General features: G+C 65.6%; 235 protein-coding genes, 4 tRNA genes and 6 pseudogenes (2 of these 245 only partly in view). 114 read left to right on the forward strand and 131 right to left on the reverse strand.

The genetic code is table 11. The annotated features are described in order from the left end of the window. On the reverse strand, nt 1-26 hold the beginning of the coding sequence (locus LT974_RS09000) for a pyridoxal-phosphate-dependent aminotransferase family protein (RefSeq protein WP_232587342.1). Its footprint begins 1,087 nt before the window's first position; only the first 26 of its 1,113 coding nucleotides appear in the window; the start codon lies at nt 24-26; the stop codon falls past the left edge of the window. A 211-nt stretch (nt 27-237) separates the two neighbouring features. Between LT974_RS09000 and LT974_RS09005 the strand changes: the two genes are divergently transcribed. Further along, complete coding sequence (locus tag LT974_RS09005) at nt 238-798, forward strand: GNAT family N-acetyltransferase (RefSeq protein WP_232587343.1); 561 nt, start codon at nt 238-240, stop codon at nt 796-798. Here the strand turns inward: LT974_RS09005 and LT974_RS09010 are convergent. The 3 genes from LT974_RS09010 to LT974_RS09020 all read right to left on the reverse strand — a co-directional run bounded on the left by LT974_RS09010 (nt 795) and on the right by LT974_RS09020 (nt 2,554). Continuing rightward, nucleotides 795-1,061 (reverse strand): hypothetical protein, encoded by a 267-nt coding sequence (locus LT974_RS09010; RefSeq protein ID WP_232587344.1) that lies wholly within the window; start codon nt 1,059-1,061, stop codon nt 795-797. The genes LT974_RS09005 and LT974_RS09010 overlap by 4 nt on opposite strands. After that, nucleotides 1,058-2,059, reverse strand: coding sequence for a DUF7490 domain-containing protein (locus tag LT974_RS09015; RefSeq protein ID WP_232587345.1), 1,002 nt, complete (start codon nt 2,057-2,059; stop codon nt 1,058-1,060). The genes LT974_RS09010 and LT974_RS09015 overlap by 4 nt, the downstream gene beginning before the upstream one ends. A gap of 117 nt (nt 2,060-2,176) precedes the next feature. After that, the gene (locus tag LT974_RS09020; RefSeq protein ID WP_232587346.1) at nt 2,177-2,554 is read right to left on the reverse strand and encodes a putative zinc-binding protein; all 378 of its coding nucleotides are present in this window, start codon (nt 2,552-2,554) and stop codon (nt 2,177-2,179) included. Nucleotides 2,555-2,728: 174 nt separating this feature from the next. On the opposite strand from LT974_RS09020, the gene LT974_RS17755 reads away from it, so the two are divergent. After that, on the forward strand, nt 2,729-2,851 hold the full coding sequence (locus LT974_RS17755; RefSeq protein ID WP_269785367.1) for a hypothetical protein: 123 nt from the start codon (nt 2,729-2,731) through the stop codon (nt 2,849-2,851). A gap of 157 nt (nt 2,852-3,008) precedes the next feature. Next, a complete protein-coding gene (locus tag LT974_RS09025; RefSeq protein WP_232587347.1) occupies nt 3,009-3,350 on the forward strand; it encodes a hypothetical protein in 342 nt (113 codons plus the stop codon). A gap of 7 nt (nt 3,351-3,357) precedes the next feature. Here the strand turns inward: LT974_RS09025 and LT974_RS09030 are convergent, their stop codons facing one another. Both LT974_RS09030 and LT974_RS09035 read right to left on the reverse strand, forming a co-directional pair. Beyond that, on the reverse strand, nt 3,358-5,073 hold the full coding sequence (locus tag LT974_RS09030; RefSeq protein ID WP_232587348.1) for a hypothetical protein: 1,716 nt from the start codon (nt 5,071-5,073) through the stop codon (nt 3,358-3,360). A gap of 66 nt (nt 5,074-5,139) precedes the next feature. Continuing rightward, nucleotides 5,140-5,967, reverse strand: a complete 828-nt coding sequence (locus LT974_RS09035; RefSeq protein ID WP_232587349.1) for a hypothetical protein — start codon at nt 5,965-5,967, stop codon at nt 5,140-5,142. A gap of 157 nt (nt 5,968-6,124) precedes the next feature. Here LT974_RS09035 and LT974_RS09040 point away from each other — a divergent pair, with 157 nt between their 5' ends. Next, complete coding sequence (locus LT974_RS09040; RefSeq protein ID WP_232587350.1) at nt 6,125-6,325, forward strand: DUF7835 family putative zinc beta-ribbon protein; 201 nt, start codon at nt 6,125-6,127, stop codon at nt 6,323-6,325. 77 nt (nt 6,326-6,402) lie between these two features. Here the strand turns inward: LT974_RS09040 and LT974_RS09045 are convergent, their stop codons facing one another. Further along, on the reverse strand, nt 6,403-7,029 hold the full coding sequence (locus LT974_RS09045) for a class II aldolase/adducin family protein (RefSeq protein ID WP_232587351.1): 627 nt from the start codon (nt 7,027-7,029) through the stop codon (nt 6,403-6,405). Then, nucleotides 7,029-7,727, reverse strand: a complete 699-nt coding sequence (locus LT974_RS09050) for an HAD family hydrolase (protein ID WP_232587352.1) — start codon at nt 7,725-7,727, stop codon at nt 7,029-7,031. Before LT974_RS09050 ends, LT974_RS09045 begins: the two co-directional genes overlap by 1 nt. Nucleotides 7,728-8,007: 280 nt before the next feature. On the opposite strand from LT974_RS09050, the gene LT974_RS09055 reads away from it, so the two are divergent. After that, a complete protein-coding gene (locus LT974_RS09055) occupies nt 8,008-8,553 on the forward strand; it encodes a DUF7342 family protein (protein ID WP_232587353.1) in 546 nt (181 codons plus the stop codon). Nucleotides 8,554-8,555: 2 nt separating this feature from the next. Further along, a complete protein-coding gene (locus LT974_RS09060; protein WP_232587354.1) occupies nt 8,556-9,095 on the forward strand; it encodes a hypothetical protein in 540 nt (179 codons plus the stop codon). A gap of 173 nt (nt 9,096-9,268) precedes the next feature. Here the strand turns inward: LT974_RS09060 and LT974_RS09065 are convergent, their stop codons facing one another. Beyond that, nucleotides 9,269-9,502: a hypothetical protein gene (locus LT974_RS09065; protein WP_232587355.1), complete on the reverse strand. Its 234-nt coding sequence runs from the start codon at nt 9,500-9,502 to the stop codon at nt 9,269-9,271. A gap of 129 nt (nt 9,503-9,631) precedes the next feature. On the opposite strand from LT974_RS09065, the gene LT974_RS09070 reads away from it, so the two are divergent. Then, nucleotides 9,632-10,279 carry a sensor domain-containing protein gene (locus tag LT974_RS09070; RefSeq protein WP_232587356.1) on the forward strand — a complete coding sequence of 216 codons (648 nt, stop codon included), beginning with the start codon at nt 9,632-9,634 and terminating at the stop codon, nt 10,277-10,279. A 413-nt stretch (nt 10,280-10,692) separates the two neighbouring features. Here the strand turns inward: LT974_RS09070 and LT974_RS09075 are convergent. The 4 genes from LT974_RS09075 to LT974_RS09090 all read right to left on the reverse strand — a co-directional run bounded on the left by LT974_RS09075 (nt 10,693) and on the right by LT974_RS09090 (nt 13,498). Further along, nucleotides 10,693-10,767 (reverse strand) — tRNA-Glu (locus LT974_RS09075). 25 nt (nt 10,768-10,792) lie between these two features. Further along, the gene (locus LT974_RS17945; RefSeq protein WP_408611677.1) at nt 10,793-11,056 is read right to left on the reverse strand and encodes an HNH endonuclease; all 264 of its coding nucleotides are present in this window, start codon (nt 11,054-11,056) and stop codon (nt 10,793-10,795) included. A 147-nt stretch (nt 11,057-11,203) separates the two neighbouring features. Continuing rightward, entirely contained in the window at nt 11,204-11,491 is a 288-nt protein-coding gene (locus tag LT974_RS09085) for an NUMOD3 domain-containing DNA-binding protein (protein ID WP_232587358.1), read from the reverse strand. Nucleotides 11,492-11,530: 39 nt separating this feature from the next. Next, nucleotides 11,531-13,498: a 3-hydroxyacyl-CoA dehydrogenase/enoyl-CoA hydratase family protein gene (locus LT974_RS09090; protein WP_232587359.1), complete on the reverse strand. Its 1,968-nt coding sequence runs from the start codon at nt 13,496-13,498 to the stop codon at nt 11,531-11,533. A 157-nt stretch (nt 13,499-13,655) separates the two neighbouring features. On the opposite strand from LT974_RS09090, the gene LT974_RS09095 reads away from it, so the two are divergent. Both LT974_RS09095 and LT974_RS09100 read left to right on the forward strand, forming a co-directional pair. Beyond that, nucleotides 13,656-14,081 (forward strand): hypothetical protein, encoded by a 426-nt coding sequence (locus tag LT974_RS09095; RefSeq protein WP_232587360.1) that lies wholly within the window; start codon nt 13,656-13,658, stop codon nt 14,079-14,081. 25 nt (nt 14,082-14,106) lie between these two features. Continuing rightward, nucleotides 14,107-14,682, forward strand: a complete 576-nt coding sequence (locus tag LT974_RS09100; RefSeq protein WP_232587361.1) for a DNA-3-methyladenine glycosylase family protein — start codon at nt 14,107-14,109, stop codon at nt 14,680-14,682. Here the strand turns inward: LT974_RS09100 and LT974_RS09105 are convergent, their stop codons facing one another. Beyond that, the gene (locus LT974_RS09105) at nt 14,683-15,771 is read right to left on the reverse strand and encodes a putative sulfate/molybdate transporter (protein ID WP_232587362.1); all 1,089 of its coding nucleotides are present in this window, start codon (nt 15,769-15,771) and stop codon (nt 14,683-14,685) included. Between the two features lie 375 nt (nt 15,772-16,146). Between LT974_RS09105 and LT974_RS09110 the strand changes: the two genes are divergently transcribed. The 5 genes from LT974_RS09110 (at nt 16,147) to LT974_RS09130 (ending at nt 20,701) form a co-directional block, all read left to right on the forward strand. After that, nucleotides 16,147-17,109: a WD40/YVTN/BNR-like repeat-containing protein gene (locus LT974_RS09110; protein WP_232587363.1), complete on the forward strand. Its 963-nt coding sequence runs from the start codon at nt 16,147-16,149 to the stop codon at nt 17,107-17,109. Nucleotides 17,110-17,239: 130 nt separating this feature from the next. Beyond that, complete coding sequence (sdhC, locus tag LT974_RS09115) at nt 17,240-17,632, forward strand: succinate dehydrogenase, cytochrome b556 subunit (RefSeq protein WP_058983187.1); 393 nt, start codon at nt 17,240-17,242, stop codon at nt 17,630-17,632. A 1-nt stretch (nt 17,633) separates the two neighbouring features. Beyond that, the gene (locus LT974_RS09120; protein WP_232587364.1) at nt 17,634-17,996 is read left to right on the forward strand and encodes a succinate dehydrogenase hydrophobic membrane anchor subunit; all 363 of its coding nucleotides are present in this window, start codon (nt 17,634-17,636) and stop codon (nt 17,994-17,996) included. Nucleotide 17,997: 1 nt separating this feature from the next. Beyond that, nucleotides 17,998-18,867: a succinate dehydrogenase/fumarate reductase iron-sulfur subunit gene (locus LT974_RS09125; protein WP_232587365.1), complete on the forward strand. Its 870-nt coding sequence runs from the start codon at nt 17,998-18,000 to the stop codon at nt 18,865-18,867. Between the two features lies 1 nt (nt 18,868). After that, nucleotides 18,869-20,701 (forward strand): FAD-binding protein, encoded by a 1,833-nt coding sequence (locus LT974_RS09130; RefSeq protein WP_232587366.1) that lies wholly within the window; start codon nt 18,869-18,871, stop codon nt 20,699-20,701. A gap of 61 nt (nt 20,702-20,762) precedes the next feature. Here LT974_RS09130 and LT974_RS09135 read toward each other — a convergent pair. The 3 genes and pseudogenes from LT974_RS09135 to purD form a co-directional block, all read right to left on the reverse strand. Then, a pseudogene (locus tag LT974_RS09135) lies at nt 20,763-20,897 on the reverse strand (XapX domain-containing protein); the annotation flags it as partial. A gap of 45 nt (nt 20,898-20,942) precedes the next feature. Further along, on the reverse strand, nt 20,943-21,398 hold the full coding sequence (locus LT974_RS09140; RefSeq protein ID WP_232587368.1) for a ferritin-like domain-containing protein: 456 nt from the start codon (nt 21,396-21,398) through the stop codon (nt 20,943-20,945). A gap of 65 nt (nt 21,399-21,463) precedes the next feature. Continuing rightward, nucleotides 21,464-22,750 carry a phosphoribosylamine--glycine ligase gene (purD, locus tag LT974_RS09145; protein WP_232587369.1) on the reverse strand — a complete coding sequence of 429 codons (1,287 nt, stop codon included), beginning with the start codon at nt 22,748-22,750 and terminating at the stop codon, nt 21,464-21,466. Nucleotides 22,751-22,880: 130 nt separating this feature from the next. On the opposite strand from purD, the gene LT974_RS09150 reads away from it, so the two are divergent. Continuing rightward, nucleotides 22,881-25,100: a thioredoxin domain-containing protein gene (locus LT974_RS09150; RefSeq protein ID WP_232587370.1), complete on the forward strand. Its 2,220-nt coding sequence runs from the start codon at nt 22,881-22,883 to the stop codon at nt 25,098-25,100. Here the strand turns inward: LT974_RS09150 and LT974_RS09155 are convergent. Beyond that, entirely contained in the window at nt 25,097-25,456 is a 360-nt protein-coding gene (locus LT974_RS09155) for a thioredoxin family protein (protein WP_232587371.1), read from the reverse strand. The two genes, LT974_RS09150 and LT974_RS09155, sit on opposite strands and share 4 nt — an antisense overlap. A gap of 160 nt (nt 25,457-25,616) precedes the next feature. Here LT974_RS09155 and LT974_RS09160 point away from each other — a divergent pair, with 160 nt between their 5' ends. Beyond that, the gene (locus LT974_RS09160) at nt 25,617-26,618 is read left to right on the forward strand and encodes a PLP-dependent cysteine synthase family protein (protein WP_232587372.1); all 1,002 of its coding nucleotides are present in this window, start codon (nt 25,617-25,619) and stop codon (nt 26,616-26,618) included. On the opposite strand, the gene LT974_RS09165 is transcribed toward LT974_RS09160, so the two are convergent. The 3 genes from LT974_RS09165 to surE (LT974_RS09175) form a co-directional block, all read right to left on the reverse strand. Then, on the reverse strand, nt 26,619-27,071 hold the full coding sequence (locus LT974_RS09165) for a DUF5804 family protein (RefSeq protein ID WP_232587373.1): 453 nt from the start codon (nt 27,069-27,071) through the stop codon (nt 26,619-26,621). Further along, nucleotides 27,068-28,246: a tRNA sulfurtransferase gene (locus tag LT974_RS09170; RefSeq protein WP_232587374.1), complete on the reverse strand. Its 1,179-nt coding sequence runs from the start codon at nt 28,244-28,246 to the stop codon at nt 27,068-27,070. The genes LT974_RS09165 and LT974_RS09170 overlap by 4 nt, the downstream gene beginning before the upstream one ends. Nucleotides 28,247-28,624: 378 nt before the next feature. Then, the gene (gene surE / locus LT974_RS09175; RefSeq protein WP_232587375.1) at nt 28,625-29,398 is read right to left on the reverse strand and encodes a 5'/3'-nucleotidase SurE; all 774 of its coding nucleotides are present in this window, start codon (nt 29,396-29,398) and stop codon (nt 28,625-28,627) included. 150 nt (nt 29,399-29,548) lie between these two features. Between surE (LT974_RS09175) and rqcH the strand changes: the two genes are divergently transcribed. After that, nucleotides 29,549-31,669: a ribosome rescue protein RqcH gene (gene rqcH, locus LT974_RS09180; RefSeq protein WP_232587376.1), complete on the forward strand. Its 2,121-nt coding sequence runs from the start codon at nt 29,549-29,551 to the stop codon at nt 31,667-31,669. 404 nt (nt 31,670-32,073) lie between these two features. Next, nucleotides 32,074-33,141 (forward strand): mRNA surveillance protein pelota, encoded by a 1,068-nt coding sequence (locus tag LT974_RS09185; RefSeq protein WP_232587377.1) that lies wholly within the window; start codon nt 32,074-32,076, stop codon nt 33,139-33,141. Here LT974_RS09185 and LT974_RS09190 read toward each other — a convergent pair whose 3' ends face one another. Further along, entirely contained in the window at nt 33,142-33,876 is a 735-nt protein-coding gene (locus LT974_RS09190; RefSeq protein WP_232587378.1) for an MBL fold metallo-hydrolase, read from the reverse strand. 212 nt (nt 33,877-34,088) lie between these two features. Between LT974_RS09190 and LT974_RS09195 the strand changes: the two genes are divergently transcribed. From LT974_RS09195 to LT974_RS09205, 3 genes are all read left to right on the forward strand, one after another. Further along, complete coding sequence (locus tag LT974_RS09195) at nt 34,089-36,866, forward strand: ATP-dependent helicase (protein ID WP_232587379.1); 2,778 nt, start codon at nt 34,089-34,091, stop codon at nt 36,864-36,866. 45 nt (nt 36,867-36,911) lie between these two features. Further along, nucleotides 36,912-38,018 carry a sensor histidine kinase gene (locus LT974_RS09200; RefSeq protein WP_232587380.1) on the forward strand — a complete coding sequence of 369 codons (1,107 nt, stop codon included), beginning with the start codon at nt 36,912-36,914 and terminating at the stop codon, nt 38,016-38,018. A gap of 232 nt (nt 38,019-38,250) precedes the next feature. Then, nucleotides 38,251-38,832, forward strand: coding sequence for a type IV pilin (locus tag LT974_RS09205; RefSeq protein ID WP_232587381.1), 582 nt, complete (start codon nt 38,251-38,253; stop codon nt 38,830-38,832). On the opposite strand, the gene LT974_RS09210 is transcribed toward LT974_RS09205, so the two are convergent. Next, nucleotides 38,833-41,547, reverse strand: a complete 2,715-nt coding sequence (locus LT974_RS09210; RefSeq protein ID WP_232587382.1) for a DEAD/DEAH box helicase — start codon at nt 41,545-41,547, stop codon at nt 38,833-38,835. Between the two features lie 89 nt (nt 41,548-41,636). On the opposite strand from LT974_RS09210, the gene LT974_RS09215 reads away from it, so the two are divergent. After that, complete coding sequence (locus LT974_RS09215; protein WP_232587383.1) at nt 41,637-41,924, forward strand: hypothetical protein; 288 nt, start codon at nt 41,637-41,639, stop codon at nt 41,922-41,924. Between the two features lie 36 nt (nt 41,925-41,960). On the opposite strand, the gene LT974_RS09220 is transcribed toward LT974_RS09215, so the two are convergent. Beyond that, entirely contained in the window at nt 41,961-43,259 is a 1,299-nt protein-coding gene (locus tag LT974_RS09220) for a dicarboxylate/amino acid:cation symporter (protein ID WP_232587384.1), read from the reverse strand. 302 nt (nt 43,260-43,561) lie between these two features. Here LT974_RS09220 and LT974_RS09225 point away from each other — a divergent pair, with 302 nt between their 5' ends. Together LT974_RS09225 and LT974_RS09230 are read left to right on the forward strand one after the other, a co-directional pair. Continuing rightward, complete coding sequence (locus tag LT974_RS09225) at nt 43,562-44,722, forward strand: cystathionine gamma-synthase (protein ID WP_232587385.1); 1,161 nt, start codon at nt 43,562-43,564, stop codon at nt 44,720-44,722. A gap of 62 nt (nt 44,723-44,784) precedes the next feature. Further along, nucleotides 44,785-45,369 (forward strand): hypothetical protein, encoded by a 585-nt coding sequence (locus LT974_RS09230; protein ID WP_232587386.1) that lies wholly within the window; start codon nt 44,785-44,787, stop codon nt 45,367-45,369. A gap of 209 nt (nt 45,370-45,578) precedes the next feature. Here the strand turns inward: LT974_RS09230 and LT974_RS09235 are convergent, their stop codons facing one another. The 3 genes from LT974_RS09235 to LT974_RS09245 all read right to left on the reverse strand — a co-directional run bounded on the left by LT974_RS09235 (nt 45,579) and on the right by LT974_RS09245 (nt 46,658). After that, the gene (locus LT974_RS09235; RefSeq protein ID WP_232587387.1) at nt 45,579-45,845 is read right to left on the reverse strand and encodes an elongation factor 1-beta; all 267 of its coding nucleotides are present in this window, start codon (nt 45,843-45,845) and stop codon (nt 45,579-45,581) included. 2 nt (nt 45,846-45,847) lie between these two features. After that, nucleotides 45,848-46,027, reverse strand: a complete 180-nt coding sequence (locus tag LT974_RS09240) for an HVO_2753 family zinc finger protein (protein ID WP_230888791.1) — start codon at nt 46,025-46,027, stop codon at nt 45,848-45,850. A gap of 61 nt (nt 46,028-46,088) precedes the next feature. Next, entirely contained in the window at nt 46,089-46,658 is a 570-nt protein-coding gene (locus LT974_RS09245) for a DUF2391 family protein (RefSeq protein ID WP_232587388.1), read from the reverse strand. A 72-nt stretch (nt 46,659-46,730) separates the two neighbouring features. On the opposite strand from LT974_RS09245, the gene LT974_RS09250 reads away from it, so the two are divergent. The 6 genes from LT974_RS09250 (at nt 46,731) to LT974_RS09275 (ending at nt 50,842) form a co-directional block, all read left to right on the forward strand. Continuing rightward, nucleotides 46,731-46,955 carry a hypothetical protein gene (locus tag LT974_RS09250; RefSeq protein ID WP_232587389.1) on the forward strand — a complete coding sequence of 75 codons (225 nt, stop codon included), beginning with the start codon at nt 46,731-46,733 and terminating at the stop codon, nt 46,953-46,955. A gap of 64 nt (nt 46,956-47,019) precedes the next feature. Next, nucleotides 47,020-47,853 carry an NOP5/NOP56 family protein gene (locus LT974_RS09255; protein WP_232587390.1) on the forward strand — a complete coding sequence of 278 codons (834 nt, stop codon included), beginning with the start codon at nt 47,020-47,022 and terminating at the stop codon, nt 47,851-47,853. Beyond that, the gene (locus LT974_RS09260; RefSeq protein ID WP_232587391.1) at nt 47,850-48,539 is read left to right on the forward strand and encodes a fibrillarin-like rRNA/tRNA 2'-O-methyltransferase; all 690 of its coding nucleotides are present in this window, start codon (nt 47,850-47,852) and stop codon (nt 48,537-48,539) included. The genes LT974_RS09255 and LT974_RS09260 overlap by 4 nt, the downstream gene beginning before the upstream one ends. Nucleotides 48,540-48,640: 101 nt before the next feature. After that, entirely contained in the window at nt 48,641-49,750 is a 1,110-nt protein-coding gene (locus LT974_RS09265) for a glutamate--cysteine ligase (protein WP_232587392.1), read from the forward strand. Between the two features lie 75 nt (nt 49,751-49,825). Next, the gene (locus LT974_RS09270; RefSeq protein WP_232587393.1) at nt 49,826-50,326 is read left to right on the forward strand and encodes a winged helix-turn-helix domain-containing protein; all 501 of its coding nucleotides are present in this window, start codon (nt 49,826-49,828) and stop codon (nt 50,324-50,326) included. 39 nt (nt 50,327-50,365) lie between these two features. Next, a complete protein-coding gene (locus LT974_RS09275; RefSeq protein WP_232587394.1) occupies nt 50,366-50,842 on the forward strand; it encodes a phosphopantetheine adenylyltransferase in 477 nt (158 codons plus the stop codon). Between the two features lie 4 nt (nt 50,843-50,846). Here the strand turns inward: LT974_RS09275 and LT974_RS09280 are convergent, their stop codons facing one another. Then, nucleotides 50,847-51,155: a transcription initiation factor IIB family protein gene (locus LT974_RS09280; protein ID WP_232587395.1), complete on the reverse strand. Its 309-nt coding sequence runs from the start codon at nt 51,153-51,155 to the stop codon at nt 50,847-50,849. A gap of 119 nt (nt 51,156-51,274) precedes the next feature. Here LT974_RS09280 and LT974_RS09285 point away from each other — a divergent pair, with 119 nt between their 5' ends. The 3 genes from LT974_RS09285 to LT974_RS09295 all read left to right on the forward strand — a co-directional run bounded on the left by LT974_RS09285 (nt 51,275) and on the right by LT974_RS09295 (nt 53,036). After that, nucleotides 51,275-51,697 (forward strand): hypothetical protein, encoded by a 423-nt coding sequence (locus LT974_RS09285; RefSeq protein ID WP_232587396.1) that lies wholly within the window; start codon nt 51,275-51,277, stop codon nt 51,695-51,697. 39 nt (nt 51,698-51,736) lie between these two features. Beyond that, nucleotides 51,737-51,820, forward strand: a tRNA-Leu gene (locus tag LT974_RS09290). A gap of 49 nt (nt 51,821-51,869) precedes the next feature. After that, the gene (locus LT974_RS09295) at nt 51,870-53,036 is read left to right on the forward strand and encodes a tyrosine-type recombinase/integrase (protein ID WP_408611679.1); all 1,167 of its coding nucleotides are present in this window, start codon (nt 51,870-51,872) and stop codon (nt 53,034-53,036) included. A 23-nt stretch (nt 53,037-53,059) separates the two neighbouring features. Here the strand turns inward: LT974_RS09295 and LT974_RS09300 are convergent, their stop codons facing one another. Both LT974_RS09300 and LT974_RS09305 read right to left on the reverse strand, forming a co-directional pair. Then, the gene (locus tag LT974_RS09300) at nt 53,060-53,344 is read right to left on the reverse strand and encodes a hypothetical protein (RefSeq protein ID WP_232587398.1); all 285 of its coding nucleotides are present in this window, start codon (nt 53,342-53,344) and stop codon (nt 53,060-53,062) included. Between the two features lie 575 nt (nt 53,345-53,919). Then, complete coding sequence (locus LT974_RS09305) at nt 53,920-55,053, reverse strand: PDDEXK family nuclease (RefSeq protein ID WP_232587399.1); 1,134 nt, start codon at nt 55,051-55,053, stop codon at nt 53,920-53,922. Between the two features lie 87 nt (nt 55,054-55,140). On the opposite strand from LT974_RS09305, the gene LT974_RS09310 reads away from it, so the two are divergent. Further along, nucleotides 55,141-55,383, forward strand: a complete 243-nt coding sequence (locus LT974_RS09310) for a PadR family transcriptional regulator (protein ID WP_232587400.1) — start codon at nt 55,141-55,143, stop codon at nt 55,381-55,383. A 64-nt stretch (nt 55,384-55,447) separates the two neighbouring features. Here LT974_RS09310 and LT974_RS09315 read toward each other — a convergent pair whose 3' ends face one another. Further along, entirely contained in the window at nt 55,448-56,701 is a 1,254-nt protein-coding gene (locus LT974_RS09315) for a PDDEXK family nuclease (RefSeq protein ID WP_232587401.1), read from the reverse strand. Nucleotides 56,702-56,836: 135 nt separating this feature from the next. Here LT974_RS09315 and LT974_RS09320 point away from each other — a divergent pair, with 135 nt between their 5' ends. From LT974_RS09320 to LT974_RS09350, 7 genes are all read left to right on the forward strand, one after another. Then, complete coding sequence (locus LT974_RS09320) at nt 56,837-58,111, forward strand: IS4 family transposase (RefSeq protein ID WP_232590237.1); 1,275 nt, start codon at nt 56,837-56,839, stop codon at nt 58,109-58,111. Nucleotides 58,112-58,337: 226 nt separating this feature from the next. Beyond that, nucleotides 58,338-58,907 carry a hypothetical protein gene (locus LT974_RS09325; protein ID WP_232587402.1) on the forward strand — a complete coding sequence of 190 codons (570 nt, stop codon included), beginning with the start codon at nt 58,338-58,340 and terminating at the stop codon, nt 58,905-58,907. Between the two features lie 1,100 nt (nt 58,908-60,007). Next, nucleotides 60,008-61,684 carry a hypothetical protein gene (locus LT974_RS09330; protein WP_232587403.1) on the forward strand — a complete coding sequence of 559 codons (1,677 nt, stop codon included), beginning with the start codon at nt 60,008-60,010 and terminating at the stop codon, nt 61,682-61,684. 532 nt (nt 61,685-62,216) lie between these two features. Then, on the forward strand, nt 62,217-62,711 hold the full coding sequence (locus LT974_RS09335; protein WP_232587404.1) for a hypothetical protein: 495 nt from the start codon (nt 62,217-62,219) through the stop codon (nt 62,709-62,711). A 62-nt stretch (nt 62,712-62,773) separates the two neighbouring features. Continuing rightward, the gene (locus LT974_RS09340) at nt 62,774-63,097 is read left to right on the forward strand and encodes an SWIM zinc finger family protein (protein ID WP_232587405.1); all 324 of its coding nucleotides are present in this window, start codon (nt 62,774-62,776) and stop codon (nt 63,095-63,097) included. Nucleotides 63,098-63,446: 349 nt separating this feature from the next. Next, nucleotides 63,447-63,851 (forward strand): DUF5362 family protein, encoded by a 405-nt coding sequence (locus LT974_RS09345; protein WP_232587406.1) that lies wholly within the window; start codon nt 63,447-63,449, stop codon nt 63,849-63,851. Between the two features lie 412 nt (nt 63,852-64,263). Continuing rightward, nucleotides 64,264-64,455 (forward strand): hypothetical protein, encoded by a 192-nt coding sequence (locus LT974_RS09350; protein WP_232587407.1) that lies wholly within the window; start codon nt 64,264-64,266, stop codon nt 64,453-64,455. Nucleotides 64,456-64,582: 127 nt separating this feature from the next. Here the strand turns inward: LT974_RS09350 and LT974_RS09355 are convergent, their stop codons facing one another. Then, entirely contained in the window at nt 64,583-65,539 is a 957-nt protein-coding gene (locus tag LT974_RS09355) for a hypothetical protein (protein ID WP_232587408.1), read from the reverse strand. Nucleotides 65,540-65,631: 92 nt separating this feature from the next. Next, nucleotides 65,632-66,420, reverse strand: a complete 789-nt coding sequence (locus LT974_RS09360) for a hypothetical protein (protein ID WP_232587409.1) — start codon at nt 66,418-66,420, stop codon at nt 65,632-65,634. A gap of 764 nt (nt 66,421-67,184) precedes the next feature. Here LT974_RS09360 and LT974_RS09365 point away from each other — a divergent pair. From LT974_RS09365 to LT974_RS09380, 4 genes are all read left to right on the forward strand, one after another. After that, nucleotides 67,185-67,691 (forward strand): hypothetical protein, encoded by a 507-nt coding sequence (locus LT974_RS09365; protein ID WP_232587410.1) that lies wholly within the window; start codon nt 67,185-67,187, stop codon nt 67,689-67,691. 334 nt (nt 67,692-68,025) lie between these two features. After that, nucleotides 68,026-68,175 (forward strand): DUF7837 family putative zinc-binding protein, encoded by a 150-nt coding sequence (locus LT974_RS09370; protein WP_232587411.1) that lies wholly within the window; start codon nt 68,026-68,028, stop codon nt 68,173-68,175. 86 nt (nt 68,176-68,261) lie between these two features. Further along, nucleotides 68,262-68,858, forward strand: a complete 597-nt coding sequence (locus LT974_RS09375) for a TetR/AcrR family transcriptional regulator (protein ID WP_232587412.1) — start codon at nt 68,262-68,264, stop codon at nt 68,856-68,858. Then, entirely contained in the window at nt 68,858-70,282 is a 1,425-nt protein-coding gene (locus tag LT974_RS09380; protein ID WP_232587413.1) for an MATE family efflux transporter, read from the forward strand. Before LT974_RS09375 ends, LT974_RS09380 begins: the two co-directional genes overlap by 1 nt. Nucleotides 70,283-70,288: 6 nt before the next feature. Here the strand turns inward: LT974_RS09380 and LT974_RS09385 are convergent, their stop codons facing one another. Further along, a complete protein-coding gene (locus LT974_RS09385; protein ID WP_232587414.1) occupies nt 70,289-70,654 on the reverse strand; it encodes a DUF2267 domain-containing protein in 366 nt (121 codons plus the stop codon). A 221-nt stretch (nt 70,655-70,875) separates the two neighbouring features. Here LT974_RS09385 and dacZ point away from each other — a divergent pair, with 221 nt between their 5' ends. Genes dacZ through LT974_RS09400 form a run of 3 tightly spaced genes read left to right on the forward strand, consistent with a single transcriptional unit; the run spans nt 70,876 to nt 73,023 of the window. Beyond that, entirely contained in the window at nt 70,876-71,688 is an 813-nt protein-coding gene (dacZ, locus tag LT974_RS09390; RefSeq protein ID WP_232587415.1) for a diadenylate cyclase DacZ, read from the forward strand. A 1-nt stretch (nt 71,689) separates the two neighbouring features. Then, the gene (locus LT974_RS09395) at nt 71,690-72,466 is read left to right on the forward strand and encodes a mechanosensitive ion channel domain-containing protein (RefSeq protein WP_232587416.1); all 777 of its coding nucleotides are present in this window, start codon (nt 71,690-71,692) and stop codon (nt 72,464-72,466) included. Beyond that, nucleotides 72,463-73,023 (forward strand): hypothetical protein, encoded by a 561-nt coding sequence (locus LT974_RS09400; RefSeq protein WP_232587417.1) that lies wholly within the window; start codon nt 72,463-72,465, stop codon nt 73,021-73,023. The genes LT974_RS09395 and LT974_RS09400 overlap by 4 nt, the downstream gene beginning before the upstream one ends. Here LT974_RS09400 and LT974_RS09405 read toward each other — a convergent pair. Further along, on the reverse strand, nt 73,020-73,544 hold the full coding sequence (locus LT974_RS09405) for an acyltransferase (protein ID WP_232587418.1): 525 nt from the start codon (nt 73,542-73,544) through the stop codon (nt 73,020-73,022). The two genes, LT974_RS09400 and LT974_RS09405, sit on opposite strands and share 4 nt — an antisense overlap. An 89-nt stretch (nt 73,545-73,633) precedes the next feature. On the opposite strand from LT974_RS09405, the gene LT974_RS09410 reads away from it, so the two are divergent. Further along, nucleotides 73,634-73,846, forward strand: a complete 213-nt coding sequence (locus LT974_RS09410; protein WP_232587419.1) for a helix-turn-helix domain-containing protein — start codon at nt 73,634-73,636, stop codon at nt 73,844-73,846. On the opposite strand, the gene LT974_RS09415 is transcribed toward LT974_RS09410, so the two are convergent. Beyond that, complete coding sequence (locus tag LT974_RS09415) at nt 73,843-74,010, reverse strand: HEWD family protein (protein ID WP_230888812.1); 168 nt, start codon at nt 74,008-74,010, stop codon at nt 73,843-73,845. The genes LT974_RS09410 and LT974_RS09415 overlap by 4 nt on opposite strands. A 107-nt stretch (nt 74,011-74,117) precedes the next feature. On the opposite strand from LT974_RS09415, the gene LT974_RS09420 reads away from it, so the two are divergent. Further along, nucleotides 74,118-75,083 (forward strand): Gfo/Idh/MocA family protein, encoded by a 966-nt coding sequence (locus LT974_RS09420; RefSeq protein ID WP_232587420.1) that lies wholly within the window; start codon nt 74,118-74,120, stop codon nt 75,081-75,083. Here the strand turns inward: LT974_RS09420 and LT974_RS09425 are convergent. After that, nucleotides 75,080-77,476, reverse strand: coding sequence for an ATP-dependent DNA helicase (locus LT974_RS09425; protein WP_232587421.1), 2,397 nt, complete (start codon nt 77,474-77,476; stop codon nt 75,080-75,082). The two genes, LT974_RS09420 and LT974_RS09425, sit on opposite strands and share 4 nt — an antisense overlap. Nucleotides 77,477-77,570: 94 nt before the next feature. On the opposite strand from LT974_RS09425, the pseudogene LT974_RS18025 reads away from it, so the two are divergent. The 4 genes and pseudogenes from LT974_RS18025 to LT974_RS09440 form a co-directional block, all read left to right on the forward strand. After that, nucleotides 77,571-79,544 (forward strand): annotated as a pseudogene (locus LT974_RS18025) (PAS domain-containing protein); the annotation flags it as partial. Nucleotides 79,545-79,592: 48 nt separating this feature from the next. Continuing rightward, entirely contained in the window at nt 79,593-81,572 is a 1,980-nt protein-coding gene (locus LT974_RS18030; protein WP_456298803.1) for a PAS domain-containing sensor histidine kinase, read from the forward strand. Continuing rightward, nucleotides 81,565-82,017, forward strand: a complete 453-nt coding sequence (locus LT974_RS09435) for a response regulator (protein ID WP_232587423.1) — start codon at nt 81,565-81,567, stop codon at nt 82,015-82,017. Before LT974_RS18030 ends, LT974_RS09435 begins: the two co-directional genes overlap by 8 nt. Nucleotides 82,018-82,022: 5 nt before the next feature. Further along, nucleotides 82,023-84,074, forward strand: coding sequence for a bacterio-opsin activator domain-containing protein (locus LT974_RS09440; protein WP_232587424.1), 2,052 nt, complete (start codon nt 82,023-82,025; stop codon nt 84,072-84,074). Here the strand turns inward: LT974_RS09440 and LT974_RS09445 are convergent. Then, nucleotides 84,071-85,066, reverse strand: a complete 996-nt coding sequence (locus LT974_RS09445; RefSeq protein ID WP_232587425.1) for a DUF5784 family protein — start codon at nt 85,064-85,066, stop codon at nt 84,071-84,073. The genes LT974_RS09440 and LT974_RS09445 overlap by 4 nt on opposite strands. A gap of 55 nt (nt 85,067-85,121) precedes the next feature. Next, complete coding sequence (locus LT974_RS09450) at nt 85,122-85,361, reverse strand: hypothetical protein (protein ID WP_232587426.1); 240 nt, start codon at nt 85,359-85,361, stop codon at nt 85,122-85,124. Between the two features lie 109 nt (nt 85,362-85,470). Here LT974_RS09450 and LT974_RS09455 point away from each other — a divergent pair, with 109 nt between their 5' ends. Then, complete coding sequence (locus LT974_RS09455) at nt 85,471-85,704, forward strand: DUF2249 domain-containing protein (protein ID WP_232587427.1); 234 nt, start codon at nt 85,471-85,473, stop codon at nt 85,702-85,704. A gap of 140 nt (nt 85,705-85,844) precedes the next feature. On the opposite strand, the gene LT974_RS09460 is transcribed toward LT974_RS09455, so the two are convergent. The 3 genes from LT974_RS09460 to LT974_RS09470 all read right to left on the reverse strand — a co-directional run bounded on the left by LT974_RS09460 (nt 85,845) and on the right by LT974_RS09470 (nt 88,294). Then, nucleotides 85,845-86,333, reverse strand: a complete 489-nt coding sequence (locus LT974_RS09460) for a GNAT family N-acetyltransferase (RefSeq protein WP_232587428.1) — start codon at nt 86,331-86,333, stop codon at nt 85,845-85,847. 67 nt (nt 86,334-86,400) lie between these two features. Further along, nucleotides 86,401-87,597, reverse strand: a complete 1,197-nt coding sequence (locus tag LT974_RS09465; protein WP_232587429.1) for a phosphoglycerate kinase — start codon at nt 87,595-87,597, stop codon at nt 86,401-86,403. 151 nt (nt 87,598-87,748) lie between these two features. Next, entirely contained in the window at nt 87,749-88,294 is a 546-nt protein-coding gene (locus LT974_RS09470; RefSeq protein ID WP_232587430.1) for a CBS domain-containing protein, read from the reverse strand. Between the two features lie 212 nt (nt 88,295-88,506). Between LT974_RS09470 and udk the strand changes: the two genes are divergently transcribed. Further along, complete coding sequence (gene udk / locus LT974_RS09475) at nt 88,507-89,241, forward strand: uridine kinase (protein WP_232587431.1); 735 nt, start codon at nt 88,507-88,509, stop codon at nt 89,239-89,241. 84 nt (nt 89,242-89,325) lie between these two features. Here udk and LT974_RS09480 read toward each other — a convergent pair whose 3' ends face one another. Both LT974_RS09480 and LT974_RS09485 read right to left on the reverse strand, forming a co-directional pair. Beyond that, on the reverse strand, nt 89,326-89,652 hold the full coding sequence (locus LT974_RS09480) for a DUF5785 family protein (protein WP_232587432.1): 327 nt from the start codon (nt 89,650-89,652) through the stop codon (nt 89,326-89,328). Nucleotides 89,653-89,745: 93 nt separating this feature from the next. Continuing rightward, nucleotides 89,746-89,827: transfer RNA gene (locus tag LT974_RS09485), tRNA-Ser, on the reverse strand. 408 nt (nt 89,828-90,235) lie between these two features. Between LT974_RS09485 and LT974_RS09490 the strand changes: the two genes are divergently transcribed. Next, nucleotides 90,236-91,420 (forward strand): orc1/cdc6 family replication initiation protein, encoded by a 1,185-nt coding sequence (locus LT974_RS09490; protein ID WP_232587433.1) that lies wholly within the window; start codon nt 90,236-90,238, stop codon nt 91,418-91,420. 354 nt (nt 91,421-91,774) lie between these two features. Here the strand turns inward: LT974_RS09490 and LT974_RS09495 are convergent, their stop codons facing one another. From LT974_RS09495 to aroA, 4 genes are all read right to left on the reverse strand, one after another. Further along, nucleotides 91,775-92,539, reverse strand: a complete 765-nt coding sequence (locus LT974_RS09495) for a DUF2064 domain-containing protein (RefSeq protein WP_232587434.1) — start codon at nt 92,537-92,539, stop codon at nt 91,775-91,777. A gap of 157 nt (nt 92,540-92,696) precedes the next feature. Next, nucleotides 92,697-93,329, reverse strand: coding sequence for a uracil-DNA glycosylase (locus LT974_RS09500; RefSeq protein WP_232587435.1), 633 nt, complete (start codon nt 93,327-93,329; stop codon nt 92,697-92,699). A 32-nt stretch (nt 93,330-93,361) separates the two neighbouring features. Beyond that, nucleotides 93,362-94,513, reverse strand: coding sequence for a chorismate synthase (gene aroC / locus LT974_RS09505; RefSeq protein WP_232587436.1), 1,152 nt, complete (start codon nt 94,511-94,513; stop codon nt 93,362-93,364). Nucleotides 94,514-94,579: 66 nt separating this feature from the next. Next, nucleotides 94,580-95,863, reverse strand: coding sequence for a 3-phosphoshikimate 1-carboxyvinyltransferase (aroA, locus tag LT974_RS09510; protein WP_232587437.1), 1,284 nt, complete (start codon nt 95,861-95,863; stop codon nt 94,580-94,582). Between the two features lie 548 nt (nt 95,864-96,411). On the opposite strand from aroA, the gene LT974_RS09515 reads away from it, so the two are divergent. Next, the gene (locus LT974_RS09515; RefSeq protein ID WP_232587438.1) at nt 96,412-97,587 is read left to right on the forward strand and encodes a M24 family metallopeptidase; all 1,176 of its coding nucleotides are present in this window, start codon (nt 96,412-96,414) and stop codon (nt 97,585-97,587) included. 25 nt (nt 97,588-97,612) lie between these two features. Here LT974_RS09515 and LT974_RS09520 read toward each other — a convergent pair whose 3' ends face one another. The 3 genes from LT974_RS09520 to LT974_RS09530 are packed head-to-tail and all read right to left on the reverse strand — an operon-like array spanning nt 97,613 to nt 100,623. Further along, nucleotides 97,613-98,575, reverse strand: a complete 963-nt coding sequence (locus tag LT974_RS09520; protein ID WP_232587439.1) for a PAS domain-containing protein — start codon at nt 98,573-98,575, stop codon at nt 97,613-97,615. A gap of 37 nt (nt 98,576-98,612) precedes the next feature. Continuing rightward, complete coding sequence (locus LT974_RS09525) at nt 98,613-99,197, reverse strand: HalX domain-containing protein (RefSeq protein WP_232587440.1); 585 nt, start codon at nt 99,195-99,197, stop codon at nt 98,613-98,615. A gap of 49 nt (nt 99,198-99,246) precedes the next feature. Then, the gene (locus LT974_RS09530) at nt 99,247-100,623 is read right to left on the reverse strand and encodes an ATP-binding protein (RefSeq protein WP_232587441.1); all 1,377 of its coding nucleotides are present in this window, start codon (nt 100,621-100,623) and stop codon (nt 99,247-99,249) included. A gap of 145 nt (nt 100,624-100,768) precedes the next feature. On the opposite strand from LT974_RS09530, the gene LT974_RS09535 reads away from it, so the two are divergent. The 9 genes from LT974_RS09535 to LT974_RS09575 all read left to right on the forward strand — a co-directional run bounded on the left by LT974_RS09535 (nt 100,769) and on the right by LT974_RS09575 (nt 108,155). Further along, on the forward strand, nt 100,769-101,500 hold the full coding sequence (locus tag LT974_RS09535; RefSeq protein ID WP_232587442.1) for a prephenate dehydrogenase/arogenate dehydrogenase family protein: 732 nt from the start codon (nt 100,769-100,771) through the stop codon (nt 101,498-101,500). Further along, nucleotides 101,487-102,878: a small ribosomal subunit Rsm22 family protein gene (locus LT974_RS09540; protein ID WP_232587443.1), complete on the forward strand. Its 1,392-nt coding sequence runs from the start codon at nt 101,487-101,489 to the stop codon at nt 102,876-102,878. The genes LT974_RS09535 and LT974_RS09540 overlap by 14 nt, the downstream gene beginning before the upstream one ends. 63 nt (nt 102,879-102,941) lie before the next feature. Beyond that, a complete protein-coding gene (locus LT974_RS09545; RefSeq protein WP_232587444.1) occupies nt 102,942-103,421 on the forward strand; it encodes an Lrp/AsnC family transcriptional regulator in 480 nt (159 codons plus the stop codon). A gap of 116 nt (nt 103,422-103,537) precedes the next feature. Next, on the forward strand, nt 103,538-103,963 hold the full coding sequence (locus tag LT974_RS09550) for an NAD-binding protein (protein WP_232587445.1): 426 nt from the start codon (nt 103,538-103,540) through the stop codon (nt 103,961-103,963). Between the two features lie 69 nt (nt 103,964-104,032). Further along, a complete protein-coding gene (locus LT974_RS09555) occupies nt 104,033-106,219 on the forward strand; it encodes an amino acid permease (RefSeq protein ID WP_232587446.1) in 2,187 nt (728 codons plus the stop codon). 74 nt (nt 106,220-106,293) lie between these two features. Then, a complete protein-coding gene (locus tag LT974_RS09560; RefSeq protein ID WP_232587447.1) occupies nt 106,294-106,437 on the forward strand; it encodes a hypothetical protein in 144 nt (47 codons plus the stop codon). Beyond that, on the forward strand, nt 106,434-107,210 hold the full coding sequence (gene surE, locus LT974_RS09565; RefSeq protein ID WP_232587448.1) for a 5'/3'-nucleotidase SurE: 777 nt from the start codon (nt 106,434-106,436) through the stop codon (nt 107,208-107,210). The genes LT974_RS09560 and surE (LT974_RS09565) overlap by 4 nt, the downstream gene beginning before the upstream one ends. A 72-nt stretch (nt 107,211-107,282) precedes the next feature. Continuing rightward, nucleotides 107,283-107,849 (forward strand): GNAT family N-acetyltransferase, encoded by a 567-nt coding sequence (locus LT974_RS09570; RefSeq protein WP_408611680.1) that lies wholly within the window; start codon nt 107,283-107,285, stop codon nt 107,847-107,849. A 72-nt stretch (nt 107,850-107,921) separates the two neighbouring features. Beyond that, nucleotides 107,922-108,155 (forward strand): DUF7385 family protein, encoded by a 234-nt coding sequence (locus tag LT974_RS09575; protein WP_230888847.1) that lies wholly within the window; start codon nt 107,922-107,924, stop codon nt 108,153-108,155. Between the two features lies 1 nt (nt 108,156). On the opposite strand, the gene LT974_RS09580 is transcribed toward LT974_RS09575, so the two are convergent. The 5 genes from LT974_RS09580 to LT974_RS09600 form a co-directional block, all read right to left on the reverse strand. Continuing rightward, nucleotides 108,157-110,544: a DUF2309 domain-containing protein gene (locus tag LT974_RS09580; RefSeq protein ID WP_232587449.1), complete on the reverse strand. Its 2,388-nt coding sequence runs from the start codon at nt 110,542-110,544 to the stop codon at nt 108,157-108,159. Then, nucleotides 110,534-112,021: a proton-conducting transporter transmembrane domain-containing protein gene (locus tag LT974_RS09585; RefSeq protein ID WP_232587450.1), complete on the reverse strand. Its 1,488-nt coding sequence runs from the start codon at nt 112,019-112,021 to the stop codon at nt 110,534-110,536. The genes LT974_RS09580 and LT974_RS09585 overlap by 11 nt, the downstream gene beginning before the upstream one ends. A 198-nt stretch (nt 112,022-112,219) precedes the next feature. Further along, nucleotides 112,220-112,684: an Lrp/AsnC family transcriptional regulator gene (locus tag LT974_RS09590; RefSeq protein ID WP_232587451.1), complete on the reverse strand. Its 465-nt coding sequence runs from the start codon at nt 112,682-112,684 to the stop codon at nt 112,220-112,222. Between the two features lie 172 nt (nt 112,685-112,856). Further along, nucleotides 112,857-113,336 carry a cupin domain-containing protein gene (locus tag LT974_RS09595; RefSeq protein WP_232587452.1) on the reverse strand — a complete coding sequence of 160 codons (480 nt, stop codon included), beginning with the start codon at nt 113,334-113,336 and terminating at the stop codon, nt 112,857-112,859. A gap of 62 nt (nt 113,337-113,398) precedes the next feature. Next, nucleotides 113,399-114,109: a DUF47 family protein gene (locus LT974_RS09600; RefSeq protein ID WP_232587453.1), complete on the reverse strand. Its 711-nt coding sequence runs from the start codon at nt 114,107-114,109 to the stop codon at nt 113,399-113,401. Nucleotides 114,110-114,372: 263 nt separating this feature from the next. On the opposite strand from LT974_RS09600, the gene LT974_RS09605 reads away from it, so the two are divergent. Both LT974_RS09605 and LT974_RS09610 read left to right on the forward strand, forming a co-directional pair. Further along, complete coding sequence (locus tag LT974_RS09605) at nt 114,373-114,612, forward strand: hypothetical protein (RefSeq protein WP_232587454.1); 240 nt, start codon at nt 114,373-114,375, stop codon at nt 114,610-114,612. Next, a complete protein-coding gene (locus LT974_RS09610; protein WP_232587455.1) occupies nt 114,609-114,962 on the forward strand; it encodes a type II toxin-antitoxin system PemK/MazF family toxin in 354 nt (117 codons plus the stop codon). The genes LT974_RS09605 and LT974_RS09610 overlap by 4 nt, the downstream gene beginning before the upstream one ends. A 130-nt stretch (nt 114,963-115,092) precedes the next feature. Here the strand turns inward: LT974_RS09610 and LT974_RS09615 are convergent. The 6 genes and pseudogenes from LT974_RS09615 to LT974_RS09640 all read right to left on the reverse strand — a co-directional run bounded on the left by LT974_RS09615 (nt 115,093) and on the right by LT974_RS09640 (nt 117,452). Continuing rightward, nucleotides 115,093-115,370, reverse strand: a pseudogene (locus tag LT974_RS09615) (type II toxin-antitoxin system RelE family toxin). Next, a complete protein-coding gene (locus LT974_RS09620; RefSeq protein ID WP_232590242.1) occupies nt 115,363-115,563 on the reverse strand; it encodes a CopG family transcriptional regulator in 201 nt (66 codons plus the stop codon). Before LT974_RS09620 ends, LT974_RS09615 begins: the two are co-directional and overlap by 8 nt. 48 nt (nt 115,564-115,611) lie before the next feature. Then, nucleotides 115,612-115,770: pseudogene (locus tag LT974_RS09625) on the reverse strand (PIN domain-containing protein); the annotation flags it as partial. 7 nt (nt 115,771-115,777) lie between these two features. Beyond that, a complete protein-coding gene (locus tag LT974_RS09630) occupies nt 115,778-116,008 on the reverse strand; it encodes a hypothetical protein (protein ID WP_232587458.1) in 231 nt (76 codons plus the stop codon). A gap of 122 nt (nt 116,009-116,130) precedes the next feature. Next, a complete protein-coding gene (locus LT974_RS09635; protein WP_232587459.1) occupies nt 116,131-116,589 on the reverse strand; it encodes a hypothetical protein in 459 nt (152 codons plus the stop codon). A gap of 104 nt (nt 116,590-116,693) precedes the next feature. Then, nucleotides 116,694-117,452, reverse strand: a complete 759-nt coding sequence (locus tag LT974_RS09640; protein WP_232587460.1) for an MBL fold metallo-hydrolase — start codon at nt 117,450-117,452, stop codon at nt 116,694-116,696. Between the two features lie 216 nt (nt 117,453-117,668). On the opposite strand from LT974_RS09640, the pseudogene LT974_RS09645 reads away from it, so the two are divergent. After that, a pseudogene (locus LT974_RS09645) lies at nt 117,669-118,981 on the forward strand (RNA-guided endonuclease InsQ/TnpB family protein). An 88-nt stretch (nt 118,982-119,069) separates the two neighbouring features. On the opposite strand, the gene LT974_RS09650 reads toward LT974_RS09645, so the two are convergent. The 3 genes from LT974_RS09650 to LT974_RS09660 all read right to left on the reverse strand — a co-directional run bounded on the left by LT974_RS09650 (nt 119,070) and on the right by LT974_RS09660 (nt 121,187). After that, nucleotides 119,070-119,837: a helix-turn-helix domain-containing protein gene (locus LT974_RS09650; RefSeq protein WP_232587461.1), complete on the reverse strand. Its 768-nt coding sequence runs from the start codon at nt 119,835-119,837 to the stop codon at nt 119,070-119,072. Between the two features lie 232 nt (nt 119,838-120,069). After that, nucleotides 120,070-120,399, reverse strand: coding sequence for a chorismate mutase (locus LT974_RS09655; protein WP_408611681.1), 330 nt, complete (start codon nt 120,397-120,399; stop codon nt 120,070-120,072). Continuing rightward, complete coding sequence (locus tag LT974_RS09660; protein WP_232587463.1) at nt 120,333-121,187, reverse strand: shikimate kinase; 855 nt, start codon at nt 121,185-121,187, stop codon at nt 120,333-120,335. The genes LT974_RS09655 and LT974_RS09660 overlap by 67 nt, the downstream gene beginning before the upstream one ends. 179 nt (nt 121,188-121,366) lie before the next feature. On the opposite strand from LT974_RS09660, the gene LT974_RS09665 reads away from it, so the two are divergent. Next, nucleotides 121,367-121,804: a DUF5796 family protein gene (locus LT974_RS09665; protein WP_230892295.1), complete on the forward strand. Its 438-nt coding sequence runs from the start codon at nt 121,367-121,369 to the stop codon at nt 121,802-121,804. A gap of 18 nt (nt 121,805-121,822) precedes the next feature. Here the strand turns inward: LT974_RS09665 and LT974_RS17760 are convergent, their stop codons facing one another. Further along, a complete protein-coding gene (locus tag LT974_RS17760) occupies nt 121,823-121,957 on the reverse strand; it encodes a DUF7128 family protein (protein WP_269785376.1) in 135 nt (44 codons plus the stop codon). A gap of 158 nt (nt 121,958-122,115) precedes the next feature. Beyond that, nucleotides 122,116-122,673, reverse strand: a complete 558-nt coding sequence (locus LT974_RS09670) for a GNAT family N-acetyltransferase (protein ID WP_232587464.1) — start codon at nt 122,671-122,673, stop codon at nt 122,116-122,118. 100 nt (nt 122,674-122,773) lie between these two features. Between LT974_RS09670 and LT974_RS09675 the strand changes: the two genes are divergently transcribed. Continuing rightward, a complete protein-coding gene (locus tag LT974_RS09675) occupies nt 122,774-123,835 on the forward strand; it encodes a two-component system sensor histidine kinase NtrB (protein WP_232587465.1) in 1,062 nt (353 codons plus the stop codon). Nucleotides 123,836-123,923: 88 nt separating this feature from the next. Further along, nucleotides 123,924-124,514, forward strand: coding sequence for a response regulator (locus tag LT974_RS09680; RefSeq protein WP_232587466.1), 591 nt, complete (start codon nt 123,924-123,926; stop codon nt 124,512-124,514). Here the strand turns inward: LT974_RS09680 and LT974_RS09685 are convergent, their stop codons facing one another. The 4 genes from LT974_RS09685 to LT974_RS09700 form a co-directional block, all read right to left on the reverse strand. Then, on the reverse strand, nt 124,515-127,343 hold the full coding sequence (locus LT974_RS09685) for a DEAD/DEAH box helicase (protein WP_232587467.1): 2,829 nt from the start codon (nt 127,341-127,343) through the stop codon (nt 124,515-124,517). Nucleotides 127,344-127,457: 114 nt separating this feature from the next. Then, entirely contained in the window at nt 127,458-128,309 is an 852-nt protein-coding gene (locus LT974_RS09690; RefSeq protein WP_232587468.1) for a metallophosphoesterase, read from the reverse strand. Further along, nucleotides 128,310-129,914, reverse strand: a complete 1,605-nt coding sequence (locus tag LT974_RS09695) for an RPA family protein (RefSeq protein WP_232587469.1) — start codon at nt 129,912-129,914, stop codon at nt 128,310-128,312. Then, nucleotides 129,911-131,179 carry a Single-stranded DNA binding protein gene (locus LT974_RS09700; RefSeq protein WP_232587470.1) on the reverse strand — a complete coding sequence of 423 codons (1,269 nt, stop codon included), beginning with the start codon at nt 131,177-131,179 and terminating at the stop codon, nt 129,911-129,913. Before LT974_RS09700 ends, LT974_RS09695 begins: the two co-directional genes overlap by 4 nt. A gap of 102 nt (nt 131,180-131,281) precedes the next feature. Here LT974_RS09700 and LT974_RS09705 point away from each other — a divergent pair, with 102 nt between their 5' ends. After that, nucleotides 131,282-131,941 carry a 2,5-diamino-6-(ribosylamino)-4(3H)-pyrimidinone 5'-phosphate reductase gene (locus LT974_RS09705; RefSeq protein ID WP_232587471.1) on the forward strand — a complete coding sequence of 220 codons (660 nt, stop codon included), beginning with the start codon at nt 131,282-131,284 and terminating at the stop codon, nt 131,939-131,941. A gap of 18 nt (nt 131,942-131,959) precedes the next feature. Here LT974_RS09705 and LT974_RS09710 read toward each other — a convergent pair whose 3' ends face one another. From LT974_RS09710 to LT974_RS09720, 3 genes are all read right to left on the reverse strand, one after another. Beyond that, nucleotides 131,960-132,394, reverse strand: a complete 435-nt coding sequence (locus LT974_RS09710; protein WP_232587472.1) for a universal stress protein — start codon at nt 132,392-132,394, stop codon at nt 131,960-131,962. 82 nt (nt 132,395-132,476) lie between these two features. Next, nucleotides 132,477-132,761, reverse strand: a complete 285-nt coding sequence (locus LT974_RS09715; RefSeq protein ID WP_232587473.1) for a DUF7545 family protein — start codon at nt 132,759-132,761, stop codon at nt 132,477-132,479. Nucleotides 132,762-132,820: 59 nt separating this feature from the next. Continuing rightward, on the reverse strand, nt 132,821-134,308 hold the full coding sequence (locus LT974_RS09720) for an FAD-dependent oxidoreductase (protein ID WP_232587474.1): 1,488 nt from the start codon (nt 134,306-134,308) through the stop codon (nt 132,821-132,823). 121 nt (nt 134,309-134,429) lie between these two features. On the opposite strand from LT974_RS09720, the gene LT974_RS09725 reads away from it, so the two are divergent. The 8 genes and pseudogenes from LT974_RS09725 to LT974_RS09760 all read left to right on the forward strand — a co-directional run bounded on the left by LT974_RS09725 (nt 134,430) and on the right by LT974_RS09760 (nt 139,468). Beyond that, nucleotides 134,430-134,705 (forward strand): ribbon-helix-helix domain-containing protein, encoded by a 276-nt coding sequence (locus tag LT974_RS09725; protein ID WP_232587475.1) that lies wholly within the window; start codon nt 134,430-134,432, stop codon nt 134,703-134,705. Continuing rightward, nucleotides 134,695-134,981 (forward strand): annotated as a pseudogene (locus tag LT974_RS17955) (type II toxin-antitoxin system RelE family toxin). Before LT974_RS09725 ends, LT974_RS17955 begins: the two are co-directional and overlap by 11 nt. A gap of 66 nt (nt 134,982-135,047) precedes the next feature. Next, nucleotides 135,048-135,332: a DUF357 domain-containing protein gene (locus LT974_RS09735; RefSeq protein ID WP_232587477.1), complete on the forward strand. Its 285-nt coding sequence runs from the start codon at nt 135,048-135,050 to the stop codon at nt 135,330-135,332. Between the two features lie 76 nt (nt 135,333-135,408). Next, on the forward strand, nt 135,409-135,684 hold the full coding sequence (locus LT974_RS09740) for an ArsR/SmtB family transcription factor (RefSeq protein ID WP_059057013.1): 276 nt from the start codon (nt 135,409-135,411) through the stop codon (nt 135,682-135,684). 73 nt (nt 135,685-135,757) lie between these two features. Beyond that, nucleotides 135,758-136,060, forward strand: a complete 303-nt coding sequence (locus LT974_RS09745; RefSeq protein WP_232587478.1) for a hypothetical protein — start codon at nt 135,758-135,760, stop codon at nt 136,058-136,060. Nucleotides 136,061-136,286: 226 nt separating this feature from the next. After that, complete coding sequence (locus LT974_RS09750; RefSeq protein WP_232587479.1) at nt 136,287-138,302, forward strand: DUF7282 domain-containing protein; 2,016 nt, start codon at nt 136,287-136,289, stop codon at nt 138,300-138,302. An 87-nt stretch (nt 138,303-138,389) separates the two neighbouring features. After that, on the forward strand, nt 138,390-138,782 hold the full coding sequence (locus LT974_RS09755) for a DUF2267 domain-containing protein (protein ID WP_232587480.1): 393 nt from the start codon (nt 138,390-138,392) through the stop codon (nt 138,780-138,782). Between the two features lie 482 nt (nt 138,783-139,264). Next, nucleotides 139,265-139,468: a hypothetical protein gene (locus tag LT974_RS09760; protein ID WP_232587481.1), complete on the forward strand. Its 204-nt coding sequence runs from the start codon at nt 139,265-139,267 to the stop codon at nt 139,466-139,468. A gap of 52 nt (nt 139,469-139,520) precedes the next feature. Here the strand turns inward: LT974_RS09760 and LT974_RS09765 are convergent, their stop codons facing one another. The 9 genes from LT974_RS09765 to LT974_RS09805 all read right to left on the reverse strand — a co-directional run bounded on the left by LT974_RS09765 (nt 139,521) and on the right by LT974_RS09805 (nt 147,945). Further along, a complete protein-coding gene (locus tag LT974_RS09765; RefSeq protein WP_232587482.1) occupies nt 139,521-139,970 on the reverse strand; it encodes a PTS fructose transporter subunit IIB in 450 nt (149 codons plus the stop codon). Next, nucleotides 139,967-141,661 carry a phosphoenolpyruvate--protein phosphotransferase gene (gene ptsP, locus LT974_RS09770; protein WP_232590245.1) on the reverse strand — a complete coding sequence of 565 codons (1,695 nt, stop codon included), beginning with the start codon at nt 141,659-141,661 and terminating at the stop codon, nt 139,967-139,969. Before ptsP ends, LT974_RS09765 begins: the two co-directional genes overlap by 4 nt. Continuing rightward, nucleotides 141,661-141,936 carry an HPr family phosphocarrier protein gene (locus LT974_RS09775; RefSeq protein WP_232587483.1) on the reverse strand — a complete coding sequence of 92 codons (276 nt, stop codon included), beginning with the start codon at nt 141,934-141,936 and terminating at the stop codon, nt 141,661-141,663. The genes ptsP and LT974_RS09775 overlap by 1 nt, the downstream gene beginning before the upstream one ends. Next, entirely contained in the window at nt 141,933-142,397 is a 465-nt protein-coding gene (locus LT974_RS09780) for a PTS sugar transporter subunit IIA (protein WP_232587484.1), read from the reverse strand. The genes LT974_RS09775 and LT974_RS09780 overlap by 4 nt, the downstream gene beginning before the upstream one ends. Nucleotides 142,398-142,422: 25 nt before the next feature. Continuing rightward, nucleotides 142,423-143,610 (reverse strand): PTS fructose transporter subunit IIC, encoded by a 1,188-nt coding sequence (locus LT974_RS09785; RefSeq protein ID WP_232587485.1) that lies wholly within the window; start codon nt 143,608-143,610, stop codon nt 142,423-142,425. 261 nt (nt 143,611-143,871) lie between these two features. Next, complete coding sequence (pfkB, locus tag LT974_RS09790; RefSeq protein ID WP_232587486.1) at nt 143,872-144,780, reverse strand: 1-phosphofructokinase; 909 nt, start codon at nt 144,778-144,780, stop codon at nt 143,872-143,874. Further along, nucleotides 144,777-145,544, reverse strand: coding sequence for an HTH-type transcriptional regulator GlpR (gene glpR, locus LT974_RS09795; protein WP_232587487.1), 768 nt, complete (start codon nt 145,542-145,544; stop codon nt 144,777-144,779). The genes pfkB and glpR overlap by 4 nt, the downstream gene beginning before the upstream one ends. A 176-nt stretch (nt 145,545-145,720) precedes the next feature. Then, nucleotides 145,721-147,151 carry an aldehyde dehydrogenase family protein gene (locus LT974_RS09800; protein ID WP_232587488.1) on the reverse strand — a complete coding sequence of 477 codons (1,431 nt, stop codon included), beginning with the start codon at nt 147,149-147,151 and terminating at the stop codon, nt 145,721-145,723. A 5-nt stretch (nt 147,152-147,156) separates the two neighbouring features. Beyond that, nucleotides 147,157-147,945, reverse strand: a complete 789-nt coding sequence (locus LT974_RS09805) for a class I fructose-bisphosphate aldolase (RefSeq protein ID WP_232587489.1) — start codon at nt 147,943-147,945, stop codon at nt 147,157-147,159. A 627-nt stretch (nt 147,946-148,572) separates the two neighbouring features. On the opposite strand from LT974_RS09805, the gene LT974_RS09810 reads away from it, so the two are divergent. Then, nucleotides 148,573-148,755: a DUF7836 family putative zinc-binding protein gene (locus tag LT974_RS09810; protein ID WP_232590247.1), complete on the forward strand. Its 183-nt coding sequence runs from the start codon at nt 148,573-148,575 to the stop codon at nt 148,753-148,755. Nucleotides 148,756-148,760: 5 nt separating this feature from the next. Here LT974_RS09810 and LT974_RS09815 read toward each other — a convergent pair whose 3' ends face one another. Further along, on the reverse strand, nt 148,761-149,159 hold the full coding sequence (locus LT974_RS09815; RefSeq protein ID WP_232587490.1) for a translation initiation factor IF-2 subunit beta: 399 nt from the start codon (nt 149,157-149,159) through the stop codon (nt 148,761-148,763). Nucleotides 149,160-149,295: 136 nt separating this feature from the next. On the opposite strand from LT974_RS09815, the gene LT974_RS09820 reads away from it, so the two are divergent. Continuing rightward, entirely contained in the window at nt 149,296-149,535 is a 240-nt protein-coding gene (locus LT974_RS09820) for a UPF0058 family protein (protein WP_232587491.1), read from the forward strand. Between the two features lie 51 nt (nt 149,536-149,586). Here LT974_RS09820 and LT974_RS09825 read toward each other — a convergent pair whose 3' ends face one another. Beyond that, on the reverse strand, nt 149,587-149,973 hold the full coding sequence (locus tag LT974_RS09825; RefSeq protein WP_232587492.1) for a DUF555 domain-containing protein: 387 nt from the start codon (nt 149,971-149,973) through the stop codon (nt 149,587-149,589). A gap of 88 nt (nt 149,974-150,061) precedes the next feature. Here LT974_RS09825 and LT974_RS09830 point away from each other — a divergent pair, with 88 nt between their 5' ends. The 4 genes from LT974_RS09830 to moaC are packed head-to-tail and all read left to right on the forward strand — an operon-like array spanning nt 150,062 to nt 153,430. Then, the gene (locus tag LT974_RS09830; RefSeq protein WP_232587493.1) at nt 150,062-150,952 is read left to right on the forward strand and encodes a DNA-3-methyladenine glycosylase family protein; all 891 of its coding nucleotides are present in this window, start codon (nt 150,062-150,064) and stop codon (nt 150,950-150,952) included. Nucleotides 150,953-150,993: 41 nt separating this feature from the next. Next, nucleotides 150,994-151,272 (forward strand): acylphosphatase, encoded by a 279-nt coding sequence (locus LT974_RS09835; RefSeq protein WP_232587494.1) that lies wholly within the window; start codon nt 150,994-150,996, stop codon nt 151,270-151,272. A gap of 51 nt (nt 151,273-151,323) precedes the next feature. Then, a complete protein-coding gene (locus tag LT974_RS09840; RefSeq protein ID WP_232587495.1) occupies nt 151,324-152,880 on the forward strand; it encodes an NAD(P)H-hydrate epimerase in 1,557 nt (518 codons plus the stop codon). Further along, on the forward strand, nt 152,873-153,430 hold the full coding sequence (moaC, locus tag LT974_RS09845) for a cyclic pyranopterin monophosphate synthase MoaC (protein ID WP_269785378.1): 558 nt from the start codon (nt 152,873-152,875) through the stop codon (nt 153,428-153,430). Before LT974_RS09840 ends, moaC begins: the two co-directional genes overlap by 8 nt. A 3-nt stretch (nt 153,431-153,433) precedes the next feature. Here the strand turns inward: moaC and LT974_RS17765 are convergent, their stop codons facing one another. The 3 genes from LT974_RS17765 to hflX are packed head-to-tail and all read right to left on the reverse strand — an operon-like array spanning nt 153,434 to nt 155,328. Then, nucleotides 153,434-153,565, reverse strand: coding sequence for a hypothetical protein (locus LT974_RS17765; protein WP_269785379.1), 132 nt, complete (start codon nt 153,563-153,565; stop codon nt 153,434-153,436). Next, nucleotides 153,562-153,981 carry a hypothetical protein gene (locus LT974_RS09850; RefSeq protein WP_232587496.1) on the reverse strand — a complete coding sequence of 140 codons (420 nt, stop codon included), beginning with the start codon at nt 153,979-153,981 and terminating at the stop codon, nt 153,562-153,564. Before LT974_RS09850 ends, LT974_RS17765 begins: the two co-directional genes overlap by 4 nt. 39 nt (nt 153,982-154,020) lie before the next feature. After that, nucleotides 154,021-155,328 carry a GTPase HflX gene (gene hflX, locus LT974_RS09855; RefSeq protein ID WP_232587497.1) on the reverse strand — a complete coding sequence of 436 codons (1,308 nt, stop codon included), beginning with the start codon at nt 155,326-155,328 and terminating at the stop codon, nt 154,021-154,023. Nucleotides 155,329-155,433: 105 nt separating this feature from the next. On the opposite strand from hflX, the gene LT974_RS09860 reads away from it, so the two are divergent. After that, on the forward strand, nt 155,434-155,751 hold the full coding sequence (locus tag LT974_RS09860) for an FUN14 domain-containing protein (RefSeq protein WP_232587498.1): 318 nt from the start codon (nt 155,434-155,436) through the stop codon (nt 155,749-155,751). 30 nt (nt 155,752-155,781) lie between these two features. Here LT974_RS09860 and LT974_RS09865 read toward each other — a convergent pair whose 3' ends face one another. The 9 genes from LT974_RS09865 to LT974_RS09905 all read right to left on the reverse strand — a co-directional run bounded on the left by LT974_RS09865 (nt 155,782) and on the right by LT974_RS09905 (nt 162,411). Then, a complete protein-coding gene (locus LT974_RS09865) occupies nt 155,782-156,507 on the reverse strand; it encodes a ribosome assembly factor SBDS (protein WP_232587499.1) in 726 nt (241 codons plus the stop codon). A 116-nt stretch (nt 156,508-156,623) separates the two neighbouring features. Further along, nucleotides 156,624-157,367, reverse strand: coding sequence for an archaeal proteasome endopeptidase complex subunit alpha (psmA, locus tag LT974_RS09870; RefSeq protein ID WP_232587500.1), 744 nt, complete (start codon nt 157,365-157,367; stop codon nt 156,624-156,626). Between the two features lie 2 nt (nt 157,368-157,369). After that, on the reverse strand, nt 157,370-157,846 hold the full coding sequence (locus LT974_RS09875; RefSeq protein WP_232587501.1) for an Rpp14/Pop5 family protein: 477 nt from the start codon (nt 157,844-157,846) through the stop codon (nt 157,370-157,372). Beyond that, nucleotides 157,843-158,490: a class I SAM-dependent methyltransferase gene (locus LT974_RS09880; RefSeq protein ID WP_232587502.1), complete on the reverse strand. Its 648-nt coding sequence runs from the start codon at nt 158,488-158,490 to the stop codon at nt 157,843-157,845. The genes LT974_RS09875 and LT974_RS09880 overlap by 4 nt, the downstream gene beginning before the upstream one ends. Beyond that, nucleotides 158,474-159,178 carry an RNase P subunit p30 family protein gene (locus tag LT974_RS09885; protein WP_232587503.1) on the reverse strand — a complete coding sequence of 235 codons (705 nt, stop codon included), beginning with the start codon at nt 159,176-159,178 and terminating at the stop codon, nt 158,474-158,476. Before LT974_RS09885 ends, LT974_RS09880 begins: the two co-directional genes overlap by 17 nt. A 70-nt stretch (nt 159,179-159,248) precedes the next feature. Beyond that, a complete protein-coding gene (locus tag LT974_RS09890) occupies nt 159,249-159,905 on the reverse strand; it encodes a trimeric intracellular cation channel family protein (protein WP_232587504.1) in 657 nt (218 codons plus the stop codon). Nucleotides 159,906-159,914: 9 nt separating this feature from the next. After that, nucleotides 159,915-160,334, reverse strand: a complete 420-nt coding sequence (locus tag LT974_RS09895; protein WP_232587505.1) for an RNA-binding protein — start codon at nt 160,332-160,334, stop codon at nt 159,915-159,917. Between the two features lie 36 nt (nt 160,335-160,370). Then, complete coding sequence (locus LT974_RS09900) at nt 160,371-161,333, reverse strand: hypothetical protein (protein WP_232587506.1); 963 nt, start codon at nt 161,331-161,333, stop codon at nt 160,371-160,373. Nucleotides 161,334-161,397: 64 nt separating this feature from the next. Further along, nucleotides 161,398-162,411, reverse strand: coding sequence for a lysylphosphatidylglycerol synthase transmembrane domain-containing protein (locus LT974_RS09905; RefSeq protein ID WP_232587507.1), 1,014 nt, complete (start codon nt 162,409-162,411; stop codon nt 161,398-161,400). A 160-nt stretch (nt 162,412-162,571) separates the two neighbouring features. Between LT974_RS09905 and LT974_RS09910 the strand changes: the two genes are divergently transcribed. Both LT974_RS09910 and LT974_RS09915 read left to right on the forward strand, forming a co-directional pair. Next, nucleotides 162,572-163,504: an alkaline phosphatase family protein gene (locus LT974_RS09910; protein WP_232587508.1), complete on the forward strand. Its 933-nt coding sequence runs from the start codon at nt 162,572-162,574 to the stop codon at nt 163,502-163,504. A 2-nt stretch (nt 163,505-163,506) separates the two neighbouring features. Then, the gene (locus tag LT974_RS09915; RefSeq protein WP_232587509.1) at nt 163,507-164,748 is read left to right on the forward strand and encodes a sulfatase-like hydrolase/transferase; all 1,242 of its coding nucleotides are present in this window, start codon (nt 163,507-163,509) and stop codon (nt 164,746-164,748) included. Nucleotides 164,749-164,799: 51 nt separating this feature from the next. Here LT974_RS09915 and LT974_RS09920 read toward each other — a convergent pair whose 3' ends face one another. Then, on the reverse strand, nt 164,800-165,036 hold the full coding sequence (locus tag LT974_RS09920; protein ID WP_232587510.1) for a DUF1918 domain-containing protein: 237 nt from the start codon (nt 165,034-165,036) through the stop codon (nt 164,800-164,802). Between the two features lie 147 nt (nt 165,037-165,183). On the opposite strand from LT974_RS09920, the gene LT974_RS09925 reads away from it, so the two are divergent. From LT974_RS09925 to LT974_RS09935, 3 genes are all read left to right on the forward strand, one after another. Then, nucleotides 165,184-165,741, forward strand: coding sequence for an NUDIX domain-containing protein (locus LT974_RS09925; RefSeq protein WP_232587511.1), 558 nt, complete (start codon nt 165,184-165,186; stop codon nt 165,739-165,741). Nucleotides 165,742-165,774: 33 nt separating this feature from the next. Next, nucleotides 165,775-166,236, forward strand: a complete 462-nt coding sequence (locus LT974_RS09930) for a GNAT family N-acetyltransferase (protein ID WP_232587512.1) — start codon at nt 165,775-165,777, stop codon at nt 166,234-166,236. Nucleotides 166,237-166,330: 94 nt separating this feature from the next. Next, nucleotides 166,331-167,155: a hypothetical protein gene (locus tag LT974_RS09935; RefSeq protein WP_232587513.1), complete on the forward strand. Its 825-nt coding sequence runs from the start codon at nt 166,331-166,333 to the stop codon at nt 167,153-167,155. On the opposite strand, the gene LT974_RS09940 is transcribed toward LT974_RS09935, so the two are convergent. From LT974_RS09940 to pyrB, 3 genes are all read right to left on the reverse strand, one after another. Further along, nucleotides 167,156-168,034, reverse strand: a complete 879-nt coding sequence (locus LT974_RS09940; protein ID WP_232587514.1) for a hypothetical protein — start codon at nt 168,032-168,034, stop codon at nt 167,156-167,158. 277 nt (nt 168,035-168,311) lie between these two features. Continuing rightward, nucleotides 168,312-168,770, reverse strand: a complete 459-nt coding sequence (gene pyrI, locus LT974_RS09945; RefSeq protein WP_232587515.1) for an aspartate carbamoyltransferase regulatory subunit — start codon at nt 168,768-168,770, stop codon at nt 168,312-168,314. Continuing rightward, entirely contained in the window at nt 168,763-169,674 is a 912-nt protein-coding gene (gene pyrB / locus LT974_RS09950) for an aspartate carbamoyltransferase (protein WP_232587516.1), read from the reverse strand. The genes pyrI and pyrB overlap by 8 nt, the downstream gene beginning before the upstream one ends. A 120-nt stretch (nt 169,675-169,794) precedes the next feature. On the opposite strand from pyrB, the gene LT974_RS09955 reads away from it, so the two are divergent. Both LT974_RS09955 and LT974_RS09960 read left to right on the forward strand, forming a co-directional pair. Continuing rightward, complete coding sequence (locus LT974_RS09955) at nt 169,795-170,403, forward strand: MinD/ParA family ATP-binding protein (protein WP_232587517.1); 609 nt, start codon at nt 169,795-169,797, stop codon at nt 170,401-170,403. 27 nt (nt 170,404-170,430) lie between these two features. Next, nucleotides 170,431-171,057: an RAD55 family ATPase gene (locus LT974_RS09960; protein ID WP_232587518.1), complete on the forward strand. Its 627-nt coding sequence runs from the start codon at nt 170,431-170,433 to the stop codon at nt 171,055-171,057. Nucleotides 171,058-171,130: 73 nt separating this feature from the next. Here the strand turns inward: LT974_RS09960 and LT974_RS09965 are convergent, their stop codons facing one another. Then, nucleotides 171,131-172,060: an FKBP-type peptidyl-prolyl cis-trans isomerase gene (locus LT974_RS09965; RefSeq protein ID WP_232587519.1), complete on the reverse strand. Its 930-nt coding sequence runs from the start codon at nt 172,058-172,060 to the stop codon at nt 171,131-171,133. 72 nt (nt 172,061-172,132) lie between these two features. Further along, nucleotides 172,133-172,333, reverse strand: a complete 201-nt coding sequence (locus LT974_RS09970) for a DUF7511 domain-containing protein (protein WP_232587520.1) — start codon at nt 172,331-172,333, stop codon at nt 172,133-172,135. A gap of 117 nt (nt 172,334-172,450) precedes the next feature. Here LT974_RS09970 and cyaB point away from each other — a divergent pair, with 117 nt between their 5' ends. Continuing rightward, nucleotides 172,451-173,071: a class IV adenylate cyclase gene (gene cyaB, locus LT974_RS09975; RefSeq protein WP_232587521.1), complete on the forward strand. Its 621-nt coding sequence runs from the start codon at nt 172,451-172,453 to the stop codon at nt 173,069-173,071. Nucleotides 173,072-173,152: 81 nt separating this feature from the next. Further along, the gene (locus LT974_RS09980) at nt 173,153-174,373 is read left to right on the forward strand and encodes a methionine adenosyltransferase (protein WP_232587522.1); all 1,221 of its coding nucleotides are present in this window, start codon (nt 173,153-173,155) and stop codon (nt 174,371-174,373) included. 381 nt (nt 174,374-174,754) lie between these two features. Here the strand turns inward: LT974_RS09980 and LT974_RS17770 are convergent, their stop codons facing one another. The 6 genes from LT974_RS17770 to LT974_RS10005 form a co-directional block, all read right to left on the reverse strand. After that, a complete protein-coding gene (locus LT974_RS17770; protein ID WP_269785380.1) occupies nt 174,755-174,880 on the reverse strand; it encodes a hypothetical protein in 126 nt (41 codons plus the stop codon). Between the two features lie 168 nt (nt 174,881-175,048). Then, the gene (locus tag LT974_RS09985) at nt 175,049-176,695 is read right to left on the reverse strand and encodes a tRNA uridine(34) 5-carboxymethylaminomethyl modification radical SAM/GNAT enzyme Elp3 (RefSeq protein WP_232587523.1); all 1,647 of its coding nucleotides are present in this window, start codon (nt 176,693-176,695) and stop codon (nt 175,049-175,051) included. A gap of 52 nt (nt 176,696-176,747) precedes the next feature. Continuing rightward, nucleotides 176,748-178,850: a DHH family phosphoesterase gene (locus LT974_RS09990; RefSeq protein ID WP_232587524.1), complete on the reverse strand. Its 2,103-nt coding sequence runs from the start codon at nt 178,848-178,850 to the stop codon at nt 176,748-176,750. An 80-nt stretch (nt 178,851-178,930) separates the two neighbouring features. Then, nucleotides 178,931-179,167: a hypothetical protein gene (locus LT974_RS09995; protein ID WP_269069861.1), complete on the reverse strand. Its 237-nt coding sequence runs from the start codon at nt 179,165-179,167 to the stop codon at nt 178,931-178,933. A 51-nt stretch (nt 179,168-179,218) separates the two neighbouring features. Then, entirely contained in the window at nt 179,219-179,866 is a 648-nt protein-coding gene (locus tag LT974_RS10000) for a YIP1 family protein (RefSeq protein WP_232587525.1), read from the reverse strand. Nucleotide 179,867: 1 nt separating this feature from the next. Continuing rightward, entirely contained in the window at nt 179,868-180,455 is a 588-nt protein-coding gene (locus tag LT974_RS10005) for a thymidine kinase (protein WP_232587526.1), read from the reverse strand. Between the two features lie 116 nt (nt 180,456-180,571). On the opposite strand from LT974_RS10005, the gene LT974_RS10010 reads away from it, so the two are divergent. After that, nucleotides 180,572-181,003, forward strand: coding sequence for a universal stress protein (locus LT974_RS10010; RefSeq protein ID WP_232587527.1), 432 nt, complete (start codon nt 180,572-180,574; stop codon nt 181,001-181,003). A gap of 287 nt (nt 181,004-181,290) precedes the next feature. Here LT974_RS10010 and LT974_RS10015 read toward each other — a convergent pair whose 3' ends face one another. The 3 genes from LT974_RS10015 to LT974_RS10025 all read right to left on the reverse strand — a co-directional run bounded on the left by LT974_RS10015 (nt 181,291) and on the right by LT974_RS10025 (nt 184,373). Beyond that, a complete protein-coding gene (locus tag LT974_RS10015; RefSeq protein WP_232587528.1) occupies nt 181,291-182,166 on the reverse strand; it encodes a hypothetical protein in 876 nt (291 codons plus the stop codon). After that, nucleotides 182,167-183,123, reverse strand: a complete 957-nt coding sequence (locus tag LT974_RS10020) for a MarR family transcriptional regulator (RefSeq protein WP_232587529.1) — start codon at nt 183,121-183,123, stop codon at nt 182,167-182,169. Nucleotides 183,124-183,443: 320 nt separating this feature from the next. Then, on the reverse strand, nt 183,444-184,373 hold the full coding sequence (locus LT974_RS10025; protein ID WP_232587530.1) for an HhH-GPD family protein: 930 nt from the start codon (nt 184,371-184,373) through the stop codon (nt 183,444-183,446). 109 nt (nt 184,374-184,482) lie between these two features. On the opposite strand from LT974_RS10025, the gene LT974_RS10030 reads away from it, so the two are divergent. Beyond that, on the forward strand, nt 184,483-184,797 hold the full coding sequence (locus LT974_RS10030; protein WP_232587531.1) for a hypothetical protein: 315 nt from the start codon (nt 184,483-184,485) through the stop codon (nt 184,795-184,797). 4 nt (nt 184,798-184,801) lie between these two features. On the opposite strand, the gene LT974_RS10035 is transcribed toward LT974_RS10030, so the two are convergent. After that, on the reverse strand, nt 184,802-186,730 hold the full coding sequence (locus LT974_RS10035; protein WP_232587532.1) for a PAS domain-containing protein: 1,929 nt from the start codon (nt 186,728-186,730) through the stop codon (nt 184,802-184,804). 121 nt (nt 186,731-186,851) lie between these two features. Here LT974_RS10035 and LT974_RS10040 point away from each other — a divergent pair, with 121 nt between their 5' ends. Continuing rightward, nucleotides 186,852-187,265, forward strand: a complete 414-nt coding sequence (locus tag LT974_RS10040) for a plastocyanin/azurin family copper-binding protein (protein WP_232587533.1) — start codon at nt 186,852-186,854, stop codon at nt 187,263-187,265. Here LT974_RS10040 and LT974_RS10045 read toward each other — a convergent pair whose 3' ends face one another. Both LT974_RS10045 and LT974_RS10050 read right to left on the reverse strand, forming a co-directional pair. Then, nucleotides 187,266-188,642: a class-III pyridoxal-phosphate-dependent aminotransferase gene (locus tag LT974_RS10045; RefSeq protein ID WP_232587534.1), complete on the reverse strand. Its 1,377-nt coding sequence runs from the start codon at nt 188,640-188,642 to the stop codon at nt 187,266-187,268. It abuts the gene before it with no gap. A 65-nt stretch (nt 188,643-188,707) separates the two neighbouring features. Then, complete coding sequence (locus tag LT974_RS10050; RefSeq protein WP_232587535.1) at nt 188,708-190,012, reverse strand: MgtC/SapB family protein; 1,305 nt, start codon at nt 190,010-190,012, stop codon at nt 188,708-188,710. Nucleotides 190,013-190,118: 106 nt separating this feature from the next. Here LT974_RS10050 and LT974_RS10055 point away from each other — a divergent pair, with 106 nt between their 5' ends. After that, complete coding sequence (locus tag LT974_RS10055) at nt 190,119-191,276, forward strand: AI-2E family transporter (protein WP_232587536.1); 1,158 nt, start codon at nt 190,119-190,121, stop codon at nt 191,274-191,276. On the opposite strand, the gene LT974_RS10060 is transcribed toward LT974_RS10055, so the two are convergent. Further along, on the reverse strand, nt 191,277-191,519 hold the full coding sequence (locus LT974_RS10060; protein ID WP_232587537.1) for a hypothetical protein: 243 nt from the start codon (nt 191,517-191,519) through the stop codon (nt 191,277-191,279). A gap of 2 nt (nt 191,520-191,521) precedes the next feature. Beyond that, nucleotides 191,522-191,800, reverse strand: coding sequence for a PadR family transcriptional regulator (locus tag LT974_RS10065; protein ID WP_232587538.1), 279 nt, complete (start codon nt 191,798-191,800; stop codon nt 191,522-191,524). 175 nt (nt 191,801-191,975) lie between these two features. Between LT974_RS10065 and LT974_RS10070 the strand changes: the two genes are divergently transcribed. The 3 genes from LT974_RS10070 to LT974_RS10080 all read left to right on the forward strand — a co-directional run bounded on the left by LT974_RS10070 (nt 191,976) and on the right by LT974_RS10080 (nt 194,215). Then, on the forward strand, nt 191,976-192,221 hold the full coding sequence (locus LT974_RS10070; RefSeq protein WP_232587539.1) for a hypothetical protein: 246 nt from the start codon (nt 191,976-191,978) through the stop codon (nt 192,219-192,221). A 64-nt stretch (nt 192,222-192,285) separates the two neighbouring features. Next, entirely contained in the window at nt 192,286-193,878 is a 1,593-nt protein-coding gene (locus LT974_RS10075) for an SLC13 family permease (protein WP_232587540.1), read from the forward strand. Nucleotides 193,879-194,008: 130 nt separating this feature from the next. Further along, a complete protein-coding gene (locus LT974_RS10080) occupies nt 194,009-194,215 on the forward strand; it encodes a cold-shock protein (protein ID WP_232587541.1) in 207 nt (68 codons plus the stop codon). Between the two features lie 318 nt (nt 194,216-194,533). Here the strand turns inward: LT974_RS10080 and LT974_RS10085 are convergent, their stop codons facing one another. The 3 genes from LT974_RS10085 to LT974_RS10095 are packed head-to-tail and all read right to left on the reverse strand — an operon-like array spanning nt 194,534 to nt 195,410. Further along, complete coding sequence (locus tag LT974_RS10085; protein ID WP_232587542.1) at nt 194,534-194,680, reverse strand: hypothetical protein; 147 nt, start codon at nt 194,678-194,680, stop codon at nt 194,534-194,536. Nucleotides 194,681-194,722: 42 nt separating this feature from the next. Next, a complete protein-coding gene (locus LT974_RS10090; protein WP_269785381.1) occupies nt 194,723-194,929 on the reverse strand; it encodes a DUF1028 domain-containing protein in 207 nt (68 codons plus the stop codon). A 31-nt stretch (nt 194,930-194,960) separates the two neighbouring features. Further along, the gene (locus LT974_RS10095; protein ID WP_408611718.1) at nt 194,961-195,410 is read right to left on the reverse strand and encodes a DUF7528 family protein; all 450 of its coding nucleotides are present in this window, start codon (nt 195,408-195,410) and stop codon (nt 194,961-194,963) included. A gap of 186 nt (nt 195,411-195,596) precedes the next feature. On the opposite strand from LT974_RS10095, the gene LT974_RS10100 reads away from it, so the two are divergent. Continuing rightward, entirely contained in the window at nt 195,597-196,520 is a 924-nt protein-coding gene (locus tag LT974_RS10100; RefSeq protein ID WP_232587544.1) for a glycosyltransferase, read from the forward strand. A 48-nt stretch (nt 196,521-196,568) separates the two neighbouring features. Next, the gene (locus LT974_RS10105; RefSeq protein WP_232587545.1) at nt 196,569-197,276 is read left to right on the forward strand and encodes a DUF7117 family protein; all 708 of its coding nucleotides are present in this window, start codon (nt 196,569-196,571) and stop codon (nt 197,274-197,276) included. 19 nt (nt 197,277-197,295) lie between these two features. Here LT974_RS10105 and LT974_RS10110 read toward each other — a convergent pair whose 3' ends face one another. Both LT974_RS10110 and glyA read right to left on the reverse strand, forming a co-directional pair. After that, the gene (locus LT974_RS10110) at nt 197,296-198,189 is read right to left on the reverse strand and encodes a bifunctional methylenetetrahydrofolate dehydrogenase/methenyltetrahydrofolate cyclohydrolase (protein ID WP_232587546.1); all 894 of its coding nucleotides are present in this window, start codon (nt 198,187-198,189) and stop codon (nt 197,296-197,298) included. 92 nt (nt 198,190-198,281) lie between these two features. Continuing rightward, the gene (glyA, locus tag LT974_RS10115; RefSeq protein WP_232587547.1) at nt 198,282-199,529 is read right to left on the reverse strand and encodes a serine hydroxymethyltransferase; all 1,248 of its coding nucleotides are present in this window, start codon (nt 199,527-199,529) and stop codon (nt 198,282-198,284) included. Between the two features lie 104 nt (nt 199,530-199,633). Between glyA and LT974_RS10120 the strand changes: the two genes are divergently transcribed. The 3 genes from LT974_RS10120 (at nt 199,634) to LT974_RS10130 (ending at nt 204,401) form a co-directional block, all read left to right on the forward strand. Then, the gene (locus LT974_RS10120; RefSeq protein ID WP_232587548.1) at nt 199,634-201,712 is read left to right on the forward strand and encodes a hypothetical protein; all 2,079 of its coding nucleotides are present in this window, start codon (nt 199,634-199,636) and stop codon (nt 201,710-201,712) included. A 97-nt stretch (nt 201,713-201,809) separates the two neighbouring features. Then, nucleotides 201,810-202,628 carry a transcriptional regulator TbsP gene (gene tbsP / locus LT974_RS10125; protein WP_232587549.1) on the forward strand — a complete coding sequence of 273 codons (819 nt, stop codon included), beginning with the start codon at nt 201,810-201,812 and terminating at the stop codon, nt 202,626-202,628. Between the two features lie 72 nt (nt 202,629-202,700). Continuing rightward, nucleotides 202,701-204,401 (forward strand): YcaO-like family protein, encoded by a 1,701-nt coding sequence (locus tag LT974_RS10130; protein ID WP_232587550.1) that lies wholly within the window; start codon nt 202,701-202,703, stop codon nt 204,399-204,401. Nucleotides 204,402-204,836: 435 nt separating this feature from the next. Here the strand turns inward: LT974_RS10130 and LT974_RS10135 are convergent, their stop codons facing one another. From LT974_RS10135 to LT974_RS10145, 3 genes are read right to left on the reverse strand one after another with little or no spacing between them, the layout of a single operon-like run. Then, nucleotides 204,837-205,973: a DUF63 family protein gene (locus tag LT974_RS10135; protein WP_232587551.1), complete on the reverse strand. Its 1,137-nt coding sequence runs from the start codon at nt 205,971-205,973 to the stop codon at nt 204,837-204,839. A 55-nt stretch (nt 205,974-206,028) separates the two neighbouring features. Beyond that, nucleotides 206,029-206,478, reverse strand: a complete 450-nt coding sequence (locus LT974_RS10140) for an Lrp/AsnC family transcriptional regulator (RefSeq protein WP_232587552.1) — start codon at nt 206,476-206,478, stop codon at nt 206,029-206,031. Between the two features lie 60 nt (nt 206,479-206,538). Beyond that, complete coding sequence (locus LT974_RS10145) at nt 206,539-207,327, reverse strand: inositol monophosphatase family protein (RefSeq protein ID WP_232587553.1); 789 nt, start codon at nt 207,325-207,327, stop codon at nt 206,539-206,541. Between the two features lie 267 nt (nt 207,328-207,594). Here LT974_RS10145 and LT974_RS10150 point away from each other — a divergent pair, with 267 nt between their 5' ends. Together LT974_RS10150 and LT974_RS10155 are read left to right on the forward strand one after the other, a co-directional pair. Next, on the forward strand, nt 207,595-208,209 hold the full coding sequence (locus tag LT974_RS10150; protein WP_232587554.1) for a hypothetical protein: 615 nt from the start codon (nt 207,595-207,597) through the stop codon (nt 208,207-208,209). Beyond that, nucleotides 208,209-209,171, forward strand: coding sequence for a hypothetical protein (locus LT974_RS10155; RefSeq protein ID WP_232587555.1), 963 nt, complete (start codon nt 208,209-208,211; stop codon nt 209,169-209,171). The genes LT974_RS10150 and LT974_RS10155 overlap by 1 nt, the downstream gene beginning before the upstream one ends. Here the strand turns inward: LT974_RS10155 and LT974_RS10160 are convergent. The 4 genes from LT974_RS10160 to LT974_RS10175 form a co-directional block, all read right to left on the reverse strand. Next, on the reverse strand, nt 209,168-210,742 hold the full coding sequence (locus tag LT974_RS10160) for a cation:proton antiporter family protein (RefSeq protein WP_232587556.1): 1,575 nt from the start codon (nt 210,740-210,742) through the stop codon (nt 209,168-209,170). The genes LT974_RS10155 and LT974_RS10160 overlap by 4 nt on opposite strands. Nucleotides 210,743-210,970: 228 nt before the next feature. After that, nucleotides 210,971-211,055: transfer RNA gene (locus LT974_RS10165), tRNA-Leu, on the reverse strand. Between the two features lie 59 nt (nt 211,056-211,114). Continuing rightward, nucleotides 211,115-213,403 carry a nitric-oxide reductase large subunit gene (locus LT974_RS10170; RefSeq protein WP_232587557.1) on the reverse strand — a complete coding sequence of 763 codons (2,289 nt, stop codon included), beginning with the start codon at nt 213,401-213,403 and terminating at the stop codon, nt 211,115-211,117. 107 nt (nt 213,404-213,510) lie between these two features. Continuing rightward, complete coding sequence (locus LT974_RS10175) at nt 213,511-214,707, reverse strand: acyl-CoA dehydrogenase family protein (RefSeq protein ID WP_232587558.1); 1,197 nt, start codon at nt 214,705-214,707, stop codon at nt 213,511-213,513. Between the two features lie 123 nt (nt 214,708-214,830). Here LT974_RS10175 and LT974_RS10180 point away from each other — a divergent pair, with 123 nt between their 5' ends. Together LT974_RS10180 and sod are read left to right on the forward strand one after the other, a co-directional pair. Beyond that, nucleotides 214,831-215,832: a PLP-dependent cysteine synthase family protein gene (locus LT974_RS10180; RefSeq protein WP_232587559.1), complete on the forward strand. Its 1,002-nt coding sequence runs from the start codon at nt 214,831-214,833 to the stop codon at nt 215,830-215,832. Nucleotides 215,833-215,900: 68 nt separating this feature from the next. Further along, a complete protein-coding gene (gene sod / locus LT974_RS10185) occupies nt 215,901-216,503 on the forward strand; it encodes a superoxide dismutase (RefSeq protein WP_232587560.1) in 603 nt (200 codons plus the stop codon). 140 nt (nt 216,504-216,643) lie between these two features. Here the strand turns inward: sod and LT974_RS10190 are convergent, their stop codons facing one another. Beyond that, on the reverse strand, nt 216,644-217,195 hold the full coding sequence (locus LT974_RS10190) for a phosphoribosyltransferase family protein (protein WP_232587561.1): 552 nt from the start codon (nt 217,193-217,195) through the stop codon (nt 216,644-216,646). A 66-nt stretch (nt 217,196-217,261) separates the two neighbouring features. After that, nucleotides 217,262-217,925, reverse strand: partial view of a halocyanin domain-containing protein gene (locus tag LT974_RS10195; protein ID WP_232587562.1) — the 3' portion only. It continues 347 nt past the right edge of the window; only the last 664 of its 1,011 coding nucleotides appear in the window; the start codon falls outside the window, past its right edge; the stop codon is at nt 217,262-217,264.

Here is a 217,925-nt window from a genome sequence, read left to right on the forward strand (position 1 = left end):
CCGGTGTACTCGCGTTTTTCGGTCATGGGAGCGGCTGAATAGCGACTCCTTCACAGCAACACGGGATGTGTGTTTTGATAGAGTCCACACTGGCCGGCTGTGTCGCCCCCGATGGCCCCGCAGTCTGGCGTTTCCCAGAAATTTGGAACCGTACCCCGCTTTTCCGAGGGTAGCCGGCGTACTCGAAGGTGACGGAGACGTACAGCGCCGCCCACGACCACCCGCGAACACTCCACCATGCCACCGAACACGACGCGGACGGCCGACGCCCCCGCCGGACGCATCGGCACCGAGCAACCCCCGCGGTCCGACGACCGATTCCCCGTCCCGCCCGTCGCGTTCCGCGACGACGAGGGCCGACGCATCTCCATTCGTACGGCCGACGCCGACGACTTCGACGCGCTGGCGGCGATGTACGACGACTTCCACGCCGAGAGCCGCGCCCAGCAGATTCCACCGGTCGACGAACGCCGCCGCCGCGACTGGCTCGAGACGCTGCTCGCGGACGGCTGGGACGTCGCCGCGTACCACGAGGACGCGCCGGTCGGCCACGCGTCGCTCGTCCCCATCGACGAGTCGACGGCGGAACTGGCTATCTTCGTCGCGCCCGGCTACCAGCTCGCCGGCATCGGCTCCCGGCTCCTCCGGACGCTGCTGGGCTACGGGAGCGCCCACGGCGTCGAGGGGGTCTGGCTGACCGTCGATCGGACGAACCGCGTCGCGCTGAACCTCTACCGGTCGATCGGGTTCACGGCGGTCGGTGGGGGTGCCGAACACGAGATGGAACTGGACCTCTAACCGGAGAGTTCGCGGACGACCAGCGATATGCCGAGCCCGGCCGCGAGCAGGACGACGAGGTTGAACGCGGCGCGGAACAGCGAGCGGAAGTCGGGGCCGATCCACTGGCCGATGGCGGCGTTCGCGCTCGTGTAGAACTGGAAGAGCGCGACGACCGCGAGTACGCCCAACACGAGCAGTGTCCCGCGGAGCAGGAGGTCGCGGACGTCGCGTCCATCGTCGGCCGGTTCGTCGGTCGGTGCGGAGTCAGGTTCGTCGGTCATGAGCGTGTCCTCCAAGTGATGGCTGCGCCGATTGCGAGCGCGACGACCGCAAGCACGGGCCCGAACCCGGGGACGCCACCACCGGTACTCCCCTCACTGTCAGGCGTCGGCTGTGGCTGGTCTTGGCCGTCCGTTTGCTCGAAGTCCTCGACTTGGAGGCCGACGTCGCGGACGGTCGTGTTGGCCTCGATGCGTTCCTGCGGGTCGAGGTTCGCCGCGCTACGCGCCGCGTCCACGATAACGCCGTTCTTGCGGAGGACCGCGTCGAGGTAGTAGTTGTAGCCGGCGGGCACGGTGACCGTCGTGCTCGGGGCGACGGTTTCACCGGGCGCGACCTCCGAGACGGGGATGGTCGTGCGCGCCGCGACGATGTTCGACTCGGCCTGCCGCACGATTAGCTCGACCGTGACGGGGCCGGACGAGGCCGCACCACTGTTCGTGAGGTACGTCGAGACGTCCAGTGCCGTCCGATTGGGGCCAGCGTCGGTGACGGAGTACTGAATCGACGGGAGCCCGGCGGCGAAGTCGTGGAACGCCGCGCGGCCGCCCGCTTGCACGGTGCTGACGCCGCGAACGGTCTTCGAAATCGTGCCGACTCGCTGGTCGTCGCTGTACAGCACGGTCTCGATGCGGTAGCCGCCCTCGCGGGCGACCGAGACGTTGACCTCGACGGGGACCTCCCTGTCGCCGGAGATCGTATCGACGTCGACCCTCCGAGTCGTCTCGACGAGACCGGAGTCGAGGTCGACGGCGCGCACGAGAACGCTGACGTTCTCGGACGTGCCGCCGTAGTGTTGGAGGTACGACGTCACTCCCAGCGTGACCGTTCCCCCGGAGACGCCGTTGGTGGCTAACGTCACTTCCTGAATGTTGGCGCGGCCGGGACGGACGTCCTCGGGTTCGCGGTCGGCGAACACGCCGGGGACGGCGACCATCGTCACTGCGGAGGCGACGAGCAGCACCGCGATTCCCGCGGCCAAGACACGTTCCCGGCGCATAGCTGACAGCTTCACGCAACACCGGCAAGGGTCTTGTGGTGAGCTCGACCACGGAACGACGGCGACAGCAGTCTACGTGAAGCGGCGCGCGCTCGACGACGAATGCGAAACGTTGGCCTAGGGCGTCGGGGTGAGCTGTTCGACTTCCCGCACGAGGTCGTCGTAGAGGTCCTCGGCTTGCTCGTCGTCGTAGTCCGTGTGGTACTCCTTGGGGACGCCGCGCTCGGCGAGGTTGACGTGGCGGTCCGGGGTGACGTCGTGCTGTTCGAGGCTCTTGCGCGCACACTCCAGCGGGCAGCCGTCGACGACGAGCATCGGCCGGCCGGACGTCGCGGTGGTCACGAGCGGCGGGACGTCGCTGCCGACGCCCGCGATACAGGACATCTCCGCGACGCGCTCGCGGTCGAGTCTCACCGCGAGGTCGTTGGCCATCTGGGCGGCGCTCGAACAGCCCGAACACGAGTACACCAGCGGCAGATCGTCGTAGTCGGTCATCACGACACCGTTCGCAGGTCTATGACGAAAGGTATCCCCCGAAATTGTTCGCCTGCGAGCCGGGCGACAGTTTGGTGCGAGGACACACACCTCGACAAAACTTATTGTACAGGGGCAAAATTGACGAATCGACAGCGGCTCGGAGCGACCGAGCCCACACCGGGTGACACACCGATGACCACCACACTCCACGCACCGGACGCCCGCTCGATTAGCGGGTCGTCTGGGTTCTCCGTGGGGTTCGTGGTCGCCGGCTATCGCCCGAACGCGCAGTCCGCGTCCACCCTCGCCGCGTGAAGCGGCACCGAACCCCCGGGGAGGACGCGGCTGCCGTCCGCAACTACGGCACGACTGTGTCTTCTCCGTGGGTCGAGTGGTGAGCGCGGGCTGTCGCTCCCGACAGCCCGTGGACGCCGGCCTCGCCGGCACCGAGTTCGACTCTCGGCGGGAGCCTATGGCAACTGCCAGTCAGCAGGTCCGCCTCGTCGCGGACCTCACCATGCACGTACCGCGCGACACCGCCGGCGACCTGGAGTGCGGCGCAGCGAGCGTCGTCGAGGGTGTCGACGTCGTCACCAGCGTCGAAGGAGTCGACGTCACCGACCTCCGGCCGCGACTGAACGACCTCCAAATCGACGCGACCGTCACCGTCGCCGTGGAGACGCCCGCGGACGAGGACAGCGAAGCCGCGGGCCGAGGCGCGTTAGCCGACGGCTTCGGCGTCGACGCGGTCGAACACGTCCGCGTCGACCACGCACAGGGTGGCGCGGAGACGCCCGTCTTGGAGCACGGCTAAGCCAGAATCAGCGGTAGTGGGGCTCGCTGTCCCGGCCCGGCACGCCGGGGTCGTCTGGAAGTGCATCGCCGCGTTCGTCCGGGAGGACGCCGGGGTCCGCGCTCCCGACGGCACCCGGATCCGTCTCTGTGAGCGAGTCGTGGAGGTTCGGGATGTCTTCGAGGCTAGGCCCGGCCTCGGGGTCCGGCCGGAGCACGGGCTGTGGGCGAACGCTCTCCTCGCGACTTTCGCCGCCAGTTTCGTCGTCGGCAGCCTCGGCGTCGTCGAGTTTGGCTTCGATGCGGGCGACTGAGCGCTCGAACTCGACTGAGTCGTAGTGGTCGAGTGCGGCTTCGAGGTGCGCGAGGCGGTCGCTGTCGTCGTCGGCGGCGATGGCGCGGCGCTCGTGGCGCTGGCCGGCGAGGTGGTCGTGCATCTCCGCAAACCGGTCGTCGGGTACGCCCTGCTCGCGGAGGTCCGCGAGCGCGTCGTCGAGAACGGCGACAGCGCGCTCGTGGTCGCCGGTCGTCGATAGCATGTTCGACCGCACGACTGCGTGGCTGTACGTCGGCTCCCACGGGTCCAGGAACGAGTGCGATTCGGCGACCTCGCGGGCGGTCTCGAAGTGCGCGAGCGCGAGCGCGTGGTTGCGCTTGCTGCGGTGGCGGTGGGCTGCCGCGCGGGCGCGCTCGTAATCCGCGTGACCCGCGACCCACTCCAAGTCGATAGTTCGGGCGGCCGCAGCAGCGCCCTCGTGGAGGAGTTCGTCCGCGCGCGAGTCCGAGCGACCGACCTCGCCCGTCCAGTAGAGCGCGTTCGCCAGCACGTACGCGAACGTCGGGAACGACTCGCTGGCTGCCGGGAGGACCGCGTCGCGCCACGCCGCGCCGCGGTCCCAGTAGTCAGCGCGCTCGGCAGCGGCCTTTGCGTCATCGAAGTCGGCGTGGTCGGTGTTGGCGGCACGGCGCGCGGCGGCCTGTTTCGCGTCCCGGACGCCGACGGTGCGCGCGACCTGCGCGAGGTAGTGCGCGAGAAATCTGCCGTCGTCGCGCTCGGCGAGCAGCGGTAACTCGTAGCCGAGGTCCGAGAGGAAGCGCCGCATCTCGCCGGCGGTGTCGTGGGCGACCGCGGTCGCGTCCGCGAGCGCGTCCAATACGGTCACGTCGCCGATGGCGTCGACTGCGTCCAGTCGTTCGACCAGCGCCTCGAACTCGTCGGCAGTAGCGACCGGCGGGCCCGCGGCGGTCGTCGCGGCAATTCTCACGAGGTCGTAACGGGTCGCGTGGAGGTCGTCGGACGCACCCTCGCTCGCGGTGGCGAGTGCGTCCACGAGCGCGGTGAACCCTTCGACGTCGAGGAACGGTCCAGAGGCGAGCACGAGCGCGACCGGGGAGTGCGCAGCCGCGAGCAGGTCGTGTGCGGACGCTTCGTCGCCGTCGATGGCGGCCGTGAGTCGGTCGTCGAACGTCGGGCCGGGAAGGCGGAAGGCGACCTGAGCCCCACTAGTTCGGAGTCGGGCGCGCGCGAGGCCGGCACCGTCGTGGACGGTTACCCACAGGGTTTCGTCTTCCCACGTGGTTTCGCAGCCCGTCGCCGTGGAGACAGTAGCATCGGCTGCTGCCGGGACGGAGAGCGTGTAGCGACGCTGGGGGTCGCCGTCGGCGAGCTCGTGGTCGCCGGCGACCCGCGTGACAGTGACGGAGCCGCCCGGAGTCGGGCGGGTCCAGCGGAAGCGCCGCGTCATTACACCGGCGTAGGGGCCGGCGTGGCTTCAGGGCACGGATTCCACACCACACGTCCGCAATCCGAGTTACGCGGCGTCCAGCAGCCGACGGGCGCGGTCCGCCGCGGCTGACTCGAACGCCTCGACGTCGATGGGCGCGTCGTCGCCGTAGAGGCGAGCGTGCTCCTCGCGTGCGAGCAGTTCCAGCACGCGGTCCACGACCTCGTCGATGCCAGCCGCGGGGTCGCCGGCAGCGGCCTCGCGGGCACGCTCGACGCGAGCGTCGGTGACGAACCGCTCGGCGAGGTCCGTGGGGTCGGCGTCGAACGCAACTGGCTCCGGCGGCTCCAGCGAGTCCGCGTGGCGGACGGCGCGGTCGCCGGTCTTGTTCCGGACGAGCACGCCCGCTGCGGAGCCATCGCGCCACGACGACTCGGGAAGGGGGTAGTCGGCCGGGTCGAAGTCCGTACCCCGAACCTCCTTCGCAACGGCCGGCAGTGGCGTCAGACCGAGGCGGTCGTAGAGTGTCTCTGTGGCGTCCGGGGGGAGGAATCGGTCGTCGCCGGCGTGGTAGGCGTCGAAGCCGAGGAACCCGGGGAGCGTCGCCCACTCGTAGTCGAGGGGCTGCTGGCGGGTGGCGGTGCCGTAGAAGACCGCCGATTCGACGTCGTCGAGCGCGGCGCGGAGCGCGTCCCGGTCGAAGCGCTCGCGGACGTGCCGGACGGCGTGGCGGTAGCCCGGCGGCACGTCGTCGGGGTCGAAGACGCGGTCGGCGTCGCCGAAGCGGAGGAGGCCGGATTTACGGAGTTGCACGCGGAGCGGGCCGCCACACACCCACTCCTGAATCCAGAGGTGGCCGTCGAACAGCGACGGCGGAGCGTCCGCGACGGTCGGGAGCGGCGGGAACGCGTGCATTCCCTGACGGTAGCGACTCCGCCGGGGTAAGCGTTCGGTCGAGGTTGACGCGGTTCGAATGTAGTACGTGTGCATGACACACGTCGGTAGCCGCCTAATCACTTAGGCATACATCCAAAGGGAGTACAGTAGTATTGTTTAGGTGAGGTCTGGTCCGATGGCGAGCAAGAACATCCAATCCGACGGCATCGTCGAACAGTGCTCGGAGTGCGGGCGAGAGCGACCCCACGAGGTGTCTATCGACATCCTCACGGAGAGCAACGACGAGCAGAACGCGGAGTTCTCGCGCGAGCCCTACCGGGTCTCGGAGTGTAAGGCCTGCGGCACCACCACCAAAACCCGGATGAACAACGCGTAGCGGTGGAGTACGAGCTGCGAACCGCGGGGTCGTCCACCCCGCCGCGACCGACCGCTTCTACCGGCCGGCTGTGACCACTACTGGCCGTAGGACTGGAACTTCTCCTCGACAGCCGCTAGCTGCTCGTCGCTGAGTTCCTCGGGCGTCCCGTGTTGGCGCGCCTGCAAGTACACCCGACAGAGGTTCTCCACGACGAACGTGTTCTCGACCGCCGACGCGAGGTCGTCGCCGGTAACGACGAGCCCGTGGTGGGCCAAGATGCAGGCCTGTGACTCGGCAGCCTCCATCTCCTCGACGACCAACTCCGCCAGGTCGTCGGTGCCGTACGGCGCGTAGTCCGCGACCGGCACTTTCCGCCCGACCGCCGTAATCATGTAGTGAATCGGCGGGAGTTCCTCGCCGAGCACCGCGAGCGTCGTCGCCCACGTCGAGTGCGTGTGGACGATTGCGCCCGCGTCAAGCCGCTGATAGATGCCGGTGTGCATCGGCACCTCGCTAGTCGGCTTCATCTCCCCGGCGACGACCTCGCCGTCCAGGGACACCACCGGGACGTCCGCAGGGTCGAACTCGTCGTAGGGGACGCCAGTCGGCGTCGCGGCGAACCGGTCGCCGCGGCGCACGCTCAGGTTCCCCGTGCGCCCGGGAGTCAGTTCCGCCAGCGTCGGTGCGTGGTCGACGACCGCGACGCGTTCACGAGCGAGCATTACAGTACCACAGCTAAGACCTCGCTGAACGCATCAATCTGGTGGTCGGGCTGGCGATAGCCGGTCTCGCCGTCTGCCTCGCCGTTGAACAACACCGTCGTCAGCCCCACCGCGTTCCCGCCCTCGATGTCCGATTCGACGTCGTTGCCGACCATCACGGCCTCGCTCGGTCGCCGGTCGAGCTGCGCGAGCGGCAGCGTGAACATGTCGCTGGCGGGCTTCTCGCGGCCGGTTTCCTCGGAGGTCAACACGAGGTCGACGTGCTCCTCGATGCCGAGCGCGTCGATTTTCTCCATCTGGATGCGCGTCGTGAGGTTGCTCACGATGGCGACGTCCACGCCACCCGTCTGCAGTTCCGCGAGCGTCTCCCGCACGCCGTCGAACAGCTCCATCTCCTCGACGTACGTCCCCCAGTACGCCTCCCCGAGCGCGAGCGCGTCCCGCGAGTGGTGGGTGCCCGTGTGGATTTCCAGCGCGCGCTTGAAGTAGAGGAACCGCTCGTGGGCCGAAGCCATCCCCGCGAGTTCGCGTTTCACCTCGCGACGGCTCTCCATGTAGAGGTTGTCGAACGCCTCCCGCGAGACGTCGTAGCCCAACTCGCGGGCCTTCCGAAACGCCGCCGCCTTCCCCGCCTCGTTGCACTCCGGATACGAGTAGAGGGTGTCGTCGAGGTCGAAGAACACCGCCTCGTAGCTCATACCACCGGGTTCGCCCGAGCGCGTGTTAGCAGTCACGGTCGTGCAGCCGTTCGTCTACTCGCGGAAACGGTACCGTTCGGTTGACGTCCTCCTCCGCGTAAAGGCGGAGGGAGATGTCAATTATGCAGGTGGATGCCTGAAACTGGAAGGGCTGAATCGGTAAGCAGGGGTGCAATTAGAATGGTCGGGGGCAATATTCACGATTCGTCGCAGCTAGTGTAGTGGAATTATATCCAACCCAGTCCAAAGGTATACGATACTGGGGACGTTACAGGAATCTATGACTGACGAACAGCGCGACGTCTGGAGTGATGACCTAGACAGTGAGGATCGTGTTCGAAGGGTTGCAGACACGCTGACGCAGCCGCGGAGCGCGTCCTGGGTTGCCGACCAAGCAGCGGTCAACTACAAGACCGCACGCAAATACCTCGAAAAACTCGCCGGCGATGCTCGCCTCCAAACGACCGAACGCGACCAGACGACACTGTACTACCCCAATCCTCGGACGGAGTTCTTCGACGAACTTGATGAGCTAGTCAGCCAGCATACCAAAGACGAACTCACTGCGGAACTAGCCGCGATGAGCGACCGGATCGAAGACTGGCAAACGACCTACGACGTTGCGGATCCCGACGAGCTCCGGACGACCATCGACGAGTCGCTGAGCGTCGCCGAGCGCCGCGAACGCGAGCACGTCGTCGATGACTGGGAGTACACCCAACAGATGCGGATGTTGGTGCGGCACGCCATCCGACTTTACGACGACCTCCAGCAGTTCACCGCGACGAACTCCCCGCAGCGAGCGGAAGCCGCTGGGGACGAGTAGCGATGCCTGGCGACGAGTGGCCGGTCTCCTTCGATGGCGGGAATCCACGAACCCGGAAAGGCATTCTCCGCCAGCTGAACGAACGCCTGAAACGTGAACCCGGCATCGAGTACACGCGCTTCGAACCCGGGACAATTGCCCCAACCGAACTCCGTGCCGCCGTGAAGCCGCCGCAACTCCTCGGGGTGGAATACCTCACACCAGTTGCCACACTTTCGATTCGGTGGTCGCCGCGACCATCCGGGAACGACCACTTTGCTATCCAGTGGTTTGAGCAGCCCGAGCAGGAGCGGACACCGTCTTCCGATGATGGCCGTAATTCGACGCTTCCGGAGGGGTATACGTTGAGTTGTGGCTGGCATCAAGACGATCACTGCAACGAACTTGACGAGGCACACTTCCAGGAAGAATATCCGAGCGGGCGAACCGAACGGTATGGGGTATCGTTTGGTGATCAACATCCAGTGTGGGTTCTCAGTACGTGCCTGGCTGCACTTCCGGACCGACTCACCAGCTTTCGAAACCGTCTCAACACCCAGTAGCGGCCGTCTGTCGATGCGACGAATCAGGCGTTCATCTGACCGGCAGTTCACGAATACGGTCTACGTTGGCCGTCTCACGCCCTAAAGGGCGATTCGTTCAGTAGTCGAGCGAACGCCCTTCGCGCCTGTGTTGATGGCGGTATTTTCGTGGGATTGCGTCGGGGTGATGCGGTTCAGTTATCGCGTCGTTCTTCCTCGATTTCTTCTGCTTGCTTGCTTATTTTGGTGAGTTCACGGACTCGCTGGCTGTCCGATCCACCGTGGCCGATTCGGACGGACAAGTCCAACGGGGACGGAACAAAGCGACCCTCGGCTTCCTCCTCGCCGGATTCTTCACCTGATTCCTCGTCGGATTCCTCACCTCCTCTGAATAAGGAGAGGAACACCTCCCAAACACTGAGGGCCATATACGACACCCATGAGTTGTTGGAGGATAAGTGTTCATGTGCTTTCATTAGTGGGGCCAATTAATCGGTGGCTCACCTGTATTGAGCCGCGGACGGCATTTTTGTGTCCACGGGCAGAATCGGTTCGTGATGAGTACGACTCGCGCGCCCGTCGACCGCCTCCGGTCGTTCGTCGGCGTGCTCGGCGACCGACGAACCTACCGCCGGATTCTCTACTTGCTCGCGGCGATTCCGCTCGGCTTCCTCTACTACGTCGTCCTCGCGTTCGGGTTCGTGTTCGGCGTCGCGCTCGCCGTGTTCGTCGTCGGCATCCCCATCCTACTGGCGACGCTGCTGGTCGCACGCCTGCTCACGGAGGGAGAACGCCGGCTCGCGAACGCGCTCCTCGATACCGATATCGCCCCCCGCGACGGCTTGCCGTCGCTCCCCGAGGACGGCGTGCTCGAGGTTGTCAGCGCGCTCGTCCGCTCGGACACGACGTGGCGCAGCGTCGCCTTCCTCGTCGTGAAGTCGCTGGTCGGCTTCCTCACGTGGCTGTTCGTCCTCCTCGCCGGCGTCGGCGCGCTCGTGCTCCTCCTCGCCCCGCTCGGCGGCACCGCCACCATCCTCGACGTCTGGACCATCGACACCCTCGCGGAGCGACTGCTCGCGTTCCCACTCGGCGTCCTGCTCGCGCTCACCGCCGTGCACGTGCTCGTCGCCGCAGCCGACCAGACCGGGGACATCGCGGTCGCGCTCCTCGGGAATGGCAGTGTTCAGATAAGCAGACGAAAGTAGCGGAGACGACGTTGCGTTTTGAAAGCCCTCGGTGGTCTCGACTCCCGCGGCTCGCTGCGCGCGTTCGCTCCCGTTGGTCGCTCACGTGCTTACGTCGCCGGGGTTCGTCGAGACCGCCTCGCCCTTTCAATCCACCAGGAAATCGGCTGGTTCGCCGGCTGAAGCTGTGTTCAGATGAATCCTTATCTGAACACCGCCTCGCGAGTGAAGAATAGGTTCGAAACCTGCCTTCGACGTACACGACAGAACCACACGAGCAGCGACACGCGCGTCGCTGCTCGGTGTGAGCAGTAGAGTAGTGCTCGGTCAGGGATTTGAACCGATACCAGACGTGCTCGCTCACTACGTTCGCTGCGCGCGACTGGTAGGCTTCGAACCCTTCGCTGCGCGCTTTCCTCACTTCGTTCGAAAAGTGCTCGGTCAGGGATTTGAACCCTGGTCGTGGGCTCGAAAGGCCCGCATGATTGGCCGGACTACACCAACCGAGCGTTCGCATTCGCATCGAACGCCCGCTTACTTATAAATCTCTCCAATTTCGTCGGGGATGGCGTCGTGTGGCACGGGGGACTCGACGGAGCCGTGTTCGGCTTTACCGTGACACGGCTTGCAAAGGACTACGAGATTTTCGAGGACGTGCGCGTCAGCGATCTCAACACTATCTATAGCACGAAAGATTCGAACTGGAACGATATGGTGCACTTCGAGACGGTGCTCGGACCCATCGTGACCACACTGCTGGCAGACTTCGTCGCGCTCCCGAGCAGCGTCCCGCGCCACTGCCCATCTTTACCATAGCGCCGACTGTAGCCACCCCGCCAGTTTGGATTCGCTTTGCCAGCCGTAGCTTCACTCATACGTCGTCGTGTCCGTTCACTTCGGCTCGTTCCACGAATCGCCGCTGCAATCTTCGCACGTGTTTCCTCGTCAACGCTGTTCCCTTCGTGAGCGACCGACATTCTTACGCGTTCTCGCATCGAACGTCCGGCCTCGGAGCGATGTTGCAATCTGTCGCTTGGTCTCTTCGTCGCGTTCTTGCCCGTAGAGGCCGTGGTTTTCTCCTTTCACGTCTCGCGTCTCGATATCGTATTCCTGCATCCACTTGCGGATGCAGCTCGGGGTAACATCGCATTCATCGGCGATTTCGGCTTGTGTGCAGCCGTCGTCGTGGTAGCGGCTGCGTAGCCAGGATTCGTCGCGATACTGGCGGGCCATACGCTGGATTTGGTTGTGCTTGTTGAACGCGCTCTTGGATTATTCGCCTTTGAAGTCGGGGTCGCGGTCGCTCGTGAACGCCGCGATGCCCTCCATGAGGTCCTGGGTGTTCATCAGTTGGCCGAACGCCTGCGCCTCGGATTCGAGGCCGGCGTCCGTGGAGTCGCGGCCCGCGAGCATCGCGCGCTTCGTGTACTTCTGGGCGATTGGCGGGCCGGCGGCGAGGTCGCGGGCGAGCTCCCACGCACGGTCGTCGAGTTCGTCGTTGACGACGACTTCGTTCACGAAGCCGTACGCCTCCAGTTCCGCGGCGTCGTAGCGCTCGGCGGTGAAGATGATTTCTTTCGCGCGGCCCTCGCCGACGATGTGCTTGAGGCGCTGGGTGCCGCCCCAGCCCGGCATCAGGCCGAAGTTGTGCTCGGGCTGGCCGAGTTCGCTGCGCTCGCTGGCGACGCGGAGGTCCGCACAGGTCGCCAGCTCCATCCCGCCGCCGAGACAGTAGCCGTCGATGCCGGCGACAACGGGCGTGTCCGCGGCTTCGAGCTTCCCGAACGTCTGCTGGCCCTTCCGAGAGAGTTCGACCACGTCGATTGGGTCGGCGCTGCCCGCCATCGACGTGACGTCCGCGCCCGCGGAGAACGCCTTCTTGCCGGCACCCGTGAGGAGGATAGCGCGCACCTCGTCGTCCGCGTCGAGTTTGTCGACGGCGTCCGCGAGTTCGCCGAGGAGGTCCTCGCTGATGGTGTTCATGCGGTGCGGGCGGTCGAGTTCGACGTGCCCGACGTTGTCCTCGACGGTCACAGCGAGGGTCTCGTAGGACGCGGCCTCCTCCTCGGCTTCCGCGCCGTAGAACCCCTCGCCGGATTCCGCGAGGCGTTCGAGTTCGTCGGCGGGCTCGTAGCGCGCCGCGCTGGTCTCCTCGTGGCGGTCGGCGAGCGTCTCGCAGAGGTGTTCGATGCCAGCTTCATCGGCCATCTTCGCGGGGCCCTCGGGGTAGCCCGCGCCGAGCTGGACGGCTTCGTCGATTTCTGCGGGGTCGGCGACGTCGTTGCCGACGAGCTTCGCGACCTCGTTGGCCATCACGGCGACGAGGCGGTCCGCGACGTCCTCGCGGATTTCGTCGGTCGGAACGTCCGCGCCGCCGTCCTCGTAGTCGTAGAACCCCTGCCCGGTCTTCTTTCCGAGGTCCTCGGCTTGGACCTTCTCGACGAGCAGCGGGCACGGTTCGTAGGCCTCGCCGAGCACGCCCTGCATGTAGTCGAGGACGTCGTAGGAGACGTCGATGCCGACCTGGTCGGCGAGCTCGAACGCGCCCATCGGCAGCCCGAGGTCGTACTTCGTCGTGGAGTCGACTTCCTCGATGGTGGCGACGTCGTCGTGGACGAGCCACGCGGCCTCGTTCAGCAGCGGGACGAGCACGCGGTTGACGATGAAGCCGGGCGAATCCTTGCGGACGCGCACCGGCGTCTTCCCCATCTCCTCGGCGAGGTTCTCGGTGAGGTCGAGCACGTTCTCGTCAGAGTGCTCGCCGGCGATGACCTCCACGAGCTGCATCCGCACGGGCGGGTTGAAGAAGTGCATCCCGCAGAACCGCTCGGGGCGTTCAGTGACTTCCGAGAGCTCCGTAATCGAGAGACTGGACGTGTTCGTCGCGAACACTGCATGGTCGGGCGCGTGCTGTTCGAGTTCCCGATAGACGTTCTGCTTGATGTCCATCTTCTCCGGGACGGCCTCGACGACGAAGTCCGCGTCCTCGACGGCCTTCTCCAGGTCCACGATAGGGGTGACGCGGTCGAGGGCGGCCTCGGCTTCGGCCTCCCCGATTTGGTCGTTCTCCGCGAGCTTCCCCAGCGACCACTCGATTTGCTCGTAGCCGTTCTGCACGAACTCCGCTTTGATGTCGCGGAGGTTCACGTCGAAGCCCGCCAGCGCCGCCACCTCGGCGATGCCGTGGCCCATGTTCCCAGCACCCAGCACCGCGATGGTCTCGATGTCATCAACGTCCATGGTAGTACACCCTCCGGGCGGCCCGTTGAAGCTTTCCCATTTGTCGGGTGTGAACGCCTCACGGGTTTACAGGCGTGGAAACTGGCACCTCGAGGAGGAGATACAGACCGGTGCGGAGGCACAACGCACTTGCCGGCAGTCCGAAAACCAACCAGTCGTGAACACGCAGCAACGCGCCGCCGCCCTCGGCCTCCTCGTCGGACTCGCCCACACCGCGATGCGGCTGTTCGTCCTCGAATCGGTCACGGTCGGCTTCACGACCGCGACCGTACAGTTGATCCTCCAGTCGCTCGTCTCCACGCTGCTGTCGCTGGCCGTAATTCCCGGCCTGGCGCTGTACGGCGCGTGGCAGATGGACAGTCACGAATCGCCAATCCGACTCGCGACGCTCGTCGGTGCCGGCGCGGGCGTCGCCGTGGTCGTCAGCTACCCGCTGCTCACTGCCGCGAGCGTCGGTGCGCCGTTCGCGGAGGCGCTCGGGATTCGCCTGTTCGGCCCCTACCTCGTGAACGCGGTCTCGCCCGCAGTGTACAGCGGCGTCGCGGCGCTCGCGGGGTTCCTGCTCGCGCAGCGAAACCTGTAGATTCCCGCAGCGACTTCCCCCCGATATGACCGACCCACACGACGCACTCCGCGACGACCCAGACCTGGGGCCGCTCGTCGACGAGCACGGGGAACTCGAACTCGACCCCGCCGACGACCCGTTCGAGCGCCTCGTCGTCTCTATCGTCCGCCAGCAGGTGTCGATGGACGCCGCGGCCGCCATCCGCGAACGGCTCTTCGAGGCCGTGGACATCACGCCCGAGAGTGTTGCCGGCGCAGACCCCGACGTGCTGCGGGATGCCGGGCTCTCCAGTCAGAAGACCGACTACGTGCGGAACGTCGCCGACGCGTTCATAGAGCGCGACTGGGGCCGCGCGTCCTTCGCGGACCACAGCGACGACGAGGTGCGTACCGAGCTCACGTCGATTACGGGCGTCGGCGACTGGACCGCGGGGATGTTCCTCATGTTCGGACTCGGCCGCGAGGACGTCTTCCCGGTCGGCGACCTCGGCATCCGGAAGGGGATGCAGTCGCTGTACGGCGGGGACACGACGCGCGCAGAGATGTGCGACATCGCGGCGCGCTGGCAGCCCTACCGGTCGTACGCGTCGCTGTACGTCTGGCGCGCCGACGAAGGATAGTCACGCGAACCGGCGATACGCGTGGTCGGCGACCAGCCCGGCGACAAACGCGACGCCGACGCCCGCAAGCAGGCCGACGACGCCGACGCCGAGCGTGAGCGCGTACTGGTCAGTATCGAGGCTGGTGTGCCCGAGTTGCGCGGCGACGGCAGCGAGGACGACGCCGAGCATGGCGACTGGGAACGCCGCGACGACGCCAACCGCGAGGACGGCCGCGAGCAGGTAGAGCACGCCGAGCACGACGTTCGCTGCGGCGGTGCGCGCGCCGAACGCGTACTTGCCGGCGACGCCGCCGCTCCCGTGGCACATCGGAATCGCGCCCAGCGGCACCGCGAGCAGGTTCATCGCGCCCATGCTCGTCGCGAGGTCGTCGGCCGTGGCGTCGGCGTCGAAGTACTCGTCGAGGAGGAGTGCGGTGGCGACGGCGGCGTTCCCGACGGACATCGCGAGTTGGCCGACCGCGGCCTGCGCGGTCCCGGCGTCGAAGAAGACGTCGGGTGACGGGAGCGCGAACGCGAATGCGGGTATCGCGGGGGAGATGCCACCGGTTTCGGCGAAAGCGAGTGCAGCGCCGATGACGACGACGGCGAGAGCGCTCGCGCGAACGGAGAGGACCGCGACGAGCGCGGCGACCGCAATCGCAGCGCCGGCGAGCGCGAGGTCCGTCGCAGCGAGGTCGAGGGCGGTCTCGAAGAGCACGAGCGCGACCGCGAGTTGGACACCGCGGACGACCGGTTGGCCGACGAAGCGACTGAGGCTGCCGAGCGCGCCGGTCGCGCCAGCAACGAGTAGTGTGCCGCCCGCGAGCAGGCCGGCAGCCGCGAGTCCGCTCGCCGTCAACGAGCCCGCGATTGCGAGCGCCGCCAGCGCCTTCATCGGCTCGACGGACACCGGCACGCCGTAGCGGGCACCCCACACGACCTGCGAGACGCCAAACCAGACGAGCACGGGAGCCAACGCCACCTCCGAGAGCGCCGCGAGCGCGACCACGACTGGGACGACCGTAACCGAATCTCCTACCGCCCCGGTAACGTCGCCGGGGAACTCGACGGTGGTCGTCCACGACGCGATACGCTCCGAGAATGCCATCGTGCACCGGGATGGTTGCCGCACGCAAGAAGCTGGTGCGTGTCCGAAATCGGTTTTCTGGGTTGGGTCAGGTAATTGTTTTCAGTCACTCTTTCCGAGGAGGTACCAGCTGTCCGGACCCTCCACGAGGTCCACCTCGCGGAACTCGACGCGGGGACACAGCGGGCGTACGAGCGTACGACGTCGTCACACGTCGCCGTCGTAGCGCCCCCGAGTCGTGTTGAAGGTGTTCGACCGACGAACGACGTGTGTAAAATGCCCTAACTCTTTACAGAAATAAACGCTATCAGTGAGCGATAAAATGTCTAAAGAGTACTAAACCCGAGTTAACTGTGTAGGGTTTTTAACTATCCACGAACTGATGTACCGAACGCGATGTCCGACTACTCGACTCACACCCGACGTAGAATCGTCAAGGCGGTCGGTGCGACCGCGGCCGCCGGCCTGTTCACGGGCGCGGCGAGCGCGACCAGCACCGACGAACCCGAAATCGGGGTCGTGGAATCCCCCACCGCGAGCACGCTCTACGACGTCGAAGCGACGGCCGCGGGCGCGTTCGCCGTCGGCACCGGCGGCGTGGTGCTCGAACGCAGCTCGACCGGCTGGGATAAACTACTCGACGGCGGTCCGACGGGCAACGGCAACGACATCTACGGCGCGGACGTCACCGACGACGGCAAGCGCCTGTGGTTCGTGGGTGCCTCGGGCGCCATCGGCGAGTACGACGTCGAAGCCGGCGTCCTGAACGACCACTCCGCGCCGATGGACGTCACGAACAACTTCAACGACGTCTCCGTCACCGGCAAGGCCGGCGAGGCGAACGTCTACGTCGCCGGCGACTCCGGGAAGATGTACTACTCCTACGAGAACGGCGAAACCGGGTCGTGGGACTACACGACGCCCGGTTCGGGTGCCGCAATCAACGCCGTGGACTTCTTCGACGACCGCAGCGGCCACATCGTCGACGGCAACACGAGCGTCTTCTACACACGTGACGGCGCCACGTGGGACACACTCGGCATCGCGGACGCCAACCACAACTTCTACGGCGTCGACTCGGACGGCTTCGACGACGTCTGGGTGTCCGGCGGCGGCGGCACCGTCTACCACTGGAACGGCAGCGAGTGGGTGCGCTCGGACACCGGCGACGCCACGCTCCGTGACGTCGAAGTCGCCAGCGGCAGCGGCGCGACGGTCGGCGGCGGCGGGAAGTTCTACGCCTACGACGGCAGCAAGTGGGCGGCCCGCACCACGCCGACCGGCGAGAACCTGAAGGCGGTCCTGCGCGGCGACACTACCATCGCGGTCGGCGCTAGCGGCACCATCATCGAAGCCTGACGCCCGCAGGCGTCCCCGTCGTCCCTTTTTCGCCGCGAGCGCGAGCGTCACGCGCCCGCCGCGTCGAAGCTCGCGCGACACGCCCGTGTAGTAACTTCTATGTGCGGAGGGACCACACGCTCCGAATGGTATGAGTCAGTCGTACGACCGAGGCCTCATCGAGGACTTCGGCCGGTGGCGGGAGTTCACGGCCGGGATGTGGGCCTGGGTATTTCACAAGTTTACGGGGTGGGTGCTCATCGGCTACCTGTTCACCCACATCGCCGTCCTGAGCACGTCGATGCAGGGCGCGGAGACGTTCAACAGCACGATTCAGGGGCTGGAGAGTCTCGCACTCGTCCGGTTGCTGGAGGTCGGCCTGCTGGCGGTCGCCGTCTTCCACATCCTGAACGGCATCCGCCTGCTGTTCGTCGACCTCGGCGTCGGCCTGGAATCGCAAGACAAGAGCTTCTACGCGTCGCTCGTGTTGACCGGCGTCATCGTCGTCGCGAGCGTGCCGACGTTCGTCTCGGGGGCATTCTAAGATGGCACAACGATACTCCTCGTTCAGTTCGGGTTCGACGGCGTGGCTGCTCCAGCGCATCACGGCAGCGTTCCTCGTGGTCGTGCTGGCGTTCCACTTCTTCCAGTTGCACTTCGTCACCCACGCCTACGAAATCGAGTTCGCGGGCAGCCAAGCGCGCATGCAGAACGTCGGCTACTTCGTCACGATGGTGTTGTTCCTCGTGACCGCGACGTTCCACGGCGTCAACGGCGTCTACAACGCGCTCGTCAACCAGGGCATCGACGGCATCCAGAAGCGCGTCGCCCAGGTCGTTCTGGGCGCTGCCGCGCTGTTGCTCGTCGTGCAAGGGATTCGCGTCGCAAACACGCTCGCGGGATTCTAACATGAGTACGCAGACACCCGACACCGACTCGGAGACCGAACAGCCCTCGTCCACGTCGCCACAGGAGCGGCGGATGGCCGAGAAACAGGCGCGCAAGGAGCAACGCGAGGCCGACGAAGCAGCCGCCGACAACGAGATTCAGGGGGAGACGGTGGAGCTGAAGGTGTTCCGCTACGACCCCGAAATCGAGGGCAAGGAGGAGCCACGCTTCGACTCCTTTACCGTGCCCTTCGAGAAGGGGATGACCGTCCTCGACGCGCTCATCTTCGCGCGCGACGAGTACGACTCCAGTCTCACCTTCCGGCACTCCTGCCGGCAGGCCGTCTGTGGCTCGGACGCGTTCTTCGTCAACGGCAGCCAGCGCCTCGGCTGCCAGACCCAGATTGCGGACCTCGACGGACCGGTGCGCGTCGAGCCGCTCCCGCATCAGGACGTCGTCAAGGACCTGGTCGTGGAGATGGACCACTTCTACGACCAGATGGAGTCCGTCGACCCGTTCTTCGACCCCGACGAGACGCCCGAGGACGAACTCGAAGAGCAGCGCCAGGACCGCGAGAACCGCGAGCAGGTCAAACTCTCCACGCGGTGTATCTGGTGTGGCGCGTGCATGTCCTCGTGTAACATCGCCGCGGGCGACAACAAGTATCTCGGCCCGGCGGCCATCAACAAGGCCTACCGCTTCTACATGGACGAGCGCGAGGGCGAGAACAAGCGCCAGGAGCGCCTCGAAATCATCGAGGCCGAGCACGGCGTCTGGCGGTGTCAGACCCAGTTCTCCTGTACGAACGTCTGTCCGAAGGACATCCCGCTCACCGAGCACATCCAAGAGCTGAAGCGCGAAGCCGTCAAGCAGAACCTCAAATTCTGGTAACATGTACGAGCACGACGTAATCGTAGTCGGCGGCGGTGGCGCGGGGCTCCGCGCCGCAATCGCCGCCCACGAGGAAGGCGCAGACGTAGCAATAGTCACGAAACTCCACCCGGTGCGCTCGCACACGGGCGCCGCCGAAGGTGGCATCAACGCCGCCCTGCAGGAGGGCGACTCGTGGGAGGACCACGCGTACGACACGATGAAGGGGTCGGACTACCTCGGCGACGCCCCCGCAGTCGACACGTTCGCGCAGGACGCACCCGAGGAAGTCATCCAGCTCGAACACTGGGGGATGCCGTTCTCCCGCGAGGAGGACGGCACGGTCAGTCAGCGACCGTTCGGCGGGCTCTCCTTCCCGCGGACGACGTACGCGGGTGCCGAGACCGGCCACCACATGCTCCACACGCTGTACGAGCAGGTGGTCAAACGAGGCATCGAAGTGTACGACGAGTGGTACGTCAGCCAGGTCGCAGTCACCGACGAGGACGACCCCAACGAGCGCGACTGTCACGGCGTCGTCGCCTGGGACGTCCAGTCCGGCGAAATCGCGGGCTTCCGCGCCCGCGACGGCGTGATTCTGGCGACCGGCGGCCTCGGTCAGGCGTACGACCACACGACCAACGCCGTCGCCAACACCGGTGACGGCGTCGCCATCGCGTACCGCGCCGGCGTCCCGATGGAGGACATGGAGATGATTCAGTTCCACCCGACGACGCTCCCCTCGACTGGTGTGCTCATCAGCGAGGGCGTCCGCGGGGAGGGCGGCATCCTCTACAACTCCGAGGGCGAGCGCTTCATGTTCGAGTACGGGTACGCGACCAACGACGGCGAACTCGCGTCCCGCGACGTCGTCGCGCGTGCTGAACTCACTGAAGTGCAGGAGGGGCGTGGCGTCGAGGACGAGTACGTCTACCTCGACATGCGCCACCTCGGCGAGGAGCGCATCACCGACCGCCTGGAGAACATCCTCCACCTCGCGCGCGACTTCGAGGGCGTCGACGGCCTCGAAGAACCGATGCCGGTCAAGCCCGGCCAGCACTACGCGATGGGCGGCATCGAGGTCGACGAGCACGGCGAGACGTGCATCGACGGCCTCTACGCGGCCGGCGAGTGTGCGTGTGTGAGCCTCCACGGCGGCAACCGCCTCGGCGGGAACGCGCTGCCGGAACTACTCGTCTTCGGGGCGCGCGCCGGCAGCCACGCCGCGGGCGCGGACATGCCCGAGCCGAAGATTCAGACCGGCCCCGACCCGGACGCCGAGCGCGAGGAACTCGGCGTGCCCGTCGGCGAGCCCGGCGCGACGGAAGCCGCCGCGGACGGCGGCGCGGTCGAGAACCCCGACAGCGACCCCGAAGCGGTCGTCGAAGCGACCGCCGAAGAGGAGCGCGAGCGCATCGAGACACTGCTCGAACGCGAGGACGGCGTCAACCACGCCGACGTGCGCGCGGACCTCCAGGAATCGATGACGGAGAACGTCAACGTGTTCCGGGAGGAAGGGAGCCTGAAGCAGGCGCTCCGGGACATTCAGGACGCCCGCGAGCGCTACCAGGACGTCTACGTCGCGGACAAGTCCCGGACGTTCAACACCGACCTCCAGCACACCATCGAGACCCGGAACCTGCTGGACGTCGCGGAAGCCATCACGATGGGCGCGCTCGCCCGCGACGAGTTCCGTGGCGCACACTGGCGGAAGGAGCACCAGGAGCGCAAGGACGACGAGTACCTCAAGCACACGCTCGTCTCGTGGAACGACGGCGAGCCCGAACTCTGGTACCGGCCGGTCATCCTCGAAGGCGACGAGCAGACCTACGAGCCGAAAATCCGGTCGTACTGACGGCGCTTCGCTTCCCAGAATCTTTCTCGGCGAGAACGCGTCCAGCCTGCCGGTTCTACACGCCCAGCCAGATGCCGACGATACCCATGACGCCCGTCAGCGACGGCGGCGCGGGAATCGGGATGCGGAGGGACGCGAACACCACGCCGACGGCGATACCGGTCAGCGTCGCGGCGACGACGAAAGCGACGTTCATGGCAGTGGCTACGCGTCGGCCGCGGCAAAAGGAGCGCGAAACCCGTTAGTCTGAGCGGTACTCCTTGCGGTAGCCGCGGAACTCCGTGCGGTGGGCTTCCTCGTCGGCGAGAATCGTCACCGCGAGGTCCTCCGTGACGGGGTCGTCGGCGTCCTCGGCGGCGTCGATGAGGTCGCGGTACGTGTCGATGGCGTCCTCCTCGGCGTCGAGCACGCCGTCGATGACCGACAGCACGTCGGTGGTGTCCTCGGGCGGCTGGAGGGAGTGCTGGTGGGCTTCGAACTCAGCGGACGCGGGCGGCTGTTCGTCGAGCTGTTTGAGGCGTTCGCCGAGCTGTTCGGCGTGCGAGAGCTCCTCCTGGATGTCCGTCTGGAGGGACTCTTTGATTTCCTCGGCGCGCACGCCGTCGAGGACGATGGAGTTCGTCATGTAGTTCATGACCGTCTCGATTTCGTCGCCGTACGCCTTCCGCAGCAGTCGCGTGACTTCCTCGCTCGACATACCGGCGACTACGCAGCGGGATGTTAAAGAACCAGGTGGCGGTTCGTGGCGCGGCGCGCCGAAGGCTACTCGTCGTGGACGGCGTTCATGTGGTCGATGCGCTCCTGGAGGAGCTCCTTCGTGCCGATGTCGCGGCGCACGCGCAGCCCCTCTGGGAGGTCGCCGAGCGCGGCGCTGGCCTCGGCTTCGGCGTCGGGAATCGAGGAGCCGAACCCGACGACGGCGTACGACCGTGAGGTCGTCGTGTAGATACCGTCGTCGCGGGCGTCGACGCTCGCGTAGAACAGTTTGGCGTCGTCGAGGTCGTCGGCGTCGATAGTGACGCGCGTGCCACCCCCGGGGTTCGCGGGGTAGCCCTCGGGGACGACGTACTTGCAGACGGTCGCGACGTCCGCGAACTCGGGGTCCGGGAGCGGGTCGTCGTCGCGAGCCGCGGTGAGCACGTCGACGAGCGGCGTCTCCATCGTCGGGAGCGTGTTGAGCGCCTCGGGGTCGCCGAAGCGCGCGTTGAACTCCACGACCTTCGGGCCGTCGTCAGTGAGCATGAACTGGCCGTAGAGGACGCCACGGTAGGAAGGGAGCGCGTCGACGATGGCTTCCAGGGTGTCCACGCAGGCCTCGTACTCGTCGTCAGTGACGAACGGGAGCGTCCAGTCCGGACCGGTGTAGCTACCCATGCCGCCCGTGTTCGCGCCCTCGTCGCCTTCGAGCGCGCGGCCGTGGTCGTGCGCGACCGGCGTGGGGCGGACGTCGCGGTTCGCGACGAACGCCTGCACGGTGACTTCCTCGCCGACGAGACGCTCCTCGACGACCCACTCGTCGTGCTCGGAGGACCGCACGTAGTCGGCGGCCTCCTGCTTCGAGACCTGGTCGCCCGTGACGCGGACGCCCTTGCCGCCCGTGAGGCCGGCGGGCTTGACCGCGACGTCACCGTCCACGCGCTCGACGTAGTCGGCGGCCGCGTCCGGGTCGTCGAACGTCTCGAACTCCGCTTGGCCGGGGACGTCGTGTTCGGCCATGAACTCCCGCTGGAACGTCTTGTCCGTCTCGATGCGGGCGTCGGCCTGCTTCGGGCCGAACGCGTAGACGTCCTCGTCGTCGAGCGCATCCACGACGCCAGCCGCCAGCGGGCCCTCCGGACCGACGACGGCGAGCGTCGCGTCCACGTCGAGCGCGTAGTCGACGACTGCGTCGGGGTCTTCGGTGTCGAGTTCGCGGAAGCCGTCAGCCAACTCGTCGATTCCCGGGTTGCGGTTGCCCGCAGCAGCGTACAGTTCGCAGTCGTCGGCGAGTTCGTCGGCGATAGCGTGCTCCCGGCCGCCGCCACCGACCAGCAGGACTCGTTCGGTCATGTGCGGGGAGAGTGAGCAAGCAAGTGTAAATCTTCCCCTACTCGACTGTCGTGTTGTACGCGTTCGTGTATTCCCGATGGGCGAGTGCCGCGAGAGTGGGTTTTACCCGCCAGCGACCTCTCCTTCTGGTATGTCCGACCCCACCGCGCGGAACCGGCTCGACGAGACGGCGAGCCCGTACCTCCGCCAGCACGCCGACAACCCCGTGAATTGGCAGCCGTGGGACGAAGCGGCGTTCGAGGCCGCCCGCGAGCGCGACGTCCCCATCTTCCTCTCTATCGGCTACTCGGCCTGTCACTGGTGTCACGTCATGGAGGAGGAGTCCTTTTCCGACCCGGAGGTCGCCGAAGTACTGAACGAGCACTTCGTCCCAATCAAGGTCGACCGCGAGGAGCGACCTGACGTCGACTCGCTGTACATGACCGTCTGTCAGGCCGTCCGCGGTGGCGGCGGCTGGCCGTTGTCGGCGTTCCTCACACCCGAGAAGGAGCCGTTCTACGTCGGGACGTACTTCCCGAAGGAGGCCAAGCGCAACCAGCCCGGCTTCCTCCCGCTGACGAAGCGCGTCGCGCGAGAGTGGGAACAGAACCGCGAAGAACTCGAAGAGCGCGCCGACCAGTGGATGAGCACCGCCCGGGGCGAACTGGAGTCGCTGCCCGACCCCGTCGACGTCAGCGACGAGAGCCCGCTGTTGGACGCCGCCGACGAACTCGCGCGCGCCGCCGACCGCGACCACGGCGGCTTCGGGCGCGCGCCGAAGTTCCCGCAGGCCGGTCGGGTGAGCGCGCTCTTACGCGCTCACCACTGGAAGCCAGCAGCCGACACTCGGTACGGCGACGCCGCCCAACACGCGCTCGACGCGATGGCCGACGGCGGCCTCTTCGACCACCTCGGCGGTGGCTTCCACCGCTACTGCACGGACGCCGATTGGACGGTGCCGCACTTCGAGAAGATGCTGTACGACCAGGCCGCGCTCGCCGAGTTGTACGTCGACGGCTACCGGCTGTTCGGTGACGAACGCTACGCGGAGGTCGTCGACGAAACCCTGGAATTCGTCGACCGCGAACTCGGCCACCCCGACGGCGGGTTCTACGCGACGCTCGACGCCCGTAGCGCGCCGCCGGAGAACCCCGAGGGCGTCCGCGGCGAAGCCGCGGGCTCGTCCGGTCGTGACGAACGTACTGAGGAACGACCGGACGGCGACCACGAGGAGGGCGCGTTCTACGTGTGGACGCCCGCGGAAGTCGAAGCAGCGGTCAGCGAATACGCCGACGTTGCACCCGTCGACGAATCCGACGACTTCCTCACTGACGTCTTCTGTGCGCGCTACGGTGTGGACGTCGCGGGGAACTTCGAGGACGGGCGGACGGTGCTCACGGTGTCTGCAACGCTGTCCGAGCTCGCGGAGGACTTCGAACGCTCCGCGGACGAGGTTGCAGGCGCGCTCGACGCTGCAGAAAAGCGTCTCCGGGTCGCACGCGAGAACCGCCCGCGACCCGCGCGCGACGAGAAGGTGCTGGCGGGCTGGAACGGCCTGATGGCGCGAGCGTACGCGGAAGCCGGCCTCACGCTCGACACCGAATACGCCGAGCGCGCCGCCGACGCAATCGAGTACGTTCGGGAGACGCTGTGGGATGGCGATAGGCTCTCGCGGCGCGTGATAGACGAGGACGTCGCAGGCGTGGGATACGCCGAGGACTACGCGTACCTCGCTGCAGGCGCGCTCGCGACCTACGAGGCGACCGGCGACCACGCCCACCTCCAGTTCGCACTCGACCTCGCGGACGCCCTCCTCGCGGAGTGCTACGACGAGGAGACCGGCGCACTCTACGAGACACCCGAATCCGTCGAGGACGTGGGTGTGCGCTCGCAGGACGTGGCTGACGGTCCGACGCCGTCGCCGGTCGGCGTGGCCGCGGAAACGCTGTTCGCGCTGGACGCGTTCGACCCCGAGTCGGGCTACGGCGACGCCGCGGGCGCGATGCTCGAACGGTACGGCGGCCGAGCCGAGACCACGCCAACGAGCCACGCGACGCTCGCGCTCGCCGCCGACACGCACGCACACGGCCTGCTGGAGGTCACGGTCGCTGCCGACGTGCTCCCCGACGAGTGGCGCGAGACAATCGGGGAGTCCTACCTTCCGCACCGCCTGCTGACCGTTCGGCCGCCTACCGAATCCGCGCTAGAAGCGCGGCTGGACGACCTCGAACTGGCGGCCGCGCCGCCAGTTTGGGCGCAGCGCGGCGCTGTCGACGGCAATCCCGCGGCGTACGTCTGCCGGCGCGCGTGCTCGCCGCCCGTGACGACGACCGAAGAAATCGCGGAGTGGCTCGCGGAGTTCCGCGCCTAAAGCTGGTCCGCGAGGTAGACCGCCGGCGAGACGCGCTCCTCCTCGACGAAGCGCGCGAGCTCCTCCCCGTCGCGCTCGATGATGATAGTCGGGATGAGTTCGATGCCGTACTCCTCGACTTTCGGCCCGTGCTTCTCACCATCGTCGCGTTCGACGGGGTACTGTTCGACGTTCTCGACGCCCGCGGCATCCAACGCGGCCGCGAAGTCCGGGAGCTGGCTGCGGCAGTCACCGCACCAGTCCGCGCCCCAGACGCGAACCGTCACGTCGTCGTCGAGGTTCTCGAACGCTGCCACGACCTCCGGGTAGGAGTCCGCGTCCCACGCCGGGTTCGGCTCCATCGTGCTCAATCTCATACCCAGTCGTTGGCGTGGCGCGGGCAAAAAGCTCGCGCTCGCGGCGACGGTGCCACCGGGAGACTGATTTGGATGACCGCCGAATAGCCGGGGCGTCGAAGGCGGCAGGGACTGTCACGGCCCGTCACACGTTTAGTGGGGGACTGCCTAGACACGGCTAATGAAGGACAGCATCCTCGAGGCCATCGGGTCGCCGCTCGTCCGCGTCCCCGCTCCCGAGGGCGCGACCATCGCGGCGAAGCTCGAGGCGTTCAACCCCGGTGGGTCGGCGAAGGACCGACCCGCGCGAGAGATGGTGCTGGCTGCCGAGCGCGAGGGACACGTCTCGCCCGGTGACCGCCTCGTGGAGGCCACCAGCGGGAACACGGGCATCGGACTCGCCGTCGTCGCCGCAGCGCGCGGCTACGACCTCACCATCGTGATGCCAGCGTCGATGTCCGAGGAGCGGCGGCGCCTCCTCCGCGCGTACGGCGCGGATCTCGAGCTCGTCGAAGGCGACATGGAGACCGCCAACGCGCACGCCGACCGCATCGCCGCCAAAGACGGTGGATTCCGCGTCTCCCAGTTCGAGAACCCCGCGAACCCGCGGGCGCACTACCGGACGACTGCCGAGGAAATCATCGAACAGGTAGAGGGCCGCGAAATCGACGCGTTCGTCGCCGGCGTCGGCACTGGCGGCACCATCACGGGCACCGCGACGCGCCTCAAAGAGGAGTACCCCGACATGGATGTCGTCGCGGTCGAACCCGAGGAGAACGCCGTGCTCGCGTCCGGGGAATCCGGCGACGACAACTTCCAGGGAATGGGCCCGGGGTTCGTCAGCGACCTCCTCGACGTCGACCTCGTCGACAGCGTCGAGCCCGTCGCCGTCGAAGACGCCGAAGCAACAGCGCGCGAACTCGCCCGAGAACAGGGCATCCTCGTCGGCCAGTCCAGCGGCGCCGCCTACGTCGCCGCCGAGCGCGTCGCCGAGCGCATCGCCGAACCCGGGCTGAACTGCCCTGAGACGGCGTTCGACGCCAGCGACCTCGCGGACGCCGGCCTCGACGAGGACGCGCTCGCCGACGGCGGGACGCCGGAGTACGACGACTGCCCGCTGGTCGTTACGGTGTTCCCGGACTCCGGCGAGCGCTACCTCTCGGCGGGCGTCTTCGACACCTAACTACGCCTCGAACTCGTTTTCCGTCACGCGCACGACGACGGTCTCCTCGACGTCACGGAGGTCGTACTCGGGACGCTCGCCCTGTACGCGCGTGACGTACATCGGCTCGACGAGCCGTCCGTCCTCGACGCCGTAGACCTTCAGCCGCGCGTCCGTCTCGGGCGCGCGCACGTCGCCGTCCCGAACTTCCGCGGCGAGGTCGCGGGAGAGCCACTCGTCGTCGGCGACCGACGGTTCGAGGACGAACGCCTCCTCGGCGAGGCGGACCAGATACCAGTTCAGGTCGTTCAACAGCGACACCGCAGCGCCGAGGCTCACGGTGTCGACGGCGACCGTGTTCTCGTACGGCGACCCGATGTCGTAGGTTGCCAACGCCCGCCGCGCAGTCTCGTACGCGAACAGGTCCGTGCGGAGGTCGGCGTCGTCGCTCCCGACGATGCAGACGCGCGTCACGCCGGCATCCCTCCGGAGACTTCGATGCGGTCGGCGGCTTCACGCGCCCACTCGAAGAGGTCGTCGGGTTCGTCTTTGCGAACGCTCTCCATCGACGCGGAGGTCAGCGGCTGGCTCGGCGCGAGCCGCTCGCAGCCGACATCGAGCGTGGAGTCTCGGTACGTACCGATGTCGCGGGCGCGAGCGATTATCTCCTGTTTATCGAGCGCGAACAGCGGCCGGTGGACCGGGAGGTCGGTAACGCGGTCGACGACTGCGAAGTTCGCGGCGGTCTGACTGGACTTCTGGCCCAGCGATTCGCCGGTGACGATGCCGACTGCGCCGACCTGCTCGGCGAGCTGTTCGGCAACCCGGTACATGAACCGGCGGTAGGAGAGCATGCGCGTGCGCCCGACCTCGTCACCGAGGCGTTCGACGGCGTCCCCTGCGGGCGCGACGCGCAACTGGAGGTCGAAGTTCGGCGCGTACGCCGACAGCCGTCTCGCGGTCTCCTCGGCGCGAGCACGGTGGTCGGGGCCGCCGTACGGCCCGAGGTCGAGGTACAGCGGCACGACCGGCGACCCGCGCTTCATCGCTTCCCACGCCGCGACCGGCGAGTCGATGCCGCCGGAGACGAGCGCGACCAGCGGCTTCTGGCTGCCAAGCGGCATCCCGCCGGGGCCGTCGCGTTTCTCCACGAAGACGAACGCTTCGTCCTGACGGACTTCCACGAAGAACGTGACGTCGGGGTCGTCGAGGTCGACTTCCGGGCGGACGTCCTGTTCGACGGCGTGCCAGACGGCGTCTCCGCCTTCGCGGTTGACGTCGTGGCTGCTGAACTCGTGGTCGCCGACGCGGCGGGCGTCGACGGCGTACGCGCCGCCGTCGTAGCACTCGCGGGCGGTCAGCGCGAGCGCGCCACGAATCGAGCGCATCTCGGGCGGCACCGAGAGCGCGGGGCTCGCCGAGACGACGCCGAACGTGTCCGCAGCGGCGTCCGCGGCGGCGTCGGGGTCGGGCGTCCGAACGAGCAGTCGTCCCCACTCGCGTTCGACTTCGCCCGGGATGTCGCGGTCGTCGAGGATGGCTTCGAGGTTCTCGCGGAGCCGGCGCTCCATGTCGGACTGCACCGAGCTCGACTTCACGCCGACGTCGCCGTGCCTGACGACGACGGCGTCCGCACCGGGCGGTAACATGGTAGGAAGAAGCCGACCCGACAGTAAACACCTATCGCCTGCTGGCGGACAGAACACTCGCAGACCGGGGTGGATTCGGACAGGTGGCGCCTCGTCGCGAGCCGGCTCGCCACGCTCCCGCCTCGGCCGGACCCGCGCCAGTCGTTACGTCACCCACGAGGTTGGGCCCGTTCCCGTACTTGAATCTACGCAGCCGGTAGCAGCCAGCATTCGCGCGGCTTCGCCGCGCGATTCACTCCACGAGTGAGCGAAGCGAACGAGTGGAGGCCGACGACCGAACGGAGCGCGTTAGCGCGGAGTGAGGGAGGAGTGCTTTTTCCGCAAGTTTTTGCCGAGTGAGGCGCGCTTTGCGCGCCTCACGCAGCGCAAAAAGTGCGTTTAGAGCAGCCCACCGGGCGTCGCGCCGTCGGCGACGGAGTGGGGGACGGTGAGCGGGGTGACACTAATCTCGTTGTCGACGCAGGCGTGGCGGTCGGTGCCGGCGGGGTCGGGGATGTCGCGGTCGAGGAACTGGTGCCAGAAGCGGTCTTCGACGTTGATTCCGGCTTCCGTGAATTCGGCCTGGAGTTCGTACTCTTCGGTGGGACGGGTGATGCGCTTGATAGGGTTGTCGGCGTACTCGGTGGCGGGGGCGTTCACGGAGAGGTAGTCGGCGGTGGGGAGGACGTCACCGACGACGAAGTCGGGGAGGATGTCGGCGATGGCGTCGGCGGCGGTGTGGAACTGGTCGTAGGTGGGTTCCCAGTCGCCAGTGGGGTCGAACTCCCAGTCGTACATGGAGACGGCGATAGCGGGGAGGCCGAGGAAAGAGGCTTCCATGGCGGCGCCGACGGTGCCCGAGCGTGCGAGGATGTGCGCACCGAGGTTCGGACCGTCGTTACAGCCGGAGACGACGACGTCGGGCGTGAAGTCGAGCGCGGCGACGGCGACAGCGACGCAGTCGGCGGGGGTGCCGTGGACGGCGTAGCCGTCCTCGCGGTCCTCGTAGTCGAGCGTCTCGAACGTCCGGGTCTGGCCCGTGCCGGACTGTTCGGCGGCGGGCGCGACGACGGTGACGTCGTGGTCGTCGGCGAGGCGGTCGCGGAGCGCGTGGATGCCGGGGGCGTCGATGCCGTCGTCGTTGGTGAGGAGCACGGACAGCGACTCGGTCATTACGCGTCGCTACTTGCTCGTCGGGTGTATCGGTTCCGGTCGCGGTGGCCCACCCGACGGGGCTCTTTCCAGTCGCCGTTCGCATCTGGTGGCGCTATCGCGCCACCCAGACCGTAAGGCAGAGGGATTCCCCCCGCCAACCAGTAGAGCATGGACCAGAAGCGGGAGCTGACGAGCGTCGACCTCGTCGCCCTCACTGCGGAGCTCAACGGCTACAAGGGGGCGAAAGTCGACAAGGCCTACCTCTACGGCGACGACCTCCTGCGGCTGAAGATGCGGGACTTCGACCGTGGCCGCGTGGAACTCCTCGTCGAAGTCGGGGACACGAAGCGCGCACACGTCGCGGCACCCGAGCACGTTCCGGCGGCTCCGGGTCGCCCGCCGAACTTCGCGAAGATGCTGCGGAACCGCCTCTCGGGCGCGGACTTCCACGAGGTGCGCCAGCACGGCTTCGACCGGATTCTGGAGTTCGAGTTCCGCCGCGAGGACCAGGATACGACCATCGTCGCGGAGCTGTTCGGCGACGGCAACATCGCGGTCGTCGACCAGAACGGCGAGGTCGTGGACTCCCTGGACACCGTCCGCTTGCAGTCGCGGACGGTCGCGCCAGGCTCCCAGTACGGATTCCCGAGTTCGCGCGTCAACCCGCTCGAACTCGACTACGAGGGGTTCGCGGCGAAGATGCGCGAGTCGAACACGGACCTCGTGCGAACGCTCGCCACTCAGTTGAACTTCGGTGGGCTGTACGGCGAGGAACTCTGCACACGGGCGGGCGTCGAGAAGACCAAGGACATCGACGACGCCACCGAGGAGGAGTTCCGCGCGCTCTACGAGGCCAGCGAGCGCCTGCTGGACGCGATTCAGGCCGGTGACCTCGACCCGCGCGTCTACTTCGAACCCGGCGAAGGCGAGGACGAGGACGGAAAGGCGGCGCGCGGACAGCGCGTGGACGTGACGCCGCTGGCGCTCGAAGAGCGCGCCGACCTCCCCTCGGACGCGTTCGACCGGTTCAACGACGCCCTCGACGACTACTTCACGAACCTCGACACCACCGAGGAGGAGGAGAGCGGGGAGGCGGTGTCGAAGCCGGACTTCGAGCAGGAGATTCAGAAGCAAAAACACATCATCAAACAGCAGGAGCAGGCCATCGAGGACTTCGAGCGGCAGGCCGAGACCGAGCGCGAGAAGGCCGAACTGCTGTACGCGAACTACGACCTCGTCGACGACATTCTCTCGACGGTGCAGGACGCTCGCGACGCGGGCCACGGCTGGCAGGAAATCGCGCAGACGTTCGAGGAGGCTGCGGGCGACGTGTCTGGCGCTGACGCGTTCGCGGGCATCAACGAGTCCGAGGGCACCGTCCGCGTCCAGTTGGACGACTACACCATCGAGGTGGACCCCGCGTGGGGCGTCGAGAAGAACGCCGACGAGCACTACAAGGAAGCCAAGCGCATCGAGGAGAAGCAGGAGGGCGCACGCGCGGCCATCGAGAACACGCGCGAGGACCTCGAAGCCGCCAAGCAGCGCCGAGAAGAGTGGGAGGCAGAACCCGAGGAGGCCGAGGAGGAAGAAGATCGAGAGATCGACTGGATCTCTCGCTCATCGATTCCGATTCGCAAGCAGGAGCAGTGGTACGAGCGGTTCCGCTGGTTCCGCACCTCCGACGGGTTTCTCGTCATCGGCGGCCGCGACGCCGACCAGAACGAGGAGCTCGTGAAGAAGTACATGGACCGCTACGACCGGTTCTTCCACGCACAGGCCCACGGCGGCCCGGTCACGGTGCTGAAGACGTCCGAACCGAGCGAGCCCTCGAAGGACATCGAGGTACCCGAGTCGAGCAAGCGCGAGGCCGCCCAGTTCGCGGTGTGTTGTTCCTCGGTCTGGAAGGACGGCCGCGGCTCCGGTGACGCCTACATGGTGTCGCCGGACCAGGTGTCGAAGACGCCCGAAAGCGGCGAGTACCTGGAGAAGGGCGGGTTCGCGATTCGGGGCGACCGCACGTACTTCCGGGACCTGCCCGCGGAGTGGGCAGTCGGCATCAGTTGCGAGCCGCACACGCGCGTGCTCGGCGGCCCCATCAACGCCATCGTCGACGACGTGGAGACGACGATTGAACTCGAACCGGGCCGGTACGCGCAGGGTGACGCCGCCAAGCGCATCTACCGGGAGTTCCGCGAGCGCTTCGCGGACGAGTCGTTCGTCCGGAAGGTCGCCAGCCCGGACGAGATTCAGAAGTACATGCCGCCCGGTGGGAGTCGGATTCGAGATTAGAATCCTCTTGCGATAGTTCTCATCCGCCTTCGACGTGAGTTATCGAGAACACCCAGAAATCCCCGAGGCTGTAGACTCGGTGCGCTCGCTGCGCTCCTCGGCCTCTGGCCTGCGGTGCTTGCGTCGCGCGCCTTCGTCTACAGCCTCGCCCCTTTCAGTCCGCCCAGTTACCGGCTGTCCAACCGGTCTGGGAGGGGCTGAAAGGGGCGGCGGGCTCGCGCTTGCTTGGTCGTCTCGCGACGCAAGCACCGCAGCGAAGCGAGGAGCGCAGCGAGCGAACGACCGCGAGCCCGCCGGGGCTTTCTGGCAGACGACGGCCGTACGGGTCGCGGACGCCACGGAGTGTCTCAATCCAGGGCGCGAGAGTAGCAGGACACTTGGGCGTCCCGTGCCTCGGTTCGGGTATGCAACTGAAGGAGCGCCGGCAGGTCGAAGGCGGCGGCGAGCGCATCACGCTCGTCCCCGAGTCCCTCGACGACCTCTGGCACCTCGCGTACATTCTGGAGCCCGGGGACCTCGTCGCGGGGGATACGCACCGCCGCATCCAGCGCAAGGACGAACAGATGCGGGATACGGGCGGCGAGCGCGAGCACATGCACGTCACCATCGACGTCGAGGACGTGGAGTTCCACAAGTTCTCGAACCGCCTCCGGGTCGCTGGCACCATCGCGGACTGCTCCCGGGAGGACCAACTCGGCCTCCACCACACGCTGAACGTCGAGGAGCGCGAGGAAATCGAGGTCGAGAAAATCTGGAAGCCCGACCAGCTCGAACGCCTCAACGAAGCCGTCGAAGCCACGGACCAGCCGGACGTCGCAATCGCGACCGTCGAGGAGGGCGAGGCCTACATCCACGTCGTCCAGCAGTACGGCGTCGACGAGTACGGCTCGTTCACGGGCACGACGGGGAAAGGCGAGTACTCACGCTCACGCGAGGAGTTGTTCGAGGACGTCGCGAGCGCGCTCTCGCACCTCGACGCCGATGCCATCATCCTCGCCGGCCCCGGGTTCACGAAGCAGGACGCCCTCGACTACATCCAGGAGGAGTACCGGAGTCTCACGGACAAGATTACGACGGTAGACACGAGCGCGGTGGGCGGCCGCGGCGTCCACGAAGTCCTCAAGCGCGGCGCTGTCGAGGACGTCCAGGAGGAGACCCGCATCGCCGAGGAGTCCGAACTCATCGACGAACTCACGGATCAGATAGCCACCGACGGGAAGGCTGCCTACGGCATCGAAGCGGTCGAGAAAGCCGTCGACTTCGGCGCGGTCGAGACGCTGCTGATCCTGGACGAACGCCTGCGCAAGGAGCGCGCGGGCGAGGGCGACTGGGACGTCGACGTCAACGACCTCGTCACGCAGGTCGAACAGCAGGGCGGCGACGTCACCGTGTTCAGCCACGAGTTCGCGCCCGGGGAACAGCTCCGGAACCTCGGCGGCGTCGCGGCCATTCTGCGCTACCGGCTCGACTGACTACTCGACGTCGACGACGAGCCCGTCCCGCGCGAACGCGACGTGCCCGTCGAAGTGCTCCTCGATTGCGGCCTGCATCTCGCGGTGTTTGCCCTCCGTGTGCGGGTAGAGGTGCGTGAGGTACAGTTCGTCGACGTTCACGCCCGCCAGGGACTCGCCGAGCTGCGTCGGCGTCGGGTGGTTGGAGACGTCGACCGCGTCGGGGAACGAGCAGTCGTGGACGAGTACGTCGCAGCCGTCCGCAAACTCGCCCATCCCCGCGAACGCCTCGGTGTCCGCGCTGAACGCGAGCTCGCCGTCGAACTTGTACGCCAGCCCCGGCATCGAGTGGCGCGTCTCGATGGCGTCCACGTCGAACCCCGCCACCTCGAAGCTCCCCACGCCGACCTCGCGTAACGTGAGGTCCACGCGGTCCTGCAAGTACTCGTGGACGTCCAGCAAGTCCGTTACGAGCCCTTTCGTCCCGGTCGGTCCGACGACGGTGAGGTGTTCTTCGCCGGCGAGCCAGCGCGCCTTTAACAACGGCAGCAGGTCGCTGACGTGGTCGAGGTGGTGGTGCGTGAGCAACACCGTGTCCACGCCCTCGTACCCCACGTCCGTCCGCGCGAGCGTGTGCAGCACGCCGCTCCCGCAGTCCACGAGCAGTCGACTATCGGGTTTTTCAAGCAGGAGTCCGGTCTGCATCCGGTCGCCCGTCGGCATCGCGCTCCCCGTCCCGAGGAACGTCAGTTGCATACCGGGAGCCGCGGACGGAAGGCGGTTAACCGTTCGGGGTGCGTGTTCGTGGCTTCGTTATTTCGCCGTACCTGCGAACGTTGGTAACCACCCTTTCGAGGTGTCGAAGACCACGGTCAGTCCAGAAACAGCGAGGCGGACCAGGCACGAACAGCGCGATTTGCCTAGCGGCGTCAGACACTTGCCGTACGGGAGCCAAGCACACGCGAACGATGGGTCCCGAGTCGGAGGCGACGACGCGGTCGGAAGACGAAGACCACCAATCCTCGGACCGCGAGATTCTGGACGCACTCGGCCCAGCGGTCAGCGAGTGGTGGGTCGACCGATTCGGGAGTCCCGAGCAGGACGGCGGCTGTTTGACGCCGCCCCAGCGCGAGGCGATTCCGCTGATTCACGCGGGCGAGAACGCGCTCGTCGCGGCCCCGACGGGCTCCGGAAAGACACTCGCGTCGTTTACGGCCATCCTGAACGAACTGTTCGAGCGCGAGCAAGCCGAGGGCCTGGATAACGCGGTCTACTGCCTGTACGTGTCGCCGCTGAAGTCGCTCGCGAACGACATCGAGCGCAACCTCGCGGAGCCGCTGGACGGCATCAGCGAGCGGCTCGCCGAGCGCGGCGTCGAAACGGACGTGCGGCAGGCGATTCGGCACGGCGACACGTCCGACTACGAGCGCCAGCAGATGCTCGAAGAGACGCCACACATCCTCAACACGACGCCGGAGACGCTCGCGATTCTGCTGAACTCGCCGAAGTTCCGGGAGAAGCTGCGGAGTGTCGAGTACGTCGTCGTCGACGAGATTCACAGCCTCGCGGACTCCAAGCGCGGCACGCACCTGTCGGTGAGCCTCGAACGGCTCCAGCGGCTCGCCGGGGAGTTCACGCGCATCGGCTGCTCGGCGACCGTCGAGCCGCTTCCGGACATCGCGCGCTACCTCGTCGGATTTGAACGCGAGGAGCCACGCCTCTCTGACGAGCCGAGCGGGCAGCGCCCGCGAGACAGCGACGGCGACGCCCGCGAGTGCGAAATCGTGGACGCGCGGTTCGCCCGCGACTACGACCTCCAGTTGTCGTGTCCGACGCCGGACCTCGTGAACGCCTCGAAGGGAGCCATCAACGACGCGTTCTACGCGGAACTCGGCGATCTCGTCGAAGCCAACGACAGCACGCTCGTGTTCACGAACACGCGGTCGGGCGCCGAGCGCGTCCTCGAAAACCTCCGGGAGCGAGGCGTCGTGAGCGAGGACGAGTCCGCGTGCCACCACGGCAGCCTCTCGAAGGACCGACGCACCGAAGTCGAGCGGCAGTTGAAGGAAGGGTCGCTGTCGGTGACGACGACGTCGACGAGCCTCGAACTCGGCATCGACATGCCACACATCGACCTCGTGGTGCAGGTCGGGTCGCCGAAGTCCGTCGCCAGCCTGCTCCAGCGCGTCGGGCGCGCCGGCCACCGCCCCGGTAGAACAGTCACGGGCCGCGTCATCGCGCTGGACCGGGACGAACTCGTGGAGTGTGCGGTGATGCTCCGGCAGGCCGAGCGCGGGTTCGTCGACCGCGTCCACATCCCCGAGCGCGCCCACGACGTCGCCGCCCAGCACGTCTACGGCATGGCCATCGAGGGCCCGCTCCCGGAGGCCGACGTGCGCGCGACGCTACGGTCGGCGTACCCCTACCGCGAGTACAGCGACGCCGACTTCGAGCGGCTGTTCCGCTACCTCACCGCGGACTACGACGGGCTCGAAGACCGGAACGTGTACGCGAAAATCTGGCGCGACGAGAACGACCCGCCGGGCGGCGACGACGGCGACCCCGACGACCCCACGTCGGGCACGCACCACTACCCCGACTTCGCGGTGGGCGAACGACTCATCGGGAAGCGCGGACGGCTGGCGCGCCCGATTCTCCTCCAGAACCTCGGGACGATTCCGGATTCGTTCACGGTGAACGTCTACGTGCGCGGCGACGACGAGTGGGTCGGCCAACTCGACGAGAGCTACCTCGACACGCTCGAAGCCGGCGACGTGTTCGTGCTCGGCGGCGACCGGTTCGCGTACCGCTACCGCCGCGGGTCGAAGGTGTACGTCGACCGAACGAGCGAGCGCGCGACCGTGCCGTCGTGGTTCTCCGAGCGCCTCCCGCTGTCGTACGACCTCGGCCGGGAAATCGCGCGCTTCCAGTCGGATTTGCTGGCGAAATACGACGAAGGGGGTGCGCCGGCCGTCCGGCGCTGGCTCCGGGAGTTCCCGGTGGACGCGAACGCCGTCAGGGCGCTCGCCCGGATGTACGACGACCAGATTCAGTACGCGGGCACGAGGAGCGTCAGCACGACCGTGCGCATCGCCGTCGAGGAGGTGAAAGACCGCGACGAGTACCGGCGACGCTACCACGTCCGGACGCCGTACGGCCGCCGGTTCAACGACGGGCTCTCGCGGCTGCTGGCGTACCGCTGTGCGAACGAGGCGAACGCGAACGTCGCCGTCTCCGTGGCGGACAACGGCTTCACGCTCGCGATGCCGCTGAACCGGAAGGTCGACGTCGCGGAACTGCTCCGCCAGACGGACCCCGACGACGCGCGTGAGACCCTCCGGAACGCGCTGGACGGCACTGACCTCTTACAGCGGTACTTCCGCATCGACGCGACGCGCGCGCTGCTCGTGTTGAAGCGCTACAAGGGCCGCGAGAAATCTGCGAGCAAACAACAGGTCGCCAGCGAGATGCTGCTCGGGTTTGCCGAAGACTTGGCCGACTTCGCGGTGCTGGACGAGACGTACCGCGAACTCGTCGAGGACAAACTCGACCTCGTGGGCGTCCGCGAAGTGCTGTCGGCGGTTCAGTCGGGTGACGTCGAAGTCACCGAGACGACCCTGAAGTCACCGTCGCCGCTGTCGTTCGGGCTGGCGACGCTCTCCGCGAGCGACGTCGTGCTCGCCGACGACGAGGACGCGGTGCTCCGGGCGTTCCACGAGCGCGTCCGCGAACAGGTCGACGACTGACGGGGCCGCCGACGCGTTAACGGTCCGTGCCCCGATAGGTGAGCTATGGTAGGACGGACTTGCGAGCGGCTGACAGACGCAGCTGCGCACTGGTGGTTCTACGTGTACGCTGTCGTCGGATTCGTCGCCGCCGTGGGCTACGGCTACTTCGTCGGGTGGAGCGTCGGCGTCGGGCTCGAAGTGTTCATTCTCCTCTCGCTCGCGGCCACGCTCGTGTACTCCGGCGTCGACGCGCGTGGCTCGGAGATTAGCCAGTCGGGGCTCCGGCACGTGGCCGACCTGACCGCGCTCACGGGCGTGAGCTTCGCGCTGCTGGCGGTCGCCATCTCGCTCATCTGGCAACTGGAGGGTCACCCGGTCGTCGACACCGAGTTCATGGTGGTGTTCGCGATGTGGCTGGGGCTCGCGGTCGGCGCGCAGGCGAGCCTCTACGCGGTCGCGTCCGAGGAGAAGCGCACGCGGCTGGCGGACCTCGTGAAGCTGCTCACGATGAACCAGCGCGTCCTCCGGCACAACCTCCGCAACGAACTGTCGGTCGTGGACGGTCACCTCCAGAACCTCGAAGGGAAGGTCGGCAGCGACGACGAGGACGTCACAGTCGCACGCCACCACGTCGACGAGCTGCTGGAGACCAGCGAGCGCACGCGCCGGATTCTGGACATCTGGGAGAGCGACAACTGCCGCGAGCAGGACGCCGGCGCCGTCCTCGTGGATGCCGTCGAACGGCTCCGGGAACGCTACCCGGACGTCGACGTCGAAATTGCGGCCAGCGAGGACGCGGTGGTGTCGGCTCACCCCGCGCTCGGGGACGCGGTCTACGAGGTGCTCGCGAACGCCGTCGAGCACAACGACGGCGGCGTGCGTATTTCGGCGTCCGTGACGAATCCGCCGGGCGACGACGTCGTCGTCGAGGTCGCGGACACGGGTGCCGGAATCCCGAAGCACGAGCGATACATCCTCGACCAGCCCGAGGAGACGACGCTCTCGCACGCCAGCGGGCTCGGCCTCTGGCTGGTCTACTGGACGGTCCGCGAGTCGGACGGCACCGTCGAATTTCCCGACGACGCGGACGGGACGACGGTCCGGCTCAGACTGCCCGACGCGACAGCACCGCCCGGGCTCTGGGGGCGGCTCGTGGGTCGTTCCGGGTGACCGCGTCAATCGACGTACGGCTGTAGCACGGCATCGAAACCCGTGACGTCGATGGCGACCGCGAGAATGCTGCCGACGCCGGTCGCTGCGATACAGAGCCGCGAAACCCGCATCAAACCACTCGTTCCGCGCCGAGAACAGCGAGCCGCGTCGTCGCGCCGAGCGCCAGCGGGCCGCAACGCGTGACGGAACGGCCGTCGTCGTTTTCTGTGTGCCGCGAATCCATCCGGTGATGCGTGCTCGCCGAGCAGTCAGTCCCGTCGTCGGGGTCGCGCTCATGGTAGCCATCACCGTCGTGCTGGCGGCAACGGTGCTAATCGCCGTGCCGACCGTCGGCGACGTAGAGATGCCGTCGTTCGCGGACGGCGACGACGAACCGAACACGGGCGTACAGACGCAGGTCATCCGCGCAGCCGACGGTGACGCCGGCGCGACGGACGACCATTACGTTCGCGTCCACATCGAGGCGGATTCGAACGCCGTCGGCAACTCCCTGAACTCCCTGACCGTGGCGTACCCGAGTTCTGCCGACGCCAGCAACGTCACCGGCTCGGACGTCGAGCGCGTCGGCATCGACAGCGACGGCGACGGCGTCCTCGACGCCGACGCGATGGTCGACATGGACGACATTTCGACGAGCGGCGGCGGCAGCACGCTGACAGTCGACTTCGGCGGGGACCACGACATCGAGGCCGGCGATTGGATAGTTTTCGACGTCGCGGATATTGAAAACCCCGACGCCGCGGGTGAGTACGACGTCTCGGTGGGTGTCAGCGGCGACATCACCGAGGACGGTGTGCTGGACGTCGAGTAGTCAGGAGAGCGACGCCCACTCGACCATCCGGTCGTACAGCGGCTCCGAACGGAGCGCCGTCTCGTCGCCGACGAGCACGAGGCTCTTCTTCGCGCGGGTGAGCGCGACGTTCACGCGCCGGTGGTCCTCGAAGATGGGACCGTCGAGGCTCCCAGTCGCGACGAACGACACGACGATGACCTCCTTCGAGGAGCCCTGAAAGCGGTCGACCGTGTCCACGGCGACGCCGTCGGGGACGCACCGCCCGATTGCCGCGACCTGCGCGCGGAACGGCGCGATGACGCCGACGTCCTCGGGGTCGACGCCAGCGTCGACGTACTCCCGGGTGATGTCGCCGACGCGCTCGGCCTCTCTGGCGTCGACGTGCGCGTCGCTCGTGCCGGGCACGTCGTGGAACGAGACTCCATCCCGGACCGCGCCGCCCGTCTCCACGCCGAGGTCCGACAGCGTCTGCGCGGCCACTTCGGCCGTCGCGGGCCGGAGTTGGCCGCCGTAGAACTCTTCCGAGGAGAACGCCTGGATGCGCTGGCTCATCCGGTACTGCTGGTCGAGCATCACCGACGCCTCCGGGTGGGTGTCGTGGAGGCGCTCGAACAGCGACGTCGACAGCCGGCCGCCCGAGCGCACGACGGGCGGGAGCTGTTCGTGGTCGCCGACGAGCACGAATCGATCACCGCGGTTGATTGCCGCGAGCGTGTCCGGCTCGGTGAGCTGGCTGGCCTCGTCGACGACCACCACGTCGAACTCCTGCTCGCGCATCACGCGAGAGCCACACGTCGCGGTCGTCGCGGCGACGACCTCGGCGGTCTGGAGCGCTCGCGCGCACTCCGCGGGGTCCCCGGACTGGTTCAGCCGGAGGTCCTGCATGTCCTCGCGGACGCCCGTAGAGGTCCCAACTCGGACAATATCTTCGTGGCCCTGTTCCCGCAAGGCCTCAAGAGCGTTGTCGACGGCGCGGTTCGTGAACGCCGACAGCAGCACGCGGTCGCCGCGGTCGACGAACTCCCGAATCAGGGTCGCGATGGTGTACGTCTTCCCGGTGCCGGGCGGGCCGTGGACGAGCGCGAAGTCCTCGGCGTTCAGCGCCGTGCTGACGGCGTCGTTCTGCGCGTCGTTGTTGTCGACGACGCTGTGCTCGTCGTCCGTGAATTCGGGGCTCGCACGGTCGAACAGCACGTCTTTGCGGCGCTGGTCGCCCTTCAAGAGCCCATCGTGGAGTGCGGTGAGCATCCGGTCGACGCTCAACTCGGAGGGGTAGACGTCGAGCCGTCGGAGGTCGACCGGCTCGTCGGCGGTGACGACGACACGGTCCGGTGCGAGCGTCTCCACGCGCGCCATCTCCGCGGTCCCCCGCACGGGGTCGCCGTCGGAGGCGAGCACGCGGTCGCCCTGTCGAATCTTGGACGCCGCGGCGGTCGGTCGCTTCGCGGTCAGCCGCCAGCGGCCGTCCGGCAGCTCCTCGTTGCCCGCGGATTCGAGGTCCACGACTGCGCGGTCGTCGGCCGCGCGCTCTTCGGCGGTCTGCTCCCAGAGCTTGCGGTACTCGTCGTGGACGGAGTCGCGCTCGCGCTCGATTGCGGCGTAGACGTCGTCGAAGTACGCGCGTTCGTCCTCGGGGAGCGGTTCGCCGAGTTGGCCGGCCTTCGACTCCTGGTCGAGGCGGCCCGACACCACCATGCAGGTGTCCTGCTCGAAGCAGTACTCGCACTTCGCGTCCGCCTCGAAGCCCGTCGGCGGACTCCCCTCGTACTCGATGGCCGCGAGGTGGTTGCGCTGGCGGACGACGAAGTCGAGGAAGCCCTTTCCGATGGAGAACTCCTTCGCGGGCGAGAGGTCGCCCGACTCCTCGCTGCGGTCGACGGCGGCGTTCTTCGTGTACAGCAGCGTGCCGGTGTCGGCGTTCACGCCGCGGTCGTCGAGCATCAGCGCGTAACACGCCGCCTGCACCTTGTCGTGGAAGCGGGGGTCGCGGTTCGTGTTCTTCCCCGTCTTCAGTTCGACGGGCATCCCGCGCCGGATGGCGTCACAGCGGCCCTTGATGCCGAACGTCTCCGAAATCAGGGTGTACTCCGAGCGCCAGTCGTCACCCGCGCGCCAGCCCTCTGCGGTCTCTTCGGTCGTGCCGCCGTCTCCGGAGAGGTGGCCCTGCTGGAGCCACCCCTCGATGGCGGCGGCGTTCGCGCGCACGTCGGCTTCGACTTCCTCGCGGTCGCGGCCAAGCAGGCCGAGTTCGAGGCCGGCGTCGGCCACGCGCTCCGCGACAGACTCGTCGAGGTCGCGCCCCCGGAGCAGGTCGCCGAACACCTCGTGGACGATGGTCCCCTTCGTCACCGGGTACTTCAGCGGGAGTCCGGAGAGCTTGTTCAGGTAGTAGAGGCGCGGACACTGCACGAACGACCGGATGTTCGTCACGTCCACGAGGAAGTCCGGCTCGACGACGACGTACGACTCCTTGCTCGTCGAGTACTGGACGTCGCCGTTCCACTCGTCTTCCTCGGCTTCGGTCACCAGCAGGTCCATCCCGGGTTCGAGGTACTGGACGGCCTCCGTCCACTTCCCCCACAGCGTCACGCGCACGGACGCTCCGGAGTCGTCGGCGGCCGCGTCGCTGTCCGCATCCGGCCGGACGTGGACGTCGAGCACGTCCCGGTCGCCGTACTGCGTGTTCACGGACCGCACCTCGTCGACATCAGTCACCTCGCCCCGTACGTTCACGGGAGAGGTGTGGGGAGCACCGCGAAAAACCCTGTCGCTGTCCGCCCTCCGCCAGTACGTACTTTCGTCGTGAGCGCCAAATTACGAGCATGAGCGACGATGAAAGCGACGAGACTGTGCAGGTGTGGCTGGTCGAGCGGACGTACTCCGACGACGAGCAGAACATCATCATCCTCACGTACGCGACGTCGGACGGCGAGCAGTACTTCCGCAAGGAGCGCGCGCTCACCAGTTTCTCGGACGTCCGGGACACTACTGCCGCCGTCGAAGCCGAACCCGGCAACCTCGGTGACGTCTCCGACCCGGATCTGAAAGCGCAGTACGCCGCCGAAGCCCAGCGGATGCAGGAGATCCACGACCCCGACGACGTCATCTGATTTCTGCGACGAACTCGTCGGCGGCGACGCGCCTACTTAGTCGTCGGCTGACGCGGGTTGCTCGTCGACCACGCTGGCCCAGACGCCGCCGTCGAGGTCGAGCGCGTCGTTCCACTTTCCGACGACGGTCGAAACCGCGAGGTCGCCGGTGACGTTGTTCATCGTGGCGATGCGCCCGAGAATCGGGTCGACGCCGGCGACGAACCCGACGACCTCCAGCGGGAGGCCGACCTGATTCAGGACGACGGTCAGCATCACGAGGCCGGCTCCCGGCACGCCCGCAGTACCGATGCTGATGAGGACCGCGACCAGGAGCACGAGCACCTGCTCGGTCGGCGCGAGTGGCTGTCCGACGACGTTCGCCGCGAAGACGACGGTGATGGCCTGCCGGATTGCCGCGCCGTCCATGTTCGCGGTGGCACCGACCGGGAGCGCGAACGAGTACACGCGCTCGGAGATGCGGAGGTCTTCCTCGGCGTTGCGAATCGTCACGGGGAGCGTGCCGCTGGACGACCGGGTGGCGAACGCGGTGACCATCGCGTCCTTCGCGCCCGAGAGGAACGAGAGCGGGGAGACGCCGACGACCAGCCGCATCAGCACGAACAGGTACGTGAACGCGATGTGGACGACCACGGCAATCGCCACCGCGAGCACGAGTTCGCCCAGCGAGGAGAACACGCCGACGCCCTCCGTCCCGATGCCCGCGGCCATCAACGCGAACACGCCGACGACGCCGAATTCGAGGACGCCGCGGACGACGACGAACATCGCCTCCGCCCCGACCTCGAACGCCTCGAAGACGGAGTCGACGCTGTCCGCGAGGTCGTCGTTCTGGGCGCGGACGTAGGTCAGCGCGATGCCGAAGACGATGACGAAGAAGACGGTCGCGAGGAGGTTGCCCTCGGCCATCGCCGCGACGGGATTGTTCGGGACGATGCCGAGAACCACTTCCGTCAGCGACGGCGGTGCCTGCGACTGGGCTTCCCCGCCCGTGAACTCGACGCCGCGGCCCGGCTGGAGGACGTTCGCAACGGCTAGTCCGATGAGCCCAGCGATGGTCGTGGTGACGGCGTACAGTCCGACGGTCACGCCGCCAATCTTCCCGAGACGTGCGGGCGAAAGCTGGCGAACCCCTGTCAGGAGTGTGAACACGATGATGGGGATGACGAGCATGTTGAGCAGCCGCAGGAAGAGGTCGCCGAGCGGCTGTACGACGGTCATCCGCTCGCCGAACGCGATGCCCGCGGCCGACCCGAGGACGAACGCGGCGAAGATGCGCGCGATGAGCGGCACCGAGCGGTACCGCCGCCACGCGGTGCTAACTGGTCCAGTCATGCCAACAGCCAGAGCCCAGACTGGCAAAAAAGCCGACTTCGCACTCATTTCTGCGGGAATCCGGGACTGCGCCCGCGACGACGGGTCTCGCGCTCGCACGTCGAAGTAGCGTTCGAGAGCGCCGGAACGGTCGGATTCCGCTGTACGGGGTGCTGTCAATCGGAATATCCGGCGTTGCTTCGCCGACTCACCGCTCACAGATAACGGCAATAAACGCTTGTTTCAGCGCTCCCGGACGCGCCGCAGAGCGCCCGGACCCCGCAACGAACAGACCTAACTCGGGGGCGGCCGACGCTCCGAGTATGAGCGACGACGACGAGCACTTCGAGACGCGAGCCATCCACGCCGGGCAGGAACCCGACGAGGAGACGGGCGCGCTGATGACGCCGATTTACGCGAACTCCACGTACAAACAGGACGCGCCCGGCGAGCACCGCGGCTACGAGTACTCCCGCACCGGGAACCCGACGCGAACCGACCTCGAAGCGAACCTCGCGAGCCTGGAGGGCGGCGACTACGGCCGGTGTTTCGCCTCGGGGATGGCCGCCATTAACACCGTGCTGAACCTCCTCGAAGCCGGCGACCACGTCGTCGCGGGCAACGACGTCTACGGCGGCACGCACCGCATCTTCACGCAGGTCTACGAGGAGTACGACCTCGAATTCGACTTCGTGGACACCACCGACCACGACGAGGTTCGGGACGCGATGCGCGAGTCGACGGAGCTCGTCTGGGTGGAGACGCCGACGAACCCGCTGATGAACGTCAACGACATCGGCGCACTCGCCGACGTGGCCCACGACTACGACGCGCTGTGCGCCGTCGACAACACGTTCGCGACGCCGTACCTCCAGCGGCCGCTCGATTTCGGCGCGGACGTCGTCTGCCACAGCCTCACGAAGTACCTCGGCGGGCACTCCGATTTGGTTGCGGGCGCACTGATTACGGACGACGAGGCCCTCGACGAGCGCCTCGCGTTCTACCAGAACTCCGTCGGCGCGACGCCGAGCGCGTTCGACTGCTTCCTCGTGCTGCGCGGGACGAAGAGCCTCGGCGTGCGCATGGACCGCCACTGCGAGAACGCGCAGGAACTCGCGGAGTGGCTGGACGCCCACGACCACGTCGAACACGTCTTCTACCCCGGACTCGAGAGCCACCCGGACCACGACCTCGCGGCCGAGCAGATGGACGGCTTCGGCGGAATGCTCTCGTTCGAACTGGACGCCAGCCTCGACGAGGCCAGCGACTTCGTCGGCGAGACCGAGGTGTTCACGCTCGCGGAGTCGCTGGGCGGCGTCGAGTCGCTCATCGAGCAGCCCGCCGCGATGACCCACGCCGCCATCCCGAAAGAAGAGCGAGAGGCCGCGGGGCTGACGGACCCGCTCATCCGCGCGAGCATCGGCATCGAGCACGTCGACGACCTGAAGTCGGACCTCCAGCAGGCGATGGACGCCGTCTTCTAAGCGCTCAAAGGGCTCTTTGACTCCGGAGAAAGCGTTTATCCGCGCCGCTCGTGGCTCCGGGTATGCACCGCCGCACCTATCTCGGGACGCTGGCGGCCGCGGCGCTCGCCGGCTGTGTCGGCTCGCCGACCAGTGACGACCCCGCTACTGGAACGACGAGCGGGTTCCCGTACACGCTCACGAACGTCCAGACGGACGACCCGCCAGTCGAGAACGTCACTATCGACGTGACCGTCACCACTGACTTCACGACCGACCACCCCGCGCGCCTCGAGGTCGCATTCACGAATGACGGCGACGAGACTCGAACGTTCGCGTTCGGGTCGCTCGTCCCGTGGGACGCGATTCGCGGCACGCACGAGGATAACAAGGCGTCGCTGCTGCTCTCGCCGAACGCCGGCGTCACACCGGACGAGCCCAGCGCCGACTGCTGGCAGGCGACCGACGGCGTCGCGCTCCCCGCCGTGATGTACGAGGAGATGCTCGACCCGGGCGAGACTGTCAGCCGCGAGTTCCGCGTGCTCGCCGCGCACGACAGTCAGAACTGCCATCCGACGGGAACGTACCGCTTCGAAGACAGCAACTACCTCGGGGAAGGCTGGGGATTCAGCGTGGACGTCGCGTCCGGGACAGAGAACGAGGGCTAAAACCGACTCGACAGCCGGTAGCCGCCAGAATTCGGACGCCGAGCGGCTCGAACGAGCCCGAGGCGTCCGATTCACTGCGCGAAGGAGCGTAGCGAGCGAGCGCAGGCCGACGACTGAGCGGAACGAAGTGAAGCGAAGGAGGAGTGCTTTTTCCGCAAGTTTTTGCCGAGTGGAGCGCGCGAAGCGCGCTCCACGCAGCGCAAAAAGTGCTATATCCGACCGACTTCTTCGACGGCGACGCTCTCGACGTCGTCGACGTTGGAGAAGGCTTCTTCGACGGCTTCCGTGCCGCCGGCGTCGTCGGGGACGATGACCGTCGTCAGGAGCGCGGTGAGGCCGAACGCGACTTCCTCGGTTTCGACGCCGTTGATTTTCGCGCCTTCGGGGAGGGATTCCGAGAGGCGGTCCTGCAGGTCGTCGAGGTCGATGTCGGGACTCTGCGGCATGACCTTGAGGACGGCGGCGACTTTCCCCATCGTTACGGCCCCCGGAACCCGCAGTCGGGGCACTCGTAGAGGTTGCTCTGCTTGCGGCACTTCGCGCAGCGGTAAATCTGCTGGCCGCAGTCCGGGCATTTGAACGCGGCGGCGGTGGTGCCGGAGATGTTGATGCCACAGGAGACGCATTTGCGCGCCCGTTTGGCTTCGGTTTCGCTCATAAGTTGTTTTGCGCCCGGACGCGTTTTAACCGTTGTCTTTCGGCATCGCCGGCCGGAACAGCTAGCTCCCGGGGAGGATGTCGCCGAGCGCAGCGCCGATAGCCATCGGGAGGAGCGCGACGACGACGGTGGACGCGGCGAGCGTCGGGTCCGTCCACGAGACGCGACCCCACGCGGTCAACAGCAGTATCGCGGTGACGGTGGACGCGCCGAGCACGCCGACGAGGCGGCGCGGAATCACGCCGAGAATCGGGTCCGCGACGCGGACGTCCTGGAACTGCGCGACGTACAGCAGGCCGTAGACGATGACGACGGTGGCGGCGGCGCTACCGACGAGCAGCGGGAGGTGGCCGGCGAGGAACTCGCCGGCTTCGTTGGTGCCGCCTTCGACGGCCATCGGGATGCCGAACAGGAGGCTTCCGAGGAAGGCCTCCGCGAGGTCGTTGGCGTCGAAGCCGTAGACGACGCGGCCGAACGAACCCTCGGGCTGCATGTCGGTCGCGAGCTCCTTCACCTCCCGGAGCTGTGCGCGGGCTTCGTCGTCCTCGACGTGGTCGTCGAGGTCTTCGAGTTCGTCGAAGAGGTCCGAGAAGTCCCGCTGGCTCTCGGGCGGTCGCGGTGGCGCGCTCATGGACGAGGTGAGAGCCGCCTACCACTTAAAATGGCCAGCAGTATCTTGGGGGGCGAGCGAGAGGTCTCGTGTATGTCCGAACGGGAACCACCCGAGTACCCGCACCCGAACGAACTCAAGAAGGGACTGTACGTCGTCATCGACCAGGGGCACGACAAGGAGCCAATCGAGGGCGAAATCGGCGTGGTGCTCGGCGAAGCCGACCCGGAGGGTGCCCGCGTGAAACTGAAATCCGGTGCCGAGGGCGTGGTCCGCCGCATCAAGCCCAGCGAGGGCGGCGGTCCGCAACCGACGTGAGTAGGCGGCCGCGATTCCGAGCCACACGAGTGGGTTTAACCCCGCGCGGCCGGTACGCCTGCACATGACTGAACAGGGGTGGTTCGTCGGCGTGGAGTCCCGCGACGCCGCCGCGATGGGCGAGGCCGTCCGCGAGGGCGAAGCCGACGCGCCCGCGGACTGGCCCGAGCAGGCCGTCGACGCGGGGTTTGCCGACGACACCGACGAGTACTACGAGCTGCTGCACGGCGCGACGCTCGCGGGGACGCGAGCTGCCGTCCGCGAGCGCGAGCGCGCCGACGACCAACAACTGATTCACGCGGTGCGCGCGGCCGCGGACCTCGCGGACGCCGCGAACGAACTCGCCGAACGCGGCACCGAGTGGGCGGGCAGCGTCTTCGGGGACGTGGACAGCGGCATCGAGGGCGCGCGCGACGTGGCCGAGCGCGACTCCGGGAACGCCACCGAGGAGCGCGCAGTCGCGCTCTGCGAGCGCGTCGCCGACCTCGCCGACGAGCGCGACGACGTCCGCGAGTACGTCGAGCGGCAGGCCCCGACGGTCGCGCCGAACCTCTCGAACCTCGCAGGACCGATGCTCGCCGCGCGGCTCATCGCGCTGGCGGGCGGGCTCGACGACCTCGCGAAACAACCCAGCGGCACCGTGCAAGTGCTGGGCGCGGAGGACGCGCTGTTCGCACACCTCCGTGGGCACGCGCCGTCGCCGAAGCACGGCGCAATCTACACGCACGACTACGTGCGCAACACCCACCCCGAGAACCGGGGGTCGGGAGCGCGCGCGCTCGCCGGGAAGCTCTCCATCGCTGCGCGCATCGACCACTACTCGGGGGACCTGCGGCCCGAGTTGCGGGAGGAACTAGACGAACGCATCGAGCGCATCCGCGCTCGTGATACGGAATGAGTCTCCCCGACGGCGTCCAGCGTCGCACGTTCGACATTCGGAAGACGACCGCGTCGTCTTCCGCAACCCACCAGAAAGCAACGCGTTCTGGGGACAGTGAAGACGTACTCGCGACGCGGGGCGAACCAGTGTACGGCGAACCCGTTGTCGAGGGCTGGCGGCGCTGGGACGCGTACCGCTCGAAACTCGGTGCGACGTTCGAGCACGGTCTCGACACGGGCCTGTCGGGCGGCGACAGCGTGCTCTACCTGGGCGCGGCGAACGGCACGACGGTCAGTCACGTCGCGGACTTCGCGGGGCCGACGTACGCCGTCGAGTTCGCGCCCCGGCCCGTCCGCGACCTGCTCGACGTCGCCGAGGACCGCGGGAATCTCTTCCCGCTGCTGAAGGACGCGCGCAAGCCCGAGACGTACGCCCACGTCGTCGAAGCGGAGTTGGACGCCATCGTGCAGGACGTGGCGACGCGCGGGCAGGCCGACGTCGCGCTGTCGAACCGCCAGTTCCTCGCCGAGGACGGCCGGTTCGTCGGTGCCATCAAGGCGCGCAGCGAGGACGTCACGCGCGAGCCCGAGGCCGTGTTCGAGGACGTGCTCGACCGGCTTCGCGACGGCTACGAAGTGCTCGAGACCGAACGACTGGAGCCATACCACGACGACCACCTCGCAGTCGTCGCGACGCCGAAATAGCCACAATAGGCTCGATAGGCGGACGCTGGTTCGCCGAGACACCCGGTAACTCCGCCGACTTCCAGAACTATTTACGGCCGCCGCGGGAAACTCCCGGCAGCATGGACGTGGGTTCGCCGGAGGCGTTCGCGGAGCTGGGGACGCTCGGCGTCGAGGAGGAGTTCTTCGTCGTCGGTGAGGACGGCGTCCCGACAGCCGGGACCGACCAGTTAGTCTACGAGGCCGAGCCGCCGGAGCTGCTGGAGGGGCGGCTCGACCACGAGCTGTTCAAGTTCGTCGTGGAGACGCAGACGCCGAAGCTCGACGGGCCGGGCGACGCCGCCGAGGCGGTCCGTGACGTCCGGGCGGCGCTGGTCGCGCACGCCGAGGCGAACGGCTACCGCATCGCGGCCGCGGGCCTCCACCCGGGGGCGCGCTGGCGCGAACACGAGCACGCCGAGAAGCCGCGCTATCGCTCCCAGCTCGAACGCATCCAGTACCCACAGCACCGGAACACGACCGCCGGCCTGCACGTCCACGTCGGCGTGGACGACGCGGACAAAGCGGTCTGGGTGGCGAACCAGTTGCGCTGGCACGTCCCCGTGATGCTGGCGCTGTCGGCGAACTCGCCGTTCTGGAACGGCTTCGACACGGGGCTGGCGTCGGCACGCGCGAAAATCTTCGAGGCACTGCCCAACACCGGAATTCCCACCGAATTCGACTCCTACGCGGACTTCGACCGGTTCGAGCGCCTGATGGTCGAGAACGGCGCTATCGAGGACCGCGGCGAACTCTGGTACGACGTGCGTCCGCACTCCGGTCACGGCACCGTCGAGGTGCGCGCGCCGGACGGGCAGGCCGACCCCGAGAAGGTGCAGGCGTTCACGGAGTACACGCACGCGCTCGTCGTGGACTACGCGAAGCGCTACGAGGACGCCGCCGACCCCGCGGTCACGGACGTTTTCGGGGACGGCGACCCGAGCGGCGCGCTCCGCCGCGAAGTGCTGGACGAGAACAAGTGGCGGGCGACTCGCCACGGCCACGACGCGTCGTTCGTTCGACGGGACGCCAGCGGCGAGGTGTCGCTGGGCGAGGTCGTCGACCGCGAGTGTGAGCGGCTCGGTGTCTCGGGCATCCGGGACGTCTACGACGCTGAGTCGGGCGCGAGCGCGCAGCGCCGGGTGCTCGACGAAGCGGGCGAAGCGGCGCTGTACGAGTCGCTGGTCCTGTAGCCGAGTACCGGGTGAGACCGCGGGGGCGAAGAGTTTTTCACCCACACGTCGCTTTTGACCTGAACGAGACGACGCATGTCCGAGGACACTACCGACGAGACAGCGGGGGAGAACCAGTCGCCACGGGACCGGCTCGGGGAGGAGAAAGAGCGCGCCGTCGCGGGCTTCGACCAGGGAGTCGTCGACATCCTGTCGTGGGTGCTCGACACCGAGACGCGCGCCCGCATCTTCGTCTACCTCCGCCAGCACCCGTGGAGCACGAGCGAAGAAGTCGCCGACGGCACCGGTCTCTACCCGTCGACGGTCCGCGAAGCGCTCGCGGAACTCACCGAGGAGGATGTCGTCGAGCGCCGCAAGCGACAGAGCGAGGGCGCGGGCAACAACCCCTACGAGTACACCGCCATCGCGCCGAGCGACCTCGTCGGCGGCGTCGTCGGTCGCGTCCAGAACGAACTCAACACCGTGTTCAACCTCGACGCGCACCTCGGCAACGAGGACGCCGAGACCACCGACGAGCCGGTCCGCATCGAAGTCGAGGCGGCCGACGACACCGACGAAGACGAACAGCGCTCCTGAACCCAAACTGGTAAACGCTGCGGGTGCCTCCGCCGGCGTATGAACGTCGCCCTCGGTGGGACGTTCGACCCGATTCACGACGGCCACCGCAAGCTCTTCGAGCGCGCGTTCGAGCTCGGGGACGTCACCGTCGGGTTGACCAGCGACGAACTCGCCGCACAGACGCGCAGCGTCGACCGCGAGGTCCGCCCGTTCGAGGAGCGCGAGCGCGACCTCGACGCCGAACTCGACGCCATCGCCGACGACTACGACAGCGAGTTCGAGATCCGGAACCTCGAAGCACCGACCGGTATCGCCACCGAACCCGAGTTCGACGTGCTCGTGGTCTCCCCGGAGACGAAGGCCACGGGCGAGCGCATCAACGACATCCGCGCGGAGCGCGGGCTCGACCCGCTCGACATCGAGGTCGTCGACCACGTCCGCGCCGAGGACGGCGACATCATCTCCTCGACGCGCATCGTGCAGGGCAAAATCGACGAACACGGCAACCTCACGCCCGAACGCGACGGTCGCTAGTTCGCTACCAGGACGGCGCGTGGAAGCCGGCTTCCTCCAGGAGTTCCTTCCAGCGCTGCTGGATGGCGAGCCGTGAGACGTCCGCGGCGTCCGCGACCGCGGTCTGTGAGCGCTGGTCGCCAGCGATGAGCGCGCCCGCGTAGACGCTGGCCGCGACGACCGCGGGCTTCGACCGTTCCTCGCCCGGTACCGCCGACAGGAAAAGGTCCTTCGCGGTCGTTTTCGCTTCCGCATCCAACTGGAGCTCGCCAGCGACGCTGTCGAGGTCGTCGAGCCACCGTTGTTGGTCGAACTCGTCGCCCGCCCGGTACATACCCGTAGGTTCGGCGCGCCGCACGTAAATCTTCGCCGGCGAATTCGGGACAAGTCGAGTGAATCCGGGGCGACGGTGTCGACAGTTGAAGGGGTGGAGGGACGTGGTGGTGACTACAGATGACGACACCACTCGCGTTCGCGGTCGCGTTCGTGGAACTGTTCGCCGGGTTGGCGACGCCCGCGCAGGCTGGCGGCCCCATCGACGACTCCGTGGTCGTGTTCGCGGGGAGCCTGCTCGTCGGCGGCGTCGCCATCCACGTCGCTGCGAGCTACGTCGCCGGCGCGGGCGAGTACGGCGACGCGGTCCTCACCGCGCTCCTCGGTGCCATCGTGTGGGCACTCCTCGACGGCGTGCCGCTGATCGGCGGTCTGCTCGCGCTGGTCGCGTGGGTCGGCGTCATCAAGTGGCGCTACCCCGTCGGCTGGACGCGTGCCGGCATCATCGGCGTCGCCGCATGGGCCGTCGCAACCGTCGTCCTCGCCGCGCTCACGCTCGTCGGCGTCGGGTCGCTGGACGCGCTCGGCGTGCCCGGGACGTAACACAATTCTCATTTGTCTGCCTCGGATACGTCGAGGTGCGCGCGGGTAGCCAAGCCAGGAAAAGGCGTAGCGCTTAGGACGCTATCCCGTAGGGGTCCGCCGGTTCAAATCCGGTCCCGCGCACTACCGTACCCCGTCGCTGTCTTGCTATTTTCGGGCTAACTGAGCAAGCATGAATGACGATCTCGAAACGACGCTGAAGGACTGTTCCGTAATTTCAAATAGCCAGTTGGCTGATGATAGGCACATTCGCATCGTTCCGGAATCGCCAGCAAGCAAGCTGACCGACCAGCAATTCGTCGACTATCACGAATATAGAAAGAGTTTCCTGTCATACCTGTTGAACGTCGGCAAGAACGAAGATAAAGCCGAAGGGTACTCGCCCTACACCGTTTACGCCGACAGCTACAGGCAAGTCCGCTTCGATGAATGGGTCTGGAATCAAGCCGATCAATACAAAGTACCACCCACACAGAAGGACGCGAGCGCGTACCTCGAGCATATCGCGTTCAGCGACAAGTCCCAGACGTGCAAAGGCAAAATCCAGGAAGCTCTCCTTCGATACTCCAAATGGCTCCAGCACAAGTACGGCCAGAACGCCTGGGAGTTCGAGTGGTCGTTCGACGGGAGCGGCCAGAGTAGCGCCCAACCACAAGACTTCCTGAGCGTCGACGAACGCCGGAAAATCCGTCAGGCCGCCCTCAACGAAGGGTCAATCCCCGCACGAAGCGGCCTCACCGCGAACGAACGCAAGGAGTGGGCGGGCTACATCGCCCAACTCCTCGACAAACCCATCGACGACGTCACCACGGAGGACTGGGACGACATCGACGGCTGGAAAGTCACCTCCATCGTCTGGACCAGCCTCGACGCCGGCCTCCGGCCAGTCGAGGTCGCCCGCGCCCGCACCTCCTGGGTGGACACCGCCAACGACGTCCTCCGCATCCCGAGAGACGAGTCCAGCAAGAACGAGGGGAACTGGACAGTGAGCCTCACGGAACGCACGTCAACGGCGCTCGACCGGTGGCTGACCGAACGCGAGATGTACGACCGCTACGACGACACCGATGCGCTCTGGCTCACGTACCGTGGGAATCCGTACAGCTCCCAGAGCCTTCGGCGACTCCTCCGTCGGCTGTGCGAGGACGCCGGCATCGAGGTTGAGAACCGGAGCATGTCGTGGTACTCCATCCGACACAGTGTCGGGACGTACATGACGAAGGAACGCGACCTCGCGGCGACCAAGGCCCAGCTCAGGCACAAGAGCGCGAAGACGACGATGAAGTACGATCAGGTTCCCGTCGAGGACCGCCAAGACGCTCTTGACAAAATGGGGTAAACCCCCCTTCAACAAGGCGTGATTCAGCGGGGCGGAAGATTGGACTCCTCGTTCTGGGCGGTTTCCACCATATGCTCAACGAGGCGTTGTGATTCCGCCCAATTCGCCTGTTGTTCGTACACAACGGCTATTGCTTGAAGGAGGAGACGTTCATCAGCAGTAATTTCTCCAGGTGTTTTCTCCGAATAGCGTTGTCTTATTTTGATGGCCAGTTCACGCCGTTCATTTCGGTGTCCAACATCAACAAAACGAGCTAACTCTTGAAGCGTTTGCTGAACGACCGTGTCTGAATCAGTCTTTGAACACATATATCACCAATATCTGAGGAGTTCACACATATCTGTTTGTATCACCCGTATACTACGTATTATACGGGTCACACGCCTGTCACCGTCATGAGCCGAACCAGTCTTTCGACTATCCAAACGCAATTAGTATCAAAAATACTATATAAATAACCAGTCTATCTTCAAATGGGCCTCATTAAGGGGCTCACAGAAGCCGTCTTGCGGTTCCAACCCCTCCTGACAGGGTTCCAAGATATTTGGCTGACCAGCGGAGCGTGAACCGGCTGTGGGGCCGGTGCTCCGTTCTTTCTTCTACTAATACTCGTCTTGAGCGGTTGATGGCATGTTCTCGCGCCGTTTTAGGAATCTCCGGAATCAGAAAGTGAGTTGCGAGCCACGCTGGCCCGGCCGGAGCCTCTGATCTCTCCCTCGGACGGCCGATCCTGGCCATCGGGAGAGACAGCCCGACTCCACCAGCCCGTTGCTGGCTCCCCTAATGTGGGGCGACAATCCCACCAAAGAGGTCGACTAACCCGCCATGCGCCCAACCAACCACCCCGACCGTTGTTTCGGGCCGTCGTCGCCCTCGTCGTCAGCTACCGTCCGTTGTCTGTGAAGACCTCATGCCCGGTCTTGACGAGGTTCACAAACTCGTTTGCCACTTCCTCCAGGAACGCATTATCGCTCAGTACGTCCGTGGAATCTGTTTCCCAGTCCATCCGGACGATTCGATCCCGTGATCGCGTCTGGCTAACAGTGAAACCACGCTTCTCGAAATGGTCGGCTTGATCGCGGATAGTTGTAAGTACCTCTTTGTCCTCACCCATGTAGTCTATTGCGACGAGTACGCTCTCCCACTTGGCTGGACGAAGATACAGCGTATACTTGATCCCCGCTGGCTGGTCGAGACTGTCAGCCGCAATATGTGGACGATAACTGTCGATCTCCTTGAACGCCTTACTGGATACGTTTATCCCAATCTCTGACTGGAGCTTCGGGATGATCCGCCCACTGAGATTGGTGGCGACTTCCGGATATGTAGGGTTGGTTGTCCCTTCGGGGCGGATACGCGAGAGCTCATAGTCAAGTACCATATTCGTGGCAAGGATCAAATGATCTATCCCAGTCTCGAACTTTTGGACTTCGACACACTGGAAGTTAAGGCCCCGCTCAAGAAGGTACCGTGCATTACTATGTGTCTGTTTAGTAATGTCTTCAGCTATGATAACCATCCGCTGGTCAAGGTTGAACTCATCTGGCTCCAGCGGCTCTCCGAACACAGCTTCGAACGATGATTGGAGATCATTAGCGGGTACAGCGGAGTCGCTAACAGCCCACTTCCCACTCTTGATGTCTTCTCGGTAATCCTGATAAATATCGTCCAAGCGATCGTACGTGTACGATTCAAGCGACTGAGCGTAGTTCTGTGGTTGGCTTAGGATGGTCTCCTCGCTTGCACTCCCGGAGCCACTTTGTCCGACTTTCAGTTCGATAATGAGGAGGTTGCCGTATTGGTCGAGAGCAAGAAGATCGAGGATGCCTGTATCGACCTGTGTCTGTCGGCCGAAAATAAACACCGGCTCGTCCAGAATCGCTTGCGGGTTTGCGTGAAGAATCGATTCAAGCACGGACTCCTTTCGAATGTCCGACCTCGCCAACTCGTCAGCCACAAACTCCGAGTTGTTCTGAGCGAGGTCAAAAGTGCGCATGGAACTCTCGTCGCCAACCACCAATATATTTCTGGTGTGTTGTATTTTCTAACCGGTTCTAATTTCTTTTATATACCTTACAAGAAACCGGACAGGATTTTCTCGGAGATGAGTCTGATAGGTGAGACGAAACTCAACATTCTTCGAGAGCTAAAGAATGGTCCCGCTCACGGCTACGCAATCTCTGAGGAGATCGGCGTTTCATCGGGCGGAATCTATACGCACCTGAATGAGTTGGAAGAGGAGGGGATGATCGCCGTCACTGAAGAGCGAGAAAGTGGGCGGCAACAGAAGTATTACGAGCTAACCGAGAATGGTGAGTTACTTCTGGAAGCTCTCGGTGAAGATTGAGTTCATATCTTTTGCAATCACAGTAGAACGGACCCAATCGGAATGACTCTGTTTTCAGTTCTAATCAGAGACCAAGATCTTCCCGGACGTCCGCGGCGGAAAGTATCCCACTCTCGGCGAAGAAGTCCTGAATTCCTGGTCCAGTCGCATCCCCAGGACCGAGACTAAACATAGGGTCCCGCAAACTGTTCTCAAGTAGTGCGAGGAGTGCGTCGGCTTCGACGAGCCGAACTTCCTGTATGTCGGTCGTGATTTTGAGAGTTCGAACCGCCTCTTGGCTCTCGTCAGAAATGCCACCGGATATAACCGCGAAGTAGATGTTCCGGAACCCTTGGTTTCGGAGGGTTGGAACCTCTCTGTTGATATAATCTTGAAACTGTCTTTCATCCCCCGTGTTTATGCTATACCCGTCACGACGGACTTTCGCATCGTAGATTATTGCGTAGTTATGCATCCGATCCTTAGCGACACCGTCGGGGTTTCGACCCATCCCTTGGCCCAATTCCTCAACCTCGAATCCGATCATTCGGAGGCATTTCGCGAGGCGGTTCTCAAACAGCGTCTCAACGGCGTTCCCAGTCTCATCGGCAAGTTCCTCCATCTCCTCGGTATTATCCGCAAGGTCCGGGAGAATAGACACAATCGGTGGTGTGTAGCTATCTGGGAGTGTTTGATGTGTGGTCTCCGCTGACCCATCATCGTCATCTTCGTCGAACTCGTCGCGCTGTTGCCAGTACCAAAAGGCGTGCTCAACGGTCCACAGATGCATTTCTCGCCCAGTATAGTCAGCCAGCGATTCGCGCATCTCCTCGTTTAACTCCCAGAACTCAGCATAGCTGTCAGCCAGGTCGTCTTTCGGCTCCCAGATTGCAAGGTCGGAGAGCGCATTCACCATCGACGTGTAATAGATGGGGTATCGGTCAGGGTCGTGTACTTGCCAGAAGTACGAGAGAAAGTACGGAATTGACCCTGGACGAGGTGCTTTTCTGAGGTCCTCCGCTTCGTTGCGAAGACGTTCGACGAACCCTTCCAGGGTACGAATCCTCTCTTTGGCCGCACTCTCGTCTTCTGGTGGTTGGATGAGGTTTCGGAGGAGATCAGCAAGTTCGTCCCGCCGACCTTCGCCAGCGGAACTGTAGAGCATATTGAAAAACATCATCCCGTTCATACCTTTGAACCCCCAGTATGGGAATCGCTTATTTTGCCCATCAATCTCCGACTTGAACTCGCCCAGCGCCATGTCTTCATCGAGGAAAGAGCCTATGAGGTCACGGAGACGGGGGAGTCTATCATGTCGGCGCTCGTCGGCCGTCTCCATGTCGACAATATCACCCTGGCCATTCGTCTTTAGCTAAGCGAGGAACCGCGTGACAGCAGCGGCTTATCGAGGATACTTTTTGAGAGGAACGAGGAGGCGGCAAGTGTGCACCAAGACGCCTCCTCATCGAGAATCATGCGTCGTCTTACTACACTGTTTCCTTCTGAGTTCCTCGAAGAGCACGCCGAGGAACTCGGCGTGGTCGAACGCGAGGGCAAGCTTCAGATTCCCGTCCTCGTATGGGCGCTCGTGTTCGGCTTCGCCACAGGAGAGAGCCGAACACTCGCTGGGTTCAGACGTAGCTACAACTCCACAGCCGATGAGACGATCTCTCCCGGTGGCTTCTATCACCGGCTGACGCCGTCACTTGCAGAGTATCTCCGCGACCTCGTCGAGCGTGGTCTCGACGAGGTCGCTGTTCCCGACGCTGTTGACGCTGATATCGACCGATTTAGAGACGTGATGATCGCTGATGGAACGGTGCTGCGGTTGCACGAGTTCCTTTCCGACGAGTTCCAAGCTCGCCACGAGGAGCAGGCTGGAGCGAAGCTCCACCTGCTCCACAATGCCACCGACCAGACGATTGAACGGATTGACGTGACCGATGAAAAAGCGCACGACAGCACGTTGTTCAAGACGGGGTCGTGGCTGCATGGACGGCTGGTTTTGTTTGACCTAGCGTACTTCAAGTACCGCCGCTTTGCGCTGATCGACGAGAACGACGGCTACTTTGTGAGCCGGTTGAAGCAGAACGCGAATCCGGTGATAACAGAGGAGTTACGGGAATGGCGCGGGCGCGCCATTCCCTTGGAAGAGGAGAAGATCCACGACGTAGTCGGTGATCTCTCGCGGGAGTACATTGACGTAGAGGTCGAAGCGGAGTTCAAGCGGGGTCAGTACGAGGGAACACGGTCGCTAGACACGAAGCGGTTCCGCGTCGTCGGCGTCCGGGACGAGGACGCCGACGACTACCATCTGTACATCACAAATCTACCGAGAGAAGAGTTTCTCCCGGCAGATCTAGGGACGCTGTATCGGTGTCGATGGGAGGTAGAAACGCTGTTTCGTGAGTTGAAGACGCAATACGAACTAGATGAGTTCGACACGAGCAACCCTGTTGTGGTGGAGATTTTGCTGTATGCGGCGTTGCTGTCGCTGCTAGTGAGCCGTGAGTTGTTGGATCTGGTCACCGAGCAGGCTGACGACGAGATCGTGTTTCCACCGGAACGCTGGGCGGCGACCTTCCGGTCGCACGCCCAGCTCATTCTTCACGAACTCGGTGAGTTCCTCGGCTACTCACCACCGCCGCTGTTGGAGCGGCTGATCGAAGACGCACAGAAGATCCACCAGCAACGACCGATACTGCAAGAGACGCTCGCTACCGCTACGCAACCGAGGTGTGAGGCTTAGCTAAAGACGAATGATCACCCTGGCTATCTTGCATCCGGTATTCATTTTCCTCGAATGCATCCCAGACGCGAGTTAGCTGTTGGGTATCAGCAAGCGGCATCTTATCTGGTTTTCAGACCACGTACTCAAGGTAGTTCCCCCTCTCTGAACTGGAAACACCAACCCTATTGTATCAGTTAGTAAAGGTTTACTATACTATACTTCTTATTTTTACTCGGGAACACCCGTGACTGACAAGTCCAGCGATCAGCTTCGCTTCGGTGAAAATGGCGAGCTCAAAGAGAGAGAAGAAGAATCACAGTCAACAGCCAATCTGAAAGACGACGGTGATCCTATGGGGAGATTCCAAACCAAAGGTGGATTCTCGATATTCCCCGTTAGTTCGTTACTCCAAAAATCGGTTAGGCGATCAGATGAAGAACTCGCGGCATGGGCGGCCTGGGAACTCGTCCGATCAGGCTACGAATCGATGTTCTGGAAACGTGTACTCACAATAGCCACCGAGGATATTAGCGTCAGAGATGACGTGACTACACAGATACGTTCACTGTACAAGCTCGGAACCGGCCAGGAGAATGCTACGAGTGGATGGTCAGGCGATGAGGAAAGAGGACGTATCTGTGCGATCAGGGCGGCCCTCACATGCGCCCAAGCGGAGTCCAGCCGGTTGAGTGACATCTCAACAACACCTTTGAGCGGATCGCTGACGAGCGTGTCAACGCCGCTGAGGAAGGTCGTGACCCAGTCTACGACTTCCCCGCCGGCCAGCTCAATATTGATGGTCAATACGATGTGATTCACGATATGCATACCTCGACTGGGTCGGGGAGGAATCGCGGCTACAAGCACTTCCTGGTAAACTCGTCAAGAACAGATTCGGTGGCTGATCAGGAAGTGCACTTCAAGCGGATTAACATGGAACTGGTTGAACGAGCTGATGACACCGACGCTGAGTTCTCCGATACTGAGATGGACCACGCATTAAGTACAGTTGATTCAGAAAATCCGTGGCGAGAACCCGATTTTGAACAGGACACACTTGGTTCTAAGTAATATTGAGCCCCAAATTTCGACGCCCCTAAACACCCCGATAGATGCCCTGACACACCCCCTCGGCTAATTTTACAGACGGCTCCGATTTCACCGGAAGGTGGTTTGGTGTCCCCGAGTCATTCGGGTGTAATCTACTGAACGGATAGAAATTCTCACCCCCCAGATTTCCTAAGTCGCCCACGTGCTTGACACCCCCCTCATTTCCTAAGTCTTTGAGGTGAGAAAGAGACGGTGGCCTTGCGAGCTGGCCGACACGGGTGATGGCATGCCAGTTCGATTCAAGGACTGGTAACACGACGACGATCTCACGGAACTATTCTCCTTAATGTACTAAGATTTGAATCGTTTTCCTTACACAGACAACCGTATGCTGTCTATCATTTCATAGTCGTAATTGATCTGGAAATCGTTAATTTGCTCCCACGGTATATTGGGGAATGAATAGCTCGTCAAAACCGGTATTAACTCAGGGTGTCTCGTTATCTACGAGAGGTGACAAAGTAGAGACTACGCGGTTAGAACGGGATGAGGGAGGTGCCTCAGTGGAACGCCGGGTCAAACGTTCCTACTATTGTGTTGCCCTTGATGGGTTATTACTCTTACTGGGGATGATCTTGATCCCGTGATACCGTATCTCTGATATAATTAATGGATGACCATTCAGTCCCCAGTGACGACGACAAGCCTACACAAATACCTGAAGATGTGATAATAGAGAAAGGTGATACAATCAGATCAGAAGTCTCTGGATATATCCATGATCTCCTCCGTCAGTGGTCGACTGAGAGTCCCTTTCTCGTTCATTTCAAAACGACTCAAGGAACTGGCAAAACAACCGGAGGAATGGACGCGGTCGAAATAAAAGGTCCCGCGGCGGCATTTGGCCCGCGACACGTCGATATTGACGAGGATGCGGATCGGTTCGGAGAGAGATACAGCATTAGATTTGTCGGCAAGGACAAGGCCTGTACGAACGACCGATTCAAAGACAAGCATAGCTCTGTGAGCAAAGAAGTCAGTAAGGATTGGTGTGATGGTTGCCCAGAGAGAGACAGGTGCGAATATTTTGAGCCGTTCAACCAAATCGAAAACGAAACCCGTAGCCTAACGGCCCCTCACAATTACCTCGAAATCTTCCCAGACATTCTCGATCAGTGGGATGAAATTGAGGTTATACTGATCGACGAGACTCCGTGGTACAATATTTTCGAAAAAGCCATTCAAATTGGAGCCCAGGACATCACCCACACACGAAGCGCACTCAGAAACCTTGATGAAGGAAATAAGAGTGACAGCGAAACCATCGAGGACTCATTATTACTCCTTGATACGATGTCCTCGGCACTGACTGACGAAGACGGCGGTGAAAAACAGTCTAACCGAGCCTACAAGCTTGCCACCGGTATTGATTTCAGTGAATTATCTACTGAGTTGACCGAGATTCATGATGAGCGAGTGCTTGATGGAACTGATTATACTGACGCAATCGTCGCTATTGCGGATAATTTAGAAGAAGTTGAGCGAACCACTCACTGGGCGAGTGAGCAAGGTATAATCGACGAATGTGACTCTCCACCGGACGAACTCTGGGGAGTTGATAACAGCACCAAGGACAACGCAAGCTTCGAACTCCGATGGCGCAACTTCGATCTGATGGAGATCGCTCGCCAAAAGCCAGTATTTGTCCTCGCTACAGAGATGCCAACTGAAAGCGTCGAAGCAATATTTGAATTGCCTGTTGTCACGGTCGAGGATACCGTCTCTCCAGATGCGGAAGTTATCCAGTTAGATTCACGAATGGCCGGCATCACGCGACTCCGAAAGCGAAACCAAACATTCGAAAACTTGGTAGAGTTCACACGCTTAGCTCTACGCCGGGAGTGTGCCACCGGGAGAAAGACACTAATTGGAGTGAAAAAAGCCCTCAAAGATGATGTGCGTGAGCAACTACAAGAGAGTGGATTTGTCGAAGGCGACGATTTTGAACTTGGGTATTATTACGGGATGACGGGTAGCAATCGGTTTGAGGACTGTGACGCTTTTGTTGGCTTCGGCACTCCCGGCCTGTCTAACAACGTGACGGATACCAGTAGTGTCGTCTCCGGTGTATCGGAAAAAATCTTACAACAGGAGGGTCGCGAAGGAGAACTCCGAGATGCAATCCATCGCATCCGCCCAGCCCGTATGGAAGCCACTCCTCGGGTTTACTTGTTCACCAACGCGGTTGACCTCAGCTCGGATTTCAGCGGCACATATGAGCGATTCAATACACCTGACATTCGATCTAAGCTTACTCAACAGGTTGAGACAGCTGAGCGACAAAGCCGGATTCAGAAATTCATCCGAGACTCATCGCCTGATCCGACAATTACACAGATGGTGAAAACACTACCATATGGACATTCTACGCTTACGTCCGAACTCCGGCACCTCAACAAACAGGGCGTAACAGAATCTCATGAGGATACAACGAAGGGACGGGGAAACAATCCCACACGATACCGGCTCATTAGTTCTTAGCTCTACAGTTATTTAATTCGGCAAAGCGCAAAATACCTACAATAATAATAGTAGGGAAACATCGACTTCGCCAATTAATAAAAGTAGATCTTGCTGACATGCCATCAACCAAGATATACGAGTAAAGTAGGCCACAGTACTCCCAAGACAAAGTAACAGAAAGTAAACACTTAACACATCTTCCCACATATATCTAAACACGGGAAAACCCCAGAGCTACAGCTTCAAACAACTGGTTTGGAGAAGCCGGTGTGGTAGCACCGATTCTGTAGGTTGCCCGTGGAGACGAGAACCTAATGTCAAACACGACTTCCGGAGTGGAAACGCTGTCGGTCACCGAGACTGAGATCAGCTATATCGACGCTCACCGCGTCGTCAACAGGGAAGAACGAGTTCCCGGTCAGCACCCTGATCCATCACTACGTTCCGATGGTCAGACGGAATACACCGAGCGATACATCGAGTGTCTGGACTGTGGAGCCGAGAGGTTGAGCAAGGATGATTTCCCAGTTGAGTGCAACGGAGGTCAGCGATGAAGATCGTCGACGCTCAGATCGACTGGCGGGAGGACGTCGGGAATGATCCCCGACTGGAGGTCCTCGTCGACGAAACGCCAGACCGGTCCGCACTTCGTTTCGAGCACGAGAGCGGACTCTGGACAGCCATCGACGACGGTTACGTCGAGTACTTCGCCTGGAGCGGTGACGGGAATGATGGCGGTTTCTCCGGTCGGTCGTTCGAGGTGACGACCGTCAACGGCGAACAGGTCACGCTCAGAGGCCCGTGGAGTTCGAGAGCCGGCTGTGTGAACAAGCGACGGTTCGGGCCGGTCGTCGACGTGCGACTTTCGACCGACCCCAGCGTGCTCGAAAGAGGCTACACGTTCCAAACGGGAACCTTGACGTTGTCGGCGGCGAAGCAAGCTATCGACATCGCGGACGACGAAGCGCACTTCGAGCGGGTCGAGAAATTCGACAATAACGAACCCTACTGGGTGCCCGTCCGGGACGGCGGAGGTAGTGAATAATGTCGTCCCAGTCAGTCCAGTCGCCGGTCAAGCCACGCACGATTCGGGCGGCAAGGGAACACATGACCGTCATCGAAGAAGCTCGAGCCTTATTCGAGGTGACGACGGAGTCGGGGTCAGCCTACACGGTGGACCTACGAGAACCAGCCTGTAGCTGTCCTGATTTCCAACATCGCCAGAGCGTGAAAGAGTGTAAGCATATTCGGCGGGTTCGAATTGAGGTCGGTCAGGTTGACGTCGAGACGCTTGAAATGAACATCATCGAGATGGCGGATAATCTCGAATCGAACGCCGCCGATCTCGAAGCACAGGCCCAAGACTTCACTGACACCGTTAACGAGCTCCGAGATGCTCTTGACCGAATAGAGGAGGTTTCGGGCCGATGAACTAGGAGGGTATTCGACCCGAATCCCAGGAGTTGATTCGACGCGATCGCTCTCAACGGACCTCGGCGGTCTATCAGGGGTACCGAGACCCAACGGCACCGGTTGGTGCGGAGTGTACGGTCAAGGCCGGCGAGGAATCGGTTTCATCGATGCCGCGACACAGCGGATGAGTAGCGAGTAGCTCATTCTTGTGGGCTTATCGAGTCTATCAGCCAGTCGTATAATGCATCAACACTCTAACTCCAATACATACACCAGAGTGGGCGCGCTGTGAGCGGCAAGTTGCTTGATTCAGATATTCGATCAAACGTGAGAATGTACTAAGTGCGGGGAAACAAACACGAATGCGATGGAACAGTTTAGCGAGGAGTGGATTGGCGCACCTGACAGTGAGCTACCGTCGGAACTTCTTAATCGATTCGGGAAGTTCAAGCCGTGCGATGGGTGTGGTGAGGCGAAGATCGCACTGTCCGGGGAGGAACTAAACGCGGCGTACGTGTGTTACGAGTGCGGAACTCAGTATCAGATGCACGAAGTTGAGGAGGACGGCTTCCTGAGCTCACTGTTGTCTCCATCGGATGGGGACGATGGTCGGTTCGGGAAGTCAAGGGAGCAAGCCGCGAAGGACGGGACTCGGAACGCCGGTAAGAGCCTTCAGATGGTGGGTCTCCTGTGTTGCCTGACCATCGTTGGGGCCATCATCGGTATCCCGCTTCTGATTGTCGGGATACACTTGGAGAACAAGCATGAGTGAATCTCACTGTGAAGCGTGCGGGAAGGAACAAACGAAGGAAGAATACGTTTCTGTGGGTCGTCGGCGCCAGCGGCCAATAAATTCGATCTCGGCGTACCGACACGCGACCACCAGTCGTTTGTGACGACTGTTACGAGGACGCGGTCGAACGAATCATGGCTGGATAAGCTACTTTGGGTTCGGATTTTCGATATGCTCCCCTATGCCATCAATCCCAGCGAGCTGTGGGAGAGGGAGGATTGGACTGTTTGGTGATTCTGGTGTATTATGTGCGCATAATCACGTACCTACTGTAGTGACAATACATCCGCCAGAGTGAGTAGATGGAGAATGGAGAATTACCTGATACAGAGACGGATATTTGAGAAAGCGTGGGAATGTACTAAGGTGAACCCGAGCGGAGGTGGTAGGTATGGTAGAACATAAGGTACTCAAAGTTGAGGGGATGCGGAACGCCCTCGGTCGCGGCGACATCATGGGCGACCTTGAGGACGATCTCCAGCGCCTCGAAAAGAAGGGATGGGAAGTGGCTGAGGAGCTATCCGAAAAGAAAGGCGCAACGTGTGGTCTGATACTCAAGCGGGACGAAGACTATGAACCTTAGAGAACATTCGGTTGACCGTTGCATGCCATCAACCTCTATTTGATCCTGAAGATGAGAGGGATGTAGGTTAGTTCCGACACTAAGACCACTTCGAAGTTTGATGTTTTACCACTTGGCCTTAGAGATACTACCACTTTTGTCTTTCATCGTAACAGAAGAAGTGAATTGCAAGCATTGAGTCCAATACGGTCACAAATCCGTCCAAGAGTTCAGAAACATCGATGTCAGCAACAGAGTCTCCTGGGTCAACATGGATTATTTGGTTGTCTCTCACCTTTTTCAAGTTGTGGAGATTCTCATATAAATCGGGCTTTTCAGTCGGAAAGTGTTTTCCTGTGATCGTCTCTATACCAGATTTACACCGATCCTTCCACGTCCAGTGGTTGTTGAGAAAGTCTTCAATAGGGGTATCTGTCCAGCCGGTTGCGCGGAGTGTGCGAGATATTTCTCGACTCAGAAGGTTCTCAAACGACGAAAACAGTAATGAATACATCGCCAAACCGTGGCCTCGGTGATAGCTCGCCAAGGCTTCGTTAAGCAAGGTTACCCATGGTGGCTGGGGAACACCGTCTGAATGGGCGTGATAGTGATATGCGATAGTCACTGTGGATGAATAGCTTTGGCGTTCAGATGTTACAAATCCAATTTTCGTGTCACTGGCTTGTACCAAGTCGACTACTACCGCGTCATCAACAAGTATCGGTCCAGGAAACCATTCAATCTCCTGTCCATCTAAATCAGAGATACCCAATCCAGCTTTCTGGTCGGTCTCACTGAGCAATTTCAAATCTATTTCCAAGTTTCCTCCCCCCAGCAATCCGACCTCTTCCGTTTTTCCAACATCCAACGATTTCGTTCCGACACTCGCAAATCCACCAATTTTCGATGGGCGTCCCGGGAGTTCATCCGTTGATGATTCGTTGAAATATTTTAGAAGTGCATCTTCGGGATGGATTTCATTACCGCAATTCGAACAGTAAAAATCCGACGCAAAAGAGGGATAATCGCTCTTATCGATTGCGTCTAAATCTCCTTTCCTGAATTGAGTATCACAATATGTACAAATGAGATTTGGCCAATCCATGGCCGGCACTGAGGTGCTCATAAAGGTTCCACTCGATGCACTTGTTTAATTCCCCTGTAGAAATCATATTAGCTGAGGTTTGTAAAAGATAGTTATAATATCATAGTAGTTGATGTTCCAAAAATTTCATATCCTCCCTTCTCAAGTATGAAGAAGACCGCAATACCAAAATTCTCAAAGAAGAACTGTTGTTGCTCACGGATCCATCTCACGGGATTTTCTATAAAATTTTGCTCATTAGTCACTTGGGGCGTCTCAAGATCAGATTTTGTCTCACGGAAATTTCCTCTTAGAGTTTTAAATTCCTCAAACAATACTGATTCTTCTTGAATATTTTCAACAAGTGTGAATATATTTTCTATAGGAGATATTTTGTTAGATTCTGATCTAAACGCACCACGTAAGGGCTCAAGAGCATAAATTACGACATGGTCTGAGTCTGAGACCTTTTTCATTTCGCTACAATCAAAACAGATTGAATTTTTCGCCAACTTCTGGTTTTGGTGGTATTCTGAATAATCATCGACGGTATGAAACCCAGGTGCTACATAGATGGACTTTCCTAAACCTTCCCCAAGGTCAACAAGTGTATTATGTTGGTTTTTTGAGTGAATGTCAAATCGATAATACCCTTCATTAAACTCGTCCCATTCTTTCGCACGCCTGGTAGTCAACCACTCTGACCGTTTGTATTGCATAAATAATGGGATGAATCGTATATCACCTTGGTTGAGGCCGATTACAACATCTGAGCCGATTTTAGCTTCATAATTTTGGGTAGGGTAATATGGAGTACCCACAATTTCTCGCCCCCAGCGGTTCTCGATTTCCCTCGTCAAGCCGTAAGTATACTGAAACTCACTGAACTCAGGATCCACCATTTAGTCAGTGGATATACCCAACGAGATATAAACTATATCCAATTATTCTAAACAGGGGGATATCGTTTGGGCCAGTTGCGTGGGTTGAGACGGATAGTGACGAGGGGATAGAGAAAGTATTTGATGAAACGAGCGACGAGAATATCTCACTGGCGGCGGATACTGATTCCGTCGAGCTTCAGGCTGACCTTGAGAACGACATCGAGATGCTGGAACGGTGGCGTGACGGAGCCCAGGCGTCAGTCGCGATGATGAGAAGCCCCATGCGCTCCGTGATACGCTTGAGGACATCGTTGAGACAGCATGGGAGGACGCTGAGGCGCGGCAAATATCTGACGAGGATATCGAGGTGGCCTTCCGTCAAAACCGGAAGATGCTGTTGTTCTCCTACTACGAGGACACCGATGATTGGATTTACGAGTATCTGGAATCCATCGTCAGCCAGGACGAAGACTTGTCATGCTATGAGGGTCGTATTGCCCGGGGAATGGTTCCGGGCTAATGTCACAGGTGACGTTTGACACTTCGTCGTCTGGCTATTGATGTGGTTCAGAATAGGTTCGAAATGCCATCAACCGTTCCGTAGCGCCAAATGGTCATGCCGGAATTTCGGAGTTTCCGGTAGGACAACTGAGGGTATATTTGAACAGCTTAGATTGGGGGTTCTATTCTCGTGTGCGTACATAGGGGCTTGTGTATATGTACATACAGAATATAGCGTTACCTCAGATATTTATGCGGTGACCTGATTTTTCCACTCCTGAATGTCTACGTCTGTGAAGGTTCCTCCTCGTTTAGTTAGAACTGTGCACCGGATGGCCAGCGGTCGAAACGAATCTTTTGAGGCACATGAAGGGTGGGATAATGACGCCAACAGGTGGGGTGTAGACCCGGAGGACCGCAATATAGTTGGACTCATGGGGGAGATGGCGTTCGCTATCTACGCTGATCTTGAGGTTGATACTGAGCTCGTTAAGTGGACGGATGAAGGCGTAGACTTCGAGGTCACGATTGAAGGCGATGAGCGGACAGTCGACGTGAAGACCAGTCAGAAGGACCCGTACGCACTATTTGTGAAGGAGTGGCGGGTAGACTCCGATTACTACGTGCTGGCTCATTTGGAGGATGAACGGACAGTCACCTTCCTGGGCGTAGCGACGAAAGAGATGGTGCTTGACGCGAACCGGAAGGAGTCGAAGTACGGGCACATGAATTATGAGTTGCCCGTATGGGCGATGAACTCTCTCCCAGAGAGTGACGATATTCTGTAGGCCTGTGACGTAGGTGATTATTTATACTATCCCCCTGAAATCGGGATGTTAGCACCGATAAAGTGGCAAGAACCCCCGCTACATCGCTCTAACGATGGTTGAGTGGGGGTCGGCCTTAGGACGCTATCCCGTAGGGGTCCGCCGGTTCAAATCCGGTCCCGCGCATGAGCGAACGAAGTGAGCGAAGAGCAGGACCGATTTGAACCCTGGAAGACGAGCGTAGCGAGTCTTCCTTCGGTTCAAATCCGGTCCCGCGCACCAACGTTCCACTTTCACTACGGTTGGGTCGCCTTTTTGCAATAGCGAGTTCTGTATTCCGATAGAGCCTGAATCCATGTCCACGGAATCTCAGTCCCTCGGTGTGTGCCCGGAGTGTGGTGCGGCCATCCCGTCGGGCGCGGTGCTCGTCGAGTACGAGCGGAACGGCCACCGGGTGGTGTACGCGGAGTGTCCGGACTGCGTGGAGCCAATCCACCCGAGTTAGTCGTTCTCACCCGCGGATAGCGGCACACGGCTTCTCCCTTCCGAACGCTTTTGACTGAATAGTCAGTAAGGACTAGCAACACCAGTATGGCGGCGCAACCGACCGACGAAATTCTGGACGCGACGTATCGCGCGCTCTGCGAGCACGGGTTCGCCGACCTCACCGTGCAGGACATCGCGGACAACTCCGAGAAGAGCAAGGCGACGATTCACTACCACTACGACAGCAAACAGGACCTCTTCGAAGCGTTCCTCGAGTATCTCTACGACGACTACATCGACCACGTCGACGACGTGTCCGGCGAGACCCACCGGGAGCACCTGCTCGCGCTCGTGGAGTTCTCGCTGGCGGAGGGCGGCGACGTCCCCGGCATCGACTTCCGGACGGCGATGCTCGAAATCAAGGCCCAAGCGCCCTACGACGGGGGGTTCCGGAAGCGCCTCACTGACTTCGACCAATACCTCACCGACCGCATCGAGACAGTCGTCGAAGCGGGCGTCGAGGCTGGCGAGTTCCGCGCTGACGTCGACCCCGAGACGACCGCGGAGTTCCTCGTGACGACCATCAAGGGCGCACACACGCGCCGCGTCTCCGTGAACCACCCGCTCGACCGAATCCGGGAGACGCTCGCCGAGTACGTCGAGACCCGCCTCGTCGCCGACGGCGCAGAGGTGAGCGCCTGATGGGGCTCCGAAGCCGGCTCAACTCCGTTTTCAAGGGCCAGGAGGAGTTCGACCTGACCTCCGGGGACGTCGGGAAGCCGCTGTTCTTCCTCGCGCTCCCCATCGTCGTGACGAACCTCTTCCAGACGGCGTACAACCTCGCGGACACGTTCTGGCTGGGCCAGTACAGCACGGACGCGCTCGCCGCTATCAGCTTCGGGTTTCCGATGGTGTTCCTGCTCATCTCGCTGGGCATGGGGCTCTCCGTCGCGGGCAGCGTACTGGTCGCCCAGCACACGGGCGCTGGCGAGGACCGCGAGGCCGAGTACGCTGCCGGACAGACGGTGACATTCGCAGCTATCGCGTCCGCCGTGCTCGGCGGCATCGGCTACTTCTTCGTCGAGGACTTCCTGCGGCTGCTCGGCGCGTCCCAGGACGTGCTCCCGCTGGCGACCAGCTACATGGAGGTTATCGCACTCGGGCTGGCGTTCATGTTCGGCTTCTTCGTGTTCATCGCGCTGATGCGCGGGTACGGCGACACCATCACGCCGATGCTGGTGATGTTTGGGTCGGTCGTCCTCAACATCGTCATCGACCCGTTCCTCATCTTCGGCTGGTGGGTGTTCCCCGAGATGGGCATCCAGGGTGCCGCCATCGCGACGGTGTTCTCGCGCGCGCTGGCGATGGTCGTGGGCCTCGCCATCATGTTCGAAGGCTCGCGCGGCATCGAAATTCACCTCCGTGACATGGCACCGGACTTCGGCTACCTGCGCCGCCTGCTCCGCATCGGGCTGCCCGCCACTATCGAGGGGACGGGACGCGCGCTCTCGATGAACCTGCTGTTGGTCGTCGTCGCGCTGTTCTCCGACACCATCGTCGCGGCGTACGGCATCGGGACGCGCGTGTTCTCGGTCATTTTCCTGCCCGCCATCGCGGTCGCGCGCGGCGTCGAGACGATGACCGGACAGAACATCGGTGCCGACAAACCCGACCGCGCAGAGGCGGCCGCCGGCATCGCCGCGAAAATCCTATTCGGCGTGCTCACCGCGGCCGGCATCGTCACGTGGTTCACCGCGTCCGCAATCGCGGACGTGTTCACCACCGACCCCGCAGTCGTCTCGGTCACCACCGAGTTTCTGCGGTACGTCGCGCTGACGTTCGGGTGCATCGGCATCATGCGGGCGTACACCGGGAGCTTCCGCGGGGCCGGCAAGACGCTCACCGCCGCCGCCATCTCCGTGCTGATGCTCGGCGTCATCCGGCTGCCGGTGGCGTGGTTCTCCGCGCAGTCCATCGGCGAAACCGGCATCTGGCTGGCGTTCGCCGTCTCGAACGTCATCGGCGCCACCATCGCCTACCTGTGGTATCGGCGCGGCACGTGGCGCGACGCCGACCTCACGGAGTCCGAGGCCGCGAGCCCGGACGCCGCCGCGACCGACGACTGACCGCTGTCACGTCTCGACGAGCAGGCGGTCGTACTCCGGCGGGAATTGGGAGGTGATGCCGCGGAACTCTACCTCCGGGAGGACGTCGCTGAGACCGCCGAGGACGGCTTCCACGTAGTCCCAGGCGTCGTCCTCGTCGGCGTTGGCTTCTTCGGCGACGAACGCGACGAACGCGACGAACTCGTCGACCGACAGCGACGTCGGGCCGTCAGCCTCCGTGCGGAGTATCCAGTTGGCGGGGTCGCCGGCGAGGTGGTCGGCGATGTCTTCGGCTTCGCCGCGGGCGATGCGCGCGTGGCGGCGAAGCCGCCACGTTTTGCGGCGGTCGGTGCAGCCGACCGCCCACTCGACGAACCCCGGTAACGCAAGCACGTGAGCGACCACCGGGAGCGAACGCGCGCAGCGAGCCGCGGGAGTGTCGTGAGTGCAACGAACGAGACCACGGGAGACGAGCACTGCGAGTCTCCCGACGGTCGAGACTGCCGAGGGCTTTCAAAACGCAACGTCGTCTCCGCTACTTTCGTCTGCTTATCTGAACACTGCCGGCCGGTGGGCGCTAACCTTTTTGCGCGTGGGGCAGCTTCCTCCAGTAAATGGCCAGGCCACCGGAACTCCTCGAGGACGTGCTCGACGGCATCGACGCGTTGCTCGTGTTCTCGCCGAGCGGTGCGTACTACGACCGCGTGAAGGACGTCGAGGGAGCGGACGTGGTGGTCGTCGCCACGGAGAACTCCGTCAGCGCGGAGACGTTCGTGGAGTTGCCGCTGGCGTTCGACGACGTCAAAGAGCGCATCCGGTTCGGCATCGAAGGCGCGCTGTCGGAGGGGGCCGTCGCGGACGGCGACGAACTCGGCTGTGCAGCGCCGCTGTTCGGCGACGACATCGACATGATCGCGCGCACGAAAGTCGACGAGTCCCGCCACTCCGGCATCTACGACCTGTTCGCGAACTCGCGGGCCGAACCCGGCGTCATCCGGGACGTCTTCGAGGTCGCCATCGAACTCGGGCAGAAGGGCCAGAAGGGCAAGCCCGTCGGCGCGCTGTTCGTCGTTGGGGACGCCGGGAAGGTGATGAACAATTCCCGGCCGCTCTCGTACAACCCCTTCGAGAAGAGCCACGTCCACGTCGGCGACCCCATCGTGAACGTGATGCTCAAGGAGTTCTCCCGGCTGGACGGCGCGTTCGTCATCAGCGACTCGGGGAAGATCGTCTCCGCGTACCGCTACCTCGAACCCAGCGCGGAGGGCACGGACATCCCGAAGGGCCTGGGTGCGCGCCACATGGCCGCGGGCGCAATCACGCGGGACACGACTGCCGTCGCCATCGTGCTCTCGGAGTCCGACGGCCTCGTGCGGGCGTTCAAGAGCGGCGAACTTGTCCTCGAACTCGACCCCGAGGAGTACTGACATGCAAGTCGATTTCAGTCCGGTACTGGACCCCGACTTCCGGTACGTGCTCGCCGTCGCGGTGCTGTTCGCGGGGCTCGCGCTCGGCTACCTCGTCGGCCGCGTGAACCAGCGGTTGCTGCTGGCGCTGGGCGTCGACGACGCCGTCGAGGGGACGAGCGTCGAGCGGATGGCCCGCGACGTCGGGTCGTCGACGGTGCGGCTGGTGGCGCGGTTGACGTCGTGGATAATTTACGCATTTGCGGTGCTGGTCGCGCTCGAAGTCGCGCGGCTCACCGTCCAGGACGCGGTCTGGTACCCCATCGTCGGCTTCCTCCCGTCGGTCGTGATTGCGGTCGCGGTGCTGTTCTTCGGCGTGCTCGCGGGCGACAAGGCCGAGCTGTTCGTCAGCGAGCGACTGCGGAGCGTGAAGGTGCCGGAGATGTCGGTCGTTCCGAAGGTCGTGAAGTACAGCGTGCTGTTCGTCGCGGCGCTGGTCGCGCTCTCGCAGGTCGGCGTCGCAATCGACGCGCTGCTCGTGTTGCTGGCGGCGTACATCGGGGCGCTCATCCTGTTCACGGCGGTCGCCACCCACCAACTGTTGACGTCCGCAGCGTCCGGCGTCTACCTCCTGTTGCGACAGCCGTACGGCATCGGCGACCGCGTCGCCATCGGCGAGCACGAGGGCATCGTCCAGGAGGTAAACGTGTTCGTGACGCGCGTCGAGGACGACGGGCGGGAGTACGTGCTCCCGAATCACCTCGTGTTCGAGCGCGGCGTCGTCGTGGTGCGCGAATGAGTCCGGTCGCCTCCGGCTTGGCGGTCGTGGGCTGGGCGGTGCTCACCGTCGGTGGCTACGCGACGATCGCCAGCAGCGACCGACGGTGGGTACGCGAGCACGGGCCGCGGTGGACGCTGTGGCTCGGCGCGCTCGCGGGCGTGCTGATAGCCGTCGCTGCGGGGTCGTTCTCCGTGTGGGAGCAGGCGGGCGTCTATTTGCTCGCAGTCGCCGGCGTGCTCGGCTACACCGCGGGTGCCACGGCGGCAGCCGGCGCAGCCGGGCTCGCGGACGCGGCGACGAACGACGGTGCACCGTTCGCACGCCGCGTGCGAGCGTTCTGGTACGCGTCGGCGGTCTACTTCCGTGGGACGCGGGCAGCGTTCGCGCTGGCCTTCCTGGCGTTCGCGCTGGCCGCCATCGTCGCGGGCGTCTCCGTCGACCCCCTGCTACGCACAGTCGGCTCGTTCTCGGTCGGCGGCGCGTTCGCGTGTCTCACCGCGCTCGCCGCCACTGGCGTGTTCATCCCGGGCGGTTACGACGAGGACGCCGCGGAGCGCGTTCGCGCGACGCACTAGCGCTCGTCGTAGTCGAGCGGTTCGGCGGGGACGCCGGCGACTGTCTCGCCGGGCGGTACGTCGTCGGTGACCAGCGAGTTCGCGGCGATCTGCGCGTCTTCGCCGATGCGGACGCCGGGGAGGACGATTGCGCCCGCGCCGACCATCGCGCGGTCGCCGACGACGACCGCGCCGGTGCGGTACTCGTCCTGAAGGAACTCGTGACAGAGCAGCGTGGCGTCGTAGCCGACGACGGCGTCCTCGCCGACGGTGACGAGTTCCGGCCAGAAGACGTCGGGCGTGGACTCCAGCCCCCAGGCCGCGCCCGCGCCGAGCGTAACGCCGAGCCGGCGCAGCAGCCAGTTCTTCGCGCGGAGGCTCGGACAGATGCGCGCGAGCACGACGACGACGTAGTTGAGCGCGACCCGTAGCGGGTGTTTGGCGTCCGGCCAGTGCCACAGGGAGTTGCGGCGGCCGGGCGTCGGATTCCGGTCGAGGCGGTCGTGGCGCGACACGCTCGCGGGTTCGCGGGCGGCCGCCATGAACCTACGTGTTCCCGGCCGTTCCCGGGGTTACGACTACTGTCGAAGGTAGGATTTATTATCGTCGAACTATAGTCGGCAAACGACGAATGTCTACTCGACAGCTGCCGACTGGGGTGGAGTCGCCGCGCGGGAAGCTGGTCTACCTCTACCTCTCCACGAACGAGAGCGCGACGCTTGACGACCTCCACGGCGAACTCGACGTCCCACGCATCACGCTGTACAGCGTGCTGAAGACGCTGCGCAACCGCGGGCTCGTCGAGCAGGACGGCGACAGCTACGTCGCTGCGCGCCCGCTCTAGGACTCCTCCACGGGGGTGAACGACCCCGTGACGTCCCACGAGTGGACGCAGTAGACGTCACCGACCTCGTCGTCGACCCGCCAGTTCCCCGTCTCGTCGTCCCAGCGCTCCGAGCGCCCACACTGCGTGCACGTGCGCTCCTTCGGGGCTCGAATTTCGGCCATCACGCGTACGCAGTCGGCCCGCCGGCTTGAGTGTTCTGTCCACGACACCGCGAGTTCGACAGCCGTCGGTCCAAACAGTTACGGCGTCGGCGCATCCGGGTTCGGGCATGCAGTTCGGAATTCTCTCCACGGCGAACATCGGCGACGAGTCAGTCGCCCCCGCGATTCGGTCGACCGACCACGAGGTCCGCGCGATTGCCTCCCGGAGCGCGGACGCCGCGGCCGCGTACGCTGACCGCCACGACATCCCCGAGACGTACGATTCCTACGACGCCCTGCTGGACGCGGACATCGACGCCGTCTACGTCCCGCTCCCGAACGGCCTCCACGCCGAGTGGACGAAGCGCGCCGCCGACGCCGGCCTCCACGTGCTCTGCGAGAAACCGCTCGCCGCGGACGCCGACGAAGCTGTCGGCGTCGTCGAGCACTGCGCGGACGCCGGTATCACGCTCATGGAGGCATTCATGTACCGATACCACCCCCGAACAGTCCGTGCAGTCGATATTGCCCGCGAGGAACTCGGCGACCTCCGCCACGTCCACGCGGACTTCAGTTTCCGGCTCGGAGACGGGCCGGACGTCCGCCTCGACCCCGACCTCGCCGGCGGCGCGCTCATGGACGTCGGCTGCTACCCCGTCAACGCGGCCCGCACGTTCCTCGGTGAACCCGCACTCGTCTCCGGGCACACGCACGACCGCCGCGATGCGGGCGTCGACACGGAAGTCGCGGCCACGTTCGAGTTCGACGACGGCGCGACCGCCACGATTGAGGCGAGTTTCGAGTCGACGCACCATCAGACGTACCGCGTCGAGGGCACCGACGGCTGGTTGGAGGCCGACACCGCGTTCAACCCCGGTGGCTCGGAGACGACGCTCCGCTGGGGGACCGACGAGAAGACCGTCGAGGAGACGTTCGACCCGGTGGACTCCTACCGCCTCGAAATCGAGCACTTCGCGGCCAGCGTCGAAGCCGGCCGCGACCCCCTGACGGACGGCGAGGAAGCCGTCGCGAACATGCGCGCCATCGACGCCATCTACGAGTCGTCGGCGACCGGCGACACGATTCCGCTCTAGGCGTGCTCGCTCCAGAACAGGTCTAGCTGGTCGCCGAGGAACTCCGGCGTCATGCGCGTGAACTCCTCGCGCTCGCCGGGACCGAGGTACTCGAAGACGGAGTGGCGCGCGCCCTCGACGTAGCGCTGGCCGACGAACGCCCGCACACCGACTTCCTCCGGGCCACGAATCACGCGCCCGATGGCCTGCCGCGCGCGCCGCACCGCCGGCACCGTCAGCGCGTACTCGAAGGCGTGGTCCTCGCCGAACGCGTCCGCGTACGCCCGCCGGACTGCCCGCACGCGCGGCGACCCGACGTTCACGAGCGGAACGCCCACCACGGCGCACGCCGCGAGTTTGTCGCCGTCGTAGTCGACGCCCTCCGTGAGCGTGCCGCGAGTGCTCGTCACCATGACTTTGCCGTCGCCGCGGAAGAACTGGCGCTTGAGCGCGTCCGTATCCTCGTTCGAGGAGGACTCGTCGACGAGCACGGGCTTCTCAACGGCTCCCTCTAGGTAGTCGCCGGCCCACGCCGCCTCCCGGTAGTTCGGCATGCAGACGAGGACGTTCCCCGGCGAGCGCGCGATAGTGCGGAGGACGTAGCGGTACTGCTCGCGGGTCTGATTGGCGTTCTCGCTGGTCGGGTCGCCGCGGTTGCGTGCCGTAAACGGCGTCGCGTCCACGGTGAAGCTCGCGCGGTTCTCCTCGGGGAACCGCAGGTCGTAGCGGCGCTCCACGACCGGCCGGGCTTCCGCGTCGCCGGCACCCGCTTCCAGCCTGTCGAGACCCGTCACCTCGCGGAAGACGTCGAGCGGTTCCAGCGTCGCGCTCATCAGCACGCCGCCGCCCAGTCCCGCGAACGTTTCGCGGAGCGCGCGCGCCGGCATGCAGTTGTACGTCACGAGCGCGGGCGTGTACGTCTCCGCCCACGCCGCGCCGGCCCGCCCGGACTCTTTGGGCGCGTGCTCGAGCTCGATTTCCCGGAAGTACGTCGCGTGGTCGCGCTCCCACCACCGCTGGAGGGTGATGCCGACTGCGCCACAGACCGCCGAGCGGTCGCCGTCGTCCTCCAGAATCGCCGCGACCGCGGTGCCGATGTCCGCCAGCGACCGCCACAGGCCGCCCGTGTATCCCTCCTGTTCGGCCCAGCGCGTGAGGTCGTCGGGCTCGTCGGTCTCGGGGTCACGGAGCGGAATCTCGTGGTCGTGCTCCGGGAGGTCGCGGGGCCGGTTCGGGTCGTGGCCCTCCTCGGCGAGGTACTCGGCGACGCGGTCGTCGAGCCACTCCGAGACGTCGCCGAGGAACTCCACGGCCTCCTCGATGGCGTCGAGGGTGACCTCGTAGCTCTGCAGTTCGTCCCGGACCTGTTGGCGGTTCGACTCGCTCTGCTTGGCCGTCGTGAGCAACTGCCGGAGGTCGTTTCGTGCGCGAGCGAGCGTGTGTCGGCCTACGCGGTCCGAGAGGAGGTCGCGCACGCGCTCCTCCAGGCGGTGGGCTTCGTCCACCACGACGAACGTCTGCTCGTCGAGCAGGTGTTCGGTGAGCCCGCGCGTCTGCGGGTCGAAGAGGTGGTTGTAGTTCCCGATGACGACGTCCGCGTGGTCGAGCATGACCTGCTGGACGCGGTGCGGGCAGGTGCCGTACTCGACGGCGGCGGGGAGGAAGTCCTCGCTCGTGACGACGTTGTAGTCGCCGACGTCGAAACCGACGGGCGAGCCCTTGTTCCGTCCGTACCAGTCGGCCTCGAACGGGCAGAACAGCGGCGGGTCGCCGTCGGCGAACTCCTCGGGTGCGCTCGGCTGCACGGGCACGTACGGCGAGTCCGCGCCGTCAGTTCTGAGGGGGTTCTCCGAGAGATTGTGGTTGGCGTCCGCGCGCGCCGACCGTGCGAGGTCGCGGGCTTTCGCGGGGTCCCACCACGGGTCGTCGAGCGCGTCCGCGGCACGCAAGTCCACGAGTTCGCCCGCGTCCTGTCCGTCGAAGCTGCCGCCCTCGCCGTCGGCCTCCACGAGGCCCGCGGTTGACTCGCGGAGGTCCTCGCAGCGGTCGTGGACGCTGGCGTCCCGCGGGAACACGTCCTCGCGGCCGTACGGACAGAGGTCGCGCTTCCCGACGAGCGCGACGCCGTTCAGCGGCTCGTCCAGCCCGGCGTTCATCTGCCGGAGGTCCGCGACGAACTGCTGGAGCTGCTGTTTCACGGGGGTGACGACGAACACGCGCTCGTAGTCGTCGGTGCGGCGCACGAGCTGGGCGGCCGCCGTCAGCGCCGCCATCGTCTTCCCGGTGCCGCAGGGCCCCTCCATCGCGAGGTAGCCGCCGCGCTCGCCGGCGTCGATGGCCGCGCCGATGGCGTCGGCCTGCTGGTCGTAGGGCTCGTCGAACCCGAAGAAGTCGCGCCAGTCGTCGTCGCCCATTCGGTACAGGATGGGGCGCCACGCGGTATGAACGTACGGATTGCCGAACGCGACGGCCGGAGGATTCTTCCGTGGAAGTACGCATCGGGATGGTATGGAACAGGGGGAGGCGTCGCCGGATGCGAACACGCCACGCCGGCGGTACGAGGCGCTCGCGGCCGTCGTCGACGGCGGCGTCTTCGAACTCGACGCGGACCGGCGAGTCGCCCGCGTCGGCGAGGAGTTCGTCGAGCAGACGGGGTATGCGAGCGACGACGCCGGCGGTGAACCGCTCGCGGCGCTGTTCGGCGACGACGCCGGCCGCATCGAGCGCGCGCTCGACGGCCTCGGCGCCGCGGACGCGACGCTGACGGTCACAGTCGAGTCGGCTACCGGCGAATCCACGCCCTTCGAACTGCGGTTGCGGGGCGTCGGTGCGGATGACGAGAGTGGCGTCGTCGGCGTGCTCTCACCGGCCGCCAACGGGACCGACGAGCGCGTACACGAACCCCAGGAGCGGCAGCGCGTCCTCCGGGAGGTCTACGACGTGGCGACGGACCCGGCTCAGTCCTTCGAGCAGCGCGTCGATGCGTTGCTCGCGCTCGTCCGGGAGACGATTGGCACCGAGTACGCAGCGCTCTCGCGGGTCGACGGCGACGACTACGTTTTCCGGGCCATCGACACGCGCTCGGCGGTCGACATCGAATCCGGGGATGTCGTCCCGCTGGACGCGACGAACTGCGAGCGCGTTGTCGACAGCGAGCAGACCGTCGTCTTTCGGAACCTCGCAGAGGACGCGCCGGAGCTCGTGGACCGCGCGGGAAACGTCGACTGGGGCGTCTCCTGCTACCTCGGCGCGCCCGTGGCCGTTGACGGAGACGTCCGGGGGACGTTCTGCTTCTACGGCACCGAACCACGCACCGACGGGTTCTCGGAGTGGGAAGTGACGCTCGTGGACCTCGTCGCCGAGTGGGTGAGCTACGAGCGTACCCAGCAGCGCACGCGCAAGCGCCTCGAACGCCGAAACGACGCGGTCGAAGCGTCGCGGCGCCGCTACGAGACGCTCGTCGCGAACGTCCCGAACGGCGCGGTCGCGCTCGTCGACGACGACCTCCGGTACGTGACCGTCGGCGGGTCGCCGGTCGACGCCGACGGCAGAACGGCCGAGGACTTGGAAGGACTGCGCGTCGAAGACGCGCTCTCAGGGGAGCTGGCGGACGTGCTCGCGCCGCGGTATCGAGCCGCGCTGGACGGCGAATCGAGCGCGTTCGAGCACGAAATCGGCGACCGCGTCAACCAGTTCCACGTCTTTCCCGTGTACGACGACGGCGAGGTCACGGCCGCGATGGGGATGTCCCAGGACGTCACCGAGCGCGCGGAGCGCGAACAGCAGCTCGCGCGCTACGAGACCATCTTCGAGACGCTCAACGACGGCATCTACGTCACCGACGAGGACGGCTACTACGAGGCGGTCAACGACCGGTTCGCCGACATCACGGGGTACAGCCGCGCGGAGCTACGCGGCGAGCACGCGTCACAGTTCGTCGACGAGTCGACACTGGAACGCGCCGCCGAGATTCGGGCGGCAGCGGGCGACGACGAGACGCCGACGCTGGGGACGACCGTCGAGACGAAGGGCGGCGACGAAGTCCCCGTCGAGGTGACGTTCTCCTCGCTGGAGACGCGGGACGGCGAACGCCAGCTCGTCGGGGCAGCCCGCGACATCACGGAGCGCCGCGAGCAGCGCCGCCGCATCGAGGAGAGCGAGCGGCGCTACCGCACGCTCGTGGAGAACTTCCCGAACGGCGCGGTCGGCCTCTTCGACGAGGACCTCCGGTACACCGCGGTCGGCGGCGAACTCGTCGACGAGGGCGACATCTCGCCGGCCGACCGCGTCGGCCGCCGCGTCCACGACATCTACCCCGACCACCTCGTCGAGGAGATCGAGCCATACCTCGAAGCAGCCCTCGCCGGGGAGGCACAGCACTTCGAGACGTCGTTCCGTGGCAACCACTTGTCCGCGCGCGTGCTCCCGATTCGCGGACCTAGCGGCGACGTTGACGGCGGGATGCTCGTCGTACAGGACGTCACCGAACAGAAGGAACGCGAACGCGCGCTCGCCGACGCGAAAGCACAGATGGAGGCCGCCGCCCAAGCGGGCGCGGTCGGCACGTGGGAGTGGCACATCCCCGAGGACCGGTTCGTCGCGGGCACCTCGCTCGCACGCCTGTTCGGCATCGATCCCGAGCGCGCCCGCGAGGGCGTGCCGCTGGACGAATTCGTCGGCTCGATTCACGAGGACGACCGCGAGCGCGTCGCCGCCGCTATTGACGAAGCCGTCGAAACCTGTGGCGACTACGAGGAGGAGTACCGCGTCTACGACGCGGACGGCGACGTTCGTTGGATCGTCGCGCGCGGCCACGTCGAGTGCGAGGACGGCGAGCCGGTGACGTTCCCGGGCGCGATTACGGACATCACCGAGCAGAAGCGCGCCGAGCGCGAAATCGAACAGCACCGCGAGCAACTGGAGACGCTGTTCGAGGTGTTGCCGGTCGGCGTCGTCGTGGCGAACGACGACGGTGAACTCGTGGAGGCCAACGGTATCGCGAAACGCATCTGGGGTGGCGCGGACTTCGACGCCGAGTCCGTCGAGGAGTACGACCAGTACACGGCGTGGTGGGCGGATTCGGGCGAACGCGTCGAATCCGACGAATACGCTCTCGCGCGGGTGCTGGACGGCGAGCCGGTCGTCGAGCCCGACGTCTACGACATCGAGGGCGCGGACGGCTCCGAGCGCGTCATCGAGGTGCGCGGGATGCCGGTGTTCGACGACGGCGAGGTGGCGCGTGGCGTCATCACGATGACCGACGTCACCGAGCGCGCCGAACGCGACCGGACGCTCGAACGCCGCGCGCGCCAACAGCGGGTCGTCGCGGACCTCGGGCAGCGCGCGCTCGACACCGATGATCTCGACGAACTGATGGCGCAAGTCGCCGAGCAAGTTGCTGACGCTCTCGAAAACGACTACTGCAAGGTGTTGGACCTCGACGACGACGCGCGCGAACTGCTGTTGCGGCAGGGCGTCGGCTGGGACGACGGCGTCATCGGGAACGCCACCGTGGACGCCGACGACGACTCCCAGGCGGGGTACACGCTGCTCTCCGAGGAAGCCGTCGTCGTGGACGACCTCGCCGTCGAAGACCGATTCAGCGGCCCGGAGCTACTCACCTCCCACGACGTCGAGAGCGGCGTCAGCACCATCATCGGGTCGCCGGCGGAGCCGTGGGGCATCCTCGGCACCCACGACACCAGCCACAAGCAGTTCTCCGAGGAGGACGTCAACTTCGTGCAGAGCGTCGCCAACATCCTCGCAGACGCCATCGAGCGCGAGCGCTACGACGCCGAGCGCGAACAGCTCGTCGCGGATTTGGCGGAGTCTAACGAGCGCCTCGAACAGTTCGCGTACGCGGCCTCCCACGACCTCCAGGAGCCGCTCCGGATGGTGTCGAGCTACCTCTCGCTCATCGAGGACCGGTACGGCGACGCCCTCGACGAGGACGGCCGGGAGTTCCTCGACTACGCGGTCGACGGTGCCGACCGGATGCAGGAGATGATAGACGCGCTGCTCGAATACTCCCGCGTGGAGCGCGGCGCGGCGTTCGAATCCGTCGACCTCGACGCGGTGTTTGCGGACGTCTGCCGGGACTTCGAGGTGAAAATCGACGACAACGACGCGACCGTTGTCGCCGAGTCGCTGCCGACGGTCTCCGGCGACGAAGACCAACTCCGACAGGTGTTCGGGAACCTCCTGAGCAACGCCATCGAGTACAGCGAGGGGCCGCCGACGGTCCGCGTGGCCGTCGAGCGCGACGGCAACGAGTGGGTGTTCGCGGTCAGCGACGACGGCATCGGCATCGACCCCGACCACGCCGACCGCATCTTCGAGGTGTTCCAACGGCTCCACACGCACGACGAACACCCGGGGACGGGGGTCGGGCTGGCGCTCATCCAGCGCATCGTCGAGCGCCACGGCGGCGACGTCTGGGTGGAGTCGACGCCCGGCGAGGGGTCAACGTTTTACTTCAGTATCCCAGATAGAGGGCAACGCGATGATTGAGCACCGCGACGGCGAGCCCGTCGACATCCTGTTGGTCGAAGACAACCCCGGCGACGTGCGCCTCACGCGCGAGGCCTTCGAGGAAGCCCGCATCAACAACGACCTCCACGACGTCAACGACGGCGAAGCTGCGCTCGACTTCCTCCACCAGCGCGGCGACCACGCTGACGCCCCCCGCCCCGACTTGATGCTGCTCGATCTGAACCTCCCGAAAGTGGACGGCCTCGACGTCCTCGAAGCGGTGAAATCCCACGACGACCTGCGGACGATTCCGGTCGTCGTCCTCACGAGCTCCGAGGCCGAGGAGGACGTCCTGCAGAGCTACGAGCAGCACACGAACGCGTACCTCACGAAACCCATCGATCCCAACGAGTTCGTCGACGTGATTCGTTCGTTCGAGCGGTTCTGGTTGACGCTCGTCGAACTCCCACCGAGCCTCGACTGACACGCATGAGCGACGACCGTCCCCGAATCCTGCTGGTCGAGGACAACCCCGGAGACGCCCGCTACATCCGCGAACTGCTCGACGACGCCGTCTCGCTGGAAGCGCGCTCGTTCGACGGCGACACGCTCGTGGACCGTGGCGACACGGAGACGGCGGACCCGCTCGTCCACGAGACGCGCCTCGAAGCCGCCCTCGACCACCTCGACGACGCCGGGGCCGACGTCGTCCTCCTCGACCTCGGGCTCCCGGACAGCACAGGCCTGAAAACGCTCACGACGCTGCTCGACCACGAAGGAGGGGTCCCGGTCGTCGTCCTCACCGGGCTCACCGACCGCGAGGTCGGGAGGGAAGCGCTGCGCCGGGGTGCCGAGGAGTTCCTCGTGAAGGACGAAATCAACCCCGAGTTGCTCGTGCGCTCGATTCACCACGCCATCGAGCGGCGCGCGCACCGCCGCGAGCAGAAGCGCTACGAGACCCTCATCGAGGAGTCCACGGACGTCAACGCCATCGCGGACCCGGACGGGACGTTTCGGTACGTCACGCCATCCGTGGAGTACGTGCTCGGATACGACCCCGACGAGTTGGTCGGCGAGAACGCCTTCGACTACATCCATCCCGACGACCGCGTCGCGGTCCGCGAGGAGTTCGACCGGCTCACTGGGGACTCCGACTACCGTGCGACCGTCGACTTCCGGTTCCAGTCTGCGGACGGCTCGTGGGTGTTCCTGGACGCGCGCGGCCGCAACCTCCGCGACGAGCCCACGATAGACGGGTTCGTCGTGTACACCCGTGACGTCACCGAGCAACGCGAGTACGAGCGCCAACTGGAGTCCCAACGCGAGCGCCTCGCTGCGCTGAACCAGCTGAACGACGTCGTCCACGGGGTCGCGGGCGCGGTTGTCGACCAGTCCACACGCGAGGAAATCGAGCGCATCGCCTGCGAGCGCCTCGCGGAGTCGCCGTCCTACGAGTTCGCGTGGGTCGGTGAACCCGACCCCGAAACCCAGGCGGTGAACGTGCGCGCGAGCGCCGGCACCGACGGCTACCTCGACGAAGTGTCGCTGTCCGTCGACCCCGACAACTCGGCCAGCGAAGGCCCGACGGGGCGCGCGCTGCGAACCGGCGAGATGCAGACCGTCCTCGACGTCCACGACGACCGCAACTACGAGCAGTGGCGCGACGTCGCCGACGACTACGACTTCCAGTCGTCGGCCGCCATCCCGATTCGCTACGAAGACACCACGTACGGCGTGTTGAACGTGTACGCCGACCGTTCGGACGCGTTCCGCGAGCAGGAGCGGACCGTCGTCGAGCACCTCGGCCACCTCGTCGGGCACGCCATCGCGGCCGCCGAGCGCAAGCAGGCGCTGATGAGCGACGCGGTCGTGGAACTGGAGTTCCGGATTCGGGAGATTGCGGACGCGATTGGTGCCGGTACCGCGCCGGAGATACCGATAGAGCTGGAACGGACGATTTCCGTCGACGAGAACCAGTTCCTCGTCTACGGGACGGTCGCTGCGGACGGAATCAGCGAGGTCGAACGGCTGGCGGAGACGGTATCGTTCTGGGAGTCGGTCACCGTCGTCGGCGAGGTCGTCGACGGCGTCCGATTCGAACTCCGTCTCTCGGACCCGCCGCTGATGTCGGAGGTGGCGTCGCTGGGCGGGTCGGTCCGCCGGGTCGTCATCGGCGAGGACCTCCGGATGACCGCCCAGTTCCCGCAGGATACGGACGTGCGGGAGGTCGTCGACGCGCTCCAGAACGAATACGACTCCGCGGAGGCGGTGGCGCGCCGTCAGGTCACCGAGCGCGACCAGCGACCCGGTCGCCTCGCCGACGTCTGGTCGGACGCGCTGACGGACCGCCAGCGCACCGTCGTCGAGACCGCGTACTTCTCGGGGTTCTTCGAGTGGCCACGCGCGACCAGTGGTGAGGAGGTCGCGGAGTCCCTGGATATCTCCGGGCCGACGTTCTCACAGCACCTGCGCGCCGCCGAGCACAAGATATTCGCGCGCCTCGTCGGCGACGACCCCGGGGATTCGGCGTCGTCGAGCTAGAACTGCTGGAGCGAGAGCGGCACTGACCCCTTCGTGTAGCCGTCCACGGAGCCGTCCGGCCGCACGCGGAAGACGACCGCGGGCCGGTGGCCGACGTCGGGCTGTTCGCCGCGGACGCGACGCCACTCGTCGTCGGGGAACGACGAGCAGTCCACGAACAGGACGGCACCGCCGCCGTGGGCTTCCAGTTGGCCGCTGGTCTTCGTCTCCGCGGTCTCCTTGACCGCCCGAATCGGCGTGTTGGCGGCGCGGTCGTTCGTCGGGACCGGCCGCGTCACCTCCACGAGGACGCCGTGTTCGCCCTCGCGGTCCGCGCGGAAGTCCAGAGAGTGCCCGGTCGTCACTTCGATTTCGGGCGTGATTTCGTAGCCGGCTTCGTGGAGCAGCCACGCGGCGTGGAACTCGCTCATCGCGGCGCTCGCGCGGGCCATATCGAGGAACTCGGAGGTGCCGAGTTTGCCCGCCATCACGTGTCGCTCGTCGTCGAGGACGCCGGTGTCGAGGAACTCCTCGTAGAACGCGAGCGCGTCTTCGGGGTCGGCGTCCGGGAAGCCCGCGGCGTGCTCGCTGAAGAACGCGCGCGTCGTCTCGCGGCCGTCCTTCGACATGAACACGGGGAGGAAGAACCACGACAGCGTCGGGTACGCCGAGAGCCACGGGTCCTCGTCGTGGAGTTCCTCGAGGAGTTCCCGCTGGGCCCACTCGGAGACCGCCTCGGGGGCTTCGGCGAACGACTGTTTGTCCGTCCGCCACAGCACTTCCGGCGTCTCGGTGTTGCCGAGCCACCACCCGCCGTCGTGGTTCCAGCAGAACAGCGCGGTGTCGCCGTTGTCCATGTCGAAGCGCCGCGCATCGTACCCGGCGGGGGGTTTGAACCACGGCGTCGAACTCGTCGCGCCGAGGTTGTCGTCGAGGTCCCGGTAGAGCTGGTCGTGGACGCGGTCGGCACTCCACGACGCGTTCGACCGCCGGAACCGCAACGGTTTCGCCACACGTAGAATTGGTCCGCGGCAGGGATGAGTCTGTCGTCGGCGCGCTGGCCGGTGGTTAGACGAGTTCGAGTTCGTCGGGCCGGTAGGTGACGGCGTCGCGGCCGTAGTCGTCGAAGCGCACGACGATTTGTGGGTCGTCGCTGCCGGGCCGGACGTCGGTGACGACGCCATCGTCGCCGAAGTGCTGGTGGTGGTCGTAGCCGTGGACCGCGAGCTTCGCCTTGTCCGCTGACTGCCGCGTGACGCGTACTGGTTGCCCCAGCCGCAGGTCTGGATCTGACTTCGAGCGTGCCATGATAATCCATAACACACCGCTCGTTATGAGTGTTGTGGCGATTTCGCCGGTTCGTGCGAATATATTCGGGAGAACACGCTCCCGCCGGGACGGCCAACTGTCGACTGCGATGGCAGCGAAAACACTCGATTTGCGGGAGGTACCGCCGCCCGAACGCCACCCCAAGATACACGACGCGTTCGAAGGGTTAGACAGCGGCGAAGCGCTCGAACTCGTCAACGACCACGAGCCCAAGCCTCTGTTCTACGAGATGCAGGCGGAAGTCGAGGCCTTCGACGCGGACGCCTACGAGGTCGAACAGCGCGGCCCCAGCGAGTTCGTCGCGAAACTGCCCAAGGTGTAAGGTAGGACAGGCTATCTTCTGCGTCGTGCCCACTTCCGCCCGCCGGCGTCACGCCGGCACTCGCGTTCCCATCACCACTTCGTTCCGACTCGCCTCACCACTTCGGCGCTGCACTCGATGCTGACTGCAGGCACAGCCGGTCAATCGTCGTCTCGCTCCGCGTCGTCCGTACCCGCATCGGCCGGTTTCTCCATCGTGACGCGGTGCGGGGCGTAGCCGCGGCGGTCGTAGAGGCGGCGCGCGGCCTCGTTGTCCCACAGCGCTTCGACGGCGAGCACGTCCGCGCCCGCGTCGCGCAGTTGGCCCTCCGCGTAGTCGAGGAGCGCCGACCCGACGCCCTCGCCGCGGACGTCCGGCAGCACGTAGACGTTGTCTACGACCCCGCGGGTGGCGTCTGTCTCGAAGAATCCCGTCTCGACGTGGAACATCACGAACCCGACGGGCTGGCCCGCGCTCCGAGCGAGTGCGCAGTCGCCGGTGTGGACGTATTGCGCGACGAGGTCGCGGGCCTGCTCGCGGTTCTCCTCGGCGAGCAAGTGTGAGGCGTGCGCGCGCTGCTCGCGCGCGAGCGAGACCCACAGCTCCGTGACGGCCGCGACGTCGTCCCTGGTCGCAGCCGCCACGTCCATCAGCGGTCCTCCACGACCGGCGTCCTCGGGGCCAGTGTCAACGAAGCCGGCGTCAGCCCCGCTACCGTCATCGTAGCGCCTCCACGGCCGGGAGTGACTCGCCCGTGAGCAGCCGGAGGGCAGCGCCGCCGCCGGTACTCACGTGCTCGAACCCCGAGAGGCCGAATTGCCGGATGGCCGCGGCCGTGTCGCCGCCGCCGACGATGGTGTACTCCGCCGCTGTCGCCGCCTCGAAGATGCCGCGCGTGCCGTCCGCGAACGTCTCGTCCTCGAAGACGCCCGCTGGCCCGTTCAGGACCGCTGTCCCTGTCTCTTCGAGAATGTCGGCGTACGCCGCGACCGTGTCGCTGCCGACGTCCTCGACGGGTTCGCTGCGCGCCGGTGGAAGTTCCTCGACCCCGAGTTCGGCTCGCTCGCCGTCGCGCTCGACGGCAACGTCCTCGGGCACGTGGATGTGGTTGCCGTACTCGTAGAGGAGGTCGTCCGCGCGCTCGATTTCCGTCTCGTAGCCGCGGTCGTGGACGAAGTCCGTGCTCGCACGCCCGATGTCCACGCCGGCCGCTGCGAGGAAGACGTTCGCGACGACGCCAGTCACGAGCACGTTCTCTGCGAGGTCGTTCGCGAGCGCGTGCTCGATGACCGTCACGGAGTCCGGGACCTTCGCGCCGCCGACGACGTACGTCCGCGGCGTCGGCGTCTCCTCGATGGAGCCCAGCACATCCAGTTCCGTCGCCATCACGCGGCCCGCGTACGACTCCAGCCGTTCGGGGAACCCGACCAGCGACGGCTGCGAGCGGTGCGCGGCCGCGAACGCGTCGTTGACGTACGCATCCAGTACGGGCGAGAGCCGCGCGACGAGGAACGTCTCCGCGGCGCGCTCGGCGGAGAACTCCATGTACTCCTCGCTGTAGAAGCGCGTATTCTCGAGCAGGACCGCCGTGCCCGCGTCGAGGGCGTCGACGGCGTCCCGCGCGTCCGCGGAGAAGGTCGCGTCGCAGTACGAGACCGGGTTGTCGAGGAGTTCGTCGAGCCGGTCGGCGTGCGGTTCGAGGCGCTCGAACTCGTCGCCACCCGGCCGCCCCTGGTGGGCGAGAACCGCGACCCGCGCGCCGCGGTCGAGCAGCTCGTCGAGCGTGTCCACGTGAGCCCGCAGCCGCGCGTCGTCGGCGAGCGTTCCGTCCTCGGCCAGCGGGCTGTTGATGTCGACCCGCACCCCGACCGCGGTGTCCGTCGCGTCGAGGTCGTCGAGGGTCCGTATCGCCATGTGGTGGGACCGAGAGAAGCGGCGTGCATAGGCGTTTCTGTCCGCCGCGGCCAAGCACGCGTCCGAATTCGGGTACGCAGGAACGAGTAAATATGCGGTGTCGTCGCGGGCTCAGGGAGCGGGTCGCGGAGCAGTGTCGGCGGGTCGGGCGTCAGACCGGCTGGCACTCCGGGCAGAGCAGTTGGCCGTTGACGTCCACGAGTTCGTGGGCGAGTCCGCCACAGCTCTCACAGACGCCCTGTTCGCTGTAACTGTCGGCGGAGTTGGCTTGCTCGCTGCCGGTCGGCGGGGCCGACGGTGCTGCGGGCGCGCCGCGGAGCTGTTTCTCGACGGTCGGCGCGACGTCGCGCGCTTCCACGACGCCGTGGACGCCGTCGTCGTCCGCGACCAGGACGCGCGGGTCGCCGGTCCGGCCCATCAGGTCCGCGGCGTCCGCCACGGAGGCGTCCAGCGACAGCGATTCGGGCGGGCCGTCCATCACGTCGGCGGCGGCGACTGCGTTCGGGTCGTGACCGTCCAGCAGGAGGTCCATGACGGTCTCGGCGGTGACGACGCCGACCGGGTCGGTGCCGCGGAGGACGACCGCGCTGGTGGTGTTCTCGGCCCGCATCAGCTCGACTGCGTCGAGAAGTTCGTCGGATTCGCTGACGCCGACGAACTCCTGGGAGAGCACGTCCCTGAGCGCTAACTGTGTCATGGGAAGACGTAGCACGCAGCCGTGCTAAAAGGTATCCCCAAAACGCGTATGGTGTCCGGAAGCGAAGGTTCCTGGGGGCGAAACCGAGCGGGTCAACGTTCTCGGTGGGTGTCCGGGCTGCGAAACTTCTGTCGCCACGTGAGGAGTTCCTGCGGCGCGTGACGGCCGCAAACCGCGGGATTCAACACCGCTGCCTCTCCTGTCGCGTAGTAATGACCATCCCGTCGTTCGCTATCGGTATCGCCGGGGGCACGGGGGCCGGCAAGACGACGGTAGCGCGCGAGATTACCGACAACGTCGAGGAAGCGGCCACCCTCATTCCGCTGGACAACTACTACAAGGACCTCAGCCACATGGGTTTCGAGGAGCGCAAGACGGTCAACTACGACCACCCCTCGGCGTTCGAGTGGGACCTCCTCCAGGAGCACCTCGACGCGCTGCTCTCCGGCCAGCCCGTCGAGATGCCTCAGTACGACTTCACCGAACACCTCCGTAAAGAAGAACGAATCACCGTCGAACCCACTGACGTCATCGTGCTGGAGGGGATCCTGGCGCTCTACGACGAGGACGTCAACGACATGCTCGACCTCCACATCTACGTCGAGACCGACGCCGACGTCCGCATTCTCCGCCGCATCGAGCGCGACGTCGTCGACCGCGGCCGCGACCTCGAAAGCGTGATGGACCAGTACCTCTCGACGGTCAAGCCGATGCACGAGCAGTTCATCGAGCCCACGAAGAAGGACGCCGACATCATCATCCCGGAGGGCGCGAACGCGGTCGCGGTCAACCTCCTCGAAGAGAAAGTCCAGGCCGAGAGCTCGGAGATGGCGGAGTGGGCAGTGCGCGGCGACGAGGAGCGCTACGAGCGCGAGTTCGCGGACAGCGACCCCGACGACGGAGCCGAGGAAGAAGTCGACGCGAACGCAGCCGAGAACTCGAAGTAGTTCGTAGCTCGAGAGGCGTGACTGCTCGGTAGTTCTGTCGTCGGTACGTAGGTTCTGTCGTCGGGCGAATCGACTATCGTCGGACTACCGCTCGGGCGGGTGGTAGTCCCAGACGTTCGCGCGCCGCAGGCCGTCGCCAACTGCCTTGTGGAAGCCGACCTTCGTCTCGAACTCGTCCTCCTCGACGTGTTCGAAGATTTCCGCCACGGAGAGCACCTTCTCGTGGTTGATGCGAACCGGCCAGTCGCCGAACTCCTCGACGAACGCCGATTTCTCCAACGGGAAGTCGTCCTCTTCGTCGGTCATCTTCGAGAGGACCGCCATGTCGTAGTTGCGGCCGCCCTCGCTGCCTTTCTCGCCGTCGGGGTCGTGGACCCAGTCCCGGCCCGAGGGGTCTTCCATCTCTGCCATACGTACGGCGTTCGCCGCCGGCCCCAAAACCGTTTCTCAATCCGCGCAGGAGATTTCCGGCTCCACGAGCAACGAGGTCGCGTAGAATGTCAGCGGTGAGGCTGGGATTTGAACCCAGGAGGCTGACGCCACCGGTTTTCAAGACCGGCGCAATAGGCCGCTCTGCCACCTCACCACGCGAGTGACCGTACAGTGAGTGGACGGTTGAAACTGTCGTTGTCTGCGCGGCGACGACGCCCCGCCCCCGAATTTCGAGTGTTCGACGGCGAGACGGTGGGGAGGTTGGGTGGACGACCTGCTTGGGGGTGAACGAATCGCGAGGGGAACCCTCCCACCCCGTTTTGCAAGTGTTATACGTAGAAATCGGAGCGGTGATGCCAGCGGTGGACGAATGGCTAGTTGTACCAACACTGGAATCGGTCGATAGAGCAGCGATTGCGTGTGTTTTGGGGTGGGTTTGCTAGGAGGGGAACGTGGCAGGAACTTCGGGACGGAACGAGGGAAACAGACCGAACACGCGAAACTGCCGAAACGATAGAACCGAGGGTATTATAGTGGATGAGCAGAAAGCGACTCGCAAGCGATGAAGACGCCGTTCCGAGACCGCGTCGAGCTGTTCACCAACAAGGACGTCCTCAAGGACCACTACGAGCCGGAGGAAATCCTCGAACGCGACGAAGAAATCGACCAGTACGCCAACGCCCTCCAGGATGTCGTGGACGGCTGGGAGCCGGACAACGTCTTCGTCTACGGGAAGACCGGCGTCGGGAAGACCGCGGTGACGCGGTACATGATGGACGCCCTCGAGTACGAGGCCGAGGACCGCGAGGGCGTCGACGACGTGGTGAGCGTCGAGGTCAACTGCCACCACCACCCTTCGTCGTACCAGGCCGCCATCGCGCTCGTGAACGAACTCCGCGGGGACACCGACCGTGACCCGCTCACGACCGGGCTGTCGACGTCGGACGTGCTCAACGCGTTGTTCGACGAAATCGAAGCGCGCGAGGGCACCGTGCTCATCGTGCTCGACGAAATCGATAACCTCGGCGACGACGACATGCTGCTCTACCAGCTCCCGCGCGCGAAGACGAACGGCAACATCTCGGACTCGCAGGTCGCGGTCGTCGGCATCTCCAACGACTACACGTTCCGCAACGACCTCTCGCCGAAAGTTCAGGATACGCTCTGCGAGCGCGAAATCAAGTTCCCGCCGTACGACGCCAACGAGCTCGTCACGATTCTCACCGACCGCGCCGAACGCGGCCTCCGCGGGGACGTTCTCGAAGACGGTGTCATCCCGCAGTGTGCCGCGCTTGCCGCTCGTGACCGCGGGAGCGCGCGACAGGCCATCGACTTGCTCCGCGAGGCCGTCAACGTCGCCGTCGAGGACGGACGCGAAGTCGTCACCGAGGAAGACGTCGACACCGCGGTCGAACGCGTCGAACGTGGTCGCATCAAGGACTCTATCAAAGACCTCACGACCCACGGTCAGTACGTCCTGCTCGCGGTCACGCAGATGTCCGTCAGCGGCGAGACGCCGGCCCGTGCGAAGGAACTCTACGAAGTCTACGAGGAGGTCGCCGCGGAGTACGCTGCCGAACCCCTGAGCCAGCGCAGCGTCCACGACCATCTCAACGACCTCTCGATGCTCGGATTCCTCCGCCAGCACGACCGCAACTATGGCCGCGGCGGCGGGCAGTTCTTCGAGTACGAACTCGACGTCGACGCCGAGATGGTTCGGGAAGCGATGGCCGACGAAACCGAGTAGTGAATCCGCCGCTCCCGCTTTCTTTTCTCCCACACTCTTCTTCCTTCCTCGCTCTCTTGCTCTGCCTTCTGTCCCACCTTACTCTCCCACTCGCTCTCTTGCTCTGCCTACTCTCCCACTCGCTCTCTTGCTCTCCCGTTCTCCTGCCCTGGAACATTCGAAAATCGGGGTGGGGGACCCTCTCACTCGTCATTCTCACCCCTAACCCCTGACCTCCTCCCGACTTCACTTGCAAAACGGGGTGGGGGCCCTCTGCAGCCACCCACCCGACTCGCGAACAACACTTGCAAATGGGGGTCCCCGTGTGAACGAATTCGCGCACCAGCACTCCGGCCCGCTCGAACTCTGTGTGCTCTACTCCCGGACGAGCACGCGCTCGCCGTCCTCCGCTTCGATGCGGAGGCCGAGGTCTTCGACGTACGCGGTCGTGTACGCAGGAACGACGCGCCCAGCAGCGCGCCGTGCGCGGAGTTCCGCGACCAGCGAAACGAGGTCGTCACCAGTCCGGACGCGGGTTTGCTCGTGGAGGAAGTCGACGTCGTGGCCGGCATCGATTGCTCGCGCGGTCACGTTCTCGATTTCCGGCGCACTCCACGCACCCTCGAAGTCGATTGGCTCGCGGAAGCCCGCGAAGTAGAGGCTGCCGCCCCGGGATGGCCCGACGACGACGGGGTTCCGGCGGAGCTTCAGCGCCGCGCTATCGACGTGCTTGCGCGCGACCAGCGGCGCGTCGGGTTCCAGGACGGCGACCGACGCCACGCCCTCGGTGTCCAGCAGGTGCGTGACCGTGTTCCCGACGCGGGCGTGCTTCGAAGACCCGACCTGCACTTCGACGCGCGTGGCCGCGGTCGCCTCCTCGTCGAGCACGTCCTCGACGAGACTCCTGATTTCCTGCTCGGCGTCCGCTCCCTCGGGGACGTGCTCGTCGGGGAGCAGGTCGTCGGGCCGGTAATTCACGAGGAGGTCGCCGCCGCTCTCGGCCACCGCACGGAACGCGTCGGCGGCCATCGCCTCGTACAGCGATACGGCTTCCTGCTCTGAGAGCGGCGACGTGGCTGCCAGCTCCGGGAGCACGAGTCCTTCCCGCGGTGGGTCCACCGTGACGGCGACGACAGTCATACGTAGTCCTCCGTCCGGGGGACGCTTGAACGCCGCGATACGGCGGCCCCGTGACCGAAACCGTTCCGCTGGTCGCCACAGCACCGGTCAGCGACCGCGCCGGCTAGTCGCCACAGCACCGGTCAGCGACCGCGCCGGCTAGTCGCCACAGCACCGATCAGCGACCGCGCCGGCCCTTCGTCTGCCGGTAGTCGGTGTCGAGCAGGTCGAGGAAGAAGTCGACGTACTCCTCTCGCTGGTCGTCGGTCTGGTCGGCGGGGTGAACCATCGGCGCGAGTTCGAACCCACGCCCCCGAATCGACGTCGCGTGGTGGTCCTCGATGTCGAGGTCGTCGGCGGGCGTGGTCGTGTACTCCTTTCCGAGTTCCGTGAGCGCGCGCTGGCCGACCGGCACGAGCACCTCGGGGTTGATGATGCGGATGTCGGCGTTCAGGTACGGTTCGCAGGTCACCACCTCCTCGTCGCTGAGGCCGCGGTCGGGGTGCCGGCAGCGCGTCAGGTACGTCAGGTAGGCGTTGTCGAGTTCGGGCTCGGCGCTGGACGGCAGCGAGTAGTTCAGACCGATGCTACCGAGGATGTGCTGGAAACGCTCGCCGGCCTCGTCGCCGGTGAACGGGACGCCCGTTCGCTCGGCTCCCTCACTGGGGGCTTCGCCGACGAACACGAAGTCCGCGCCGACGTCGCCGTAGCCGTGGACGACGCGCTCGCGGACGTCACAGAGGCCGGGACAGTTCCGGCAGTTCTCGTCCATCCCGTAGGGGTTCTGCGGGCCTTCCTGGTGGGCGTCCATCAGTTGTTTCGGGAGTTTCGTGCCACGGAGAGTTACTTGTTTCGCGGGCTGCTCGGGTGGTAGTCGGTGTCGTACTCGCCGGGCTGGTCGTCCAGTCGGTCCGGGTTGATGCGGCCGCCCAACAGCATGAAGTCCAGAATCGTCACGTTGAGCATCGCTTCGACGACGGGGACGCCGCGCGGCGGCAGCACGGGGTCGTGGCGGCCGACGACCTGAATCTCTTTCTCCTCGCCGGTCTCCCAGTCGACTGTCTGCTGTTTCTTCGGAATCGACGTGGGCGCGTGCAGGGTCACCTCGCCGTAAATCGGCTCCCCAGTCGTGATGCCGCCCTGCAGGCCGCCGTGGTCGTTCTCGACGGGAACGGGCTCTCCTTCTTCCCCGAACTCCCAATCGTCGTTGTGCTCCTTCCCGGGAATCGTCCGGGCGTCGCGGCCGCGCCCGAACTCGAAGGCCGTGCTCGCGGGCACCGACATCATCGCCTGGCCGAGGCGCGCCTCCACAGAGTCGAAGCGCGGTGCACCGAGCCCGCGCGGCACGCCCTGGATTTCGAAGTAGATGGAGCCGCCAATCGAGTCGCCGCGCTCCTGGTAGTCCTCGATGAGCTCCTGCATCTCCGCGGCGGTCTCGGGGTGCGCGCAGCGCACGTCGTTGTCCTCCGTGTGTTCGAGCATCTCCTCGAAGGATACGTCGGGTGCCTCGATGTCGCCAATCTGGTTCACGTGGGCTTTCACCTGCACGCCCTCGTGCTCCAGAATCTCCTTGGCAATCGCGCCCGCCGCGACCCAATTCACGGTCTCGCGCGCCGAGGAGCGCCCGCCGCCGCCCCAGTTGCGCGTGCCGAACTTCGCGGAGTACGTGAAGTCGCCGTGGGACGGCCGCGGCGCGGTGACGAACGGCTCGTACTTCCCGGACTCGGCGTCCTTGTTCTGGATGGTCATGCCGATGGGCGTGCCCGTGGTGTAACCGTCCTGAATCCCGGAGTTGATGGTCACCTCGTCGGGCTCCCCGCGCGACGTCGTAATCATCGACTGGCCGGGCTTCCGGCGGTCGAGTTCGCGCTGAATCGTCTCCTCGTCGAGCTCCAGTCCCGCGGGGCAGCCCGACACCACGACACCCATTCCCTGGCCGTGGCTCTCGCCGTACGTCGTCACCTGGAACAGCCGCCCGAACCGATTACCGTTCATTACCGGAGCATACGTCCCGAGGGGCTTATGGCTTGCAGTCCGCGCAAGCGAAGTCCGCGACGCCGATTACAGGTCGACGGCGGCGCCGAGGTCGCCGAGCGCGTCGAAGAAGTCCGGGAAGGAGACGTCGACGTGCTCGGCGCCCTCGATGACCGTCTCGCCGTCCGCGACGAGCGCGGCGACGGCGAGTGCCATCACGATGCGGTGGTCGCCGCGGCCGTCAACGCGCGCGCCGGAGAGGTCGCTGTCGCCGCCGTGGACGACGAGTTCGTCCCGCCGCTCCTCGACGTCCGCCCCGAGTTTCGTGAGTTCCGCGGCCATCGCGGCGACGCGGTCGGTCTCCTTGTAGCGGACGTGCTCGGCGTCCGTAATCGTCGTCGTGCCGCCCGCAGCCGCGCCCAGCACCGCAATTGTCGGTAGGAGGTCGGGGGTGTCCGCGACGCCGACAGTGACGCCGTCGAGGTCGCTGCGACCCACGACAATCCGCCCCTCCGAGCGCCGCCAGTCGACGTCCGCGCCCATCTGCCGGAGGATGGAGACGATGGCGGCGTCACCCTGCTCGCTCGGGTGTGCGCCCTCGACGACGACTTCGTCGCCACCCGCGAGCGCGCCCGCCGCCAGCAGGTACGACGCCGACGAGAAGTCGCCGGGGACCGCGTACTCGCCGTCGACTGGTTCGTACGTCTGCCCGCCCGGGACGCGGTAGCCGTTCCCGTGCTCCGCGGCGTCGACGCCGAACGACTCCAGCACGTCGAGCGTGATGTCGACGTACGGCGCGGACTTCAGCTCGGTCGTCAGCTCGATGTCGACGCCGCGCTCGGTCACCGCGCCAGCCATCAGCAGCGACGTGACGAACTGCGAGGAGACGTCGCCCGGCATCTCCACACGTCCGCCGTTCATCGGTCCCTCGATGATGAGGGGTGCCTGCCCGTTCTCGCGGGTCGAGCGCGCGCTCCCGCCGAGTTCCTCGATAGCGTCCAGCAACGGTCCCTGCGGGCGCGAGCGCAGCGACCGGTCGCCCGTGAGCACCGTCGTGCCGTCGGCGAGCGCGGCCGCGCCCGAAACGAGTCGCATCGTCGTCCCGGAGTTCGCGCAGTCGATGACGTTCGCCGGTACGTCGGGCGCGCCGAGGAATCCGGTAACCGACCAGTCGCGGTCGATGCGCTCGGTGTCGCCGCCGAAGTGGTCGACGGCGCGCGCGGTCGCCTTCGTGTCCGCGCTCACGAGCGGGTTCCGTACGAGTGCGCCCTCCGCGTACCCCGCCGCGAGGAGCGCGCGGTGTGTGTAGCTCTTCGACGGCGGGGCGCGAGCCGTTCCCGACACCCGGGAGTTCCCGACAGTGACGTCCATGCGTACGGCGACGGCGGGCCCCGGTATCAGGGTTCCGGCGACGGCGACTATGCATGTCAGTGGACGCTTCCCACGATACCAACTCGACTTCCTGAAAGCCCTCGCCGGTCTCGACCGTCGGGCGACTCGCAGCGCTCGTCTCCCGCGGTCTCGTTCGCTGCACTCACGACACTCCCGCGGCTCGCTGCGCTCCTCGCTCCGCTGCGGTGCTTACGTCGTCCTCAGAACGCTGCGCGTTCTGATGGGTGGTTCGAGAGGACGAAGTCCTCTCGTCATCCCGAGAGACGCGACGCGTCTCTCGGTCGACTGCGGAGGACGCGATGCGTCTTCCGAACGCCGGGGTTCGTCGAGTGGGCGGTTGGCTTCGCCGACCGCCGCAAAACGTGGCGGCTTCGCCGCCACGCGCGTCTCGCCCTTTCAATCCGCCAGGACACAGAGTGAACCGTGGGGAGAGACCACAGTTTGTCGAGTTCGAATACCTCGTCGCTTCCCCGACCTGAACAGCCGGAGACGGTAGGATTTTGCAGCGGCCGCGACGAGTCGCGTGCATGGACCCCGACTTTACGCGTCTCGACGAGTTCCTCGACGAACAGGGACTCGACGGGTACGCCTTCCACGACGACGCGTCGAACAGCGACCTCTACTACGTCACGGGCTTCGACGCGCCGGACCCGTACTTGGCGGTCTACACGCCCGAGGAGACCGCCGTGCTCGTCTCCTCGCTGGAGTACGGTCGCGCGAAACAGGAGAGCCGCGCGGACACCGTCAAGCGCCACGCCGACTACGACTACCGCGCGAAGCACGCCGAACACGGCGAGCGGGAAGCACAGGCGCTGATGGCCGCGGAGTTCCTCGCGGACGTCGGCTGCGAGTCGCTGGCCGTCCAGAACGAGTTCCCGGTCGGCACCGCGGATGCGCTCCGCGGGCAGCAAATCGCTGTCGAACCCGACGAAGACGGCGTCGTCACGGACGTGCGCGCGACGAAGACCGACGCGGAAATCGAGCACGTGCGGGCTGCCCAGACGGCCAACGAGGCCGCGATGGCGCGCGCGGAGGAACTAATTCGTGGTGCAGACGTCACCGACGGCGGCGAACTCGTCCACGACGGCGACGTGCTCACCAGCGAGTTCGTCAAGCAGGAAATCGAAGTCGAACTCCTCCGACACGGCTGCGCCCTCGACGAGACCATCGTCGCGTGCGGGCGGGACGCCGCCGACCCCCACAACCGCGGGAGCGGGCCGCTGGAAGCCGGCGAGTTCGTCGTCGTGGACATCTTCCCGCGGGACAAGGACTCGAAGTACCACGCCGACATGACGCGGACGTTCCTCAACGGCACTCCCAGCGGAACCCAACAGGAGTGGTACGACGTCACCCACGAGGCCATGCAGGCCGCGCTCGACGTCGTCGAACCCGGAGCGACTGGCGAGGAAGTCAACCAGGCGGTCGTCGACATCTACACCGACCACGACTTCCCCACGGTCTACACCGACCCCGAAGCCGAGACTGGGTTCATCCACTCGACGGGCCACGGCGTCGGCCTCGACGTTCACGAGCAGCCGTCGCTCTCGCAGGGCGGCGAGGAACTCCGCCCCGGCCACGTCATCACTATCGAGCCCGGTCTCTACGACCCGGACGTCGGCGGCGTCCGCATCGAGGACATCGTCGTCGTCACCGAGGACAGCTACGAGAATCTCACCGGCTACGAGATTTCGCTCGCGGACTGACGGGGGCAACACTCCGGCCACGCCGTCACTCGCTCTGTGGCTCCTGGGTTGTCGGGCGTTCGCTGGCCAGCCGAATCGAGTAGTTCACGAGCGCCTCCATGCGGTCCAGCGACTCCATCGCGGACGCCAACTCCGGCGTCTCGCCGGTGGCCGCCCGCGCCGCTTCCAGGTCCTCGCGGAGCACGTCGATGGATTCGTGGAGGTCCGAGGAGAGCAGGTTCGTCAGTTCGAGCAGGTGGTCGCCGCGCTGGTCGTCCTCGTCGTCGACGACCGTGCGGAAGTGCACGGAGAGCCCGTCTTCCGAGGGGAACGCCCGCACCTCGAACGTCTTTTCCAGTGGCTGGAAGTGTTCGCGGAAGGTCACCGGCTCCTGGGCGGCCATCGCGCGGTGGTACTCCGTGTAGAAGCTCGTCCCGACGGCCCCGGGGAACGCGTCCCAGACGTTCTCCCCGATGACGTCCTCCGCGTTCACCTCCAGAATCTCCTCGGCGGCGCTGTTCACGTACGTGAACTGCCAGTCGCGGTCGAGCGCGAAGAAGCCGTCAGTGATGCGCTCGTAGACGTTCCGCGCGAGGTCGTTCAACATCGCGACGTCCTGCTCGGCCCGGTAGGACGCCGCGGCGTCGTGGCATGCGTCCGCCAGCGCCGCCAGCGGGTCGTCCTCATCGCCGTGTCGAACGTACGCGGTGACGTCCAGGGAGATGGCGCTGCTGGCTATCGAGTCGGCGTTCGCGGCCTCGTAGACGACGACCGGGACCGCCGGGTCGGTGTCGCGGACGAGCCGCAGGAGCTGCAGGCCGTCGGTACCGCCGGCCGCGTGTTCGACGGCGATGCAGTCGACGGCCTGTTCGGAGAGCACGCCGAGGGCGGCCGCCGCGGTCGGCAGCGCGGTGACTGTCAGCGACGCGTGTTCGGGGAGCGCACGCTCGACCGCCGCGCGCGTCCGCTGGTGTGCACTGACGAACAGGACGTGCATCAGTTCGCCCATATCGGGGAGCTACTCGGGTGGTAGGGAAGCCCGCGGATTAGTTACTTGTGGCTTCCTCGTGGGTCTGGAGGTCGTGGAACACCGCGAGGAAGTCGTCCTCGTCGAGGTCGGTGATACGCTGGTCGAGCTCCACGCGGAGTTCGCGGATGTCCTCGCAGAGCTGCTGGTAGCGTTCGTCGGCGGCGAGTTCGGCGTCGGTCTTCGTCGTTTCGATGGTCGCCCGCTTGGACGCGAGTGCGAAGTACTGCTGTACCTCCTCGTTGTACAGCGAGCGCGCGAGGAGCCGCTTGACGAGTGATTCGAGTTCGTCGCGCTCGATGGGCTTGACGACGTACGTGTCGAAGCCGAGTTCGAGCGTGTCGAAGTCGGGGTCGACAGCGGTCACCACCGCGACCTGGCAGTCGTAGCCGTGTTCGCGGATGGCGGCGAGCACGTCGTCGCCGGAGCGCTCGGGGAGTCGACGGTCGAGCAGGACGACGTCGACGTCCTCGTCGAGTTCGTCGAGCGCGTCCGCGGCATTATACGCCGTCCGCACGTCGTAGCTGTCGGCCAGCCAGTCGGCGAACAGGTCCGCGAGTTCGCGCTCGTCCTCGACGACGAGCACCGTCGCCGGTTCAGGCATCTCGGTCTGACCAAGTTCGTGGGTTCGTTTAACTCTTTCCCGGTGCGTATCAATTATCGCCCGACGGCACGCGGATGCTGACGGTGTTCTCGTCGGGCACGGCAACCGCCGCGCCGGAGTGGCGGGCGAGCCAGTAGACCACCCACAGCCCGATGCCGGAGCCGTGCTGGAGCGACTCCTCGGTGAGACCGCCGAGTGCGCGCCGCTCGTGCTCGGGGATGCCAGGGCCGTTGTCCGACACCCGGACTTCGACGAGGTCGTCGTCGCTGGCTGTGACGGTCACCCGAGGCGGGTCGGCGTCGTTGTGTTCGACCGCGTTCGTCAGGAGTTCGCGGACGGCGAGCCGGAGCCGCGCGTCGACGTCGGCGTCGACCTCGTTGTTCACCTCGAAGACGGCGTCGGGGTACTGCGAGCGCGCTCGCTGGAGTTCCGTGTCGAGGAGACTGTCGAGGGGGACGGTGCCCGCGTCCTCCCCGCCGAGTACGCGTTCGACCACGCGGGCTTTTTCGCTGACGTCGAGCAGGTCTTCGGCGGCGGTCACGATACTGTCGACGTCCCCGTCGTCGCCGCGGTCGGCGAGCCGCTCGGCGCGGCCGAGCACGACGTTCAGCGAGTTCCGGACGTTGTGCCGGAGCACGCGGTTCAACACACGCAGGCGCTGGTCGCGCTCCTCGCGCGCAGTGACGTCCCGGGACACCCAGACGTAGCCGCCGCCGGACAGCGACGTCACGGACAACTCCTGGGGGTACGTGCGGCCGTCGTCGCGGTGCGCGAGCACCGTCCCGTGCCAGTAGTCGTCGCTGTCACCGTTGGCGTCGAGTTCCTCGAAGACGGCCGCGAGGCGGTCCTCGGCGTCGGTCGGATAGTACGTCGTCCAGTGGGTGCCGACGACGCCCTCGTCGCCGGCCGTGCGGTAGGCGTCCCGGAATGCCGCGTTCGCGTACACCACACGGCGGTCCGGGTCGAGGACTGCGATGCCGTCCATCGCGGCGTCGAGCGCGTGCTTGAGGCGGGTGTGTGCGTGCGACCGCAGTCGGTCGCGCTCGCTGTACGTGCCGGCGATGGCCGCGCCGAGCGCCCCGACGCTCGTGTGCTGGATGAACACGTGGTCGATGCCGGCGCCGGTGCCGTACGCGCCCACGAACATGGCCCAGAGGTCGAGCGCGAGCACGACGCCGGCACCGGCGACCGCCCACGCGAAGACGGCGTCGCCGCGCGCCACGTCCGGGCCGCGCATCCAGAACCAGACACCGTATCCGAGCACTCCGACCGCCGGCAACACGGTGGCGGCGACCACGAGCGGTTCGTTGTGGCCGTGCGTCTCGAAGTGGCTGATTGCAGCCACCGTGAGGACTGCGCCGAGCACGGCGACGAGCCAGTTGCGGGCAGGCTGTCGGTCGACGAGCGATACGTCGGCGGGCGGCATGGTCGCGGGAAGCCGTTTGGGGTACAAAAACCCACGCGCCGGATTATCAATAGCGGAAATCACGGCACCGGACGCGAGCGCCAGCGCCGACGCGACGGTGGCGTGAACGAACCGCTTTTGCCGGGGCGGACGCTATCGGAATCCGATGGACGTACTCGTGGTGGGGGCCGGCGACGTCGGCCGCTGGTTCGCGGGCCTGGTCGACGCGCCGGTGACGTTCACCGATGTCGACGAGGACCGCGCCCGAGCGGCCGCGACGGAGCTCGACCGCCGAGCGGCGGCTGTCCCGCTGGACACCGAGGAGTCGTTCGGTATCGTCGCCGTCGCCGTGCCGATGGGGGCGGCCGTCGACGCCATCGAGCGCCACGCCAGCCGCGCCGAACAGGCGGTCGTGGACTTCACCGGCGAGATGCGCGGCCCGCTGGCGGCGATGGCGGAGACGGCGCCGGCTCGCGAGCGCGTGAGTTTCCACCCGCTGTTCGCGCCCGAGCACGCGCCGGGCCACATCGCGGTCGCGGAGAGCACGCCCGGACCGGCGACCGACCGCGTCCGCGAGTGGCTCGAAGCCGCGGGCAACGACCTCGTGGACGTCGGTGCCGCCGAGCACGACGACGCGATGGTGACGATTCAGGGGCGGGCGCACGCGGCGGTGCTGGCCTTCGCGCTCGCGGCCGACGACGTGCCCGACGACCTCGCCACCCCCGTCTACGAGGACCTCGCGGCGCTCGCCGACCGCGTGACCGGCGGGAACGCCCGCGTGTACGCCGACATTCAGGACGCGTTCGGCGGCGCGGACGACGTCGCCGCAGCCGCCCAGCGGCTCGCCGACGCCGACCGCGAGGCCTTCGAGGAGGTGTACGACGATGCCAGTCGATAGGGAGGCAGTGCTGGATGCCGCGAAGTACCTCCGCGACGTGCGGCCGCTGGACCCCGACGAACTCCGAGAGTACGTCGCCGACCAGCCCCACGAGGCGGTCGTCCGGCAGGTGCTGCGCGAGCACGCAGCCGACCTCGGCATCGTGGAGCGCGAGGACGGCACGTTCGTCCCCGCCAGCGACGAACCCGTCCACCCGGACTTCGACCGCGTTGACGCACTCCCCCGGGAGTACGAGCGCGTCGTCGAGGACTTGCTCGTCGAGCAGTGGGGCACCGACTGGCACCGCAGCGACTCCGGGAAGCGCCTGCGGGAGACGATTCGACGATTCAAGGAACAGTACTACCGCCAACACGCCGTCGAGTACGACGAGGAGGTCGCGCTCGGCTACGCAATCTACCACCTCGCGACGTACTACGCCGCAGTCCAGTACGTGCTCGACGACCTCGCGGCGGGTGACGTGCTCTCCGGCAACCTCCGCGTGCTGGACGTTGGCGCGGGCGTCGGCGGTCCCGCACTCGGGCTTGTCGACTTCCTGCCCGACGACGCGCTCGTGGAGTATCACGCCGTCGAACCCAGCGACGCCGCGGACGTGCTCGACGAACTGCTCGCCGAAACCGGGCGGAACGTCCACCCGACGATTCACCGGGAGACCGCAGAGGAGTTCGACCCCGAAGGCGAGTACGACCTCGTGCTGGCGTGCAGCGTGCTCAGTGAACTCGACCAGCCGGTCGAGACCGCCCAGAAGTACGTCGACGCGCTCGCCGACGACGGGACGTTCCTCGGGCTCGCGCCCGCGGACAAGCACACGAGCACGCACCTCCGCGAGGTCGAGCGCGACCTCGAAGAACGCGGTGCGACCGTCTACGGCCCGACGCCGCGGCTGTGGCCGGGCGAGCGCCCCAGCGACCGCGGCTGGACGTTCGACGAGCGTCCCGACGTCGAGGTGCCGAGCTTCCAGGAGCGACTCGCGGGGGCCAGCCAACGCCCCTCCGAGTTCTACCACACCGAGGTGCGGTTCTCGTACTCGCTGTTGCGAACGGACGGCGTCCGCCAGCACGACGTTTCGCTGTCTGCCGACCGGCTGTTGAAGCTCGCGGACGCCGACGACCGCGTCACCGACCGCGTGGACGCGGTGCTCGCGAAGCTCTCGCGGAATCTCGCCGACGAGGACGCCAATCCGCTGTTCAAGGTCAGCGACGGCAGCGAGAACGAGGAGTGTTACGCGGTGCTCGTCCGGCCGACGAGTCTCAACCGCGACCTCCAAGCCGCCGAGTACGGCGACCTGCTCTCCGTGGAATCCGCGCTCGTACTCTGGAACGACGACGAGGAGGCGTACAACCTCGTCGTCGACGAGGAGACGGTCGTCGACAGGGCGTAGCGGCTGCGGACAGGTCGCCGCGTGAGGGGGTATTTTATGCGGGTTCGTCCGCGAAGGCGACGTATGACACTGGAAGGTCTCGACGACCTGGACCAGCAGATACTGCACGCGCTTCAGGAGGACGCCCGCGGCACGTCCTCGCAGAATATCGCCGACAGCGCGGGCGTGTCCGCGAGTACGGTCCGCAATCGTATCCAGCGACTGGAGGAGCGCGGGATACTGCGCGGCTACCACGCGGACGTCGATTACGAGCAGGCTGGCTACCAGTTGTACACACTCATCGTCTGTACGGCGCCAGTGACGCGCCGCGAGGAGTTGGCGGCGGAAGCACTGAGCGTGCCGGGTGTGGTGCGCGTCGAGGAGGTGATGACGGGTGCGGAGAACGTCCACGTGTCCGCCGTGGGAACGGATAGCGACGACCTGAGCCGTATCGGCCGCGACCTCGACGACCTCGGGCTGGAGGTCGTCGACGAGGACCTCATTCGGAGTGTTCACTCCGGCCCGTACGAGGGGTTCGACACCGACGTATCGGACGAGGCGTAATAATATTCCTTATATTTTAACGACTCAGCAGAAAGTTCGGTTACTTTATGCGGTTCCGTCCGATACGAGTTGGCAAGGAGCGACACTCGAAGCGACAGGTGCGCTTACTAACGCCCATGAGTTACACCAAACACACGACAGACCAGACGCGACAGCGGGACGACGTGGTGTTCGTCGTCGGTGGGGGTGCCGTCGGGCGCGCCGTCGCCGACCGGCTGGCGGCCGACGGCGAGACCGTGACACACGTCGGCCAGTCGCCATCGACTGACCCACCTCCAGGACAGACTGCCCACGTCGTCGACGCGCTAGACGCCCACTCGCTGCGGGGCGCCGGCCTCGCCGATGCGACCGCAGTGCTCGTTCTCGAACCTGACGACGCCACAAACCTCCTCGTCGCACAGCTCGCACGCACCCAATTCGGCGTCGAACGAGTGCTCGTCCGAACGAACGACCCCGACAGAGAATCCGCCTTCGAGCTCGGGGACGTCGAGACCGTCAACGCCGCCACGGTGCTCGCTCGCGCCGTCACCGACCGGTGGTAGCGTGCGAGCGAGAACACTCCCTACCGATAGCACAGCGCGACGACCACCCCGTCTCACAGTAACTCCCTCGTGAAAAAACTCGAACGAGACCTCGGCCTCGGCGCGGTTTTCGCAATCAGCGTCGGTGCCATGATCGGTAGCGGCATCTTCATCCTCCCGGCTCTCGCGCTCAAAATCGCCGGCCCCGCGGTAATAGTGGCGTACCTGTTGGCGGGCTTGCTCGTCGTTCCTGCCGCCCTCTCGAAATCCGAGATGGCGACCGCGATGCCCGAAGCCGGCGGCACCTACCTCTACATCGAGCGCGGCATGGGCCCCGTCCTCGGCACCATCGCGGGCGTCGGCACGTGGTTCTCGCTGTCGTTCAAGAGCGCGCTCGCGCTCGTCGGCGGCGTCCCCTACCTCGTGTTGCTGTTCGACCTCCCCGTGAAACCCGTCGCACTCGGGCTCGCAGCGTTTCTCATCCTCGTGAACCTCTTCGGCGCGAAACAGACCGGCCGCCTGCAGGTCGTCATCGTCTCCGTGATGCTCGCAGCGTTGGGCTGGTTCGTCGCCGGCAGCGCCACCAAGACCCAGCCCGAGAACTACCAGAACTTCTTCACCGGCGGCGTGGAGGGCCTGCTCGCGGCGACCGGCCTCGTGTTCGTCTCCTACGCGGGCGTCACGAAAGTCGCCAGCGTCGCCGAGGAAGTCGAGGACCCCGGCAAGAACATCCCCATCGGCATCCTCGGGTCGCTGGCGTTCACGACCCTGCTGTACGTCGGTATCGTCGCGGTGATGGTCGGCGTTACGGAGGCCGGTAGCGTCGCCGGTTCGGCCACTCCAGTAGCGGTCGCCGCGCAGGTCACGCTCGGCGACTGGGGCGTCTACGCGGTCATCGGCGCGGCGCTGCTCGCGCTCGTCTCCACCGCCAACGCCGGCATCCTCTCGTCGTCGCGGTACCCGTTCGCGATGAGCCGCGACCAGCTCGCGCCGCCCACGTTCGCGGAGATTCACGACCGGTTCGGCACGCCGACGACCGCCATCACGCTCACGGGGGCGGTCGTCCTCGTGCTCATCGCGTTCGTCCCCATCCTCGAGATTGCGAAGCTCGCGAGCGCGTTCCAAATCCTCGTATTCGTGCTCATCAACCTCGCGCTGGTCGCGTTCCGCGAGGGCTCGACGGAGAACTACGACCCCGAGTTCGAGTCGCCGCTGTACCCGTGGATGCAGGCGTTCGGCGTCCTCAGCGGCGTCGTGTTGCTCGGCCAGATGGGGTGGGTGCCGCTGGTCGGCGCGGTCGTCATCACCGTCGGGAGTGTCGCGTGGTACTTCGTCTACGCTCGCTCGCGCATCCGCCGCGAGGGTGCCGCCACGGACGTCATCCGCCGTCGGCTCGGCCGCGACGTGCTCACGGAAACCGAGGCGTTCGTCGACGGCGAGTTCGCCGACGAGGACACGCCGGAGGTGTTGGTCGCGCTCACGAGGGAAGCCGACACCGAGCGGGAGCGTGCACTCCTGACGTTGGCCGCGGACCTCGTTCGCCCGGAAGACGGCCGTGTCGTCGTCGTTCGCTTCGACGAGGTGCCCGACCAGGTGCCCCTCGACCACGCCGCGGAAGTGCAGTCGCCCGCCGACGTCCGCTTCGAGGAGCAGACCGGCGAACTCGCCGGCGAGTTCGACGTCGACGTCGAGTACGGCGAAATCGTCAGCCACGACACCAAACACGCCATCGTGAACTACGCCGAGCACCGCGGCGTCGAGGCCATCGTCGCCGAACACGAGCGCCTCCGCCTGCGGTCGCGGCTGCTCGGCGACCCCATCGACTGGGTCGTCCGCCACGCCCACTGCGACGTGTTACTCGTCGAGAACCGCGGCTACGACGACCCCGAGCGGGTCGTCCTCGAAGGGGACGGTGGGCCGTTCGACCCCGCTGCGGTCGCCGTCACCGACACAATCGCGGGCGAAACCGACGGCCACGTCACACTCCTCTCCCCGCTGGGCGACGATCAGCCCGAGACGCGCACGGAGACGATTCGAGCCTACCAGAACGAACTCGCGGGGCTGCTGTCTGCACCGGTCCGAACCCGCGACCGGTCGGCCGACGGCAGCGACCTCGACCCCGACGTCGTGATTCGAACGGGCGTGCAGACCCGCGTCCGCGGCGGGCGCGGCGACTACTCCCCGAGCGCCGCCGACTCCACCGAGGTCACGGTCTACCCCCGGGAGTCGCGGCGGCCAGGGTTCGTGCGGCGGGTCGTCGAACGCCTCGTGTTCTGACCCACGCCGACACGCTTTTTCCCCACCGGGGTGACTCCCCGCCTAATGACAGACGCCCCGCCGGTGATTCCGCGATGAGTGACGAACCAGAAATCCTCGTCACCAACGACGACACCGTCGGACCGCTTCGCGGCCCGACGAGCCCGCGAACCGCGAGCGGTTCGCGGACGGTATCGATGCGCCTGGGATTCGGGCGCTCGTGGAGTCCTCACGAATGAGCGACGAACCAGAAATCCTCGTCACCAACGACGACGGCATTAACGCGCCCGGAATCCGAGCGCTCGCGGAGGGGCTAGACGAGGTCGGGAACGTCACAGTCGTCGCGCCGACGACCGACAAGAGTTCGACCGGACGCGCGATGTCCCGGGAGGTCACCGTCGAGGAGCACGAACTCGGGTACGCCATCGACGGGACGCCGTCGGACTGCGTGGTCGCGGGACTGGAAGCGCTCGGGCCGTACCCGGACATCGTGGTCGCGGGCGTCAACGAGGGTGCGAACCTCGGGATGTACGTGCTCGGACGCTCGGGTACCGTCAGTGCGGCCGTCGAGGCCGCGTTCTTCGGCGTCCCTGCAATCTCGTCGTCGCTGTTCCTCACCGCGGAAGACTTCGGCGAACCCACCGAGCCGTCCGACTACGAGGCAGCCGTCGACGCGACCACGTACCTCGTCGAGCACGCCGTCGACGCCGGCGTCTTCGAGCACGCCGACTACTTGAACGTGAACGCGCCCCACCCGGGCGCTGCTGCGTCCGACGAGATGGTGGTGACGCGGCCCTCGCACGGCTACGACATGACCGCCGCCCGCGACGGCGGCACCATCACGCTCCACGACCGCATGTGGGACCGCATGAACGAGGGTGACATCCCCGACCCGCCCGGCACGGACCGCCGCGCCGTCGTCGACGGCCACGTCTCCGTCTCGCCGCTCACCGCGCCCCACACCACCGAGCACCACGAGGCGCTGGACGCGCTCGCGGAGACCTACGACTGACTGACACGCGAATTCTCTCTGAGTAACCCCCGCAGCCAGCTATTTATAGCGTGCGTGGGAACAACACGCGCGATGTCGTCGCCGCCAGACGGAGTCCTGCCGCGCGTCACGGGGTTCGCTCGCCGGCTCGTCGCGCGCCTCCGCCCCGAGCGCATCGCGCTCACGCCGCCGCCGATGACGTTCACGGATGGCGAGGACCGCGAGGTCGTCGTGCGCGCCTACGAGGACGGCGACCTCGAATCGCTGGTCGCGATGTACGACGACTTCGACCCCGCCCAGCGCGCACAGGGGACGCCGCCACTCGCCGAGGACGCGATTCGCGACTGGCTGGACGGCGTCCTCGACGGCCCGAACGTCGTCGCAGTCGTGGACGGCGACGTCGTCGGGCACGTGATGTTCGTCCCGGACGACACCGGTCGGCACGAACTCGCCATCTTCGTCCACCAGGACTACCAGCGCGCGGGCATCGGCACGAACCTCCTCGCGACCGGCCTCGAACACGCCCGCCGCGAGGGCGTCGAGTACGTCTGGCTCTCCGTCGAAGCGTGGAAGCGCGACGCCCAGCGGCTCTACCAGCGCGCCGGCTTCTCGACGGTGAACCCGATGGGTGCCGCCCACCGCATGTCGCGGTACCTCTGAGAACTGCCTGCGCCGTTCCCGCGCGTCCGGACCCCAGCCAGCATTTATGTGGATGTGAACGAGTCCTCCGGTATGGACGACGTTGACTTCGACGAACTCGTCTCGTCGCTGACCCCGCGTGAGGAGAACAGCGCGCTCAAATCCTACCAGAACACCGTCTCCGTGTCGTGTCCCGCCTGCGGCGACCCCTTCGACGACCTCGTCGTCTGCAAGGACAACCCCACGAGCCTCAACCTCTCGCGGCAACTCGACCTCTGCGTCGGCGTCGACGACGGCCGCGCCATCATCTTCACGCACAAACCCTAGTTTACTGCACGGCGGGTGTCGCCAGGGTCGGCTCCCACCCCAGGCCGCCCTGGTAGTGGAACGCCTCGTCGTCGTGCTGTGGGTCAAGCACCGTCAGCGATAGCCAGCCGTTGTCGAAGAGTTCGGCGACCGCCTCGTGCTCGCGGAGGACGTCGGTGACCCGCTCGACAGGCGCGTGAATCACCGCGGTGAGGCGGAGCGGCTGGTGGTACGGCTGGTCGTCGTCGACGTTCAGCGACTGCAGCGGCAGTCCCGTCATCAGGTCCCCGCCGTTGCCCTGCAGCACGCCGACGTTGCCGGTGGGGTTCTGCGTGGTCTTCGACCCGCTCCCGTAGACGGCGTTGTCCACGGTCGCGAAGTAGTACTGGCTGTTGATCCACTGGGTGACGACCAGCGGTCCCGTCATGATGGCTTCCAGCGCGTCGCCCTCGGGGTCCGTGGTCCAATCGTAGGAGTGCAGGAACGCGCGACCGTCGAGGTGCTGGTCGTCGGTCAGTTCACGCGGCCCGACGACGAACGAGGCGTTGCCGGCCAGTCCCCACTCGGGGCGCGTCTCCGCCCAGTCGGCCGTCCGGCGCTCCGTCTCGCTGACGGCGTCCGCGGTACCGCCCCTGGGCATCGACTCGACGCGCTCGGCTGCCGCGGCGGCGCGCGCGTCTTCGAGGTCCTCGCGCAGGCGTTCGAGGTCCGCCTGGTGGCTCTCGGGGACGTCGCCGTCGAACAGCGTTATCTCGTCGGTGGTCGTGTTGTGTTCGGCGGCGAGGAACACGGTGTCCTCGGGGACGTCGAACCCGCGGTCCCGCAGCGCGGATTGCACGTCCTCGTCGTTGCAGATGGTCGCGAGGACGCGCGCGTTCGGGCCGCCTGGGTTCCCGGCGCACGCCCCGCAGTCGAGACTCGAATCGAATGGGTTGTTCGTCGTCTCGCTGGCGTGCCCCGTGAAGACGACGAGGCGCGCGAACTCCGTCCAACCCATGAGGTCGAAGGCGTTCGCGGCGTAGGTGACCCGTTCCTCGAAGGTCATCCCCTGCTGGAGGCCGCCGTCGCCCTGCGCTCCTGGCTCGTGCTCGACTGTGGGGGTGCAGAATTCGGCCGGTGCCGGGACGCGGTCGTCGACCGCGCTGGAGACGCTGGCCACGGCGGACGGAAGCAGGGTCCGGGCTGTCAACGCCGCTCCGTAGGCACCCCCGCCACCCTCGACGAACGTGAACGCGGCGGCGAGGTTGCTCTTCAGCGACTTCAGGTGCTTCTGGGTCGCGGCCACCAGATTCGTCCACCGGTCGTGGGTCGCCTGTGCGTCCTCGTGGCTGCCGTTCGGCTCGTCGGTGACGCGGTGCTCGGGGTCGACAATCGGCGGGCACGCGTCGCTCTCGGCCTTCGAGTCGTACCCTTGGAAGCGCATCGGGACGCCGAAGAAGCCCGCGTACCCGTGCGTCTCGTAGGGGCCGGCGGCCTCGACGTGGCGGCGGATGACTTCCGAGCGCGTGTCGATGCAGAACACGAGTTGGGCGGCCGGCCGCGAGCCCTCCTCGGTGGACGGCGAATCCGACACCGACTGGTCGATGCCGTCGAGGAGGCGGTCGCGGTAGGTCTGTTCCCACGCGGTCAGCCAGATTTCGGGCAGTGGGTCGTCCTCGCTGACGGGCGCCTCGTCGCGGTCGGGTTCGACGGGCGCGTCCAGCAGGTCGGCCAGCGTCAACCGCACCGCGAGGTAGTCGAGCAGCGTCACGGGCGCTGCGGTCTGCCACGCTCCGCCGCGGTCGGCGCGCTGCTTGACGAAGCCGGTCCAGCCGGGCAGCGCGGCGAGGTGGTGCTCGAACAGCGACTCCCAGCGGTTCTGTGGGTACTCGCTCAGAGCCGCCTCGAGGGCCTCGCTCGAAGTCTCGGGGAGGTCCGAGGGACTGTGACAGTCCGGGATTTCGTCGTCGTGTGGGGCGAGGGCGCGCCACGCGGCGTAGAACCCCTGCTCGCGGTTCGGCATCGGCCACTCCGCCCGTCCCTCGTCGAGGAACGCCGCGAGCCACTTCGACAGCACGCGGTCGACCGCTTCTGTCGCCGGGTCGGCGTCGGCGCCCCGCTGGAACGCGGTCGTCTCCAGCTCGTCGAGCCGGGATTCGGGGTCGTCGGAGATGCCGTGGGCGTCGAGTTCCGCGGCGAGGCGGTCCGGGTCGATGCGGCCGTCCTCCCAGGCCTGCCGAAAGATGGCTGGCCGCGGGTAGCCACGGCCGCCGAACAGCCGCTCGCCCTCCGCGACCGCGTCCGCGAACGGCTGGTCTTCGAACCCCGAGAGGGGGTTGGCCGTGACGAACGAGTGCAGCGGCCAGACCGAGCCGACGGACTCGGCCGCCCGCTCGATGCTGTCCTCGATGGCGTTCAGGTTACGCGTCATCGTAGTCCTCCTTGCGCGTGAGTACGGTGTCTGGGTCCGGCTGTGCGGCGTTCAGCAGTGCGACGTAGAGGCGTTCGCTGCGACGGTGCCAGTCGAACTCCGTCGCCAAGTACGCGGCCACGAACATCGCGCCAGCCACGACGTGGACGACCGTCAGTTCGGTCGCCGACTCGGCCACCGACGCGCCCACGATGGTCGTCGACACGGCGTTGAACGCCGCGGCGTAGCCGCCGATGGCCGTCAGGACGACCAGCGGTGTGCTGGCGAGTCTGACCGTCGGCGAGAGTGTCGTCCGGCGGAGGATGTCCCGCGAGGCGTGCATGGTCGTCAGGACGACGACGAACGCCAGAAAGAGTCCGCTGTCGACCTTCGTCCCCTTCCCGGTGAGCGTGGCGAACAGGACACCGCCCCCGACAGCCGTGAGCAGACTGACGAGGACGCTCGCGACGGATAGCCGGGGTTTCCTCGCCGTTCCGGGGACCGTCTGTTCGACGGCGGAACCCGACGACAGGAACAGGTACGCCTTGTAGAAGCCGTGGAGGATGAGGTGCGTGATGGCGGCGGCGAAGAAGCCAAGCCCGCACTGGAGTATCATGAACCCCATCTGGGCGACGGTGGAGGCGCCGAGTTTGGACTTCACGTCCGTCTGGACGAGCAACAGCGCCTGCCCGAACAGGGCGCTGAACGCGCCGACGAGGACGATGCCGGACATGACCGCGGGTTCGTCGACGAACAGCGGCGAGAATCGGGTCAGGAGGATGCCGCCGGCGTTGACGAATCCCGCGTGCATCAGGGCGGACGCCGGCGTCGGTCCCGTCATCGACGACAGCATCCACGTGTGAAACGGGAACAGCGCCGACTGAACTATCGCGGCGAGGAAGAGACAGCCGACGGTGGCGAGCGCGACCGGGCGCGGAATCATCTCGACGTGCCCGAGGATGCCGGTAATCGTCGTCGTGCCCGTCGCCCAGACCAGAATCGTCAGGCCGACGCCGAGCAGGGCGCTACTGGCGAGGAAGTACCGGCGAGCGGTCCGGGCGGCGGCCTGGGCCTGCGTCCAGTCGCTGACGTGTCCGATGAGCGCCGCCATCACCAAGCCCATGGTCAGCCACGCTGCCGCGAACAGCGCCACGTGGTCGGCCGCGATCATCGTCATGACGGCCAGCGTGAACGCGACGGTCCGCGCGTAGAAGCGGTCGAGGTCGCGGTTGCCGGCCATGTAGCGGCGGGCGTAACTGTGGACGATGCCGCTGAAGAACGTGACTGCGACCCACACGACGGTGGTCAGCCCGTCCACGACGACCGCGTCCGCGAACGCCCACTCTCGCCCGTCTCGAACCGTCAGCGTGAGGGCGGCCAGGCTGAGGACGAACAGCGACCAGACGGCGTAGGTCGCGGCTCGCGGAATCGGCGAGGACGGCGGCGTCGCGGTCTCGGAGAGCTGTGCGGTGTCGTTCGACTGTGGTTGGCCAGCCATTTTTCGGAGTCTCTGCTCGACCAGCGGCGTCGTCTCGTCGGCGGCACCGCAGACGAACTGGTCGATGCTACTCCACGGTAGAACAGACTGGTTATTATATCCTTCTGTACTAACGAAGTGTTCGTAGCAACTTCGAGAAGTAACAACACGGTCGATAATGTAGTTTCGTGTGGCCGGGGGCGGGAACCGCCGCAGCCCTCACTGCGAAGAGAACCCCTCGAACGGCGTCGACTCGTGACTACGGACGAGCACCTCGTCGACGACGGACAGCCCCATGTCCAACAGCGCCTGTGCCACCGGCGTAATGTCGCTGTCCGTCTCGCCGACTGCCGTCACGAGCAGGTTCTCCTCTCCAGTGACGAGCTCCTGGACGGACACGACGCCCGGGATGTCCAGCACGTCCTCGATGAGGTTGCCACGCTCCGGAATCGGCGCGGTGCAGAACAACAACATCCGGAGTGGGAAGCCGGACTCCTGGTAATCGACGTCCGCACTGTACCCCTTGACGACCGACTCCGACTCCAGTCGCTGGATGCGCTTGCGGACTGTGCTCGACGACGTGTCGGTGCGCTCGGCGATGTCGCCGGAGGAGAGATTGCGCGCGTCCTCCTGGAGCGCGTAGAGGATTTCTCGGTCGGTTTCGTCGAGTTCGTACTCCGTCATACCTCCCACGTCGCCGCCGAGCGCATAAGGAACTTCGGCTGACCCGCACGTCCGGCGGTCACCTCGCCACTCACCGCGACTCGATACTCACCGACAGGTCGTCGACGTAGTGGTCTCGGCGGTTCATTAGCCGAATCGTATCGCAGCCGCCGACATAACCGCTCCGGCAGTGTCACTCGCCGTCCCAGTAGTCGACGTCGTCCGCCATGCGGTAGTAGCCGTTGTGCGTCCGTCCGCTCCTGCCGCCCGGAGCCGCCCCCACGAACACGCCGACCTTCTCGGAGTCGGGGTAGACGGTCACCTCGGGTTCGTGCATGGTCGAGACGGCGAGATAGCGCAACGTCCCCTCGGAGTCGTTGACGACCCTGTGGCTGCCTGACTCGTCCGGGGGAAACGTCACGTAGTCGCCCGCCCGGAGCGGCTGGGACTCGCCCGCGAGGCGGAGCATCCCAGTCCCCGAGAGCACGTACACGGCTTCCTCGTTGGCGGTGTGGTAGTGGTACGGCCACGACGCCTCGCCCGCCGGTAGTTCGTAGAGACTGCAGCCGAGCTGGTCGCCGCCCGCAGCCTCCCCTAACTGCTTCCGACGCACGTGCATCCCGCCGTCGTCGACGTCGGTCCAGTCGAGGTCGTCCTCGTTCACGAGTGGCATGGGTCGCGTTACGGCACCCTGCGAGTAGTTTCTTTGCCCGCTCGGAGCGACTAGCCCGTCCGTTACTGGTTCTCCGGCTCCGCCGTGATCCACTGCTCGCTACTGGAGAGCAACACGAGCTGGTCGGTCACGTCCTCCATCGCGTCGACGAGCCGGTCGAACAGGGACGCGAACTCCCGGTACACCATCGGCTGGGGGATGGCGTCGTCGGCGAAGACGTCGGCGATTACGGCGTTGCGGACGCCGTCGCACTCGGTTTCGGTGGCTCGAACCGTCTCCACGTGGCTGGCTATCGACCCCGTCTCGGTCGAGGAACACAGCAGGCGGACGAACTCGTGGACGGCGTCGGCGAGCGCGGTCATCGCCGTCGTCGCGTGGTCGACCATCTCCCGGTATCGTCGGAAGCACGAGAGCCGCCGCTCTGGGTCAATTGTCACGAGGTCTTCGGCGATCTGCTCGGCCGTGTTCGGAATCTCGTCGAGCAGCTGGTAAAGCCGCACGACCTGTTCGGCGTTGAGGTGCATGCGGGAGTTGCGGATGCCGAACTCCCTGACCGTCGTGTTCGTGATGAGCGCGCTGATTCGTCGGCTCTGTGCGTCGCAGTCGCTCTCGAGTGCTCGAATCTCCTCGACGAGGTGCCGGGCCGAGTCCCCGGGCTCGTAGCCCTCAACGAGTCGTGACAGCAGGTCCACGCACTCGCTGATGGCGTCGAGATACGCGTCGGTCTGCTCGACCACCTGCCTGGAGAACTCCGGAGCGCCCTTGGATGACATCGATTCGAAGTCAGCTCCGGCAGTCACAAAGAGGTTGATATGAGGGCTCCGTACTCCACAGTTGGGGACTATAGACGGCGTCGTACTGCCCTGTTAGCGGCTCTTTCGCTGTTCGACCTCGTTCGGCTCGATGGCTTGCATTACAGTAGTAGCGAGGCGCGACCGCAGATATACCGCGTAGGGGATGTCAGGCCCCGCAGTGGAACGTTCATCGTGGGCAATAGTGGGCAAGAGTTATTCGGCAGTGGGTTATACTGGGTGACATGCCCGAAGTCGATGCCAGAGACCTGCAAACGAACGAGACGGACGACCGGGGACGAATTTACCTCGGGACAGAGTACGCGAACAAGCGCGTCACAGTAGCCGTCGTCGAAGTCGAATCTGACCGTCCTGACGAGGAAGACCTCGCCGCCGCATACCGTGACGCCGCAGAGAACGCAGAGACGCTGGCCGAAGAGTGGGGCGACACGTCGGACGAGGCGTGGACTGGGCTCGATGAATGAGCGAGGAGATAGCTATCCGACGTGGTGACGTAGTTGTCGTCCGCCTCGACCCTGCGGAGGGCCACGAGATGAAGAAAACTCGACCGGCGGTTGTCGTCCAGAACGACGTCGGGAATAGAAATTCGAGCACGACTATCGTCGCACCCGCAACGGGCACGTACCGGGACTACCCGTTCGAGGTGTTCGTCGAAGCCGAGACGTCCCCTTTCGAGAAAGATTCGTCCATCCGTCTCGACCAAGTTCGAGTGGTCTCTATCGAGAAGCGGATTCACTCAGTTGCGGGCAGCCTCGATGAAGAGACGATGCACGACGTAGACGATGCACTGAAACTGAGTCTCGCGCTCGACTGAGGTTTCATCCGCGATAGAGTACTTCAACTGTGAGTTTGGCTTCTACCGGTTCTCGCGCTGTTCGACCTTGTTCAGGCCTCAAACTGATGTTACAGATTTCGTCGAAATTGCCGTCTTCTTCGGAGTCTTTTCAGTCGTCAGCAGTGTACGCTCCACCTCGGCGCTTGATTCGGGCAACTAGCGTCGTTCGTTCTGACGGAACGCCACGGCGAGACGGAACTCTCCGACACGCACTTTCTTACAGGGACTGTTCTGAAGTGGTTCGCCGTAGTCGGGTGGGTCGCGCCACGGGGAATCGACAATTTCGTCGAGCTTGTCGAGAATACGGTCTTGTTCGTGAGGGTCGAGCGCGGTGAGGTCGTTTTGCGCTGTCGGTGTCAGCTCCCACGTCCACTCGTCGTCACTCATCGCCGTCCGTCCCGAACTTCTCGCGGGCCTCCTCGGCACTCATAGTCCGCCCCTCGTGGATGTCCTCCTCTGCTCGGAGGAGCGCGACGAGCTCGTCGCGGTCGAACGCGGGGAACTCGGTCGCATCCCGCAGAGTGTAGCGGATGAACTCGCTCCGACTGTTGAAGCCGCGTCCTTGCCACGTACCGTCTATCTTGTAGCCGTCAGTCTCGGTCGGCTAGTGGTGTCGAACGAGTAGATTTCCGGATTTCTCGACAATCAGGTCTTCGTAGTTCCCGATTTCGTCGTGGACGAACGCAGGTGTCAATAAGTCCGGTTCGAGCGTGACGATGAGCTCACGCGTTTTCGAATCAGCGATGAGCGCGGAGATAACGACGTAGGCGTCGACAACCAGTTTCATCCAAGAGCTAGTCTGACTGTTCTTCGACGGGCTCGCGCCCATGCTCGTTGATTCGATCCGCAATCTCTGTAATGTCGCTCTCAGTGAGCTCGCTTTCGCTGATGAGTTCGTCCATCACTTCGAGCGTCTCGATTTTCTCCTGGATCGCTTGTCGAGTGACCTCACTCCAATTGATTTCCGGGTGTCTCTCCATTCGGTCTTTGAGCTCGTCGTCCACGTTGACTGTGATACTGGGCATACAGGAAACTTTGTACATACAGAATATTGTGTTTTTACGGTGTATCGACTACTTTGAGGTCCTTCTGAGCCCCATATTGTTCGGCTACGCACCGTTTCGAATTCTGATTCCAGCTATGCAACCTAAAGATCTGCTGAGATGGCTGTCAATCCAAATAGAACGAGTGCAGTTACCAGACCGACGAATACAGGCGTCGGTTCGGTACCGCTCAAGAGAGTGCGCACGCTAAACAGAAGTGCAATCGCGCCGGTCACGGCGAGTCCACCAGCCACTCCGAATCGCCAGTCCGTCAGTTCGGAGTCACGCGTTCGGTGTCGAAAAACAGTCGCGGCAACGCTCCCGATGAGACTCAGGGCGAGGACGTACACTCCGAACAACGCGTAGAACAGGATACCACTGTCCGCGCCCTCAACCACTGCTTCAACCGGGAAAAATCCGATGAGGAGGTAGTATCCCAGTATCTGGGCTGGCTGGAACGGAACGACGAACTGGAGGGTCAGCAAGCCGAGAAGCACCCCCATCACGACGATGGTGTCTCGGATACCACTCCGTTTCCACGTCGTGTTCATGGATTGCTCCATAGATGACAGATAATCCACTACCACAATAAATGACTGCCTGTACTTACCGATATTCGATTATTCTATCCTAAAGTCGTACCCCTGGTCAAACGAGCCCTTTCGAGTTACAGGCTGATCTGCTCCCCGTCTTCAGGCACGCGTACGTCTTCCGTCTCCGCCCGCAGTTCCTCACGCGACAGCAAGCAGTGGTTAATCGCCTCCATGTGGACGACGACGACGGTCGCATCGGTGGCCTCGCGGACAGCTGAGATGTCTTCGACGCCCATTGTGATGGGTTCGCCCTGCTCGAACTGTGCTTCGCCGCCGTTGAGGACGACCATGTCGGGCTCGAACTGGCCGAGGGTCTCTTCGACCGGTTCGTACCAGATCGTGTCGCCAGCGACGTACACCGTCTCGTCGCCCTCGAAGACGAAGCCCGAGACCGGACCCATCCCCTCGGCTAACTCGCCATGTCCGTGTTGGCCCGGCGTTCGGTGGATGGTGACACCGTCGAAGGAGGTTTCGTCGTCAACAGGCCGGACGTCGGCAAAGCCTTCATCGGTAAACGCCTCGGCCTCCTCGGGTTGACAGAACAGTGGCACGTCGGCGTCGAGTTCCTCTCTGGCCGCCTCGTCCCAGTGATCGGGGTGGCGATGCGTGACGACCACGGCGTCGTACGATAAACTCACGTCCGGTAATGGAACGAGCGGGTTCCGTTTCTGGTTCGCTGTCGTAAGGGACTCGGGAACGGCAGGGTTGTCCGTCACCGTCGGCATCTCGCCCTGCGGCGTGAACATCGGATCGACGAGGAGCGTCGTGTCGCCAACGTCCACGAGAATCGTGGCGTTGCGAATCAGCTGCACGTTGGCACCAGTTGTTGGCATACAAGTACCAGTATGAGGGCCATCGGGGTAGGATTTATTTCGACATATTCCAACCGATGTGGCGTTCAGCATTTTCGAGGTGGAGCCCCCGACTTCAAGGAGCGAACAAAGTGAGCGAGTAGGTCGGGGAGGAAACCGGCATGATACGACACAACCGACATACTGCGCCCGACCGACTCTCGGACATTTAAGAACCGTCGGCTTTTCATCTGAAACATGGAGGTTCGGCGTACCGCGCCGGTCAAACTCGTCGCTCCCGACGAGCGACGCAACGACCTCCACGAATCCGCTCGGCAGTTCCTTCACTGCGCTAACCGTGCCGCCGAGTTCTGTTGGTCCAACACCTCCTACACCGAGTGCATCACGGCCAATACCACCGCGCGGGACGCGCTCTACGACGACCTCCGCGACGAAACCGACCTCACCGCGAACCTCGTTCAAGAAGCCATCCGACGCGCCGTCCAAGCCGTCAAAGGATGCGTCGAACGGTGGAAACAGGGCAAGCGAGTGAGTCAACCGGAGTTCACGTCTTGGAGTATGCTTTACGACAAGCGGAGCGCCACGTTCTACCGAAACAAAGTCTCGCTCTCGACCGTTAACGGTCGCGTCGAGTGTGACTTTGAACTTCCCTCGGACAGCCCCACACCGTACGAACGGTACGTCCTCTCCGAAGAGTTTGAGTTCCGTGCGAGCACGCTCCAGTACGACGCAGTGGACGACGAGTTCTACTTCCACATCACCACGCGAAAGTACGACCCCGAAGGAGACGGTGATGACGCAGAGGTTTCGGAAGATACCGGGCACCAAACAGTCCTCGGTATCGACCTCGGCGTTCGCAAGAGCGAAGCTCTTGCGCAGCCCATCAGAAATCTTTGATTTCTGAGGACGTCAACAGTCTTGCCGCCTCTTCAACTGGCAGATTCTGGCAAGGAGACGACTACGACCACTGGTGTCGTGAGTTCGAGAAGCGACGTGGTGAAATGCAACAGCGCGGCACGCAAGCCGCGCACAACGCTCTGCTTCGACTCGGGAAACGCGAACAAGCGTGGCGCAAACAGTACAGCCACACCGTCGCTAACGAAGTCGTCACGGAGGCCCTCTCTTACGACTGCGACGTCATCGTGTTCGAGGACTTGACCGATATTCGAGAACGACTTCCCCACGCAAAGTGGCACCACGTGTGGGCGTTCCGACGCCTGTTCGAGTACGTTGAGTACAAGGCCCCCGAACAGGGGGTCTCCGTGGAACAAGTCGAGCCGAACCACACGTCCCAACGCTGTTCGCGGACGGACTGTGGGTTCACTCACGAGGAAAACCGCCACGGAGAACACTTTGAGTGCCAGAAGTGCGGCTACGAAGTGAACGCGGACTACAACAGCGCGAAGAACGTCGGTATGCGGTACGTTCGGAAACAGGGACACAAACTCCGTTCCTCGCCCACGTCGGGGAGCGGAGACGCAGAAGTAGACCTGTGTATAAATGGTGGGATGTTGAACGGCGACGGGTACCAGCGTATTGCTGGTGCGTGATTACCGGGAGTCCACATCAAAGCCCCTCCCTCAATAAACCGAGGCGCGGAGCGCCGAGGGAGTAGGGTGGGGTAGTTTACGCACTCGCTCACTGAATGAACTCGATATCCTCAGGATCAAGATCTACGTCGAGGTCGATGTCGAGTGAATCGGCGGCGAACTGCTGTGCCAGCCACGCCTCCGCTCGGTTGAGACGGTACTGGAACGTCGAACGCGACACGTCTACGTCGGCAGCAATCTCGGTGACCGACTGCTGCCGTGGCTCCTCGTAGTACCCGCGTTCGATTGCAGCCTCAAGTGCCGACTTCTGTTCGGGCGTGAGGGTTTGCTGGACGCGACTGTCTTCCAGCAAACATGGCGGCGTTCCGAGCCGTTCGACGGTCAGCGACAGCCCCTCACGAAGGTTCTCACGGACTTCCTCGTGGATCGCTGCTACAGGCCCGTCGATGAGTAAGCGCCACCGGAATTGGTCGCCACGACGCTCCGATCGCATTATCAGCCCCTCGCCGACGTGGTTCGCGGCGACAAGCGGGATCGACCGCGGGCCGTCGCCTTCCCGGCGAAGCGAGTGGATCTTCCGTGACTCCGGGTTTGACGAGAGGGTCGTGTACTCGTACTCGGTCACGGGCGCACCACACATTCCAGACGTATTCGGATCACTGGCGACGCGTTCTAGCTGGTCGTCGAACTCGGTGAGGACAGCAGCCGGGCCGACAACCTTGTCGATTCCCCACACTGCCTCGCTGGTCGCACTGATTTCCATCGACCGGGCGTACAAGTCTGCGTGTTCGATGAAGAGATCCATCACCTCGTCAGTCCCCTTCTCGTATTCGACCGTGAAGACGAACTCGCGCACAATACCGTACGTTCTCGCTTGACGGGTAAAACCTGATAGGAGTGTTCCGAGTCTCGCGCGGTGTGATGACTGGGTTGGACGATTCAGAAACGTACCAGAACTAGTGACGACTCGCCGCTAGATATGAGTTAAAAGCGACACTAGCCGGTAGCTGCTCCCTCAATAGCTACGGCCAGCAAGTACGACGGAGGTAGTAGTTCCGATGTCTACTATCAGATCGGTATGTTGTGTGTTACCTCTTATTACGTTGCTCGACCTTGTTCAACTCGATGAGCAGCCGGAAGATGGCCTTCACGAGGTTCGGGTCGACGCCGAACGCTTCGGCGTTCCGGCCGGCGCGGTCCATCACCGCTTGCTCCTGGCTCTCGTCGGTGGTCGCCATGCCGCGCTCGTCTTTGACCTCCGCGATGGTCTCGGCGACGTACGTGCGTCGCGCGATGAGGTCGACGATTTCGCGATCGATTGCTTCGATTTCCTCGCGCAGTTCCTCTAGACTCATATCGTCCGGGCCCCGTCCAGCTGCGTCGTCGTCAGCCGGACTGTCCCCGGGTTCTCGTCCCATAGTGGTTTCACCTCCGTGAGTGCGTCGTGGTCGCCGACGGCGACGTAGCTCGGGCCGGTGCCCGAGAGGGACGCCCCGTCGGCGTGCGGGAGGGCGTCCACAATTGGCTCGGTCGGGTGGCCGAGCGCCGCCGCGAATGCCAGCCCGTTAATCGTCATCGCGGTGCCGTACTCGCCGTCGGCGGCGAGGTCCGCGACGTGCTCGGCCATCGGCGCGATGCGCTGGCAGCGCTCGACGTCCGCGTCCGCGGAGAAGGACTGCTCGGGCGGCGTCCACACGAGCGCCGCCCACTCGACTTCCTCGCGGAACAGTAGGTCGTCCTCGCGGTTGTCCGTCATCGTGAGCCCGCCGAGCATGCTCGCCGAGGCGTCGTCGAACGCGCCCGTGACGGTGACGCCGACGCCGCGGGCGGCCTCGACGCCGAGGCGCGCCGCCCGCTCGCGGGAGACGCTCTCGACTTCGCCGAGCGCGTCCAGCGTCGCAAGCACGGTCGCGTTCGCGGCCGCGCTCGAACTCTTCAGGCCGGACGCCAGCGGCACCTCGCTGTCCGTGTGGACGGTGCCACCCTCACCGTGCCCGTACTGGTCGGTCACCAGCGATACGCAGCGCTCCACGAGTTTAGTGTCGGCGTCCGAGTGGTCGGCGATGCTGCCGGTGACGCCGTCGGCGGCCGCGTCCAGCGACACCTCGGCTGTCACGTCGAAATCGAGCGCGAACGCCGACCCGATGCCCGTCGCGAGCGCGTTCAACACGGTGCCCGCGGCTGGCGCTGCTGCACGGCCATCCATGTGTTGTCCTGTCACGGCCCGTATTTACCACTGGCGTTTCGGGCAAGGGGAGCGTGGCCGAGCAACGCGAGGCCACGTTAGGGCGAACGGCGAGCACCGCGAGCCGTGAGCAGCGTGCCCTCACTCCGCTCGGGCACGCAAACGGCGGGCTTTTCCTCTCCCACCCGCAATCCACGGACATGAGCGCCCGCAACGACATCGCGCCGAGCACTCTCGGCGTCGACCTCGAAGAGGAGGGCGTCTACGTCGAGTACACGGACGGCCGCCGCACGTTCTACAACGGCGTCCCGGAGAAAGTCCACGGGACGGTGCGGTGCCGGCCGGGCAAGGACGTCCACGTCCTCGTCACGGACCCGACGGAGACGGAGGGCGTCCTCGTCTACGTGAACGACCTGAAGACCCACGACGAGATTCTCGAATCGACGGGCGTCGGCCGCGTCCTGCTCGACCCCGGCGAGGAAGAGGAACTGTTCCCGGGCGTGACCGTGCGCGCGGACGGCTACGCGACGGAAGTCGAAGCCGACCCCGAAGAGGCGCGGGGTCGCGTGTTCGTCTTCGAGGAGGACGAGCTCGGCGAGCGCTCGTTCGAGCTGTTCGCAGCAGAGTCAGAGGAGTGAACGCGCTCTGACCGCCCGTTACTGGAGATAGGAGGGTTCTTCGGCGTCGCAGTTCTGTTCGTGCTGTTCGGCGTCCCCCTGGTCGTCGAACATTAGCCCGCACTCTTCGCAGCGGTACCAGAGCATGTCGTCGCGCTCAGTCTCCTCGACCATGCGTGGGTCTCCGTCGCCCGAGGTAAAAACCGTTGCCCCCGTCGCGACGCCGGCTCCGATACCGGGTGGTTCGCCAGTAGGCATACGTCCCCTCGCGTCGAACTCGCGGCTGACGACGCCAACCTCCGGAACGGCGTGCTCGCGGCACTCGACCGCGACTAGGGCCGCAGGCAGCGCTCGGGGTCGAACGGCAGCCCGAGGTGGTCGAAGACGTCGCGCCACCGGCCGACGTCGTTCTCGTCGAGGATACAGGGCGCGTAGCCGGCGTTCAGGGAGAGCGCGAGCGCCGGGTAGCGGTCTGGTTCGACGCCGACGCGCACGCTGTCGTAGCCTGCGTCCAGTAGCCGACGAGTGGCTGCGGCGGAAAGCGCACGCCCCAGTCCCTCGCGGCGGTGCACGGGGTCGACGACGAGGTACGCCAGCGCGGCGCCGAACGGGAAGCGGTGGTCGCCCGCGTTCGGCTCGTGGATTGCCGAACACGTCCCGACGACGGCGTTCGTCGCGCGCTCGACGGCGACGAACGAGCCGTTCGGCAGCACGCGGTCGCGGAACGCCTCGATACCGACGTCCCAGCAGCCCGTTTCGAGCAACTCCTCGATTGCTTCTCGGTCCCGACCGGCTAACTTGCTCGTTCGGAGCGCATACCCGTCCGGCACGTCGACGTCCGGCGGTCGTAGGCCGTCCGGCCACAGCAAGTAGCGCGTGTCCTCGCTCATGGGCGTGGCTCGGTGCTCGCAGTTGGAACGCGTTGCGGTGTGTGCTCGGGTCGGCGCCAGAGTAATCCGGATGGTCGCCGTTCGTACTGTCGTAACTGCGATGAGCACGGACACCGAACCAGCGGGGGTCGTCGAGGACGAGTCGTTCTTCCGGACGCTCGTCGAGCACGGCTCGGACGCCATCATCAGCATCGACGCGGATAGCACGATTCTGTTCGCGAATCGCTCGGTCGAGCGCGTGTTCGGCTACGAGCCCGCGGAACTCGTCGGCGAACCACTCACCGTGGTGATGCCCGAGCGCTTCCAGGGGGCCCACCACGCTGCCATCGCGGAGTACGTCGAAACGGGCGAGCGTACTCTCGACTGGAACGACATCGAACTCCCCGGCGAGCACAAGGACGGCCACGAGGTCCAGCTCTCGATTACGTTCGAGGAACACCAGTACGACGGCCAGCGCGTGTTCTCCGGCATCATGCGCGACGTCACGGACCGCGTGGAGCGCGAGCGCAAACTCGAACGACAGAACGAGCAACTGGAGCGGTTCGCGGGCATCCTCAGCCACGACCTCCGCGACCCGCTGAACACGGCGCGCGCACAGGTCGCGCTGGCGAAGAATGCCGACGACCCGACGGAGTACCTCGACGAACTCGAACACATCCACCAACGCATGGGCGACCTCATCGAGGACGTGCTCACGCTCACGAAACAGGGCCACACCGTCGGCGAACCCGAGCCAGTCTCACCCGCCGCCGTCGCCGAGGAAGCGTGGCAGAACGTCGGCGGCCCGGAGGCGACGCTGCACGTCGAGGACATCGGCGTCGTGCAGGCCGACCGCGAGCGCCTGTTGTCGCTGTTCGAGAACCTGCTCGGGAACGCGATTCGGCACGCCGGCGACGACGTCACCGTCGAAGTCGGCCCGCTGAGCGCCGGCGACGGTTTCTACGTCGCCGACGACGGCCCCGGCATCCCCGAAGCCGACCATGCGGACGTCTTCGACTACGGGTTCACGACCGACGACGACGGCACCGGGTTCGGGCTGAACATCGTCGAGAGCATCGCGGACGCCCACGGCTGGACCGTGAGCGTGACCGACAGTGAGGCGGGCGGCGCGCGCTTCGAGTTCGCGGGCGTTCGCCGGAGCGAGAACGGCGATGCCGAATGATTGTTCGGACGACTGACACCCCTGAGGCGGTGCTTCGCCGGCGTGCCACTACATCCAAGTACCGTCGAACCAAATCAGGTGGCGAGTGATGTCTACTGAAAGCGCCGCGGACGGGAGCCTCGACCACGATGCGCCGGTCGTGCTCGTCGTGGACGACGAGGCGAACGTCGCGGAGGCGTACGCGCTCTGGCTCCCCGACGAGTACGAGGTCCGAACCGCAACGAACGGGGCGCAAGCCCTCGACGCAGCCGACGAGGACATCGACGTCGTCCTCCTCGACCGCCACATGCCGGACCTCTCCGGCGACGAAGTGCTGGACCGCCTCCGGGAGCGCGGCCTCGACTGCCGGGTGGCGATGGTGACCGCGGTCGACCCCGACTTCGACATCGCGGAGATGTCCTTCGACACGTACCTCACCAAGCCCGTCGACCAAGGAGAGATTCGGGACACCGTCGAGACCCTCCTCGGGCTGTCGTCGTTCGGCGACCAGTCCCGCCAGTTCTTCGCCGTCTCCCGGAAGATTGCGGCGCTCGAGGACGAGAAGCGCGCGTCCCAACTGGAGGACAGCGACACCTACCAGCAGCTCGTCGAGCGCCGCGACGAACTCGACAGCGAACTCGACGATGTCGTCGGCGAGATGGACGACGACGACCTCGAAGCCGCGTTCCGCGACCTCTGACTACCAGAACGCCTTCGTGCGGGCGTACTCACGTTCGCGTTCGAGGATGTCCCGGTAGAAGTCGGCCTCGTCCTCGCGGTGGCGGTTGATGACGCGGGCAGCGTTCCGCGGGCCGACGCCGCGCGCTGACAGCGCGATAATCGCTTTCTTGCCGTGGCTCTGGACGATGCTCGCGTTCCGGAAGACGCGCTCGGTGCGGTCGCGCTGCTCGTCGTCCTTGTCGTCGGCGCGCACCGCCTTCACCGCGTCGTCGGCCCACGGCGACAGCGCGGCGACGCGCGTCGACCCGCAGTACGGGCACTCGGGCTGGTCGCTGACGCGCCGGACTTTCGTCTCGTGCTCCCAGTCCTGGCAGTGCGTACAGAACAGTTTCACGCGGTCGTCCTGGATGCGCTCGCGGACCGCCTGCACGACGCTGGCGTCCGCGTTCTCGGGTGTGAGGAGTTCCGACCCCGACGAGCGGCCGCCGACGCCGATGGCCGTTCGTTCGCCCTCGATGGCGACTTCCAAGTTGCCGGACTGGATTGCTTCGAGGACCTCGCTGGTGCGTTCGACGTCGAGGTCGGTGTGGAACACCTCGCGGACGGCCTCGTCGTAGACGGGCGTGTCTTCGAGCGCGCCCAGCAGCCGCGACAGCCCGACGCCATCTCGCCCTTTCCAACGCTTGAGTGCGCCGAACTTCGCGGCGACCTGCGCGAGCGTGAACTTCAGCGTCTCCGACTGCTTGAGACTCAACTCCAGCAGCGGCTCGACGTGCTCGGAGTCCGTCTCGTGCAGCAGGTCCACGACGCCGTTCGCGCTGATGCGCGCGGGCACGTCCAGTTCGACGCGGTACGGGCCGACGTCGAGCCCCACCGAGGAGCCGGTTCGCTGGCCGAGTAACGCCGACAGCAGCCGGCCGACGGTCTCGTTGGCCTCGTGGCCGAGGGCCGCGTTCACGACGATTGTCTTGCCTTCCTGTTCGACGACGATGCGGTCGTCGCTGGGCATCGCGTTCCCGCTGTCGACGTGGTACTCGACCTGTTCGAGCGCCTCGCCCGCGGTGTACTCGTCCGTCGGGTAGCGCGCCGTGAACTCACGTGCGACTCCTTCGAGGGTCGCGCCCGCGTCGAACTGGTCGGCCGCGACTTCGCGCATCTCCCCGACCTCCTGGGCGACCTCGTAAGGCACGGGAATCTCCTGGCCCGTCCACGACGGCACCTCGCCCGCGGGGTCCTCGATGGGGGAGACGTTGACCTCCTCCTCTTCTTCGTCGATGTTCGTGATGCGCCACATCTCCCCGCGCTGGACGAACGTCGCGCCGGGTTCCGCGAAGTTCACGACGAAGCGCTCGTCCAGCGTCCCGACCTGCCGGCCCGCCGCCATGTCGTAGACGGCGTACGTCTCCTCGTCGGGAATCATCGAGAGGTTCGCGTAGTAGTACTGCCACGTCCCCCCGGATTTCGAGACGGTGTCGTCGTCCTCGTCGACGTAGACGACGCGGTTGTTGTGCAGTTCCATCGCCACCTCGCGGAACGTTGTCTCGTCGAGGTCGTGGAACGGGTACGCCCGCGTCACGATCTGGTAGGCGTGGCGTGCGCTCGTCTCCCCGAAGTCCATCACCACGCCGACGATTTGGTTCGCTACGGTGTCGAGGCTGCCGTGGTGAATCTGCATCGTCTCCACGTCGCCCTCGCCGGCGCGCCGCGCGATGGCCAGCGCCTCGAACGTGTCGTCCGGGCTGCCCGTCACGACGGTGCCGTGGCTGACCTCGTCGCGGCGGTGGCCCGCGCGCCCGACGCGCTGGAGCAGGCGTGCGACCTCCCGTGGCGAGGCGTACTGGACGACGTGGTCGATGCGGCCCACGTCGATGCCGAGTTCCATCGAGGACGTGCAGAGCAAGCCGTCGAGTTCGCCGGCCTTGAACTGGTCTTCGACCTCGATGCGGGCTTCCTTCGACAGGGACCCGTGGTGGACGCCGATGTTGGCGTCCAGTTCCTTGAACCGCGACCCCAGCGCCTCCGCGGTCTGGCGCGTGTTCACGAAAATCAGCGTGGAGTCGTGCTCGTCGACGATTTCCTGGATGGCGCGCACGTGGCTCGCCATCGACGGCGACGTCATCAACTCGTTGCTCAGGCGTTCGTCGCGCTCGGTTATCTCCGGCTCGCGCACCGAGAACTCGACTTTCGACGTGACGTCGACCTCGATAATCTCGCAGCCCCGGCCGCCCGTGAGGAACGCGCCCACTTCGCTGGGGTCGCCGACGGTCGCCGACAGCCCGATGCGCTGGAAGTCCCCCGCGAGCTCCACGAGCCGCTCCATCCCAATCGAGAGTTGGGCGCCGCGCTTCGCGCCCGCGAGTTCGTGCACTTCGTCGACGACGACGTGGCGCACGTCCGCGAGACCGTTCCGGAGCTTCTCCCCGGTGAGCATCGCCTGCAACGTCTCCGGGGTCGTCACGAGCACGTCCGGCGGGTCGTCGGCCTGTTTCTTGCGCTGGTACTGCGTCGTGTCGCCGTGCCGGACGTCCACGTCGAGGCCGAGCGTCTCCCCCCACCAGTCGAGGCGCTCACGCATGTCGCGGTTCAGCGCCCGTAGCGGGGTCACGTACAGCGCTGCGAACCCCTCCGGCGCGCCCTCTTCGACGATGCTATTGAGGACCGGAAGCATCGCCGTCTCCGTCTTCCCGGTCCCAGTGGGCGCGACCACGAGGCCGTTTCGGCCGTCCGCGAGCGCGGGAATCGCGCGGCGCTGTGGCTCCGTCGGCGTCGTGAACCCGCGCTCGGAGAGCGCCGCCCGAACCTCGCCGCCGAGGTGCGAGAACGCGTCCATCCCCCGCGTCTCACTCATCTCTCAAACGTAGGGCCGCAACCCGAATAAGCGCGTTGCCGGGCGACACGACTGCCCCTAACTCGACTCCTCGACGCCCCTCTCGGCGAGGCGACAGCGAAGATATGCGGCCGTTCAGACGTCGCGATAGCGACCGAGCCGCGTCCCGTCCAGCAAGTAGAGTTGGGCGTCCGGGCACGCCTCGGGGAGGAACGGCGCGAGGAATTCCTGGCCCTCGACGTTCACCCACGTCCCGCCGGAGAGGTCGTTGAATGCCGGGACCACCGCGAGGTCGCCGTGCACGTCGATGGTCTCGCCGTGGTACTCCTCGAACGGCGCGGCGTCGAGCGGGCCGCGCAGCCACGCGCGCTCGACGCGCGTCCCGCCGACCTCGTCCTCCAGCCGGACTGTCGGATGCTCGTGGCCGACGCAGACCGTCTCCGCCTCCAGCACTTCGGGCGCGGGCCACGTGTGGCCGTGCGCGAATCCGACGTCACCGAAGCGCGCGCCCTCCGGGGGTGTCGCGTCGAGGTCGAACTCGTCGGCGAGCCCGCCGTCGTGGTTCCCCACGACGAGCGTCACGGGGACGTCGAGCGCGTCGAACAGCGCGTCGAGTTCGTCGTGTTCAGCGCCCTCGGGCGTGCCGATGGCGTGCCCGAGGTCGCCGAGGAAAATAATGCGATCCGGCTGCGTCTCGCTGACGAGGTCGAGCACGCGCTCGCGGCGGTGCTCGGCGCGACTCTGGACTTCCAGCCCCTCGCGGCGCAGCGAGCGCTCGATACCCGCGTGGTAGTCAGCGACGACAAGCGCCTGCTCGCGGGTCGCGGCTTCGCCGCTCCCTCGTTCCGAGGTCTCCGTACCTTCGACTTCGCTGGTCGCGCTGCTCCCCGCTCGTCCGTCCGCGGCCTCCACGCTGTCGGCCGCGCGCTCTCCTTCGAGGTCGGCGACCGCGGCGGGTTCGCCGAGAATCGGCTCCACCAGCGCCATCTAGATGGCTTTCAGGTGGTCGTCGCCGGACTCGTAGCAGCGCCCGCTCATCAGCGCCTCCTGGATGGCGTCCTCGATTTCGCCCTCGTCGGCGTCCCGCTCGTCGGCCGCCGTCGCGACGACGTTCTCGCGGAGCGCGCCGTCGCCGTCGTCGAGTTCGTCCATCAGCTCCACGACGTAGTCTTCGAGGTCGAGGTCCATCTCTCCGGCTTCGGAGTCCTCGCTGTCGGACTCGGGCTCGTCGTCCTCCTCGGCGGTGAATTCGTCGAGGTCGTCGCTGTCCTCGTCCTGAGACTCGTCGAACGCCTCGTCGTCGGCGTCGAAGTCACCGAGGTCGTCTTCGTCCGTGGCTTCCTCGGTGGCTTCGTCTCCGCCGGCTTCCTCGTCGGATTCGGGTACGTCGATGTCCGACTCGCCGGCGTCCGGGACTTCGGTCCCCGTCGAGAAGCCGACGTCGTAGTTCTCCTTGACTTCCTCGCGCTCCTCCTCGGAGAGCTCGTACATCTCGCCGTCCGCGGCTGCTTCGCCCTCCTCGGGCGCGGCTTCCGCAGCGACTTCGTCGGGTTCGGGCGTCTCGGCGGCTGGACCGGTCGCCGACGCCGGTTCCGACTCCGGCTCGGCCTCCGGTTCGCTCGCTTCGACGCTCTCCTCGGTCTCCGGTTCGGATTCAGTCTCCGGCTCGGGTTCTTCCTCGGTCTCGCTGACCGCGGGCGCAGTCTCGACTTCCGTCTCCTCGTCGCCCTCGCCGAGATCCGCATCTACCGTCCCCGCGTCGGGCGCTTCGTCGCTCTCGGCGGCTTCGGATTCGGTGGGTTCGGCGGGTTCAGCTTCGGTCGTCTCGGCTGCCTGCTCTTCCCCGTCGGCCGATTCACTGTCGAGGTCGGCCGCGAAGCTGAGGTCGGCGTCGCCCTCGTCGCTCGGGGAGAGCGCGAGGTCGCCGACTTCGTCGCGCTCGCCGGCGACGACGCGCGCCGCGTCCAGGGTGAGCGTGCGGACCGCGTCGAGGTACGCCGGCGTCGTGCCGTAGTGGTCGAGCGCCAGCGGGATGCCCGCCGCGAGCCCGTGCTGGACGCCCGCGGCTTCCAGAATCTCGCGGAGGTTGTCGCCGCGCTCGACGCGCTCGTGGGCGGCCGCCATCGTCGCCACGCGGTCGACGGTCTGCTCGGCCGTCGAGACGACCCAGCGGTCGCGGGTTTCGGCGTCGACCTCGCTGACTTCCTCCGGGCGGATGGACGTGTAGACGACGTCCGCGTCCTCCGGCTGGAAGGTCCGGGCCTTCCCCGTCACCGCGACGAACGACGGCGTGTCTGCGGATTCGAGAGCGGCCAGCGCCTCGGGCTGGTACTGCCCGGCGTAGACGACGAACGCGCCCGTCGGGTCGACGACCCGCGCGCGCACCACGTCGTCGCTGACCTGCTCGACCTCGGTGAGCACGCCCACGACGAACACGCGGTTGACGCGCGCGCCGGTCGGCGTCACGACGTAGTTCGGCGCGCGCTCCTCGTCGCTCTCGGCGTAACTGTAGTCGGCGTCGTCGAACTCCGCGGCGAACAGCCGGTAGGCGACCTCGCGGCGGTTGACCTCCTCGTCCTCAGATTGACTCATGCTTCCACCTCCTGAAGGAAGGCCTGCGCACGCTCGGCCGGGTCGTCGGCGGATTCACGGAACTCCAGCGTTTCGAGGTTCGCGCCGTAGTCGTCCACCGAGAGGTGGCCGCGGACCGTGTACTCGGAGCCGACGAGCGTCTCGGCGATGGTGTCCGCGACGACGGTCTGGTCCATCGCGTCGCGGGCCTGCTGGCGCGCGTCCTCGATGTCGCCGCCGTACACCTCCTCGGTGAGTTCGCGGTCGAGAATCACCGTGACGGTGTCCGTGCCGTCGTCGAGAATCGCCTTCACGCGCAGGTCGTCCTCGCCCTCCACGTCGCCGTGCTGGCGGCACTGCCCCTTCTGGACGACGCGGCCGCACTCGGGACAACGCTGGATGAGCCCGGAGCCGTCCCGGACTTCGATGACGTTCCCGACGAGTTCGACGTCGTACGCGCCGCCGCGATCGACGGCCTCCCGAATCGCCATCCGGGTCGGGCCGCCCACTTCGACGGGTTCGTCGAGGCTCGTGACCGTCGAGAACTCCGAGACGTTCACGGAGGGAACGCCGCGGAACTCGCGGACGTAGACGTCTTCGAGGCGGACGGACGCGCCCTCCTCGATTTCAGTGTGCGGGTCCCAGTCGGTGAACGGGAGGCGCGCGCTCTCGTCGCCGAGGACGCCGCTCAGAATCTCCGTCTCGCCGTCCCGGCCGTCGATGGTCCGGGTCTCGACCTCGGTCACGCGGACCTCGACGTTCCGGCCGCGGTCGCCCGGCGCGAGGTCGGCGAGATCGCGGTCGCCGCCCACGTCGTAGGGCACGTCGATGTCCTCGGCCTTGCTCACGGTCGAAGATTCCCCGAAGTTGAGTTCGGGATTCCCCTCGTACTCGCGGACGCTGGCGTTTCCGATGGCGACGGTGTCGCCGGGTTCGAGGCCGAAGTCCTCCCACGCAGTGTACGAGATTTTCCCGGTTTCGTCGGCGAGTTCGCCCTCGCCGATGACGTGGTCGTCGCCCTGGTAGCGAATCGAGCGCTTGCCCGCCGTCAGGACTTTTGCCGTCACGGTGACGCTGCCCGAGTCGGGGCTGACGTCCACGATGTTTTCTGCAGTCGGGCCGCCCGAGTCGCCGCCGGACTCGTCGCCGAACTTCCGACGGAGGCTCCGCTTGGCCTCCTCCACGGGAACGCTGTACTCCACGAGGTTCTGCAGGTTCTCTTTGACCTCCGCTTTGTCTACACCGAGGTCGGAGGCGAGCTCCTCGGCGTGGTCGTCGATGTTCATGCGTCCGTAGTTCGGGCTGCCTGCCGTAAAAGGGTTCTCGCGAGCGGGCGCGCGTGGACCGAACACGAAACGCGTTTCCCACCGCCGCCCCCTCCCCAGCGTATGCACGTCGTCGTCAACGCCGCGATGAGCGCGGACGGCAAGCTCTCGACGCGCCGCCGCGAACAGGTCGCCATCAGCGGCGAGGCCGACTTCCGGCGCGTGGACGAGCTGCGCGCGAGCGTCGACGCCGTGATGGTCGGCGTCGGCACCGTACTCGCGGACAACCCATCGCTGACCGTCGACGACTCTGACCTGGTCGCCGAACGCGACCAGCGCGGCGACGCCCCCCAGCCCGCTCGCGTCGTCGCGGACTCGCACGCCCGTACGCCGCCGGACGCCGGCGTGCTCGACGGTGCTGCGGAGACGTACGTCCTCGTCGCCGAAGAGGAACCCCGCGAGCACCGCCAGACGCTCGAAGACGCCGGCGCGACTGTCGTGGTTGCCGGCGAGAACCGCGTCGAACTTCCCGACGCGCTCGACCAACTGGAAGCCCGCGGCGTCGAAGACCTGCTGGTCGAGGGCGGCGGCGAACTCATCTTCTCGCTGTTCGCCGACGACCTCGTCGACGATCTCTCGGTGTTCGTCGCGCCCAAGATTATCGGCGGCCGCGACGCCCCGACGCTCGCCGACGGCGACGGCTTCGTCCGCGACTTCCCGGAACTCGACCTGGCGGGCGTCGAACGCATCGACGACGGCGTCCTCCTCGAATACGACTGCTGACTCGCCGTTCCCGGACCGCTATCCGCCGTCGGCCCGTGAGACGGGCACCGTCGTGACCTGCACCTCCGCCCGCCGGACGACGCGCTCGGTGACGCTCCCGACGCTGAGGAATCGGTCGAGGCCGCTGCGGCCGTGCTTGCCCATCACCACGAGGTCCGCGTCGTAGTCCCCGGCCGCGTCCAGAATCTCCTCGTGTGGCAGGCCGGTCCGGAGGTGTTTCTCCACGATGATGCCGCCGTCCTCACACTGTCGGCCGGCGTGGTCGAGCGCGCGCTCGGCCTCCGCGTGCGCTTCCTCGACGACGAGGTCGAACTCCGTCGCGACGAACCGCTCGTCGACGACGTACAGCGCATGCACCTCGGCGTCGAACCGTTCGGCTAAGGCGAGGCCGACGCCCACCGCCTCCGAGGCCCCCTCACTGCCGTCGGTCGGAACGAGAATCGTCGAGTACACCCGCGGCTAGTCTCGGGCGGCGGACAAATACGCTTCCCCGAAGCGGGCGGCGCGCGAACCGCGACAGCGCGTCGAAAACGAGTTAGTGCTGGTGGCCGGTCGCTTCCGCGTACGTCTGCCCGAAGCGCTCCTCGAACTGGTCGAGGACGGCTTCCTCGACGTTCTGCAGTTCCTCGGTAGGCTCGCCCTGGCCGTGGTGGACGAGGGCGTGAGCGCGCTGCGCGAACGCCATCAGCGCGATGTCGCCGACGACCTGTGCCTCGCTCTCGTCGTCCTCCTCGCTGAAGATTTCCACGAGTCGCGCGGGAATCGTGACCTCGTTGGTGTCGCCGTCCGGGTCCTCGATGGTGAACGTGGCTTCGTCCATGCTCGCACGGACGGGACCGCGACTAAAATGAGTGTGGTTACGGGACCGAGCCGCCGGCTTCAGTCGTCCGCGGGCGCGGCCTCGCTGCCTTCGGCGGCCGTCGCGCTCCCTTCGCTTTCGAGGTACTCGTCGGCGTCCAGCGCGGCCTTGCTGCCCATGCCGGCCGCGGTGACCGCCTGCTGGTAGTGGTAGTCGACGACGTCGCCAGCGCCGAAGATGCCCTCGACGTCGGTGCGCGTCTGGCCGCCGCCCTTGCCGCCGCGGGTGACGATGTAACCCTCGTCGTCGAGTTCGACGTCCGTGTCTTCGAGGTAGTCCGTGTTCGGCGTGTGGCCGATGGCGACGAAGAACGCGCCAACCGACAGCGAGAATTGCTCGGTCTCCTCGTCGTCGAGCTTCGCCGACGGGTGGCCCTCGGGATGGCGCACGAGCGTCACGTCCTCGACGCCGGCCTCGGGGGTGCCGTTGACCTCGACGGCTTCCGTGTCCCAGAGGACTTCCATGTCGCCGTCGTCGACGTGCTCCTGGATGCGTTCCTGCCAGTAGTCCTCCGCGCGGAGTTCCTCGCGTCGGTGGACCAGGTAGACGGTGTCCGCGAACTTCGTGAGGAAGCTCGCCTCCTCGGCGGCCGCGTCGCCGCCGCCGACGACGACCATGTCCTCGCCCTTGAAGAACGCGCCGTCGCAGGTCGCACACGTCGAGACGCCGTACCCCATGAGCTCGTCCTCGCCGGGGATGCCGAGCGTCCGCGCGCTCGCACCGGACGCCGCGATGACCGCGTCGGCGGTGTAGACGTCGCCGTTCGTGAGCTCCACGCGGAACGGCCGCTGGGCGTCGTCGACGTTTTCGACGACGCCGTGTTCGAGCTCCGAGCCGAAGCGCTCGGCCTGCTCTTTCATGTTGTTGATGAGGTCCGGCCCCGAGATGCCCTCCGGGAAGCCCGGGTAGTTCTCGACCTCAGTCGTGAGCGTGAGCTGGCCGCCGGGCTCGTCGCCCTCGAACAGCAGCGGATCGTTGTTCGAGCGCGCCGCGTAGATTGCCGCCGTCAGCGCCGCGATGCCCGTCCCGGTGATGATGAGCTTGCGGTGCTCGACGACGTCGTCAGCGGTTTCACCGCTTCCGTTTCGAGACCCCGCCGGGGTCTCGCTATCGCTGCCGTCGGCGATGCCGAGCTTCTCGTCGAGTTCGCCGGTCTGGTCGAGTTCGTGGGTGTCGTCCCAGCCGCCGATGAGCTCGTCGTCGATGAACACCTCGGGGGCGGTCTCGCGGCCGTTCGCGCGCTCTTTCATCTCCGCGAACAACTCCTCGTCGCCCTCTTCTCGCGGGCTCTGCCCGCTCGAATGGTTCGGGGAATGGTTCGAAAATTCCCGCTGGGAATTTTCGTCATCACGAGAGACGGCGTCGCCGTCTCTCGGATGACTTCGTTCCCCGGTAGTAACGTTGTACGTCACGTAGTCGACGCCCTTCGCGTCGAAGAGGTCCTTGGCCTTCTCGCAGTACGAGCAGTCTGTCTTCGTGTAGATTTCCACTCGGGGCTCGTCGGTCATACGTCCTAGTCGGTGACCGCGGTGTTTGTACGTTGTGTTGGCCGGGAAGTGTGCCGGCACATCGGAGCCCCTCGTTCACGACGGCAGAACGCTTTTGGACGAGCTTATGTAACACGTACGTATGTCTGATGCAGATACGAACGGTGGGGGCGAACCGGAGAAGACGAACATCAACGTTCGGCTGACGGAGTCGCTGCTCGCGGACGTCGACGCCACGTGGCAGGACGAGGGCTACAACAGTCGGAGCGAGTTCATCCGCGAAGCACTCCGAGACGCGGTCCGGCATCCCGGCCTGACCCGCAAGAGTTGGAAGGAGATTGCCGCCGTCGAACACGCGCGACGCACCGGCGACAGCGAGACGTTCTCCCGCGAGGACATTCTCGGCGATGACGAGTGACGGCGAGTGGACGTGGCAGTTCCGCGCGCCAGCGAAACGAACGTACGACGACCTCGACCCGCACGCACAGGACCGCATCACGGACAAACTCGACGAAATCGTCAACGACCAGTGGCGGGACCCGGACGACTACCTGGAACGCTGACTGGCGTCCCGCACTCGAAGCTCCGAATCGGCGCGTTCCGCCTCGGTGCAGTCTGCGACCACGAAGCGAAACTGCTCGACGTGTACACCATCGAGCAACGCGGTAGCGCGTACAAACCCGGAGACGATTGACTCGCACTGCCGATTTCACATCCCGCGACCCAAGCGCTTACGCCCCGCGTCGCCCCACACTCGGGTATGCCCGCCGACCTCCACGAGAAGATGGACCGCTACGAGGGCCTGCTGGCCGAAGCGCTCGCGGAAGCCGAAGCCGTTCCACCCGCGGACACGCCGCTGGGCGAGGCCGCTGCCGAGTACGAGGAGATGGCACAGTCGTACCTCGACGACGGCCGTCACTTCCGCGACCACGACGACCCAGTGAACGCGCTCGCGGCGTTCTCCTACGGGCACGCGTGGCTGGACGCGGGCGCTCGAATCGGGCTCTTCGACGTGCCCGAGAGTGGTCACCTGTTCACCGTGTAGGCGCTCGCGCGTCCGGAGCCGGCACGCCGTGCGATGTCGGGTGGTTTTACGGTACTGCGCCGTCTCGGAGTAGTCGATGGAGGCCGCGCTCTGGTACGTGTTGACGGGGACGCGCGGCGGACCGAACCGCGTCCGCCTGCTGCGGGCGCTCGCCGACCGTCCGAGAAACGCGAACCAGCTCGCGGAGGACCTGGACCTCGACTACAAGACGGTCCGACACCACCTCGACGTGCTCGTCGAGAACGACATCGTGCAGTCCAGCGGCGACGACTACGGCGCGGTGTACCTGCCGACGGACGCGGCCCGCGACAACTGGGACACCATCGAGGAAATCATCGAGGAGGTCGAATGATGCACGATTCTAGGGGAATACCGGCCGAATTTGGGAAAGCGTATAACTACCGCTCCTGCCAACGGTGGTGTAGATGACAGTCTGGGCGGACGTGACGCGAGCGGCGATGGCGGTCAACGTCGTCGCACTGCTCGCGCTCTGCGGCGTGTGGGCTCGCAACTACCGGCAGATACAGTCGAAACACACGCTCGGCCTGCTCGTGTTCGGTCTGCTGTTGCTCGGGGAGAACGCGCTCGGGCTCTACTACTTCGTGATGCACGACGTGTTGACCGCGTGGTTCAGCGGCCTGCCGTCGATTTCCGCGACCGCGATGATGGCGCTGCGGCTGCTCGAAACTGCCGCCATCGCGTTCCTGCTGTGGGTGACGTGGGACTGACCCAATACTGACTCGGCACTGACCTGGCACTGACCTCGCTTCTTCGGCTCGCTCACGACGACCAGCCTAGCCGCAGCCACCGCGCCCGATACCCTCCTCCGCCAGACTTGGCAATACGATGATATCGGCGATAGAGGGGCCTAGGGACGCAATTTGGCGAATCTCCGGCGGAAATTGGGCCTGAATTCGGGAAATCTTCTTTCAAGTACCGGGTGTCGTCGGTGGTATGCGGGAACGCATCCAAGCACTCGTGCTCACAGCCGTCGTCGTTGGCTCGCTGTTCGCCGTCGCACCTGCGGCAGCGACGGCCGACCAGCAGGCGGCTGCGAGCGTCACGTTCGACGCACAGACTTCCGGTGGCCAGACGGTCACCGTCGACAGCGCCACGCTCCCGAACGGCGGGTTCGTGACGATTCACGACAGCAGCGTGCAGGAGGGCGAAACGCTCGGCAGCGTCGTCGGGTCGTCGGCGTACCTCGAACCCGGCACGCACGACAACGTCACCGTCCACCTGGACGAGCCGCTCGCCGAGGACGACACGCTCGTCGCGATGCCGCACATGGACACCGACGGCGACCGCGTCTACGAGTTTGTCTCCGCGAACGCGGCCGTCGACGGCCCGTACACGGCTGACGGCGGTGCTGTCGTCGCCGCGGCGAACGTCACCGCGTCCTCAACCGTGTCGATGAGCGACCAGCCGACCGACGGTAATTCCGTCGTCGTCGACCGCGTCGAGCTGGCCGAGCCCGGCTTCGTCGCCGTCCACAACGACAGCCTCCTCGACGGCGACGCGCTCGGCAGCGTCGTCGGGCACTCCGCGTACCTCTCGGCGGGCGTCCACGAGAACGTCCGCGTCGAACTCGACGAGTCGGTCGGCAACGAGACGGTGATTCCGATGCCCCACGTCGACTCCGACGGCGACGAGACCTACGACTTCGTCTCCTCCGAGGGCAGCGACGACGGCCCGTTCACCGACATGAACGGGGAAGCCGTCCTCGACACCGCGATGGTCACGCAGTCGAACACGGCGTCCGTGTCCGCGATGAACCAGACCACCGGCGGTCACGCCGCGACCGTCGATTCGGTGTTCCTGCCCGACGGCGGGTTCGTCACCGTCCACGACGGTAGCGTCACCGAGGGCGCGGTCTTCGAGAGCATCCGCGGCACGTCGATGTACCTCGAACCCGGCCTCCACCGGAACGTCCGCGTGAGCCTCGACGACCCGTACACCGAGGACGGCACGCTCGTGCCGATGGCGCACATGGACACGAACGGCGACGAAGCGTACACGTTCGAGGAATCCGAGGGCAGCGAGGACGGCCCGTACACGGCTGACGGTAGCGCAGTCGTCGACACCGCGTCCGCGACCGTCTCCGCGTCCGTCAGCGTCGACCACCAGCAGTCCGACGGCCACACGGTCGTCGTGGACTCTGTCGACCTCAGCGAACCCGGCTTCGTGACGATTCACGACGCCTCCCTGTTCACCGGCGAGTCGCTCGGCAGCGTCGCAGGGACGTCGACGTACCTCGAAGCCGGCCACCACGAGGACGTCGAAATCACCCTCCACGACCCGATCAACGAGTCACAGACGGTCGTTGCGATGCCCCACGTGGACTCTGACGGGGACCAGTCGTACGACTTCGTCACCTCCGAGGGCAGCGACGACGGGCCGTTCACCGCGAACGGCGGCGCGGTCGTCGACACCGCCCACGCGTCCGTGAACGCAGTCACGACCATCAGCGACCAGGAGAGCGACGGGTCGACGGTCGTCGTCGACTCGGTGACGCTCGCGAACGGCGGGTTCGTGACGATTCACGACGGCACCCTCGCCGACGGCGCGGTCTTCGACAGCGTCCGCGGCACCTCCGCGTACCTCGCACCCGGCACCCACGAGAACGTCGAAGTGATGCTGGACAGCGAACTCGACGGCGAGACGACGGTGTTCGCGATGGCGCACGCGGACTCCGACGGCGACGAGACGTACACGTTCGTCGAATCGGAGGGCAGCGCCGACGGCCCGTACGTCGCCAACGGCGCACCCGTAATGAGTTCCGCGACGGTGGACGCGCCCGCGATGACGACCGAAACCACCGAAACGATGGAAACGACTGAGATGATGCAGACCACCGAGGCTGGCGACACGACCGACGACGGATCCGGCGGGAGCGTCCCCGGCTTCGGCATCGGTATTGCGCTCGTCGCACTCCTCGGGGCCGCGCTGCTGGCAGTTCGACAGCAGTAACGCGCTCGACACGGTGATTCGGCCCGGCGAGCATCGGCGGAACGGCCACCAGCCATTTTTCAGGGGCCGGTCTACGTCCACACGTTCATGAAGCACGACGAGTTCGTCGGTGCGGTCCAGAACCGTGCCGAACTGGCCTCCCGTGGCGAAGCAATCCGAGTCACCCGCGCCGTCCTCACCACGCTCGGTGAACGACTGCAGCCGGGCGAAGCGTCCGACCTCGCTGGCCCGCTCCCGATGGAAATCGACATCTTCCTCCACCAGGCGGACTCCGGCCAGATATTCGACTACGACGACTTCGTCCAGCGGGTCGCCGAGCGCGCGAACGCCGACTACGCCGACGCCGCGTTCTACGCGCAGGTCGTGCTGGACGTCGTCGACGAGACGGTGCCCGAGAGCGAACTCCAGGACGTCACCGCCCAGCTCCCCGAGGGCTACGACGACCTCTTCGAGCTACTCGCTACCGACGAGTACTACTGAGCGAGACGGAGTAGTGTTCAGATACGTAGACGAGAGTAGCGGAGACGATGTTGTCTTTTGAAAGCCCTCGGCGGTCTCGGCCGTCGGGAGACTCGCAGTGCTCGTCTCCCGTGGTCTCGTTCGTTGCACTCACGACACTCCCGCGGCTCGCTACGCGCGTTCACTCTCGTCTGAGCGGCTGAAATTGAGGCTATATCGGGTTTAACGAGTCTGTAATGCGTGTTTTCGATTGAATCAACGAGGGGAAACTGCCTCAAATCGCTCTCCAAACGCACGCTCTTATTGTATTACCAACTATGTGGCCGAGTTTCGTCAACTTCCAGCAGTGTTGGCACTTAACTCCGCGCTCGTATGCGCGCGCTCGACGGCGGTCCTGACGCTGTCGTCGAGGACCTCCGCGGGGAGACCAAGCTTCGGTACACCGGCACGATGGGAGCCCATGTCGATCACATCCTCGTCAGCGGAGGACTCCGGGGTACCCGGTGACCGAGTCGATCCCCGACGGCGTCCTCCGACTCCAGTACGAGGCGAATCCCGTGGCGTACATCCTCGAATCGGCCGGTGGCGCGGCCTCGACCGGCTCGATCCCAATCCTCGGTGCGATGCCCAACGGCGTCCATCAGCGGGTTCCCGCCTTCTTCGGGACGGCCGATCTTCTCGCGGAGCTAGAGGCCGCGCTCGCTTGAGAGGCTCGCGGCTGTCGACGTTGTCTTCGGACGGAAATATCGCCGCGAGCACTCAGGAGAATAGCCGCTTGAGGCGGGCGACCAGGCCCTTGGACCGGTCGCCGCCGCGCCGCTGTGGCCGGGCCTCGTCCTCGGTTGTCACCGAGGAGGCGTCGTCGGTCTCCCCGGCACCGTCGGCCGGCACCGCTTCGGCCTCGCTCTCTGCGGCGTCGATCGCGTCTTCGAGCATTCCCTCGGCGTCGTTGACGGCGTCTTTGACCGTTCCCTTGACGAGGGGTTTCCCCTCGAACCGGTCGCGGTTGACCGAGGTGTCGGCCGCGATGACGACCGCGTCAGCGTTCGCGACGTCGTCGGCCGAGAGTTCGTTCTCCACGCCCATGGCTCCCTGGATCTCGACTTTGATGTCGTGACCGTCGTCGGCCGCGACCTGTTCCAGGTTCTCGGCCGCCATCTGGCTGTGTGCGATACCCGTCGGACAGGACGTTACTGCGACGAAGTTCATGGTTTATCTCTTAGGATTTTGTCGACTTCAGCTTTTGTCTCGGCCGCGAGCGCGCTCTCTGCGAGGGCCGCAGCGTCCTCGCTGTCAGTCTCAGTAATCGTCCGCTTTACGTCCGGCACCGTGATGGCGCTCATGCTGAGCTCGTCCAGACCCAGACCAACGAGCAGCTCCGTCAGCGCCGGATCGCCGGCCATTTCGCCGCACATCCCGACCCAGGCGTCGGTGGCCTCAGCGGACTCGACACACCGTTTGATCGCCCGCAACACGGCCGGGTGACGCGGGTCGTGCAAGTCAGCGACGGCGTCGTTCTCGCGGGCCGCGGCCATCACGTACTGGATGAGATCGTTGGTCCCGATGCTGAGGAAATCGACCTGGTCGGCGAACTCTGGGGCCGTGAACGCCGCTCCGGGCGTCTCAACCATCACGCCGAGCTCAGGGATACCGTGGGAGACATTCGCGGCTTCGAGACGCTCCGCAACCGACTCGACCGCCGCGAGCGCGTTGTCGAGCTCCGAGACAGTCGCAACCATCGGGAACATCACCGCGAGATCCCCGCCCTCGACGGCCGCGGCCCGCAACAGCGCGCGCAGTTGCGTCTCGAAGAGGTCTCCGTCGGGGCCCAGCGAGCGCCTGATCCCCCGCTGGCCCAGGAAGGGATTCTCCTCGTCGGGGAGGTCCAGGTACGGGATCGGCTTGTCGCCCCCGATGTCGAGAGTTCGGACGACGACGCGTCCGTCCGGAAACGCCCGGAGCGCCTCGGCGTAGGTCTCGTACTGCTCGTCCTCGTCGGGCGGTCGCTCGCGGTCGAGGAAGAGAAACTCCGTCCGGAAGAGGCCGATCCCGTCGGCCCCCTGCTCGACAGCGCCCGCTAGCTCCGCGGCGGTCCCGAGGTTAGCGGCGACCTCGATTTGCCGGCCGTCGGACGTCTCGACGGGCCCCTCGAGAATCTCGACGTCACGGCCGCCCGCGGCCCGCTCTTTGGTCTCCTCGTCGGGTTCGACAACCACTTCGCCCGCGTCGCCGTCGACGACGACTTCGCTCTCGCTCTCGACGGCCAGCAGCTCCTCTCCAACCCCAACGACGGCCGGGATGGCGAGCGACCGGGCGAAGATGGCGGCGTGAGAGGTCCGACCGCCCACCGCGGTGACGAAGCCGGCGATGCGGTCCGGATCGAGCTGTGCCGTGTCGCTCGGTGTGAGCCGCTCGGCGAGCAAGATGGTGCCCTTGGGCAGCGCGGTGAGGTCCGTCCGCTCGCTATCGGTGAGGATCCGGACAAGCCGGTCACGCAGGTCGCGCAGGTCGTCGGCCCGCTCGGCCATTCGGCCCTCCATGGACTCGAACTGCGATATCGGTGCCTTGAACCCTTCAACCACAGCGTGTTCGGCCGGAAGTCCGCCCTCAATCTCGGTCTCGACGGGCTCTATCAGTTGGGGGTCGTCGAGAAACTGGATGTGAGAGCCGAACACATCGGCCTCCTCCTCGCCGACGCGCTCGCGCAGGCGCTCTCGCTCGACTTGCAGTTCCTCGCGGGCCTCCTCGCGGGCGGCCTCATAGCGCTCGTGCTCCGCCTCTCCGTCGACGCGCTCGGGGTCCGGCGGATCAGGCAGCTCCGCGTCCGGCTCGTACCACGCGACGATCCCGACTCCCGAACTGGGCACCGCACCGGCCCCGGAGAGGACGCGTTGGGCCATCATCCGCCGTCCCCCTCGGACGTCGAGAGGACCGCTTCGAGGGCGTCGAGCGCGTCCTCGGCGTCCTCTCCCTCCGCGCTCAGGGCGACGTTGTCTCCGCAACCGGCGCCCAAGCTCGTCACGGCCAGCATTGATCGGGCGTCGACCCGCTCGCCGTTGTCCGCGAGGCCGGCCTCGATCTTGCAGTCGTACTCGTTTGCCGTCTCGACGAACTCAGCGGCCGGCCGGGCGTGGAGCCCCGCCTCGGGGACGACGGTGACGACGCGGTCGGTCATGCCAGAGCCTCCGTGACGACCTCCCGCACCTCCTCCGGGGACTCCGCCTCGTAGAGGGAGTCCCGAACCTCGTCGTGCATGAGCGACCGCGAGAGCGAACTCAGGATGCTGAGGTGCTCGTCCTCACCCCCGGCGGGCACAAGGATCATGAAGATCAGGTGAGCGAGCGAGCCGTCCATCGCGCCGAAGTCGATCCCCTCTTCGGAGCGAGCGAACGCGACCGTCGGCCGGTCCACGGCCTCAGTTTGGGTGTGCGGGATGCCGATCCCCTTTCCCACGCCCGTTGTCGTCTCCTCCTCGCGAGCGAGGAGTGCGTCGAGGGCCGCGTTGCGGTCGGTGACTCGCCCCGCGTCGACCGCGAGGTCCAGCAGGAACTCGATGCAGGCCGCCTTCTCAGCGGGCGGTTCCGAAAGGGATGTCAGATCCGTCGTCAGTATCGATTCGATCGTATTAGTATCCATTATTGACATATGGGTCCGAAGGGTCTTAATCGCTGGTCTGGGCCGCGGTCTCGCCCGCCTCGGCGACGCGGTCCTCGTAGTCGGGTTTGACAACTGTGACCACGACGGCCGTCACGAACGAGCCGAGGAGGACACAGGCGAGAAACAGGAACGGGCTGTTCGACAGGGGAACCACGAAGATACCGCCGTGGGGCGCGGGCATCGTTACGTCTAGCACCATCGCGGCCGCGGCCCCGGTCGCGCTCCCGATCATGATGCTCGGGATGACGCGGATGGGGTCGGCGGCCGCGTAAGGGATTGCGCCCTCGGTGATGAAGGAAAAGCCCATGAGGATGCCGCTCTTTGCGTTCTCGTACATCTCCGCGGCGTACTTGTGAGGCGCAATGAGGTTCGCCAGCCCCATTCCGATCGGGGGGATCATGCCGGCGATCATCACCGCGGCCATCGGCTCGGTGATGGGGCCGCTCTGTGTGCCAAGCAGTCCGACCGCGAAGACGTACGCGACCTTGTTCACGGGGCCGCCCATGTCGAAGGCCATCATCACGCCCAGCAGCGCGCCCACGAGGACCGCCTGGCTGCCCTGCATCCCTTCGAGGAAACCGCTCAGGCCGGCGTTTGCGATGGCAACCGGGACGCCCAGGATGAACAGGACGATGGGGAACAGAATCATGGTCGTCCCGACCGGAACGAGCAGGACGGGCATCATCGGTTCAAGCATCTCTGGAACGTCGAGATTCTTGAACCAGCGCGCGACGTATCCGGCGGCCAGCCCCGCAACCAGCGCGCCAAGGTAGCCGGCGCCCGCGCTGCCCCCAGAGATACCCATCACCTGGCCGGCCTGTTCGACGACTGCGCCCTGCTGGATGACGTACGAGAGCAGGAAGCCCGGGGCCAGCCCGGGACGGTCAGCGATGGCGTACGCGATGTAGGCCCCGAGTATCGGGACCATGATCGTGAGCCCGAGATTCCCCATCTGAGCCAGGAACCACGAGAAGGACCCCGACGCCTCGAATATGTTCTCGACGGTCGCGCCGCCCGGCCACAGGACGACGCTGAAGAGTTCGATTCGCCCCATCGATGCGGCGGCGTACCCGAGCGCGAGGAAGATACCGCCGATCGTCACGAACGGGATCATGAACGACACGCCGGTCATGACGTCCTCTTTGACGGAGGTCACGTGAGACCGGAGCGCGCGTTCTGCTTTGTCTGACATGGATGGAACCTACACTATTATCTAGTGAGGAGTTGAAAAGTATTACCGAAAATGAATGTTTTCGAACGGTAGGGGAGAAATTATGGGATTAGCGTTCACTCAGCGAGACGAGACACACACACACAGACCACGACTGAAAAAGCCATTATCACGAGGTACGTGCGCTATAGTCCGTAATTATCGTTCGAAAACGTTCGCACACGCGTTTCAGAGCGAGTCCCCGAATTGAGTATAACTGATCAAACGCGCCGCCGTCTCGGGCTACCGTGCCGATACGTGCACGCGCTCGACATCCGACTGGATATCGCCGAGTGCCGGGATGTCGGTCCCCGGCACGCTGACCACGCGAGAGGCGACAGCTACGCCGGCACGCAGCGCCGCGGCGTCCGATTGTCCCGCGACGAGCTCCGAGAGGACGCCAGCCAGTAGCGAGTCGCCGGCGCCGACGGTGTCAACGATATTGACGTTCAGCGCGGGCGCGTGCAACACCGAGTCTGCGGTGGCCATGACGGCTCCCTTCTCGCCGAGGGACGCGACCACGCGCTCGAACCCCGACTCACGGAGGCGACTCGCCGCGGCCCGGCTCTCCTCTACGGTCCCCGTCTCCGCGCCGGTCGCGGCCGCCAGTTCCGTCTCGTTTGGCTTACAGAGCGCGTACTCGGCGTCGAGCTCCCGGAGCGTCGCCCCGTCGACGTCGACGGCGGTGTCCCAGGCCCCGGCGAGAGCGATCCGGTCGACGTGTCGGGGCTCGATACCCGGCGGGCAGCTCCCGGCCACGACCACGATGTCGGGATCGACACCCCGGATCGTCTCGACGACATCGCCGACGACGCTCGGGTCGACGGTCGGGCCGTCGTGGTTGATCTTGTACTCCTCGCCGTCGGTCAGGATCGTCGTGTTGAGCCGCGTCCGATCGCCGATCTCGACGAAGTCGTGGGGGATCCCCTCCTCGTCAAGCTCGTCGGCGATGAACTGGCCGAACGCGCCGCCGAGAAGGCCGGTCGCGACGGTCTCCGCGTCGAGGTGAACGAGGTACTTCGAGACGTTGATCCCCTTCCCGCCGGGGTGGACGGTCGCGTCTCCCGTCCGGGCAACCTCTCCCGGAGCGGGGAACGCATCGAGCTGGACCGTGTGATCGAGCGCCGGGTTCAGCGTGACTGTGAGTATCATCTGTCGCGCACCTCGATCAGTTCCGCGCCCGCGGACTGGAAGGGCTCGCGGGCCGCCTCCGACAGCGGCTCGTCGGTGACGAACGTGTCGACGTCCTCGAACTCAGCGAACCGGACGAAGCTCTGCTCGTCGAGCTTGGTCCCGTCCGCGACCAGCACCACGCGCTGGGACTTCTGGATCATTAGCTCCTTGAGCCGCGCCTCGTCCTCGTTGGGAGTCATTAGACCCTGATCGAGGTCGATGGCGTTCGTCCCGAGAAAGAGTAAATCGAAGTTCATCTGCTCCATGAACCGCTCGGCGCTGGGGCCAACTAGCGACCGCGTCCGTTCGCGCAGGGACCCGCCCGTTATCTTCACCTCGTTGTCCCGCTGTATCAGCTTCAGAGAGAGCGGTGGCGAGTTCGTGACGGCCATAAACGAGCCGTCTCGGGGGGCCGTCTGGGCGACCTGCATCGTCGTCGTCCCGCCGTCGAAAAACACCACCTCGTTCTCGTGGATCTCCTCTACAGCCCGCTCGGCAATAGCCATTTTGGCCTCCAGGTTCTGGACTTCCTTCTGGCCGTACGTCTGTTCTTCGCCGACGCTGGTCGCTGGGACGGCGCCCCCGTGGGAGCGCTCGATCAGTTGCTGTTCGGCCAGGTCGTTGAGGTCGCGTCGGATCGTCGCCTTGGAGAACTCGAGCTCCTCAGAGAGGTCGTCGACGGAGCAGCCGCCCTGGTCCGTGACGAGGCCGACGATCTTTCGCTTGCGTACTTCGGGGAGCATGGTCGAGGCGTAGCCGTTGCGCGGTAATTGTCCGCGCCAACGTATAGTTGTTTGTGAATATTTTTTACCGAACATGCACGATATCGGGATTTGCGCGCTCGTCGATCGCCGGTCGCGCGGGTCCGCCAGTCACCGACGGCCGCGACCCGCCGGATGCTATCGACGCCGCCATCTGCTCAGAGGATTACTGACTTGCGCCGGACGAACTCTCGGATCGTGACGCCCAGGCCCTCGCGCCCGATGCCGGACTTCCCGTTGCCGCCGAAGGGAATGTCGCCGAGTCCGTGGCTCGGAACGCCGTTGATGCGGACCGCACCGGCCTCCAGCCGGTTGGCCACGGATGTCGCCCGGTCGTAGTCGCTCGTGAAGACACAGCCGTCAAGGGTCAGATCGCTCTCGTTTGCCAGCTCTAGGGCGGCCGACTCGGACTCGACTTCCGTAACGGCCGCGACTGGCCCGAACTGCTCCTCACGGAGGATCCGGGCGTCGTGGGGGATCTCCGAGAGCAGCGTCGGTTCGTAGACGGTGCCGTCCCGCTCGCCACCACACACCAGGTTCGCGCCGCGGTCAACAGCGTCAGTGACGAGCTCGTCGACCCACTCGGCCTGGCTTTCGTCGATGAGAGGACCGACCCTGGTCGACTCCTCGAAGAGGTCGTCCGGCTGCCACTCCGGGACCCTGTCTTCGAGGTCGGAGACGAGGTCGTCGTGGACGTCCTCGTGAGCGAGGATCCGGCTCACCGCCGAGCAGCGCTGGCCGGCGTACTTGAACGACCCCTTCGCGCACTGGTCCGCGACGTCCGTCAGGTCCGCGTCGGAGAAGACGATAGCGGGCGCGTTCCCGCCCAGTTCGAGGTGGAGGTTGGCGATGCCGCTCTGGTCGGCGACGCGTTTCCCCGCGCCGGACGAGCCGGTCATCGCGACGGCGTCGACCCTGTCGTCGCCCACGAGCGCATCGCCGATCTCGCTTCCGCGTCCAGGGAGGAAGTTGAACGTCCCCTCGGGGAGATCGACATCGTCGAGGACTTCCGCGAGCATGGCCGCGCTGACGGGCGTTTTCAGCGCCGGTTTGAGCAACACGCTGTTGCCCGTCGCGAGCGCTGGCGCGACCTGCAGGGCGGTCGTCGCCAGGGGATAGTTGTACGGCGAGATGCAGACGACGGTACCGATGGGTTCGAACTTGACGAGGGCCTCCCAGTCCTCGTGGCCGTCGGTGGTGCCCTCGCGGTACTCGCCCTTGAGATGGCGAATCTCCTCGGCGGCCCGATCGAAGCGCTCGGCGGCGCTCTCGACCTCGCCGCGCGCGCTCGATATTGGTTTGCCGGCCTCGCGGACGATGGTCTCGACGAAGTCCGACTTCCGCTCGCGGATGCCGTCCGCGATCTCGTGACACCAGTTCGCTCGCTCCGGGATGGTCGTCTCGCGCAGTTCCGTCCGGGCCGCGTCCGCCGCGGTGAGCGCACGCTCAACGTCATCGACTCCCGCCAGATGGACTGTCTCGAAGGTCCCGCCATCGGCGAGATCGGAGATGGTCGCCGTCCGCTCGGGGGCCGTCCACCTGCCGCGGACCAGCGGTCCGGTCGCGTGTCGGGTGCGTTGTGCGGCCATCTGAATTACCGCTCCAAGACGTCGCTCGCGCTCTCGCCCTCGAACACGACGCCTTCGAGTGCGTCGAGGATTCTCTCGGGGTCCTCGCGCTGCCAGACGTTTCGACCGACGGCGAGGCCGCTCGCGCCGGCGTCGACGGCGGCCTCAACAAGCGAGAGGAACTCGTAGTCGGTGGTTTTCGACCCGCCGCTGAGGACGACGTTCGCCTCGCCGGCGGCGTCGACGGCGCGCGACATCGCCTCGGGGCTGCGGGGCCACTTGACCTTCACCAGGTCGGCACCGAGTTCGAGGCCGATGCGGGTCGCGTACGCGATAGCCTCGGGGCTGCGGTGGTTTTTCATCGCCTGCCCGCGGGGGTACGACCACATCGCGACGGGGAGGTCGCGGTCCCGGGCGGACTCCTGGACGTCGCGGAACTCTTCGAACATCTCCGGTTCGCGATTCGACCCGGCATAGACGGTGTATCCGACCGCATCAGCGCCTAGCTCGACCGCGCGCTCGACGGAACAGGTCTGGGGCGAGTAGGGCTCGCCCGACCAGAGGCCAGACGTGCCGTTGAGCTTCGCCAGCAGCGACACCGAGTCCTCGTAGGACGGGTAGTACGTCTCGGCGAGGCCCTTGTGGACGGCGAATCCGGTCACCGCGTCGTGGGTCGCCATCTCGAAGACCTCGCGAGGGTCGAGCCGTTCAGGCACGTCCTCGAAGGCGGCCGGTCCGTGCTCCAGGCCGTGATCGTGGGCCAGAATCAGCGACCGACCGTTCCTCGTGAGCGGATTGTCTTCTGATACCTTCATATTCGAGTGTTACTACGCACTAACAATCGCTTAGTAGTACTGAATACGATTGTTTCGTATCGGTTTTCCCACAACATGTCTTTCATCGGTAATCGTCGAGGATTCACTCTCGAGAAGAGTCGCCCGAACAGCGGACAAATCGGTCTCGTTAGCGTCTGTGTACCGAGATTATCCGAGGGCGGGATCTCTCGGTTCGTTTTCGAACGTGTGTGAATACCGTGCACGAACTGGGTCGAACCGGCGATCGGCGGGGGAGATCGTGGTTTCAAGCCCGCTTGTCGAGTATCACGTCCCACGATGTTCGAGGCGACGCCGCAGGACTGGGTCGGTGCCTGGAGCGAGAAGCGCGCCGCGCTGACCGCGGAGCGGGTCGGACTGGTCGACCACGCCACGGGCGAGCGGTACACCTACACGGACCTGGACGCGTGGGCGAACAGGTTCGCGCGTCTCTTTTTGTCGAGCGGGCGGGCGGCTCTGCCGACCGCCGCGAAACGTGGCGGCAAAGCTGCCACGCGCGGCTCGACCTTTCAAAAGGCAACGTCGTCTCCGCTACTTTCGTCTGCTTATCCGAACACCACCCGACACGGGGCCTCAACCTTTTTCCCGGCAGCCGTTCGACTGGTGAGCATGGCGCACGAGGCGTACGTGCAGTTGGTCTGTCCTGAATGTCAAAAGCAGTGGGAGAGCACGCCGAGCGAGTTGCCCACCCACGACGAGAACTTCAGCTGTTCGAACTGTCACGCCACACGGCGGACGGCGGAGTTCATGCGAACCGACCGCGACCTCGAAAACTTGAAACAGCTCCAGTAACCCTTCTAGACGACCGACCGGGCGCCACACGCTTCGCAGTGGAGGCGTTCGGTGTCGTCCTCGATTTCGAGATTCGTGTCCGGCAGCCCGCACTCGGGGCACGTGACGTACGTGTCGACGTACTCGTCGAGCACGTCCTCGACGCGGCGCTGACGGAACCCGCCAGTGAATCGGGCGCGCCCGTTCTCGTCGATCTGGGCGCTCGTCCCGAGCTCGTTCTGAATGAACTTCAGCACGTGGTCCTGCTCGCGGCCGAGTCGGTCGAGCGTGTCTTGGAAGTTCTCGTACACCGTGACGTTGCCTTCCTCGCGGACGTTCGGCTCCGGAACCTCGAACCGGCTCTCGCTGCCCGCGACGTCGGGCTTCTCCTGCATCGCGCGGTCGAGTTGCTCCTCGTAATCCATACCCCAACGAAGTAGCGGCCCGCACAAAAGCCTTTCAAAAGCCCGGGTTGCCCCGATTTCGGCCCGTACAGTCGAGACCCGTGGTAACAGCTCTCAGGATAATACTATAACCCCGTGACCGTTAGAATTGGCTGCCATGAAGAAGCAGGAGCTCATCCACCTCCACGGCCTCCTCGCAGAGGTCGGGAACTACTACGAGGAGTGCAAGTCCGACGAGATTTCCCTCGACGAGTACGAGGACCTCGGCGTACGACCGACATCGATTCACAAATCGAAGACTGACCACAAAGCGGCTGTTTTCGCGCTCGCGGGCGGCATCACTTCGGCGATGGACGAACCCGAGGAACAGGAAGCCGTCCCCGCCCAAGCTGACTAACGTAGCGACACGCGACGTCTCCTCACACCCACTACCTCCCCAGCGACAGCGTTACGCCCCGTCCGCCCCGCCTTCGGACTCCCCGCTCTCCCCCTCCTCGCTGCCTTCCTCCTCGACGGTCAGCACTTCCAGCGGGATGTTCTCCAGGCGCTGGCCGATCTCCTTGCGGGCAATACGGGAGGCGTGTTCGTTCCGTTCGACGTTGAACACGCTCATCTCCAGTTCGAGCGCGACCAGACTCTCGTCGGCCGCGACGAACGCGGGGTCGAGTTCGTCCCCGCAGTGCGGGCACGTCCGCTCGCCCATGCTGATTTCGACGTAGTTGAGGTCCGGGTTCAGGAGCTCGCCGGTCTTCGCGATGGCGATGCGCACCGCGTCGTCAGGGGTCTCGACGTCGTAGACGGGGATTGCGGCCTCGACGACCACCCTACAATCCATGGCTACGTGAGACGTTCACGCGCAACGTAGAAGAACTTTGGCCCGGAACCGAACCCGTCTTCCCCCAGCGCCGCCAAGCCCGCCCGAGATGGAGCGCGGCGCTATTCCGACCGACGAGATTGCCGGCGCGGTCGACGTCCAAGCCACCCTGGAGAGCGGACAGACGTACCTCTGGTGGCGGCCCGACGGCACCACCTACGAGACCGACGGCGCGTCCGGCGGGAGCGCGTGGTACCGCACGGTCGTCGACGGTGACGTCGTGGAAGTCCGTCAGACCGACACCGCAATCGAGTGGCAGTCCACGACCGACGCGGACCCGCTCGTCCGCGAGCTGCTCGGCCTGAACGACGACCTCCACGAGATTCGCGCCGCCGCGACTGACGACGACCTCACGACAGCTGCATGGGACGCCTACGACGGCCTCCGCATCGTCCGCGACCCGTTCTTCGGCTGCCTGATTTCGTTCATCTGCTCGGCGCAGATGCGCGTCGAACGCATCTTCGCGATGCAGGAGTCGCTCCGCGAGCACTACGGCGAACCTATCGACTACGACGGCGAGACCGTCCACGCGTTCCCCGACCCCGAGGCGCTGGCGGCCGCTACCGAGGAAGACCTCCGCGAGCTGAAACTCGGCTACCGCGCGCCGTACGTCCAGCGCACCGCCGAGATGGTCGCCACCGGCGACCTCACCCAGCGGGACGTGCAGGGCCGCGCGTACGAGCTCGCTCGCGAGCGACTCACGGAGTTCGTCGGCGTCGGCGACAAGGTCGCGGACTGCGTGCTGTTGTTCTCGCTGGGCTACCTCGAAGCCGTCCCACTGGACACGTGGATTCGTTCGGCCATCGAGGAGCACTACCCGGACTGCGACCGCGGCAACTACGCCGACACCTCCTGCGAGATTCGGGAGCAACTCGGCCCGTACGCCGGCTACACGCAGACGTACTTGTTCCACTATCTCCGGTCGGGCGGCGACGAGTAGGCGCGCGTAGCTTTTTGGCGATTGCCGTCCCACCCCACTGCATGAGCGAGCGGACTCGCGCACGCGTGCTGGTCTCCGGGAAAGTGCAGGGCGTCTACTTCCGGGCGAACACCCGCGAGCAGGCCCGCGAACGCGGCGTCGACGGCTGGGTGCGGAATCTCCGGGACGGCCGCGTCGAAGCGGTCTTCGAGGGCCCAGACGAAACCGTCGAGGCGATGGTGGAGTGGTGCCACGAAGGCAGTCCCGCAGCACGCGTCGACGACGTCGAAGCCGAGTACGACGACCCCGAGGGTGTCGACGGCTTCGAGATTCGCCGGTAGCGCCGGACCATACGCGGAGTTTTTACGGCGGCCCACGTCGAACGTCCAACCATGATTACCAGCGAGCGGATGGCCGCCGTCGACCGGAACGCGGCGGCGGTCGGCGTGCCGCGCAAGCAGTTGATGGAGTCCAGCGGGAACGCCGTCGCGCGCGCCGTCCGCGAGACCGCCGCCGCGGGCGCGAGCGTCGCTGTGGTCGCGGGTCGCGGGAACAACGGCGGGGACGCGTTCGTCGCAGCCAGATTCCTGAGCGAGTACGACGTCACCGTCCACCTGCTCGGACGGCCCGAGACCATCACCACGGACATCAGTCGGGAGAACTGGGACGCGCTCCAACAGGCCGAACTCCCCACAGAGGTCGTGAACGACTCGAAGACGCTGGCGCTCGGCGACCCGGACGTCGTCGTGGACGCAGTACTCGGAACTGGCGTCTCGGGCGCGCCACGCGAGCCCGAAGCCTCCGCTATCGAAGCCGTCAACGCGGCGGACGCGCCAGTCGTCGCCGTGGACGTACCCTCGGGAATGGACGCCGACACGGGCGAGACGCCGGGCGTCGCTGTCGACGCCGACTGCGTGGTGACGTTCCACGACGTGAAGCCCGCGCTCGCGGACCGCGAGGACGTCACGGTCGCGGATATCGGCATCCCGGAAGCCGCGGAACTGTTCGTCGGCCCGGGCGACCTCCAGCAGCTCGAACGCGACCCGCACGCCCACAAGGGCGACTTCGGGCGCGTGCTCGTCGTCGGGGGTGGCCCCTACACCGGCGCGCCCGCGCTGAGCGCACAGGCGGCGCTGCGAGCCGGCGCAGACCTCGCGTACCTCGCGGTCCCCGACAGCATCGCCGAGACCGTGCAGGGGTACAGCGAGAACCTCATCGTGGACTCCTACGTCGGCACGCGCCTGCTCCCCGAGCACGTCGACGAGATTCTGGACCGCGCCGCGGACGTCGACGTGGTCGTCTTGGGGCCGGGCCTCGGAGATTCGGACGACACGCTCGCAGCGGTCCGGAAGTTCCTCGCGGCCTACGACGATCGCGCCGTCGTCGACGCCGACGCGCTCCAAGCCGTCCCCGAAGTCGAGACGGACGCGGACCTCGTTTGCACGCCCCATCAAGGGGAACTCGAGAAGATGGGGGGGCCGGGCGCGGCCGACCGAGAGGATGCCGCGGAATCCGCGAGCGGCGATTCGGGAGCCGCGAGCAGCGAAGAGGACTGGCGCGAGCGCGCGACCGACGGTCAGGGGGTCGCGGAACGACGAGCGGGGAGCGATGCGACCCGTGAGCGCGCCGATGCAGTCGAGGACTTCGCCGCGGACCTCGGGCAGACGCTGCTCGTGAAGGGCGCGTACGACGTGGTCTCGGACGGCGAGACGACGCGCGTCAACCGCACCGGGAACCCGGGGATGACCGTCGGCGGCACCGGCGACGTGCTCGCGGGTGCGACGGCCGCGATGTTCTCCACGCTCGACCCCGTCCCTGCGGCGAGTATCGGCGCGTACGCAAACGGCGACGCCGGCGACCAGGTGGTCGACGAGCACGACTACGGCCTGCTCGCCACCGACTTACTGGATGCGCTGCCCGCGGCGCTGTGGGGTGGTCGCGATGAGTGACCGCGAGGCCGACGGGACGGAGGCCTCGGAACGAGGGAGCGGCGAATCCGCGACCCGCGAGGCCGACGCTCCAGAGGACGAACTCACGCACACCACGGCGGAGGGGGACGTGCAAATGGTCGACGTCGGGGACAAGCCGGACACAGCTCGCCGGGCGGTCGCGCGCGGCGAGATTCAGCTCTCCGCGTCGACCGTCGAGGCGATTCGCGGCGACGAAATCGGGAAGGGCGACGTGCTCGCGACCGCGCGCGTCGGCGCCGTCCAGGCGGTCAAGCACACGTGGGAGACGATTCCGATGTGCCACCAGATTCCGATTACGAACGTCGAGACCGACTTCGACGTGCGCGAGGACGGCGTGGTGTTGGAGGTCGCCGTCGAGACGACCGGGAAGACCGGCTGCGAGATGGAAGCCTTGGAAGGTGTGACGACCGGCTTGAACGTCGTCTGGGACATGGTGAAGGCCGCAGAGAAGGACGACGACGGGCAGTACCCCGGCACGGCTATCGAGGGCGTGGAAGTGGTCCGAAAGGAGAAACGAAAACTGGACTGACGGCTACTCCGCGTCGAGGTCGGCTGCCTCGTCCTCGTATTCGAGCGCGTACGGTTCGAGGTCGTGTTCCTCCCGCCACCGCCGGCTGCGCTCTTCGCGGCTCAACTGCTCGTCGTCAGCTACGCCGGAACTCATGGTTCTGTGTTCGTCGGGAAGCCGTATCGTTCTTTCCCCCACAAGCAGGCGGCCGGAACGGCGGCGTAGACCACTGGTACGAGGGCGAGCGGCGGGGTCGCAACGACACAGCCGGCGGCCACAGACGTGAACAGTACGCCCGCGACCGACGCCCAGACCGCGTCGCCGAACAGCGACGCCTCCGTCAGATACTCACACAGGAATCCGACCGTCGCCGCAGCGAGGTACGGGACGACTGCGACGACGCCGGAGAGCGAGATATCCGATACTGCGATACTGGCCGCCAATAGTCCGATTTTGACGAGGTCTATCGCGCGCTGGTTGACGTTTCGGTGGGCCGCTAGTTGGTTCCGGAGCGTCTCTCGGAGCCCCTCGCTGGAACTCCGGAGCACCTCCTCGCGTTCGTCAACGGACACACGACACCGCTGGTCCGGTCTTCGAACAAAAAGCTACGGCTACGCTTGTGCGACGAGCTCGCTGGCCTTCGCGCGTGACTTCTCGACGACGGTCGGAAGTGCCTCGAAGTCGACGACGACCTGCTCGTCGCCGTAGTCGACGTCGCGGACGTGGGCGTGGTCGTGGACCCACGACACCACGCTCATCGTCTCGTCGGTCATCGGGAGCACGAGCGTCTCGCGCTCGCGCGGCGGCAACTCGGCGTCGATGCGGGCTCGCAGCGCGTCCACGTTGATACCGTCGCGGCCGCTGACCGCGATTGGGTTCGGCGCGAGCGCGGATAGCGCCTCCTGCTTCTCCGCGAGTTCGTCGTCGTCGACCTTGTCCACCTTGTTGAACACGGTAACGATGGGCGCTTCGTTGCGCTCGTAGAGCGTGTCGTGGCTCGTCACGAGCTTCTCGCGAATCTCGTCGATGGACTCGCTGGCGTCGACCACGAGCAACACGAGGTCCGCCTGGTAGACAGATTCGAGCGTGGACTTGAACGACTCCACGAGCCAGTGCGGGAGGTCGCTGATGAACCCGACCGTGTCCGTCAACAGGACGTCCCGGCGGTCCATATCCAGCCGGCGCGTCGTCGTCCCCAGCGTCGTGAACAGCTGGTTCTGGGACTCGGCGGTAGTGTCGAGGTCGGGATGGAGGTCTTCGTTCTCGTCGACGTCGAGGTCGTCGGCGAGCCGGCGCAGCAGCGTCGACTTCCCGGCGTTCGTGTAGCCCGCCAGCGCCACCAGTTCGAAGCCGGACTCGCGGCGCGTCTCGCGGCGCTGCTGCTCGGTCTTCTCGATGCTCGCGAGCTCGTCCCGGATGCGGCTGATCTGGGCTTTGATGTCCTGCTCGCGGCTCTCGTCGTACTCCCCCAGGCCCATGAAGCCGGGGCGTTCGTCGCGCTTTGCGAGGCTCGTCTTCGCTTCCGCGCGCGGCAGCTCGTAGCGCAGCTCCGCGAGCTCGACCTGTAGCTGGGCCTTCCGCGTGTGCGCGCGCTGCCCGAAGATGTCGAGGATGAGCCGGAAGCGGTCCACGACTTCCGTGTTCTCGGGGAGCTGCTTGCCGAGGTTGTACGTCTGGTAGGGGCCGAGCCGGTTGTCGAAGACGACCCGCTCGGCGTCCGTCTCCCCGACGGCCGCCGCGAGTTCTTCGACCTTCCCCTCGCCGAGCTGGAGCGCCGGGTCGGCCGTGCGCGTCTGCGTCACCTCGCCGCCGACGTCGTAGCCCGCGGCGCGGACGAGGTCCCTGATTTCGGCGGTGTCGGCCGTGCCCTCGTCGACACGCTTGGCGACGATCGCCGTCTTCGTCGTTGTTCCGGTCACTTGTCACGTCGTAGGTGCCGAGGATACTTAAGCCCCGGGCGCACCCGCGATGGCGTCAGCGTGTCTGACAAAAGAGACTTACCGGTCGCTCGCGGATGAGCGACCATGCCGGACCTCAATCTCACGTCGCTCGGCCTGGAGTTCGGGGGTGGCGCCGGCATCGGCGCCATCATCGGCTTCGCGGCGAAGAAAGTCGCGAAGCTCATCGCGGTCATCGTCGGCCTCGAACTCGCGCTGTTCAAGTTCCTCGAATCCCGGGGCATCCTCACCGTCGACTGGGACCGCCTCACCGGCGGAATGCTCGACATCACGCAGGCCGCCAACGGCGCCGCCCCGCCATCCTGGATGAACACCATCCTCTCGACGCTGTCGGTCAGCGCCGGCTTCACGGGCGGTTTCCTCGTCGGCTTCAAGAAGGGGTAGCGGAGGAACTGCCGGTCGTCGCGTCGAAGCTCAGCGCGTGTCGAGTTCGCCTTTCTCCTTGACGATTGTCGTCTCGCCTTCGCCCTCCGAGACCTCGTTGACGAGGTCGTAGAAGTCGTTCTGCATTCCCGCGGGGAACGTCAGCACGCCAACCCACGAGCCGTCGGCCTGCCACTCCTCGCGGTCGAGCTCGCCGAACTCCCGGATCTTCGCCTGCCCGCTGCCCGCGTAGTCCGGCGGCAGGTTCACTGCGACCGTGACCTCCTCGAAGCGAATCGGAATAACGGGCCGCAGCGCGTCGAGCGCGTCGTCGACCTGGCTCTCGACGGGCTCCATCGGGTCGACGGTGAACCCGGCTTCTTCGAGCGCGGTCTCGATGCGCTCGGGCGGATGCGGCGCGTTGTCCATCTGCGGGTTCACCGCGTTTCGCGTGATGATGTTGACGAGCTTGCGGCGCTTCTGCTCCTGCATCTCCGCGCGCTGCTCGGCGGTAATCTGAATCTCCCCGCGCTCGATGACGTCGGGGATAATCTCCATCGGTTCGGTCGTCCCGAACACTTCCTCCAAATCCTCTTCGGCGGGACGGTCCCCGCGGGAGGCGTTCTCGAAGACGTCGCGGGCCGCGATGACGTTCTCGAGTTCGCCCTCGAACTCGCCGCGCTTCATCGCGAGTGCGGCGTCCGGGTCAACGAGCACTTCGAATCGTTCCCCGTGTGTTTCGAGGCGCGCGGTCACCGCCTCGTCGAGTGATATCATGCGTGTGACTTCGGCGGGTGTACTTAAAAGAGCTTTTCCCACCAGGACGACGCGGCTACTCCTCGGTGGAGTCGCCGTCCGTGACGTCACCGTCAGCGCCCTCGGTACTGTCATCGTCACCCTCCGCTCTCACCGCCGAGCAGGTCGTGTTCCACGAGGTACTCCCGGATTTCGTCGTCCGACAGCTCGATGAACGCCCCGGTCTCCGCGTCGATGGTCGCGACGCCGACGCCCTCCGGCTGCAGGGACTCCCGAATCTCGCCAAGCGCGCGGAGCGCGAGTTCGACGCCCTCGTCGAGGGGGAGCGACTCGTCGTAGTGGTCTTCGAGGTAGCCCTGCACTGTCGAGCGGTCCTCGCCGATGGCGATGGCCTTCCACTCGTACGGCGTCCCCGACGGGTCCGTCTCGAAGAGACGGGGCTCGCCGTCCGTGACGCCGCCAACGAGCAGGGCGACGCCGAACGGGCGCGCGCCGCCGACCTGCGTGTACTGCTGGATGTGGTCGGTGACGTCCTTCGTCAGCATCTCCACGCCGATGGGCTGGTCGTAGCGCACGCGCTCGACCTGCGCGTCGCGGCGCGCGAAGTCGACGAGTTGGCGGGCGTCGGCGACGTGGCCGGCGCTCGCGATGCCGACGTGATTGTCGGCCTTGTGGATTTTCTCGACGGACGCCTCCTCCATCAGCGGCGAACTGATGCGCTTGTCCACGAGGAGGACGACGCCGCCGTCCGTTCGGACGCCGATGCTGGGCGTCCCTCGCTTGACGGCCTCTCGGGCGTACTCCACCTGATAGAGGCGGCCGTCCGGCGAGAAGATGGTGATACCGCGGTCGTAAGCCTGCTGTTGGTTCTGTCCTTGCATGGTTAGCAGTCGGGGTCCGTCGCGCCCACGTACCCGTCCTCGGAGTCGACGTCGACGAGGTCGCCCCGGCGGACCGCCGGGCGGGTATCGCCCGCAAACGCGACGCTGGCTTCGGCTGCGGATTCACTCGGCCGTCCTAAATACTTTTCTTCAGCGGCCCGTATCGTGCCGGAGACGCCGCGTACCGCCACCCTGACGGGGTCGTCGCGAACGTCGTCGACGCACGCCAGCGCCGCCCGCCCGCGCTCGACTTCGCCGTGGCGCACGCGCACCAGCGCCTCCCCGCTACCATCCTCGAAGGCGAACTGCAGCACGCGCAGGTCGGCGTCAGCGCTCCCTGTATCCCCGTAGAGATTCTGCGCGGCGAACCAGACGCTGCGCTGGAAGTCCCCCTGCGAGACGTCCGCGTCGGGCCACGCCTCCAGCTCGACGGCGAGGTAACGCCACCGCGGCCGGAGATGCTTCGGGAGGTGTTTCACGGGCGTTCGGCGACGAGCACGCCGACCTGCTCGTGAACCATCTCGACGGCCGTGATTGCGTACCCTTCGTCCGTGAACGCGTCCACGAGCACGCCGACTGTCGCCGGGTCGTCGACCTCGGGGCTGTAGAACGGCCCCTCGGGGTTCGGTGCTCGCGGCTCCTCGCCGCTCGCTTCCGGGGCGCGTAGCGCCCCGCCCCCGAAGAACATCAGGTCCCCGAGCACGATTCGCCGCGGGCCGAGGCCGGTAATGACCGAGATGGCTTCGCGCTTCTCCTCGTCGCTGAGGTGGTGCATCGCGAAATTCGAGGTCACGATGTCGACCTCGCCGTCGTAGTTCGGCTCGCGGAACTGCCCCTGTCCGAATTCGACGTTGTCGAGGCCGCGCTCGTCGGCCTTCCGTCGCGCCTCGTCCATCATTCCCTCGCTGATGTCGCGGCCGACGACGCGGCCCGCCTCCTCGGCCAGCCCGAGCGCGATGGCACCCGTCCCACAGCCCAAGTCGAGAACAGTGTCGTCGCTGTCCGGGTTCGCGTGTTCGAGGACGAGCGCGACGCATTCGTTGTACTCCGCGGACTTCTCCTCGTCGTAGTCGGCCGCGAGGTCGTCGAAGCGCGCGGCGTGCTCCTCAACTGTCTTCTTCATACCTGCCGCGTTCGACTCCCTTCGTGATGAACTCCTCGGACATCCGGTGGCGGTTTCGCTGTGCGAGTTCGCCCCACGCTTCCAGTCCCGCCCGAATCCGGTCGCGATCGAACCCGACCGCCTCGCCGACCGCGAGCAGTTCGCGGGGTGCGCGCAGGTGGAGGTGGGACTCGGGGTCGACGCTGACGACGTACGGCGCGTCGTAGTGGTCGACGAGTTCGCGGAGCTTCCGCAGGCCGCGCAGCGCCTGCACGCGCTCCCCGCCGCTCGCGCGCAGCACCCGCGAGAAGTCGAACTCCAGGTGGACCGCGTTCCGCTCGGCGGCCTTCACGACGACGTGGTTGACGTCGCCGCGCCCCCGCATCGGCCCGGCGAGCACGTCCACACGCTGCGATTCGGCGACGAACCGGTTCAACTCCGGCGTCCCGCCGCGCGCGACCAACACGGTCGCCTGCTCGCGGAGGTTCGCGATAGCGCCGCTGGCCTGCGACGTGTTCTCAGCGTCGAGTTCGACGCCCGACACCACGTCGATGCCGTGCTCCTCGGCGACGGCTTCGTGGTCGACGTCCGGGTGGGCGTCCGAACGACTCCGCACGACGACGCCGTCGTAGCCGACGCTGGCGGCTGTCGCGGCGAACCGCGCGACGGTGCTGTCGCCGTCCGGGTGGGCGTGAACGGCCTCGTACACGACTGTTCGTTCGTCGTCAATCCGTAAAAACGCGTGCGTTCGCTGTCGCGTGTCCGGGAACGGACAGCGGTCACTCGCCGAACAGCCCGAAGTTCTGTACTGTCGGGAGGTGCCAGTCGTACACGACTGCAACTAATCGAATCAGGACGGTCACCGCCGCACACGCGACGGCAGCCGTACTCCCGGCCGCACCGAGCATTCCCGCAGCCCAGTACGCAACCCCGCCGAGCACGGCACAGCTCGCGTAGAAGTCCTCGAAGAGGATGAACGGCGCTCTATCGAGGAGGATGTCCGCGAACGCCCCGCCGCCGACGGCGTTGATTGTCGCAATCGTGACGACGCCGAACGCCGAAACGCCGGCGTCGGACGCGACGATGGCACCCGTCGTGGCGAACGCACCGAGCCCGACGGCGTCCGAGACGAGCGTGACCGGATGGGTGTCCGGCGACGGCAACACGACGCTCAACGCGATGGCCAGGCTGACCCCAAGCAATCCCAGACTGATTTCCAGTGGGGACTGTAGCGCTAACGGGATTCGTGCTACGAGGAGGTCGCGCGTCGCGCCGCCGGCGAACGCCATCGCCAATCCGACGATGACGATGCCGAACACGTCGAACTCCTCGCGGATCGCCTTCGAGGCACCGACGAGAGCGAACGCGACCAGTCCGACGGTGTTCATCACGGCGAACGGATCGCCGAACAGCGTCGCGACGACGTCCTGAATCATTATTCTCGTCTACGACAGCGCTTCGCGGGCGTTCTCAACGGCGGCCTCCTTCTTGGCGGGGTAGGCTTCGACTTTCGCGCGGAGCGCGATGCCGTCCCCCAGTTGGGCGTCGCCGAGGAACGCCTCCTGTTTGTCGAGGTGGACGAACAGCGAGCAGTTGTCGTCGACGCGCTGGTCGAGCTCCTCGTGGATGCGCTCGATATCCGCGCCGTCCCGGAGTTGACCGAGCACGTGGCGCATCTCGTCGGCGCGTTCGACGCGCGCGGAGAGCACGACAATACGGTCGCCGAGGTGGCCTGCGCTCTCGGCGCGTTCGAGTGCGACCTCCTCGGGGAGGAAGTGGCCGAGCGCATCGGCGACGCGAACCTCGTCCTCCGTGCCGTAGCAGAACGCCCGGAGGTCGACGTAGTGGAACGGAACCTCGCTCATTACGTGGCGGTAGCGGCCGCGGCGGTAAAAGCGTCGCTACTGCGGGCTGTCCGGGAGGTACGTCGCGGCGATTTCGGCGACGCGTTTCGCGCCGTTCTCGCGGGGCTGGGGCGCTTCGACGCCGTCGAGGAGCGCTTCGACGCCCGCAATCGAATCCGCGGCGTAGAAGCCGGGGGTGTCCGCGAGCGCGTCGACGACGCCGCGCTGTTCTGACGTCGCCGGCAACACGATACACGGCGTGCCGGCGACCGCGGCCTCCATCACCGTGGAGTAGCCGCTACAGATGACGAGGTTCGCGCCCGCGATGAACGGCTGCAGGGATTCCTGAAGTACCCAGTCGTCGCCACCGACGAGCGTCACGTCCCGGCCCTGCGCCTCCAGCGCGTCCGCGAGCCGGTCGGGGTCGATGCTGAACTCGCTCGGGACGACGAGCACGTCGACGTCCTCGTCGGGTGCGTCGCCGGCGGGTGCCATCGGCGGCACGTCGATTGCGGCCGGAATCGAGGGGTCGCCGCTCCACGCCTTCGGGAGCAGGAACGCCTCTGCGCCGCGGCCCGCGATGCGGTTACGGACCCACGCGCCGACGCGCTCGACGGGATTCGCGTAGAACGCGGCGGGGTCGTGCGAGACGTAGACGTAGCGCTGGCCGTGCAGGGATGCCGCGATAGCCGCGGCGATGTCGTCGGTCACGAGCAGCGCGGGGGCTTCGTCGTCGAACCACGCGCGGTACTGCTGGACGCGCTCGTAAAGCGCGGGAACGCTGTTCCGAGCGACGTCGAGCAGGCTCCCGTCCTGGAGGTCGTCGACGAAGTCCACGACGGTCGGCTCGAACTCGGTGTAGCCGTTGGCTTCGACGAACTTCGTGCCGGGGCCACCACCCGCGATGACCGTCTCGTAGCCGGCAGCCTCCAGCTCTTCGACGACTGCCAGCATCCGGGTGGCGTGGCCGGCCCCCTCGCAGTAGTGCGCGACGGCGACTTTCGAGGGCGTCCCGTTCATCTCGCAGTCACGTGTGCGTCTCCGTCAGAGCGCGAGCGGTATAAATCACTCCGAACGAGGCGGCTCAAGCGCGCACGCCGAGCGCGCTGGTGGCGGCAGCGCCGACGGTCGTCGTCAACAGGTAGCCGCCGACGCTGTGAATCGTGACGACGGCTGCGATGGTCGGCGCGCTCACGGCCGTCAGCAGCGTGAGCAACGTGACGTTGATGGCTTCCGTCGCCCCGAGACCGCCGGGCGTCGGGAGCAGCGACCCGATTTTCCCCAGTGGCAACACGAAGAAGGGAACGTAGAGGGGGACGAACGAGTCGAGGGCGAGGAACGTCACCCAGAGGGCGAACGCCTGGAGCGCCCACCCGAGCGCCGAACAGCCGACGGCGGCGGCGAGGCGTTCTCGGGAGACGGCGACGCGCCCGACGGCGTCCGTGAAGCCGCTGATGCGGGCGGCGAGGTCGTCGGCATCGGGCAGGGAGACGCGCGGAATCGCGCCGACGACGCGGTGGACGACTGACGCGACCGTGCCGCCCACCCGGCCGCGAATGGTCGTTCGATAGCGCCACACGAGCGCCGCGACGACCGGGAGGACGACTGCCGCCGCAATCACGGCGAGCGGTAAGACCCCGAGTTCGCCGTCGGTCTCGGTGGTGACGTAGTAGAGCGAGCCGACTGTGGCGAACGCCAGCGACGGCACGACGTTGATGGCGTCGAGGCTGGTGATGGACGCGAGGCTCACCTCGTAGTCCGCGCCGGCGGTCTGTGAGAGGAGCCACGCCGTCACGGGCTCGCCGCCCGCCTGTCCGAACGGCGTGACGTGGTTGGCGAACGCACCGGCAGCGTTCACGAGAAGCGCCGTGTGGACGGGGATGCGGATGTCGAGCGCGCGCAGGACGTTCCAGAGTGCCAGCCCCCACGACGCGTTCCACAGCAGTATCACGCCCGCGACGGCCGCGAGCAACACCGGGTCCGCACGGCTGGCCGCCGCGAGCACCTCGCGAGCGTCTACGACCCAGAACATGACCGCGAACACGAGGGCTGCGCCCACGAGTCCGGCCGCCGTCGCCAGCAGGTCCTCTCGCTGCACGCCTCCGAGTGGCGGGCGGGCGTGAATCAATCCATCGAATCCGTGGCTGGCGGTCGCCGCGTCCTCCTTCCCCGCCGATAGGAGGTTTTTTCTCCGCCCGTCACAACCGAGTCACCGAGTACTCTCCCGGAAATGTACGAGAAGATGCCCACAGCCGCCCATGGTTGACGTGCCCGCTCAGGTGGCTAACGTCGCCCGTAACCTCCGCTACCGCGGCGTCGACGCCGTCCGCGAACTCGCGTCGCTGGTGGCGTACTCGCTGCAGTCGACCACCGACCCGGACCCCGTGCTCGACGCCGACTGGGACGTCCTCGTCCTCCTGGACGCGTGCCGCGCGGACCTCTTCGCGGACGTCGCCGCGGACGCCGACTACGACTCCCTCCCCGCGGAGCCGGGGTCGCGGACGTCGCCTGCGAGTTCCTCCGTCGAGTGGCTGGAGACGGTGTTCGGTGGAGCTAGTGACGACGCGCTCGCGGACCTCGCGTACGTCACCGGCAACCCCTACTCCGCGTCGAAAATCGACCACGACCGCTTCCACACCGTCGACGAGGTGTGGCGGTACGCGTGGGACGACGACCTCGGCACGATTCCACCGCGCCCCGTGACGGACGCCGCCATCCGTACCGGCCGCGAGTCGACCGCCGACCGCATGGTCGTCCACTACATGCAGCCCCACTTCCCCTCGGTCGTCGAGCGCGAGCAGCGCAGCGAGGGCGTCGAACTGGACGAGTTCGGCGACGACGAGATGTCCGTCTGGGACGACCTCCGCTTCGGCCACCGCAGCGAGGCCGACGCCTGGAAGTCCTACCGCCAGAACCTCGAATACGTCCTCGACGACCTCGCCCTGCTGTTCGAGAATCTGGACGCCGAACGCGTCGTCGTCACCGCCGACCACGGCAACGCGTTCGGCGAGCACCACGTCTACGGCCACCCGGGTGGCGTCGACCTCCCCGTCCTCCGCGAGGTGCCGTGGTGGGAGACGACCACGACGGACACGTACAGCCACGACCCCGACGCCGCGGGCCGCGACGACACCGGCGAGGGCGGCGATGTCATCGAAGAACGCCTCGAAGACCTCGGCTACCGAACCTGACTATGGACGACACTACCGACTCCCCGAACCTCCTACTGGTCGTGGTGGACTGCCTCCGACAGGACTTCCTGCACCGAGACGCCGTCGACACGCCGTTCCTCGACGGCCTCCGCGAACGCGGGCAGGAGTGCACCGAACTGTACGCCACCGCGACCACGACGACGCCCGCGGTTGCGAGCCTGCTGACGGGCGCGTACGGCGAGCGCAACGGCATCCAGTCGCTGCGCCGCGGCAGCCTCTCGGCGGACGTCGAACCGATGGCGGAAGTTCTCGGCGACGCCGGCTACCACACCGAAGCGATGGCGACCGGCCCGCTCGTCCCCGAAACCGGCCTCGACCGCGGATTCGACGCCTACGAGTGCCGGGACCGCGACGAGTCGATGTTCAGCGACTGGCGCGAGGAGGGAATCGATAGGCTCACCGGCCTCCCGGAGCCGTTCGCGGCGTTCGTCCACCTCTGGGAGATTCACGAGGACATCCACGTTCCGCGCGAGTACGATAGTTCGGAGTATGGCGAGACGCCGTACGGCCGGGCGTTCTCCGCGCTCGACCGCGAACTCGGGGTACTCGTCGACGCCGTCCCCGACGACACAGTCGTCGCGGTCGTCGGCGACCACGGCGAGAGCATCACCCACCGCAACAACCCGCTTCGGCTCGCCGTGAAGTCCCTGCGGGACGCCGTGAAGTACTACGGCGGCGTGGACACTCGCGGCGTCGTCGAACGTATCAACCAGTACTGCGACCAGTTCGGCCCGGACGTCGACGACCACTTCGTCGAGAACGGGCACGGCGAGAACGTCTTCGACTTCACGACGAACGTCCCGTTCGTGCTCGCCGGCCCCGGCGTCGAACCCGCAACCGTGGACGCCCAAGTCCGGCAAATCGACATCCTCCCGACGCTGTTGGACGTGCTCGATGTCGACCACGAGACGGACGGCGACGCCATCGAACCCGGCGTCGAGGACCGCATCGCGTACATGCGGGCGTGCGGCGCGTCCCTGCACCGCGAGCGCAACTGGGCGCGCGCCGTCCGCTACGACGACGCCAAGTACGTCGAGTACCCCGAGCGCGACTGGGAGCCCGGCGTCTACGATATCGAGGCGAATTCTCAAGAACTCGAACGCACCGACGACCCCGACCTCGAAGCCGAACTCCGCGAACGCCTCCCGGAGCGCGGCGTCGACCCGACGGACGTCGAGATGCTGGAAATCAACGAGCGCCTCGAAGACCTCGGCTACCTCTAAGGCGGTCGCTGGTCGACGGGGAACGGCGGAAAAGGGAACGGTGAATTCGCGTTAGGCGTCGTCGACTGCTTCGTCCTCGCCCTCGTCGGGGTCCTCTTCGCTCTCGTCGTCCTCGGCGAGTTCGAGGTTGTCCTCGGGCACGCCGGCTTCCTGGCCGTCGTCGAAGCTGACGGTGTAGTTGGGCTCGCCGAACATCGTGTCGACGACCTGCGTGATGGTGCCGGTCTCGCCGTCGTACTCGCTGTGCTTGTCGTGGAGGACGACCTCGTCGTCTTCTTCGAAGCTCATGGCACGAAGTTTCCGCGGCCGATTCAAAAGCGACCCGGTTTCGTGGCTCCGAAACGGTAACGTGCGCGTCGCCCGTACGACCGGCTATGACCCCCGCTCTCGCCGCGCTCGGAGCGTCCACGAATCGCCTGCAGCCACCGCACCGCGATGCCAGTCGATGACCTCTGGTATCTCGCGAGCCGTGCCGAACAGCGCGCCGAACGCGCCTACCACGCGCTGACCGACGCCCACGACGACTTTCTGGAGTTCGAGCGGCAGCGCTCTGTCTCCCGGCAGCGCTTCCGCACGCTCGCCGAGCGCGTCGAACGGACTGGTGCGCCGTACGGCGCGCACACAGTCGTTTACCGGGAGAACGGCGACCTGCTGTTGGTGCGACACGACGACGTCGACCTCTGGGTGCTGCCCGGAGGCGGCGTCAACGACGGTGAGACGTTCCGCGAGGCCGCCGAGCGCGAACTCGCCGAGGAAGCCGGCGTCGATGCTACCTACCACGGCCTCGCGATGGTGACCTCGGTCGCCTTCGAGTCCAGCGGCTACTCCGCGTGGGGCGTCCTTCCCGTCTTCGAGGCGTGCGCCGACGACACCTGCCTCGAAGTACTGGACCCGGACGGCGAAATATCGGACGCCGCCTGGTTCGCCGACCTCCCCGAGGACACCCGCGACCGTCGCGACCTCCAGCGCTGGCGCGAACGCGCGCTCTCGTAGCGCTTTTCTCGCCCGTCCGCGTCCTCCACGATAATGGACGTACGCGTGCCGGCAGACAGCGAACGCGCGGCCGTCGCCGACCGGCTGCTCCGGCCGGCGTACCGCGAGGCCGAAGCCCTCGACCCCGCGTTCAGCGACCTCGACGACGACGTCGTCGCCGACGAGGACTGCTCGCGGTGGCTGGACGACGCCGACCGCACGATGTTCGTCGCGTACGACCCCGAGCCCGTCGGCGTCGTCTCCGGCGGCGTCACGTCGTCGCCGGCGCTGTACACCCGCGGGAAGAACTGTTACGTCGATGGCCTCTACATCGTCGCCGAGCGCCGCCGCGAGGGCATCGCGGGCCGCCTACTCGACCGCATGAAGGCGTGGGGCCGGGAGCGCGACTGCGAGTACGCGAGTCTCTCCGTGCACGTGGACAACCACGCCGCGATGGCGTTCTACGAGGACCACGGCTTCGAACCGAAGTTCCGCAGCCTCCGCCAGCAGCTCTGACGCGCCTCGTTCGCCCCGCAAGAGCTTTTCCGTCACCTATCGAACCTCGAAGTATCCCGGTTCGCACTCCTCGCGCGCCGGCCGATTGCTCACCATGAACTTCGACCACCTGTCGCTGGACCGAGTCGTCCGGACAGCTGGCTACGGGCTGTTCGGTGTCGTCGGGGCCATCGTCGTCGCACTCGTGTTCGCGCGCGGCCTCTCCCCGCTCCAGCCCGTGATATACGACGCGTTCTACCTCGTGCTTGGTCCGTGGTCGTCGACCGAGCTGGCGTCCGTCCTCCACATCACTGCCGTCGGCGTACTCGCGGTTACCGCGCCGGTGCTCGTCGCCGAATACACTGCTGGCGACCGGCTTCGTACGCTCGCAGTCGGTGCTACCGTCGCGTTCGCGGTGCTCGTCGTCGTCTCGGTTCTCGCCGCGTTCGTCGACGTGCTCGGGTTTCCTACTGTCGCGGTTGCCGTCGCACTCGTCGCCGCTGCTGCGACGGCGGGCCTCAGGCGCGTCGGTGCCTCGCGTGGCGCGACTGTCACGTTCGCCGGCTCGCTCCCGGTGCTCGCGCTTCTGCTCGTCCTGTTAGGCGTCGGACTCGGCTGGGGTGGCGGCTACGACGTCGTCGCCGAACCAATCGACGCGTCGGCCGTCGACGGACCGGCAGCGGACTTCGCGGACGCCCCCGCGGTCCGCGACGACCTCTTCTCGGCGGACGCCTGCGACCCCGCCGACGACGGGACCTGCCGGCTCTCCCTCCGGTCGTACGAACACGAACGGCAGGCCGCGCGCGTGCTCGCGGCTAACGGAGTCAGGTGTCCGTTCGTGAACACGCCGCGAAACCCGGTCTACGACCCGGACGCGTCGTTCGTCGCCGAACACGACGACCAGTACTACCGGGTGACTTGCGAAGCGTACGGCGACTGATTACTCGGGCCCGAACGACTTGCCATCGCGCTCTTCGGCGTCCATCCGGCGGAGCGTGGCGCGGGCGTTGCTCGCCTCGTAGCCGAAGAACACGCCTTCCGCGTACTCTTCGACGACCTCAGTGGCGTGAACCAGATTCTCGACTTCGACGTCGACGGCGTACAGTTCGACGCTGAACGGCGCGTCGAGCAGGTCCGCGAAGCCCGAGGCGATGGTCTCCAGCCAGTAGGTCGTCCCGTAGTTGGTGTCGTACAGCGGCACGACGAACTCGTCGACGTGCTCGGCGAGCGCCTCGACGTCGAGGCCCGCGCGCTCGTAGAGGTGGCCCGGGTACGGGTCGGGGTAGAGGGTGAGGTACGTCGTCCCGGGGATGCGGTCGGCGGCCTCCGCGACGAACTCCGTGACGACGCTCGCGCGCCAGTCGTACCAGTCGTCGAATTTGGTGTCTCGCGGGCTCCGCCCGCTCGACTCTCCGGTGGAACGCTGTTCCACCCATTCCTCGAACGCGGTCTCACAGCGCTCGCACTGGCAGTACTCGCCGCGCGGGAACCCCACGTCGTCGAGGCGAACGTCGCCGTTGACCTCCGCGCACGTCTCGATGACCGTCAGGAGGCCGTTGCGGTAGTCCTCGGCGAGCGGGCAGATGTACGACCAGTCGAAGTACGGCTGGTCGCGGGTGGCCTCGTTGCCCTCGTCGTCGACGGGCACGAGGTCGGGTTCGGTGCCGGCGGTGGCGTTGTCCCCGAAGCAGGACACCATGCTGACGGCGTCCTCCAGCGGGTCGGTGTGGCGGCCGGTGACGTCTTTGACCTCGTAGAACGTGCGGTCGAACTCCGGCCACTCGACTTCCTCGGCGTTCCGCGTGACGACGCCGTACATGGACGCGAGTTGGCCGGCGGGCCGCCTAAGTCGTTCGCTCTCGGCACGCGCAGAAAAAGCGGGGAGTGGGGGCGGGACCGACTAGTCGATGCGGTCGACTTCCTGGGGTTCGGGCGCTTCGTCGCCCCCGACGACGAACTTCCAGACGAGGGCGATGACGAGCAGTGCGGCGGCGGCTTTCACGAGTTTTCCTGCCATGGTTGACACTATCGGCGGCCGGCACTAAACGCTTTGCGGGGTCGGCACGAATCCGTGATTCCCCACCGACATCTCGCGGTCAGTCACGGAGGTGTGCGGTGATGTCCTCGCGGATGAGTTCCCCGCAGTACTCGCAGCGCAGGCCGTCCTCCAGCACTGCGAACGTCGGCTCGACGGGCTCGCCCGCGTTCGTGATGCACTCGCGGTTCGGGCAGACGAGCACGCCGCCGACCTCCTCCGGGCGCTCGACGCGGCGCTTGTCCACGACGTCGTAGTCGCGGATGATGTTGATGGTGGCTTCGGGCGCGATGAGCGACAGCACTTCGGCTTCGCTGTCGCTGAGTTCGCGGCCCTCGACTTTCACGACGTCCTTGCGACCGAGCCGGTCGGAGGGGACGTTCATGCCGAGGCTCATCGGCGTGCCTTCGGTGCCGTCGATGCCCAGCAGGCTGAGCACGTGCAGCGCCTCCCCGGCGGAGACGTGGTCGATGACGGTGCCGTTCTGGATTTTCGAGACGCGGAGTTCAGTGTCAGTCATCGTCGAGGAGCAAGTCGAGGAGGGCCATTCGGACCGGGACGCCGTTGTGTGCCTGTTCGAAGTACGTCGCGTTCTCCGTCTCGTCGACCGCGGCCGCGATTTCGTCCACGCGGGGCAGCGGGTGCATCACCGCGAGGTCGTCTTTCGCGGCTTCGAGGGTTTCGGGCGTGATGCTGTACTCGCCGGCGACGGCCTCGTACTCGTCCTCGTCGGGGAAGCGCTCGCGCTGGATGCGCGTGACGTACAGCACGTCGAGGTTCGGGAGGACGGCGTCGAGGGAGTCGTGTTCCTGTACCTGTGCGCCCGCCTCGTGGAGGTCGTAACGCACCGAGCGCGGCAGCCGCAGGCTCTCCGGGCTGACGAAGTGCTGGCGGACGTCGAAGTTCGTGAGCGCGTGCGCCAGCGAGTGGACGGTTCGGCCGTACTTCAGGTCGCCCATGATGCCGATGGAGATGTCGTCGAGGCCCGCGTGCTCGCGAATCGTGTAGAGGTCCAACAGCGTCTGACTCGGGTGGTGACCGGCTCCGTCGCCCGCGTTCACGACGGGGACGTCGACGTGCTCGCTGGCCATCTTCGCAGCGCCCTGCTTGGGGTGGCGGAGCACGATGCCGTCGGCGTACCCCTCGACGACGCGGACGGTGTCGGCCAGCGACTCGCCCTTCTTCACCGACGAGGACTCCACGGAGCCCATGTCGACGACGTCGCCGCCGAGGCGTTTCGCGGCCGTCTCGAAGCTCATCTTCGTGCGCGTGCTCGGCTCGAAGAAGCACAGCGCGAGCAGCTCGTCGGCGTACCGCTCGCCGGCGGCCGCCGGGTTGTCGTCGAAGGCCGCCGCCCTGTCGAGGACCGTCTCGATGTCGGCCCGCGAGAGCTGTTTGGCGGTGAGGAGGTGGTCGTGACGCATCGGTTCAGTACGCGAGCCCCGGGAGCGTAAAGGTCCCGGAGCACGCCCGCCTCCGGGGTGTGCCACCGCTCCCCACACCCGGCCCGAAGTTCAAGTACGAAGCCGGAACCACTCACTCGCGTGCTGGCAGTCGCGGGCGGCAAAGGCGGCAGCGGGAAGACGACCACCGCGCTCGGTCTCGCGGGCGCGCTCGTCGAGCGGCGGCGTCGCCCGCTCGTCGTGGACTGCGACCTCGATGCACCGAACCTCCACCTGCGTGCGGGCGTCCCGCGAGACCCCGGTGTGGACGCCGACAGCCCGACTGCGGCCGCCCACGAGTCGTCCACAGTTCCTGGCGTGGACGTGCTCCCGGCAGGCGACGCGAACGGCGACGACCTCGCCGCAGCACTCGACGCGCTGCCCGACTCACGACCCATCGTCTTGGACTGTCCCGCCGGCGCGAGCGAAGCCGCGGCCCGCCCGCTGCGCGCGGCCGACGGTTGCGTGGTCGTCGCGACCGATAGCCGGGAAGGCATCGAAGACGCCGTCAAAACCGCCGCGATGGCGCGCGCGGTCGGGACGCCAGTCCGCGCCATCGGCGTCACTCGCGTGGCCGCCGCCCCAGCAAGGCTCGCGGACGCGACGGCCGCCGACACCGTGCCGGTTCCCGCCGCTGCAGCACCGCTCGAAGCCCCGGAGACGGCCGCAGCGTACGCGATGCTCGCCGACTACGTCGAGCCAAATACTTAACCTGTGTCCGTCCCCTACAGTGAAATCATGCGCGAGCGGCTCTCCACCGGCGTGGACGTCCTCGACCGGGAGCTCGGCGGCGGCGTGCCGACCGGGACGGTGGTCGCCTACGAGGCACCACCCGCCAGTCAGGGAGAGCTACTGCTGTACGAACTCACGCGCCCGCGGCCCACGCTCTACCTCACCACGAACCGCACCGAGCAGGCCGTCCGGGACGCCTTCGAGGCGACGGACGCGCCGACGGGCGACCCCGAGGTCGGCTACATCCCGGGCGCCGACGCCATCGAGAACGCGCGCCGAGCGTTCCGTAGCGTCCCCCCGGAGTCGACGGTCATCATCGACCCCGCCGACGCGTTAGAGCGCGCCGACCGCGGCCGCTACGAGAACTTCCTCAACGAACTCGGCAACCACATGCGCAACGTCGGCGGCATCGCCGTCCTGCACTGTCTAGACACCGACGACGACGCCGACCTCCGCGGCACCACCGAACACATGGCCGACGTCGTGTTCAAACTGCGCGTCGAGGAGACCAACGACGAAGTCGAGACCCGGCTCACCGTCCCGAAGTTCCGCGGCGGCAACGCTCTGGACTCCTCGATAAAGCTGAACCTCGGCGAACGCGTCCAGGTCGACACGAGCCGCGACATCGCGTAGACGGACCCCGAGCTATCGCGTCGTACTTTCGCTGCAATAAATAGGCCGAGCGGCCGGAAGTCGGCAGTCGACGTTAGGCTTCGTCTTCGTCGATGTCGAGCTCTTCGACGATTTCGTCGGCGTCGACGTCGGCGTCTTCGAGGGCTTCCTCGACGTCACCGAGCCCTTCGCCGCCGCCCATGCCACCCATGCCGCCCATCATGCCGGGCATGCCAGCGGGCTGGCCGTCGATGATTTCCTGGACGATGACGCGGTCGACGTCCAGCATGTCGATGACCTGGTTCAGAATCTGATCTTTGCCCATCATCCACTGCTGGTTGAACTGGAGCTCGGGGGACTGCTCGATGTACAGCGTCTCCTTCTCGACGGTTTCCGTCGTGGTCTCCGTCTCGCCGTCCTCGGTTTCCTCGGTGACTTCCTCTTCGACCTCGTCGGTCTCGAGGTGCATGTCGAGGTCGGCGTCGAAGTACATCTGGAGCAGGCCGCGGGCCTTCTCGACGGTGTCCTCGACCTGGTCGAGAATCTCGTACTCGTACTCGACGTCTTCGCCGGCGAGCGGGTGGTTGAAGTCGATGCGGGCGCGGCCGCCGATGACGGCTTCGACGTGGCCGTGCTCGCCGTCGATGTCGACGTGCGCACCGGGGTAGCGCTCGTCCTCGGGGATCTTGTTCGCGGAGACCGTGCGGACCTCCTCGTCGTCGTACTCGCCGAACGCCTGTTCGACGACGACTTCGCCGGTGTCACCGACTTCCTTGCCGACGAGGTCCTGCTCGACGTCGTCGAAGATGTGGCCCTCGCCGATGACGATGGTGCGCGGGGAGAACTCCTGCTCTTCGGTGTCGACGCCCTCCTCCTCGGCGACTTCCTCGTCGGTGGTGTCGACGAGTTCGCCGCTGTCGACCGTGTGGGCGGTGTAGGAGAGCTTAACGAAGTCCCCCTCCTGGAGTCCGCCCTGTTCTGTCTCGGATTCGTCGGCCGTCTCGGCCTCAGTTTCGTCGCTCATACCAGTACGCACTCCCGTTCCACCCTTAAGAATCACGTTTCGCGGCCGTGAGCGGCGTCGGCGGTCGCGCGGTCACCGGTTCTCGGCTAATGTGACGAGGGCGTCGGCGTCGACGGAGAGCCACGCGGTGAGCCGGCGGTCGCCGTCGACGTCCGGCGGCGAGAGCGTGCAGCGGTCCGGCGTGTTCTGGTAGCGGACGACGGTCGCGTCGAGCGGCGTGCGGTCGACATCGTCGCGTGACTGCCGGGCACCACGGGTGCTGTCGGTGGACATCGTGAGTCGGTTCGGGCTTCGAAGGACCCCGGGATAACGCCTGCTAAGAGCCCCACGTAGCTCTATTGAGGCCTCGGAAGCGTCGTGTTTTTCCGGGGTGGCCGCGAGCACTCGTGCATGTACGAAGTGGAGGTGAAGGTGCCGGCGAGCCACGAGGCGGTCCGCGCGGCGCTCGCGGACGTCGACGCCGAGCGCGTCGGGACGGTAGCGCAGGCGGACACGTACTTCGACGCGCCACACCGCGACTTCGCGGAGACTGACGAAGCGTTACGCGTTCGTCGGGTCGCCACCGCAGCCGAGACGTTCGAGCGCGGAGCCGTCAAAGACGGGCTCACGGCCGCCATCGACGCGGTAATCGACGGGAAGTACCGCGCCGAGGGCGAGTCCCGCGTGACGTACAAGGGCCCGCTGTTGGAGACCGAGTCGAAGTCCCGCGAGGAGTTCGAGACGGCCGTCGGGAGCGGCGCGGAGATGCGCGAAATCCTCTCGCGGCTCGGGTTCGAGCCCGCTGCGACAGTGCGCAAGCTCCGCGAGACTCACCACGTCGACGACTTCGAGGTGCTGCTGGACGCCGTCGAGGACGTCGGCGAGTACGTCGAAGTCGAAACCGAGGTCGAATCGGACAGCGAGGTCGAAGCCGCCCGCGAGGACGCGTACGTCCTCCTCCGGCGTCTCGGCCTCGGCCCCGACGACCAGATTCGGACGTCGTATCTCGGGCTCAAGCTCGCCGACACCTGACAGAAGTATGCACGAAGGTCATATTCTTCCTCCTCGTGCTTTTCGCAAGTTATAGAAGCGGAGCCGGGCAACACTTGCGTAATGACCGAGCGGAACATCCAAGTGCAGTCTCTCGACCGCGGGGCCGTCGAGGACGAGGAAGTCGAAATCGTCGAACGAAAAGGCCTCGGCCACCCCGACTCCATCTGCGACGGCATCGCCGAACACGTTTGCGAACGCCTCGCCCGCGAGTACATCGACCGCGTCGGCGAAGTCCTCCACTTCAACACCGACGAGACCCAGCTCGTCGCCGGCACCGCCGCGCCCGCGTTCGGCGGCGGCGAAGTCGTCGACCCGATTTACGTGCTCGTCGTCGGCCGCGCGACCAGCCACTACGTCGACGACGACGGCGTCGAGTACAACATCCCCGTCGAGTCCATCGCGCTAGAAGCCGCCCGCGACTACCTCCGCGAGAACTTCCCGAACCTCGACCTCGAAACGGACGTCATCGTCGACGTCAAACTCGGCGAAGGCTCCGGTGACCTCCAGGAAGTGTTCGTCGAGGACGGCCCCGCCGTCCCGATGGCCAACGACACCAGCTTCGGCGTCGGCCACGCACCCCTCACCGAGACCGAGCGCATCGTCTACGAGACCGAACAGTCCCTGAACGGCCCCTACGGCGACGCCAATCCCGCCGTCGGCGAGGACGTCAAAGTCATGGGCAAACGCGAAGGCGGCCACATCGACCTCACCGTCGCCGCCGCGCTCGTCGACGCCCACGTCGACGACCTCGACGCCTACGAGGCCGAAGTCGAGGCGCTCCGCGAGCACGTCCACGACCTCGCTACCGACCACACCAACCGCGACGTCACCGTCCACGTCAACACCGCCGACGACTACGAATCCGGCTCCATCTACCTCACTACCACCGGCACGAGCGCCGAACAGGGCGACGACGGCAGCGTCGGCCGCGGCAACCGCGCGAACGGCCTCATCACCCCGAACCGCTCGATGAGCATGGAAGCCACCTCCGGGAAGAACCCCGTCAACCACATCGGGAAAATCTACAACCTCCTGTCCACCGAAATCGCCGAGAGCATCGTCGACGAAGTGGACGGCATCCGCGACCTCCGCGTCCGCCTCCTCTCCCAAATCGGCCGCCCCATCGACCAACCCCACGTCGCCGACGTCCACGTCGTCACCGAAGACGGCCTCGACGTGTCCGACGTCGAACCCGATATCCAGAAGATTGTCGACGCCGAACTCGCAAACATCACCGACATCACCCAGCGCGTCATCGACGGCGAACTCGATACCTTCTAAAACGCACTTTTTGCTGTGGGAGGGCGCCTGCGGCGCCCTCCCTGGCAAAAACTTGCGGAAAAAGCACTCCTCGTCGTTCGAAAGACGGCGGAGCCGTCTTTCGTGATGACGAAAGGCGCGAAGCGCCTTTCGAACCACTCCTGCCGCTCGCTACGCTCGCGTTAGTCGCTCGTCGGCCCGCGAGCTGAAGGCTCGCGATGAATCGCGCGGCTCCGCCGCGCGAATGCTCGCCGCTACTGGCCGCGTAGGTTCAAATAGTAATACGGAGCCAACCCTGCGCGTGACCTGAATCTCGTCGCGGGGCGCTCCGAGCCGAGCAATCGGTACGGCGAGCGCGGCGAACGCTCCGCGAGAACTGGCCGCCTGTGAGCCCCAACCTGCCTACAGCTGCTTGCTGACGTAGGGACCGTCCTGCCGGTAGCCGAGCTTCTGCTTGTAGTACTGGCGCGCGCCGATGCCACGACGACCTTTTGCGCTGCGTTCGGCGCGATGCGCCTCACTCGGCAAAAGCTCGGCCAAAAGCACTCCTCACTCCCTTCGGTCGTTCGTCGGCCCGCTCACTTACCGGGTTCGTTCGCGGTGAATCGGTCGCCTCGGGTTCGCCGCGAGAGCAAGCTCTCGCGTGCCCTTGTTCGCTTCGTTCACGAGGACTTCGAACCGCTCGGTAAGCGAAGCTTAGAGGGGTTTGCTGACGTAGGGACCGTCCTGCCGGTAGCCGAGCTTCTGCTTGTAGTACTGGCGCGCGCCGATGCCCGAGATGACGCTGAGCTTCCCGAAGCCGGCGTCGGCGGCCATCTCCTCGGCGCGCGTCATCAGGCGCTGACCGTAGCCCTGGTGCTGGTGCTGGCCGTCCGCGGTGTCGTCGCCGACGCCGACTTCGCCGCCGTAGACGTGGAGTTCGCGGAGGAGTGCCGCGTTCTCCAGTTCGTCGCGGACTGGGTCGTTCGGGAAGCGCAGGCGCGCGAACCCGACGAGGAGGTCCTTCTCGAAGTCCTCGAAGCTGATGAAGTGCTCCGTGCCGCCCGCAGCGTCGTACGTCATGACGTCGAGTTCGACGTTCTCGGGCTCCTCGTCGTTCATCCCGGCCTCCCGGCAGCGGATGCAGTCGCACGTCCAGCCGTGCTCGTCCATGCGCTGGCGGGCGAGCTGGCGGAGATTCGACTTCCAGACGCCCGCGTCGATGTGGTCCGCGGGGATGTCCCGCTGGACGCGCTGGAGGCGCGTGTACCGCGGAATCATCTCCTTGATTTCCGCGACGAGCTCGGCGGCTTCCTCGTTCCGCAGCGGCTGGAACTCCTCGTTGCGCCACATGTCGTACGTGACGGTGTCCCGAACCACCAGCGTCGGGTAGATTTTGAGGTAGTCCGGCTTCCACTTCTCGTCCTCGAACAGCCGCCGGAAGTCCTCCAGGCACATCTCCTTGCTCATGCCCGGCTGGCCCGGCATCATGTGGAAGCCGACCTTGAACGCGGCGTCCCGGAGCCGCTGGTTCGCGTCGATGGACGCCTGCACGCCGTGTCCGCGGTGCATCTCGCGATTGATGCGCTCGTAGGTCGTCTGCACGCCGACCTCCACTTTGGTGCCGCCGAGGTCGAGCATCCGACTCACCTGCTCGGGGTCACACCAGTCGGGCTTCGTCTCGAAGGTCGTCCCGATGTTCCGGATGTCACCGTGCTCGTTCTCGGAGATGACGTCTTCGAGGTAGGAGAAGTCGTACGCCTCGGGGGCCTGCGCGAACGACTCCGTCTCGGAGGGGTTCGGTTCCTGCTCGGGGTCGAAGTCGTTCAGCGCTTCGAGCGCGCGCTTCGCGAACCACTCCTGATAGTCGTGGCTGCGTGCGGTCATCGTCCCCCCCATCAGGATGAGTTCGACCTTGTCGACGGGGTGGCCGATTTCCCGGAGCTGGTGGAGCCGCAGCGTCACCTGCCCGTAGGGGTCGTAGTCGTTCTGCACGCCGCGGGCGGCGGCGGGCTCGTGGCCCGTGTACGACTGGCTCGACGAGAACTCGCTGGCAGGCCCGCCCGGGCAGTAGAGACACTTGCCGTGCGGGCACATGTGCGGGCTCGTCATGATGGCGACCGGCGTCACGCCCGACGCGGTCCGCACAGGTTTTCGTTGGAGGACTTCTTCGAGGTCGTCGCGGCGGTCCTCGGGCGCGAAGTCCAGCAACTCGGAGTGCTTGGGCACCTTCGGTGCGGAGTACTCGGAGCACACTTCGAGCTTCGCGCTCTCGACGTCGTCTTTGCCGACGTCCCCGTCGAGGATTCGTTCGACGAGCTCCTCGCAGGCAGCCTCGAATGCGGTGTCGGCGTCCGCGCTCATTACTCCGTAGAAGCCGCCGCGAGCGAAAAAGCGTGTCGTTGCCGGGTCGCAGTTAGGCGAGCTGGTCGGTGATGGCGTCGACGACCGCGTCGACGACCGCGTCCTTCTCTCCCGAGAGGAACTCGATGCGGCCGTCGCGTGCGCCGCGCGGCTCGACACCGGCCTCGGGGAGTTCGTCGGCGACCGTCTCGCCGACGGCGCGCACGTCCACCGCGTCGTCGCTGCGGACGCGAATCTCGTCGCCGCTCACGCCGACGAGCACGTCCGCGCGGTCGCGACGCCGGTAGAGCGCGTCCAGCAGCAGGTCGACCGGCGGGAAGTCGTACTCGTGCGTGTACGCGTCCACGTCCAGCGTCTCGAAGGCGACGCCGTCCTGCCCGCGCACGTCGAGGTGGGGTTCGGCGGTCGAAACTTCCGTTTCGAGGCGCTCACGGAACTGCTCGGAGACGTGCTCGATGAGCGAGTCGTCGGCCTCCCCCCAGAGCAGGTCCGAGATGAGTTCGCGCTTGTCCTCGTAGGACTGGTAGAACGCTTCCAGCGCAATAGCGTCCCGGAGGTCGGCGAGCGTGTCCGGGCTGTAGTGGGTCTGGGCGGCGAGGTCCGCGTACGCGTCGGGCGTGTCGGCCCAGTACGCGACGGCGGGCAGGTGGGAGAGGTCCTCGCGGACGTCGTCGTTGACGAACGCGGCGAGCTGCGAGCCGAGCGCACCCGTGTTCACGGGGTTCTCGCCGGCTTCCGTCGGGCTGACGAGGACGTCTGCGCCCGCGGCGTCGTCGGTGTAGCCACCGTCGATGGCGACCGTATCCGCGTCGTAGATGTCCAGCAGGTCGATGGCGTCGGTGGACTCGCTGGTGGAGCCGGCACCGACGAGCACGAACAGCGGGTGTTTCTCGTCGTGGCGCTCGGCGGCTTCCAGCATCGACGTCACGTCGCCAGTGGCGTCGTCGATGGTGTAGAACGCGTCGTCGAGCGGTCGCCGGTCGACGTAGTGGTATTCGGCATCTTCGCGCTCGTGTTCGTCCCGAATGAGCGGGAGGAGCGCGCGCTCGATGGCGGTGCCGGCGACGTAGCCTTCCACGGTCGCAGTGTGGCGGACGATGACCGGGCGGGCTTCGACGACGGCGCGGCGGATAACCGTCGCGGCGTTGACGAGGTCGTCGGTGACAGCTTCGACCGCGTCGTCCTCGGCGAGCAGTTCAGTCGTCTCGGGCGTGGCGCGCTCGGTGAGCGCGTCCTCCATGCGGGCTTCGACGGACTGTGCGTCCGTGCCCTCGAGTTCGTAGAGGTCCTCGGTCTCGACCTGGAGTTCGCCGCGGCGGCGCTCGACTTCGCCGACGATGCGGACGACGTCGCCCGCTTCGATGTCGGGGTAGGCGCGGACGCCCGCTTCGACGAACGCGGCGCAGTCCACGGCACCGGTCTCGTCGGCGAGTTCGAACACTGTCGGGCCGCTGGTCTGCCGGGCGTTCGCGAGCTCGCCCTCGATCGTGACGCGTTCGTCGACGTAGTTGTCGAGGTCGGCAATCGGAACGCGCTCCGATTCGCTCTCCTCGGACTCGGTCTCCGCAGCTTCGCTCTCCGCGACTTCCGCTTCGTCGGCGGCGGCTTCGGCTTCCTCGTCCGCCTCGGTTTCGGCTTCCGACTCGTCCTCCGCTTCGGCGTCTTCGGCTTCGTCGCCGAACTCGAACTCGGCGTCGTCTTCGGGGACGGGCGTGCCGCCGTCCGCGGTGCTGGTCTCGGTGTCCTGTTCGTCGTCGGAATCGTCGCCCTCCGGGAGTTCCGCGTCCGACTCCGCGCTCGGGTCGTCGACCAGGTGGCCGCGGAAGTCGCGGTCGTCCTGTCGAATCGACCAGCCGAGGTCGACGTTCTCGTTGTCGTGGACGTCCGTAACTTGGACGTACACTTCGTCGCCGGCGTCCCAGCCTAGCGATTCGAGGCGGCCGGGCACTTCGCTGCGGTGGAGCAGGCCGGTGACGGAATCACCGATGTCGACGAACGCGCCGAACTCGGCGAAGCCGTCGATAGTGCCTTTGTAGTAGCGGCCGGGCGTCAGTTGGTCGGGAGAATCTCCGCGGAACTCGAAGGCGACGTCCTCCTCGTGGGTGTCACAGACACGGCCGTCCGTGGAGGAGCCGCAGATGATACACGTACCCATTTGCTTCGAAAGAGCGGGTGCTGCCGTAAACGATTATCGAAAGCTCGTCGGTTCCACGCGGTGACAGTCGCGCTCGCGAGCTACTCGAAGACGGGGCTGTCGGCCTCCAGCGCTTCCACGTCGTCGACGACGTCGCGGACGTCCTCGGGAAACAGCGCGACCTGTACTTCGTTGCCGCTGTCGTCCTCGAAGACGAGTTTGACGCGCTTGTCGCCGAACTCGCGGGCTTCTGCGGCTTCGACGTCGAAGAGCTTCGCGTCGGCGGCCGTGTTCGACGGGCCGACGTGCTTGACCGCACCGTCTTTCAGTTCGAACATGAGGTCCGAGAAGTTGACGTTGAGCACGCACCGGCGTTGGGAGTGCGCCCACTAAACTCCGAGCACTGCGGCGGCCTCGACCGCACGCCCGACCCAGGGCATGTAGTCGGCAGTCCACGGGAACAGCGCGGTCGTCGCGGCGAACCAGCCGAATCCGGAGCCGTACGCGAGCGCGCCGGGTGCGAGCGCGGTGACCGCAGCGCGCGCGAACGACGTGTCGTGAACGATGCGCGTCCCGAGCACGAGCAGCGCGAACGCCCACAGCCCGCAGACGAACGTGACCACAGGGACGCCGACGCCGACGAACGCGCAGGGGGCGCTGGCGTACGCGAGCACTTGGACTGTTTCGCTGACGCCGCCGCGGTCGGGGATGACAGCGGCGAGCACGAGTGTTTCGACAGCCGACAGCGCGTGCAACGCGGCGGGCGCAATCAGGAGCACGGCGAGCGCGAGCGTGAGCGTAGCGGCGAGCCACGACGGTGCCGGAAACTCCAGCGCACGCCCGGGGGCGAGCGCGAGTCGCGTTCCCTGCGAGACGAGCACGACCGCCATCGCGAACACCAGTCCCGGGGCTTGGTCGCCCGGCGAGACGGCTTCCTCGAAGAACGTCGTCGGGTTCACGAGCACCTGCGTGAACGCCTTCGCGAGCCCGACCGGCCCGCGTTCGCGGCCGCCCTCCGGCTCGACCCACGTGGTCATCTCAGTCGCGCTCGACGACGTGGCAGTTCCGGCACCGTGCCTCGTAGGACTCCTCCGCGCCGACCATAATCGTGGGGTCGTCGTAGTGGGCTGGCTCCCCCTCGATGAGCCGCTGGTTGCGGGTCGCGGGCTCCCCGCACTGCGTGCAGATGGCCTGGAACTTCTCGACGTACTCGGCGACCGCCATCAGCTGCGGGATGGGGGCGAACGGCTCCCCGCGGAACGTCTGGTCGGTGCCGGAGACGACGACGCGGCGGCCGTCGCTAGCGAGATTCTGACAGACTTCGACGAGTTCGTCGGGGAAGAAGTTCGCCTCGTCGATGGCGACGACCTCCTCGCCGTTGAGGTAGCTGGGTATCTTCGAGACGCCCTCCGCGGTGGTGTCGACGACCGTCGCCTCCCACGTGCGGCCGGCGTGCGAGCCGAGCGTCGCCTCGCCGTACCGGTCGTCGATGGCCGGCGTGAACGCCGCGACCTCCTGGCCCGCGATTTCCGCGCGCCGCAGCCGCCGCAACAGCTCCTCCGTCTTCCCGGAGAACATCGACCCCGTGATGACCTCGATCCACCCGGAGTTCGTAATCGCGTGCATGCTCACAACGGGGGTTGTCGCGGGGCAAAACGCTTGCTCATCTGCGGCGGCGAGCCGTTACCAGCTGTCAGGAATCCACCCGCACCTATTTTGGGCCGGATTGCCTCTCGCGGCGTATGTACGACGACGTTCTGTTGCCGACCGACGGGAGCAGTGCCGCGGACGCCGCGGTCCCGCACGCAATCGAACTCGCGGACCGCTACGGCGCGCGCCTGCACGCCCTCTACGTCGCGGACACCACCGAGTACAGCACCGTCACCTTCGAGGACAACGTGGTCGATCCGCTGGCCGAGGAGGGCCAGTCAGTCGTCGACGAAGTCGTCGAGAAGGCCACCGACCGGAACGTCGAGGGCATCGGCGTCGTGATGAAGGGCGGTGCCTACGAGACCATCCACCAGTACGTCGAGGACGAGGGCATCGACGTGGTCGTGATGGGGACGCACGGCCGCCGTGGGCTGGACCGCGCGCTCCTCGGGAGCGTCACCGAGCGCATCGTCCGCACCTCGGACGTACCCGTGTTGACAGTCAGAGAGGACGAAGAAGCGTAGTTACGTGGCGAGGCGCGCGACCGTCTCCTCGCCGCGGTCTTCGTTCCCCATTCAAGGTGAAAGTGAAATGGCGATTCCGACCGTTTCACCCTTCTACACACTTGGCAGTCGGGAAAGGTTCTTATCCAGCGGAACTTGTTCTTCGTACCGGTAGACAAGCCAAAGTGAGGAAATCGCAATTCACCGACGCTAACGGTGATTAAACACGCGAGTCGCGGGCCAAAACGATTTGCCGAACGCTTGCCATCCATCCCGGTGCCGCAATTGAGAGACCCGAAAACGCCGAACTAGTTGGCCGTGGGTTGAACCGTATCACCATCGCGGTCAAGAATTTGTTTTTCGACGAGACGATCTATCCCAGCAGAGACCGCCTCCTCGTCGCCAACTGACAACTCCCGGACGTTCGAAAGAACACGTTCACTGATCGCACGTGGACTCCGGAGACCCTCATCGACCGCTTCCAAGATACCGTACTCAACTTCGAATCCGGTTGCGAACGCTGACACGCGACCCGTAAACGAGGGAGGGAGCCCAGAAAGCGACTGAACAGCCATCTCGATAGTGAACAACGGGTGCGATTGATCTCGGATATGCGTCGCTTCAGTTGATCCGATATTGAACGGACGCTGTTCCTCAATCTCTTCTAGGATCACCTCGTAGGCGAGTCCACGCTGCGCGTACGTCCGCATATCCTCAATGTCGCGTCGTCTGCCAGCCCCTAAGTCGCCGCCGGACACTGCCTTCAACAAGAACATATCCTCATCAGCGAGCACGTACGCCGTTGCGTGCTCCCCTGGCCAGAACTCGTCCGCTCGGTCGTGCATGCTCGTTGTGATCCAGACTTTCCCGACAACCTGTTGCTCAAACAAGTCGACCCGGAACCCGCGCTCGGGATGGTGGAGTTCAACTGTTTTCCCGACCCCTTCGAATGACGCTGTCGGCTCGCCTGTCACGTGAAACCCTTGTTCTCGAAGGGCGTGATAGACGTGTTCGAATTCGGTTGGCACGCTCAGTGCCAAGTCGATATCTTGGGTTTGGTCTTTCAGACCGTGAACCGTCATTGCAGACCCGCCAAGGAGGTACACGTCCACCGATTCTGAGAGCCACTCATCAAACTCGGTAAGAAACGTCCTGATGGCCTCCTCACCGGTGAAGACGGTCATTTATGCGACTCCATACTGGTCTTTCAGCACCGCGTATTCTTGAGCGCTCGGCAAGGGACTCTCCGCCTCCATCTCATCGGCGGCGTCGGTGCCCCCGTCTATAAGACGATACATCCGGGGTATCGTTGATTCTAGACCGTACCAAGTCGCAGTCTCGGTGAGGATTTCCTGTTCAATTCGTTCCTGTTCGATGAGAAGCATCGTATAGCTCACGCGTCGGGAGTCCGTTTCAAGGACGAGCGTATGGCAAACGATGTCTGCAGGGGTGAGATCGTCGTCTGGGGCGTACCAGAAGGCGGGTTGTCCTGCGAGAAAGAACTGTAGGCCGTACGCTTGGAATTTCGCTAATCCAGTCACGTCCCAGTCATCGGCGTTCTGGAGTTTGTCCGTGTCTTCGGAGTTCTGTACTTGGACAAGTGCGCGTTTCGGGTCACACCACGCAATCGTGGCACTGGGTGCTAGTCGCCGAACGCGGTTGCGGTGGTCATGCCTGACGACGGTGTTGGCGAATTCGAGTAAGGGGTGAAGATCGTCGGCGAGTGCGTACTCTGGTCCGTCAGGCGCGAGCATCGCTCGGTTCTTCAAAGGGGATAACGCCTTGTGGACGGCCTGTCGCGTAATTCCTAATCGGTCAGCGATCGTGGTGATGCGGCGTGGCTCATCGAGGTACCAGCAGACCTGTATCGTAGCAGGTGAGAGGAGGTCTTCCCAGTCCACGTGCCCGAGGTTCGATGTCAGATTCCGGTACGCTTCGACAATAGGATCGTCAGAGGCGCGCAGGACACGCTGGTTGTGCTGTGCTCGGGACTCGTCCAGTACCCCTATGTCGAGTAAGTCGTCAACGACGCGGTAGACTTGCTTGCGACTATATCCGGTTTCTGCGGCCAGCTCTTGTGCGGTCGCGTCCCCCCCGGAACTCAGCACATCCAGAATAGCGATCCCGGCCTTCGTAAGCATCTTTGTAAACTATATTGTCTCAACAGTTATAACTGTTTCCGCATTTTGGTTTACAACTCCGAGGATCGGACCGGGTTTCGATGATTCGTCGTCGTTCTCAAAGACGCAGCTTGTGGTCCACTTCCTTGAGAAATCTGAGCGGTTTGTTGATCTTAATGAAGGCCTGTTTAACATGGGTTCTACAGATTTTCAAGTCATCCCGTCTGGTATCGTTACCGTCATCGATACTGAGTCATCGTTGCGCAGATCTTCAACGGGCAGACTAACTTTTCAAGAAGGTGATAGCTATTCTTGAGGAGTAAAATAGCGCTGTTAATGTTTTATTTCTGAAGACGGGCGATAGGCACGTCGCCAGCTTCGTCAACTTCGGCCAATTCATCCTCCGCCAAATCAGACAGTAACTCTCGAAGCCACTCCCGTCCGTGCTCACCGTCAGGTGTGTAGTCAACGCGAATTCGATGGCCAAGTGTGTCCAGCTCCATCTCGTCGTGTTCGCCGAGGAGTCGAACGATCCGCCCGCGGAACTGTCGCCTGCTCCCCTCGAAGCTCGGTTGTGTCGGAACGTCTGGTGCGGTGAAGTCGCCGGTCTGGTACGCGTGACACCACTCGCGCCACGGGCAACTGGCCTCGTCACACCGTGGTTTCTTCCCGCAGGCGACACCGCCGAGTTCCATAATCGTATTGTTCCAGATTCGGGACTCTCCGGCCGGCATGAGGGCATTCGCTACGGTTTCGTAGTCCGGATCGTCCGCATTACGGATTTCTGCAAACGCGCGGTAGAGCACGCGCTTGACGTTCGTGTCCACGACCGCGTCGCCGTTGTCGAACGCGAACGACGCGACGGCGTTGGCGGTGTACGGGCCGACGCCCATCAGTTCGGAGAGTTCGTCGGGCGTCTCCGGGAACTCGCCCTCATATTCGCTTTCGACCTGCTGGGCGGCCTCGTGGAGGTACTTCGCGCGGTTGTTGTACCCGAGGCTGTTCGCCGACCAGAACCCGACGACGTCCGCGCGGTCCGCAGCCGCGAGGTCGGTGGTCGTCGGCCACCGTTCGAGGAACGCGTGGTAGGCGTCCTCGACGCGGGAGAGCTGGGTCTGCTGGCTCATCACCTCCGAGACGAGAATCGCGTACGGGTCGTCGGTGCGGCGCCACGGGAAGTCCCGGTGGCCGTCCTCGTACCACGCGACGAGCGCGTCCCGGACGGCGTCGACGTCGCTGGGGAGTGCGAACTCCCCGTCCCCCTCAGTCATGGCCGGCAGTTGTTCGGTCGCGCGCTTAGGGGTGCTGGTTCGGCGGCGACGACAGGCGCCGTTCCGAACAACGAAAAGGCGTATCCCGACGCCAGCACACGTCCCGCGTATGAGCCTCGACGACCTCGAAACCGACGTCGAACTGGCGTACGACGACCTCGACGACTACGCGTTCCTCGACCGCGAGAGCCGCCAGGAACTGGCGATGCTGAGCGCGGCGCTGGACGCCGACACGGACGAGCTGCTGCGGCGCGCGATCCACCTGCTGTTCCAGTCGACGACCGAGTCGGGCCGCCTGGACTTCCACCTGCGGTCGACGTACGACGTCACCTACGACGAGTACCTCTCCGGAATGACGTTCGACGAGATGACCGGCGGCACCGCGGTCCAGCAGCCCGACGACGACCGTCGCTACCAGTTCTGAAGGGCTACGCGGCCTCGACGCCCACGAACTCGAAGCGCGCGCCGCCGCCGTCGGCGTCGGTCAGCGAGACCGTCCAGCCGTGGGCTGCCGCGACCTCCGCGACGATGTTCAGCCCGAAGCCCGTGCCCTCGTCATTCATGGAGTAGCCCACGTCGAAGACGTCGCCGCGGCCGTCCACGGGAATTCCGGGACCGTCGTCTTCGACGTAGAACCCGCCGTCGAGCGCGCCGACAGTCACGGTGACGTCCGCCCCCGCGTGCTCTACGGCGTCCTCGTGAGTGTGCGAACGAGGGGCCGTCGAACCGCGTTCGACAGTATCCCGCCGAGCCTGCGAGGTAGGGCCTGTGGAGCCATGCTCCACAGCGTTCCGAAAGAGGTTCACGAGCAACTGCCGGAGGCGGCTCCCGTCAGCGCGAATCGTTACGTCGGCGTCGACGACGAGCGTCGCGTTCCCGGTCTCGACTGTCGTCCACGCGTCCTCGACGACGGCGGCGAGGTCCGTCGGCACCACGTCGTCGACGCCCTTGCCGGCTTGTGCCAGCGACAGGAGGTCCTCGACGAGCGTCTCCATGCGCGCGATAGTGTCCCGGCACCGCTGGAAGTGTTCGGCTTTGCCGGACTCCTCGGCGAGATCGAGGTAGCCCACGAGGACGTTCAGCGGGTTCCGGAGGTCGTGGGAGACGATGGACGCGAACCGTTCGAGTTTCTCGTTCTGGGCTTCGAGGCGCTCGCGGACGCGGCGGCGCGTGAGTTCGTACCCCACCCACTGGCTCATCAGGTCCACGAGCGTCACCTCCCATTCGGAGAACTGCTCGGTCCGTGGCTCCTCGCCGTAGAAACAGAACGTCCCGTACACGCCATCCTCGACGAATACGGGCGCGCCGAGGTAACAGGCGATGCCCCACTCGGCGTACCCGTCGTTTCCCGTCAGTTCCGGGGCGTCGCGGGCGACGTTCGCCATCACGAGCGTCCGCCGCTCGGTTGCGGTGCGCTCGCAGTTCGTCGCCGACAGCGCCACGGTGTCCCCGGGCTGGGTGTCGGTATTGCCGCGGATCGCCTCGATCTCGTACGTGTCGCCGCGGATGCAGGAGAGCACGCCCGTGGACGTGCCGAGTACGTCAGTGCCGAGGTCCAGTAGCGCGTTCACTTGCTCCGTGAACGACCGGTCGGTGTCCGCGGTGATGTCCTGCATCTCCCGGAGCACGCGCTCGCGCTCCGCGAGCGCGTGCTCGCGCCGCCGCCGGTCGGTGACGTCCCGAAAGTAGACGGAGAGCCCGCTCGGCGACGGGTACGCTCGGGCTGCGAGCCACGCGTCCAGCGGCTCGTAGTACTCCTCGAACGAGACCGGCTCTTGGGTCGCCATCGCGGACTGGTACTTGTCGTAGAACGTCGTGTCGACAGCCTCGGGGACGACGTCCCACAGCACTAAGCCCGTCAGGTCGTCGTCCGGATCACCGTCCATCGCGGTGACGATTAGCTCGCGTGCGTGGTCGTTGACGTACGTCAGCCGGAACTCCTCGTCGACCGCGAAGAACGCGTCAGTCATCCGGTCGAGGATGCCCCGGCCCTCGTCGTTCGGGTGCTCGGAGTCAGCCAGCCGTCGAGCCGTCACGACGAGACTGCCGTCTGACAGCCGGGACGCGCGGACTTTCGTGGGAAGGCGCTCGCCGCCGTCCGTCGCGAGTAGTGCTTCGACCGTCTCGCCGTCGCGCGCGGCGTTCACGACCCCTTCCTCGGTGACCCCGGCGAACAGGTCCGAACGTGTCGCGGCCGCGAGCGCGTCCTCGTCGTAGCCGGTGGCGTCGCTGGCGGCCGCGTTCCAGTACTGGACGCTGCCGCCAGCGTCGAAGGCGAACACCGGGTCCGGGAGCGCGTCGAGCGTCGCCCGGTGGATGCCGTCCGCCGTTATTGGAGCGGAAGTGTCGTCTGTCATCTTCGAATGCTTCGTACTCAGGGAGGGGTCGCAGCGTTAAATGTATGCGTGTGCCACAGAGGTCGATGCCGCAGTGCCGGAAGACGACCGACTTAAATCCCCGACGTACCGACGACGAAACATGCGAGACCGAACGCGACGCGACGTACTGCGCGCGACCGCAGGTATCGGCGCGACGGCCGCGCTCGCCGGCTGCCTCGGCGGCGGCGACGACAGCGGCGACGAGGATGTCGAAGCCCTCGACGCCCCGGAAGGGACAGAGGTCGTGAAGGTCGGTCCCGACGGCAACTACGTCTTCGACCCCGACGAACTCACGATTCCGACGGGGACGACCGTGCGGTTCGTCTGGCTGACGGGCACGCACAACGTCGCCGTGTCGAGTCAGCCCGCGGACGCCGACTGGTCGGGTCACGACACTATCGAGGAGCGCGGCTTCTCCTTCGAGCACACCTTCGAGGTGCCGGGTCGCTACGAGTACGTCTGTACACCCCACCAGGCGCAGGGGATGACCGGCGCAGTCGTCGTCGAGGAGTAGTTACTGGACGTCCTCGCTGTGGCCCGTCGAGGGTCCAGCCTTCGTGACTTTCGGGTCGTCGAGGGCGTCGAGGAAGACGTCCATCGCGACGTCGATTTCACGCGCCGTGACGTCCAGCGGCGGGAGCAGGCGTACCGTCTTGTAGCCACAGCCGAGCAACAGCAGTCCGCGCTCCAAGCACGCCTTCACGACGGCTTCGCGGCGGTCCTTGGTGTCGAACTCGACGCCGAGCATGAGGCCGTTCCCGCGCACGTCGGCGACGAAGCCGGGCGCGTCGTCGGCGAGAATCTCTTTCACTTGCCGGCCGCGCTCGGTGACGTTGTCGAGCACGCCGTCGCTGGTGATGGCGTCGATGGTGGCGACGCCCTGTGCGGCCGCGAGCAGGTCGCCCGCGCCCCACGTCGAGGAGAGCCGCCCGGTCTCGTCCGGGAAGAGGTCCTCGTCGGCGACGGTCGCGCCGACGCGCAGGCCCTTCGCGGACGTGATGACATCGGGGTCGATGCTGGTGTGGTCGACGCCCCAGAGTTCGCCCGTGCGCCCGAGCCCGGATTGAATCTCGTCGGCGATAACGGGGATGTCGTGGGTCTGCTGGATGTCGACGATGTCGTCGGCGAACTCGTCGCTGGGGACGCGGTAGCCGCCCTCGCCCTGCTGGGGTTCGAGGATGAGGTACGCCACTTCTTCCGGGTCGATGACGCCGCGGTCGGGGTGGAGTTTGTCCGCGACGGCGTTCCCGCCGGGGCCGTTGGTCTTCCAGCCGCACTCGCAGTCGCCCTCGCAGGCGCAGTAGGGTGCGGAGACGACGCCGCCGATTTCGGGGTAGCCGGTGCGGTGGACGGCCTTCGAGCGGTTCAGCGAGAGCGCGCCGAGCGTGCGCCCGTGGAACGCGCCGTCGAACGTGAACGCGCGGTGGCCGCCGTTCGCGTAACAGATTTTGATGGCGTTCTCGACGGCTTCCGCGCCCGTGTTCGAGAGGAAGACCGTGTCGAGGCCGTACTCCTCGGTGATGTCGGTGAGCCGGTGCAGCAGCTGTGTGGACGTCGGGAGGTCGGCGTCCCCGGGCGGCCAGCCGCCGCTGGCGTAGAAGTCCTGGCCCGCAATCTTGGAGGGGTCGACGACGTCGAACTCCGCCAAGCGATCCATGATTTTGGGGTTGTTGTAGCCGAACGGCGCGGCCGCGACGTGGCTCGTGAAGTCCATGAGGACGTTGCCGTCGACGTCCCGGCAGAACGGGCCGGCGGCGTCCTCGGTGATGTCCCAGACGAACTCGTAGACGTACGTGCTGGGAGCGGCGTGCTCGTGGTGGTAGTCGACCCACTGCTGGGCTTTCTCGCCGGGCAGGCTCCGGACGCTCGGCTCCGCGGTCTCCCTGTCCATGGTACTGGTTGCCCGGGCCGCCGACAAAAGCGATTCGTTACGGTTGGGGCAAACTTCACCGGCCGTCAGAACGCGACGACCGCGGTCGCGACGCCGCCGGCGACGAGCAGGACTGCGCTGTATCCCGCGACGCGGTACGCGAACGACCGGTTGTCGCTGGCGGCGGTGAGCGCGACCTTCACGCCGATGGAGGAGGCGGTCGCCAACAGCACGGCGATGGTGGCGGCCGTCCCCGAAATCGCGCCCGTCCGGTAGAGCACGATGGCGGACGTCGTCGCACCCGCGCTCGACACCAAGCCGGAGAGGATGGCGGTCGCGTAGAGGCCGGCGGAGCCGAACTGGGTCTGCGCGAGCCCGCCCGCGACCACGACGACGAGGAACATCGCGCCGAACGCGAGCGCGTTCCGCATCGAGAACGGGCTCTCCAGTTCCATCTCGACGCGCGTCGACCAGTCCGCGGTGACCGCCGCGACGCCGATGCAGCCGAGGACGATGACCACGAGCGGGACCGTCGCCGCCACGAGCACGCCCGTCGAGAGCGTAAACACGACGACGATGAGGAGGTTCCGCAGCGCCATGGCGGCGTTCGCGAGCAGGACGCCCGCGACCGCGTACGACGCCGCCTCCGTGCGCTGGCTGACGTGGTCGAGCATCGTCCCGACGACCGCCGTCGAGGACGCCAGCCCGCCGAAGAAGCCCGTGACGGCGATGCCGCGGCCGCCGTACGTCTTCACGACGACGTAGTTCACGATGCCGATGCCGGCGACGAACACGACCATCAGCCAGACGACGCGGGGCTCGACTTCGACAGCGTACCGTCCCGACCCCAGCGACACCGTGCCGGCTGGCAACAGCGGGTAGACGACGAACGCCAGAATCGCGAACTCGAACGTCGAGCGCAGTTCCTCCCGGGAGAGCCCCCACGCGAACCCGTGGAGTTCGCGCTTGAACACCAGCAGGACGGAGCTCGTGACGGCGACGACCGTCGCGGGGAGCACCGCGTCGACGGCGACGAGCACGCCGACGCCGTACGCCACCATCAGGCTCACGGCGGTCGTCAGGTGGAGCCCCTCGTCCTCGTTGCGCATCCCCGAGACCATCAGCACGCCCGTGACGACGATGACGAACGCGGCACCGACGCTGGAGAGGTACGGCGGGCAGACGCCCGCGGCGTCCGCGCAGCGCTCCGTGTCCACCTCCGTGAAGATGGTGGCGAGGACGCTGACGAGCGCGAACGTGCGGATGCCGGCGGCCTTCTGAGCCCACTCGCGTTCGAGGCCGATGAACAGCCCGAGCGCGACCGACAGCGCGAGGCTGACGACGCGGCTGTCTATCGGGGCGTCCGCCAGCAACTCGATGACTCCGGGCACTCTCTGGCGTTCATCGTGGGCGGGCAAAAGCTTGCGGGCTCGCACAGCCTGCCCCCCGAAAACGGCCGGCGAATCTTTTTGCGTGGCCGCGCCGCTATCTCACGTAATGGACGTCGACCGCGGTCGACTCGCGTGGTGGGTCGTGGCTGCCGTGCTCAGCGGCGTGCTCGCGGTCACCGTCTACTCGTTCCTCGGGACGTTCGTGCTCGGTATTTTCATCTACTACGCGACGCGGCCGGTCTACCGCCGCCTCGAACGGTGGATACGGCCGCCGACGGTTCGCGCGGTGGTGGCGCTCGTGACGCTCGCGCTCCCCGCGATGCTGGTCGTCGCCTACACCACCGCCGTCGGCCTCCAGGAGCTCAACCAGTTTGTCGACGCACAGAACGTCGACCTCGGGCGGGTCGGGACGCTCCTCGACCCGTACCTCGACGTCTCGTCCATCGTCCAGGACCCGCAGGCGTTCCTGAACCAGCCGTCAGTACAGGAAGCGCTGGCGTCGTCGGCGAGCAACGCGCTGGAGTACGTCGGCTTCCTCGGGACGCTGTTCGTCCACCTGTTCGCGGTCGTCATCGTCGCGTTCTACCTGCTCCGGGACGACCACCGCCTCGGCGGCTGGTTCCAGCGACGGTTTACGGACGGCAGCGGCGTCACGGAGGCGTACGCGCGGGCGGTCGACCGCGACCTCGCGACGGTCTTCTTCGGGAACATCGTCTTCGCGTTCGCCACCGGCGTCATCGCCGCGGTGTCGTACGCCACGCTGGACGCGTTCTCGCCAGCGGGCATCGCCATCCCCTATCCCGTGTTGTTCGGGCTCGTCACGGGCATCGCGAGCCTCGTGCCGGTCGTCGGCATCAAGCTCGTGTGGGTTCCGCTGGCGGGGTGGCTCGGCTTCGTCGCGTTCCAGAGCGGCACGGGCCACGCGTTCGTCGCCGTCTTCGTCGCCGTCGCCGCGGTCGTCGTGGACTTCGTGCCGGACTTGCTGTTGCGGCCGTACGTCTCCGGGCGCGACATCCACCTCGGGCTGGTGATTCTGTCGTACGTCTTCGGGCCGCTGCTGTGGGGCTGGTACGGACTGTTTCTCGGCCCGCTCGTGCTCGTGTTCGTCGTGCACTTCGCCCGGCTCGTGCTCCCGGAGCTGCTCGCGGGCGAGGAGATTTCGCCGGAGGCGCTCGGCGGCGACATCCTGACGGCGAGCAACGACGGCGAGCAGACTGACGTCTCGCAGTTCGAGTCGGATTCGGAGAACGGCGGGGAGTCGTAGTCAGCGCGCTTCGAGGCGGGTGCCGTCGTGCGGCCAGTACGCGAATTCGGGATTCCGCGTCCGGAATCCGCAGACCGGGCACTCGTAGACGGCGGGTTCCTCGCTACATCGCCGGAACAGCAGCGGAATCAGCGGCACGGCGAGGAAGAGGACGGCGACGTCGAAGACGACCCACGCCGCGACGCTGATGGCGAGGCTCGCGAGCACGCCGACGGCGGCGGTGGCGGTCCGCGAGGAGACCACAGCTAGTCGAGGTCGACGTACTGCTGTTCCCACTCGCGGCGCGCGGCGATTTCGCGGCGGCCACGGCGGGTGAGCGTGTAGTAGTTGGTGCGCTGGTCGAGTTGGCCCTTGTCGACGAGGCCCTTGTCGACGAGGGTGTCGAGGTTGGGGTAGAGTCGGCCGTGATGGATTTCCGACTCGTAGTACTCTTCGAGTTCGTCCTTGATGGCGAGGCCGTGTGGCTCGTCTAGTCCGGCGACGACGTAGAGGAGGTCGCGCTGGAACCCTGTCAGGTCATACATATGTCCTACTCTCGTTACGTCTTTTGTCTCGGAAAGCATAAGCGTAGGGGATTGGCGTTCCGATTGCCGATAACGACCGGGCGTGTATCGAAGTGACATGTCGAAATCGGTGACTCGAACCGACGCCGCCGGCCGTCCCGCCGACTTTATGCCGGCCGGCCGGCGACACGGCCACATGGCCGGCGTGGACGCCCACGACCTCGCAGACGTCTCGCCGACAGCGTGGCGACTCCTCCGCGTCGCCGCCGACTTCAGCCAGCGCGACGTCGAGCGGGCGGTGCCGGACCTCCGGCAGGCCCACGTCTCGATGCTTGAAGGCGGGCACCGTGGGCTCTCTGGCGACCGCCTCCGCGACCTCTTCGCGCTGTACGCGGCCGAACTCGACGACGAGCAGGTGGCCGCCATCGTCGAGCACTTCTGAGCCGTTGCGCCGAGAGTGAATCCGTTAATCATTAACGATAGGAGTGGCGACTGCCCGTGTATCAATGATACAGGTGGACATTCGCTCGACGCGTGGCCGACTCGCGGTGTTCGCGCTCGCGCTCGCCGTCACCGCCGCCATCGCGCTCGCACCGACCCCCGAAAGCCTCGGGCTGGAAGGAAAGTACGCCATCGCGACGATGGCGTTCGCGGGCGTGCTCTGGGTGACCGGCGCGCTACCGCTGGCGGTCACCGCGCTCTCGATTCCCGCGCTACTCACCGCATTCGGGGTGTTCGGCGACCTCGACGACGCGCTCGCGCCGTTCGCCGACCACCTCATCTTCCTGTTCATCGCGGGGTTCATGCTCGCAAACGCGCTCCAGAAGTACGACATCGACCGCCGCATCGCGCTGTACATCATGGCGCGCATGGGGTCCAGCCCCCGCAAGCTCATCCTCGCGGTGATGATTGCGACCGCCGTGCTCTCGATGTGGGTCTCGAACACCGCCACCAGCGCGATGATGACGCCCATCGCGGTTGGCGTGCTCGCGCAAGTCGTGGGTCGCGACGAACTCACGGAAGCCGGTGACGGCGACCCCACGACGAACATCCAGGTCGCGACCCTCCTCGGGACTGCGTACGGCGCTAGCGTCGGCGGCGTCGGCACGCTCATCGGCACGCCGCCGAACGCCGTCGTCGCCGGCGTCCTCAACGACCAGCTCGGCTACGAAATCGGGTTCGCCGACTGGCTGCTCATCGGCCTCCCCATCGTCGTCGTCACGCTCCCCATCGTCTGGTACGTCCTGACGTACTGGCTCTACCCGCCGGAAATCGAGGACGTCAGCGGCGCGCGCGAGGAAGCCCGCCGCTACCTCCGCGAGGAGGGCGAACTGAGCACGCGCGGCCGCCGCGTCGCGTACATCTTCACCGCGACCGCCGGCCTGTGGGTGCTGGGCGGCCTCGGGGGCCCCGTCTGGTGGCTGTTCGAAACTATCGGCCTCAGCGCCGACACCGCGAACGTCCTCCACACCACGCTGTTCGGCGGCAGCGGCCCGACGCTGTTCGGCACCGACGGCGGCTACCAGGGGCTGCTGTACTACGTCATGGTCGGCCTCTACGCCATCCCCGCGCTCGTGCTCGCGGACACCACCGAGTGGGAGGACCTCGTCGACATCGACTGGGGGACCATCCTCCTCTTCGGCGGTGGCCTCTCGCTGGCCTCCGGGTTCGCGAACAGCGGCGCGACGCGCTGGATTGCCGAGTCCATCTTCGGCTCGCTCACCGGCCTCCCCATCGTCGTCATCGTCGCCGCCGTCGTCCTGCTGGTCATCTTCCTCACTGAGATGACGTCGAACACCGCCACCGCCACCATCATCGTGCCCGTGCTCGTCTCCATCGGCGGCATCCTCGCCGCGACGCTCGGGCTCGCCGAGGAATCCGCGGCCATCTTCCTGGCGGTCAGCGGCGCTATCGCCGCGAGCTTCGCGTTCGCACTCCCGGTCGCGACGCCGCCCAACGCCATCGTGTTCGGCTCGGGCTACCTCGAACAGCGCGACATGATGCGCGCCGGAGTCGTCCTCAACCTCCTCATGACCGCGGTGCTGACGGTGTTCATCTGGCTGCTGTTCCAGTTCGTCTGGCCGATGTTCCTCTGGTAGCGCGGCCCGACGACTCGACGCCTCGTTTTCCGGCGTCTTCGAGCAATCGCGACGAATTCGACCTCGTGGCAGTCGTGCTACCCATCCTCTCGGAACGGTTATCCGTGTATCGCGCCTCTATCTGGTTGTAATGGCAGAAGGTAAGGTTGACTTCTTCAACGACACTGGCGGCTACGGTTTCATCACGACTGACGACGGCGACCTCGACGACGACGAAGACGTGTTCTTCCACATGGAAGACGTCGGCGGCGAAGACCTCACGGAAGGTACTGAGGTCGAATTCGACATCGAGTCCTCGCCCAAGGGACCTCGCGCAGCGAACGTCGTCCGACAGTAATACGACGTACCTGTCGTTCACAGCGACAGCCGACACTCCCGATTTTTCAGACGACGACACGGCCGAGCTGACGCTCTCTGTACGTAACCGGATTTTCCCAGTACTGACGAGAACCGTCTCGGCAACTACTGGTGAGACGAGTTCGCAGTACTGCCGCTTCGAGCGTCGTGCAACGGAAAAGGATGCGGAGCCGGAAAAGCCGGCCCCGCAGCCGCCCTGAATTGGTCCCCGCTGACGCTTCGGCCCTCCAAAGCGAAGCGTCATCTGGGTCAAAACGGTCGACGATAATAAACCTATCCCCGGCAGTAACGGCTGCCGCTACATGTGCTCTTCTTCGAGCACCCAGCCGAGCGCGCGCCGGTAGTACGTGAACATCTCGCGGACGCCCTCGTGGTTCATCTCCTCGGAGTCGAGCTGTTCGACGAGAAACTCGTACTGCTCGCGGATTTCCTCCTCGCTGCGCATACCGGCTATCGGAGCGCCGGCCGTATCAATACCCGTGGCTGCTCACTTCCGGTCGAGCCGCGAGAGCCCGTGCCAGATGGCGTTCACGAGCTGGTCTTCGCCGTCGCCGTTCGCGAAACGCCGCGTGGCGACAGCGCCCGCGTCAGCGCTGGCGAACGGGATGGCCGCGCCCACGCCGACGAACTTCGACTGGACGGCGACCCCGACCGCGTCGGTTTCGGGGTCGTGCGCGACGATGGAGAACGTCATGGCCGGCAGGTAGCCAGCCGCGGGCAAAAGCCTACGGCTCGACCACCTCCGTTGCCGTCTTCTCGGCGGTCAACGGCTGCCTGCTCGCCAGCGAGACGTCGAACGCGGGGTGTTCGGCGAGGTGCCACAACACCATGTGTCGGCGGCCCGCCGTCAGCCCGCTCGCGGAGAGGTCGTCGGCAGTAAACTCTGCGGGGAGGCGCTGGCAGAGTCGCTCCAGCGCGTCGAAGGAGTCGAATACCTTGCGGTTGCCCGACGAATCGGCCCCGCGGCGCTCCACGACGTAGCTGCCGTCCGCGCGGTGCACGCCGACGGTGTTCACGAACGTCTCTCGGGCGGTCAGTGCGTCGTCCAGCGAATCGCGGAGCTCGGCGGCGTCCTCGCGGGAGAGCAACAGTTCCTCGTCGCCGACAGTGACGGCGACCCGGCTGCCGCGGCGCTCGACGGAGAAATCAGGCGAGCGGTCGGATTTCTCGACCAGCCACGTCGCCGTGGCTTCGAGTATCCTCTGCCGGCGTCGTCAGATTCTGACTCGGCATCGTGGGCGTCAGTTGTGGAGACGCATAGTTAACTCCGGTGGTGGGACAGACGCCGGCTGTCCGACCCAGCCCGCTCCGACCGCACGTCGCCCGTTCGATTTTTCACCCGACTCTCAGAACACCGACGTATGGCCCCGCCGACGAGCGTCCTGCTGCCGACCGTCGAGTGGACCCCGGCGTGCGACGAGGTGGCCGCCCAACTCGGCCCGGACGACGAACTGCTCGTCGTCTGCGACACCGAGGCGGACCCCGTCGCCGACCGCGCGGGCGACCTCCCCGAGCAAACCGACCTCGTGTTCGCCGGCGAACCCGAAGGCTGCTCCGGGAAGGCGAACGCCATCGCCGCGGGCATGGAGGCTGCCGCGCACGACCGCATCGTGTGGACCGACGACGACTTCCACCACCCGCCGGATTGGCTCGCGACCCTGCACGCGGACTACGAACGCTACGGCCCCGTCTCCGAACTGCCGTTCTTCGTCGGCCGCGACCCGCTCTCGACGCTCCTCGAACCCGTCTACGCGCTCGGGGGCACGCTCGGCGTCTACGTCGGCGGCCAGGCGTGGGCCGGCGCAGTCGCCTTCGAGCGCGACGACCTCGACGTCGACGCGTTCCTCGCGGCCCTCCGCCGGACAGTCAGCGACGACGGCCTGCTCGCCGAACGCCTCGACGTCACGCCGCTGCGGCGCACTCGCCGCGTCGAAATTGGCGGCACGCTCCGGCAGACGCTCGAACGCCACGTCAGATTCACGCAAATCGTCGCCACCCACGACCCGAATGGGCACGTCGTCGTCGCGCTGGTGACGCTCGCGCTCTTCCTCGCCTGCCTGCTCGTGCCGCTGTACGCTGCGGCCGGCCTCACCACGCTCGTCGCGGGCGTCTACGTAGCGTTCGGGACTCGGCGGTGGACTGCCATTCTCGCGTACCCCGCAGTGTTGGCAGCGATTCCACTCGGAATCTACGCGCACGCCCGCCGGACGTTCGTCTGGGGCGGCCGGCGCTACCGCTGGCGCGGGAAGTTCGATGTGGAAGTCGTCGAGCGCGTCGACGAGTAGCGAGCCCGATGCACGGGGGTTTTGCCCCGCGACGCCCAACGCCCGAGTATGGACGTGCGCGGCGAACGGGAGTGCAAATCGTGTGGGACGCGGTGGTCGTACTACGAGACCGGGAGCGTCGAGTGCCCCGACTGCGGGAGTGTGCGCAGCGTCGGTGTCGGCGAGCGCAGCACGCACACGGATGGGAACGCCGACCTCGACCTCTCGGCCGCCCGCGACGCCGCCGCGGACGGCGACCTGCGCGGTGCACTCGACCCCGCCGCGGACGCGTGTCGGGACTACTGCCAGTCCCGAGGGTTCGTCTCGGGCGGCGATCTCCTCGACCTCGACGACACGTATCTCGCGGCGCAGGAACTCCGGCGCGCGGCGGTCCTGCTCGGGGACGCGCTCCGGACGAGCGACGAGGCCGAACGCTACGTGCTCGCGCTGTTGAACGGCGCGGCGGACGGCGAGCGGCCCGCGCCCGACGAGGTGCCCGAGTCCCTGCGAGCGATTCGCGGGCTCGCGTACGCCGCGGCCGTCGACCACTACCGCGCGGACCTGCGGACGTACTGCGACGGCGAGGTGCCCGAGCCCGAGCGCGGGCTGCTCGAACGCCTCCGCGACCACGCCAAGCGGGTCGACGCGCTGGACGGCGACGTCGCTCCCGAGGATGCGGAACGGCTGGTAGAAGCAGCGCGCGCCATCGCGGACGCGCTCCGCGGCGACGAGTCGGGGGTCGAGCGGGCGCGCATCCGCCTCGACGCGCTCGCCTGACTGGAACCGATTCGCCGGCCTACGGGAGTTCGACGTCCGTCCCGGTCTGTTCGCCGGCGGCCTTCACGGTGTTGTACAGCAGCATCGCGCGCGTCATCGGGCCCACACCGCCGGGAACGGGCGTGATGGCGCTGGCCTTCTCCTCGGCGCTCTCGAACTCCACGTCGCCGACGAGCTCGTAGCCCTTCTCGGTGTCGGCGTCCACGCGGTTGATGCCGACGTCGATGACGACGGTGCCCTCCGAGAGCATCGAGCCGTCCACGAGTTCGGTGACGCCGGCGGCCGCGACGACGATGTCCGCGCGGCGCGTGTGTGCGGCGAGGTCTTCCGTGCGACTGTGGCAGACCGTGACGGTGGCGTTGCCGCCCTCGCCCTTCTGGACGAGGAGGTTCGCGAGCGGCTTCCCGACGATGTTCGAACGGCCGACCACGACGACCTCCTTGCCCTCAGTGTCGACGCCCTCGCTCGCGAGGAGCTTCTGGATGCCGTGTGGCGTGCAGGGCTTGAAGCGGGCGTTCCCGGCGACGAGCTTCCCGACGTTCTCGGGGTGGAAGCCGTCGACGTCCTTCGCGGGGTCGACCGCAGAGAGCACGCGTTCGTCGGGGACGTGTTCGGGCGTCGGGTCCTGCACGAGGATGCCGTGGACGTCCTCGCGGTCGTTGAGCTCGGTGACCGTGTCGAAGAGCTCCTCGGCGGGCGCGTCGGGGTCGATGCGGATGTCCTCGGCGGCGATGCTGATTTCCTCGCAGTCCCGCTGTTTCATCGAGACGTACGTCTCGCTGGCCTGCTTGTCGTTCATCAGGACGGTGGCGAGTCGCGGCGTAACACCGGCGTCTTTCAGCGCGGCCACGGAGTCCGCGAGGTCGTCACGGACGTCGGCGGCGACGCCGTTCCCGTCGATGATGCTGGTCATATCGCGACCTCCGCGCTCGCCCGCCTTCAATTCAGCGGTTCGTGCACAAAATAGCGCGTCGTTCGTGAAGAATGTCCACGAACGCGTAACGCTCACTCGTACAGCGGGTGGTCGTGACAGAGGCGCTCGACGGTCGCGGCGACCTCGGCGTACACCTCGGCGTCGCCGATGTTGTCCACAACCTTGGCGATGCAGTCGCCGACCGTCTCCATCGCGTCCTCGTCGAAGCCGCGCGTCGTCAGCGCGGGCGTGCCGGCGCGGATGCCCGACGGGTCGAACGCCGACCGGGACTCGTCCGGCACGGTGTTGGCGTTCAGAACGATACCGACCTCTTCGAGGGCGTCCTCGGCGTCGCCGCCCGAAACGTCGGGATGCGAGTCGCGGAGGTCGACGAGCACGAGGTGGGTGTCGGTGCCGTCCGAGACCAGCGAGAAGCCGTGGTCCTGGAGCGCCTCACCGAGCACTTCCGCGTTCCGCACGACCTGCGCGGCGTACTGGTCGAACGCCGGGTCCAGGGCTTCCTTGAAGCCGACCGCCTTCCCGGCGATGTTGTGCATCAGCGGGCCGCCCTGTGCACCCGGGAACACCGCCGAGTCCACGTCGCCGGCGTACTCCTCGTCGCACATGATGATGCCGCCGCGGCCCGCGCGAATCGTCTTGTGCGTGCTCCCGGTCACGAAGTCCGCGACGCCGACCGGCGAGGGATGTTCGCCGGATGCCACGAGGCCCGTGATGTGCGCGATGTCGGCCATATGGTACGCACCGACCGCGTCGGCGGCCTCCTGGATGTCGTGCCACTCGACCTCCCGGGGGTACGCCGAGAATCCCGAGACGATCATGTCCGGCTCGAACTCCTCTGCCTTCTCGAAGAGCGCGTCGTAGTCCAGCCGGCCGGTGTCGGCGTCGACCTCGTACTGCTCGACGTCGTACAGTTGGCCCGCGAAGTTCGCGGGGTGACCGTGGCTCAGGTGGCCGCCGTGCGTGAGGTCCAGGGAGAGAATCTTGTCGCCGGGCTCCAGCACCGCGAAGTAGACGCCCATGTTCGCCGACGAGCCGCTGTGGGGTTGGACGTTCACGTGGTCCGCGCCGAACAGCTCTTTCGCGCGCTCGATGGCGAGCTCCTCGACGTCGTCCGCGAACTCGCAGCCGCCGTAGTAGCGCTCGCCGGGGTAGCCTTCGGCGTACTTGTTCGTGAGTTCGCTGCCCTGGGCCTCCAAGACGGCCTCGCTGACGTGGTTCTCGCTGGCAATCATCGCCAGCGTCTCGTTCTGCCGGTGCCGCTCGCCGACGAGCGCGTCTGCGACTGCCGGGTCGACCTCCCGGACGTCGTCGTAGCTCATGCCTAGAGTGGCCGGTGCGCGCGGCATAAGTCTACCGAGCTTCCCATAATTCACGCTCGTTTCTCGATAGAAATATAAGCCCACTGGCAGTACGTCTCGACCGCGTGATTCAGTGGGAGGAAACCGGAACAGGGGTGTCCGCGGCCGACGCGGCCGGGAACGAAGTGACGGTGCGAGCGCCCGACTGGCGGCAGGCCCGCGGGGGACGGGCACTCGCGTGGCCAGCGGACGCCACTACCTCCGGCATCACCACGCAGCTCTCCGTCCCCACCAGCGACGCGTCGGTGTTCGCGGCTGGCGCGTCGGCGGACCCGCTTGCCGTGGGTGAGCGCCGCCGCCTCGACGCCGGCGAGGTCGTCCTCGAAGCCAGCGGTGCGGTCGACGTGCTCGTGGGTTTCGACGGCCCCGCCGTCGTGGCACACGGCGAGCAACTCGACATCGCCTTCGACGAACCCACGGACGTCGCAATCGGCTTCCGAAGCGGCGTCCGCGCGCCAGCCGAAACTATCACCATCCCGAAGACGCTGGACGGCGTTGCGACCGCGGTGACGCACGCGGCGGCCGCCCACCGCACGACGACCCCCGACCGGTCGGCGTGGCACCAGCGCTGCCACCCGCCGCAGTTCGCGTTCGGGGACGCCGTCGACGTGCCCGAGACGGTCGCCGCGGAGACGCCCGACACCGGTATCGAACTCCTGCTCCCGCGGTCGCTGGAGGACCTGTTCGTCGCGGCACCGCTGGCGTACTACCTCGGCGCGGCGGTCACCGTCGAGGCGGGCGTGACGCCGCGGCTCCGCGCGCCCGACGCGGGCGTCAACTACACCTTCGACGCGCTGACCGTGGAGGTGCCGCAGTTGCTTGCGCGCGCGTTCTGGCTGGATTGCCTCGTCCGCACGGCCGTCCCGCCCGAGCAACGGCGCGCAGTTCCCGTCCACAAACTCGGCGACGTGACGCTCGCCGAGCACGACCTGCTGGATGTCCTCGACGTCGACTCGGTTGCGGCCTACGACGCGACACCCGCAGACCGGCTCGCGACGTACCTCGACGCGCCCTTCGAGCGCGTCGCCGACGACCTTCCGGAGTGGCACCTCTCGATGCACGTCGCACCGAACCTCGACCACGTCGAGACGCTACCGTTCCTCCTCGACCGACTGGCGCTCGTCTACCCCCCCGAGACCGCCGCGCTGGAGAGTGAAGAACTGCTGGAACGCACGCTCGACGACTTCTACCGCGGGCCACCCGGCCCCGTCGCCACCGTCGAGATGCTGAAGCCGAAGCTCCGCAACGGCCGCTGGCAGGGGTGGCTCGCCGACGGCACGCCCATCGACGTGTTCAAGAGCCAGCCCGCGGCCTACCGCAATCACCTCGACTACCGGCGCGAGTCCACCGACGAACTGTCGGTCGCGGTGGTGCTCAACGACCGCAGCATGACCGGCGAGCACGAGGCGGTCGCGGACGTCTACGAGGCGCACGCCGAGTCGCTGCCGATGGACGTCGCCTTCTTCGAGGACCTCACGCGGGCGGAACTCGCGGACGTGCTCGGCGACCACTACGAGTTCCTCCACTACATCGGCCACTGCGAGGTCGAAGGGCTGCGCTGTGCGGACGGCAACCTCGCCGTCGAGGACGTCCCGGAGACGAACGTCGAGTCGTTCTTCCTGAACGCCTGTGGCTCCTACTACGAGGGCGTCGACCTCGTGGAGCGCGGGAGCGTCGCGGGCGCGGTGACGCTACGGAAAGTGCTGGACGAACAGGCCGCGAAGGTCGGCACCGCGTTCGCGGAACTGCTCGTCCACGGCTTCCCCATCGAGACCGCGCTCCGGCTCGCGCGCCGGCGTATCCGGATGGGGAAAGACTACGCGGTGGTCGGCGACGGCATGCAGACGCTCTCCCGGACGGACGGCGACGGCGCGAAGGTCGCTCACGTCGAACGCGACGGCACGGGCACTTGCGAGGTGACCTACGAGTACGTCGCGGCCGACGGCCACGGCTGCTGGTACGACGTCGACGCGGTCGCCCCGTCGGGCCCGCGACTCTGCGGGAATCCGACCGAGTTCGAACTACCCACGGCCGAGCTCGCGGGGCTGTTCGCGGACGCCGACCACCCGGTCGTCGTGGACGGCGAATTCTACTGGTCCGACGAGGCCGCAGCGCTCCTCCGGCCGAGCGCGTCGGTGACGTGAAACGGGCGAAAGTCGCCGATAGCGCGCGATTCTGACGGTTTTACTGGCTCACTGTCCGGTAAAATTAAATACGTCGTGACCCTACACCCACGTAGAGATGTCACAGAATCTACTGGGGACGAGCGTGGACGACGTCGCCCGCACCGTCCTCGACGCCGAACCCGGCGAGCTGTTCGTCGTGAACCCCGCCGGTGAGACCGTCGAGGAACTCGTCGACGTCGCCAACGCCTACGAGGGGGAACTCCCGTTCATCCGACTGCTCGGCGACGAGCGCACGCTGAAGGACGTGATGGACGACTTCATCGTCGCGAGCAACGCCGCGAACCTCGTCGAAGCCGACGCGCTGGAACTGCGCGTGTTCGACGGCGACGCGCGAAGTTCGATGCTCGTCACGGCGGACCGCACGGTCGCGCTCGTGGAGGTCGGCGGCCTCGTCGGCGGCCTCACCACCGACGACGCCGAGTTCGCCGAGACAGCCTACGACGCCGTCGCCGACGACTGGGAGGCTGCCGAGCAGTTCACGCTCCGCACGCCCGCCATCGACCGCGTCCGGCAGACGCTCGACGAGGACATCAGTTCCGACGTCGAGGCGGACTTCGATAGCGTCCTCGAATCCATGGAGACCGCCCGCGGCGACGGCGACGGCCTCGACGAGGTCACCGTCAGCCTGCTGGTCGCCGCGAAGAACCGCGAACTCCTCTACGACATCAGCAAGTGGGGCGAGGACGTCGGCATCGCGTCGAAAGCGACGTTCTCCCGCACGAAGACGAAGCTCGAAGACCTCGGGCTCATCGACACCGAGAAGGTCCCCATCGACGTCGGCCGGCCGCGCCTCCGCCTGAAGCTCGCCGACGAGCGCCTCGAAGACGCGCCGCCCGCCGAACTGGCGAACGTCGCCCAGTCGGTTCTCTCGTAAGCCCTCCGCCGAATCCCGTACTGTTTTCCCCTCGTCGCCCCACCCCGTAGCTATGCTACTGGAGGAGTCGCCGTGACCGTCGCCGTCGTCGGCGACGGCCCGGCCGTCGAAGCCGTCCGAGACGCGCTCACGGACGTCGACGCCGCTGTCGAAGCCGCGGACGTCGCTGGCGTCGCCGACGCGGAGTTCGCCGTCGTCGTCGGCGTCGCCGGCTCCGGCGGGTTCGGCACTGCGAACGAGCACGCCCGAAGCGGAGACACGCCGCTGCTCACCGTCGAGGTCGGCGGGCTCGGCGGCCGCCCGCTCGCAGCCGTCGATGCGGGCGTCTCCTTGCTCGCTCCGGAGGGGCCGTGTTTCGAATGTTTAGCGGCGCGCGTGACCGCGACAGGCCACGAACCGGCGGAATCGCCGAGCGCCGATCGGAGTGCAGTGCGGCTCGCCGGCGCGCACGCCGGCCGCCTCGCCGTCGACGCGCTCCGCGGGGACGCCGCACCCGGAACTGTCCTCGAACTCCCGCACGCCGAGCGAACGCTCGCACCCGTCCCGAACTGCTCGTGTGCGGACGACGGGCCGAACAGCGACCTCCCGCCAGGCGACGAAGACCGGTCGCTGGACGACGCGCTCGCCGCCGCCGAACCGCTGGTCGACGACCGCGTCGGCGTGCTCTCGGCGGTCGGCGAACGCGAGTCGTTCCCCGCGCCGTACTACCTCGCCGTGGGCACCGACACGTCGCCGTTCAGCGACGCCGAAGCCTCGACGCAATCAGCGGGCGTCGCCGCCGACTGGAACACCGCCTACATGAAGGCCGTCGGCGAGGGCTTCGAGCGCTACGCCGCCGGCGTCTACCGCACTGACGACTTCGAGACTGCGCCCGTCGACCACGAGGATGCAGTGCCACCCGAGCGCTTCGTCCGCCCCGAAGATGCGGGCAGCGAGGTGGACGAAATCGAGTGGGTGCGCGGCCAAAATATCGACTCGAAGGACGCGGCGCTGCTCCCCGCGGACCGCGTCGTCTTCCCGCCACCCGAGGAACGGCCGGGAACGATTACGACCGGCCTCGGCCTCGGCAACTCCGGCGTCGGCGCGGTGCTGTCGGGCCTCTACGAGACCGTCGAACGCGACGCCACGATGCTGTCGTGGTACTCCACGTTCGACCCGCTCGGCCTCCAGGTCGACGACCCCGAGTTCGACGAGCTCGAACGCCGCGCGAGCGCCGAGAACCTCGACGTCACGGCGCTGCTGTGCACGCAGGACGTCGACGTCCCCGTTGTCGCGGTCGCAGTCCACCGCGACGAGTGGCCGCGGTTCGCGCTCGGGTCCGCCGCCGACCTCGACGCCGACGCCGCCGCCCGCGACGCGCTCTGCGAAGCCCTCCAGAACTGGATGGAACTGCGCGCGATGGGCCCCGAGCAAGCCGCGACGGAGGACGGCGCTATCGGCAAGTACGCCGACTTCCCCCGCGACGTCCGCGGCTTCGTCGACCCCGGCACCACCATCCCCGCCAGCGACGTCGGCCCCGACGACCCGCCGGAGGGAACCGACGAACTCGACGCCGTCCTCGACGCGCTCGCGGACGCCGACCTCGACGCCTACGCCGCCCGGCTCACGACTCGTGACTTGGAGGACGCGGGCTTCGAGGCTGTGCGGGTGTTAGTGCCGGAAGCCCAGCCGCTGTTCGTCGACGAGTCGTACTTCGGGGAGCGTGCGCGTGAGGTTCCCCGTGAACTCGGCTTTCAGGCGCGGTTGGACAAGCCGTTCCATCCGTTCCCGTAGGACCTTTTGCGCTGCGGGCGGCTTCGCCGCCCTCGGCAAAACCTCCACCAAAAGCACTCCTCGCTCCCGTCGCGCCCTTCGGGCGCGGTAGTCGCTCGTCGGCCCGCGCTCCCTGTGGTCGCGCGGTGAATCACGGCGCTCAGGACCTTCGGACCGTTCGCGCCGCGAACGCCTGTCGCCCAATTACTCGGCCGACAACGAGCATCGGCGAGTGAGTGGGTCGAAGTTCTCGTGAGCGGAGCCAACGAGAGCCCGCGAGACCGAAGGTCTCGCTAAGACCCCGAGCGAAGCCGTTCACCGCGAGCCTTCGGCTCGCGGGCCGACGAGCGACCACCGCGCCCGAAGGGCGCGACGGGAGCAAGGAGTGCTTTTTCCGCAAGTTTTTGCCGAGCGGGGGTCGCCGTAGGCGACCCCCCGCAGCGCAAAAAGTGCGTCTTAGATCCCGAAAGTAGCTCTGAGCATATCCCGAGAGCCGGGACCGAGACCGACGGCGAGGACGGCGACGAGCATGAGCGTGAAGTAGCGGGGGGCTTCGTCGCGGAGTTCGGCGTCGAACAGCCAGAGGACGAACAGCGCGGCGGCGACTTTGAGGAGGAGGAACGGCCAGGCGTCGCCGGTGTAGTGGATGATAGACTGCGGGAGGACGTTCTGGGTGAGGTCGACGACGGCGGCGTTGACTGGGTGTTTGGGGACGAGGTCGCGGGCGAGGCCGAGTTCGGCGGCCCAGTCGAGGCCGATGACGTTGGCGATGCCGTCGACGGCGTGGCCCCAGAGGACGACAGCGCCGGCGAATTCGGTGCCGGAGGCGATGTCGGGGAGCTGTCGGCGGACGTAGTACCAGACGGCGGCCGTGATGATGGTGGCGAACAGGAGCGTGAGCACCGTGAACTGCGGGTGGAGGGAGACGTAGTCGGTGGTCGCCGCGAGGACGACGAGGAAGCCGACCGTGGCGGTGAGGATGGCCGCGCCGACGCCGGCGAGCGGTCGGTAGTAGTCCTCGAAGACGTCGGTGCGGCGCGCGAGGAGGACGCAGGCGACGAGCGCGGCGAGCGTGATGGCGAACATCACGAAGTAGATGACGGGACTGATGATGAGCGTGTTCGCGGGGTAGTCGAGGAACTGCTCGACGTCCGGTGCGGCCGCGGCGGCGTCGTTGGCGTCCTCGACGACGCGGAGCGCGCCGCCCAGGAGAACGAACGGGAACAGCGCGTACAGCAGGTCCAGATTCTCGCCGACCTTCAAGTGGTCGAGGAGGAACGTGACGCCGACCAGCGAGACGAGCAGCGTGACCGCGTACCCGACTTCGGAGACGAGCGTGTAGCCGGGGTAGGCGACGGGCTCTGTCGCGCCGGCGCACGCGGTGGAGTTGTAGAGGAGTTGGACGGCGCCGCCGTTCCACGCGGCGCACTGCGCGCCGTTGGCGTCGGCGACGACGGGACCCCAGAAGTAGTGCCAGACGAAGCCGCCGTAGACGGTGTCGGGGAACAGCAGCGACCCGCCGACGAGCGCGACGAGCGCGACGCCGACGACCGCGGTCCACGCGCGCTCACGGTCGGTTTCGGGGAACGTCATGTTCGGAGACGTGGACGGTGGCTGTTTTATGGTTGCGGTCTGCCCCGAGCGGCGGCTACAGCGGGAGTTCGTGGGACTCGTACTCGGTAGCGAGGACGACCATCGTCTGGGAGCGCGCGAACCCGTCGACGTCCGCGATTTCCTCGAACATGAGGTCGCGGAGCGTGTCGGTGTCTTCGGCGTACACGCGGAGGACGATGTCCCACTCGCCGGTCGTGAGGTGAATCTCCTGGACGCCGTCGATGTCGGCGAGGCGGTCGAGAGCGTCCTGTTCGCGGCCCTGTTCGACGCGCAAACCGACGATAGCGGAGGTGCCGAGGCCGGCGGCTTTCGGGTCGACGTCGGCGTGGTAGCCGCGGATGACGCCGGCTTCCTCCATGCGATTGACGCGGTCGTGGACGGTCGCGCTGGACATCTCGATTTCGCGGGCGATTTCGCTGAACGGCTTGCGGGCGTCCGTCTGGAGCGCGCGCAGAATCTCGCGGTCCGTCTCGTCTAACTCCATACGCGAACCGTCGGGAGAGTCCCCCAATACGCTTACTGCTCGTCCGAGATTCGCGCCGACCTACTCCTGAATCGCTTGGGCGGCCTCCAGAACGACGTCGTGCGCCTCGCCGTTCGACGCGACCAGCCCCTCACAGCCCGGTTCCCAGCGATCGCCGTGGACATCCGTGACGACGCCGCCGGCCTGCCGCACGAGGTGGACGCCCGCGACGGAATCCCACGCGTTCACTGTGACGTTCGTAATCGCACCCTCGACCTGCCCGCTGGCGACCATCGAGAGAGTGGCTTGCGCGCAGCCGTACCGCCGCATGTCCGCGAACCGGGAGACGATTGCCTCGCAGGCTGCGGCGTACTCGTCGCGGTCGTCGAACCCCCACCAGATAGTGGGCACGACGACGAACGTCTCCGGATCGGTCTTGTCGCTGACCGTGACCGGGTCGCCGTTGCGCGTCACCTCGCCGTCGCCCGCGACGTACGTGTCGCCGAGCGCGGGCAGCACGTTCGCGGCGGCGAGCGTCTCGCCGTCCTTCACCGCGGCGACGGAGGTCGCCCAAATCTGGGTGTCGCGCACGAAGTTGTTCGTGCCGTCGATGGGGTCGACGACCCACGCCGCGCCCGATTCGGGGACTTCCTTCAGTTCGTCTTCCTCCTCGCCGACGATGGCGTCCTCGGGGTGGGTCTCCCGAATCACTTCGATGACGCGGCGCTGGGCGTCCCGGTCGGCCTGCGTGACGATGTCCGTCTTCCCGGACTTGGTCTCCACGTCGATGCCGGTGCGGAACGCCTCCAGCGCGACCTCGCTGCCTGCGAGCGCGGCGCGTTCGGCGACGCTCGCGCGGTCCTCGTTCATGCCCGGAGTGGTGGCCCGCCGCCCCAAAGAGTCGTCGGTCCGAAACGTCGGCGAATAGGTACGGCTTCAGTTTGCAGATCCCACTCTGTTCCGTCGAATTACTATCGATCGCTTTCTACAGATAGAACTCTAATATTGGGATATAGACGTGTCGCGGCTGCTCGATATATGAGAGATAAAGGGTGATTAACCACTCACAGATTCCATTAGAACGAATCTGTCTTCGTTGCAATAGATTTAATAAATGTGACTGTGCTTTGATGGGTAATGACAATCACTTCTGGAGATATTACAACTGCAGAAGCTCAAATGGGGCCTTTTGGGGCTCAAGATGACTTAACTGCGGATTTGCCTAACGTTCTCCAGAATATGCTAGCGGAGTTTTCAGGTCGAAACGGAATTCCTGATGAACTCACAATAAGTGAGCGGACAGCTAGAGACATCTGTGACCACAAGGATATCGGAAGTTTCAGTCTAGATATCGCGTCTCGCTTGACTGCAGAGTTGAGTGATTATCCTTTTAGAGGGGTATACCAGGATGGATTGGGCATAGACACTTTGGAGCAAATTGTCGAGGACAGCAATCGGTCGTTACCAATAGTACAGCTATCCCCGTCATATTTCGAGCACTGTGAAGGATATTCGATTCAATCTGATTCACGGAACAGTGCAAAAGACCCGTATATCTTAGCCATGAATATCAACCACTCTGAAGTCTTACTTTATGACCCCTATCGATTTGGAAATGATGGGGATGGCGATCTGGTACCCACTCGTATCGGCAAGAGCGACTTCGAGAGTTCTTGGCTTGGTAAGTACGAAAATACTAGCACTCTCTGGGTTGAAGGAACAGACCAGAAACGAATCGCTCAGTTCCAATAATGAATGAATCAACTTTAGAACCAGAATCCGTTAGTATCTCCGTTCATCGAAATCGGCCTCCAGAAGAGGCGATTGAGCAAAAACTAAAGCAGGTATACGGATCTGGTACATACGTCTCTGACTTCTATAAGACAGAGAATGGAACTTTATCGGTGAAGATTGGCACATCGTTCCCTAAGGATGTTACTGATTGTAGACCGGGGCAAGAGAGGGTTATAAAATTCATAGATGTCGATAGAATCGCAGAGCTAACTGGCGAAATACAAGACTCTTCCTACGTCATTTCGCTTGAATCCCGTGAAGAAGTTTTAGAGGGTCTAAATAATCAGAAAGCAGCCCTTCGCGAAGATCTAGGGGATGCGATGGCTAGAGCTACCTATGATAAAATCGCGAAAACACCTGCTGTCGAAAACCAACTAAATCCAATCAAGCAGATACTCCGGTGGACTAGGCTCTACCATCCTGCCTCATTTTCGGAAGTGAAGAAAGCACAAAATAAAGAGGGAGACAAAACTCTTCGGTACGTTCACACCCTCGAAAAACTTGGTTTCATCAGATTTGACGGTGAGAAGCTGTACGCAGAAGATCCGCTAAACAAATACGACTTAGAGGAGATTTCTACTGAAGAGTTTAATGAGCAAATCCTTGCTGAGGTAGTTGAGAGGGGCTATAAGCACTTGAGTGAAAAGCTTGGCCTAAACATCCTCCGTCATCTACCAAAGTTTGCTAATGGGTATTATTTTGACGCAATTGAGAAGAATGACCCGGATCTTCACTTAGATCTGCCGGCGATTCGAGATAATATTGTCCAGCTTTATGGCTACCAGTCTGGTCTCCATAATTGGGAGCTTCGTGATAAAATGGACGAGCTAGTGTCGCTAGATATTCTCTCCGAGGAGGATGACTTCTATTACGCAAATGAGGATACTTTCAAAGATATTACTGAGGCAGCTACAGCTTAGCTATCACCTAGCTGTTCCTCCAGCCCTTGAATGAATCCCTCTATATCAGATTGAGGTACCTCCATCCGACGAAATGACGGTGGAATCGAAGAATTCCTAATTTCACTAATTATCTCTAATCTGACCGTCTCTTCGGAGATATTATTCTGCATCTGATTGCCAAATTTCTCTGGGTTGTGTCCCTGGATGATGGAGAGTTCTATGACTGCTATCATTAGGTTTCTAGCAACTAGCGAATCCGTTGAATGGATTGACGAGATAACACCAAATATAGCGGATTGTATTTCACTGAGGAGATTCTGTTTAACACCTTGCGGATCATTCTCTTCTGTCGAAGATTCCTCCAAATCCTCAAAGATACTGGTTAAGATAATATCTATTCGGTTAATCGTGTTTTCGCTGCATCGACGAAGAAGCCCTTGTCCCGCTATATCTGATTTGCCAAGCGCCTGAAGACAAGAAATGGTGACTGAGAAGCTAGTTGCGACAATATCCCGACGTTCGCCGGAAAGATATTTGACAAACTCATCACCTTCTAAGTCGGTGCTCACTAAGCGTTCACTTACATTTAGTGTAGAGGAAATAACGGACTCCGCAAGATCGGTCTTTTCGGAGTCTATAACGTCCTGCATTAATTGAGAATACGAATCAAGCAATTCCGATTCCAGATACCCAATTTCAAATGCTCGAATATGGATGTTTACTAACTCGTCTAAGCGTTCTTCTACACTGGTAATCGGACTATCGATGAGAAGGCTGGTAAGCCGCACATGAGTAGCATTCAGAAGATTGATCCGTTCTTGACCCCCGTCAGACCCAATTTCTATACAGGAATCCCAATATTCAAATATTTGCTCAGTGCTCTCTCTTCTCGCTATACTTGACCGATCTGTACCTATGGGTCGGCCATCCTCGTCACAGTATTGTATAAATTCTGATATAACTTCATATAGTGAGTGGATTGACTGTCTTACTGTGAATTCGTCGTCCCTCTTGGCCGAAGATTTCAGGATTTGCTCAATAGTGAGTAGCGGTGTACGTTCTGGCGGTTCTATTTCTTCTTTATTCAACTCCGAGGCCGCTGACTCATCCGGAATCAGATTCTCTGGATCGACATCTCTTGCAGTCCTACGTAGTACAGTTTCAGGAGCAACAAGATTCGCCATCACTTGCTGGATAGGGATTAGAGAGAGTAAACAGGTTGTAGCAAGTCCTACGGCAATCCCTATTGTTAGATTTAGATTGACTGATATGACATAGAGTGGTGAGGACAGTGTTATTAGATACAGTAAATCCACCAGAATTGAGGAGACATACAAGACGATAAGCCCGGTTAGAATATTGGATTTTCCAAACTGTTCTAATGTTAGTGGACTGAATATACTTGCATTTACTTGCAAGCTGAGAAGGAAAACGGAGATTACGATCGCCAAAAAGGACCCTTGTACCGTTGCAAGAGCGATAAGAGCTTGAGGAGGTGTTTCTATACCCCGTGAAATATACGCAAAGAACGCTCCTACAAGGACTCCGGCTATAATGACAGCATAGAATTGCCTACTGTCAATATCCATACTGTCTCTTGCATAGTTACTGGCAAGATGCTTTTGGTGGTAGTAAATCCCGAAATATGGGTACCAGAGGAGTTGATTTTGCGAGGGAAGTCCGCCTCGCGGACTTCCCGCATCCCGCGGCGCGCGAAGCGCCGGCGATGCGAGGGAAGGGATTCGAACTTCCGTCGGTGACCCGACGGCGTTCGAACCCTCCGCACCCATTCGCGTCCGTAGGGGGACGCGATGCGATGCGAGGGAAGGGATTCGAACCCTCGAACTCCTACGAGAACGGATCTTGAGTCCGTCGCCGTTGGCCGAGCTTGGCTACCCTCGCACGCGTCGAGTAGTCGGCGCGTGCGGGGTTTAGGCGTTGCGAATCGGGGTGGGTCGCGCTCAGTCGTCGTCGTCGCCGAGCACGCGCGAGGCGACCGGCCCCATCGAGGCGTCCTCCTCGACGTCGCGGAGCAGGAACCGCTTTCGGACGACGTCGTAGGCGAACACGATGGTGCCGAGGATGAGCATCGTGTCCCCGGGGAACCGCGCCCAGAAGAACAGCTGGACGAGGTCGCGGTTGTAGAACGAAAGCGAGCGCGCGACCGCGTACCCCTCCGTGAACGCGGCTTCCAACTGGAGGAAGCCGATGGGGAGCAGCGACAGGCCGACCATCACGGCGAGGCCGGCGTTCCACAGCCAGAACGCCCACCAGAGGCGCTTGCCGTTCCACTTCTCGGGGTCGACGGAGAGCCGCAGCATGTACGCGGCCATGCCGAGCGCGAGGAAGCCGAACGCGCCGAACATCGCGGCGTGGGCGTGTGCGACCGTGAGGTAGGTGCCGTGCTCATAGTAGTTGATGAGCGGGAGATTGATGAAAAAGCCGAGCACCCCCGCGCCGACGAAGTTCCACACGCCGGAGGCGATGATGAACGCGAACGGGAGCTTGTAGTGGAACGTCTCGTCGCTCTTCGAGAGCGCGCGGTACTGGCCGAGCGCCTCGAAGAGGATGAGAATCAGGGGGACGAGTTCGAGCGTGGAGAAGACGCTCCCGAGTGGCACCCAGACGTCGGGCTGGCCGATCCACCAGTAGTGGTGGCTGACGCCGATGACGCCGCTGCCCATCACGAACAGCACTTGCAGGGCGACGGCTTTCTCGGCGGAGCGCTTGCGCAGCAAGCCCATGGAAACGAGCGTGATGCCGACGATGGCGACGATGAAGAACTCGAAGGCGCCCTCCACCCACATGTGGACGACCCACCACCGCCAGAACTCCGTCATCACGATGTTCGAGTCGGGCGTGTACAGCATGCCCGCGACGAACAGCAGCCCGATGGAGCCGCCCGCGTACAGAATCATGTGCGCGAGTCCGAAGCGCTGTTCGCGGGCGAGCAGCGGCTTGAGGCCGCGATACGCGAGGAACGCCCAGATGGCGAATCCGAGCAGGAGGCCGACCTGCCAGACGCGGCCGACTTCGACGTATTCGAGGCCTTCGTTGCCGAGCAGCCACCACAGCTGGCCGTCGAAGAAGCCCTGCGTGCCGAGGTAGATGCCGACGAAGCCGCCGACGACGACCACCAGCAGCGTGCCGAGCAGGCCGTTGATGGCGGACTCCTGGTGGTCGGGCTCGTGGCCGGTCAGGAGACCGGGGAGGAACAGCCCAGCGCCGATCCACATTGTCGCAATCCAGAGGATGCCGAGGTCGAGGTGGTAGGTCTTCGTGAGCGCGAACGGCAGCCACTGGATGACGTCGACGCCGAGCGCTTCGCCGATGCCGAAGAACGCGTCGCGTTCGACGTAGTAGTGTGCGAGCAACGCCCCCAGTAACACCTGTGCGACGAACAGCAACGCCGCGATGGGGATGAACCGGGTGGCTGCGCGTTGACTCGGGAGTAAGTCGACATCCGCGGGGTCCGGAACTTCGATGCCCTTCGTGGAGGGTTCGGAGAGTTCGATGCTGTTGTAGAGCCAGACGCCGAGGCCGGCACCGCCGACGAGCAACACCATCGCGATGGCGCTCCAGACCATCGTCGCGCCGGTGGGTTCGTTGCCGGCGAGCGGGTTGTACGGCCAGTCGTTCGTGTAGCTGTGGTCGGTGCCGGGCCGCTCGGCGTGCGAGACCAGCGCCGTCCACATCGCGAAGTCCGCGAACAGGCGGGCGTCGTCGGCGGACTCGACCATGCCCTCCGGGATGCCGCGCTCGGCGTCGCCCTCGTGGTAGCGCTCGACGTACACCTCGCGCACCTGCTCGTGGGCGTACGCCGCGGCGGCGGAGTACTGCGCCGTCTCGCCGGAAATCGAGCGGTCGAGGTCAGCGGTCACGCGGCTGTCCACGGCGGCCTGCTGCTCGGTCGTGAGGTCGGCGTACGCTTCGCCGTGGCGTTCGTTCGCATAATACTCCTGCATGAACTGGGTCTTCAGTTGGAGCGCGTCGGCGGTGTAGTCCTCACCGAAGTACGCGCCGTTGCCGAGAATCGACCCGTGGTTCATCAGAGCGTTCGACTGGAAGACGGCCTTGCCGTCCTGAATCGAGTCGTGGGTGGCGACGGTGTCGCCGTTCGGTCCCACGATTTCGTCGGGAATCGGTGGCTGGTGCTGGTAGGAGTAGGCGGCACCAGCCCCCATGACGACGAGATTCAGGACGAACACGACCACGAGTATCTTCGCGAGCGTGGACCTAGTGACGTCCATATTGCGGCGTTCAATTCGACGCAGGAAAAGGCTGTGGCGGATTCCAAGCCCCTGGGCACGGAGCGCGAAATGCCGGATGTACCGCCGCTCGAAGATGTTCGTGTCCGCTATTCGAGGAGTTCGCGAGCGATGATGTTCTTCTGAATCTCGGTGGTGCCCTCGTAGATTTGGGTGATCTTGGCGTCGCGGTAGAACCGCTCGACGTCGAAGTCGTTGACGTAGCCGGCACCGCCGTGAATCTGGACGGCTTCGTCGGCGACCTCGACGGCGACTCGCGAGGCGAACTCCTTGGCCATCGACGCGAGCGCGGTGAGCTGGTCGTCCTCGTGCTCGACGCTCCACGCGGACTTTCGCGTGAGCGTGCGCGCGGCCTCGGTCTGCGTGTGCATCTCCGCGAGCTTGTGTTCGATGGCCTGGAAGTCGCTGATGGGGCGGCCGAACTGCTCGCGCTCCTGGGCGTACTCCAAGGCGCGTTCGGCGGCACCCTTCGCGATGCCGACGCCCTGCGCGGCGACCATCGTGCGCGTCTCGTCGAAGAACTGCATCAACTGGAGGAACCCCCCGCCCTCCGTTCCAATCAGATTCTCCTCGGGAACGCGCACGTCGTCGAACATGAGTTCCGCCGTGTCGCTGGCTCGAATGCCGAGCTTCCCCGTGATTTTGTCCGCTTCGAAGCCGTCGCGGTCGGCCTCCACGACGATTTGGCTGAAGCCGTTGTATCGGCCGCTCGCGTCGGGGTCGGTCTGACAGAGCACGACGTAGAAGTCGCCCACGGAGCCGTTCGTAATCCACATCTTGTTGCCGTTGATGACGAACTCGTCTCCATTCTTCTCCGCCTCAGGCGGCGAAGAGCTCGCCGAGCTTTGCTCGGCGGTGTCGCGTTCGGCGCGCGTGGAGACGCTGGAGACGTCGGAGCCGGTGTCGGGTTCGCTGATGGCCGACCCCATGATGGCGTCGCCGGACGCGACGTCCGGGAGCCAGCGCTCCTTCTGGTCCTCGGTGCCGAACTCGATGATGGATTCCGCACCGAAGCCCGCGCTGGACACGCAGAGCCCGATTCCGGGGTCGGCGGCGAACAGCTCCTCGGTGATGAGCGCGGCCTCGACGGGCGAGTAGCCCGCGCCGCCGTAGTCGAGCGGAATCGTCGGCCCGAGCAGGCCGGCTTTCGCAGCCTCGTCCATGACCTCGTAGGGGTACTTCTCCTGTTCGTCGTACTCGGAGGCTACCGGTCGGATTTCGTTCTCCGCGAACCGGCGGACCTCCTCCCGAATCGCCTGCTGCTCGTCGGTCAACCCGAAGTCCATGTGGGGGTGTACCGAACACCGGAACAAAAGCGCTCGTAAACCGCTGACAATCCCCACGGAGTTCTTCGGTGGGCGCGCGGGCCGGCCCAACCGCTTTTGTCGGGAACTGTCGAAGCCACGGGTATGGCCGACGTGGACCCCAGTGAGGTCGGGCGGACGCCGCTGGTCGAACTCGACGCCGGGGTCGCGCCGACGGTGTACGGGAAAGCCGAGTGGTTCAACCTCGGCTCGCTGGCCCACGGCGGCGGGTCGGTGAAGACCCGCATCGGGAAGGCGATGCTGGACGCCGCGGCCGCGCGCGGCGACCTCAGCCCCGACCGCACGATCATCGAGGCATCCAGCGGGAACACGGGTGCAGCCGTCGCGCGCATCGGCGCTGCGATGGGCCACGACGTGGAAATCGTCTTGCCCGACGACGCCGGCCGTGGGAAGGTCGCCGCCATTCGGGACGCCGGCGCACAACTCCGGTTCGTGGACGCCGAGAAGGGATACGACGAGTTCGTCGCCGGCTGCCGGCGGCTCGTCGACGAACGCCCCGACGAGTACGTCTACCCGAACCAGTACCAGAATCCCGCGAACCCCGGGGTCCACGCGGGCACGACCGGCCCCGAAATCTGGGCGCAGACCGACCGCGAGGTGACACACTTCGTCGCGGGCGCGGGCACCGGCGGCACGCTCGTCGGCGTGAGCCACGCACTCCGTCCGCGCGGCGTGCATGTCCACGGCTACGAGCCGCCCGAGACGGACCACGACATCCCGGGGCTGAAGCACATGCACGGCCCCGAGACGTTCGTCCCGGAAACCTACGAATTCGACGCGCTCGACGCCCGCGAGTATGTGGACACGGACACGGCTTACGAGTACGTGCGGCGGCTCCGACGCCGCCACGCCGACACCGACGTCCGGATTCGGGACCCCGGCCAGTGGTCCCGCGAGTTCGTCCGGTCGGAACTCCGCGTGAACGGCGAGGTCCTCGTCGGCCCCTCCACGGGTGGCGCGCTCGCGCTGGTCGACCGACTGGCGACCCGGGGCACGCTCAGCGCGGACGACGTGGTCGTCGTGCCGCTACCCGACCGCGGCGACCGGTATCCGGACCGCAACCCGTACGCCGATTACGTCGACTAGTTGGATGCCCAACTAAAACGCGCTTCCGGAAACCACCAAGAGGCACCGGCACGTTGGGGTTAATTGGAATGACTGACTACGAACTGCCGCCGCTTCCGTACGACTACGACGCACTCGAACCGCACGTCTCCGAGCAGGTGCTGACGTGGCATCACGACACGCACCACCAGGGCTACGTCAACGGCTGGAACAGCGCCGAGGAAACCCTCGAAGCGGCTCGCGAAGAGGGCAACTTCTCCTCCTCCGCCGGTGCCATCGGCGACGTCACGCACAACGGCTCCGGTCACATCCTCCACGACCTGTTCTGGCAGTCCATGAGCCCCGAGGGCGGCGACGAGCCCGAGGGCGACCTGCGAGCCCGCATCGAGGAGGACTTCGGCTCCTACGAGGCCTGGGAGGGCGAGTTCCGCGCGGCCGCCTCCGCGGCGGGTGGCTGGGCGCTGCTGGTCTACGACAGCCACTCCGAGCAGCTGCGCAACGTCGTCGTCGACAAGCACGACAAGGGCGCGCTCTGGGGTTCGCACCCGATTCTGGCCCTCGACGTCTGGGAGCACTCCTACTACTACGACTACGGTCCCGCCCGCGGCGACTTCGTCGACAACTTCTTCGACGTCGTCGACTGGGAGGAGCCCGCAGCGCGCTACGCGGACCTCGTCGAGAAGTTCGAGTAACCGCGCCACGCAACCGTCGGCCCTACCGCTCGGCATCCGGGTCGTTTGCCGGCCCACCCCTGAAGGCTTTTATCCGTTCCCCGTTTCGGCTCGTGCGATGCTCTCCAAACGCCGCTTTCTCGAATGAGTAGCTAGCGCAGTCACTCGTAGTCGCTGCCGCGCTCGGGCTCGCCGAGTTCGCGCCACGGCCGCACCGAGTGGACGCCGTACTGCTCGTCCAGCTCACGGGGCGTCTCGTTCTCCTCGGCGCCGAGGACGGCGATGCCCGCGATTTCCGCACCCGCGCGTTCGAGCAGGTCGAGCGCTGTCGTCATCTGGGCGGCGGTCTCCATCCAGTCGTCGACGAGCAGCACGCGGCTCCCCTCCGGGACCATCCGGACGTCCAGTTCGAGCGTCTTCTGTTCGCCCGTATAATCCACGAGGTCCCCGCTGATGCGGTGTTCGTCGGCGATGGGGAGTTTCCCGCCCTTGCGGACCGTGACGAACCCCGCGTCGAGTTCCCGCGCGAGCACCGCGCCCGGCACGAACCCGAGCGCGTCGATGCCCGCGACCTGGTCGACGTCGTCGGGGTCGTAGGGGTCGAGGAGGTCGTCGACGAACGCCGCGAAGTCGTCGGCGTCAGTGAACAGCGCGGGGACGTTGTAGCGGTACTCCGCGCTGCTGATTCGGTCCCGGTACGCCGGCCAGTCCATCAGTCGGGTCTACGGCGGCGAGCCCTTAGTCGGTTCGCTCGGCGCGACGCCGCGAGAAGGGGAGGGCTACCGGCGGTTCGACGGCGACGACGAGTTCCTCGCGCGCAGCGCGAACGGCGACAGCAGGCCGCCGCCGAGCGCGCCCGCGAACGCGAGCACGCCGATGTCGGAGTTCGAGAGCCCGCCACCGCCGCCACCGCTGTTATTCGCGCCGCTGGCGCTCCCGACGACGACCGCGCCCTTCATCCCCATCGTCCGGTGGGGGTTGCAGTAGTACTTCGAGATGCCCTCGCTGTCGTACGTCCGGGTGAACGTGAACCCGGATTCGTTGGTGAGTTCGCTCTCGTAGCTGCCGTCCTCGGCGACGACGTTGTGAGTGCCGTTCACCCACTCGAAGGTCACTGTCGTGCCGGGGTCGACGCGGATGGCTGCGGGACCGAAGCCGTACGGGCCGTTGTTGGCTTCGACGCCGACTTCGACGGTGACCTCGGACTGGCCGGTCTTGTCGACGACGCCGTCGAAGTTGCTGACGCCCTCGAACCAGCCGCCGAAGTCGACCTGCTGGCTGCCCGACCCGGAGTCCTCCGAGGACCCGCTGGAGGACGACGCGCCGACGTCGACGTCGCCGACGACGACGGCACCCTTCATCCCCATGGTCTTGTGCGGCGTACACGCGTACCGCGTTACGCCCTCTTCCTGGAACGTCCGGGTGAACGTGAACCCGGACTCG

The sequence above is a fragment of the Halobacterium noricense genome, assembly GCF_021233435.1.
GTDB lineage: Archaea > Halobacteriota > Halobacteria > Halobacteriales > Halobacteriaceae > Halobacterium > Halobacterium noricense.

Excerpts from the sequence above, each read along its gene's own strand:
- LT974_RS09005 (WP_232587343.1), top strand. The coding sequence starts at position 238 with ATGCCACCGAACACGACGCGGACGGCCGACGCCCCCGCCGGACGCATC.
- LT974_RS09010 (WP_232587344.1), bottom strand. The coding sequence starts at position 1,061 with ATGACCGACGAACCTGACTCCGCACCGACCGACGAACCGGCCGACGAT.
- LT974_RS09015 (WP_232587345.1), bottom strand. The coding sequence starts at position 2,059 with ATGCGCCGGGAACGTGTCTTGGCCGCGGGAATCGCGGTGCTGCTCGTC.
- LT974_RS09020 (WP_232587346.1), bottom strand. The coding sequence starts at position 2,554 with ATGACCGACTACGACGATCTGCCGCTGGTGTACTCGTGTTCGGGCTGT.
- LT974_RS17755 (WP_269785367.1), top strand. The coding sequence starts at position 2,729 with ATGACCACCACACTCCACGCACCGGACGCCCGCTCGATTAGCGGGTCG.
- LT974_RS09025 (WP_232587347.1), top strand. The coding sequence starts at position 3,009 with ATGGCAACTGCCAGTCAGCAGGTCCGCCTCGTCGCGGACCTCACCATG.
- LT974_RS09030 (WP_232587348.1), bottom strand. The coding sequence starts at position 5,073 with ATGACGCGGCGCTTCCGCTGGACCCGCCCGACTCCGGGCGGCTCCGTC.
- LT974_RS09035 (WP_232587349.1), bottom strand. The coding sequence starts at position 5,967 with ATGCACGCGTTCCCGCCGCTCCCGACCGTCGCGGACGCTCCGCCGTCG.
- LT974_RS09040 (WP_232587350.1), top strand. The coding sequence starts at position 6,125 with ATGGCGAGCAAGAACATCCAATCCGACGGCATCGTCGAACAGTGCTCG.
- LT974_RS09045 (WP_232587351.1), bottom strand. The coding sequence starts at position 7,029 with ATGCTCGCTCGTGAACGCGTCGCGGTCGTCGACCACGCACCGACGCTG.
- LT974_RS09050 (WP_232587352.1), bottom strand. The coding sequence starts at position 7,727 with ATGAGCTACGAGGCGGTGTTCTTCGACCTCGACGACACCCTCTACTCG.
- LT974_RS09055 (WP_232587353.1), top strand. The coding sequence starts at position 8,008 with ATGACTGACGAACAGCGCGACGTCTGGAGTGATGACCTAGACAGTGAG.
- LT974_RS09060 (WP_232587354.1), top strand. The coding sequence starts at position 8,556 with ATGCCTGGCGACGAGTGGCCGGTCTCCTTCGATGGCGGGAATCCACGA.
- LT974_RS09065 (WP_232587355.1), bottom strand. The coding sequence starts at position 9,502 with ATGGCCCTCAGTGTTTGGGAGGTGTTCCTCTCCTTATTCAGAGGAGGT.
- LT974_RS09070 (WP_232587356.1), top strand. The coding sequence starts at position 9,632 with ATGAGTACGACTCGCGCGCCCGTCGACCGCCTCCGGTCGTTCGTCGGC.
- LT974_RS09085 (WP_232587358.1), bottom strand. The coding sequence starts at position 11,491 with ATGGCCCGCCAGTATCGCGACGAATCCTGGCTACGCAGCCGCTACCAC.
- LT974_RS09090 (WP_232587359.1), bottom strand. The coding sequence starts at position 13,498 with ATGGACGTTGATGACATCGAGACCATCGCGGTGCTGGGTGCTGGGAAC.
- LT974_RS09100 (WP_232587361.1), top strand. The coding sequence starts at position 14,107 with ATGACCGACCCACACGACGCACTCCGCGACGACCCAGACCTGGGGCCG.
- LT974_RS09105 (WP_232587362.1), bottom strand. The coding sequence starts at position 15,771 with ATGGCATTCTCGGAGCGTATCGCGTCGTGGACGACCACCGTCGAGTTC.
- LT974_RS09110 (WP_232587363.1), top strand. The coding sequence starts at position 16,147 with ATGTCCGACTACTCGACTCACACCCGACGTAGAATCGTCAAGGCGGTC.
- sdhC (WP_058983187.1), top strand. The coding sequence starts at position 17,240 with ATGAGTCAGTCGTACGACCGAGGCCTCATCGAGGACTTCGGCCGGTGG.
- LT974_RS09120 (WP_232587364.1), top strand. The coding sequence starts at position 17,634 with ATGGCACAACGATACTCCTCGTTCAGTTCGGGTTCGACGGCGTGGCTG.
- LT974_RS09125 (WP_232587365.1), top strand. The coding sequence starts at position 17,998 with ATGAGTACGCAGACACCCGACACCGACTCGGAGACCGAACAGCCCTCG.
- LT974_RS09130 (WP_232587366.1), top strand. The coding sequence starts at position 18,869 with ATGTACGAGCACGACGTAATCGTAGTCGGCGGCGGTGGCGCGGGGCTC.
- LT974_RS09140 (WP_232587368.1), bottom strand. The coding sequence starts at position 21,398 with ATGTCGAGCGAGGAAGTCACGCGACTGCTGCGGAAGGCGTACGGCGAC.
- purD (WP_232587369.1), bottom strand. The coding sequence starts at position 22,750 with ATGACCGAACGAGTCCTGCTGGTCGGTGGCGGCGGCCGGGAGCACGCT.
- LT974_RS09150 (WP_232587370.1), top strand. The coding sequence starts at position 22,881 with ATGTCCGACCCCACCGCGCGGAACCGGCTCGACGAGACGGCGAGCCCG.
- LT974_RS09155 (WP_232587371.1), bottom strand. The coding sequence starts at position 25,456 with ATGAGATTGAGCACGATGGAGCCGAACCCGGCGTGGGACGCGGACTCC.
- LT974_RS09160 (WP_232587372.1), top strand. The coding sequence starts at position 25,617 with ATGAAGGACAGCATCCTCGAGGCCATCGGGTCGCCGCTCGTCCGCGTC.
- LT974_RS09170 (WP_232587374.1), bottom strand. The coding sequence starts at position 28,246 with ATGTTACCGCCCGGTGCGGACGCCGTCGTCGTCAGGCACGGCGACGTC.
- surE (WP_232587375.1), bottom strand. The coding sequence starts at position 29,398 with ATGACCGAGTCGCTGTCCGTGCTCCTCACCAACGACGACGGCATCGAC.
- rqcH (WP_232587376.1), top strand. The coding sequence starts at position 29,549 with ATGGACCAGAAGCGGGAGCTGACGAGCGTCGACCTCGTCGCCCTCACT.
- LT974_RS09185 (WP_232587377.1), top strand. The coding sequence starts at position 32,074 with ATGCAACTGAAGGAGCGCCGGCAGGTCGAAGGCGGCGGCGAGCGCATC.
- LT974_RS09190 (WP_232587378.1), bottom strand. The coding sequence starts at position 33,876 with ATGCAACTGACGTTCCTCGGGACGGGGAGCGCGATGCCGACGGGCGAC.
- LT974_RS09195 (WP_232587379.1), top strand. The coding sequence starts at position 34,089 with ATGGGTCCCGAGTCGGAGGCGACGACGCGGTCGGAAGACGAAGACCAC.
- LT974_RS09200 (WP_232587380.1), top strand. The coding sequence starts at position 36,912 with ATGGTAGGACGGACTTGCGAGCGGCTGACAGACGCAGCTGCGCACTGG.
- LT974_RS09205 (WP_232587381.1), top strand. The coding sequence starts at position 38,251 with ATGCGTGCTCGCCGAGCAGTCAGTCCCGTCGTCGGGGTCGCGCTCATG.
- LT974_RS09215 (WP_232587383.1), top strand. The coding sequence starts at position 41,637 with ATGAGCGACGATGAAAGCGACGAGACTGTGCAGGTGTGGCTGGTCGAG.
- LT974_RS09220 (WP_232587384.1), bottom strand. The coding sequence starts at position 43,259 with ATGACTGGACCAGTTAGCACCGCGTGGCGGCGGTACCGCTCGGTGCCG.
- LT974_RS09225 (WP_232587385.1), top strand. The coding sequence starts at position 43,562 with ATGAGCGACGACGACGAGCACTTCGAGACGCGAGCCATCCACGCCGGG.
- LT974_RS09230 (WP_232587386.1), top strand. The coding sequence starts at position 44,785 with ATGCACCGCCGCACCTATCTCGGGACGCTGGCGGCCGCGGCGCTCGCC.
- LT974_RS09235 (WP_232587387.1), bottom strand. The coding sequence starts at position 45,845 with ATGGGGAAAGTCGCCGCCGTCCTCAAGGTCATGCCGCAGAGTCCCGAC.
- LT974_RS09240 (WP_230888791.1), bottom strand. The coding sequence starts at position 46,027 with ATGAGCGAAACCGAAGCCAAACGGGCGCGCAAATGCGTCTCCTGTGGC.
- LT974_RS09245 (WP_232587388.1), bottom strand. The coding sequence starts at position 46,658 with ATGAGCGCGCCACCGCGACCGCCCGAGAGCCAGCGGGACTTCTCGGAC.
- LT974_RS09250 (WP_232587389.1), top strand. The coding sequence starts at position 46,731 with ATGTCCGAACGGGAACCACCCGAGTACCCGCACCCGAACGAACTCAAG.
- LT974_RS09255 (WP_232587390.1), top strand. The coding sequence starts at position 47,020 with ATGACTGAACAGGGGTGGTTCGTCGGCGTGGAGTCCCGCGACGCCGCC.
- LT974_RS09260 (WP_232587391.1), top strand. The coding sequence starts at position 47,850 with ATGAGTCTCCCCGACGGCGTCCAGCGTCGCACGTTCGACATTCGGAAG.
- LT974_RS09265 (WP_232587392.1), top strand. The coding sequence starts at position 48,641 with ATGGACGTGGGTTCGCCGGAGGCGTTCGCGGAGCTGGGGACGCTCGGC.
- LT974_RS09270 (WP_232587393.1), top strand. The coding sequence starts at position 49,826 with ATGTCCGAGGACACTACCGACGAGACAGCGGGGGAGAACCAGTCGCCA.
- LT974_RS09275 (WP_232587394.1), top strand. The coding sequence starts at position 50,366 with ATGAACGTCGCCCTCGGTGGGACGTTCGACCCGATTCACGACGGCCAC.
- LT974_RS09280 (WP_232587395.1), bottom strand. The coding sequence starts at position 51,155 with ATGTACCGGGCGGGCGACGAGTTCGACCAACAACGGTGGCTCGACGAC.
- LT974_RS09285 (WP_232587396.1), top strand. The coding sequence starts at position 51,275 with ATGACGACACCACTCGCGTTCGCGGTCGCGTTCGTGGAACTGTTCGCC.
- LT974_RS09295 (WP_408611679.1), top strand. The coding sequence starts at position 51,870 with ATGAATGACGATCTCGAAACGACGCTGAAGGACTGTTCCGTAATTTCA.
- LT974_RS09300 (WP_232587398.1), bottom strand. The coding sequence starts at position 53,344 with ATGTGTTCAAAGACTGATTCAGACACGGTCGTTCAGCAAACGCTTCAA.
- LT974_RS09310 (WP_232587400.1), top strand. The coding sequence starts at position 55,141 with ATGAGTCTGATAGGTGAGACGAAACTCAACATTCTTCGAGAGCTAAAG.
- LT974_RS09315 (WP_232587401.1), bottom strand. The coding sequence starts at position 56,701 with ATGGAGACGGCCGACGAGCGCCGACATGATAGACTCCCCCGTCTCCGT.
- LT974_RS09320 (WP_232590237.1), top strand. The coding sequence starts at position 56,837 with ATGCGTCGTCTTACTACACTGTTTCCTTCTGAGTTCCTCGAAGAGCAC.
- LT974_RS09330 (WP_232587403.1), top strand. The coding sequence starts at position 60,008 with ATGGACGCGGTCGAAATAAAAGGTCCCGCGGCGGCATTTGGCCCGCGA.
- LT974_RS09335 (WP_232587404.1), top strand. The coding sequence starts at position 62,217 with ATGAAGATCGTCGACGCTCAGATCGACTGGCGGGAGGACGTCGGGAAT.
- LT974_RS09340 (WP_232587405.1), top strand. The coding sequence starts at position 62,774 with ATGACCGTCATCGAAGAAGCTCGAGCCTTATTCGAGGTGACGACGGAG.
- LT974_RS09345 (WP_232587406.1), top strand. The coding sequence starts at position 63,447 with ATGGAACAGTTTAGCGAGGAGTGGATTGGCGCACCTGACAGTGAGCTA.
- LT974_RS09350 (WP_232587407.1), top strand. The coding sequence starts at position 64,264 with ATGGTAGAACATAAGGTACTCAAAGTTGAGGGGATGCGGAACGCCCTC.
- LT974_RS09355 (WP_232587408.1), bottom strand. The coding sequence starts at position 65,539 with ATGGATTGGCCAAATCTCATTTGTACATATTGTGATACTCAATTCAGG.
- LT974_RS09360 (WP_232587409.1), bottom strand. The coding sequence starts at position 66,420 with ATGGTGGATCCTGAGTTCAGTGAGTTTCAGTATACTTACGGCTTGACG.
- LT974_RS09365 (WP_232587410.1), top strand. The coding sequence starts at position 67,185 with ATGTCTACGTCTGTGAAGGTTCCTCCTCGTTTAGTTAGAACTGTGCAC.
- LT974_RS09370 (WP_232587411.1), top strand. The coding sequence starts at position 68,026 with ATGTCCACGGAATCTCAGTCCCTCGGTGTGTGCCCGGAGTGTGGTGCG.
- LT974_RS09375 (WP_232587412.1), top strand. The coding sequence starts at position 68,262 with ATGGCGGCGCAACCGACCGACGAAATTCTGGACGCGACGTATCGCGCG.
- LT974_RS09380 (WP_232587413.1), top strand. The coding sequence starts at position 68,858 with ATGGGGCTCCGAAGCCGGCTCAACTCCGTTTTCAAGGGCCAGGAGGAG.
- dacZ (WP_232587415.1), top strand. The coding sequence starts at position 70,876 with ATGGCCAGGCCACCGGAACTCCTCGAGGACGTGCTCGACGGCATCGAC.
- LT974_RS09395 (WP_232587416.1), top strand. The coding sequence starts at position 71,690 with ATGCAAGTCGATTTCAGTCCGGTACTGGACCCCGACTTCCGGTACGTG.
- LT974_RS09400 (WP_232587417.1), top strand. The coding sequence starts at position 72,463 with ATGAGTCCGGTCGCCTCCGGCTTGGCGGTCGTGGGCTGGGCGGTGCTC.
- LT974_RS09405 (WP_232587418.1), bottom strand. The coding sequence starts at position 73,544 with ATGGCGGCCGCCCGCGAACCCGCGAGCGTGTCGCGCCACGACCGCCTC.
- LT974_RS09410 (WP_232587419.1), top strand. The coding sequence starts at position 73,634 with ATGTCTACTCGACAGCTGCCGACTGGGGTGGAGTCGCCGCGCGGGAAG.
- LT974_RS09415 (WP_230888812.1), bottom strand. The coding sequence starts at position 74,010 with ATGGCCGAAATTCGAGCCCCGAAGGAGCGCACGTGCACGCAGTGTGGG.
- LT974_RS09420 (WP_232587420.1), top strand. The coding sequence starts at position 74,118 with ATGCAGTTCGGAATTCTCTCCACGGCGAACATCGGCGACGAGTCAGTC.
- LT974_RS09425 (WP_232587421.1), bottom strand. The coding sequence starts at position 77,476 with ATGGGCGACGACGACTGGCGCGACTTCTTCGGGTTCGACGAGCCCTAC.
- LT974_RS18030 (WP_456298803.1), top strand. The coding sequence starts at position 79,593 with ATGGAGGCCGCCGCCCAAGCGGGCGCGGTCGGCACGTGGGAGTGGCAC.
- LT974_RS09435 (WP_232587423.1), top strand. The coding sequence starts at position 81,565 with ATGATTGAGCACCGCGACGGCGAGCCCGTCGACATCCTGTTGGTCGAA.
- LT974_RS09440 (WP_232587424.1), top strand. The coding sequence starts at position 82,023 with ATGAGCGACGACCGTCCCCGAATCCTGCTGGTCGAGGACAACCCCGGA.
- LT974_RS09450 (WP_232587426.1), bottom strand. The coding sequence starts at position 85,361 with ATGGCACGCTCGAAGTCAGATCCAGACCTGCGGCTGGGGCAACCAGTA.
- LT974_RS09455 (WP_232587427.1), top strand. The coding sequence starts at position 85,471 with ATGGCAGCGAAAACACTCGATTTGCGGGAGGTACCGCCGCCCGAACGC.
- LT974_RS09460 (WP_232587428.1), bottom strand. The coding sequence starts at position 86,333 with ATGGACGTGGCGGCTGCGACCAGGGACGACGTCGCGGCCGTCACGGAG.
- LT974_RS09465 (WP_232587429.1), bottom strand. The coding sequence starts at position 87,597 with ATGGCGATACGGACCCTCGACGACCTCGACGCGACGGACACCGCGGTC.
- LT974_RS09470 (WP_232587430.1), bottom strand. The coding sequence starts at position 88,294 with ATGACACAGTTAGCGCTCAGGGACGTGCTCTCCCAGGAGTTCGTCGGC.
- udk (WP_232587431.1), top strand. The coding sequence starts at position 88,507 with ATGACCATCCCGTCGTTCGCTATCGGTATCGCCGGGGGCACGGGGGCC.
- LT974_RS09480 (WP_232587432.1), bottom strand. The coding sequence starts at position 89,652 with ATGGCAGAGATGGAAGACCCCTCGGGCCGGGACTGGGTCCACGACCCC.
- LT974_RS09490 (WP_232587433.1), top strand. The coding sequence starts at position 90,236 with ATGAAGACGCCGTTCCGAGACCGCGTCGAGCTGTTCACCAACAAGGAC.
- LT974_RS09495 (WP_232587434.1), bottom strand. The coding sequence starts at position 92,539 with ATGACTGTCGTCGCCGTCACGGTGGACCCACCGCGGGAAGGACTCGTG.
- LT974_RS09500 (WP_232587435.1), bottom strand. The coding sequence starts at position 93,329 with ATGGACGCCCACCAGGAAGGCCCGCAGAACCCCTACGGGATGGACGAG.
- aroC (WP_232587436.1), bottom strand. The coding sequence starts at position 94,513 with ATGAACGGTAATCGGTTCGGGCGGCTGTTCCAGGTGACGACGTACGGC.
- aroA (WP_232587437.1), bottom strand. The coding sequence starts at position 95,863 with ATGGACGTCACTGTCGGGAACTCCCGGGTGTCGGGAACGGCTCGCGCC.
- LT974_RS09515 (WP_232587438.1), top strand. The coding sequence starts at position 96,412 with ATGGACCCCGACTTTACGCGTCTCGACGAGTTCCTCGACGAACAGGGA.
- LT974_RS09520 (WP_232587439.1), bottom strand. The coding sequence starts at position 98,575 with ATGGGCGAACTGATGCACGTCCTGTTCGTCAGTGCACACCAGCGGACG.
- LT974_RS09525 (WP_232587440.1), bottom strand. The coding sequence starts at position 99,197 with ATGCCTGAACCGGCGACGGTGCTCGTCGTCGAGGACGAGCGCGAACTC.
- LT974_RS09530 (WP_232587441.1), bottom strand. The coding sequence starts at position 100,623 with ATGCCGCCCGCCGACGTATCGCTCGTCGACCGACAGCCTGCCCGCAAC.
- LT974_RS09535 (WP_232587442.1), top strand. The coding sequence starts at position 100,769 with ATGGACGTACTCGTGGTGGGGGCCGGCGACGTCGGCCGCTGGTTCGCG.
- LT974_RS09540 (WP_232587443.1), top strand. The coding sequence starts at position 101,487 with ATGCCAGTCGATAGGGAGGCAGTGCTGGATGCCGCGAAGTACCTCCGC.
- LT974_RS09545 (WP_232587444.1), top strand. The coding sequence starts at position 102,942 with ATGACACTGGAAGGTCTCGACGACCTGGACCAGCAGATACTGCACGCG.
- LT974_RS09550 (WP_232587445.1), top strand. The coding sequence starts at position 103,538 with ATGAGTTACACCAAACACACGACAGACCAGACGCGACAGCGGGACGAC.
- LT974_RS09560 (WP_232587447.1), top strand. The coding sequence starts at position 106,294 with ATGAGTGACGAACCAGAAATCCTCGTCACCAACGACGACACCGTCGGA.
- surE (WP_232587448.1), top strand. The coding sequence starts at position 106,434 with ATGAGCGACGAACCAGAAATCCTCGTCACCAACGACGACGGCATTAAC.
- LT974_RS09570 (WP_408611680.1), top strand. The coding sequence starts at position 107,283 with ATGTCGTCGCCGCCAGACGGAGTCCTGCCGCGCGTCACGGGGTTCGCT.
- LT974_RS09575 (WP_230888847.1), top strand. The coding sequence starts at position 107,922 with ATGGACGACGTTGACTTCGACGAACTCGTCTCGTCGCTGACCCCGCGT.
- LT974_RS09580 (WP_232587449.1), bottom strand. The coding sequence starts at position 110,544 with ATGACGCGTAACCTGAACGCCATCGAGGACAGCATCGAGCGGGCGGCC.
- LT974_RS09585 (WP_232587450.1), bottom strand. The coding sequence starts at position 112,021 with ATGGCTGGCCAACCACAGTCGAACGACACCGCACAGCTCTCCGAGACC.
- LT974_RS09590 (WP_232587451.1), bottom strand. The coding sequence starts at position 112,684 with ATGACGGAGTACGAACTCGACGAAACCGACCGAGAAATCCTCTACGCG.
- LT974_RS09595 (WP_232587452.1), bottom strand. The coding sequence starts at position 113,336 with ATGCCACTCGTGAACGAGGACGACCTCGACTGGACCGACGTCGACGAC.
- LT974_RS09600 (WP_232587453.1), bottom strand. The coding sequence starts at position 114,109 with ATGTCATCCAAGGGCGCTCCGGAGTTCTCCAGGCAGGTGGTCGAGCAG.
- LT974_RS09605 (WP_232587454.1), top strand. The coding sequence starts at position 114,373 with ATGCCCGAAGTCGATGCCAGAGACCTGCAAACGAACGAGACGGACGAC.
- LT974_RS09610 (WP_232587455.1), top strand. The coding sequence starts at position 114,609 with ATGAGCGAGGAGATAGCTATCCGACGTGGTGACGTAGTTGTCGTCCGC.
- LT974_RS09630 (WP_232587458.1), bottom strand. The coding sequence starts at position 116,008 with ATGCCCAGTATCACAGTCAACGTGGACGACGAGCTCAAAGACCGAATG.
- LT974_RS09635 (WP_232587459.1), bottom strand. The coding sequence starts at position 116,589 with ATGGAGCAATCCATGAACACGACGTGGAAACGGAGTGGTATCCGAGAC.
- LT974_RS09640 (WP_232587460.1), bottom strand. The coding sequence starts at position 117,452 with ATGCCAACAACTGGTGCCAACGTGCAGCTGATTCGCAACGCCACGATT.
- LT974_RS09655 (WP_408611681.1), bottom strand. The coding sequence starts at position 120,399 with ATGGGACGAGAACCCGGGGACAGTCCGGCTGACGACGACGCAGCTGGA.
- LT974_RS09660 (WP_232587463.1), bottom strand. The coding sequence starts at position 121,187 with ATGGATGGCCGTGCAGCAGCGCCAGCCGCGGGCACCGTGTTGAACGCG.
- LT974_RS09665 (WP_230892295.1), top strand. The coding sequence starts at position 121,367 with ATGAGCGCCCGCAACGACATCGCGCCGAGCACTCTCGGCGTCGACCTC.
- LT974_RS17760 (WP_269785376.1), bottom strand. The coding sequence starts at position 121,957 with ATGGTCGAGGAGACTGAGCGCGACGACATGCTCTGGTACCGCTGCGAA.
- LT974_RS09670 (WP_232587464.1), bottom strand. The coding sequence starts at position 122,673 with ATGAGCGAGGACACGCGCTACTTGCTGTGGCCGGACGGCCTACGACCG.
- LT974_RS09675 (WP_232587465.1), top strand. The coding sequence starts at position 122,774 with ATGAGCACGGACACCGAACCAGCGGGGGTCGTCGAGGACGAGTCGTTC.
- LT974_RS09680 (WP_232587466.1), top strand. The coding sequence starts at position 123,924 with ATGTCTACTGAAAGCGCCGCGGACGGGAGCCTCGACCACGATGCGCCG.
- LT974_RS09685 (WP_232587467.1), bottom strand. The coding sequence starts at position 127,343 with ATGAGTGAGACGCGGGGGATGGACGCGTTCTCGCACCTCGGCGGCGAG.
- LT974_RS09690 (WP_232587468.1), bottom strand. The coding sequence starts at position 128,309 with ATGGCGCTGGTGGAGCCGATTCTCGGCGAACCCGCCGCGGTCGCCGAC.
- LT974_RS09695 (WP_232587469.1), bottom strand. The coding sequence starts at position 129,914 with ATGAGTCAATCTGAGGACGAGGAGGTCAACCGCCGCGAGGTCGCCTAC.
- LT974_RS09700 (WP_232587470.1), bottom strand. The coding sequence starts at position 131,179 with ATGAACATCGACGACCACGCCGAGGAGCTCGCCTCCGACCTCGGTGTA.
- LT974_RS09705 (WP_232587471.1), top strand. The coding sequence starts at position 131,282 with ATGCACGTCGTCGTCAACGCCGCGATGAGCGCGGACGGCAAGCTCTCG.
- LT974_RS09715 (WP_232587473.1), bottom strand. The coding sequence starts at position 132,761 with ATGGACGAAGCCACGTTCACCATCGAGGACCCGGACGGCGACACCAAC.
- LT974_RS09720 (WP_232587474.1), bottom strand. The coding sequence starts at position 134,308 with ATGACCGACGAGCCCCGAGTGGAAATCTACACGAAGACAGACTGCTCG.
- LT974_RS09725 (WP_232587475.1), top strand. The coding sequence starts at position 134,430 with ATGTCTGATGCAGATACGAACGGTGGGGGCGAACCGGAGAAGACGAAC.
- LT974_RS09735 (WP_232587477.1), top strand. The coding sequence starts at position 135,048 with ATGCCCGCCGACCTCCACGAGAAGATGGACCGCTACGAGGGCCTGCTG.
- LT974_RS09740 (WP_059057013.1), top strand. The coding sequence starts at position 135,409 with ATGGAGGCCGCGCTCTGGTACGTGTTGACGGGGACGCGCGGCGGACCG.
- LT974_RS09745 (WP_232587478.1), top strand. The coding sequence starts at position 135,758 with ATGACAGTCTGGGCGGACGTGACGCGAGCGGCGATGGCGGTCAACGTC.
- LT974_RS09750 (WP_232587479.1), top strand. The coding sequence starts at position 136,287 with ATGCGGGAACGCATCCAAGCACTCGTGCTCACAGCCGTCGTCGTTGGC.
- LT974_RS09755 (WP_232587480.1), top strand. The coding sequence starts at position 138,390 with ATGAAGCACGACGAGTTCGTCGGTGCGGTCCAGAACCGTGCCGAACTG.
- LT974_RS09765 (WP_232587482.1), bottom strand. The coding sequence starts at position 139,970 with ATGAACTTCGTCGCAGTAACGTCCTGTCCGACGGGTATCGCACACAGC.
- ptsP (WP_232590245.1), bottom strand. The coding sequence starts at position 141,661 with ATGGCCCAACGCGTCCTCTCCGGGGCCGGTGCGGTGCCCAGTTCGGGA.
- LT974_RS09775 (WP_232587483.1), bottom strand. The coding sequence starts at position 141,936 with ATGACCGACCGCGTCGTCACCGTCGTCCCCGAGGCGGGGCTCCACGCC.
- LT974_RS09780 (WP_232587484.1), bottom strand. The coding sequence starts at position 142,397 with ATGGATACTAATACGATCGAATCGATACTGACGACGGATCTGACATCC.
- LT974_RS09785 (WP_232587485.1), bottom strand. The coding sequence starts at position 143,610 with ATGTCAGACAAAGCAGAACGCGCGCTCCGGTCTCACGTGACCTCCGTC.
- pfkB (WP_232587486.1), bottom strand. The coding sequence starts at position 144,780 with ATGATACTCACAGTCACGCTGAACCCGGCGCTCGATCACACGGTCCAG.
- glpR (WP_232587487.1), bottom strand. The coding sequence starts at position 145,544 with ATGCTCCCCGAAGTACGCAAGCGAAAGATCGTCGGCCTCGTCACGGAC.
- LT974_RS09800 (WP_232587488.1), bottom strand. The coding sequence starts at position 147,151 with ATGGCCGCACAACGCACCCGACACGCGACCGGACCGCTGGTCCGCGGC.
- LT974_RS09805 (WP_232587489.1), bottom strand. The coding sequence starts at position 147,945 with ATGAAGGTATCAGAAGACAATCCGCTCACGAGGAACGGTCGGTCGCTG.
- LT974_RS09810 (WP_232590247.1), top strand. The coding sequence starts at position 148,573 with ATGGCGCACGAGGCGTACGTGCAGTTGGTCTGTCCTGAATGTCAAAAG.
- LT974_RS09815 (WP_232587490.1), bottom strand. The coding sequence starts at position 149,159 with ATGGATTACGAGGAGCAACTCGACCGCGCGATGCAGGAGAAGCCCGAC.
- LT974_RS09820 (WP_232587491.1), top strand. The coding sequence starts at position 149,296 with ATGAAGAAGCAGGAGCTCATCCACCTCCACGGCCTCCTCGCAGAGGTC.
- LT974_RS09825 (WP_232587492.1), bottom strand. The coding sequence starts at position 149,973 with ATGGATTGTAGGGTGGTCGTCGAGGCCGCAATCCCCGTCTACGACGTC.
- LT974_RS09830 (WP_232587493.1), top strand. The coding sequence starts at position 150,062 with ATGGAGCGCGGCGCTATTCCGACCGACGAGATTGCCGGCGCGGTCGAC.
- LT974_RS09835 (WP_232587494.1), top strand. The coding sequence starts at position 150,994 with ATGAGCGAGCGGACTCGCGCACGCGTGCTGGTCTCCGGGAAAGTGCAG.
- LT974_RS09840 (WP_232587495.1), top strand. The coding sequence starts at position 151,324 with ATGATTACCAGCGAGCGGATGGCCGCCGTCGACCGGAACGCGGCGGCG.
- moaC (WP_269785378.1), top strand. The coding sequence starts at position 152,873 with ATGAGTGACCGCGAGGCCGACGGGACGGAGGCCTCGGAACGAGGGAGC.
- LT974_RS17765 (WP_269785379.1), bottom strand. The coding sequence starts at position 153,565 with ATGAGTTCCGGCGTAGCTGACGACGAGCAGTTGAGCCGCGAAGAGCGC.
- LT974_RS09860 (WP_232587498.1), top strand. The coding sequence starts at position 155,434 with ATGCCGGACCTCAATCTCACGTCGCTCGGCCTGGAGTTCGGGGGTGGC.
- LT974_RS09865 (WP_232587499.1), bottom strand. The coding sequence starts at position 156,507 with ATGATATCACTCGACGAGGCGGTGACCGCGCGCCTCGAAACACACGGG.
- psmA (WP_232587500.1), bottom strand. The coding sequence starts at position 157,367 with ATGCAAGGACAGAACCAACAGCAGGCTTACGACCGCGGTATCACCATC.
- LT974_RS09880 (WP_232587502.1), bottom strand. The coding sequence starts at position 158,490 with ATGAAGAAGACAGTTGAGGAGCACGCCGCGCGCTTCGACGACCTCGCG.
- LT974_RS09890 (WP_232587504.1), bottom strand. The coding sequence starts at position 159,905 with ATGATTCAGGACGTCGTCGCGACGCTGTTCGGCGATCCGTTCGCCGTG.
- LT974_RS09895 (WP_232587505.1), bottom strand. The coding sequence starts at position 160,334 with ATGAGCGAGGTTCCGTTCCACTACGTCGACCTCCGGGCGTTCTGCTAC.
- LT974_RS09900 (WP_232587506.1), bottom strand. The coding sequence starts at position 161,333 with ATGAACGGGACGCCCTCGAAAGTCGCCGTCGCGCACTACTGCGAGGGG.
- LT974_RS09910 (WP_232587508.1), top strand. The coding sequence starts at position 162,572 with ATGGTTGACGTGCCCGCTCAGGTGGCTAACGTCGCCCGTAACCTCCGC.
- LT974_RS09915 (WP_232587509.1), top strand. The coding sequence starts at position 163,507 with ATGGACGACACTACCGACTCCCCGAACCTCCTACTGGTCGTGGTGGAC.
- LT974_RS09920 (WP_232587510.1), bottom strand. The coding sequence starts at position 165,036 with ATGAGCTTCGAAGAAGACGACGAGGTCGTCCTCCACGACAAGCACAGC.
- LT974_RS09925 (WP_232587511.1), top strand. The coding sequence starts at position 165,184 with ATGCCAGTCGATGACCTCTGGTATCTCGCGAGCCGTGCCGAACAGCGC.
- LT974_RS09930 (WP_232587512.1), top strand. The coding sequence starts at position 165,775 with ATGGACGTACGCGTGCCGGCAGACAGCGAACGCGCGGCCGTCGCCGAC.
- LT974_RS09935 (WP_232587513.1), top strand. The coding sequence starts at position 166,331 with ATGAACTTCGACCACCTGTCGCTGGACCGAGTCGTCCGGACAGCTGGC.
- LT974_RS09940 (WP_232587514.1), bottom strand. The coding sequence starts at position 168,034 with ATGTACGGCGTCGTCACGCGGAACGCCGAGGAAGTCGAGTGGCCGGAG.
- pyrI (WP_232587515.1), bottom strand. The coding sequence starts at position 168,770 with ATGACTGACACTGAACTCCGCGTCTCGAAAATCCAGAACGGCACCGTC.
- pyrB (WP_232587516.1), bottom strand. The coding sequence starts at position 169,674 with ATGCGTCACGACCACCTCCTCACCGCCAAACAGCTCTCGCGGGCCGAC.
- LT974_RS09960 (WP_232587518.1), top strand. The coding sequence starts at position 170,431 with ATGCGCGAGCGGCTCTCCACCGGCGTGGACGTCCTCGACCGGGAGCTC.
- LT974_RS09965 (WP_232587519.1), bottom strand. The coding sequence starts at position 172,060 with ATGAGCGACGAAACTGAGGCCGAGACGGCCGACGAATCCGAGACAGAA.
- LT974_RS09970 (WP_232587520.1), bottom strand. The coding sequence starts at position 172,333 with ATGTCCACCGACAGCACCCGTGGTGCCCGGCAGTCACGCGACGATGTC.
- cyaB (WP_232587521.1), top strand. The coding sequence starts at position 172,451 with ATGTACGAAGTGGAGGTGAAGGTGCCGGCGAGCCACGAGGCGGTCCGC.
- LT974_RS09980 (WP_232587522.1), top strand. The coding sequence starts at position 173,153 with ATGACCGAGCGGAACATCCAAGTGCAGTCTCTCGACCGCGGGGCCGTC.
- LT974_RS09985 (WP_232587523.1), bottom strand. The coding sequence starts at position 176,695 with ATGAGCGCGGACGCCGACACCGCATTCGAGGCTGCCTGCGAGGAGCTC.
- LT974_RS09990 (WP_232587524.1), bottom strand. The coding sequence starts at position 178,850 with ATGGGTACGTGTATCATCTGCGGCTCCTCCACGGACGGCCGTGTCTGT.
- LT974_RS09995 (WP_269069861.1), bottom strand. The coding sequence starts at position 179,167 with ATGTTCGAACTGAAAGACGGTGCGGTCAAGCACGTCGGCCCGTCGAAC.
- LT974_RS10000 (WP_232587525.1), bottom strand. The coding sequence starts at position 179,866 with ATGACCACGTGGGTCGAGCCGGAGGGCGGCCGCGAACGCGGGCCGGTC.
- LT974_RS10005 (WP_232587526.1), bottom strand. The coding sequence starts at position 180,455 with ATGCACGCGATTACGAACTCCGGGTGGATCGAGGTCATCACGGGGTCG.
- LT974_RS10010 (WP_232587527.1), top strand. The coding sequence starts at position 180,572 with ATGTACGACGACGTTCTGTTGCCGACCGACGGGAGCAGTGCCGCGGAC.
- LT974_RS10015 (WP_232587528.1), bottom strand. The coding sequence starts at position 182,166 with ATGACCGTCTTCACCGGTGAGGAGGCCATCAGGACGTTTCTTACCGAG.
- LT974_RS10020 (WP_232587529.1), bottom strand. The coding sequence starts at position 183,123 with ATGCTTACGAAGGCCGGGATCGCTATTCTGGATGTGCTGAGTTCCGGG.
- LT974_RS10025 (WP_232587530.1), bottom strand. The coding sequence starts at position 184,373 with ATGACTGAGGGGGACGGGGAGTTCGCACTCCCCAGCGACGTCGACGCC.
- LT974_RS10030 (WP_232587531.1), top strand. The coding sequence starts at position 184,483 with ATGAGCCTCGACGACCTCGAAACCGACGTCGAACTGGCGTACGACGAC.
- LT974_RS10035 (WP_232587532.1), bottom strand. The coding sequence starts at position 186,730 with ATGACAGACGACACTTCCGCTCCAATAACGGCGGACGGCATCCACCGG.
- LT974_RS10040 (WP_232587533.1), top strand. The coding sequence starts at position 186,852 with ATGCGAGACCGAACGCGACGCGACGTACTGCGCGCGACCGCAGGTATC.
- LT974_RS10045 (WP_232587534.1), bottom strand. The coding sequence starts at position 188,642 with ATGGACAGGGAGACCGCGGAGCCGAGCGTCCGGAGCCTGCCCGGCGAG.
- LT974_RS10055 (WP_232587536.1), top strand. The coding sequence starts at position 190,119 with ATGGACGTCGACCGCGGTCGACTCGCGTGGTGGGTCGTGGCTGCCGTG.
- LT974_RS10065 (WP_232587538.1), bottom strand. The coding sequence starts at position 191,800 with ATGTATGACCTGACAGGGTTCCAGCGCGACCTCCTCTACGTCGTCGCC.
- LT974_RS10070 (WP_232587539.1), top strand. The coding sequence starts at position 191,976 with ATGGCCGGCGTGGACGCCCACGACCTCGCAGACGTCTCGCCGACAGCG.
- LT974_RS10075 (WP_232587540.1), top strand. The coding sequence starts at position 192,286 with ATGATACAGGTGGACATTCGCTCGACGCGTGGCCGACTCGCGGTGTTC.
- LT974_RS10080 (WP_232587541.1), top strand. The coding sequence starts at position 194,009 with ATGGCAGAAGGTAAGGTTGACTTCTTCAACGACACTGGCGGCTACGGT.
- LT974_RS10085 (WP_232587542.1), bottom strand. The coding sequence starts at position 194,680 with ATGCGCAGCGAGGAGGAAATCCGCGAGCAGTACGAGTTTCTCGTCGAA.
- LT974_RS10090 (WP_269785381.1), bottom strand. The coding sequence starts at position 194,929 with ATGACGTTCTCCATCGTCGCGCACGACCCCGAAACCGACGCGGTCGGG.
- LT974_RS10100 (WP_232587544.1), top strand. The coding sequence starts at position 195,597 with ATGGCCCCGCCGACGAGCGTCCTGCTGCCGACCGTCGAGTGGACCCCG.
- LT974_RS10105 (WP_232587545.1), top strand. The coding sequence starts at position 196,569 with ATGGACGTGCGCGGCGAACGGGAGTGCAAATCGTGTGGGACGCGGTGG.
- LT974_RS10110 (WP_232587546.1), bottom strand. The coding sequence starts at position 198,189 with ATGACCAGCATCATCGACGGGAACGGCGTCGCCGCCGACGTCCGTGAC.
- glyA (WP_232587547.1), bottom strand. The coding sequence starts at position 199,529 with ATGAGCTACGACGACGTCCGGGAGGTCGACCCGGCAGTCGCAGACGCG.
- tbsP (WP_232587549.1), top strand. The coding sequence starts at position 201,810 with ATGTCACAGAATCTACTGGGGACGAGCGTGGACGACGTCGCCCGCACC.
- LT974_RS10135 (WP_232587551.1), bottom strand. The coding sequence starts at position 205,973 with ATGACGTTCCCCGAAACCGACCGTGAGCGCGCGTGGACCGCGGTCGTC.
- LT974_RS10140 (WP_232587552.1), bottom strand. The coding sequence starts at position 206,478 with ATGGAGTTAGACGAGACGGACCGCGAGATTCTGCGCGCGCTCCAGACG.
- LT974_RS10145 (WP_232587553.1), bottom strand. The coding sequence starts at position 207,327 with ATGAACGAGGACCGCGCGAGCGTCGCCGAACGCGCCGCGCTCGCAGGC.
- LT974_RS10150 (WP_232587554.1), top strand. The coding sequence starts at position 207,595 with ATGACAATCACTTCTGGAGATATTACAACTGCAGAAGCTCAAATGGGG.
- LT974_RS10155 (WP_232587555.1), top strand. The coding sequence starts at position 208,209 with ATGAATGAATCAACTTTAGAACCAGAATCCGTTAGTATCTCCGTTCAT.
- LT974_RS10160 (WP_232587556.1), bottom strand. The coding sequence starts at position 210,742 with ATGGATATTGACAGTAGGCAATTCTATGCTGTCATTATAGCCGGAGTC.
- LT974_RS10170 (WP_232587557.1), bottom strand. The coding sequence starts at position 213,403 with ATGGACGTCACTAGGTCCACGCTCGCGAAGATACTCGTGGTCGTGTTC.
- LT974_RS10175 (WP_232587558.1), bottom strand. The coding sequence starts at position 214,707 with ATGGACTTCGGGTTGACCGACGAGCAGCAGGCGATTCGGGAGGAGGTC.
- LT974_RS10180 (WP_232587559.1), top strand. The coding sequence starts at position 214,831 with ATGGCCGACGTGGACCCCAGTGAGGTCGGGCGGACGCCGCTGGTCGAA.
- sod (WP_232587560.1), top strand. The coding sequence starts at position 215,901 with ATGACTGACTACGAACTGCCGCCGCTTCCGTACGACTACGACGCACTC.
- LT974_RS10190 (WP_232587561.1), bottom strand. The coding sequence starts at position 217,195 with ATGGACTGGCCGGCGTACCGGGACCGAATCAGCAGCGCGGAGTACCGC.